Origin of the sequence: Vibrio sp. B1FIG11 (assembly GCF_905175335.1) — a bacterium.
Lineage (GTDB): Bacteria > Pseudomonadota > Gammaproteobacteria > Enterobacterales > Vibrionaceae > Vibrio > Vibrio campbellii.
In genome coordinates this window covers 1,383,698-1,614,383 of sequence record NZ_HG992752.1, presented here as the reverse complement: position 1 = coordinate 1,614,383, position 230,686 = coordinate 1,383,698, and the positions used below count along the sequence as shown (strand labels likewise).

189 protein-coding genes, 1 tRNA gene and 7 pseudogenes (2 of these 197 cut by a window edge) are annotated in these 230,686 nt (G+C 45.2%); 135 read left to right on the top strand and 62 right to left on the bottom strand.

The features are described 5' to 3' along the window. The 3 genes from KHO06_RS23865 to KHO06_RS23855 form a co-directional block, all read right to left on the bottom strand. Positions 1-334, bottom strand: partial view of a methyl-accepting chemotaxis protein gene (locus KHO06_RS23865; RefSeq protein WP_212582691.1) — the 5' end (the start) only. Its footprint begins 1,298 nt before the window's first position; only the first 334 of its 1,632 coding nucleotides appear in the window; its start codon is at positions 332-334; its stop codon lies beyond the left edge, outside the window. A gap of 420 nt (positions 335-754) precedes the next feature. Then, positions 755-1,618 carry a MurR/RpiR family transcriptional regulator gene (locus tag KHO06_RS23860; RefSeq protein WP_005425077.1) on the bottom strand — a complete coding sequence of 288 codons (864 nt, stop codon included), beginning with the start codon at positions 1,616-1,618 and terminating at the stop codon, positions 755-757. Positions 1,619-1,707: 89 nt separating this feature from the next. Then, positions 1,708-2,979 (bottom strand): amino acid deaminase, encoded by a 1,272-nt coding sequence (locus KHO06_RS23855; RefSeq protein WP_212582690.1) that lies wholly within the window; start codon positions 2,977-2,979, stop codon positions 1,708-1,710. 179 nt (positions 2,980-3,158) lie between these two features. Between KHO06_RS23855 and KHO06_RS23850 the strand changes: the two genes are divergently transcribed. The 10 genes from KHO06_RS23850 (at position 3,159) to KHO06_RS23805 (ending at position 14,144) form a co-directional block, all read left to right on the top strand. Then, complete coding sequence (locus KHO06_RS23850) at positions 3,159-4,604, top strand: D-aminoacylase (protein WP_212582689.1); 1,446 nt, start codon at positions 3,159-3,161, stop codon at positions 4,602-4,604. Between the two features lie 51 nt (positions 4,605-4,655). Then, positions 4,656-5,048: a RidA family protein gene (locus KHO06_RS23845; protein WP_005425100.1), complete on the top strand. Its 393-nt coding sequence runs from the start codon at positions 4,656-4,658 to the stop codon at positions 5,046-5,048. Between the two features lie 234 nt (positions 5,049-5,282). After that, positions 5,283-6,806, top strand: coding sequence for a sodium:solute symporter family protein (locus tag KHO06_RS23840; protein WP_050922899.1), 1,524 nt, complete (start codon positions 5,283-5,285; stop codon positions 6,804-6,806). A gap of 103 nt (positions 6,807-6,909) precedes the next feature. Beyond that, entirely contained in the window at positions 6,910-7,854 is a 945-nt protein-coding gene (locus KHO06_RS23835) for a sugar kinase (RefSeq protein WP_212582688.1), read from the top strand. A 16-nt stretch (positions 7,855-7,870) separates the two neighbouring features. Then, on the top strand, positions 7,871-8,500 hold the full coding sequence (locus tag KHO06_RS23830; protein ID WP_212582687.1) for a bifunctional 4-hydroxy-2-oxoglutarate aldolase/2-dehydro-3-deoxy-phosphogluconate aldolase: 630 nt from the start codon (positions 7,871-7,873) through the stop codon (positions 8,498-8,500). An 82-nt stretch (positions 8,501-8,582) separates the two neighbouring features. Next, the gene (locus KHO06_RS23825; protein WP_212582686.1) at positions 8,583-11,036 is read left to right on the top strand and encodes a beta-N-acetylhexosaminidase; all 2,454 of its coding nucleotides are present in this window, start codon (positions 8,583-8,585) and stop codon (positions 11,034-11,036) included. A 79-nt stretch (positions 11,037-11,115) separates the two neighbouring features. Then, positions 11,116-12,159, top strand: coding sequence for a lactonase family protein (locus KHO06_RS23820; protein ID WP_212582685.1), 1,044 nt, complete (start codon positions 11,116-11,118; stop codon positions 12,157-12,159). A 17-nt stretch (positions 12,160-12,176) separates the two neighbouring features. Beyond that, positions 12,177-12,539, top strand: coding sequence for a RidA family protein (locus KHO06_RS23815; protein WP_212582684.1), 363 nt, complete (start codon positions 12,177-12,179; stop codon positions 12,537-12,539). A gap of 257 nt (positions 12,540-12,796) precedes the next feature. Beyond that, positions 12,797-13,330: a YbhB/YbcL family Raf kinase inhibitor-like protein gene (locus tag KHO06_RS23810; protein WP_047476211.1), complete on the top strand. Its 534-nt coding sequence runs from the start codon at positions 12,797-12,799 to the stop codon at positions 13,328-13,330. A 31-nt stretch (positions 13,331-13,361) separates the two neighbouring features. After that, positions 13,362-14,144: a helix-turn-helix transcriptional regulator gene (locus KHO06_RS23805; RefSeq protein ID WP_212582683.1), complete on the top strand. Its 783-nt coding sequence runs from the start codon at positions 13,362-13,364 to the stop codon at positions 14,142-14,144. A gap of 20 nt (positions 14,145-14,164) precedes the next feature. On the opposite strand, the gene KHO06_RS23800 is transcribed toward KHO06_RS23805, so the two are convergent. The 3 genes from KHO06_RS23800 to KHO06_RS23790 form a co-directional block, all read right to left on the bottom strand. Further along, positions 14,165-14,383 (bottom strand): hypothetical protein, encoded by a 219-nt coding sequence (locus KHO06_RS23800; protein ID WP_005425122.1) that lies wholly within the window; start codon positions 14,381-14,383, stop codon positions 14,165-14,167. A 167-nt stretch (positions 14,384-14,550) separates the two neighbouring features. Next, positions 14,551-15,606 carry an ACR3 family arsenite efflux transporter gene (gene arsB, locus KHO06_RS23795; RefSeq protein ID WP_212582682.1) on the bottom strand — a complete coding sequence of 352 codons (1,056 nt, stop codon included), beginning with the start codon at positions 15,604-15,606 and terminating at the stop codon, positions 14,551-14,553. A gap of 85 nt (positions 15,607-15,691) precedes the next feature. Then, positions 15,692-16,033 (bottom strand): winged helix-turn-helix domain-containing protein, encoded by a 342-nt coding sequence (locus tag KHO06_RS23790; protein WP_005425131.1) that lies wholly within the window; start codon positions 16,031-16,033, stop codon positions 15,692-15,694. A 270-nt stretch (positions 16,034-16,303) separates the two neighbouring features. Between KHO06_RS23790 and KHO06_RS23785 the strand changes: the two genes are divergently transcribed. Together KHO06_RS23785 and KHO06_RS23780 are read left to right on the top strand one after the other, a co-directional pair. After that, on the top strand, positions 16,304-16,888 hold the full coding sequence (locus KHO06_RS23785) for an NAD(P)H-dependent oxidoreductase (RefSeq protein WP_045379999.1): 585 nt from the start codon (positions 16,304-16,306) through the stop codon (positions 16,886-16,888). A 167-nt stretch (positions 16,889-17,055) separates the two neighbouring features. Then, positions 17,056-17,424: a helix-turn-helix domain-containing protein gene (locus KHO06_RS23780; RefSeq protein WP_005425099.1), complete on the top strand. Its 369-nt coding sequence runs from the start codon at positions 17,056-17,058 to the stop codon at positions 17,422-17,424. A 114-nt stretch (positions 17,425-17,538) separates the two neighbouring features. Here KHO06_RS23780 and KHO06_RS23775 read toward each other — a convergent pair whose 3' ends face one another. Together KHO06_RS23775 and KHO06_RS26785 are read right to left on the bottom strand one after the other, a co-directional pair. Continuing rightward, positions 17,539-18,078: a peroxiredoxin family protein gene (locus KHO06_RS23775; RefSeq protein ID WP_212582681.1), complete on the bottom strand. Its 540-nt coding sequence runs from the start codon at positions 18,076-18,078 to the stop codon at positions 17,539-17,541. Positions 18,079-18,320: 242 nt separating this feature from the next. After that, the gene (locus KHO06_RS26785) at positions 18,321-18,455 is read right to left on the bottom strand and encodes a hypothetical protein (protein ID WP_005425107.1); all 135 of its coding nucleotides are present in this window, start codon (positions 18,453-18,455) and stop codon (positions 18,321-18,323) included. A 226-nt stretch (positions 18,456-18,681) separates the two neighbouring features. Here KHO06_RS26785 and KHO06_RS23770 point away from each other — a divergent pair. The 7 genes and pseudogenes from KHO06_RS23770 (at position 18,682) to KHO06_RS23740 (ending at position 26,174) form a co-directional block, all read left to right on the top strand. After that, positions 18,682-20,429, top strand: a pseudogene (locus KHO06_RS23770) (SgrR family transcriptional regulator). A gap of 453 nt (positions 20,430-20,882) precedes the next feature. Then, entirely contained in the window at positions 20,883-21,326 is a 444-nt protein-coding gene (locus KHO06_RS23765; protein ID WP_005425097.1) for a PTS sugar transporter subunit IIA, read from the top strand. A gap of 12 nt (positions 21,327-21,338) precedes the next feature. After that, on the top strand, positions 21,339-22,760 hold the full coding sequence (locus tag KHO06_RS23760) for a PTS mannitol transporter subunit IICB (protein WP_155483684.1): 1,422 nt from the start codon (positions 21,339-21,341) through the stop codon (positions 22,758-22,760). A 47-nt stretch (positions 22,761-22,807) separates the two neighbouring features. Beyond that, on the top strand, positions 22,808-24,079 hold the full coding sequence (locus tag KHO06_RS23755) for a zinc-binding dehydrogenase (RefSeq protein ID WP_212582680.1): 1,272 nt from the start codon (positions 22,808-22,810) through the stop codon (positions 24,077-24,079). A gap of 59 nt (positions 24,080-24,138) precedes the next feature. Continuing rightward, the gene (locus tag KHO06_RS23750) at positions 24,139-24,657 is read left to right on the top strand and encodes an MltR family transcriptional regulator (RefSeq protein ID WP_212582679.1); all 519 of its coding nucleotides are present in this window, start codon (positions 24,139-24,141) and stop codon (positions 24,655-24,657) included. Positions 24,658-24,666: 9 nt separating this feature from the next. Next, positions 24,667-25,401, top strand: coding sequence for a nucleoside/nucleotide kinase family protein (locus KHO06_RS23745; RefSeq protein WP_212582678.1), 735 nt, complete (start codon positions 24,667-24,669; stop codon positions 25,399-25,401). A gap of 26 nt (positions 25,402-25,427) precedes the next feature. Next, on the top strand, positions 25,428-26,174 hold the full coding sequence (locus KHO06_RS23740) for a phosphatase (protein ID WP_212582677.1): 747 nt from the start codon (positions 25,428-25,430) through the stop codon (positions 26,172-26,174). A gap of 88 nt (positions 26,175-26,262) precedes the next feature. Here the strand turns inward: KHO06_RS23740 and KHO06_RS23735 are convergent, their stop codons facing one another. Together KHO06_RS23735 and KHO06_RS23730 are read right to left on the bottom strand one after the other, a co-directional pair. Then, positions 26,263-27,009 carry a hypothetical protein gene (locus tag KHO06_RS23735; RefSeq protein ID WP_212582676.1) on the bottom strand — a complete coding sequence of 249 codons (747 nt, stop codon included), beginning with the start codon at positions 27,007-27,009 and terminating at the stop codon, positions 26,263-26,265. A gap of 93 nt (positions 27,010-27,102) precedes the next feature. After that, entirely contained in the window at positions 27,103-27,450 is a 348-nt protein-coding gene (locus KHO06_RS23730; protein WP_005425102.1) for a helix-turn-helix transcriptional regulator, read from the bottom strand. Positions 27,451-27,590: 140 nt separating this feature from the next. Here KHO06_RS23730 and KHO06_RS23725 point away from each other — a divergent pair, with 140 nt between their 5' ends. From KHO06_RS23725 to KHO06_RS23715, 3 genes are all read left to right on the top strand, one after another. After that, positions 27,591-27,902 carry a hypothetical protein gene (locus KHO06_RS23725; RefSeq protein ID WP_045372548.1) on the top strand — a complete coding sequence of 104 codons (312 nt, stop codon included), beginning with the start codon at positions 27,591-27,593 and terminating at the stop codon, positions 27,900-27,902. Positions 27,903-28,684: 782 nt separating this feature from the next. Then, the gene (locus KHO06_RS23720) at positions 28,685-29,842 is read left to right on the top strand and encodes an aromatic amino acid transport family protein (protein WP_005425080.1); all 1,158 of its coding nucleotides are present in this window, start codon (positions 28,685-28,687) and stop codon (positions 29,840-29,842) included. Between the two features lie 238 nt (positions 29,843-30,080). Then, entirely contained in the window at positions 30,081-30,398 is a 318-nt protein-coding gene (locus KHO06_RS23715) for a hypothetical protein (protein WP_080992272.1), read from the top strand. A gap of 77 nt (positions 30,399-30,475) precedes the next feature. Here the strand turns inward: KHO06_RS23715 and KHO06_RS23710 are convergent, their stop codons facing one another. The 4 genes from KHO06_RS23710 to KHO06_RS23695 form a co-directional block, all read right to left on the bottom strand. Further along, positions 30,476-32,347, bottom strand: a complete 1,872-nt coding sequence (locus KHO06_RS23710; protein ID WP_045372555.1) for a methyl-accepting chemotaxis protein — start codon at positions 32,345-32,347, stop codon at positions 30,476-30,478. Positions 32,348-32,815: 468 nt separating this feature from the next. Then, positions 32,816-34,180: a YjiH family protein gene (locus KHO06_RS23705; RefSeq protein WP_005425140.1), complete on the bottom strand. Its 1,365-nt coding sequence runs from the start codon at positions 34,178-34,180 to the stop codon at positions 32,816-32,818. 470 nt (positions 34,181-34,650) lie between these two features. After that, complete coding sequence (locus KHO06_RS23700) at positions 34,651-35,322, bottom strand: YoaK family protein (RefSeq protein ID WP_045398952.1); 672 nt, start codon at positions 35,320-35,322, stop codon at positions 34,651-34,653. 180 nt (positions 35,323-35,502) lie between these two features. Then, positions 35,503-35,904: a GFA family protein gene (locus KHO06_RS23695; RefSeq protein ID WP_050905791.1), complete on the bottom strand. Its 402-nt coding sequence runs from the start codon at positions 35,902-35,904 to the stop codon at positions 35,503-35,505. Between the two features lie 149 nt (positions 35,905-36,053). Here KHO06_RS23695 and KHO06_RS23690 point away from each other — a divergent pair, with 149 nt between their 5' ends. After that, positions 36,054-36,683 (top strand): hypothetical protein, encoded by a 630-nt coding sequence (locus KHO06_RS23690; protein WP_212582675.1) that lies wholly within the window; start codon positions 36,054-36,056, stop codon positions 36,681-36,683. A gap of 123 nt (positions 36,684-36,806) precedes the next feature. Beyond that, positions 36,807-38,093: a peptidoglycan DD-metalloendopeptidase family protein gene (locus tag KHO06_RS23685; RefSeq protein WP_045398947.1), complete on the top strand. Its 1,287-nt coding sequence runs from the start codon at positions 36,807-36,809 to the stop codon at positions 38,091-38,093. Between the two features lie 35 nt (positions 38,094-38,128). Here KHO06_RS23685 and KHO06_RS23680 read toward each other — a convergent pair whose 3' ends face one another. Then, entirely contained in the window at positions 38,129-39,949 is a 1,821-nt protein-coding gene (locus KHO06_RS23680; protein ID WP_212582674.1) for a GGDEF domain-containing phosphodiesterase, read from the bottom strand. 255 nt (positions 39,950-40,204) lie between these two features. Further along, the gene (locus KHO06_RS23675) at positions 40,205-41,092 is read right to left on the bottom strand and encodes a LysR family transcriptional regulator (protein ID WP_047476190.1); all 888 of its coding nucleotides are present in this window, start codon (positions 41,090-41,092) and stop codon (positions 40,205-40,207) included. Between the two features lie 111 nt (positions 41,093-41,203). Between KHO06_RS23675 and KHO06_RS23670 the strand changes: the two genes are divergently transcribed. From KHO06_RS23670 to KHO06_RS26780, 3 genes are all read left to right on the top strand, one after another. Continuing rightward, positions 41,204-42,394: a multidrug effflux MFS transporter gene (locus tag KHO06_RS23670; protein WP_212582673.1), complete on the top strand. Its 1,191-nt coding sequence runs from the start codon at positions 41,204-41,206 to the stop codon at positions 42,392-42,394. A gap of 119 nt (positions 42,395-42,513) precedes the next feature. Continuing rightward, a complete protein-coding gene (locus tag KHO06_RS23665; protein WP_005426002.1) occupies positions 42,514-42,861 on the top strand; it encodes a hypothetical protein in 348 nt (115 codons plus the stop codon). A gap of 134 nt (positions 42,862-42,995) precedes the next feature. Then, positions 42,996-43,130: a hypothetical protein gene (locus tag KHO06_RS26780; protein ID WP_005426014.1), complete on the top strand. Its 135-nt coding sequence runs from the start codon at positions 42,996-42,998 to the stop codon at positions 43,128-43,130. A gap of 67 nt (positions 43,131-43,197) precedes the next feature. On the opposite strand, the gene KHO06_RS23660 is transcribed toward KHO06_RS26780, so the two are convergent. The 3 genes from KHO06_RS23660 to KHO06_RS23650 all read right to left on the bottom strand — a co-directional run bounded on the left by KHO06_RS23660 (position 43,198) and on the right by KHO06_RS23650 (position 46,086). Next, positions 43,198-43,812, bottom strand: coding sequence for a glutaredoxin (locus KHO06_RS23660; protein WP_212582672.1), 615 nt, complete (start codon positions 43,810-43,812; stop codon positions 43,198-43,200). A 62-nt stretch (positions 43,813-43,874) separates the two neighbouring features. Beyond that, the gene (locus KHO06_RS23655; RefSeq protein ID WP_010647169.1) at positions 43,875-44,714 is read right to left on the bottom strand and encodes a DMT family transporter; all 840 of its coding nucleotides are present in this window, start codon (positions 44,712-44,714) and stop codon (positions 43,875-43,877) included. A gap of 403 nt (positions 44,715-45,117) precedes the next feature. Beyond that, a complete protein-coding gene (locus tag KHO06_RS23650) occupies positions 45,118-46,086 on the bottom strand; it encodes a porin (RefSeq protein WP_212582671.1) in 969 nt (322 codons plus the stop codon). A 568-nt stretch (positions 46,087-46,654) separates the two neighbouring features. On the opposite strand from KHO06_RS23650, the gene KHO06_RS23645 reads away from it, so the two are divergent. Then, a complete protein-coding gene (locus KHO06_RS23645) occupies positions 46,655-47,677 on the top strand; it encodes a porin (RefSeq protein ID WP_045372575.1) in 1,023 nt (340 codons plus the stop codon). Between the two features lie 205 nt (positions 47,678-47,882). Continuing rightward, positions 47,883-48,497, top strand: coding sequence for a fumarylacetoacetate hydrolase family protein (locus KHO06_RS23640; protein WP_045456738.1), 615 nt, complete (start codon positions 47,883-47,885; stop codon positions 48,495-48,497). Positions 48,498-48,505: 8 nt separating this feature from the next. Here KHO06_RS23640 and KHO06_RS23635 read toward each other — a convergent pair whose 3' ends face one another. The 3 genes and pseudogenes from KHO06_RS23635 to KHO06_RS23625 form a co-directional block, all read right to left on the bottom strand. Continuing rightward, positions 48,506-48,817 (bottom strand): AzlD domain-containing protein, encoded by a 312-nt coding sequence (locus KHO06_RS23635; protein ID WP_045372582.1) that lies wholly within the window; start codon positions 48,815-48,817, stop codon positions 48,506-48,508. Continuing rightward, positions 48,814-49,556 (bottom strand): annotated as a pseudogene (locus tag KHO06_RS23630) (AzlC family ABC transporter permease). Before KHO06_RS23630 ends, KHO06_RS23635 begins: the two are co-directional and overlap by 4 nt. A 71-nt stretch (positions 49,557-49,627) precedes the next feature. After that, complete coding sequence (locus tag KHO06_RS23625; RefSeq protein WP_045372588.1) at positions 49,628-50,455, bottom strand: AraC family transcriptional regulator; 828 nt, start codon at positions 50,453-50,455, stop codon at positions 49,628-49,630. A gap of 241 nt (positions 50,456-50,696) precedes the next feature. Here KHO06_RS23625 and KHO06_RS23620 point away from each other — a divergent pair, with 241 nt between their 5' ends. Further along, positions 50,697-51,329 carry a LysE family translocator gene (locus KHO06_RS23620; RefSeq protein ID WP_038889655.1) on the top strand — a complete coding sequence of 211 codons (633 nt, stop codon included), beginning with the start codon at positions 50,697-50,699 and terminating at the stop codon, positions 51,327-51,329. A gap of 88 nt (positions 51,330-51,417) precedes the next feature. Next, on the top strand, positions 51,418-51,837 hold the full coding sequence (locus tag KHO06_RS23615; RefSeq protein WP_212582670.1) for a GNAT family N-acetyltransferase: 420 nt from the start codon (positions 51,418-51,420) through the stop codon (positions 51,835-51,837). An 86-nt stretch (positions 51,838-51,923) separates the two neighbouring features. Here KHO06_RS23615 and KHO06_RS23610 read toward each other — a convergent pair whose 3' ends face one another. After that, entirely contained in the window at positions 51,924-53,618 is a 1,695-nt protein-coding gene (locus tag KHO06_RS23610) for a phospho-sugar mutase (RefSeq protein WP_212582669.1), read from the bottom strand. 329 nt (positions 53,619-53,947) lie between these two features. On the opposite strand from KHO06_RS23610, the gene coxB reads away from it, so the two are divergent. Genes coxB through KHO06_RS23590 form a run of 4 tightly spaced genes read left to right on the top strand, consistent with a single transcriptional unit; the run spans position 53,948 to position 58,255 of the window. Then, on the top strand, positions 53,948-55,111 hold the full coding sequence (gene coxB / locus KHO06_RS23605; protein WP_212582668.1) for a cytochrome c oxidase subunit II: 1,164 nt from the start codon (positions 53,948-53,950) through the stop codon (positions 55,109-55,111). Then, entirely contained in the window at positions 55,108-56,748 is a 1,641-nt protein-coding gene (ctaD, locus tag KHO06_RS23600; protein ID WP_212582667.1) for a cytochrome c oxidase subunit I, read from the top strand. The genes coxB and ctaD overlap by 4 nt, the downstream gene beginning before the upstream one ends. A gap of 20 nt (positions 56,749-56,768) precedes the next feature. Continuing rightward, entirely contained in the window at positions 56,769-57,359 is a 591-nt protein-coding gene (locus KHO06_RS23595; protein WP_212582666.1) for a cytochrome c oxidase assembly protein, read from the top strand. Positions 57,360-57,370: 11 nt separating this feature from the next. Continuing rightward, the gene (locus tag KHO06_RS23590; protein WP_010452572.1) at positions 57,371-58,255 is read left to right on the top strand and encodes a cytochrome c oxidase subunit 3; all 885 of its coding nucleotides are present in this window, start codon (positions 57,371-57,373) and stop codon (positions 58,253-58,255) included. A gap of 2 nt (positions 58,256-58,257) precedes the next feature. Here the strand turns inward: KHO06_RS23590 and KHO06_RS23585 are convergent, their stop codons facing one another. Next, on the bottom strand, positions 58,258-58,494 hold the full coding sequence (locus KHO06_RS23585) for a DUF2909 family protein (RefSeq protein ID WP_005425979.1): 237 nt from the start codon (positions 58,492-58,494) through the stop codon (positions 58,258-58,260). On the opposite strand from KHO06_RS23585, the gene KHO06_RS23580 reads away from it, so the two are divergent. The 4 genes from KHO06_RS23580 to cyoE are packed head-to-tail and all read left to right on the top strand — an operon-like array spanning position 58,493 to position 61,733. Then, positions 58,493-59,260, top strand: coding sequence for an SURF1 family protein (locus KHO06_RS23580; protein WP_212583427.1), 768 nt, complete (start codon positions 58,493-58,495; stop codon positions 59,258-59,260). The genes KHO06_RS23585 and KHO06_RS23580 overlap by 2 nt on opposite strands. Then, on the top strand, positions 59,257-59,793 hold the full coding sequence (locus KHO06_RS23575) for a hypothetical protein (protein ID WP_045379962.1): 537 nt from the start codon (positions 59,257-59,259) through the stop codon (positions 59,791-59,793). Before KHO06_RS23580 ends, KHO06_RS23575 begins: the two co-directional genes overlap by 4 nt. A gap of 13 nt (positions 59,794-59,806) precedes the next feature. After that, positions 59,807-60,826 (top strand): COX15/CtaA family protein, encoded by a 1,020-nt coding sequence (locus KHO06_RS23570; RefSeq protein ID WP_212582665.1) that lies wholly within the window; start codon positions 59,807-59,809, stop codon positions 60,824-60,826. After that, the gene (cyoE, locus tag KHO06_RS23565; protein WP_212582664.1) at positions 60,819-61,733 is read left to right on the top strand and encodes a heme o synthase; all 915 of its coding nucleotides are present in this window, start codon (positions 60,819-60,821) and stop codon (positions 61,731-61,733) included. Before KHO06_RS23570 ends, cyoE begins: the two co-directional genes overlap by 8 nt. 460 nt (positions 61,734-62,193) lie before the next feature. Here cyoE and KHO06_RS23560 read toward each other — a convergent pair whose 3' ends face one another. Beyond that, positions 62,194-63,174: an OmpA family protein gene (locus KHO06_RS23560; RefSeq protein ID WP_045398914.1), complete on the bottom strand. Its 981-nt coding sequence runs from the start codon at positions 63,172-63,174 to the stop codon at positions 62,194-62,196. Between the two features lie 460 nt (positions 63,175-63,634). Between KHO06_RS23560 and aroG the strand changes: the two genes are divergently transcribed. The 3 genes from aroG (at position 63,635) to KHO06_RS23545 (ending at position 67,798) form a co-directional block, all read left to right on the top strand. Then, entirely contained in the window at positions 63,635-64,687 is a 1,053-nt protein-coding gene (gene aroG / locus KHO06_RS23555) for a 3-deoxy-7-phosphoheptulonate synthase AroG (protein ID WP_012129738.1), read from the top strand. Positions 64,688-64,841: 154 nt separating this feature from the next. Further along, on the top strand, positions 64,842-66,014 hold the full coding sequence (locus tag KHO06_RS23550; protein WP_212582663.1) for an MFS transporter: 1,173 nt from the start codon (positions 64,842-64,844) through the stop codon (positions 66,012-66,014). 221 nt (positions 66,015-66,235) lie between these two features. Continuing rightward, a complete protein-coding gene (locus KHO06_RS23545; RefSeq protein ID WP_045372611.1) occupies positions 66,236-67,798 on the top strand; it encodes a PAS domain-containing methyl-accepting chemotaxis protein in 1,563 nt (520 codons plus the stop codon). Between the two features lie 125 nt (positions 67,799-67,923). On the opposite strand, the gene tkt is transcribed toward KHO06_RS23545, so the two are convergent. Both tkt and tal read right to left on the bottom strand, forming a co-directional pair. Next, a complete protein-coding gene (gene tkt, locus KHO06_RS23540) occupies positions 67,924-69,915 on the bottom strand; it encodes a transketolase (RefSeq protein ID WP_212582662.1) in 1,992 nt (663 codons plus the stop codon). A gap of 125 nt (positions 69,916-70,040) precedes the next feature. Continuing rightward, the gene (gene tal / locus KHO06_RS23535) at positions 70,041-70,991 is read right to left on the bottom strand and encodes a transaldolase (protein WP_005425862.1); all 951 of its coding nucleotides are present in this window, start codon (positions 70,989-70,991) and stop codon (positions 70,041-70,043) included. A gap of 464 nt (positions 70,992-71,455) precedes the next feature. Between tal and KHO06_RS23530 the strand changes: the two genes are divergently transcribed. Together KHO06_RS23530 and KHO06_RS23525 are read left to right on the top strand one after the other, a co-directional pair. Then, positions 71,456-72,457, top strand: coding sequence for a sugar-binding transcriptional regulator (locus tag KHO06_RS23530; protein WP_005425961.1), 1,002 nt, complete (start codon positions 71,456-71,458; stop codon positions 72,455-72,457). A gap of 126 nt (positions 72,458-72,583) precedes the next feature. Beyond that, positions 72,584-73,879 (top strand): glycoside hydrolase family 18 protein, encoded by a 1,296-nt coding sequence (locus KHO06_RS23525; RefSeq protein ID WP_212582661.1) that lies wholly within the window; start codon positions 72,584-72,586, stop codon positions 73,877-73,879. Between the two features lie 41 nt (positions 73,880-73,920). Here KHO06_RS23525 and KHO06_RS23520 read toward each other — a convergent pair whose 3' ends face one another. From KHO06_RS23520 to KHO06_RS23500, 5 genes are all read right to left on the bottom strand, one after another. Next, on the bottom strand, positions 73,921-76,212 hold the full coding sequence (locus KHO06_RS23520; RefSeq protein WP_212582660.1) for an EAL domain-containing protein: 2,292 nt from the start codon (positions 76,210-76,212) through the stop codon (positions 73,921-73,923). 21 nt (positions 76,213-76,233) lie between these two features. After that, positions 76,234-77,064, bottom strand: coding sequence for a sulfurtransferase (locus tag KHO06_RS23515; protein ID WP_212582659.1), 831 nt, complete (start codon positions 77,062-77,064; stop codon positions 76,234-76,236). Positions 77,065-77,119: 55 nt separating this feature from the next. Then, positions 77,120-77,419, bottom strand: coding sequence for a hypothetical protein (locus KHO06_RS23510; protein WP_005425945.1), 300 nt, complete (start codon positions 77,417-77,419; stop codon positions 77,120-77,122). Positions 77,420-77,556: 137 nt separating this feature from the next. Beyond that, positions 77,557-78,060 (bottom strand): hypothetical protein, encoded by a 504-nt coding sequence (locus KHO06_RS23505; RefSeq protein WP_212582658.1) that lies wholly within the window; start codon positions 78,058-78,060, stop codon positions 77,557-77,559. A gap of 11 nt (positions 78,061-78,071) precedes the next feature. Further along, positions 78,072-80,177: an LruC domain-containing protein gene (locus tag KHO06_RS23500; RefSeq protein WP_212582657.1), complete on the bottom strand. Its 2,106-nt coding sequence runs from the start codon at positions 80,175-80,177 to the stop codon at positions 78,072-78,074. Between the two features lie 622 nt (positions 80,178-80,799). On the opposite strand from KHO06_RS23500, the pseudogene KHO06_RS23495 reads away from it, so the two are divergent. From KHO06_RS23495 to ribB, 7 genes and pseudogenes are all read left to right on the top strand, one after another. After that, positions 80,800-82,234, top strand: a pseudogene (locus KHO06_RS23495) (aldehyde dehydrogenase family protein). Positions 82,235-82,249: 15 nt separating this feature from the next. Continuing rightward, entirely contained in the window at positions 82,250-83,167 is a 918-nt protein-coding gene (locus KHO06_RS23490; protein WP_212582656.1) for an acyl transferase, read from the top strand. Between the two features lie 34 nt (positions 83,168-83,201). Continuing rightward, entirely contained in the window at positions 83,202-84,269 is a 1,068-nt protein-coding gene (locus tag KHO06_RS23485; protein ID WP_038888446.1) for an alkanal monooxygenase, read from the top strand. A gap of 26 nt (positions 84,270-84,295) precedes the next feature. Further along, positions 84,296-85,270 (top strand): alkanal monooxygenase, encoded by a 975-nt coding sequence (locus KHO06_RS23480; RefSeq protein WP_212582655.1) that lies wholly within the window; start codon positions 84,296-84,298, stop codon positions 85,268-85,270. Between the two features lie 85 nt (positions 85,271-85,355). After that, positions 85,356-86,492, top strand: a complete 1,137-nt coding sequence (locus KHO06_RS23475) for a long-chain fatty acid--CoA ligase (protein WP_212582654.1) — start codon at positions 85,356-85,358, stop codon at positions 86,490-86,492. Between the two features lies 1 nt (position 86,493). Then, positions 86,494-87,195 (top strand): NAD(P)H-flavin reductase, encoded by a 702-nt coding sequence (gene fre / locus KHO06_RS23470; RefSeq protein ID WP_043882945.1) that lies wholly within the window; start codon positions 86,494-86,496, stop codon positions 87,193-87,195. A 22-nt stretch (positions 87,196-87,217) separates the two neighbouring features. Then, on the top strand, positions 87,218-87,910 hold the full coding sequence (gene ribB, locus KHO06_RS23465) for a 3,4-dihydroxy-2-butanone-4-phosphate synthase (protein ID WP_005425947.1): 693 nt from the start codon (positions 87,218-87,220) through the stop codon (positions 87,908-87,910). A 151-nt stretch (positions 87,911-88,061) separates the two neighbouring features. On the opposite strand, the gene moeB is transcribed toward ribB, so the two are convergent. Further along, positions 88,062-88,811 (bottom strand): molybdopterin-synthase adenylyltransferase MoeB, encoded by a 750-nt coding sequence (gene moeB / locus KHO06_RS23460; RefSeq protein WP_005425975.1) that lies wholly within the window; start codon positions 88,809-88,811, stop codon positions 88,062-88,064. Positions 88,812-88,820: 9 nt separating this feature from the next. Beyond that, a complete protein-coding gene (gene moeA, locus KHO06_RS23455) occupies positions 88,821-90,056 on the bottom strand; it encodes a molybdopterin molybdotransferase MoeA (protein ID WP_212582653.1) in 1,236 nt (411 codons plus the stop codon). 286 nt (positions 90,057-90,342) lie between these two features. Here moeA and folE point away from each other — a divergent pair, with 286 nt between their 5' ends. Next, positions 90,343-90,996, top strand: a complete 654-nt coding sequence (folE, locus tag KHO06_RS23450) for a GTP cyclohydrolase I FolE (protein WP_005373478.1) — start codon at positions 90,343-90,345, stop codon at positions 90,994-90,996. A gap of 277 nt (positions 90,997-91,273) precedes the next feature. Next, positions 91,274-92,515, top strand: a complete 1,242-nt coding sequence (locus tag KHO06_RS23445) for an NRAMP family divalent metal transporter (protein WP_212582652.1) — start codon at positions 91,274-91,276, stop codon at positions 92,513-92,515. Positions 92,516-92,564: 49 nt separating this feature from the next. Here KHO06_RS23445 and KHO06_RS23440 read toward each other — a convergent pair whose 3' ends face one another. Both KHO06_RS23440 and clcA read right to left on the bottom strand, forming a co-directional pair. Continuing rightward, positions 92,565-93,512 carry a TDT family transporter gene (locus tag KHO06_RS23440; RefSeq protein WP_079401325.1) on the bottom strand — a complete coding sequence of 316 codons (948 nt, stop codon included), beginning with the start codon at positions 93,510-93,512 and terminating at the stop codon, positions 92,565-92,567. A gap of 260 nt (positions 93,513-93,772) precedes the next feature. Beyond that, positions 93,773-95,179, bottom strand: coding sequence for a H(+)/Cl(-) exchange transporter ClcA (clcA, locus tag KHO06_RS23435; protein WP_038888437.1), 1,407 nt, complete (start codon positions 95,177-95,179; stop codon positions 93,773-93,775). A gap of 661 nt (positions 95,180-95,840) precedes the next feature. Between clcA and KHO06_RS23430 the strand changes: the two genes are divergently transcribed. Then, entirely contained in the window at positions 95,841-96,401 is a 561-nt protein-coding gene (locus tag KHO06_RS23430; RefSeq protein ID WP_212582651.1) for a hypothetical protein, read from the top strand. Positions 96,402-96,412: 11 nt separating this feature from the next. Here the strand turns inward: KHO06_RS23430 and KHO06_RS23425 are convergent, their stop codons facing one another. After that, positions 96,413-96,832, bottom strand: coding sequence for a helix-turn-helix transcriptional regulator (locus KHO06_RS23425; RefSeq protein WP_010647128.1), 420 nt, complete (start codon positions 96,830-96,832; stop codon positions 96,413-96,415). A gap of 96 nt (positions 96,833-96,928) precedes the next feature. Here KHO06_RS23425 and KHO06_RS23420 point away from each other — a divergent pair, with 96 nt between their 5' ends. The 8 genes and pseudogenes from KHO06_RS23420 (at position 96,929) to KHO06_RS23385 (ending at position 106,070) form a co-directional block, all read left to right on the top strand. Further along, entirely contained in the window at positions 96,929-97,837 is a 909-nt protein-coding gene (locus KHO06_RS23420; protein ID WP_045419127.1) for an aldo/keto reductase family oxidoreductase, read from the top strand. A gap of 321 nt (positions 97,838-98,158) precedes the next feature. Then, positions 98,159-99,162 (top strand): annotated as a pseudogene (locus KHO06_RS23415) (response regulator). Continuing rightward, entirely contained in the window at positions 99,162-99,602 is a 441-nt protein-coding gene (locus KHO06_RS23410; protein WP_005425904.1) for a PAS domain-containing protein, read from the top strand. Before KHO06_RS23415 ends, KHO06_RS23410 begins: the two are co-directional and overlap by 1 nt. Before the next feature lie 110 nt (positions 99,603-99,712). Beyond that, entirely contained in the window at positions 99,713-101,251 is a 1,539-nt protein-coding gene (locus KHO06_RS23405; RefSeq protein ID WP_103411690.1) for an NAD(P)H-hydrate dehydratase, read from the top strand. Between the two features lie 448 nt (positions 101,252-101,699). Beyond that, positions 101,700-102,743, top strand: coding sequence for a GMP reductase (locus tag KHO06_RS23400; protein ID WP_005534869.1), 1,044 nt, complete (start codon positions 101,700-101,702; stop codon positions 102,741-102,743). Positions 102,744-103,074: 331 nt separating this feature from the next. Continuing rightward, the gene (locus KHO06_RS23395) at positions 103,075-103,512 is read left to right on the top strand and encodes a BspA family leucine-rich repeat surface protein (RefSeq protein ID WP_212582650.1); all 438 of its coding nucleotides are present in this window, start codon (positions 103,075-103,077) and stop codon (positions 103,510-103,512) included. Between the two features lie 26 nt (positions 103,513-103,538). Next, the gene (locus KHO06_RS23390; RefSeq protein WP_212582649.1) at positions 103,539-104,654 is read left to right on the top strand and encodes a BspA family leucine-rich repeat surface protein; all 1,116 of its coding nucleotides are present in this window, start codon (positions 103,539-103,541) and stop codon (positions 104,652-104,654) included. 366 nt (positions 104,655-105,020) lie between these two features. Further along, positions 105,021-106,070: an alpha/beta hydrolase gene (locus KHO06_RS23385; RefSeq protein ID WP_212582648.1), complete on the top strand. Its 1,050-nt coding sequence runs from the start codon at positions 105,021-105,023 to the stop codon at positions 106,068-106,070. Positions 106,071-106,228: 158 nt separating this feature from the next. On the opposite strand, the gene KHO06_RS23380 is transcribed toward KHO06_RS23385, so the two are convergent. Further along, a complete protein-coding gene (locus KHO06_RS23380) occupies positions 106,229-107,119 on the bottom strand; it encodes a LysR family transcriptional regulator (RefSeq protein WP_005425953.1) in 891 nt (296 codons plus the stop codon). Positions 107,120-107,585: 466 nt separating this feature from the next. On the opposite strand from KHO06_RS23380, the gene KHO06_RS23375 reads away from it, so the two are divergent. From KHO06_RS23375 to KHO06_RS23290, 18 genes and pseudogenes are all read left to right on the top strand, one after another. Beyond that, positions 107,586-107,810: a Flp family type IVb pilin gene (locus KHO06_RS23375; protein WP_212582647.1), complete on the top strand. Its 225-nt coding sequence runs from the start codon at positions 107,586-107,588 to the stop codon at positions 107,808-107,810. Positions 107,811-107,962: 152 nt separating this feature from the next. Then, complete coding sequence (locus KHO06_RS23370; protein ID WP_212582646.1) at positions 107,963-108,400, top strand: prepilin peptidase; 438 nt, start codon at positions 107,963-107,965, stop codon at positions 108,398-108,400. Positions 108,401-108,421: 21 nt separating this feature from the next. Then, on the top strand, positions 108,422-109,246 hold the full coding sequence (locus KHO06_RS23365) for an RcpC/CpaB family pilus assembly protein (RefSeq protein WP_212582645.1): 825 nt from the start codon (positions 108,422-108,424) through the stop codon (positions 109,244-109,246). After that, a pseudogene (locus KHO06_RS23360) lies at positions 109,246-110,614 on the top strand (pilus assembly protein N-terminal domain-containing protein). Before KHO06_RS23365 ends, KHO06_RS23360 begins: the two are co-directional and overlap by 1 nt. Then, positions 110,611-111,087 (top strand): hypothetical protein, encoded by a 477-nt coding sequence (locus KHO06_RS23355; protein WP_212582644.1) that lies wholly within the window; start codon positions 110,611-110,613, stop codon positions 111,085-111,087. Before KHO06_RS23360 ends, KHO06_RS23355 begins: the two are co-directional and overlap by 4 nt. 1 nt (position 111,088) lies before the next feature. Then, a complete protein-coding gene (locus KHO06_RS23350; protein WP_212582643.1) occupies positions 111,089-112,330 on the top strand; it encodes a P-loop NTPase in 1,242 nt (413 codons plus the stop codon). Beyond that, a complete protein-coding gene (locus KHO06_RS23345; protein ID WP_212582642.1) occupies positions 112,327-113,598 on the top strand; it encodes a CpaF family protein in 1,272 nt (423 codons plus the stop codon). The genes KHO06_RS23350 and KHO06_RS23345 overlap by 4 nt, the downstream gene beginning before the upstream one ends. Before the next feature lies 1 nt (position 113,599). Beyond that, positions 113,600-114,502, top strand: coding sequence for a type II secretion system F family protein (locus KHO06_RS23340; protein ID WP_212582641.1), 903 nt, complete (start codon positions 113,600-113,602; stop codon positions 114,500-114,502). Continuing rightward, positions 114,499-115,350 carry a type II secretion system F family protein gene (locus tag KHO06_RS23335; RefSeq protein WP_212582640.1) on the top strand — a complete coding sequence of 284 codons (852 nt, stop codon included), beginning with the start codon at positions 114,499-114,501 and terminating at the stop codon, positions 115,348-115,350. Before KHO06_RS23340 ends, KHO06_RS23335 begins: the two co-directional genes overlap by 4 nt. Continuing rightward, positions 115,350-116,072: a tetratricopeptide repeat protein gene (locus KHO06_RS23330; RefSeq protein ID WP_042600399.1), complete on the top strand. Its 723-nt coding sequence runs from the start codon at positions 115,350-115,352 to the stop codon at positions 116,070-116,072. Before KHO06_RS23335 ends, KHO06_RS23330 begins: the two co-directional genes overlap by 1 nt. 2 nt (positions 116,073-116,074) lie before the next feature. Further along, positions 116,075-116,557, top strand: coding sequence for a TadE family protein (locus tag KHO06_RS23325; protein ID WP_045423976.1), 483 nt, complete (start codon positions 116,075-116,077; stop codon positions 116,555-116,557). Next, positions 116,544-117,104, top strand: a complete 561-nt coding sequence (tadF, locus tag KHO06_RS23320) for a tight adherence pilus pseudopilin TadF (RefSeq protein ID WP_038868070.1) — start codon at positions 116,544-116,546, stop codon at positions 117,102-117,104. The genes KHO06_RS23325 and tadF overlap by 14 nt, the downstream gene beginning before the upstream one ends. A gap of 4 nt (positions 117,105-117,108) precedes the next feature. After that, entirely contained in the window at positions 117,109-118,656 is a 1,548-nt protein-coding gene (locus tag KHO06_RS23315; RefSeq protein WP_212582639.1) for a TadE/TadG family type IV pilus assembly protein, read from the top strand. A gap of 8 nt (positions 118,657-118,664) precedes the next feature. Next, on the top strand, positions 118,665-119,345 hold the full coding sequence (locus KHO06_RS23310; RefSeq protein ID WP_212582638.1) for an OmpA family protein: 681 nt from the start codon (positions 118,665-118,667) through the stop codon (positions 119,343-119,345). Positions 119,346-119,433: 88 nt separating this feature from the next. Continuing rightward, positions 119,434-120,858 (top strand): hypothetical protein, encoded by a 1,425-nt coding sequence (locus tag KHO06_RS23305; RefSeq protein ID WP_244858421.1) that lies wholly within the window; start codon positions 119,434-119,436, stop codon positions 120,856-120,858. Between the two features lie 313 nt (positions 120,859-121,171). Continuing rightward, entirely contained in the window at positions 121,172-121,987 is an 816-nt protein-coding gene (locus KHO06_RS23300; RefSeq protein WP_045379864.1) for a ricin-type beta-trefoil lectin domain protein, read from the top strand. Positions 121,988-122,566: 579 nt separating this feature from the next. Next, positions 122,567-123,541 (top strand): XRE family transcriptional regulator, encoded by a 975-nt coding sequence (locus tag KHO06_RS23295; RefSeq protein ID WP_212582636.1) that lies wholly within the window; start codon positions 122,567-122,569, stop codon positions 123,539-123,541. Positions 123,542-123,638: 97 nt separating this feature from the next. Further along, the gene (locus tag KHO06_RS23290) at positions 123,639-124,901 is read left to right on the top strand and encodes an amidohydrolase family protein (RefSeq protein WP_005425852.1); all 1,263 of its coding nucleotides are present in this window, start codon (positions 123,639-123,641) and stop codon (positions 124,899-124,901) included. A gap of 514 nt (positions 124,902-125,415) precedes the next feature. On the opposite strand, the gene KHO06_RS23285 is transcribed toward KHO06_RS23290, so the two are convergent. Then, positions 125,416-125,577 (bottom strand): hypothetical protein, encoded by a 162-nt coding sequence (locus KHO06_RS23285; RefSeq protein WP_212582635.1) that lies wholly within the window; start codon positions 125,575-125,577, stop codon positions 125,416-125,418. A 238-nt stretch (positions 125,578-125,815) separates the two neighbouring features. Beyond that, on the bottom strand, positions 125,816-126,136 hold the full coding sequence (locus KHO06_RS23280; protein ID WP_010451345.1) for a hypothetical protein: 321 nt from the start codon (positions 126,134-126,136) through the stop codon (positions 125,816-125,818). A gap of 205 nt (positions 126,137-126,341) precedes the next feature. On the opposite strand from KHO06_RS23280, the gene KHO06_RS26650 reads away from it, so the two are divergent. The 8 genes from KHO06_RS26650 (at position 126,342) to choV (ending at position 134,672) form a co-directional block, all read left to right on the top strand. Beyond that, positions 126,342-126,509 carry a hypothetical protein gene (locus tag KHO06_RS26650; RefSeq protein WP_244858420.1) on the top strand — a complete coding sequence of 56 codons (168 nt, stop codon included), beginning with the start codon at positions 126,342-126,344 and terminating at the stop codon, positions 126,507-126,509. 191 nt (positions 126,510-126,700) lie between these two features. Continuing rightward, the gene (locus KHO06_RS23275) at positions 126,701-127,393 is read left to right on the top strand and encodes a GGDEF domain-containing protein (RefSeq protein ID WP_244858419.1); all 693 of its coding nucleotides are present in this window, start codon (positions 126,701-126,703) and stop codon (positions 127,391-127,393) included. Positions 127,394-127,816: 423 nt separating this feature from the next. Continuing rightward, on the top strand, positions 127,817-128,416 hold the full coding sequence (gene betI / locus KHO06_RS23270; RefSeq protein WP_212582634.1) for a transcriptional regulator BetI: 600 nt from the start codon (positions 127,817-127,819) through the stop codon (positions 128,414-128,416). 16 nt (positions 128,417-128,432) lie between these two features. After that, complete coding sequence (gene betB / locus KHO06_RS23265) at positions 128,433-129,893, top strand: betaine-aldehyde dehydrogenase (RefSeq protein ID WP_212582633.1); 1,461 nt, start codon at positions 128,433-128,435, stop codon at positions 129,891-129,893. A gap of 19 nt (positions 129,894-129,912) precedes the next feature. Beyond that, positions 129,913-131,613, top strand: a complete 1,701-nt coding sequence (gene betA, locus KHO06_RS23260) for a choline dehydrogenase (RefSeq protein WP_212582632.1) — start codon at positions 129,913-129,915, stop codon at positions 131,611-131,613. Positions 131,614-131,642: 29 nt separating this feature from the next. Then, a complete protein-coding gene (locus tag KHO06_RS23255; RefSeq protein ID WP_212582631.1) occupies positions 131,643-132,581 on the top strand; it encodes a choline ABC transporter substrate-binding protein in 939 nt (312 codons plus the stop codon). 62 nt (positions 132,582-132,643) lie between these two features. Continuing rightward, entirely contained in the window at positions 132,644-133,486 is an 843-nt protein-coding gene (choW, locus tag KHO06_RS23250; protein WP_212582630.1) for a choline ABC transporter permease subunit, read from the top strand. 1 nt (position 133,487) lies between these two features. Then, positions 133,488-134,672 (top strand): choline ABC transporter ATP-binding protein, encoded by a 1,185-nt coding sequence (choV, locus tag KHO06_RS23245; protein WP_050914128.1) that lies wholly within the window; start codon positions 133,488-133,490, stop codon positions 134,670-134,672. A gap of 141 nt (positions 134,673-134,813) precedes the next feature. Here the strand turns inward: choV and KHO06_RS23240 are convergent, their stop codons facing one another. The 7 genes from KHO06_RS23240 to KHO06_RS23210 all read right to left on the bottom strand — a co-directional run bounded on the left by KHO06_RS23240 (position 134,814) and on the right by KHO06_RS23210 (position 147,566). Next, the gene (locus KHO06_RS23240; protein ID WP_038888372.1) at positions 134,814-135,470 is read right to left on the bottom strand and encodes an NAD(P)H-dependent oxidoreductase; all 657 of its coding nucleotides are present in this window, start codon (positions 135,468-135,470) and stop codon (positions 134,814-134,816) included. Positions 135,471-135,689: 219 nt separating this feature from the next. Further along, positions 135,690-136,481, bottom strand: a complete 792-nt coding sequence (locus KHO06_RS23235; protein WP_212582629.1) for a slipin family protein — start codon at positions 136,479-136,481, stop codon at positions 135,690-135,692. A gap of 9 nt (positions 136,482-136,490) precedes the next feature. Next, positions 136,491-137,858, bottom strand: a complete 1,368-nt coding sequence (locus KHO06_RS23230) for a nodulation protein NfeD (RefSeq protein WP_212582628.1) — start codon at positions 137,856-137,858, stop codon at positions 136,491-136,493. 157 nt (positions 137,859-138,015) lie between these two features. Continuing rightward, positions 138,016-140,730, bottom strand: a complete 2,715-nt coding sequence (locus KHO06_RS23225; RefSeq protein WP_212582627.1) for a sensor domain-containing phosphodiesterase — start codon at positions 140,728-140,730, stop codon at positions 138,016-138,018. Positions 140,731-141,093: 363 nt separating this feature from the next. Then, the gene (locus tag KHO06_RS23220; protein WP_212582626.1) at positions 141,094-142,761 is read right to left on the bottom strand and encodes a response regulator; all 1,668 of its coding nucleotides are present in this window, start codon (positions 142,759-142,761) and stop codon (positions 141,094-141,096) included. 59 nt (positions 142,762-142,820) lie between these two features. Next, on the bottom strand, positions 142,821-143,963 hold the full coding sequence (locus KHO06_RS23215) for an EAL domain-containing response regulator (protein ID WP_212582625.1): 1,143 nt from the start codon (positions 143,961-143,963) through the stop codon (positions 142,821-142,823). Further along, positions 143,964-147,566, bottom strand: a complete 3,603-nt coding sequence (locus tag KHO06_RS23210; RefSeq protein WP_212582624.1) for a transporter substrate-binding domain-containing protein — start codon at positions 147,564-147,566, stop codon at positions 143,964-143,966. It abuts the gene before it with no gap. 256 nt (positions 147,567-147,822) lie between these two features. Here KHO06_RS23210 and KHO06_RS23205 point away from each other — a divergent pair, with 256 nt between their 5' ends. The 6 genes from KHO06_RS23205 (at position 147,823) to KHO06_RS23180 (ending at position 154,337) form a co-directional block, all read left to right on the top strand. Beyond that, on the top strand, positions 147,823-148,794 hold the full coding sequence (locus KHO06_RS23205; RefSeq protein WP_212582623.1) for a cytochrome c peroxidase: 972 nt from the start codon (positions 147,823-147,825) through the stop codon (positions 148,792-148,794). Then, positions 148,787-151,150 (top strand): ATP-binding protein, encoded by a 2,364-nt coding sequence (locus KHO06_RS23200; RefSeq protein ID WP_212582622.1) that lies wholly within the window; start codon positions 148,787-148,789, stop codon positions 151,148-151,150. Before KHO06_RS23205 ends, KHO06_RS23200 begins: the two co-directional genes overlap by 8 nt. A 118-nt stretch (positions 151,151-151,268) precedes the next feature. After that, positions 151,269-151,736, top strand: a complete 468-nt coding sequence (locus KHO06_RS23195) for an OsmC family protein (protein WP_005426016.1) — start codon at positions 151,269-151,271, stop codon at positions 151,734-151,736. Positions 151,737-151,948: 212 nt separating this feature from the next. Further along, on the top strand, positions 151,949-152,959 hold the full coding sequence (locus tag KHO06_RS23190; RefSeq protein ID WP_212582621.1) for a DUF2804 domain-containing protein: 1,011 nt from the start codon (positions 151,949-151,951) through the stop codon (positions 152,957-152,959). Between the two features lie 9 nt (positions 152,960-152,968). Next, a complete protein-coding gene (locus KHO06_RS23185; protein ID WP_212582620.1) occupies positions 152,969-153,826 on the top strand; it encodes a sterol desaturase family protein in 858 nt (285 codons plus the stop codon). Between the two features lie 103 nt (positions 153,827-153,929). After that, positions 153,930-154,337: a hypothetical protein gene (locus KHO06_RS23180; protein ID WP_212582619.1), complete on the top strand. Its 408-nt coding sequence runs from the start codon at positions 153,930-153,932 to the stop codon at positions 154,335-154,337. Between the two features lie 182 nt (positions 154,338-154,519). On the opposite strand, the gene KHO06_RS23175 is transcribed toward KHO06_RS23180, so the two are convergent. Then, a tRNA-Gly gene (locus KHO06_RS23175) sits at positions 154,520-154,594 on the bottom strand. A 325-nt stretch (positions 154,595-154,919) separates the two neighbouring features. On the opposite strand from KHO06_RS23175, the gene KHO06_RS23170 reads away from it, so the two are divergent. The 3 genes from KHO06_RS23170 to KHO06_RS23160 all read left to right on the top strand — a co-directional run bounded on the left by KHO06_RS23170 (position 154,920) and on the right by KHO06_RS23160 (position 156,711). Beyond that, entirely contained in the window at positions 154,920-155,438 is a 519-nt protein-coding gene (locus KHO06_RS23170; RefSeq protein ID WP_212582618.1) for a DUF4136 domain-containing protein, read from the top strand. A gap of 137 nt (positions 155,439-155,575) precedes the next feature. Next, complete coding sequence (locus KHO06_RS23165) at positions 155,576-155,983, top strand: hypothetical protein (protein WP_047476029.1); 408 nt, start codon at positions 155,576-155,578, stop codon at positions 155,981-155,983. A 50-nt stretch (positions 155,984-156,033) separates the two neighbouring features. Further along, on the top strand, positions 156,034-156,711 hold the full coding sequence (locus KHO06_RS23160) for a DedA family protein (RefSeq protein WP_005431873.1): 678 nt from the start codon (positions 156,034-156,036) through the stop codon (positions 156,709-156,711). A gap of 85 nt (positions 156,712-156,796) precedes the next feature. Here KHO06_RS23160 and KHO06_RS23155 read toward each other — a convergent pair whose 3' ends face one another. Together KHO06_RS23155 and KHO06_RS23150 are read right to left on the bottom strand one after the other, a co-directional pair. Then, positions 156,797-157,114, bottom strand: coding sequence for a hypothetical protein (locus tag KHO06_RS23155; protein WP_045379800.1), 318 nt, complete (start codon positions 157,112-157,114; stop codon positions 156,797-156,799). Positions 157,115-157,826: 712 nt separating this feature from the next. Next, the gene (locus KHO06_RS23150) at positions 157,827-158,468 is read right to left on the bottom strand and encodes a murein L,D-transpeptidase catalytic domain family protein (protein WP_038888350.1); all 642 of its coding nucleotides are present in this window, start codon (positions 158,466-158,468) and stop codon (positions 157,827-157,829) included. A gap of 574 nt (positions 158,469-159,042) precedes the next feature. Between KHO06_RS23150 and KHO06_RS23145 the strand changes: the two genes are divergently transcribed. The 4 genes from KHO06_RS23145 (at position 159,043) to KHO06_RS23130 (ending at position 161,462) form a co-directional block, all read left to right on the top strand. Beyond that, complete coding sequence (locus KHO06_RS23145) at positions 159,043-159,480, top strand: NUDIX domain-containing protein (RefSeq protein WP_212582617.1); 438 nt, start codon at positions 159,043-159,045, stop codon at positions 159,478-159,480. Positions 159,481-159,649: 169 nt separating this feature from the next. Further along, the gene (locus tag KHO06_RS23140; protein WP_212582616.1) at positions 159,650-160,348 is read left to right on the top strand and encodes an aspartate/glutamate racemase family protein; all 699 of its coding nucleotides are present in this window, start codon (positions 159,650-159,652) and stop codon (positions 160,346-160,348) included. A gap of 48 nt (positions 160,349-160,396) precedes the next feature. Then, positions 160,397-160,570 (top strand): hypothetical protein, encoded by a 174-nt coding sequence (locus KHO06_RS23135; RefSeq protein ID WP_005431864.1) that lies wholly within the window; start codon positions 160,397-160,399, stop codon positions 160,568-160,570. A gap of 136 nt (positions 160,571-160,706) precedes the next feature. Continuing rightward, the gene (locus tag KHO06_RS23130) at positions 160,707-161,462 is read left to right on the top strand and encodes a 5'-methylthioadenosine/adenosylhomocysteine nucleosidase (RefSeq protein WP_005431866.1); all 756 of its coding nucleotides are present in this window, start codon (positions 160,707-160,709) and stop codon (positions 161,460-161,462) included. Positions 161,463-161,554: 92 nt separating this feature from the next. On the opposite strand, the gene KHO06_RS23125 is transcribed toward KHO06_RS23130, so the two are convergent. Further along, on the bottom strand, positions 161,555-163,891 hold the full coding sequence (locus tag KHO06_RS23125; protein WP_045458527.1) for an EAL domain-containing protein: 2,337 nt from the start codon (positions 163,889-163,891) through the stop codon (positions 161,555-161,557). 540 nt (positions 163,892-164,431) lie between these two features. Here KHO06_RS23125 and rbsD point away from each other — a divergent pair. From rbsD to KHO06_RS23075, 10 genes and pseudogenes are all read left to right on the top strand, one after another. Further along, a complete protein-coding gene (gene rbsD / locus KHO06_RS23120) occupies positions 164,432-164,851 on the top strand; it encodes a D-ribose pyranase (protein ID WP_212582615.1) in 420 nt (139 codons plus the stop codon). A gap of 24 nt (positions 164,852-164,875) precedes the next feature. Further along, positions 164,876-166,381, top strand: coding sequence for a ribose ABC transporter ATP-binding protein RbsA (gene rbsA / locus KHO06_RS23115; protein ID WP_212582614.1), 1,506 nt, complete (start codon positions 164,876-164,878; stop codon positions 166,379-166,381). Further along, complete coding sequence (rbsC, locus tag KHO06_RS23110) at positions 166,378-167,361, top strand: ribose ABC transporter permease (RefSeq protein WP_005431792.1); 984 nt, start codon at positions 166,378-166,380, stop codon at positions 167,359-167,361. Before rbsA ends, rbsC begins: the two co-directional genes overlap by 4 nt. Positions 167,362-167,452: 91 nt before the next feature. Next, positions 167,453-168,331, top strand: coding sequence for a ribose ABC transporter substrate-binding protein RbsB (gene rbsB, locus KHO06_RS23105; RefSeq protein WP_038888341.1), 879 nt, complete (start codon positions 167,453-167,455; stop codon positions 168,329-168,331). Positions 168,332-168,534: 203 nt separating this feature from the next. Then, positions 168,535-169,452 carry a ribokinase gene (gene rbsK, locus KHO06_RS23100; protein ID WP_212582613.1) on the top strand — a complete coding sequence of 306 codons (918 nt, stop codon included), beginning with the start codon at positions 168,535-168,537 and terminating at the stop codon, positions 169,450-169,452. A gap of 17 nt (positions 169,453-169,469) precedes the next feature. Beyond that, a pseudogene (locus KHO06_RS23095) lies at positions 169,470-170,476 on the top strand (substrate-binding domain-containing protein). Between the two features lie 135 nt (positions 170,477-170,611). Continuing rightward, the gene (locus tag KHO06_RS23090) at positions 170,612-170,830 is read left to right on the top strand and encodes a hypothetical protein (protein ID WP_043883456.1); all 219 of its coding nucleotides are present in this window, start codon (positions 170,612-170,614) and stop codon (positions 170,828-170,830) included. 157 nt (positions 170,831-170,987) lie between these two features. Beyond that, entirely contained in the window at positions 170,988-171,725 is a 738-nt protein-coding gene (gene pnuC, locus KHO06_RS23085) for a nicotinamide riboside transporter PnuC (RefSeq protein WP_005530599.1), read from the top strand. A gap of 4 nt (positions 171,726-171,729) precedes the next feature. Beyond that, positions 171,730-172,461, top strand: a complete 732-nt coding sequence (locus tag KHO06_RS23080; RefSeq protein ID WP_212582612.1) for a nucleoside phosphorylase — start codon at positions 171,730-171,732, stop codon at positions 172,459-172,461. Positions 172,462-172,583: 122 nt separating this feature from the next. Beyond that, complete coding sequence (locus tag KHO06_RS23075) at positions 172,584-173,264, top strand: Crp/Fnr family transcriptional regulator (RefSeq protein ID WP_212582611.1); 681 nt, start codon at positions 172,584-172,586, stop codon at positions 173,262-173,264. 84 nt (positions 173,265-173,348) lie between these two features. Here KHO06_RS23075 and KHO06_RS23070 read toward each other — a convergent pair whose 3' ends face one another. Beyond that, positions 173,349-173,504 carry a DUF3012 domain-containing protein gene (locus KHO06_RS23070; RefSeq protein ID WP_005431817.1) on the bottom strand — a complete coding sequence of 52 codons (156 nt, stop codon included), beginning with the start codon at positions 173,502-173,504 and terminating at the stop codon, positions 173,349-173,351. A gap of 244 nt (positions 173,505-173,748) precedes the next feature. Here KHO06_RS23070 and KHO06_RS23065 point away from each other — a divergent pair, with 244 nt between their 5' ends. The 4 genes from KHO06_RS23065 to vctC are packed head-to-tail and all read left to right on the top strand — an operon-like array spanning position 173,749 to position 177,316. Then, a complete protein-coding gene (locus KHO06_RS23065; protein WP_045421139.1) occupies positions 173,749-174,657 on the top strand; it encodes a siderophore ABC transporter substrate-binding protein in 909 nt (302 codons plus the stop codon). 22 nt (positions 174,658-174,679) lie between these two features. Further along, the gene (vctD, locus tag KHO06_RS23060; protein WP_212582610.1) at positions 174,680-175,615 is read left to right on the top strand and encodes an iron chelate uptake ABC transporter permease subunit VctD; all 936 of its coding nucleotides are present in this window, start codon (positions 174,680-174,682) and stop codon (positions 175,613-175,615) included. Then, the gene (gene vctG, locus KHO06_RS23055; protein WP_212582609.1) at positions 175,608-176,558 is read left to right on the top strand and encodes an iron chelate uptake ABC transporter permease subunit VctG; all 951 of its coding nucleotides are present in this window, start codon (positions 175,608-175,610) and stop codon (positions 176,556-176,558) included. The genes vctD and vctG overlap by 8 nt, the downstream gene beginning before the upstream one ends. A gap of 2 nt (positions 176,559-176,560) precedes the next feature. Further along, the gene (vctC, locus tag KHO06_RS23050) at positions 176,561-177,316 is read left to right on the top strand and encodes an iron chelate ABC transporter ATP-binding protein VctC (RefSeq protein WP_005431793.1); all 756 of its coding nucleotides are present in this window, start codon (positions 176,561-176,563) and stop codon (positions 177,314-177,316) included. An 86-nt stretch (positions 177,317-177,402) separates the two neighbouring features. Here vctC and cueR read toward each other — a convergent pair. Next, positions 177,403-177,788 (bottom strand): annotated as a pseudogene (gene cueR / locus KHO06_RS23045) (Cu(I)-responsive transcriptional regulator). Positions 177,789-177,956: 168 nt separating this feature from the next. After that, the gene (locus KHO06_RS23040; RefSeq protein ID WP_005431786.1) at positions 177,957-178,205 is read right to left on the bottom strand and encodes a YgjV family protein; all 249 of its coding nucleotides are present in this window, start codon (positions 178,203-178,205) and stop codon (positions 177,957-177,959) included. A gap of 862 nt (positions 178,206-179,067) precedes the next feature. On the opposite strand from KHO06_RS23040, the gene KHO06_RS23035 reads away from it, so the two are divergent. Beyond that, complete coding sequence (locus tag KHO06_RS23035) at positions 179,068-197,703, top strand: retention module-containing protein (RefSeq protein ID WP_212582608.1); 18,636 nt, start codon at positions 179,068-179,070, stop codon at positions 197,701-197,703. Between the two features lie 263 nt (positions 197,704-197,966). Here the strand turns inward: KHO06_RS23035 and KHO06_RS23030 are convergent, their stop codons facing one another. The 3 genes from KHO06_RS23030 to yccS form a co-directional block, all read right to left on the bottom strand. After that, on the bottom strand, positions 197,967-198,233 hold the full coding sequence (locus KHO06_RS23030; RefSeq protein WP_045458547.1) for a hypothetical protein: 267 nt from the start codon (positions 198,231-198,233) through the stop codon (positions 197,967-197,969). A gap of 113 nt (positions 198,234-198,346) precedes the next feature. Next, complete coding sequence (locus tag KHO06_RS23025; RefSeq protein ID WP_005431757.1) at positions 198,347-198,508, bottom strand: hypothetical protein; 162 nt, start codon at positions 198,506-198,508, stop codon at positions 198,347-198,349. 260 nt (positions 198,509-198,768) lie between these two features. Beyond that, positions 198,769-200,922 carry a YccS family putative transporter gene (gene yccS, locus KHO06_RS23020; RefSeq protein WP_005431795.1) on the bottom strand — a complete coding sequence of 718 codons (2,154 nt, stop codon included), beginning with the start codon at positions 200,920-200,922 and terminating at the stop codon, positions 198,769-198,771. A 293-nt stretch (positions 200,923-201,215) separates the two neighbouring features. On the opposite strand from yccS, the gene helD reads away from it, so the two are divergent. Next, a complete protein-coding gene (gene helD, locus KHO06_RS23015) occupies positions 201,216-203,285 on the top strand; it encodes a DNA helicase IV (protein WP_212582607.1) in 2,070 nt (689 codons plus the stop codon). Between the two features lie 85 nt (positions 203,286-203,370). On the opposite strand, the gene KHO06_RS23010 is transcribed toward helD, so the two are convergent. Further along, positions 203,371-203,826 (bottom strand): methylglyoxal synthase, encoded by a 456-nt coding sequence (locus KHO06_RS23010; protein ID WP_182052297.1) that lies wholly within the window; start codon positions 203,824-203,826, stop codon positions 203,371-203,373. Positions 203,827-203,891: 65 nt separating this feature from the next. Beyond that, on the bottom strand, positions 203,892-204,920 hold the full coding sequence (gene torT / locus KHO06_RS23005) for a TMAO reductase system periplasmic protein TorT (protein WP_280519536.1): 1,029 nt from the start codon (positions 204,918-204,920) through the stop codon (positions 203,892-203,894). 64 nt (positions 204,921-204,984) lie between these two features. Here torT and torS point away from each other — a divergent pair, with 64 nt between their 5' ends. Next, positions 204,985-207,942, top strand: a complete 2,958-nt coding sequence (torS, locus tag KHO06_RS23000) for a TMAO reductase system sensor histidine kinase/response regulator TorS (RefSeq protein WP_212582605.1) — start codon at positions 204,985-204,987, stop codon at positions 207,940-207,942. Positions 207,943-208,006: 64 nt separating this feature from the next. Here the strand turns inward: torS and KHO06_RS22995 are convergent, their stop codons facing one another. The 3 genes from KHO06_RS22995 to KHO06_RS22985 all read right to left on the bottom strand — a co-directional run bounded on the left by KHO06_RS22995 (position 208,007) and on the right by KHO06_RS22985 (position 212,281). Next, positions 208,007-208,198, bottom strand: a complete 192-nt coding sequence (locus KHO06_RS22995; protein ID WP_005431753.1) for a hypothetical protein — start codon at positions 208,196-208,198, stop codon at positions 208,007-208,009. Positions 208,199-208,216: 18 nt separating this feature from the next. Then, positions 208,217-210,574, bottom strand: a complete 2,358-nt coding sequence (locus KHO06_RS22990) for a fatty acid cis/trans isomerase (protein WP_212582604.1) — start codon at positions 210,572-210,574, stop codon at positions 208,217-208,219. A gap of 141 nt (positions 210,575-210,715) precedes the next feature. Next, a complete protein-coding gene (locus KHO06_RS22985; RefSeq protein ID WP_005431821.1) occupies positions 210,716-212,281 on the bottom strand; it encodes an arylsulfatase in 1,566 nt (521 codons plus the stop codon). A 345-nt stretch (positions 212,282-212,626) separates the two neighbouring features. Here KHO06_RS22985 and KHO06_RS22980 point away from each other — a divergent pair, with 345 nt between their 5' ends. The 17 genes from KHO06_RS22980 to KHO06_RS22900 all read left to right on the top strand — a co-directional run. Next, positions 212,627-214,174: an arylsulfatase gene (locus KHO06_RS22980; protein WP_212582603.1), complete on the top strand. Its 1,548-nt coding sequence runs from the start codon at positions 212,627-212,629 to the stop codon at positions 214,172-214,174. Positions 214,175-214,323: 149 nt separating this feature from the next. After that, positions 214,324-216,630 carry a multiheme c-type cytochrome gene (locus KHO06_RS22975; protein ID WP_212582602.1) on the top strand — a complete coding sequence of 769 codons (2,307 nt, stop codon included), beginning with the start codon at positions 214,324-214,326 and terminating at the stop codon, positions 216,628-216,630. 125 nt (positions 216,631-216,755) lie between these two features. Continuing rightward, positions 216,756-217,739: a MoxR family ATPase gene (locus tag KHO06_RS22970; RefSeq protein WP_045403134.1), complete on the top strand. Its 984-nt coding sequence runs from the start codon at positions 216,756-216,758 to the stop codon at positions 217,737-217,739. 12 nt (positions 217,740-217,751) lie between these two features. Beyond that, positions 217,752-218,714 carry a DUF58 domain-containing protein gene (locus KHO06_RS22965; RefSeq protein WP_038896274.1) on the top strand — a complete coding sequence of 321 codons (963 nt, stop codon included), beginning with the start codon at positions 217,752-217,754 and terminating at the stop codon, positions 218,712-218,714. Beyond that, on the top strand, positions 218,715-219,266 hold the full coding sequence (locus KHO06_RS22960; RefSeq protein ID WP_212582601.1) for a DUF4381 domain-containing protein: 552 nt from the start codon (positions 218,715-218,717) through the stop codon (positions 219,264-219,266). After that, a complete protein-coding gene (locus tag KHO06_RS22955) occupies positions 219,259-220,350 on the top strand; it encodes a VWA domain-containing protein (protein WP_212582600.1) in 1,092 nt (363 codons plus the stop codon). The genes KHO06_RS22960 and KHO06_RS22955 overlap by 8 nt, the downstream gene beginning before the upstream one ends. Next, positions 220,343-222,079: a VWA domain-containing protein gene (locus KHO06_RS22950; RefSeq protein ID WP_212582599.1), complete on the top strand. Its 1,737-nt coding sequence runs from the start codon at positions 220,343-220,345 to the stop codon at positions 222,077-222,079. The genes KHO06_RS22955 and KHO06_RS22950 overlap by 8 nt, the downstream gene beginning before the upstream one ends. Next, positions 222,076-223,383 (top strand): BatD family protein, encoded by a 1,308-nt coding sequence (locus KHO06_RS22945; protein ID WP_212583426.1) that lies wholly within the window; start codon positions 222,076-222,078, stop codon positions 223,381-223,383. Before KHO06_RS22950 ends, KHO06_RS22945 begins: the two co-directional genes overlap by 4 nt. A 599-nt stretch (positions 223,384-223,982) precedes the next feature. Further along, positions 223,983-224,381 (top strand): ATP synthase subunit I, encoded by a 399-nt coding sequence (locus tag KHO06_RS22940; protein WP_005447171.1) that lies wholly within the window; start codon positions 223,983-223,985, stop codon positions 224,379-224,381. Continuing rightward, positions 224,382-225,149 carry a F0F1 ATP synthase subunit A gene (gene atpB / locus KHO06_RS22935; protein ID WP_005533315.1) on the top strand — a complete coding sequence of 256 codons (768 nt, stop codon included), beginning with the start codon at positions 224,382-224,384 and terminating at the stop codon, positions 225,147-225,149. Between the two features lie 49 nt (positions 225,150-225,198). Beyond that, entirely contained in the window at positions 225,199-225,435 is a 237-nt protein-coding gene (atpE, locus tag KHO06_RS22930) for a F0F1 ATP synthase subunit C (protein ID WP_004727739.1), read from the top strand. 43 nt (positions 225,436-225,478) lie between these two features. After that, positions 225,479-225,949: a F0F1 ATP synthase subunit B gene (locus tag KHO06_RS22925; protein ID WP_005431830.1), complete on the top strand. Its 471-nt coding sequence runs from the start codon at positions 225,479-225,481 to the stop codon at positions 225,947-225,949. An 8-nt stretch (positions 225,950-225,957) separates the two neighbouring features. Further along, the gene (locus tag KHO06_RS22920) at positions 225,958-226,500 is read left to right on the top strand and encodes a F0F1 ATP synthase subunit delta (protein ID WP_212582598.1); all 543 of its coding nucleotides are present in this window, start codon (positions 225,958-225,960) and stop codon (positions 226,498-226,500) included. 12 nt (positions 226,501-226,512) lie between these two features. Then, entirely contained in the window at positions 226,513-228,051 is a 1,539-nt protein-coding gene (gene atpA / locus KHO06_RS22915; RefSeq protein WP_212582597.1) for a F0F1 ATP synthase subunit alpha, read from the top strand. A 21-nt stretch (positions 228,052-228,072) separates the two neighbouring features. Further along, positions 228,073-228,933 carry a F0F1 ATP synthase subunit gamma gene (atpG, locus tag KHO06_RS22910; protein ID WP_005431811.1) on the top strand — a complete coding sequence of 287 codons (861 nt, stop codon included), beginning with the start codon at positions 228,073-228,075 and terminating at the stop codon, positions 228,931-228,933. Between the two features lie 23 nt (positions 228,934-228,956). Further along, positions 228,957-230,342 (top strand): F0F1 ATP synthase subunit beta, encoded by a 1,386-nt coding sequence (gene atpD / locus KHO06_RS22905; RefSeq protein WP_005431749.1) that lies wholly within the window; start codon positions 228,957-228,959, stop codon positions 230,340-230,342. A gap of 15 nt (positions 230,343-230,357) precedes the next feature. Beyond that, positions 230,358-230,686, top strand: the 5' portion of a protein-coding gene (locus KHO06_RS22900; protein WP_005431788.1) for a F0F1 ATP synthase subunit epsilon. It continues 109 nt past the right edge of the window; the window shows 329 of its 438 coding nt (coding positions 1-329); its start codon is at positions 230,358-230,360; its stop codon lies off the right edge, out of view.

Below are 230,686 nucleotides of genomic sequence, written 5' to 3'. Positions count from 1 at the left end.
GGTCGCGCTGATCCCAAAGTGATTTACCGTATTGTTCAATATAGTTGTCGATTTTATTTTCTGATTCATCCAAACCTTTAAGCCAAGTGTTAAATTCAGCATGGTTTACATTAGTCAGCAAAGAGAATTCGTCTTTTCTTAAGGTGCCAATTTCGATTTCAATATTTTTTACTAGCAAAATACTTGGCACTGTGGTGTCAGAAAATTCTGTCATCTTGCCATCAATAAGTTTTATTTGAGAGGTAAAGAAGAAAGATAACGCAATGACGGCAGCGGAGATAACAAGTATCAACGCACTGATTTTACTCTTAATACTTAGGTTAGAAAGTTTCATAGACTCACTGCAAATTGGGGGGCTTGAAAGGCTCGGAGTCTATTCCTGAGATTTGAAATTTAGTGTGATGAAAGTCTCAAATAGTTTTATCGGAAACGAAAATAAAATGGAAACTTAATGTTCATATTTCGTTTGAAAATAAGTTAATAGTTAATCAATATTGATGGGGAAAATAATTAATTAACTTATAAATTATTTTGAGTACGAATTGGTATTAATCTTGATAACCTTACATTCAATCAGAATTTTCTTATTGATGAATTTCGTTATTTATGTGTTAGCAAGTTTTCCTAAATATTAAAACAAGACATCGTACCGAATTGAAGTCTTATCTCGGTAAAATAAAAGCCCGATGCTGAACATCGGGCTTCATTGTTTGAGTTTTATCAGCGAGATTTTGGGTATCTAGACTACGTTGGTTTAATCACCAAGAGGCTGTCTTTCCAAACCGCCACGATAAGAGTCGAGGGCAACTTTGAGTCGGCGAAGTTTATCGCGCGAGCGTCGCTTATGATTAACGGCTAATGCCATCGAAAGTACATCAACCAAAGCCAACATCGCGTAGCGAGAAGCCGATGGCTTGTAGATGAAGTCCGTCTCTTGGTGCTCAATAGGCAGAACCAAGTCGGCTTGTTCAGTCAAAGGTGTGTCTTTCGGAGTAATCACAATAACTTTCACGCCGTACTGCTTAGCTAATTGTGCGGTTTCTATGATGGCAGGGGTATAGCCAGTGGCTGAGATCATCACTAACACATCGTTCGCGTCTGCCGTCGCCGCAATCATGCGCGATAACAAGCCATCGTTGTACGCCACAACAGGGTAGCCTAGACGGAATAAACGATGCTGCATCTCCTGTGCTGCAATGGTTGAGCCGCCACCCATACCAATACAGATCACTTGTCTTGCGTTATGCAGCCAGTTCACAGCAGTGTCGATATCTTCTTCAACAATCAAACTGCGGTTTACATCAAGGGATTGCTTGATCGACTCATAAATGCCTTGATAGCCACTTTGATCAGGCGGTTCAAGGATGAATCGTTGTCCAACCGTTAAGGTTTGTGCCAGTTTGATCTTCATATCACGCACGTTTTTGCAGCCAACAGCTTTAGCAAAACGGGTAATGGTGGCTTCACTCACTTCTGCACTTTCTGCCAGTTCAGTAATGCTGGCGTTGGCGGCAGTTTGAATGTCGTCCATGATCAACTTTGCGACCTTCTTTTCGGCATCGCGCAGCGCACTGAAACGTTCAGTGATTTGAGAGATAATATCGACTTCTAAACTCAAGCTGTGTTCCTATCTTTTGCATGGAGGCGATTGTGCCGCCTCCACTGGTTTGGCATGAAGTATAACGAAAAGCCTCACTAAGCTCATCATCAGAAACGGGTTTTCACCCAATGAGTGACTTGATACTCATCATCACAAACCGCCACTGCACGCCACTTATCAAACGTTAAACATGGATGAGAGGTTGAGAAGGCAATCATATCACCCACTTGAAGGTCGCTGTTTGCGTCTACTTCGATGAACGCATGCTGATCCATCACTGCGGTCGTTACCGCACTTTCAATAGAGATTGACTCACCATCGCGGTAAGCACGCTCGGGGATTGGCAATCCAGCATCAAACGCCACGTCACGTTTGCCAAAGCCGGCAACTAGCTTGGTTGGCTCAGGACGAGAAATCACATAAGCCCAAAGCTCTAGTGCCGATTCTAAATCACCACCTAGATCACACGCCGCACCTTGGTTGTTTTCAGCGCGCTGCATGACTTTGTTTTGTGCGTCTAGGTAAATGCCTGTGTCATGAATCGCGTAGCAACCTGGGCGAATGACGGCATCAAAATCTTCTAGGTTGGCGAAGCATTCAGAAACCACGTCATACCAAGCAGAGCCTGCGCCAGTAACAAGAGGTTTGGACTCAATCAACTTGTCGCTTTGTAGTTGGGCTGCGATTTCTAATGTGGTGTTGAGGAAGTCACGGATGTTCTGCTCAGCATTGTCACCATGAATGACACCTTCGTAAACCTCGATACCTTTGAGCGTAAGGTGAGGTTGCTGGTGGATGAGTGTGGCGAGCTCAACCACATCTTGTTGGTTTCGGCATCCACAGCGACCGCCTTCGACACCAAACTCAATCAGTACATTAAGCGGCAACTGATATTCAGCGAAGGCACGCTCTAGCGCTTTGACGTTTCGGTTTGAATCCACACAGCAATAGAAGTTGATTCCATGGGTTTCAATCAAGTTGGCGATGATGGTCATGTTAGCGCGCCCGACTAGTTGGTTCGCCATGATGATGTTTTTCGCTCCGCCTAGCGCCGCAATCTCTGCCTGAGCTGGCGTTGCGACGGTAATGCCCCAAGCGCCGTTTTCTAATTGCTGCTGAAAGAAAGCGGGAGTCATGGTGGTTTTACCGTGCGGTGACAGTTTCACTTTGTGCTGATTGGCAAAACGCTGCATCCAATCGAGGTTGTTCTTCAATGAAGAAGATTTGATCACCGCAGCGGGCAAGGTGATCTCTTCATGGATCAAACTGTGTAACCCATCGGAATTACACGCAACAGGTTGAGCTTTCTCTCCGTAACCTGGCGTGGTAACACACTCATTATGATAGTTTTTATCACACTTTTGGCGATTGTCTTTCATGGCGTACCTACTTCTAACATGGTCTAAGTAATTGATATTAAGTGTTTGTTGCTAACTACCATAAATAACATGTTAGAAAGTATCAAACAAATCTGAGTTTTTTGTGTGTTTCTTCACTGTTTAAATTTCAAGAATTATTAAGATGGAATCATGTTAACGACGGACGAAGAGAGTGAAGTATGTTGTTCGATACCATTATCAAAAGCGTAGAGGTATTTGACGGTACGGGTGCAGCACCATTCATTGCTGATGTTGCGATTCGTCAAGATCGTATTGAGCAAGTAGGGCAGCTAGACGAGCTTTCTGCAAAGAAGGTTATCAACGGTCAGGGTCTTGCGTTGGCTCCGGGATTTATTGATGTGCACACGCACGATGACACCAATGTGATTCGTTACCCTGACTGCTTGCCAAAGATCAGCCAAGGTGTGACGACAGTAATCGTAGGCAATTGCGGAATTAGCGCGAGCCCTGCGGTACTCAGTGATACTCCGCCAGACCCAATGAACCTATTGGGCAAGCAGGAAGACTTCAAATACCCAACCTTTGCGGAGTATGCGAAGGCGGTGCAAGCGGCGAACCCTGCAGTCAACGTTGCTGCGTTAGTCGGTCACACAACTTTACGTAACAACGTGATGGACGACTTACTGCGCACGGCAACCGATGAAGAAATCGACCAAATGCGCCAAACATTGGCACAAGCGATGAAAGAGGGCGCATTGGGTTTGAGCTCGGGTCTTGCTTATGCGAGTGCCAAGCAAGCCAACGCGGATGAAGTCATGCGTCTAGCGGAAATTCTCGGTCATCACGGTGGTATCTACACCACACACATGCGCACCGAGTTTGAAGAAATCATCAGCGCAATGGAAGAAGCCTTTGAAACTGGGCAGTACGCCAAAGTGCCCGTGGTGATTTCTCACCTTAAATGCGCAGGTGCAGGCAACTGGGGACGCACGGTAGAAGTGCTGGATTTGATGGATAAGGTTTCTGAGCATCAAGACGTGTCTTGCGATTGCTACCCATATTCGGCGAGTTCTTCAACACTGGATTTAAAACAGGTGACGGATGAAATCGACATCTTCATTACCTGGTCAGAAAGCAAGCCAGAACACGCTGGCAAGATGCTAAAAGACATTGCTGACGAGATGCAACTGCCTCTTATGGAAGCAGCAAAAGCGTTGCAACCTGCGGGCGCGGTTTATCACTGCATGGATGAAAACGACGTCAAACGTGTCCTCAAATATAAGTTGACCATGGTGGGCTCGGATGGATTACCAAACGACCCGCACCCACATCCACGTTTGTGGGGAACATTCCCGAAAGTCTTGGGGCATTACTGTCGTGAAGAGCAGCTTTTCCCATTGGCAGAAGCGATTCACAAGATGACAGGAATGTCAGCAGCACGCTACCAACTAAAAGATCGTGGTGAAATAAAAGCAGGCGCATATGCTGACTTGGTTTTATTTAACCCAAATACAATTAAAGATACTGCAACGTTTGAAAATCCAATTTCCGTCGCGCAAGGTATTGAATCTGTATTTGTAAATGGCGAGTTATCTTATTTAAAAGATAACGTCACCGAAAATAGAAATGGCGTATTTATTTATAGAAATAATACCCATCAATAACTTATTAAATTAATTAATTTTATAGATTAAGCATTATCACTGGAGAATATTATGTCAATTAAACGTTATGGTGTAGAAGGCGGCGTAGGTACTGGCGGTCAACATTTACCATTTGCACGCGCAACAGAAGCAGGCGGCTTCTTATACGTATCGGGTCAAACACCAATGACTGATGGCGAAGTGGTAGAAGGCGGTATCGTTGACCAATCTCGTCTAGCGATTCAAAACTGTGTCGATATCATGGAAGAAGCAGGCTATACGTTAGCTGACGTGGTACACGTGAAAGTGGTGCTAACGGATTCTCGTTACTTCCAATCGTTCAATAAAGTGTTCAGAGAGTTCTTCGGTGACCACCCACCGGCACGTATTTGCATGGTGTGTGACCTAGTCGTTGACGTGAAAGTCGAGGTCGATGTGACTTGCTACCGCGAAGATCGCCGATAGAAATCACATTTTACCTAATTAAATAAAATTGAGTGCCGGAAATAATTACTTTTCTGTTATTATCTTTTGGGCACTCTCACTCCCTACATAAATATAATTTCATAAAGCAGCAGTGTCTAATATATTTAGCAAAAGCTATAAAAATAAAATTAGATAATTTCTGGAATAAAATCTAATACTTGCTGCTGGAATTATATCAATCTGAAAGATGGATTTTGATATGAGAGGTGTTCAATGAACAGTACACTTTTTCTTACCGGCTTCGGTGCGTATGTCTTATTTTTAATTTGGTTGGGATGGTTTGTCTCTCGCAATCAAAAATCAGGTGAAGACTTTCTACTCGGTGGTCGAGGCTTACCTCTGTTCCTCGTATTAGGTACCACGGTAGCAACCATGGTTGGCACGGGCTCCAGTATGGGCGCGGTGGGCTTTGGTTACTCAAACGGTTGGGCTGGTGCGCTTTACGGCATTGGTGGCGCAATTGGTATCTTGTTATTGGCGCTGTGGTTTGCGCCAGTTCGTAAACTCAACTTTATGACCATGAGTGAAGAGCTCGCATACTACGTAGGTGCAAACCGCATCGTGAAGAACGTGGTTGGTCTGCTTATCTTTATCGCTTCTATCGGCTGGTTGGGCGCACACATCCTTGGTGGTGGTATGTACCTAGCGTGGATTGCCGATATTGAGCTGAGCACTGCGAAGATGATCATCGCAGCAGCGTTTACCATTTACGTTGTTATTGGCGGCTACACTGCGGTGGTTTGGACGGACACCATTCAAGCTATCATCTTATTCGTTGGCTTCATTCTAATGGCGGTACTGTCAGTGCAGCACATTGGCGGCTTGGATAACCTCTACTCTGCCATGGACCCAGAAGCGGTTAGCTTCCTTGCGATTGATAAGCTTGGTTTAATCCCAGCGGTTTCTCTTGCTGTTGTGATTGGTGTGGGTGTACTTGCAACGCCTTCATTCCGCCAACGCATCTACTCAGGCAAAGATGTATCAACCATCCGCCGTTCGTTCGTTGCTTCTGGTGTGCTGTACTTGTTCTTCTCTATCATTCCAGCAGTCATTGGTATGGCGGCGCATGCGATTGACCCTGAACTAAACAACGCGAACTTTGCTTTCCCATACATCGCGGCAACGGTATTGCCAGTAGGTGTTGGTCTTATCGTTCTGATTGCAGGTCTATCGGCAACCATGTCGAGTGCAAGTTCCGATGCGATTGCGGGCGTGTCTATCTTACTGCGTGATGTTTACGTCATGTTCACCGGTCGTGTGCCAAACAAAGAATCCATGTTGAATTACTCTCGCTTGGCTTTGGTTGTAGTGATCGGTTGTGCATTGCTGTTCGCGCTAACTTCGAACGACATCATTAGCTACATCACTAAGATGATCTCGACAGTTATGTCTGGCATGTTCGTGTGCGGTATGTTGGGTCGCTTCTGGAAGCGTTACAACTGGCAAGGTGCATTGGCAACATTGGCAGGTGCGTCTATCGCTTCATTTGCTGTCATGATGAGCCCTGACCTGACCGCTTTCTGGGGTAACCCAGTGATTCCATCTTGCTTATTTGCCCTAACCGCAGGTGTGGTAGTAAGCCTAGTGACTCCAGCTAACCAAGTTTCACCAGAAATGGCACGAGCAATCCTAGATGATGAGCGTGCTCTGATGGAAATGGAACTGTCTGACAAAGGTGTTCTGGAAGAAGACGCGTCTCTGCAAAACCGCGCAACGGCGGCAAATCAAAACGCTTAACAGCAAAGAGTTTCCGGCTCGAACAGAAACTCGCTCATAAGCTCCTGACAAACTGGTGACTCCCCCGAGCCACCATTCTAAATTTATCCAAAGTAGGTGAACGATGACCGATTCATCCCAGACTAAAATTGCTTTCTTTGGCGAATGCATGATTGAACTGAGCGGCGACCCAATTCGCAAAGGCTTTGGTGGCGACACGCTCAATACCGCACTTTACCTCTCTCGACTAACGGCTCAGCAGCCTGTCCAAGTGTCCTACGCGACCGCTCTTGGGGAAGACGTACTTTCTCAAGAGCTTCTGGAAAAGTGGCAACAAGAGGGCATTGCGACTGATCTTGTCGAAATCTTCCCAACTCAGCTTCCGGGTTTGTACATAGTACAGACCGACCAGGAAGGCGAACGCAGCTTTCTTTACTGGCGTGATAGTGCAGCCGTTAAAAGTTACTTCTCTACCTCTTCACTCAACAAATTAGAAGCCGCGATTGCGAACCGAGAGCTGGACTACCTCTACCTAAGTGGCATCAGCATTGCGATTCTAAATGACGATAGCAAAGTAAGGCTTAAAAAGGCGTTAAGTCAGTTCTCACAAGCTGGAGGCAAGGTTATCTTCGATAACAACTTCCGTCCTCAACTTTGGTCTGCAACAGAGGCAAAGCATTGGTACAGCCAAATTCTGCCTTTAGTCGACATTGCGCTTATCACAGAAGACGATGATGTCTTGGTATGGGGTGAAGAGGAAAGTGCCGAGCAGCGCTGCCTCCGCTTTGGTTGCCAAGAAATCGTGATTAAACGTGGCTGTGAGCCCTGCAAACTGGTTTGGTCGCAAGGTGACGACAAGCAAAGTGCTTACGTAGCCGCCGAGAAGGTTGTCAAAGTAATCGACACCTGTGCCGCCGGCGATTCATTTGCTGCTGGTTACCTTGCAGGACGATTGACCGGACAAAGCTGTGAGCAATCTGCCCAACTCGGTCACGCACTAGCAGCAACCGTTATTCAATATCCTGGCGCGATTATTCCAAACGACGCCATGACTCATCTAATTCGATAACTTCCGAGAACGTATTATGTCCCAAGCAATGATTCAGCAACTTCAGCAATTCAAAGTTATTCCTGTTATTCAAATCAATAAGGTTGAGCACGCGATTCCATTGGCAAAAGTGCTAGTAGAAAACGGTCTTCCAGTCGCGGAAGTGACGTTTCGAACAGAAGCCGCTGCCGATGCGATTAAAGCCATGCGTGATGCTTATCCGCAAATGTGCATCGGTGCTGGCACGGTACTGACGCCAGAGCAGATTACCCAAGCGAAAGACGCGGGTGCAGAGTTTATTGTCGCGCCGGGGTTGAACCCAAATACCGTGCGTCGCTGCCAAGAAATCAACATGCCAATCGTACCGGGCGTCAATAACCCAAGTCAGGTTGAGCAAGCACTAGAGCTGGGTTTGAACTTCCTCAAATTCTTCCCGGCGGAAGCGAGCGGTGGTATCGCGATGGTGAAGTCACTACTTGCACCTTATGTTGATGTGAGCCTGATGCCGACAGGCGGTATCGGTAAGAACAACGTTAATGATTACCTAGCCATCGACCGTGTGGTTTGTTGCGGTGGTACTTGGATGGTGGCACCGAGCTTAATTGAAAACGAGCAGTGGGAAGAAATTGGCAAGCTGGTTCGTGAAGCAGTAGAGCTGGTTGCGTAACTCAAATAGAGCTCTTTTACCCCAAGTTGCGGACCCCATTAAATAGCGTGACTTGGGTTGAACAATTATAAGGATGACGCGGATGAACAAAGGTACATTAGCACTACTCATTTCAGGCTTAATTTCAATTCCAACGGCAGCGATGGCGATGACTCCCAACACTGATCTTAACCTAATGCCTTACCCACAAAATGTAGAGTTGGGGCAGGGTAAAATCACATTGGATAAATCCTTCAGCATTTACATCAAAGGCTACGATTCACCGCGCGTGCAGTTCAACGCAAAGCGCACTATGGACCGTCTATATCGCCAAACCGGCTTACCAATGTTGAACTGGCATGCTGAGTCGGAAAAAGACGCGACCTTGGTGATTGATATTCGTAATGCACCCAAGTCAGAGGTGCAAGACATTAACAGTGATGAATCGTATCAGCTTGAATCGCGTAACGGTCAGATCATCATTCGCTCTGAACGCCCTTACGGAGCTTTCCATGGTTTAGAAACCTTCTTGCAGTTGGTGACTACGGACGCGGCTGGCTATTTTGTGCCTGCGGTGTCGATTCAAGATGAACCTCGCTTTCCTTGGCGTGGCGTTTCTTACGACACTTCTCGTCACTTCATTGAACTCAATGTGATTCTTCGCCAACTCGATGCGATGGCATCAGCAAAAATGAACGTCTTCCATTGGCATATTTGGGATGACCAAGCGATTCGTATCCAGCTCGAAAATTACCAAAAACTGTGGCAAGACACCGCAGATGGTGATTACTACACCAAAGATGAAATTCGCTACGTAGTGAATTACGCGCGTAACCTTGGCATTCGAGTTATCCCTGAAATTTCTTTGCCGGGACATGCGTCGGCAGTAGCCCGCGCATACCCTGAATTAATGTCTGGTATGGGGGAGCAATCTTATCCGCATCAACGTGGCTGGGGTGTGTTTGAGCCACTAATGGACCCGACCAATCCCGAACTTTACAAGATGCTGGCGAGCGTGTTTGACGAAGTGATTGAGCTCTTCCCAGATGAGTACTTCCATATCGGCGGCGATGAACCAAATTACCAACAGTGGAAAGACAACCCGAAGATTCAGCAATTCATCAAAGACAACAATCTGGATGGTGAGCGTGGCCTGCAATCGTATTTGAACACCAAGGTTGAACAGATGCTGGAACAGCGCGGTAAGAAGATGACTGGCTGGGATGAAATCTGGCACAAAGACCTTCCAACCTCGATTGTGATTCAAAGCTGGCAAGGGCACGACAGTATCGGTCGAGCAGCAAAAGAGGGCTACCAAGGCATTCTCTCAACAGGCTATTACCTAGACCAGCCGCAGCCAACCAGTTACCACTATCGCAATGATCCAATGCCGAAAGGCATCACGGTTGATGATCAACTTCATCAAGGTGAGAAATTCGCGACTTACGATTGGGTGAAACCGCGTAACAAAGGCGGTCCGCGCACTGGCAATCTAACCATTATTGAAGCAACAGACGGCAGCTACCGTGCGTTTACCGATTACAACGGCAAGTCCCGCGAAGAGGTGTTCATCATCGAGTATGTGCCAGGTGTGAAGTTTAAAGGTCACTTCGATAACTTTATGTCTTACACCGAATTCAACTATGACTTTGCAGACGGCAAGTTGAAAGACACCAGTTACCAGTTGATAGGCAATGTTCGTTGGCCTGCGACTGGAGAATTGGTCGCGAGCAGTTATATGGCAGGGAGTGTCATTCCTGAGCCGAATGGCGGGTATCCGGCTGAGCTGACCGAGAAAGAACAGCAGTTAATCTTAGGTGGAGAAATCACGATCTGGGGTGAGAACCTCGATTCAATGACCATCGAGCAACGCCTATGGCCACGAAGCTACGCGATTGCTGAGCGTCTATGGTCGAGTCAAGAACTGACCGATGAGCGCAGCATGTACAAGCGCATGAAGGTGATGGATACATGGTCTGAGATTTCGCTTGGCCTGCGTCATCACGCCGATGCCAATATGATGCTAAAACGTCTTGCTAATGGTGCGGACGAAACACCGCTACAAACGTTAGCGAAGTACATCGAGCCGGCTCAATACTACGCTCGTCATTGGGAGAAGTGGATTTCTACGCCAAACGAAGGCGATTTGTACAACCAGTATGAGCGACTAAACCGCTTCGCAGATGCATTACCAGTAGAAAGCCTAGCAGTGTACGAGATGAAAGATTTGGTCGCAGCTTATTCTCAAGGTGATACAGCTGAGTTGGATACGTTAGCGATGCATTATCAAAGCGTTAAGTTAGCAGCGCAGCAAGCCAAACCTATTTTCGCGGCCAACGTGGCGTCGGTAGAAACGGTGCCAGTTGCAGAAGCAGTAATCAAAGTTGCCGATTTAGGTTTAACCTTGATTGAGCTTGCTAAGCAGGGCAGTGATATTAGCCAATCTGACGCTGAAGTGTATCAACGCATCATCAATGAAAATGCGATAATTTTTGATGAAACCATTGTCGCCATAGTCTCACCAACTGAGTTGTTGCTTCACACTTTAACCGATTGATAACTAAAAGGGATTGCCGTCTGGTAACGCAGGCGGCATCTTATCGGTTAAGCACTCTTTTATTTCCTAAAGGTTTCCCATGATAGTAAATGGTCACTTACATTTTTATGTAGGCACCTATACCGATTCACCAAGTCAAAGTCAGGGCATTGCATGTATTTCTCTCGATACCGCTAATGGCGCATTGACGCTCACCAATGAACTTGTTCCTGGAGCGGTGAAAACGGTTCGTAACCCTTCTTACCTTGCGCTCAGAGGAGAGGGTTTATATACCTTTAATGAAGTCGAACGCCTGGAAGGTGCAAAGCTGATATTTGCTGAAAAAATAGACAGCTATGCATTGCCAATTGAAGGTGATTACCCTTGCCATATCGACATTAAAGAACCGTTACTCGCTGTTGCAAACTATGGTTCCGGCAATGTGAGTGTTTACCAACTTGATGAGCAAGGTAAGCCGTTGAAATCCATTGCAGAATTGTGTGTAGAAGGCAATGGGCCAAATATTGACCGTCAAACTTCACCTCATGCCCATCAAGTCTCTTTTCTAAAACACTCCGCTCAATTGGCTGTGGTCGATTTAGGTACAGACAGTGTTCACTTCTATGACTACGGCAATGATGGTGAGGCAGTTAAGTTTTCACTTTCTCAAAGCGTCGCTATGCCTGCTGGCTCTGGACCTCGTCATTTGATCTTCAATCGTGATGAGTCTGTCGCGTACGTTGTTTGCGAACTGTCCGAAACGCTTGTGGTACTTCGCAAGCAAAACGGACAATGGAATCTGACTCAGCAAGTTAAACTGCTAGCCGATGAAGAGAACAAAGAAGCGGCGTCTGCGATTCGTCTCTCTGCGGATGAGTGTTTTGTCTATGCCTCTTGCCGTGCACAGAACCTGATCAGCACATTTGATGTAACGAGTGATATTCCGGTTCAAATTGCCGCGTCCGATTGTGGTGGCGCGTTCCCAAGAGATTTTGTTTTATCCCGTGACGGGCAGTGGATGCTCGTTGCTAATCAACATTCACATAATGTCGCTAGTTTTCATAGGAATCCGGAAACTGGCGTTATCACTCCAACCGGATACTCATGCGATATCGGTGCGCCTGTGTGTTTGGTTGAGAAGTAGTAATTAAGAGAAATAACATGACAATTCATCGTATTAATCCATGTAAACGTTGGTCTGATGTAACGGTGTTCAACGGCATTGCCAACTTTGTTGAGGTGGCAGAAGCAGATACAACTGCGGATATGAAAGGGCAAGTGCAGCAGATCTTCGACCAAGCCGAGCAAATGCTAGCCAGTGTTGATAGCGATAAGTCGCGCATTCTGTCTGTGACGATTTACGTGACGGATTTCGCTAACTTCGATGCCCTTAATGAAGTGTGGGATGCGTGGTTCCCTGAGGGATGCGCACCGAGCCGTGCTTGCGTCAAAGTTGAATTGGCGAATCCTGAACTGTTGGTAGAAATGGCGTTTGTTGCTGCTGTGGGTGAGAAGTTCCAATAGTTCGCTATCACTCTACTTGAACCATTAAGCCCAGCGTTATCCTCAAGCCCAGCGTTATGATAGTCCAATAACGCTGGGCTTTGTTCTTTTGGGCTGATCAGCATAAACGAAATAGGTTGCTGATAAGCACGAAATTGAAAATATTACTCAAAGTGTCACTTATTGGCTTAAAATGACTTTTATTGATACTTAATGAATGGCCGCTATTTCTTTTGGGGCATACACTTATCCCGAACTTAAGAAATAGGAGCATCATCATGAAAGCAATCACTACATCGGTTTTGGCATTAAGCTTATTGGCAGTGGGTTCAGCTCAAGCATTTGAGTTAACCAGTAATGACATTCAAGAAGGCCACCCAATGGCCAAAACGTTTGAATACAACAGCTGGGGCTGTGATGGTGGCAACCAGTCTCCACAGCTGATGTGGAAAGATGCGCCTGCAGGCACAAAAAGCTTTGCAATTACCGCGTACGATCCGGACGCACCAACAGGCAGTGGTTTCTGGCACTGGGTTGCGTTTAATATTCCTGCTAACGTGAATGAACTTCCACGCGGTGTGAACATTGAGAAATTGGGTGGTAAAGAGTCTCGTATCGATTACGGCACCGTAGGCTTTGGTGGTGTTTGTCCTCCAAAAGCGGATGGTATGCACCGTTACCAGTTCACAGTATGGGCGTTGCCAACGGCTAAACTAACTCTTGATGAGAATACACCTGCGGCGGTGGTTGGCTTTACACTGAATAGCATGGCGCTAGACAAAGCAAAACTGACGGCAACTTACACGCGCTAAGGTACTACAAAGGCGAAAGCAAGGGGAAACAATGGGTCATCAATATCAAATTACGATATTTCGTGCAGAGCAGTTACAGAAGCTGCGCAATGTGAGGATTCATTCCCCAAGCATTATTCAGATCATTACGGGTAGTAAGCGCCTTTTCTGGAAGGAATCGGCGCTGGATATTTCCCATTCTGAATTACTACTTTGCGAATCTTCTGCATCACTGAGCTTTGAGAACTTGCCACAGAAAGGGAAGTTTCTCTCCAGAATGTTTAGCTTCCATTACTTACCGACAGACGCAATGCTTGAATTGAGCATGCGTCTCGGAACAGGGGATGAATCGCCGAGATTAGCCGCAGATAACGCGTTACATGAGACGTTAAACGCGCTGTATGCTTTTGAACAACATGGTATGAGCAAAGAGACACAAACTTTTTGGGTCATGGGTTTATATCAGCAGCTTGCGGAGCGTGGAGCGTTACACCACCTGTTTGTTAGCTCAAACATCACATTCAGCCAAAAATTGAGTCGTTACTTATCCTTCTCTCCCGGTGAAGAACATTCGTTGGAAGAGGCTGCTGAACGATTTGCCATGAGCCGGGCAACCATGATCCGTAAACTCAAGCAAGAAGGGACTCAATATCGAGAGGTGTTGGCAGAAGTACGTTTAAATCATGCATTGTATTTAATGCAAAATGGCCACTATAACGTTGCGATGTTGGCTCAACTTTGTGGCTATCAATCGGAAGGTCGTTTTAGTCAGCGTTTTAAAGGTAAATTCGGTCTTACCCCGAGTGATTACATCAAAACGGTGGTGATAAATTAAGCCGAGCCTTGGAAAGTGGCCTATGCGCGCTTGACCGGACGCAATGATGGTGAAGCGGAAGAATCTGCGACAGCTAAATCCGATAGAAGCTGTTGTAGCAACTCAGAAGCATGAACATTCGCCTTTACTTTGTCGACATCACTCCAGCTCTTGCTGTTCTCTTCTTCAAGGTATTTGATGGTCTGTTGTGAAAGCTTCAGGACAGCGTGCCACTTCAGTTTTTTATATTCCAAATTCATATTTGAACTCCTATATGAATTCTTAATTTAAAACATTGTTCAAAACTTTGAGTTAGCATATTGGATTTTGTAAAGGTCTGTATGCCTAGCACCAAAATGAAAAAGCGCCCATCGCGTTAACGATAGGCGCTCTTAGAGATTATACTCTTAAGGGTTATAACCTTTGGTTATTTATAGTATTTCTGCTTCATTTTGAGTGCTACGTTCACTAAAGCAATCAATACAGGTACTTCGATCAGTGGGCCAATGACACCAGCAAAAGCTTGGTCTGAGTTTAGGCCAAACACCGCGATGGAAACCGCAATTGCCAGTTCAAAGTTGTTGCCTGTTGCCGTGAAAGCAATCGACGCATTTTTGTCGTAGTCGATGCCCATTTTCTTACCAACGAAGAAGCTGACAAAGAACATCAATACGAAGTAGATAGCCAGTGGAATTGCTACACGGAATACATCCATTGGCAGTTCAAGAATCATTTCACCTTTCAAGCTGAACATCAGTACGATGGTCGCAAGTAGGGCGATAAGCGTAATTGGTGAAATGCGTGGGATGAATACTTCGCTGTACCATTGTTCACCTTTCGCTGCGACTAGCCATTTACGACTTAGGAAGCCCGCTAGGAATGGGATACCAAGGTAAATCAGAACGCTTTCCGCGATGTCCATCATCGAGATATCTACCACGAAACCTTCGTAACCAAAGACCGGTGGCAACACAGTGATGAACAACCATGCCATCACACTGTAAGTCACGATTTGGAAAGCACTGTTTAGCGCAACTAGAGCTGCGCCATATTCTTTGTTACCGCCACCGATATCGTTCCATACAAGCACCATCGCAATACAACGAGCAAGACTGATCAGGATGATACCGACCATGTAACCCGGATGATCACCTAGGAAAGTCAATGCAAGGATGAACATCAAAATAGGGCCGACAACCCAGTTCATGACCAAAGACAGTGTGATCGCTTTTTTATCTTTCGTCACTGTACCTAGCAGGTTGTAGTTCACCTTTGCTAGCGGCGGGTACATCATCAAAATCAAACCAATCGCGAGCGGTACGTTCGTGCTGCCGACTGACATTGACTCATTCCACTCAGCAACTTGAGGGAATGCTGCGCCAATACCTACACCGATTGCCATTGCCACAAAAATCCACACCGTTAGGTATCGGTCCAAGAAGCTCATTTTGTCGCTGGCACTATTTAAAACTTGAGTAGTCATAGTGTTCTCTCATTCGTTTATCGTCGAAAGGCGATAATTAAAGGTATAGTTTATCTCTGCACGCCTGACCAGCGTGCAAAGGGAATTAATCAAATAACTTGGAAAATCCTAGATTGAACTGATCAAACGCGTCGCGCTGAATGCGGTAACACACCTTAGGTGGGTTTGGCTCGGCGCTGATAAAGCCAGCTTGCTTTAGAATACGCAAGTGCTCGGAAACAGTAGATTGCGCAAGACCCAGCTCAGAAACCAAATCACTGTTCAAACAACCGCCCATGGTATCGAGAGTGTGCAGGATATGCAGAATGCGCAAACGTGCTGGATGGGATAAAGCTTTCGCTTGTGCTGCTAGAGTTTGTTCTTTCTCTAGTTGTTGTTGCGTTGTCTGAAAAGCAACTTCGCACTTGTCGTTGCATTTATCACTCATTCGTTGGCCTTAATAGTTAATCGTCGAATTGCGATAAAGTGTACGCCTGCTCTGTGGAAGATGCAACAATTCGATGAAAAAACTAATCGGGAAATAACGATGAATAAAAAGTTGAAAAAATATCTCTATTAAAAACAGTTATATAATCAAAAGATCGGTAGGTTACTAAAAGTTAACTAATTGCATTGTATTTCTAGGTTACCATAATAAACCACATCCGACGCACAATGGTTATCGCGTCATCTTGTGAACTTATTTAAGGGTAATTCTATGAGCAACATACTGATCATCAATGCACACGAACCATCACCATATTCAGAAGGTCGTCTAAATGCTTCTCTTGTTGATAAAGCGCAGACGCTTCTGCAAGCAAAAGACCATGACGTTCGCGTTGTGACAATGCAAGATGAGATCAACGTAGATGAGCAACTCGCACACTTTGAATGGGCTGATCGCGTGATCATCCAAAGCCCAATCAACTGGATGTCTGTGCCTTGGTCATTCAAAAAATACATGGACGATGTTTTTACTGCGGGTATGGGCGGCGCTCTGTGTGCTTTCGACGGTCGTAGCGCAGAAGAACCAAAGAAAAACTACGGTACAGGTGGTACGCGAACCAACACTAAGTACATGCTTTCACTGACATTCAACGCGCCAAAAGAATCGTTTGATGATGAGAACGAATACCTGTTCCAAGGTAAAGGTGTCGATGATTTGATGTTCCACATGCACGCTAACTTCCGCTTCTTTGGTATGTCAGCACTGCCGACATTCGCTAGCTACGATGTGATGAAGAATGCGGATATCGAAAATGATTTTACACGTTTCGAAGCGCACATTAACGAAAACTTCTAATCCTTTTAGAAACATAGTGTGAACTGAATGATGAATTGAGATGGACTGCTGCATGCGGTCCATTTTTATTTGTTTGCGGCGCCGTGACGTTTTTATTACTCTAAAGCACTAAATGTATCTAGCTTACTTTTCGTTACCTAGATTAGGTGCGTATCTTGAGGTGTATTGTGGAAAGCAAAATCAGTGTAGATAGCAAAGGTCGTAAGTCAGTGACGAACGTATGTGCGGAGCCATGTGCTATCGAGAAAGGGATGCGTCTAATTGGTGGTAAATGGAAAGGCTCTTTGATTTTTCATTTGAAAGATGGCCCAGTTCGTTTCAATGACCTAGCACGCATGCTAGGCGGCGCAAGCAAAAAGATGATTGATCAGCGTCTGAAAGAGCTAGAAGCGGAAGGTATGGTGGTGCGCAAAGTGATTAGCGACCGACCAATTGCTGTCAGCTATGAGCTCACTGAGTTTGGCCGTACCGCACTTAAGATTCTTGATGATTTGCGAATCTGGTCTGAGACTCACCAGATTGAGTTGCGTAAATAACGCGGCCTGTTGTATCTCATCATCGCTTAACGGTTTAAGCCAATAAAAATGCCAGCATATCGCTGGCATTTTTTATGTTTGATTGTTGTCTGGGACTGATTGGGCGTAATCCGCTTAGTAGTCCAACGTACCACGAATAGGGTAGTTGTTGTCTGGATTACGAATCCAAGCCAAACCACGTGATAGCGCACCAAGCTCAGGGCGAACAAACGGGTTGTTTGAAATATCCACCACGTGCAAGTTGCCGTGTTCATTCACTACAAACAGACCTGGTTCTGCGAAGTTATGGTCAGTCTCTTGCTCTGAACGAGGCAGTGAAATGTACAGACCTAGTGTTTTCATTTGTTCTTCGGTTAGGCCGTAAGCAATCGGGAAGCTGATTTCGAGTTTTTCTAGATGCCCCTCAAGCTGCTCTTTTGAATCGCCTGAAACCGCAAGAATATCAACGCCTGCTTCTGCGAACGCTTGCTTGTAGCCCTCTAACTCATTGAGGTATTTGGTACAAAGAGGACAGTGTTTACCACGATAAACGAATACGGCTTGCCAAGTCGCATCACCTTTCGGCTGACCTAACGTCACGCTTGAACCATCTAGCAAGGTTGCTTGAATAGAAGGGAAGCTGTCGCCCGCTTTAAGTTTCACTGAAGTTGCCATAATGACTCCCGAATTGGTGGTATATATCCATGGATTCCCCTTCTCAATAAAAGCGATTGTGTAGGGGGTGAGACTTCAATGTAGACCCAGTTTTATGGCATTTCAACTAGTTAACTTTTGGTAACCTAGATAATGAATGGCAAGAAAAAGAAACAGTTAGAAGAGGAAAGCAGAACTTAAAGATACAACGAAGTGGGGGTGTAGTATCAGGAGTTAAGTTCTGCTTGGAGTTGTAAGTTATGTTATGACCAATTCAATAACTCTTTCATGTTTAGTAGCGCGATCACTTCCAACTTGTTTTTTGATTGAGCGATACGCTGTTGGAAATAAGCAGCCATCTTAGGCCACGCTTTTGCAGGTCTTTTATGGATTCGCATGATATTTCCTCCTTCGTGTTGACAGGGTCAGTATGCGAAGAAAAGGGGAGCTGAAAAAGAGAGCAGATTTCTGTGGTTTATTCCTAATAAGCTCGAAAGGGGGGCTAACTCTTCGATTTTTGGCTTTGTTTAGACAAAAAGGGGAACAAAGTGAACGGAAGTTTTCTTATTTTCTCTTGGATAAGTTGAGTAAAATAAACCTATCTCCACTTTTTGAGGATGCGCAGTGTCTGATCTCAACTTGTTCCGCTACTACCAACGACTGACACCATTAGGTGTTGGTAGTGAAGTCAAAACCACGTTGCAGGAAGTTGCTGATTTGCTGTTCACTTCTCCTCGTCATGCGCGCAGCTTGTTGTCACAAATGCAGACGCTCATGTGGTTAAGTTGGCAGCCAAAAGCGGGCCGCAATCAGCGTTCGACATTGCTCCTAAACATAGAGTTAAGCGCGCTAAAAGAGAGCCTAGCTCTGGAGCGCATTAAGCTGGGTAAGTACGAAAAAGCACTGGCGATTCTCGATGAAGACGAAACTGCATTTGGACGTTTGCTCAAAACCACTTCAGGTGCATCGGTTCAAGAAGGTCGACTGAATATCCAGCTGACTTATAAGCGTATGTTTGAACGTATCGTCCCTCACCAACTTCACCGCAGCAGTGAGCGCTTCTTTCTGCGTCAAATCTATTGTTGCTTGGTATCGAGTGACTACAACGGTGTGGTAAAGCCAGAGTTGGCCCACCATTGGCGCTACGATGAGGATAACTTTGAGTGGACATTTTACCTTCGCCCCGGTCTAACGTTTCATAATGGGGCGCCGATTGATGCTGATACCGTGGTGAGTCTATTTGCCAAACTGAGTTCGTTGGAGTATTACCAGAAAGAGCTGGCTCACGTTACCGATATCACTGCGCCAAACCCTCTTAAAGTAGTGTTTACCCTGAGCAAGCCAGACTTGGGTTTTGCAGGGCTTATATCTGGGGTGAAATATGGCATTCAACCCGTTAGCCAAGTAAACGTGGCTAACAACAACTTGGTGATTGGTAGTGGCCCGTTTTCGGTGATTGAGCACAATGCGAATCGACTAAAGCTGAAAGCTTTCGATGCTTATTACGCTTGCCGTGTACTTACAGACATAGTGACGATTTGGATCGTCAACGATGAGAAAATGGAGAACCCTTCACTCACTGGTAGTGTGCCTATCAACGTTAGCGAGACTTTGTGTGGTCATTATGTTTCGACTCAAGATGACAAAGCCCCTCATGATGGTCAACACACTCGAACTGAAGATGGTTGCTTGTTTGCTCTGTTCAACCATCATGCTAAACAGCCTTTGTCTCGTGCTCAGCGCCGTTATATTGCAGAGTTGATTCAACCTGAGCGTTTGGCAGAAGCGATGCGAAAAGAAAATACAGTGTTTCGCAGCGTTCCTGCTTCCAACTTACTACCTAGTTGGAAGCCCGTTTACGTCCTTTTGGGGACAGAACCAAGTTACCGAAGACCATCACTATCGCGGGTTACAACTACACTGCGCTTCGTCGCTGTGCTCGTGCTATTTCTTCTCTCCTGGCATTGGAAGGCTGTAAAGTTGAGACGATCATGTATTCCTACAGAGAGCTAAATGAAAAAGCGGAAAATGGAACGCTAGACGAGACGCTGGTGGTGACTAACACCACTTCTGATGACAGCCGTCATGTCTCTGCTTTTACTAACTTCTTTAGCAATGATGTTTTGTACCATACATTGGGTGAAGAAAATGCGCAGTGGCTTGATGAGCAGTTGGAAAAGGTGAGGTCGTTGGTTCCCCTTGAAGATTACTTAGTTGCGCTTGAGCCTATTGCTTCAACACTGGTCAGTGAATACTGGATCGCACCAATGTTCCACCATACTCAGACACTGCGTTTCCAAGGTGTTTTAGAAGACGTCGCTCTCACTAACTGGGGTTGGCCGGATATTCGATCAGTATGGTCAGCAGATTAATCAAACCCGCCACTCGGCGGGTTTTTTGTGTCTTTTCTCTTCCGACCTTCTGCTCGCCATATGTTGAAACTAAGCAACGTTTCGATTTCTTTTAGCAAACAAGTGTGATGATTATCCCTGTTTGAAACTCACTAGCGCCAAATTAGTGAAAAATGAAGTTTGAATTTAATCACGATAAATAGCGAGTCAAGAGTCGTAATGTGATCGAGGTAAATTATCGCGAATTTCTAGAAATGTTTGGATAGGTGCGGAGGTTCAAATTATGTCTATTGACATGTTGCTGAAAGAAAATTTGTTGCTAACTTTCTTTGTCTATTTTTGAGCTACGTTCATTAAAACAAATTGACAGCCATTTAATTGTGATTTGTTGCACAAAAGAGGCGTGCTTGCGCGGCTCTACGACTCTTATTGATAATTAACCCATCGAAACCGAACTGTTGATAGGGTTTAAAAATGCTGTATGAATTAATCGACCACGAACTAGTAGATGTTATTAATGACCGCGCTTACCAATGGCAAGACGCAGTTAAAAAGACAACGCAATACCTAGAAGACAAAGGTTACGTTTCTCAGCAATACGCGGATGCCATCATCCAATCGACCGAAGAAAATGGTCCTTACTATGTGTTGTGCCCTGGACTGGCGATGCCACATGCTCGCCCAGAAACCGGTGTCCTAAAAACGGGCTTGGGCATTCATATTTTCCCTTCACCAGTTGATTTTGGTTCGGACCTTGGTCCTGCCAACATTCTTATTACCCTAGCTGCAAAAGACTCTGATACCCACATTGAGGTGATTCAAGCGCTGAGCGAGATGTTTGTGGACGAAGAGAACATTGCAAAACTGGCACAAGCTTCATCTAAGGAACAAGTGCTAGACATAATAAAAGCATACTAAAAGGAACATAACGTGAAAGCAAACATGCGAGCCAATGTGCAAGCCTTCGGGGGTCATTTGACCGCCATGGTGCTGCCAAATATCGGAGCCTTCATCGCTTGGGGCTTTATTACTGCACTCTTTATCCCAACAGGTTGGATGCCAAACGAAGCGTTTGGGGAGCTTGTTGGTCCAATGATCACTTATTTATTACCACTGTTGATCGGTTATACCGGCGGTCAGATTGTTGGTGATAAACGCGGCGCGGTCGCCGGTGCCATCGGTACCATGGGTGTTATCGTTGGTGCGGACATCCCAATGTTCGTCGGCGCAATGATCATGGGCCCACTCAGTGCTTGGGTTGTGGTGCAAATGGATAAGCGAATCCAACACCGTATTCCTTCTGGTTTTGAGATGGTGGTGAACAACTTCTCACTAGGTATTGTGGGCATGATCCTGTGTCTGTTCGCCTACGAGATTGTTGGTCCTGCAGTAACAGCGGCAAACTTGTTTGTGAAATCAGGCATCGAAGCCTTGGTGGCGACGGGATTCCTTCCTCTACTAGCAATCATTAACGAGCCTGCGAAAGTGCTGTTCCTTAACAACGCTATCGACCAAGGTATTTATTACCCATTGGGTCTGCAGGCGGCCGCTGAAACAGGTAAGTCTATCTTCTTTATGGTGGCATCTAACCCAGGTCCGGGCCTTGGTATGTTGCTGGCGTACGCGAAGTTTGGTCAAGGTCTGTCGAAGCGCTCTGCGCCAAGTGCCATCATTATTCACTTCTTCGGCGGTATTCATGAATTGTACTTCCCGTACGTGTTGATGAAGCCAATCATGATCTTGGCGATGATTGCGGGTGCAGCGACAGGTATCGCAACCTTCAACCTACTTGATGCAGGTTTGGTAGCAGGTCCAAGTCCAGGCTCAATCTTCTCTTACCTAGCATTGACTCCGAAAGGCAGCTTCTTAGCGACCATCGCAGGTGTCACAACTGCAACGATTGTTTCCTTCCTTGTCGCAAGTGCGATTCTGAAGATGAGCAAGGCAGAAGACAAAGAAGATGAGTTTGAACAGTCAGTCTCTGATATGAAAGACATGAAAGCGGAAGGCGCAATCAAACCTGCTACTGCTGCAACACAAGAAGTCAACAAACCAATTTCATTCGTCGCATTCGCTTGTGATGCGGGTATGGGCTCAAGCGCGATGGGGGCTTCAACCTTCAAACGCAAGTTAGTTCAAGCCGGGATTGATATTGAAGTGAAAAACTTCGCCATCGAAAAAGTCCCAAGTGACGCTGACATCGTCGTGACGCACGAAAGCTTAGAAAGCCGAGCGATTAAAGCAACAGGCTTGCCAGTAATAACGATTAAGAACTTCCTCAATGATCCAGCGCTCGATGAGCTGATGGACAAGATTAAGCAACAAACGGTCGCAACTGAGCAACCAGCCTAACAATGCAGTATGGGGCGGAACCTACCGCCCCATTTAGGAGAGAAATCATGGTACAAACAACGGCAGCGGTTATCTGTGGCGAGAAAGACGTTCAACTAAGAACCTTTGATTTGCCAAGCATTTCAGCCGATGAACTTCTGGTTAAAAACATTTCAAACAGCATCTGCTTGTCCACTTACAAAGCGGCATTGTTAGGTAGCAAACACAAACGCGTACCTGAGAACATCGATGAAGTGCCAGTGATGACGGGCCACGAATACGCAGGTGTGATTGTTGAAGTCGGTGAGAACCTAAAAGACCAATACAAAGCAGGCGATTACTTTGTACTGCAACCAGCAATGGGGTTGCCTACTGGTTACTCGGCGGGTTACAGCTACGAAACCTTTGGTGGCAACGCAACGTATTCCATCATTCCGAAAATCGCTATCGATTTAGGTTGTGTGCTGCCTTACCACGGTGATTACTTTGCAGATGCGTCTTTGGCTGAACCAATGTCATGCATCATTGGTGCTTATCACGCGAGTTACCACACTACGCAATACGTGTATGAGCACGATATGGGCATCAAAGAGGGTGGAGCGTTAGCGCTACTTGCGTGTGCTGGCCCTATGGGCATTGGCGCGATTGACTACGCGATTAACGGCCCGGTTAAGCCAAAACTGATTGTGGTGACAGACATCGACGCTGCACGCTTAGACCGCGCAGAGTGCTTAATTCCGGTTGAGAAAGCAAAAGAGCAAGGCGTTGAACTGCATTACGTCAACACCGCTCAAGTCGATGACCCTGTGACTTATCTGAAAGCGCTGAACGATGGCAAAGGATACGATGATGTGATGGTGTATGCAGCGGTATCGCAAGTGCTAGAACAAGCCGATGAGCTGTTGGGTAACGATGGCTGCTTGAACTTCTTCGCAGGCCCTACCGATAAAAAATTCAAAGTACCGTTTAACTTCTACAACGTGCATTACGAATCAACGCACATTGTGGGCACGTCTGGTGGCTCGACCGGCGACATGGTGGAATCTATCGAGTTGTCTTCACAAGGTAAGATCAATCCATCGTTCATGATCACCCACGTTGGTGGCTTGCAAGCTGCACCGCATACGATTTTGAATCAGTTGGATATCCCGGGTGGTAAGAAGTTGATTTACCCGCATATTGACCTGCCATTGACCGCGATTGATGATTTCTTATCGTTGGCAGACCAAGACCCGTTCTTCGCCGAATTAGACGCAATTTTGAACGCGAATAACTATGTGTGGAACGCACAGGCAGAAAAAGCGTTACTTGAGTTTTATGACGTGAGCTTAACGGTTTAGTTGCAACGAATTTGTGTGGTAGCCTTTGCGCTGCCACATAATGGAGAGGTCATAATACGTTGTCACGTGAAGACGAATTACTGGAGAAACTGGACGAGTGCGAAAATGCGACTGCGTTTCTTCAGGTTTCTAACAAAATAATTAACCTCAAGTTAAAAGCATTACTTCCGAGCGTGTTCGTCCAAGACGACCTAGTGAAGGAGTATGCTGTGGATCCTTTATTGAAAGAAGATGGTCCGTTGGTGACGACTGATGTGGTATCAAAGCTGATGTTTGCGATGGGCAAAATCTCTTTGGAAACTTACGCCGATATCGGATTGTACGATCAGGTGTTGGAGTACGTGGTTGGCCAACCGGAGAAAGTCGAATTCGCGGATGACGTGATTTATGACTTCATCAAAAACCAAGCGGTTCTCTCTTCTCAGCAAGACAGCTTTTATCTTGAGTCGATCAATCAGCTTAAGTTCTCTTCGTTTGAGTCCTTTTCGCAAATGAGATACGAATCTCTCATCAAAACAGTGTTGAAGCTGTCATGTGAAATGTTGATAGAAAGAATCGAAGGGGAGATCAATCAATAAGGGTTCACCATGAAAGTGAATTTAAACGTCAGTGGTTTTGAAACCGAAGCTACCTTTCCCGATGCCGACGTAAAGCGAATCCATCAACCTCTTATCGAAAAATTTATCCGTCTTTATCATGAGAAGCAGGAACGTATTATTGTGTTCTTGTGTGCCCCTCCGGGCAGCGGTAAGTCGACCCTAGCTGCGTTCTGGGAACACCTCTCTGAACAAGATGAAAACCAAGAGCCACTTCAGGTTCTGCCTTTTGATGGTTTTCACTACCCGAACGAAATCCTCGACAGCAACACCATTGAACGTAATGGTGAAATTGTTCCTCTGCGCAGCATTAAAGGCTCTTACGAGACGTTCAATCTCACCGAGCTTATCGACAAGCTGAAACAGCTTAAAGTGAAAGACAGCAAATGGCCTTACTACGATCGCAACTTACATGATCCTGTGGATGATGCCATTCAGGTTAACCGCAATATTGTCGTCGTCGAGGGCAACTGGCTGTTGCTTGATGAACCAGTATGGAAAGAGCTGCATCGCTTGGCCGATTTTACGGTGTTTATTGATACTCAAGCGGAGTTTCTACAAGAGCGTTTAGTCAATCGTAAGATTCGTGGTGGCACAGACCCAGAAGCCGCCTTGGAGTTCTACTTATGCTCTGATGCTGTCAACGTTGATAAAGTGTTGAATCATTCGATTCCTGCTGACTTATCGTTGTTTCTCAATCAAAACGGTTCGTTCGAAATTCGATAGTTCGTCCACAATCTCAGGAGGTCACCATGGATATCGTGATTGATAGCCACACCCATACTATTGCCAGTGGACACGCTTACAGCACCATTCTAGAGAACGCATTGTCTGCCAAGAATAAGGGGCTAAAACTTCTTTGTACCACCGATCATGCTCCCGAGATGCCAGGAGCCCCTCACTACTGGCATTTCAACAATCAAAGAATTTTGCCCCGCTTTTTACATGAGATCGGCATTCTCCGTGGCGTCGAAGCCAACATGCTGAATGTGAAAGGGGAGATAGACTTACCACCTTCCTCTGACCAACATCTCGACTGGGTGATTGCGAGCTTCCATGAACCCGTATTCAAGCCAGCAACGGAAACTGAGCATACCGCTGCCCTGATAAATGCCATTAAAAGTGGCAGAGTGGATGTTCTTGGCCACTTAGGTAACCCAAATTACCCATTCGATATGGAACAGGTTTTGCTCTGTGCCAAAGAGCACAATGTTGCAATTGAAGTTAACAATACGTCTTTGACGGGCAAAAGCCGTAAGGGCAGTGATTCTCGTTGTGATCGCATTGTCGAATTGGGCAAAGAGATTGGCGTTTACTTCAGTACAGGGTCGGATGCCCATTTCAGTGAAGAGATTTCCAAGTTAGATTTGGCGATTGCTTTGCTGGAAAAACACGGGGTGGATGAAGAGAAGATACTCACTACATCGACGAGTCGATTCTTGAACTTCTTACTGCTGAGAGGTAAGGCGAGGATCCCTGAGTTCGAAGCACTCTATTGAAAAACGAGTGACTCAAACGGCTATCTACAAGAAAGCATAAACCCGCAATCTGCGGGTTTTTGTTCGTTCAGGATAATCCAGTACAGCACTACAGCGGTGACTCCACCACAACAAACTTGCGTTCGGCCCTAAGTGGTGCAAACCAAGTATTCTTGTATTTGAAATAGCTCTGTCCGTTGACGACCACAGTTTCTTTAGTGTGAGGCAAGGAGTCTACGATTTCACCGAGTTTGTAAGGGCTTGGCTCTGGTTTCGGCGCTGGTGGTTTTTGATGCACTCTTGCGGTGTTTGATCTTATTGATGGTGCGACGGTTTGTTTCGACGCCGAAGCATCATTTACCGCCGAAGAAGTCCCTATACGGTCATCACGTAAAATGGTGTAGTTACCGCTTGGTGGATAACGAACATACACATAGCGGACACCATCACGACGGTAATAGGAATCATGAACGATGGCATAGGTGACGCCAGCGAAAACGGCGAAGGTCGCAATGCCCACTAAATCACTGTGGTAATAATAGTAACGCCCGCGATAAGGCGGATACCAGTACCCTGGACTCACATAGATGAATGACGAATGATAACGCGGAGGTCTCACGCTATACGGCGGTCGATGATAGTAGGGTGGTCGGTAATAGGGCGGACGATAATATGGCCGATGGTGATAGTAGGGCGGCTTGATTGGCCTATAAGGGCGATTGACGGAATGTAAATCGTTTTTATCTCCCGGTTGGGTGATCGGTTTTACGGCTGGCTTCATTTGTTGTTGCGCAGACACGACTGTAGGCGCACACAGCCAGAGAATAGCGGTTGTTATGACCCAGATGCTTCTCATAGTGCCTTCCTCCACCGTTTGGAGTCTCGAAGCGGTAATAAGTAAGTTCAGCTCACCATAACGTTGTTTGAGATGGGAGTCTAGGTCACGATTTTATGTTTTTTTGAGGCTTTTGCCTTCGTTGGTTTTCTGCTCTAGCACCAAGAATATGAGTTTTGTCAGCATGGATTGCGCCTCTGGTGATAGCAGTCTTGCTGCTGAAGCAACATCATTTGCGGAGATATTCCCGACGCCTCTGGCATCAAGGGCAATATCTAAATCGGTCAGGTTGAGAGCACGTAATATGGAACGATATTGCGAAAGCTTTAAATCCGACTCGCCTCTCTCAATTCTTTGATAAGTCTTTTCGCTCATCCCTGCGACTTTAGCCATTTGCTCGCGTGAGACGCCTTTCATTTTGCGTCGCTTTATAAGGACTTCAATTAATGGGTCTACTTGCATTGGCACTCCTTAGAGGACAGTTTTGTCCTTAACCACGCAATAACCGGACCAGTTTAGCCACCTCGTATTTACCCAAATTGATATAGCGATAAGAATGACGTTCCACAAAAAATTTACGTAATTTCAGTTAGTTTCAGAAAATGGAAAAATATCAGATTTATAAATCAATTTCTGGCGAGGTAGATATTCGCAAAATGCAACGCGTTTTAGAACAACTGCTTGCTGAAATTCGTAATCGCAGTCGCGATATTCGGCTGGACGTCACTTGGTTAACTCGTGAATCACAGAAACGATTAATGAAGTACAAAGAGCTGTTTTTACATCGAGGTTATATTGATCAAGCAGAGTTGGATCAAACCTATGAGAACCTAAGTTCGATGGAGCGTTTAGTTTCAGACATGGGCATAGCGGCATTAACTTACATCATCGACGCACTAGACAAAGAGCTATGATGCTTTGAAACATGGGCTTATTGAAGCAAACCTTACTGAAACAAACGTTGAACAAAATTACAGACGAACGAAATCCCGCAATATCAATTGCGCTAAATCCAAGTGCTAGAAATCAATGAAAGGAAGGATTCAAATGCTGGGGAACCACACCCAGCATTCGGAACACTCATTTACCTAAGTTTTCGAACCGTAAATCAGTGTTTAGAGGTATGTGAACCGAAACGTGTCGGTACGGAGCGAATAATAACGATATTGATGAATCTAGGCTATGCTCCAGGTTTCTAACACCTTTCGATAGAGTGTACATTTTCATGTACACCTCAAAAAACTGAGCACCAAAGCTCACTTCTTATACTTTATAACAACAAAAGGCTAAATAATCGGCTGTTTTGCAACATATCTGTTGCATTAGCTTACTTTTGTTAAAATATATGGCTATAAGAAAGAGCTTTTGCTTTTCAATCGTCCTATTTATGCCTTACAATCCCTTCGAACCAAATCCATTCAGCAGAGAATGGGATTGACGAAAAAGGATGCGCTGATTTTGCTTCGAACCCAAAATGAGACGTTCCGTTAATCGAACTCTGCCCGGAAATGATTCCCTACATCCTTAAAATGCTCAGACAGGATAGATCCATCTTGAGCTTAGGCTTCATGCATCCTGAATTGCGGTATCACACCGAATTCATTGGCAGCAAGGTAGGGCATTTCCGTTGATCGTGCTTCGAACCAAAAGCACGATAAGTCACAACAAAACGGATTAAATTTTAGAGGTATTAACCGTGAACCTAAAACTTGTCGGCAGTTCCCTGATCGTTGCAGGCACTGCTCTTGGCGCTGGTATGCTTGCTATACCAATGGTGCTTGCTCAATTCGGCCTCCTGTGGGGCACTCTTCTTATGCTGTTCATCTGGGCGGGTACCACTTATGCTGCACTGCTTTTATTGGAAGCAAGCTGCAAAGTAGGTGGTGGCGTCAGCATGAACGCAATCGCTCGTGAAACTCTCGGTAAAGGCGGTCAGCTTGTTACTAACGGTTTGTTGTACGCACTGCTTGTTTGTCTTCTGATGGCTTATATCATTGGCGCTGGCGACTTGGTACAAAAAGTGACCTCATCAGTTGGCCTACCACTTTCTACCATTTCTAGCCAAGTTGGCTTTACCGTTTTGGTTGGTCTTATCGTATCTGCGGGTACCGGTGTGGTTGATAAACTAAACCGTGGCTTATTCATCGGTATGATTGTCGCACTTGTTCTGACGTTATTCTCTCTTGCGCCAAATGTCTCGTTTGAAGGCCTAAGTGAAGTCGTGAACGCAGACAAAATGGCACTGATCAAACAAAGCTCAGTTCTGTTCACAAGCTTTGGCTTTATGGTGGTGATCCCTTCTTTGGTAACTTACAACAAAGAAGCGAGTAAGAACCAACTGCGCAATATGATTATCGTTGGCTCGACCATTCCTCTTGTTTGCTACCTACTGTGGCTTTTCGCGGTAGTAGGTAACCTGCCACCGCACGAGCTTATTCAGTTCTCAAACGTGTCTGAGTTGATCTCTGTTCTTGGTCAGCAGTACTCCGGCCTTGAGTTCATTCTGTCTATGTTTACTGGCTTAGCACTTCTGACATCTTTCTTGGGTGTGGCAATGGCGTTGTACGATCAAAACGCGGATCTTCTGAAAGCAAGTAAGCCTGTTGTATTCGTGGCAACGTTTATTCTGCCGTTACTTGGCGCGGTGTTTGCTCCAGAACACTTCCTAGCTATTCTTAGCTACGCTGGCATCATCCTTGTGTTCCTAGCGGTATTCGTTCCGCTATCGATGACAATGAAAGTGCGTCGCGTGCCAGTGGAAGACAACAACGTGTACGAAGCTGGTGGTGGCGCAATGGGCATGAGCATGATCTTCCTATTCGGTTGCTTCTTGCTGTTTGCTCAAGCGGTGTAAACCGTCTCGACCAATACACAATCACTGACTTGTAGAAAGCCGCTTGTCCTAAACTGGACAAGCGGTTTTTTTGTGCCGAATTGTTAGCACTGTATCAGCGGTGTGTATGGTCTGACTATGGCCTGATAAACCTTGATGATATTTTACTTGGCGGTGAAACAGCCTCGCGAGCATCTGACATGGCTAGCGAGTTCTCTCTTTATGATAAGCAATAAGTTATAGAGTAAAGGGGAACCGAGTGTCGAAGCGATTTTCTTTAACGATCGTTGGGATGATGTTTTCTTTGGGGATGTTTAGCGCTGAAGTCGCTGCACATCCAAAACATCACCACAAACACGGACATCATCACGGGCATCACCACCATCATCACAAACACAAGCATAAACACAAAAAGGTGGTGGTGGTTAAGCACAAGCGGCCAAAACATCATTACTACCATTACAAACACATTCCACCACGCGGTACCTACATTCAGATAGGTAATTTTACTTACCTAAAAGTGGATGACTTCTACTATAAGCGTTCGAAAGATCGTTACATACACGTGGCTTTGTAAACAAAAAACAGCGAGCACTTTGGCTCGCTGTTTTGCTTGTTGTTTGATGAAGTTTGTTCTGGGTTAAAAAGGAGAAGTTAAACCGTAAAGCGGTTTAGGATCTCATCTTGCTTACGAACGTCTTCATGCTGTGCTTGCATTGCATCGTTGGTGCGGTTCGCTGAATCAGCAACTTGGGTCGACAGGTCTTTAATGTTAACCGTGTTGTTGTTGATTTCTTCTGCTACTAAGCTTTGTTCTTCTGCTGCCGACGCAATTTGCAGGTTCATATCAGAGATACGTTGAATCGCATCGCGGATACGTTGTAGAGCGTCATTGGCGTGTTCTGCTTTCTCTACCGCTTCGACTGCACTGCCTTTGCTCTGGTGCATAGCACTTGCAACAGAGGAAGCGCCAGATTGAAGCTGCTCAATCATGCTACGGATTTCTGTAGTAGATTCTTGAGTACGTTGCGCCAGTGTACGAACTTCATCCGCTACAACGGCAAAGCCACGACCAGATTCTCCCGCACGGGCAGCCTCGATTGCTGCGTTCAGTGCCAGTAGGTTAGTTTGGTCTGCGATATCGTTGATCACTTTTAGGATCGTCTCGATATTTGCTGTTGCTGACTCAAGGCCTTGTACTTCCTCTACCGCTTGATCGATGCTGTCTGACAGTAGGTTAATCGTCTCAGTCGACTCATTCACGATAGAAGAACCTTGCACTGTCGCTTCGTCCGCTTCTTTCGCTGCACTTGCTGCGCCTTGTGCGTTGTTGGCAACCTCTGTTGCCGTTACCGACATCTCGTGCATTGCTGTCGCCAACTGTTCAAGCTCTTGCAGCTGAGTTTGAATTGCAGAAGCAGAATCACGAGCGCCTTCAGCGGTAATTTGCGTACCACTTAGGATCTGATCAGAAATGCTCTTCGATTCGATGATTTGGTGCTGCAAGTTCTCCATAAAGGTGTTGAAACCTTTTGCTAGTTCAGAGAATTCTTGATCGGTATTGGTATCCAAACGCTGCGTCAAATCGCCTTTGCCTGATGCTACAGCTTGGATTGCGGTGTTTAGCTCATCAAGAGGGCGCATCAAGGTACGGATAAGGATAGTCAGTGCGATGATAGAGGCAATCACAGCAATCAATGAGTAGATGATTGCGCTATTACGCAGTGTGTCGATCGCTGAGTAAGCAATGCTCTCATCAACAACTGCACCTACATACCAGTTTTCACTTGGGATGTGGGTTAGGCTGACCATGAATTTGTCGCCGTTCATCTCGATGTGCTGAGCTCCTGATGCTAGCTCTACTTGTGGTAGGTAGCTTGAGAGCTTCTCGCCGTTGTATTTGGCTTCTGGGTGCGCGATCGTCGTGCCATCTGCCGTTACTAGGAAAAGATAACCCGCATCAAATAGGTTTACTTGGTTAACCAAGTCAGAAAGGGTGGTTAGCTCCATATCGTAAAACATGGCTGCTAAAAACTGGCCAGCTTCGCGCACTGGAGTACCGATAGAGATGATCACTTTCTTAGAAGAAACATCCACGTAAGGATCGGTGACAACAAGCTTGTTTTCTGCTTTTGCTGATACAAACCAAGGGCGAACACGAGGATCGTAATCAGGGCCCGCTTCCCAACCATCATCGTTTTCAATCACGAATCCGTTGCTGTCGTAAGCATAACCAATGGCCAAGAAGCTTGATTTTGGCATTGGCTTTTCTAGCACTTCTTTCACGTAATCGTGGTCGCTTGGGTTAATTTCAAGAATCTCAGTCATGGATTGAGCGAGTTCTTTCTTAGCGTTCATTTCCGATTCTACCGTGTTCCCCACACTGGATAGGATCTCACTCACGCTGGTATCGATGTTTTCTTCGATCTGTGAACGGATGGTCATAACTTGTTGTGTCGACAGCAACGCCACAGTCACAAGCAATAAAATAGAAGAGGCGGTGACAACCTTATGTCTAAATTTCATATTTTTTCCTCTCGAGTCTCCCGGCTGGTTTACTCTGCTTGTACCTCTTATTTTGTTGGGTACATTCGGCAGAAGTGAACACACTATTGTGTTTGTTATTTTTGTTATCGACAGATTAATCAGAAACCTGAAGGTTAATTTCGACTTTCGTTATCAAAATGCGAACAAAAGGCGAGTTGTTTTATAAAGTTGTGAGATTGATCTGATTTGTTGAACTTCGTCATCAAACTGTTAAAAACATAAGAATAGTATCATTGAGCCTTATATAAACAAGTCTGAGTTGTCGCTTTTCTTCAATTTAAACTAATGAATTTAAAGTTATATTTATAAGTTATGCGTTAAAAGTAAGGCTATTAGAAAGCTGAATAGATAACGAGAGGTGTGATAAAAATGGCGTGAAATGTAACAGAAAGTCTTTAGATACAAAAAAGGCCCCGACAGAGCGGAGCCTTCTAAAATTGATCGATTTTAGAAAATCAAATGAGCTACACCAGCAATAACTGGAAGCGTAATCAGCGTACGTAGAATGAAGATAACGAACAGCTCTACGATGTTAACTGGAATCTTACTACCAAGAAGCAGTGCGCCCACTTCTGACATGTAAATTAGCTGTGTTACAGACATTGCTGCAATCACAAAGCGAGTCATTTCGTTATCGATAGAAGCCGCTAGGATTGCTGGGATGAACATATCAGCAAAGCCCACAACGATAGTTTGAGACGCTGCAGCAGCTTCAGGGATTTGTAGCAATTCTAGGTAAGGGATAAATGGTTGACCTAGGATTTCGAATACTGAGGTGTATTCTGCAATCACTAGTGCCACTGTACCCAAGCCCATAACGACAGGTAGTACACCAAACACCATGTCGATAGCGTTATGTACGCCTTCTTTAAATACTGACTGTACAGAAGTTACTTGGCCAGCGCGTTTTAGAGCAAGGTCCATACCCCATGAGAAAGTCGTGTGACCTGCAGGTACTGCGTCTGCATCTTTCTTAGGTGCGCTGCCATCGATGTAGCGGTCTTTCTTCAGGCTTAGCGGTGGTAAGCGAGGAATAATGATCGCCGCAACAATACCCGCTAGACAGATAGCGCCGTAGAAAGGTAGGAATAGGTGTTCTAATTGAACTTGTGCGATGACAACTAAGCTAAAGGTAATAGATACAGCAGAGAAAGTTGTACCGACGACAGCCGCTTCACGTTGAGTGTAGAAGTTATTTTCGTACTGCTTGCTGGTAAGCAGAATACCCACGCTGCCATCACCTAACCAAGAAGCCATACAGTCGATCGCACTACGACCTGGTAGGTTAAATACCGGGCGCATCACCTTACTTAGCAGCGCACCAAACAATTCTAGTAGACCGAAGTTAAGCAGTAGCGGCAGCAATAGACCAGCAAAAATGAATACCGCAAACAGCGTTGGTAGAAGACCAGTAAGCACTAGGCCACCAGTGTTTTCTTCCCAAATGGCTTTTGGACCAACTTGGAAGAAAGTCATCAGTACTGCAGCACCACCGATTAAGCGAACCATAAGCCACAATGGTGATGGATTAAATAGGCCGTTCAGGAAACCGTTACGCAGAATTGCTGCTGGCTTAAAAATTTTGCAAAGAACAGAAGCAACGGCCATGAAAGCAATAATAGCGGTAACGATAGCAATTAAAGTATCGCCAAGAACTGCAGGAATGACTTTTGCCATAACCGCAACAGGAATGGTCAGGTCACCATCGTAAGAGATAGGTGCCATGAAGAGTAGAAGACCAATCAGGGATGGGATGAAGAACATCCAAAAGTTGCCCTTAGGCGCTTCAGCAGCATTAGTGTTGTTATGCATTGTTTGTCTCGTGTTACTACTAGTCAATACTCGCCATATTCCATGACATAAATATTCACTAAACATCCGTATTTAATCACAGTGTGCGGAGATTACCCGCAAACTGCATCCTTTGCAATACTATTCATTAAATACATCTAGTTATTCAGCTGTTTTTTCGGTTAATTGAATCAAAACTAGAATCTTGTATATGAAATTGTTGCTCGTGTTAGAAAATTGTAGCACGCAGGCCTCTCTGAGCATCCTGTTAAGCGACACAGTGTGACCAAAGCAATAAAAAGCCTAGCAAATGTGATTCGGATCTCAAGCTAAAAGCGGGCTTTTCTGCCAGTAGTTCCACTGTTTATAGGGGAATAAAGAACAAAAAGCTAAATCAGCCCATTTGATGGCGTTCGTTTAATGGATATGAAGAGTGAAGAAAGCGAAGAGAGTGACGGCTTAAGTAAAATGCTTAAACCGTCAGATAAAAGCTAGACTGGTTGATGGCGGCTCTGTAGGTAGAGGTAGCCCCAGTATGCGATAGCGATAACGAAAGCGAGAAGCGCAGGGAAGGCTAACGCATACAGTTCAAAAACGTTAAACAAACCAGCACCAACCGAACCACCGAGTAAGAAGCCAAAGAAAATGAAGATAAACAGTTTGGCTTTACGTCGGTCGAATTGGCGTCCACGTAAGCTTTCTCCAATCATGATACCTAGGTCGGTAATGATGCCGGTCATGTGTGTCGTCCTTACAACGGCACCGCTGAAGGTGGTGATCATCGCATTCTGCAAACCACAGGCTGCAGAAGCAAGGTACTGACCATACACGTTACCTTGTACTAAAAAGCCCAAGCTCAAAAGTAGTAAGCTACCTTCGATACATAGTGCCACACCATAGCGGCGGCCGAGCTTTAGAGCGCTACTTTCGATAAAGAATCCGCTAAACGCAGAGCCAATCAAAAAGCTGAATACAATAAAAAGCAGGTGGATGGTTGAGTCCACACCTGTTAGTAAGCTATTCCCTAGCTGAGTTACGGTTCCGGAAAGATGCGTTATCGCTTGATGTTGAAAGCCGAGAAGACCTACGGCATTGACGCAGCCTGCTAGGAGAGCAAGCAGAAAGGCGCCATATTCCACCCAACGAGGAAGTCTGGAAATCACAATAAAACCTCACCAAATGTTAGGAGCAGATTATAACGCTCGTGGCGCGGAACGAAAGTCTTTCTCCCAGTACTCGGTTGATCATTCTCAATAAAATCTCAACTTTTGTTGAATGATGTTCTCAAACTTTGAGCAGGAGAGACATGTCGCATGTTTGTATTCTGAATATGGCGTTGTCACTCAACCTGCGTGTTCCATCGTACAATCAAAGCTTACCCAGCCATGCTTCCTTTGTTCATAGATAGAAACCGTGGGTTCTGGAAACTCTTTGTTATTAAACAGTCCCATTGGAATGATTGCGTAATCGGGAGCGTCCGATAGCTGTAAGCGCATGGTTGTGCCGCATGCCGGGCAGAAGTCATATTGAACGTGATTACCTGAATCAGCAATACGAGTGTAACTGGTGATGTCACCATCTAGGATGACTTGGTTTTTGTTAAATCGAGCTTGAACGCCGAATACGCTTCCGGTTCGCTTTTGGCATTCAAAACAGTGGCAAATGGAGGTGCGAATGGGCTCCGCCGTGCAACGCAGTTGGACCAAGCCACAGGCACATTCACATGTGTGGGTGATTTTTGTCATCGTTATTACCTATTGGTTGCCCAACAAATAGTTTAGTTTAATTTTGAAACACTTGAGTCAAAATGAGCGGTCAGGTGTTGAGGTCTTGGTCGGTGAATTGGTATATACTCCGAACATAGACAAGAGAACAAGAACACAAGGAAGTCTTCATGGCTCGTAAGAGAATCCTACCCATCCCCCTCATTCTTTTGATCCCAATCGTTCTATTAGTGGTGGTGATCATCGCGGGCATTTACCGTTTTAGCCTTTCTGACGATGAGATCATGGCGAAATTTCCTCAAGTGCAAGCACAATCAAATCCAATCGTAGCGGAAGTACTAGGTATTCAGTCACGCAACCCGTGGACGGTTCAGGTTCCTGAGCAGAGTGCTGTTACGTTTCTTGAACAATGGGATAAAGAGCACGGCTTCTTGAAAGGTCACTACGATGCAGGTGCTACCAAAGGTGAAGTTCTGGTTCCAATCGAGTTTATCGCTCAACGTGATATCAATGAAACCCCATGGATTTTGGCTCCGGTTATCGTAACTACACAGGGCTCAGGCGCGTTTTACTATATCGGTTTGTTTAAATTTGATGCGGTTCCAAGCCGAGTTGTTTTATTGAACAGTGTTTTCATCGGTGACCGAATTAAACTGTCTTCTTTGAAGTGGGAAAGTGACACGCAAATTTCGCTGTCTTATCTTCAACATGGCGAAAATCAAGCGATGGCAGAACAACCAAATCAATTGAATTCGACGACACTTAAGCGTGTAGGCAATAACCTACATATGCAACAGTAATGAATTTTTTTGTCTTCTGTAAAAAATAAGTGTTTTCTGCGCTAGATCTCGTAATTTACTAGTGATTTCTTATGCGGGAATGCATAAGCTATGAGCCTTGTTATAAAGGAGATAGTAATTCCCGTGTCTACAAATGAAATTACAACAAGACGGTTGCCGAATCTGACAAGTCGTAAAGCGCTACTGTTGTACTCCTTGCCAGTATTAGTTGCGATTGGTGTTTCCAACTCTCTCAAAGAGTCTTCCCTTACTAAAACCATCGCATTGAACCTGCCTGAAACGCAGGTTGTCGAAAATATTCTTGATGCGACAACAGCAGAAGTTGTCACTCCACCAAATTTTGAATACCAAATCCAAGCAGGTGATAACCTGAGTACCATTTTCAGCCAACTAGGCTTAGGCTACAGCTCGTTGATGAAAGTGATGGAAACGGATTTGAACTTCCTTGCTCTTGATACCTTGAAACCTGGTAACACACTGCGTTTTTGGCGCAATGAATCTACGGGCGAACTTGAAAAGATGGAACTGCAATTCTCTATTGCAGATAAAGTGGTTTACCATCGTAACGACGATGGCAGCTACGATTTCTCAGACATCTCAATTCCAGGTGTTTGGAAGCAAGAGCCTTTGGTCGGTGTTATTCGAGGTAGCTTCTCGTCATCCGCAAATCGTTTGGGCTTGAGCTCAGCAGAAATCAGCCAAGTGGTTAACTTACTTAAAGAGCAAGTGAACTTCGGCAAAGATTTACGCGCTGGTGACCGATTTGAAGTGGTTCGCCGCTCTCAAAGTATTGATGGTGTGCCAACTGGCAAGAACGAAATAGAAGCAATCAAAATTTATAACCGTGGTCGTGAAGTCACCGCTTACCTTCACACTGACGGTCAATTCTACAATGCGAAAGGTGAGAGCCTTCAGCGTGCTTTCCAACGTTACCCTGTTAGCCGAGGCTGGCGCATCAGTTCTGGATTCAACCCTAAACGTCTTCACCCTGTAACGGGCCGTGTAGCACCACATAACGGCACAGACTGGGCGGTACCGACAGGAACACCTGTAGAGGCAACGGGTGATGGTACCGTGATCATGACTCGCAAACACCCGTACGCAGGTAACTATGTGGTGATTGAGCATGGTAGTAAGTACAAAACTCGTTACTTACACTTAAGTAAGATCTTAGTGAAGAAAGGACAGAAGGTCTCTCGTGGTCAACGCATTGGCTTGTCAGGTAAAACTGGTCGTGTAACTGGTCCGCACCTTCACTACGAGTTGATCGAATACGGCCGTCCGGTGAACGCAATGCGCGCGAAGATCCCAATGGCAAGCTCAGTGCCTAAGAAAGAAATGGCGAGTTTCATTGCGAACCGTAACGAAATGGACAAGCTGTTAAAAGATAAAGAAAAAGCCGTTCTATAAAATACGAAAAAGACCAAACACTGTTTGGTCTTTTTTTATGCGCTCTTCATTTGTTTTTCATTAATGATGCCAACCAGCTCATTGACGCTATGAGGTCTTGAATAGAAATAGCCTTGTATGTGATGGCAGCCCATTTCGATTAGCTTTTGCAAAGCTCTATCGTCCTCGACCCCCTCTGCGATTAAATCGACTTCTAGCAGTTGCGCGAGTTGAGCGATAAGCAGCACAACTTGCTCTGAAGTTTTATTCGCGAGCATGTTGCGCACAAAAGTGGCGTCGATTTTAATGCTGTCAATTGGGTAGTTGTGAATGTAGTTCAAACTAGAGTAACCCGTACCGAAATCATCGAGTGCGACTTTGAACCCGAGATAGCGGAGTGAATTCAGAACCATCTGTTCGCGCCCGCTTTGTGACAACAATACGGTTTCGGTGAGCTCGATAACAAAGTCTGTTGCTTGGTGATCGTATTTCTCTAGTGTACGAGTTAAGAAGTTCATATAACGGTTAGAGTCGACCAGTTCATGTGCTGAGCAGTTAATTGACAGTTTGACGTTATAGCCCAACTGTCGCTCTAGCGCTTGTTTTGCACGACACGCTAGCTCAACAATGCGTTCACCCAACTCAATGATCAATCCAGATTGCTCTGCGGCTTCAATAAATTCAACAGGTGAAATGTTTCCGTATACGTTGCTATTCCAACGAGCCAATATTTCAAAGTAATCCCAGCGGTCGCTGGTAATATCGACTATGGGTTGTACCACGACGTACAGTTCTTCGTTCTCATCAATACTTAAGCGAAGTTGCTCTCGTAGTGCCTCAATCAGCTGCGTTTGGCGGTGGTATAGCGCACTTAAGTGCGTGTCATAATGCTGAATGCGTGTGTCACGGTGTTTTTTGCAATCCTTAAGAGCCAAACTTGCATTTAGTATCAAGTCATCGCTATTGAGCATATGAACTGGGGCTCGCGCGATACCAATGCTAACGGTAAACGAAATACGGTTGGACTTGTCTGAGTACCCAGCTTCGATTTTATCCAGAATTTCCTGACATACCGCGACAGGGTCTTCGTCATAAGTAATAAAGGCGAACTCGTCCCCTGCGACACGAAAGGCGTTATTTGGTGATGTTAAGCTTTGTTGAATGGCATCCGCGGTAAACTTGATGATTTGGTCACCAATGTAGTTACCGTTGATGTCGTTAATCGATTTGAAATTATCAATATCTAGATATGCGAGGCTAAAAGGACGAGTAGCCTGCTGTGTTAAGGTTTCTAACGTATCAGCTAAACAACTGCGATTGAGCAGACCGGTTAGATTGTCATGAGAAACTTCATAACTGAGTTGGTTGAGAAGTTTGTCAGAGCGTTCGCTGATCCATTTCTCTCGCAAACTATGAATGATGACGTTGGCGTAGAAACGGTGATGGAAGATAATCTCTTCGGCTTCAATTTCACTGATGGAGTGGGTAAATGTTGAGACTAAGATTCCCAGTACTTCTCCTGTATGTGTTTTTAAAGGGAGCCCAATATAAGCTTGAATGCCGAGGTCTTGAAACATTTGGTCTTCAGGAAAGAGCTTGTAAACTTCATCTTGATAGAAGATGAGTTCACCAATGTCTTGTGCGACTTGCTCACAAGGTGTGCCTGCTAAGCCATAGCACATACTGTCTGCAATGGTTCCGCCGCTAGAGTTAGAAAGCGTCACCGCACAATGTTGTAGGTGGGCTATCTCAACTACGCAAGTACAGTAGCTTTGAAATTGCTGATGAAGCTCAAGTGTTACTCTGTCGAGTAATGCGCTGCCATTGAGTTTCAGAATTTCATCAAGTAACTGGATACTTTTTTGTTCATGAGCCATCAAATACTTTACCCGACGTTGTGTTCATCCGAACCGTGTTATTGTGAATCTCTTACACGATCTTTTTTCATTTAATAGATATGCATCACGTTAACTATTGTTTACTTCGTGTGATTTTTCAAACTCTAGATGAGCTTTGAGGACGATTTTCAACCATAGGGTGAGAGGGCACAAAGGGGCTTTCTCATTAAAGTGGCAGCTTTGTGGATTGTGACTAGTTACTCTCTAGTACTTATTGCACTAGAAAGTCTTTCGTTAGGCTCGCTTCTCTTCTTCTAATCGGCTCTTTAAGTAGTCGAGGAATAATTGGGTTCGAGTATGCTGATAGTCCAGCTTTGGATAGTAAGCATAGACAGTCGCCTCATCTGCTGTGATATCAGGAAGGATCGGAACTAAGGCGCCGGATTTCAGGTCTTCTTTGATCACGACGTTATTGGAAAGCAAGATTCCCATTCCGCGTTTTGCACCATGAAAGAGTGCTTCGGGGTTTGTTGTAGCAAAGTTGCCGGACAAACTGATGCGTTTACCTCGGTTGGTTTTTATTTCTCTTATTGGATTTTCGCCCCATATCAGAACGTTATGTTGTGATAACTCTTCAACGGTTTGTGGAGCACCATGTTTTTCAAGGTAGCTTGGAGCGGCATAAAACTGAGCTTTGTGTTCGAACAATGGGCTGGCTTTAAAGCTCAGTGAGTTGAGTTGTTCCAATTCTCTGCTGATGAACAAATCCAAACTGAGCTCAGGAATTTGACCAGGTAGGGTCGTGATCAGCTGGAGTTTGATGTCTGGGTATTTTTCCAGAAAGTCATCGAGGTAATGTACTAAGAACTTAGAACCAACCGCCAATGTCGCCCCAATTTTGAGTAACCCCGCTGGAGATTGGTTTACGGAACGAGTTTCGTCCAAGACAGATTGCCAAGAGTCGAGTTGCACTTTGGCTCGCTCGTAAAAGAGTGCACCAGCTTCCGTTTGGCTGATAGAGCGAGTAGTTCGCTTGAGAAGCTGAACACCAATCTTATCTTCCAACCATTGGATACGCTTGCTGATGGCCGAGCTGGTGGTATTGAGCTTTCGCGCCGCGGCGTTGAAGCTACCTTCTTCGACGACTCGTATGTAACTGTTAACACTCTGAATCCAGTCCATCTTATTCCATCCTCAGGGGAAATAATCCCTTTCCATTTTGGCTTATTATCATCTTTGAGTAACAAATATACACTGTCTGTCGTAAAACTGTCATGTTGTAAGGAGGATATATTGCGTAAAACACCATTATTGTTGGCGATGATGATCATCGCGACCGGTCAAGTGGGCGTCAGTATTTATCTCCCTTCTTTGCCTCTGATCGGTCATGATCTTGCTTTGCCACAACACACGGTTCAAAACCTCGTGACTCTGTTTCTTGTTGGTTTTGGCGTCTCACAGCTGTTTTATGGACCTCTGTCGGATGCCATTGGCCGAAGACCTGTGTTTCTGCTGGGACAGAGTGTCTATTTGGTTGGTACGGTTATCTGTATTGGGTTTGCTGATCATATTGTTGCCCTTGAAGCGGGGCGTCTCCTACAGGGGCTCGGTGCGGGTAGCGCTTCTGTACTTGGACGCTCGGTATTGCGAGATAGCTATGACGGAGCACAACTTACCAAAGCCTTGTCTTATATCTCGGTGACAGCTTCTGTGATGCCGATTGTGGCGCCTTTGTTTGGTGGATGGATTGCTTATCACATCAGCTGGCATGCGGTTTTCGTGTTCGTTCTCATTTATCTTGCGGCGATTTTTACCCTTGGTTTTGTCGTTTTGCATGAAACACTGCCATATCCAAAGCGTCGTTTCGAACCAAAGCGGGTGTTACTGAATTACTTTGAGTTGTTGACCAATAAGCAAGTCATTGGCAGTGCAAGCTATAACTGGCTTAGCTACTTATCCGCATTGGTGACCCTGTCTCTCTACCCGTTCCTCATGCAGCAAGAACTTGGGCTGACTGCGGCAGATTACGGAACCTTGATGATCGTGCCTTCGGCTGGGCTGTTGATGGGGAGTTTGGTCCTTAACTTCATTAATGCTCGATATAAAGAGCAGCAAATATTATTCATCAGCTTTGTTATTGTGGCGTGCTCAGGGGCAATGCTCCTCATACTGCCGTTCACGGTGGCGTCATTATTGGTTGCGTTTACCTGCTTGAGTTTCGCGCAAGGGATGTCTTTTCCTGTTTCTATCAGTCTGTTGTTGTCGCCGCACAAGCAGCAAGCGGGTGCCGTATCGGCTTTATCAGGTTCGATTCAAATGTGTTTAGCTGGCTTATTTGGCGGCTACTTAGTCGAAAGCTGGGTAACAAGCCAACATCAATTGGGGTTCTTTTATATTTCGATTGCGGTGATCTCCTGCTTAGTTCTCGTGTTTGGGCAGTTCCGAACGCCTTCAGGAGGTCTAGTGCAGCCAGAACGAACATAGTTGAATCTGGTTGCAAGGGCAGAAGCTCCTCTCTAAAATGCGCCAACTATTGTGTCGTTATCTACACTTGGCTAGTAAAGTGGCATATCGGCAACACCCGTTAATTGTTAGGTGAAATCATGCAACAAAACGAATTCGAAGCACTACTGAAAGAAATTGGTCAGAAAGAAAACCTACCTCAAGCGCTAGAGCTACTAAAAGCATCAGAGGAAGAGGAAGTTGCACTAGCAGCTGAATCACTCACAGGTCAATTCGGTCTTGCTGAAGTCGAAGGTGAAAAACGTATTTATCACATCACTGTCCAAGCGGACGAGTCTGGTGAAGAGAAAGAGTTTGTCGAACACGTTATGAACGAAGGCGATCACTTGATCAAATTTGCGGCATGGTTCTTCGAGACTTTCTTTGAAATTAAGCCAAAAGATACTTACAAAGCGGCGGGTAAAACATACCAACAGCCTAAGCGTTAATTACGAATCTGATTCGCTAGGATAAAAAATACTGTAAGTAAATTACGAAATAAATGTGATCCATGTCTTGTTTTGTGGTTTTTATGGTGTAAAATTACAACATAAGCCAGTCAATTACTTCTTAGGAGAAGGTCATGGGTTACGAACTTGGTGGTGTTTACTTTGGCCAAATGTTGGCGAAAGATGCGATGCACAAAGCGCTTTACGGTAAAGCGAAGAAGAAAAAGCCTTCTATGTTTGCTCGTATTATGAAAAAACTAGCGAATTAATAAGAAAAGCCCCGATATGCATCGGGGCTTTTTGCATTCTTGCGGTCGTCTTTTTCGTTTAGAAGAGCTAAGCCGTTTGGCTTGGGATTTCAACCACATTATCTGGCACGTTATCTAACCCTCTCTCTGCTAACCACTTTTCCAAGTTATCAGCGCCTCCTATGTATTGACCATCCAGCCATATCTGAGGAACGGTCACCGGTGTTTTTTCACCGATAATGGCTTTCACTTCAGGGATCATTCGATAAAGTGCTGCGCTGTCTTTTACTACGTCGTGGTATTTGTACTTAATACCCGCGTCGTCAAGCAGCTTCTTGGCTTTTACACAGTAGGGGCAAGTTGCCTTACCATAAACGATGTTGCCTTTCAGTTGATCTCGTTTGGTCCACTCTGCAATGACAGATTGAACGAGCACGCCTCGATTTAGCGCTTCCCCTTGGCTGACAACTTTACCTTCAACAACTAGGATAGGGGCGTGCCAAGCTCCAAGCTTTAGTGGCTCCCACCAGTGAGACAACCAATCTTTCACTTCTAGCTCGACTGGCACATCCGCGAGCTCATTTTCAAATGTGTCAGCGAGAATATCTTTGGTTAATGTGCATTCGCCACATGGGATGTTGACTTTAAATGGTCCCCAGCTGCCTGCCCAACGATACAATGTAATTTTGATTGGCTGTGTCATAAGATGCTCCTCATTTCCTTTCCTGAAAATATAGAACCCAAAACCCCAACATTTCTTTCAAATTACTTTCTTTTTTTGGCTTCCCAATGAGTAATGAAAGCAATTGAGCCGATAATGATTGCTGCACCAAGCCATAGTCGACCTGGTGGCACCCAGCTAAATACTAACCAGCCAGCAAAGACGTTAAGTGGTAACTTTGCATGGTCGAAGGGTTGCACAAATGATGCATCTGCTACCGAGTACGCTTTTACAACGGCCCATTGAGCGAGGGCTGTCAGTACCCCAGCTGCGACCAGGATTCCCCAAATATTCCAACCCTGAGGCATAACAAAGGTTGGTGCGGCCAGCAAAATATTAAATGGGGTGATCAGTAGAAGCAGGTACACCACCATGGTTGACGGTGGATCATTGACGGAAAGCTTCTTAACCATAATGGCGTAAGCAGCCCAAAAGAATGCTGCCCCAACTGGTAAAAGAGTGGCCCAAGTAAACGAGTCTGACCATGGCTCCAAGATGATCATTGCGCCAATAAAACCAGTTAGTGTCGCCACCCAACGGGCTGCCCCCACTTTTTCTTTGAGAATAATACCGGATCCGATTGTTGCGAATAAAGGAGAGGTCATTAACAGCGCGATACCTTGCCAAATTGGCACTGGGTAAGCGAGCGCCCACAACCAGAGTTGGATACCGATAACCGCCAAGAAGATTCGCAATGCGTGCCACCCAAAGTGGTTAGTACGTAGAGACTGACGAATTCCTAATGTTCGTAGATACGGCAAGATAGCAAAGAAAGCTATTGCGTATTGAAACAGTGCAAATGTTGTGGATGACACACCAAAGTGAATGCTTGCGACTTGAGCAAAACTATTGACGATGGTGAATGCCAAACCTGCGGTAAGCATCCAAGATGCGCCTTTAATAGGGTTATGATTCAATTGGATATTTCCGATTTTTAACAATGGCCAGAATCATACGTTCTATTTATGGGGGAGCCAATAAAAAAATGCCTCCCAGAGGGAGGCGACATTACCAATTCAAAGGACGTGCCTACCGAAGTAGGTACAAAGAACGAGAAGCACAAACGCTGCCATGCATTTGCTCGAACTAAGTATTGCAGCTAGTGTGCCAACTTTTAATTTATTGATTTTAAAGGTAGTGAGGCGTCTGGCCTTGGGTAAGCTAGATAAAATGCACTAACTTCGGGATTTGGTGCATTAAAGAGGGCAGTTCCTCTGCAATGAATACGATCAAAAAGGCCGACACAATAGTGCCGGCCGAAAGACTCGCTATTAGGACAAGTTTTTATTAGAAGTCGTAACGTACGCCTAGACGCAGTGTGTCTTCACCTTCTGTTACTTTACCTTCTGCATTCTTTTCTTCATCCAGTTGGTTCATGTAGTAAGAAAGGTAAGTACGGAAGTTGCTGTTCAGCTTGTAATAACCCACTAGCTCAAAGCCATCAACAGCGTCGTATTTCGCCCCGCCATTTGGATCATTTTCTTGGAAAGTGTAAAGACCAGCAACTGTGAACTTGCTTGCTAGTTTGTAGCTTGCCACCAGCTCGTAAGCAGTAAAGTCTTCTGAGTCATCCAGAGAGCCTTGTGAGTAGGTGCCTGCTAGATATAGGTTCTCAAGAGAGTAGGCGATACCGCCTAGAATTTGATCTTCTGAGTTATCTTTATCTACATCGCCACCAGAGTAAGCAAGGCCTAGGTCTAGACCCATTGGCAGAGAGTAAAGGCCAGAGATGCCGTATTTGTCTTGGCTGTCACCAGAGTTTGCTTGGTAAGTTGCTTGAACTTGCAGAGCGTCAAATTCACCGCGGTAAGCAAAAACACTGTCTTGCTTGTCAGAAGATGAATCAATGACTTGCTGAACACCTGAGAACTCAGTGATATCCGTCATGTCTGAAATGATTACCGCAGCCATGTCTTGGCGGCCAACTGAGAAGTCGCCTGCATCAGCACTTACACCTGCGTACATGTAACGGTTTTTGAATTCGCTTTTACCTGTTTTTTGTTCTGCTTCGTAAACACCGAAAGCTGAAAGGCCGTTGCCGATATCTGTTTTACCTTTTAGGTTTAGACGTGCACGTGACTTGTCTTCCATAGTACCGTCAACTTCAGCGCCGTCTGAACCGATGAAGTCACCACGAAATTCAACACGACCACCAACTTTTAATTCAGTGCCGTCGTCTTTGTAAACTGTTGCTGCGAAAGATGGTGATGATACCAATGCTGTTAGAACTGCAGTAGTGAGTGCTGCCTTTTTCATTTTCTTATTACCCTAGTTGTAATCGATGAGCTTACTTGCTCGATTTGTGTCGATGACGCTTAAGGTAAACCGCGAAAATGAAAGATAGATTTCTGTTAAGTTATGATTTAATTGCATTTTTATTTCAAATGCATGACTACTCTCATATTCATGAAAGTGAAAGGAAGGGGGTTTTTATCTTTTTTGATGTTTCTGTCTCATCTAGTTGACACTGTGTTTTTAAAAAAGTTCCTAATCATATTTCTTTATCCGAAATGTAACGTTTTACTTCTTGAATATTTTTCTATCCCCATAATTAACAATAGCTTAAGGTTTTGCGCATCCTTAGTGTGTAACAAAATGTTTCGTTTTTTAGGTATTGTTTTCCGAATTTGTTTATTGATTTGAGCTAAACGTTTGCCATTTTTCTTTTTTCTTACATCTTTTCACTCTGCTCTGGGGAACTTCTGAAATACATTGATTGGTAGTTGTTAAGCAAAAGTGACGCGACATTGGTGGAAGAGATGCCCCAGCCCACTTTTGTATAAGACTGACTTATAAACTAATGAATAAATACATGGATTTTATAATGAACAAAAAATTCCTAGCAGCAGCGATCGCAGCAGCAACATTCGGTACACAAGCAGTAGCAGTGGAGCTTTACAACAACGACGGCACTACTTTCTCTATCGGTGGTCACGTTTCAGTTAACCTAAACGGTTCTGAGCAAGGTGATACAGATGTTGGCACTAACTCTCCACGTATCAACTTCACAGCAACTCAAGATCTAGGCAACGGCTTCACAGCTGACGCTCGTGGTGAGTGGTCTCTTAACTACCTAGACGGTGGCGACAACTCTTTCACTACTCGTCTTGGCTACCTAGGCCTAACTCACGACGTATACGGTCGTGCAGTTGGTGGTACTCAATGGGCACCTTACTACGACGTAGCTGGTGTTGCTGATATGCCAATCGCGTTTGCGAACGACTTTATCTACGATGACCATGGTGCTCTAGGTACTGGTCGTGCGGACAAGATGCTTTCTTACCGCAACGCAATCGAGCTAGGTGAAGCGGGTGCAATCAACTTCGGTCTAGGTTGGCAAGGTGCTAAAGAAGATGGCGCTGAATACGATGACCGTATGCAAGTTGCACTTTCTTACGCAATCATGGGCGCGAAAATTGGCTACACTTACAACGGTGGTGATATCCAACAAGCTAACTTTGTAGGCAAGCAATCTGCTGAATCTCACCTAGTATCTGCATCTTACGGTTCATACGGTCAAGGCCTATACGTAGCAGCAGTTTACGGTTCAAACGAGAACATGAACTTCAATGGCAGCCAACGTCTAGTTGAAAGCGATGCGTACGAAGCGCTTCTAGCATACGCTCTACCAAGCAGCCTAAACCTAAGCATCAACTACGAGATGGTTGAAGGCAAAGCGTTCAACAACTCTAAGACTGAAACTGCACGTGAAGAAATGGCTGTTCAAGCTGAATACAACTTCACTTCTAAGTTTGTTGGTTACGCTGGTTACCAGTTCGACCTAAACGATGCTAACGATCGTAAAACAGATGACAAATGGGCACTTGGTGCTCGTTACTACCTATAATAGTAACCTGTCCTAGTTACTATGAAAGCCAGCTTCGTGCTGGCTTTTTTCGTTTTAACCGTTTAAAGCATCTCGAGAGTTAATGGTCTGTTTGCTCACTCAAAACGGGCTGAAGGTCTTGTTTTTAACATTCTGAATCCAGAACTAGTGTCTACAACTCAAACGGTTAGACTATGATATGGGTTTTGTTTTGCAGGGAAGAGCAATGAGCGTCGTTCAGGTTGAAGAGAAGAAAGTCAAAGTTGGTAAAGTTCTTTGTGTAGGGCGTAACTACGTAGAGCATATTCAAGAGCTTAATAATGCCATGCCAGAGCAAATGGTTGTTTTCAATAAACCTGCGACTTCCGTTTCAACCAAACTCACCTCATTTCATCAAGAGCCTTTGCATTACGAAGCAGAGATCTGCTTTGTGATCAAAAATGGTCAATACAGTGCGGTAGGGCTCGGCTTAGATCTGACCAAACGTGGCTTACAATCGACCCTAAAAGAAAAAGGACTACCTTGGGAGCGCGCCAAAGCATTTGATGGATCAGCGGTATTCAGTCGTTTCCATTCTCTTCAAGGTGTCGATATTGACGATCTCAACTTAGAGCTTTTGATTAACTGTGTTCATGTTCAAAAAGGGCACGTTAAACAGATGCTTTACCCACCTATGAATATTCTCGATGAACTGAAAAGTTATACAACGCTAGAAGATGGCGATGTTGTGATGACAGGCACACCAAAGGGCGTGGGAGAAGTGCATCAAGGCGATGTCTTCCTTGGGCGTTTGAAGTGTGGAGACATCACCTTATTAGAGATTGAATGGTTAGCGGCTTAGTCGCGAACTTACAACCAAATTCGAAGCAGTAAAAACGCTACCATACTTACAATGGTGGTGAGCAATACATTCTTAGTGAGGTATGCAATCACAGCAGCTAATAAAGCAGCCAATAGAAATGGATTTTGCCACGTGACGCTAAGTTCACCCTCTGGCATAAACACAATTGGAGCCCAGATTGCAGTGAGCACGGCAGGGCTTGCGTAGCTCAAGACTTTCTGAGTTCTTACTCCCAACCTAAGCGGCAGTTTCGGTTCTAAGAACAGATAACGGCTGGTGAATACCAACGCTGTCATGGCTAAGATAGACAAAAAAATCATTGGCGTTTCTCCTGCGTGCTTTCAAGGTTTAGTGTCTTCGTCGTAAATTGTTCCACAAAATAGCCCGTCAACATGGCGAGAATACTGGCTATCATTAAGCCTCCTTCCACTTGGTAATAGTTCAGGGTCACAGAGCTAACTAATGCCACCAACACACTGCATAACACGGGAATACTTTTTATCGTTGGGACCACAATCGCGATGAAGGTGGCAGCAACGGCAAATTCCAATCGAGCTCATTTAATTCAGGTATCAAACTGCCTGCGACGATGCCAGTAAGCGTTGCGAAGTTCCAAAACAGATAGAAGCTTAACCCAGCGCCAAGGGCGTACCATCGATCGAATTGCTTATCGGATTGGTGCCCAGCAATGGCAAACAGCTCATCGGTAAGTAAGAACCCTAACGAAAGTCGCCACTTTAGAGGCAGAGGTGATATTTTACTGCGCATCGAAACACCGTAGAGAAAGTGGCGACAGGTAATGAAATACGTGGCGAGCAGCATGCTGGTTAGGCCAGCGCCTGCTTTAATCATGCCCATCGCGACAAGTTGCACTGAGCCAGCAAACAGAATGGCGGAGAGCGCCTGGCCTTCCAAAGGGTGTAAGCCAGTATCGATGGCAAATGACCCTGCGAGTAACCCCCAAGGCAATACGGCGATGCTCAATGGCATCATTGCGAGCGTACCTTGTAAAAAGAGTGAAGACTTTGAGTCTTGATGAGTAGGCAAAATAGTATCCATAACTTCAACTTGAATAGAAAAACATACTGTTAAGGTAGGCTGACCTCAGCATGTTGCCTTGTACAATATTGCTAACAATGCTTGATGTACTGCCCAGGTGTTACGCCCATGGCTTTTTTAAAGTGACGATGCAAATGGCTCTGATCATGAAAGCCACATTCTTGAGCAACATCAGAAATCTTTTGCCCCAGTTTGAGCAGTTTTTTCGCCATTCTCAGTCTTTGTTGAATCTGAAATGCGTGCGGCGGAAAGCCGAACTGTTTTTGAAACTCACGCAACAAATGGAAAGGGCTCAATCCTGCCAGCTTTGCTAGCTCTTCCAAAGAAACATCGGTTTGAGGAAAGTCTTCAAGAAACTCTTTGACCAGATGCACCTGCCTTTGTGCTTTGGTCACGTCTTGAAGCGGGGCTCGATGTGTACTGTGTTTGCTTGCTAGTTTGATCAGTGTGCCGTAGACAAGCGTTTCTCGCAGTAAGCGGTTATCTGACTTCTCCAGCGTATCGAACACCAACCGTAATTGGTTAGCGAGTTCCGGATCGTAAACGACGGGCTGCGGGAAGTAGGGCAAAGCGACATTGGATGCACCAAGTTCCTCCCCGAGCGTTTGAAACTGCTCTGGCACGGGGTACATGGCTTTATATTCCCAGCCTCCTTCTGATGCTGAGTGACCATTATGTACCTCGTCGGCGTTGACAAGAATGATGCTGTCTTGCGGCGCAATATGGTTGCCGCCAGTACGAAAGAATTGTTGTGCGCCTTTTTCAATCACACCAATGGTATAGCCCTCATGACTATGGCGAGAGAAGTTTTGCTTTTCATATTTAGCCTCGAGCAGCTCTAACCCCCCCAGCTCTTGGGCAATTTTAAACGTCGCAACTTCCTTATTCTTTTCTTTCATCTCTTTCTGTTTTGCCAAGTGTCGCCCAGTGGCTTTGGAGTCTACCGGATCCATCCTGCTTATTTTTGTACAAAATTGCTATCGGTATTAAAAATAAACACCAAAAAGGTTAATTGTTTTTAAATTGAGCATTAAACATTTTGTATTTTCTGAATTTTACTTATTGGGAAGACATTTGGTCTGGTTGTTATCTATTCATTGGTATAAGATCCGCCGCCTGTTTTTGAAAGCCAGTTCCACCATGATCGATTTATCTGTACTCCCTGTTTATCTCACCGCCGTTGTTGCACTTCTCTTGTTACCTGGACCTGACATGTTGCTGATTGCCAGCTCTAGCATGAGCTATGGTAAGAAAGTCGGTTTGTTTGCGAGCTTGGGCAATGCGACGTCGGGTGTGATTTTGACCCTATTGGCAGCAATGGGTGTCTCGACCTTGATTGCGATGAGCCCAATCGCGTTAAAAGTGCTTCATCTACTGGGTGGTGCGTACTTACTAAAAATGGGCTGGGACTGTTTAAGAGCGGATGTTTCTGCTGCACCAGAGCTTGATCAGAAAAACAAAATGGCATCGACTTACTATCAACGTGCTTTGATGAGTAACCTGTTGAACCCGAAGGCATTGGTGTTCTTCGTGATGTTTTTACCTCAGTTTGTCTCTAGCAACATTACTGCATCTTCGGGTGAGCAAATGCTTGCGCTTGGTTTGCTGTTAAACGTACTCGGTTTGCTATTCAACATCTTGTTGGTTGCTCTGGCGGGTACACTGGGTAAAGGGTTGTTGGAAAATGACAAATTCCGTATGTACCAAGGCAAACTGATGGGCTTGGTGTTCATTATCCTTGCGATATGGATGCTCAGTAGCTTTGCGATGTAAAGTGTAGGAACAATCAGATTTCTAAACAAAAGCCAGCACTCGCTGGCTTTTTGTTTTAGTATCATACCGATTTCCAAGGAGTGGCGGTATGAAACTTGAATTTAAACTCAATCCAGAACAAAACGATCTCGACTTTATCCGTGATGGCATCCGCGCTTATAACAACATGCACCTTCCGGATGGGGATGTAGACGCCATTGGCTGTTTTGCTCGGAATGACGAGGGCAAGATTGTTGGCGGGCTCACGGGTGAAATGTTCAATAACACTGTGTTCGTTGAATACCTTTGGGTTGATGCCGGGGCGCGCACGTCGGGGGTAGGAAGCAAGCTGATTGCTTTACTAGAAGAGCAAGTAAAGCAACACGGGGTGACGCATTTGTATCTCGATACTTATAGCTTCCAAGCGCTCGACTTTTACTTGAAACTGGGCTTTGAAAAGGTTGGTCAGTATTCGGGTTACCCTGCCGCGGGTATTGATAAACACTTCTTGCAAAAGCAGATTGTTTGATTCGTTTTGAATTAAAGAAAAAGAGGCGCTCGATGCGCCTCTTTTGCTATCTACTGTTGTCACAGAGTCTATGCTTCAAGCTTGGATTACAAACTTTGTTGATGCGCTTCGATCAATGCATTCATCTTCGCTTCCGCTGCTTGGTTAGCTTGTGCGTAATCCATCTCTGCAGGGAAGTCGCTGATCACTTCGTAGTAACACTTCAACTTAGGCTCAGTACCAGAAGGACGAACAATTACACGTGATTTATCTTCTAGGTGGTAAACCAGCACGTCACTCGCTGGTAAGTTGATGGCTTCTGTTGGACCATCGGTTACGAAGCGAAGTGATGACTTTAGATCCTCAATGACTTCAATACGCTTACCCGCGATCTCTTTCGGTGGGTTTGCGCGCAGTTTGTCACCGATTGGTGGTGATTTAGGATCAAGAGCAATGCTGCGCTGTGCGTTAAAGTAGAAACCGTGTTGGCGGTATAACTCTTCTAACTTATCCCAAAGCGTTTTGCCTTGTGCTTTTAGCTTACCTGTCAATTGAGAGAAAGCGACCAGTGCTGACAAACCATCTTTATCCCATACCTTATTACCTACGGTGTAGCCAAGCGCTTCTTCGTAAGCGAATAGGAATGGATTTGCTTCGGTCTCTTGCGTCATTGCTACGTTGGTTAGCCATTTAAAGCCCGTTAGCGTTTGGTAGTATTCTGCTCCGTGTGCTTTAGCAATACTGCTCAATAGACGAGAAGACACAATGGTATTACCAACAAGTGCGTCTGGTTGATCTTGCAGTAAGTAATCACCAAACAACGAACCCACTTGGTCACCCGTCAGCATTTGGTATTCGCCATCTGGGCGTTTTACTGCCACCGCAAAGCGGTCTGCGTCAGGGTCGTTTGCGCAGGCAATATCGGCATCAACAGATTTACCTAGCGCCATCACCATGTCCATCGCGCCTGCTTCTTCAGGGTTCGGGAAGTTTACGGTAGGGAACGTGCCGTCTGGTTCACGCTGTTCTGGAACACTTGCCACTTTTTCAAAGCCAGCATCTGCGAGCAACGTTTCTGCCATTTCCGCTCCGACACCGTGCATAGCTGTGTAAACAATCGAGATATCTGTGTTGCTGTCCGGTGTTAGCAGGGCATTGTCGTTCATTGTTTTGCGGTAGGTTTGGTAGTACTCGTCTTCAAGCCAAACTAACAAACCTTTTTGTTTTGCATCGTCTAGTGACATCAGAGGAAGCGGTTTTGTTGTTGCCTCATCAATTCTTGCAGCAATTCCGGAATCGTGTGGTGGAATGATTTGTGCGCCATTTTCCCAGTAGACTTTAAAGCCATTGTACTCTGGTGGGTTATGGCTTGCTGTCACGACGACAGCCGCAGCCGCATTTAACTCACGAACACCGAAGGCAACAATTGGTGTTGCCGCTACCTTGTAGGTTAGGTAAACCTTGATGCCTAGGGCGGTCAGTACTGAAGCAGTATCGTGTGCAAACTGTTTGGAGTCAGGGCGACCATCGTAACCGATAACCACGCCACGAGATGAAGCATCTTTCACCTGTTCAATCAGATAGTGACCGAGACCAGTAGCTGTTTCTTGAATCACTAAGCGGTTCATTCGGTTTGGGCCCGCGCCCACTTTGCCACGCAAACCAGCGGTACCAAAAGCCAAACGTGAGCCGAATCGATCTGTCAGTTCTTGTTCATTATTTGCATCGACTAGGTGCTGGAGCTCTTCGCGGGTTTTAGGGTCTGGGTCTCGTGCTAGCCACTGAGTAATTTGTGTTGTCATATTCATCTTTCCTTAGCAGGGGAAGCCTACTTGTTTAGACACTTTAATTCGGAAAGTGTCCCAATGTTTTCTTTTTTACAATGTAAATGGTTCTCAATTACATTTCAAAGAGGGCAATCGATAAACCAAATTTATTTTTCAGTCTGTACAGAATTTATTCACAGTTAATTTCTTGAAGAACTATTGAACTATAACTAGCCTTTTAACATAAATATAACAAAGAGTGCTGAAATCGTAGTTTTTATGATTTTTTGTAAATTTGTTCGATATTTGCATCGGGAAGCAAGGAAGCTGGCGCAAGCGCAGCGGCTGAGCAGAGGAGAGATCTTTTGAAAAGATTAGCAACTACTCTAGCCTTATTAATGAATGTGATTTTTATCACATTTTCTTCGTCAAGTTGGTCAGAGCAAAATGATTACAACATGACGCGGGGTGTTACGGGGATCAGTGAGCAAGTGTATGAATTACATATGCTGATCTTCTATATATGCTGCGCCATTGCCTTTGTTGTATTCGGTGTGATGTTCTATTCCATCTTCCGACACCGCAAGTCAAAAGGGGCAGTTGCGGCTAATTTCCACGAAAGCACCAAAGTGGAGATTATCTGGACCGTCATCCCCGTCATTATTCTTATCGCGATGGCGATTCCAGCAACCAAAACACTGGTGGCAATGGAAGATACTAGCCAATCTGACCTCACTATTAAGATCACTGGCTCTCAATGGAAGTGGCATTACAGCTACTTTGGTGAGGATGTCGAATTTTTTAGTCTGCTCGCAACCAGTCAAAAAGAAATTGATGGCATTGAAGCAAAAGGGGCGCACTACTTACTTGAAGTGGATAACCCGCTCGTTCTGCCTATCAATCGTAAAGTTCGCTTCTTAATGACCTCAGATGACGTGATTCATTCATGGTGGGTGCCTGACTTCGCGGTCAAGAAAGACACCATCCCGGGGTTTATCAATGAAGCGTGGACCAAGATTGATGAGCCGGGCGTCTATCGCGGTCAGTGTGCCGAGCTTTGTGGTCGAGCACATGGTTTTATGCCAGTAGTTGTTCATGCAATGGCAGAAGACGACTTTGACCAGTGGATGTCAGACAAGAAGCAAGAGCTTGCTTTACAAAAAGCGGCCGCACAAGAAGCGTTGACGCTAGACCTGTCGATGGAAGACTTGATGGGGCAAGGCGAGTCGATTTACACCGCGCGTTGTGCCGTGTGCCATCAAGCAAATGGTGAAGGTATTCCGGGCGCATTCCCAGCAATTAAAGGTAGCAAGATCGCCAAAGGTCCAGTTGTTGCCCACATTGACGTATTGGTAAATGGTCGCGCTGGCACTGCGATGCAGGCCTTTGCTAACCAACTCAGCGATCAGGAGATTGCCGCTGTTATTACTTACCAACGCAACGCTTGGGGGAATGATACCGGCGATACTGTTCAAGCATCCGATGTTAACGCCTTTAAGGCACAAGACAGTGCCAAGGAGGAAATATGAGTAAGCCAATTGAAAAAGCGGTGAAGTCTGCTCCTGCAGAAGCGCAAACGACCGCAAATACCACCATTGCGATTGAAGACGATCACGACCATCATCACGCGCCGAAAGGACTAACGCGTTGGCTCTACTCCACCAGCCATAAAGACATCGGTACGCTTTACTTGTGGTTTAGCTTTGCCATGTTCCTTACAGGCGGAGCAATGGCGATGATCATTCGCGCAGAGCTATTCCAACCGGGTTTGCAATTGGTTGATCCTCAGTTCTTTAACCAGATGACAACCGTGCATGGGCTAGTAATGGTATTTGGTGCCGTCATGCCTGCGTTTACTGGCTTAGCCAACTGGATGATTCCAATGATGATTGGCGCGCCGGATATGGCGTTACCACGAATGAACAACTTGAGTTTTTGGATCTTACCTTTTGCGTTCCTCATTTTGATCGGCTCTTTGTTCTTACCGGGTGGTGGCCCAGATTTTGGCTGGACCTTCTACGCGCCGCTGTCTACAACTTATGGCCCTGACAGCACGGCATTGTTTGTATTCTCAGTTCACATTATGGGTATCAGTTCCATTATGGGGGCCATCAACGTCATCGTGACGATTGTAAATATGCGTGCACCGGGCATGACTTGGTTTAAGATACCTATGTTTGTCTGGACTTGGCTGATTACTGCGTTCTTACTGATTGCGGTGATGCCGGTATTAGCCGGTGCGGTGACCATGGTTTTAACCGACAAGTACTTTGGCACTAGCTTCTTTGATGCTGCTGGTGGCGGTGACCCAGTGATGTTCCAACACATCTTCTGGTTCTTCGGTCACCCAGAGGTATACATCATGATCTTACCGTCGTTCGGGATTATCTCGGCAATCATTCCGGCTTTCAGTGGTAAAAAATTGTTTGGTTACCATTCGATGGTTTACGCGACTTGTAGTATTGCGTTGCTTTCATTCCTAGTCTGGGCACACCATATGTTTACTACCGGGATGCCGGTATTCGCCGAACTCTTCTTTATGTACTGTACCATGCTGATTGCAGTACCAACTGGGGTGAAAGTGTTTAACTGGGTGGCGACCATGTGGCGTGGAGCCATGACGTTTGAGACGCCGATGTTATTTGCTATCGCCTTTATTGTCCTATTCACGATAGGTGGTTTCTCCGGCTTGATGTTGGCCATTGTGCCAGCAGACTTCCAATACCACGACACGTACTTTGTTGTCGCTCACTTCCATTATGTCTTGGTATCCGGTGCGGTGTTCTCGATTATGGCAGCGGCGTATTACTGGCTACCGAAGTGGACGGGCAATATGTACGACCAAAAGCTCAGTCTGTGGCATTTCTGGTGTTCCATCATCTCGGTCAACGTATTGTTCTTCCCAATGCACTTCTTGGGTTTAGCGGGGATGCCAAGACGTATTCCTGATTACGCCATCCAGTTTGCGGACATTAACCAAATCGTATCGATAGGGGGGGTCGCCTTTGGCTTGTCTCAACTTATCTTCCTGTGGCTAGTCATCAAATGTATTCGTGGTGGTGAAAAAGCAACAGCCAAACCGTGGGAACGTGCAGAAGGTTTGGAGTGGACGGTGCCAAGTCCTGCTCCGCATCATACGTTCACAACACCGCCAAAAGTTGATTAAGAAAGCGTGAGGTGAGTGAGATGCAAGGTAATTCATCTAATAAGAAACTCACTATCAAGTTGCTGTTAGCGACAGCAATGATGTTCGGCTTCGGTTTTGCCTTGGTACCACTCTACGACATTATGTGCGATGCATTGGGTATTAACGGTAAAACCAGTGAGGTTGCAGCGATTCAGCCAACAGGCATGCAAGCGGACATCAGTAGAACGATTCGTGTGGAATTTATGGTTCACGTAAGCCCAGATATGCCTTGGGAATTCAAACCCAAGGTTGTATCCATGGATGTTCACCCGGGCGAAGTGATTCAAACTGAATATCTTGCAGTTAATCAAAGTGGCGAAGACTTGATAGGGCAAGCTGTACCTTCCGTATCGCCGGGCACAGGTGCGGCTTACTTCAATAAAATCGAGTGTTTTTGCTTTAATCAACAACCATTGGAAGGTAAGCAACAAGCGAGTATGCCTCTGATTTTCTACATTGAACCGGATGTGCCGGATTCAATCCATACATTGACCTTGTCTTACACACTCTACAAATTTCCTCCTCAATCGGGCGAGTCGTCGGTAGTTAGCCTCTCAAGGAGTGAGCAACAGGCGGGTGAGCGTCTGTAAGGAGAGAACTTATGAGTAACAAGCCTGAGACCTATTATGTTCCTGCACAGAGCAGCTGGCCTATTGTTGGGGCATTTGCGTTATTCCTGGTTGCGGTCGGTGCTGGGATGACGGTACAAGGTACCCAAAGTGATGGTGCGGTTGGCACACTTGGCGGCATTATTCTCGCGGTTGGTATGCTGTTTCTGCTTTACATGCTAGCAGGGTGGTTCAGTAACGTTATCACGGAGTCCCTTACCGGAAAATATAGTGCGCAAATCACGCGTTCATTTAGACAAGGGATGAGTTGGTTCATCTTTTCAGAAGTGATGTTCTTTGGCGCGTTCTTTGGTGCCCTGTTTTACGCGAGAATGATTTCGGTACCTTGGTTAGGCGGTGCCGACAACAACTTCATGACCCATGAAGTGTTGTGGCCAAGTTTTGAGGCGATATGGCCGCTCACCACGACGCCTGGTGGGGAAACAACGCAAGCTATGCCATGGCAAGGGATTCCATTAACCAACACTATCTTGCTGTTATTGTCTTCGATTACCTTACATATGGCACACATCAGCTTAGAACAAGATAAACGAACCGCACTGATTGTTTGGTTGGAAATCACTATCGTCTTGGCGGGCTTCTTCCTTTATTACCAAGCCGTTGAGTATGCGCACGCTTATCAAGACATTGGACTAACGCTGCAATCCGGTATTTACGGAAACACTTTCTTTATGCTCACGGGCTTTCATGGATTGCACGTTTGTCTTGGCACCATTTTTCTCATTGTATTGCTGTTCCGCATCGCCAAAGACCATTTCTCGCCGAAAGACCATTTTGCATTCCAAGCGGGCAGTTGGTATTGGCACTTCGTTGATGTGGTTTGGCTATGCTTGTTTGTTTTCGTTTATGTGCTGTAAAGCTAGTAAGGGCGAGGGTTAGGGGCTATCCATCCAGCCCCTAGAGCAATCAGGAGGAGTATCACGACTAACGCAGAAAACATGACACGACGACCGAGATAGTGGCTCATTGGTTTGCCTTTCTTCGATGAATCCTCAGGGTCTTCGCGAACCATTTCGATAAGCGCTTTTGCGAGGTTAAAGATGATGAAAAGCAGCAAAAGGACAAGCGTTAACTTAAACAGAAATACGGTGGACATGGCACCTCCGGTTTCGTCGTCGATATTATCGAAATGGGTTTGGGTTGCTGTCTTTTTAACTGTGGCTGTGTTTTCTCTATTGGTCAAACTGGGCTTTTGGCAATTGGAACGTGGCAATGAAAAGCAGCTTTTGGAGCAAGCCATTTTAGCAAGGGCAAATACCTCATATAAGGACATGTCTGAAGTATTGGAAATGAACGATTGGCGAGAAGAGAGTGTTATAGGGATTAAAGTAAAAGCGAATGTGACACCTGAACCACTACCAATTATTTTATTAGATAACCAGACGTATCAGAGCGAAGTGGGTTACCTTGCGTTTCAAATCGTGTCGATGTCTCATGATCCTGCGACTCTGACGTTGCTTGAACTTGGGTTTGTGAAGGGAGAACGCTCCAGAGCCGTGTTACCGAAGGTTGAACATCTGCTTGCACCATATGACATCACTGGGCGTTTGTATCGTAAATCGACTAATCCGTTAAGTTCAGATCTGATGGCCGAAGTCGGCGATACGATCAGAGTGCAAAACCTCAACATCAATCAACTTAGCCAACTACTTAACATTGAGTTAATGCCAACGGTCCTTCAACCCGACAATTTAACGCAGTGGCCATATTCATTTCCTTGGAATCCATTACCTTTAACCAGTGCAAAGCACTTTGGTTATGCTTTTCAATGGTTTGCTATGGCTGGTGTATTTTTGCTTATCACAATCCTGATTTTTATTCGTTGGATTCGACAACCACGCTCACAAGGAGGTGAGAAATGACAAATGCAGTCACGAAAGGACGAATTGTATTGGTGTCTCTGGTTTGTCTATTTGCGCTCCCCGCGATTATTGCCAAGGTTGTATTGAGTCAAGGTTGGTACGAAACGGGAGTAACCAATCGAGGTGAACTGGTAGAGCCATATGTCACGCTCGAACAATTAGGTCAGCCATCCCCGCTAGACGAAAAAGGTTGGCAACTAGCGTATGTATTGCCCTCAGATTGCCAAAAACAATGTCAGCAGCAAATACACTTGATGCAGCAAAGCCATATTGCATTAGGTAAATATCAGGAGCGTGTTGTGCCTGTTATATGGACTTCGGAAGAGGCGAATGACGTTGACCAGAGCATTGTCGTGATGCAAATGAATGGCGCGCTTTCATCGAGAGTAAAAGCAGGCCAGATGTTGATCGTCGATCCGCTCGGGCAGCTTGTGATGTCCTATACACCTGAAGCCAATGAGGATTTGGTGCGGTTAAGTAAGGACGTCTTGGCGGACTTACGAAAACTATTGAAGTTGTCACGCGTAGGCTAGGGAGGGGGGCAATATGACGTTAAATGGTTTGGTTAGGTTCAGCCTGTGTCTTACTCTTGTGGTCATCATGTTAGGCGCATATACGCGACTGGCTGATGCAGGTTTGGGGTGTCCAGATTGGCCGGGTTGTTATGGTCAGTTATTCGTTCCTCAAACCGAAGCCGAAGTCACGAAGGCAAATACGTTGTTTCCGGAACGAGCAGTTGAGCAAGGGAAAGCATGGTTAGAGATGATTCATCGTTACTTTGCTGGCACTTTAGGCTTGGTTATTCTGATGATGGCAATCATGGCGGTGAGAGCCGAGCGTGTCGATCCGACGATTCCGGTTTTGCTGTGCATTCTTGTCCTTGGGCAAGCGGCATTAGGAATGTGGACAGTGACATTAAAGTTGATGCCAGTGATTGTGATGCTGCACCTACTGGGTGGTTTTACGCTACTTGCACTTCAAGCGGTATTCTATTGTCAAATACAATCTCAACGTAGTCTCTATTTCTCTCCCTCTTCGAAGAGCGTGAGAACCTTCTCTTTTATCGCTTTTGGCGTGGTGTTGTTGCAGGTACTGCTTGGTGGTTGGACATCATCTAACTACGCCGCCCTTATGTGCACGGCTTTACCGATTTGTGAGGGAAACTGGACCAGTTACTTATCTTGGAAAGAGGCGTTTTCTTTCTGGCAAACAGGGTTTGATAACTATGAGTTCGGTGTTCTAGATTACCCAGCACGAATGACAATTCATGTCAGTCATCGTATCGGTGCCATCATTACTGCATGTGTTGTGCTGAGTTACTGCGTATTACTATTAAAACAAGACTCACATCATTCTCAGCGCTTAGGTGTTTGGATTGGCTTAGCTTTGGTTTGCCAAATCCTATTAGGCGTTAGTAATGTTGTGTTCCAACTACCTATCTATGTAGCGGTTGCGCACAATCTCGGTGCAGCCATCATGCTTACACTTATCTGCGTTAGTCAGTTTTATCTATGGCAAGGTAAGGCTCATTGGAGTCATCAAGCGAAAGGAGTTCGCTATGAGTAAAGAAATCGCGTTACCTCTAGAAAATGGTAAGAAAAAGATTGGTTCAACCTATTTAAAACTGACAAAGCCTAAAGTGGTCGCCCTAATGCTTATCACAGCAGTCGTTGGTATGAGCTTGGCCCCGGTCGTTAACTTCCCGTGGCTACAAGCTACGATCGGCCTTATCGGTATTGGTTTGATGGCGGGGTCGGCGGCAGCGTTTAATCATCTCATCGACCGCCGTATTGATGCGCGTATGGCTCGAACGCACAAACGACCATTACCTTCGGGCGATACCAATCCTATGTCTGTCGCGATTTTTGCTACTGCTTTGGGTGTGATTGGTTTTGTGTTGCTTTATGCCTTGGTTAATCCACTGACAGCATGGATGACTTTCTTAAGTTTGCTAGGCTATGCGGTGGTTTATACCATGTACCTAAAGCGCGCAACGCCGCAAAACATCGTGATTGCGGGAATTGCAGGTGCAATGCCACCACTACTTGGTTGGACGGCTGTAACCGGAGAACTGCACGCCCATGCTTGGTTACTGGTGATGATTATCTTTATTTGGACACCACCACATTTTTGGGCGCTCGCGATTCATCGCGTCGAAGACTATCGAAAAGTGGATATTCCAATGCTCCCTGTGACTCATGGCATTGAATACACCAAAACTTCGATTCTTCTGTACACGATACTACTCACACTTGTTTGTATTCTTCCTGTGCTGGTGGGTATGGTTGGCTCGGTTTATCTTTTTTCTTCGCTGCTTCTCAATGCAGGCTTTATGTATCACGCTTGGAAATTGAAGTTTTCTCCTGAGCAGAGCAGCGCTATGGAAACCTTTAAATTCTCCATTTATCACTTACTCGCTTTGTTTGTTGCTTTATTAGCGGATCATTATCTTGGTCTGTTCTTCACGCCATAAAAGCCGTTTAGCTGTTGCTTCAAACCGCACTGATTAGGTGCGGTTTTTTGTTGGCGTATATATCGAAAATTACTTTGCTGGGTAACTCTTAGCTGTGCGCTCTAAACCGTTTATTCATTCCATATTTATCCCTTGTTCTAGTAGCGGCGAGTCTATCAAGCACTCTTTCTTTAGTGATGGAAACAGGAGGGGAAGTTTCCATTGGGTAGAGCAACACGGTTTCCGTTTGAGCCAGTCGAGTGTTGCTAAACAAAAACTTAACGTGTGAGTTAAACTGTCTGTCGCGTTTGGGAAAACAGCCCGAACCAGAAGCGTGTGGGTGCGCAAGTACAAGGTTTGATTTAAGCAGGAAGCGAGTTGAGGGAGTCTCAGCTGTAAATGGTGCTGACGTGAACAAATACGAAGCAAACAAAAAGGGATGCCGAAGCACCCCTTAGACTATAGAAAAGAGTAGAAACTCTTATTCTGGTTGTACAAGTTCTTCGTACTGGAACTCAGGTACTACAACTTCAACACGACGGTTTTGTTCACGACCTTCGTGAGTGCTGTTGTCAGCAACTGGGTTTTCTTCACCCATACCTGTAACCGTGAAACGGTCTGCATCGATACCTGCTGCGATTAGGTAATCTGCAACAGCTTGTGCACGGCGCTCAGACAGTTTTTGGTTGTAAGCAGCTGGACCAGAGCTATCTGTGTAACCTGTGATTTCAACTTGAGCTTGTGGGTACTCGTTCAAGAAGTTAACGAAGTTGTCTAGACGCTCAGATACTGAGTCAGTTAGTTTCGCACTGTCGAATTCAAACGTACCTGAACCGTACTCTTCTTTGTGCGTCTTCGTCATCATTACTGGTTCTTCTTCAAGAACTTCTTCTGTTACTACTGCCGCGACAACAGGCGCTGCTGCGAACTTGTAGTTAAAGCCGATACCGAAGAAGTTAGCATCCATATCATCTAGCACATCGTCAGAGATGTCTTGGTAACGTTGGTATTCCGCACGAACGCTCCAGTTTTTGTCGATAGTGTACTCGGCACCCAATGAACCCGTTGGTACAAAGTCTTTCTCATCACCAGACATCATGTAAGCACCACCGATTTTCGCGAATAGGTTCCACGTATCGTTTAGATGCCAGTTGAATTTAGGTGCAAGAGTTAGAGCCCAAAGGTCGCCGTCAATCGTATCAACTGTATTAGCCCCTGACTTGAAGTTAGCTTTGTAGTCACCTAAGTAATCAACGCCATACTCAAGACCAATGATATCGGTAAAATCGTAACCGATGTGCATTCCGGCACCGAAAGCATCATCATCACAAGGGCTGTTTAAATAGCAAGCATCATCTAAAGTAGTCATGCCCACTTTGCCCCCGATATACATTTCAGCTTGAGCAGAGTTAATTAAACCACCAGCTACCACTGCTGCTACTGCAATTGCTACTTTTTTCATAGTGTTTCCTTGTATTGATTGCATATTAATTTCTACTTTGTTTTAACAATTAGAGTAAAACTAGGTAGTTATAAGAAATTAGTTTAATATTCATTTAATTTAACATCAAGCAACATTATCTTAGAACTTGCTACAATTTTCGTCGCGAACTTCCTCACAAACTTCTGATATTTCTTACATTGTAGACAAGATTTTTAAACTTTTAAGAAAATAACTAATTTTATTGAACTTTTTTTGTAAACTTAAATGTACGCCGTGTTTTGAAATGAACGTTAGTTGTTAATTTGCATTTTTTTGGAAAAAGTGATTGCAAGTCTACTGTTAAGTCGATAAGTTACTTCCATCGACACAATTAAATGAGCCTACAGCCCTTGTTATTGCTTGCTTTGTGAACAATGTTGCACTGAGTAAAGTTGGGGCAAAATAGTGGGTCAGGGATAGTAATTAGGAAGTAGAAGTAATGTTTCAAACTGATGATGTAAGAATTAATAAAGTAAAAGAGCTATTGCCACCTGTTGCAGTGCTTGAGAAATTTCCGGCAACCGAAACTGCTTCCACAACAACGTTTGAATGTCGCAACGCCATCCACAATATTCTTGAAGGTAAAGATGACCGTTTGCTGGTGATTGTTGGCCCGTGTTCTATTCACGATCCAGAAGCCGCGGTTGAGTATGGTAAGAAATTGAAAGTACTTCGCGACGAACTCGGTGAGCAACTAGAAGTAGTGATGCGCGTTTACTTTGAAAAACCGCGCACAACGGTAGGTTGGAAAGGCCTAATTAACGACCCGTACCTAAATGACACTTACAAGCTAAACGACGGTCTTCGTATTGGTCGTAAGCTGTTGCTTGACTTAACAGACATGGGCCTTCCTACTGCAAGTGAATTCCTAGATATGATCACGCCACAGTACGTAGCGGACCTTATTAGCTGGGGTGCTATCGGTGCACGTACGACTGAATCTCAGGTACACCGTGAGCTAGCGTCAGGTTTGTCTTGCCCAGTTGGCTTCAAAAACGGTACAGACGGCAACATCAAAATCGCGAGTGATGCAATCCGTTCAGCAAGCGCATCTCACCACTTCTTATCAGTTACTAAGTACGGTCACTCTGCGATTGTTGAAACGGCGGGTAACCCTGATTGTCATATCATCCTTCGTGGTGGTAAAGAGCCTAACTACAGTGCGTCTCATGTCGCGCAAATCAAAGACGAGCTAGACGCGGCGGGTCTACCGAAGAAAGTGATGATCGATTTTAGTCACGCAAACAGCTCTAAGCAGTTCAAGCGTCAGATGTTGGTTTCTGATGACGTATCAGAGCAGATCTCTGGCGGCGAAGATGCTATTTTTGGCGTGATGATCGAATCTCATCTTGTTGAAGATCGTCAGGACTTAGTTGACGGTAAGGCAGCAACTTACGGGCAATCCATTACTGATGCATGTATCGGTTGGGAAGATACTGAAACGGTTCTACGTCAGCTATCGGATGCAGTAAAAGCACGTCGCGCTAAGTAAACATAAGCGTTTCTAATCTTTCAAAAGCCAGCAGTTCGCTGGCTTTTTTAATATCCCAGCAATATGAAAATTCACCTGTTGCACATATTCGATGTGTTTTAGTTTTAAATCCGTTATGGTGTCTAAATAGGTTAAAAAAGACTCAAGGAATGAGATGAATCGAAACGTCTGGCTACTATCGCTTTGCCAAGCTTTATTGATGACAGGGAACATACTGCTGATTTCCGTCATTGCGTTGATCGGCAAACAAATTGCGCCCTCATCCAGTATGATCACTCTCCCTGTGGCGCTGCAGTTTCTTGGTTTGATGTCAGCGACCATTCCTGCCTCTCTAATAATGGGGAAGCTAGGCCGTCGTTTGGGTTTTAGCTTGGGCAACGTTATTGGAATCCTAGGCGCCTCATTAGCAACTTATGCGCTGTCACTAGAGAACTTCACGTTGTTTTGTACTTCTACTTTTTTATTAGGAGTAGGGATTGGCTTTGGTACGCTCTATCGATTTGCTGCGATTGAAGTTTGTGATGAATCTGCGAGGCACCGCGCAATTTCTATCTCTATGGCGGGGGGAGTATTGGCGGCAGTACTGGGACCAAACCTCGCTGTCTACTCACAGAAGTGGTCAAGTGATGGTTTATATATTAGCGCCTTTGCCGTCTTAATTGTCTTGTATGTTGTTGCGCTCATTCTACTCCAAACTATTCGATTTCCCGCAGCGCATACTCAGAGCCCTCGTGCAAAAGTAGACTCGATCAATGTGATTGTGCGTCGTCCAAATTTTATGATCGCAGTTCTAGCTGCGATGGTTGCTTATGCCGTAATGAATATCTTAATGACCGCAACTCCGTTAGCGATGATTGGCTGTGGCTTTGACTTCACCAGAGCGGCTGGTGTGATTGAATGGCATGTCTTGGGCATGTTTGTTCCTGCTTTCTTTACTGGCAGCTTGATTGAGAAGTTTGGCGCGAAGAGGATGATATTGGCTGGTGGAGTTCTATTTATTGCGTGTATCGCCATTAACATTCATGGGCTTTCTATTTGGCATTTCAGTACCGCGTTGATCTTACTCGGGGTTGGATGGAATTTCATGTTTATCGCCGCCACAAGCTTGTTTAGTCAGAGTTATGAAGCAAAGAACAAGAGTAAAGCACAGGCGTTTAATGAGTTTTTCGTTTTTAGCTGCGTCACCGTTACTGCGCTTTTGTCTGGTTGGTTGGAATCTACCGTAGGATGGCAGAACTTGAATTTGTATGTCCTGCCTTTTGTACTATTGGTAATGGGAATATTTTTTATCAAAGCAAATAGTAACTCTGAATCTCAAGTTGCATAAATCAACTTCAAGATTTTATAAGACCCAGTTATGTACGCTGGGTCTTTTTTGTCTATCGGCTCACAACCCACAAAATAATTGGTTAATTATTGTTATCTAAGTAAGTTTTTCGAGCTCGAAATGTCGCATTAGTAAGGTTTTTTCTCTAGCATTTTGTAATAAATATAACAATCGTGTATATATCCTGTCGCAATTTAATAATAACTATAGAAGCCTCATCTATGTCAGCCTTAACTTCCAATAAAGCTCAAGAAACTCTCGTAGGAGATTCTGACGAACTGGTCTCCACTACCGATCTCAAAGGTGTTATCACTTATTGCAATGATGCATTTTGCAGAATCGCTGAATACAGTCACGATGAACTGCTCGGACAAAACCACAATGTCGTACGCCATGGTGACATGCCTAAAGCGGCATTCGGTGATATGTGGGCTCGTCTAAAACAAGGCAAAGCGTGGCGCGGAATTGTAAAAAATAGCACGAAGTCTGGTGGATATTACTGGGTGGATGCTTATGTAACGCCCATTTATGAAGGCCACCAAATTGTGGGATATCAGTCGGTTCGTGTAAAGCCAAAGCGAGAGTGGGTGGACATTGCTTCTAAAGCATATCAGGGCTTATTGAAGTCTGAAAAATCTGGCCGTGCTTGGACCTTGAAACTGAGTGATACGTTGCGTTATGCGATTCTACTTGGTGCGCTTGCGGCACCAACAGCTGGCTACGCTTTTTCACTTGAAGGACCTTTGGCTTGGCTTGCGACATTGCTCCCAGCTGGGGTGCTCGCAATGTTGTTCCGCCAAGAGCTTATTGATACGCCACTGCAATTTAAAAAGCTGCAAGCCCATTACGATAGCGTGAGTCGTTTGGTGTATTCAGGTAATAAACCGTTCTCGATTGCAGATTTTCATATAAAGATGCTCTCTGCTCGTATTCGTACTGTTCTTGGACGTATGACAGATTCAGCTGTGCCATTACAAAACTGTGCTGAAGAGTTGAGTCACACAACGGCGGAAGTCTTGTCTGCACTGACTCAGCAAAACAACGATATTCACGAGGTTCGTGACGCGGCCGATTCAATGGAAGCATCTGCCAATTCAGTATCATCTAGTTCTCATGAAGCCCATGTATTGATTGATGACACTTTGAAATCTTGTTTGATGGCGAAAGACACGATTGATCAAACTCATACCAACCTAGCGCAGCTTAGTTTACAGGCGGAGAAAGCCACAGAGACGACTTATCAACTGAGTGATCAAGCGCAGAAGGTAAGTCAATTAATGGAAGAGATTGGTGGTATTGCCGATCAAACGAATCTGCTAGCGCTTAATGCAGCAATTGAAGCAGCACGAGCGGGTGAACAAGGTCGTGGCTTCGCTGTGGTTGCCGATGAAGTGAGAGCGCTATCTGGACGTACTTCGAATGCTACTGAGCAAATTAAAGCATCCATTGAAACCATGTTGATGACGATTCAGGGCTGGCAGAAAGACATTATCGCTAACAAAGATCAAACGGATACATGCTCACAAGTTGCAGAGCAAAGTGCGTTGCGTTTGTCGGAAGTAGAGCAGATGATGCAAACCATGAGTGGGTTGATGGTGAATGTCGCAGATTCTGCTAATAAGCAACTGCAACTGTCTAGCAATGTGAATCAACACATTCATTCGATTGCTTCTACCGCGGAGCAGAACTTGGCCGCGACATATTCTGTAGAGCAAAACAGTAAGCAGTTAAAAGAGCAGGTTCAAGACTTCTACCGACTTGCGAATCAGTTTGAAGAGAAGTGATACGAACTAGAACTAGATCGTTGAATCGTTGTTCAAAATGAACAGATAAAATAAAGCCCCGCTACAGAGAGCGGGGCTTTTCAGTTTTCAAATTCGCAATAGAGAAAACTGATAATTCTAAGTGATTAAGCTAGCAGTTCTTTTGCTGTGTTCACTACGTTTTCTACAGTGAAACCAAACATTTCGAACAGTTGGTCAGCTGGCGCAGACTCACCGAATGTTGTCATACCGATGATGCGACCGTCGAAGCCAACGTACTTGTACCAGAAGTCAGCAATGCCGGCTTCTACAGCGATACGTGCCGTTACGTCTGATGGCAGTACAGATTCACGGTAAGCCGCGTCTTGCTTGTCGAAAGTATCAGTAGCTGGCATTGAAACCACGCGTACTTTCTTACCTTCAGCAGTTAGTTGTTCTGCCGCTTTCACAGCTAGCTCAACTTCTGAACCAGTCGCGATTAGGATTAGCTCAGGTTTACCATCGCTGTCTTTCAGGATGTAGCCACCTTTTGCGATGTCTGCAACTTGCTCAGCAGTACGCTCTTGTTGTGCTAGGTTTTGACGAGAGAAGATAAGTGCAGATGGTGCATCTTTACGTTCAATCGCCAGTTTCCATGCTACTGCAGACTCAACTTGGTCACATGGACGCCATGTGCTCATGTTTGGAGTCAGACGTAGAGACGCAATTTGCTCAACTGGTTGGTGAGTTGGACCATCTTCGCCAAGACCGATAGAGTCGTGCGTGTAAACTTGGATGTTCTGAACTTTCATCAGAGCAGCCATACGCATAGCGTTACGAGCGTATTCCATGAACATTAGGAATGTTGCACCGTAAGGAACAAAACCGCCGTGTAGTGCGATACCGTTCATGATCGCTGTCATACCGAATTCACGTACACCGTAGTGGATGTAGTTACCAGAGAAGTCGTTCGCTTCTAGAGACTTAGAACCAGACCACATAGTTAGGTTAGAAGGCGCTAGGTCAGCAGAGCCGCCCATGAATTCTGGAAGCATTTGACCAAACGCTTCTAGTGCGTTTTGAGATGCTTTACGTGATGCGATGTTCGCAGGGTTTGCTTGAAGGTCTGCAATGATTTGGTTTGCTTTTGCTTCCCATTCAGCCGGTAGATCACCGTTTACGCGGCGTTTGAATTCAGCTGCCAGCTCAGGGTACGCTGCTTCATAAGCTGCAAATTTCTCGTCCCACGCTGCTTCCTTAGCTGCGCCTGCTTCTTTCGCTGACCATTCTGCGTAGACTTCCTGCGGAATTTCAAAAGGACCGTGCTCCCAACCTAGTTCTTTACGTGTCGCTGCAATTTCTTCAGCACCTAGTGGTGCACCGTGACAGTCGTGTGAACCAGATTTGTTTGGTGAACCAAAACCGATGATAGTTTTAGTACAGATAAGTGTAGGGCGTGGATCTGCTTTTGCCGCTTCGATTGCTGCGTTGATCGCTTCAGAGTCGTGACCATCTACAGCAGGGATTACGTGCCAGCCGTAAGATTCAAAACGCTTAGGCGTGTCATCAGAGAACCAACCTTCAACGTGACCGTCGATAGAGATGCCGTTGTCATCCCAGAATGCGATCAGTTTGCCAAGACCTAGCGTACCAGCAAGAGAACAAGCCTCGTGCGAGATACCTTCCATCAGACAGCCATCACCCATGAACACGTAAGTGAAGTGGTCAACGATGTCGTGGCCTTCTTTGTTGAACTGAGCCGCTAGCGCTTTCTCAGCCATTGCCATACCAACAGCGTTAGTGATACCTTGACCTAGAGGACCCGTTGTTGTCTCGATACCAGGTGCGTAGCCGTACTCTGGGTGACCAGGAGTCTTAGAGTGAAGCTGACGGAAGTTCTTAAGATCGTCGATAGATAGCTCGTAGCCTGCAAGGTGCAGTAGAGAGTAGATAAGCATAGAGCCGTGACCGTTAGACAGTACGAAACGGTCGCGGTCAGCCCACTCTGGGTTTGATGGGTTGTGGTTTAGGTGAGAGCGCCAAAGTACTTCAGCGATATCAGCCATACCCATAGGTGCACCTGGGTGACCAGAGTTAGCTTGTTGAACACCGTCCATGCTTAGTGCACGGATTGCATTTGCAAGGTATTTACGATCCATAGTAGTTACTTCTCGATATTTGATTTAAATAGAGGGAACTCGTCGGAACAAGTTCAAATAGAATTTTTTGAATAAAGCGCTGATGCTAAAAGCGAGTAGGCTGGCTACTCGCTTTTGGTAAGCAATTAAAGCTTAGCTGCGATCATGTCTTCTAGTTTGCCTTGGTCAACCGCGAAGTTACGGATACCTTCAGCTACTTTCTCAACAGCCATTGCGTCTAGGTTGTGCTCCCATAGGAACTCAGCGTGAGACATTGGAGCTGGACGTTCTTTAGAACCTTTAGAATCAACCAGTTTCTCTACAACTTCGCCTTCAGCCGCTTCTAGCTCAGCAAGAAGAGCAGGAGCGATAGTTAGACGGTCACAGCCAGCAAGTTCTAGGATCTCGCCGATGTTACGGAAGCTTGCGCCCATAACAACTGTGTTGTAACCGTAGTCTTTGTAGTAGTTGTAGATGTCTGTTACTGAGATTACACCTGGATCTTCTGAAGCTTCAAAGTCACGACCTTCTTTCGCTTTGTACCAGTCCATGATGCGGCCAACGAATGGCGAGATTAGGAAAACGCCTGCTTCAGCACATGCACGAGCTTGCGCGAAAGAGAATAGAAGCGTTAGGTTACAGTTGATGCCTTCTTTCTCTAGGATCTCTGCAGCGCGGATACCTTCCCAAGTAGAAGCCAGTTTGATTAGGATGCGGTCGTTAGTGATGCCTGCGTCGTTGTACATTTTTACAAGCTGGCGAGCTTTAGCAACGCTGCCTTCTGTATCGTAAGAAAGACGAGCATCTACTTCTGTAGAGATACGGCCAGGGATAGTTTTTAGGATCTCTTTACCGATGTTTACTGCAAGCATGTCACAAGTGTCTTGTACTTGTTGTGCTTTGTCGTTGCTTTGTGCTTTTGCGTATTCGATAGAAGCGTCGATTAGAGGTGCGTACTCTTCGATTTGAGCCGCTTTTAGGATAAGAGATGGGTTCGTTGTTGCATCTTCAGGTTGGTACTTTTTGATTGCGTCAATTTCACCAGTGTCCGCTACTACAGTTGTTAGTTTACGAAGTTGCTCTAACTTGTTGCTCATAATCGATCATCCTATATAAATGGGCTTAAGTGTGGTTTTGAGTACCACAGCTTGTGCATTTGCAAGCGTGTCGGCTAATCGTCTCATCATATTTAACGAGACATCTGCTCAGCCAACTACGGAAAATTTCGGTACCGAACATTTGCTATGAACATTTGATCGGTAGCTGAGTAAATGATGAATCCATATTTATCCTATCCATGCTGAAAGTCAATCGCCGAAACCGACTTTAAGTGATGTTCATCAACGTTTTTTTGCTGTGTGTTCAGAGCATGGCCGAAATAAACGTTTGCCCTTATTGTTCAAGGCTTGAGCAGTAATGATATTAATAAAATTACGCAGTGAGAAAATGTCATTGCAGTGAGCAAATGTCGCAGTAAAATTGGAGGGTAACATATGCTAAGTCAATGAGCGGATGCTCACTAATGCATACAATGTCGATCCTCTAAAAGGGCGAGAAAAACATGAGCAGTTCTAATCAAGACATTTCTATTGAAAGCACAGATTTACTAACGGAGATCTCCGTTGCCTATTATCAAGACGGTGCGACCCAAGAAGAGATCTCGAAAAAGTTTTCCATATCGCGGGCCAAAGTAGGGCGAATGCTGAAGCAGGCTCGTGATGAAGGCATTGTAGAGATTACCGTAAAATATCACCCTGTGTTTAGCGCCAAGATAGAGCAGCGCCTCATCGAACGCTTTGGTGTGAAACGAGCGTTGGTCGCTTTGGATCAACCTAATGAAGAAGCGCAGCGTCTCCAAGTGTCTGGTTTGGTCTCTAACTACCTGACGAGTACTTTAAAGAACGGCATGGTGGTGACGGTAGGGCAAGGGCGTAACGTTTCTTCTGTGGCTCACCACATTGGCGTTATCACGCCGCGCGATTGTAAGTTTGTGTGCGGTATTGGCGGGATTCACCCTCGTGGCGGTATGTACAATGCGGACCACATTTGCCGACAATTCGCCAAGAAATACGGCGGCACATCGGAAACGCTGTATGCCCCTGCCTACGCTGAAAACCGAGAGCAGAAGGTGGCCTTCATGCAAAACGCCACGGTTAAACAGACACTGGACTTGGCGCGCAAGGCGGATGTCGCTCTTGTTGGTATCGGTGATATGAGTGAAAACAGCTACATGGTTGACCTTGGCTGGTTTACTCCAGATGAAGTGGTGCAATCCCGTTTGATGCAAGGCGTCGTAGGGGACTTTGCCGGTTATGATTTCTTTGACATCCACGGCGATGTAGCAAACACAGTAATGAGTGACCGAGTCATCGGCTTAGGTATTGAAGAATTTCGTCCAATTGCAGAAGTGATTGCGATTGCGGCAGAAAACAGTAAACCATTGGCGCTACTTGGGGCTTTAAGAACCGGAGCCATTGATGTGATTGCAACCAGTGTAAGTAACGCATTAACGGTTCTTAACTTAGATGAGCAGATGCATGGCAACAGCACATCAGAGGTTTAGCACAAATAATATGCAACTAATGTAATTTGGCTGTGAGGATTTATAAATGACTCGCAGCCTGATTTCGTTTCCAAGTTAAAAATAATCCTCAGGGGTAATTTGTAGTTGATTACTCTGGAGGAAATTATGAAAAAGACACTTCTCGCAGCTGCATTATTTACGGGGCTTACAGGTATTGCACAAGCTGAGCAAAAAGTCGTGGCAGGCTATTTTGCCGATTGGCAGTACGCAAATGCAGACAACCCATACACGGTTAAAGACATTCCGGCTGATAACCTAACTCATATTATCTACGCATTTTTAAGTATGTGTGGTCCTCACACTGGTGCCTCGGAAAATATTCAAAAGCTGGTTGCAAAGCACTGTGAAGGCAAAGAACCGTATACGGCGATTTTGGTTGATACCGAGGCGGCCCTTGAAAAAGATTTTGGTCCGGTCTCTGTAGACGTTCCATATAAAGGGCACTTCGCCCAATTGGCCGAACTTAAGAAGCAACATCCTGATCTAAAAATTCTTCCTTCTTTTGGCGGCTGGACCATGTCTGAACCTTTCCACGCTATGGCTAAAAACCAGCAAGCAATGGATCAGTTCTCTAAAACGGCGGTCGAGTTGATTGCAAAGTACGATTTCTTTGATGGCATTGACTTGGACTGGGAATATCCAGGTGGTGGCGGTTTGACTACGTCTCCTTGGAATCCAGATACCAAGCTGACAGATGAGCAAAAAGCACTAGAGCGTGATGCCTTCACTTACCTAGTTAAAACCATGCGTGGTGATCTAGATGCGTTAGCGAAAAAGACCAAGCGCGATTACGAGCTTTCAACAGCGGTTGGTGTTGGTCCTAAAGCAGCAGGTATTGACTGGAAAGCGGCGCAGCCTTACCTAACCAACATGTTTGCAATGACTTACGACTTCCTTGGTGGTTGGGGGCAGCAAACAGGGCATACCACTAACCTACATGCGACTGACCGCAGTTGGTGGGGAATGGGCGCAGACGTGTTCATTAACCAAATGATTGAGCTGGGTATTCCTAGTGAGAAGTTGGTGATTGGTGCGGCGTTTTATGGTCGCGGTTGGCAAGGAACTAAAGATTTTACCGGTGGTTTGCCAACTCAAGACTTATTGTCAGAGAAAGGCGCGCAGTTTGGTACTGGTGAGAATGGCTACTTCATGTTCTGGGATCTGATGAAGAACTACAGTGCGAAACAAGGATATGAGTATAAATACGATGAGCAAGCTCAAGCGCCATACTTATGGAACCCAGACAAGAAGGTGTTTATCTCATTTGAGGATCAGCGCTCTATCAAAGCCAAAGCAGACTGGGCGAAACAATCTAACTTAGGTGGAATCTTTACATGGGAACTGTCAGGAGATCCGAAAGGAGAGTTAGTCGAAGTGATGTATAAGGAAATGCAGAACTAGTCTCTGTCCCTTACGCTATAGCTACGTAAATCAAGCCGTCGTTATTGTTCGACGGCTTTTTCGTTGTGGTTCTCTTCAGCAAAGCTAACCAACTGTTCGAAAGGGAGTGGTTTGGAATAGAAGTAGCCTTGAATCAAATCACACCCACAAGCAATAAGTTGATCACGTTGATGGCGAGTTTCTACACCTTCAGCAAGCACCTTCATCCCAAAGTTTTTACCAATCGCAATGATGTTTTGCACCATATTCAGTGCTTTTTCATCGTTCTCAATGTTATCGACAAAGCTCTTATCGATTTTGACTTCATCAATTGGCAACGCTTTAAGCATCGAAAGGGAAGAGTAGCCAGTACCGAAGTCATCCAGAGAGAGCTTAAAGCCTAGCGAATGTAGACGTTGGCAAATTGGCGCAAATTTTTCGAGGTCCTCGATGAACAGGTTCTCAGTAATTTCCAGTGTGATGCGACTGTGTTCCACCTTATGTCTATCAATCATGGCCACCAGATCCTCAATGAAGTTGACTTGGATAAATTGTTTGACCGATATATTAATCGACATCTGGATAGACTGTTTTACACGCCCTGTTAAACGTGCCATATCGACGAAACTTTTCTCTATGATTAACTCGCCGAGTCTTACCATCAAACCTGAGCTCTCGGCGACCGGAATGAACTCGTTTGGCGGTACAAATCCAAGCTCTTCATCCTGCCAGCGAACAAGCGCCTCAACGCCATAGATTTCACCATCTCTGTTCAACTGTGGCTGATACACCAAAAACAAACTTTGCCTTTCGATAGCGAGTCTTAAACGTTGCTCTATCTTCATCTTATGGAGGTGCTTCGCTTGCATTTGTTGGTCGAAAATACTGTAAGCGTTACGATCCTTTTTGGCTTGATACATGGCGATATCCGCTGAGCGAAGTAGCGCATCCAAACTTTTGCCATGCGAAGGATAGAGTGCAACACCGACGCTAGAACTTAGAAGGAACTGGTTTTCGTGAACGATGTAAGGTTCGGATAGGTAATGAATAAGATCGCTTGCTAGCGTCCTTACTACGCTGTCGTCTGTTTGATTGACAAGTAAGATGAATTCATCGCTCGCCTCTCTAACAATCAATCGGTCTTCACTGTCGAAACTCTTCAAGCGCAGCGCTATTTGCTTGAGCACTTCATCACCAAATTCATGGCCATGTGTGTCGTTTACTGATTTGAAGTTATCGATATCAATGAACATCAAGGCAAATGGATCTGAAGTTTCATTCAGCCATCTTGTGATGTGTGCTCTCAGATATTCACGGTTAGGCAGTAGTGTTAAATGATCATGATGCGCCTGATAAAGCAGCTTTTGACGCGTTGCGAGCTCGTTATTCGCAATTGAGCGAACCAATGCATAGAAACCTGCTTGGATAAAAAGGAAAACGATGGAGTAGAGAGCAAACTGATCGAAGAAGCCACGTTGGATGTAGCGTAGATCGGTTGAAGAGGAAGCCCAAAGTTTGTAATCAGGTAAATACTTAAGTGTCACCAGTTGATTGATTCTTGGGTCATCGGCAACAATGTTTACCGCACTCGATAAGCTCTTTACGGTATCGCGGCTCCAGCCGTACTTTTTCTCGACTTGCTCAAAGACAATCGCTTTTCTATGTCCATCTGCAGGGAGCGTATAGCTGAATAGATTAGATTGCTCCGCGGAGGTAAAAGTAAGGTAACCGTCTTCACGAACTAATGATACGCGATTGTGTTTATTGGCATGCACGTCGTTTCTGAACACTAAGGAGGAGCTCATGTTAAACCCCGCTGTCATTACTGCTATTACGTCCCCATTCTTATTTCGAATTGCCTTTCGGATAGGGATCACTAATGAATCGAGTGCGGGCATGAAATAGGTTCTGCCAACCACCATGTGTTGGGCTTGAAGTGCAGCTTCGAATGTCCCTTTGGTTTGAGGATCTTGCCTTAGGTTTTGTAGCTTTTGTAAATCCAGGTTAGAGCTGATGGCCAGATAATCCCCCTCAGGGTTAGTAAGGCCAAAAGCGGCGATAGCAGGGTGGATATCCATCAAATCATCAAGCAAGGGACGCATTTGTAGAGAAGCCGTTCGAGTGAAGTCGTTTTGCTCTATCAGTTGGTGCCCAACTACTTCTAACAGCGTTTCTTGTCCTTTGAACAAAGACTCGACGGAGGAGGCAAACAGCTCTAATTGTAAGAGCTGCTTATCTTTGTACTTATCGAGAGTTGCTTCGTAATGATAATGACCAAACAGAGAGAACAAACCCACACTTATCGCAAACAGCGTCATGTAGAGCGTCCAAATGTTCTTCTTTATGCCGATCATATCGTTTTACTGCTCCTGATCTTAACGCTCGATAGGTAGAGAATGGTCTGCACCCCATTCGGTCCAAGAACCGTCGTACACCGACAGGTTGTCCAGACCAATTTGATACGCCGCAAGTAACAAAATGCATGCGGTTACACCGGAGCCACAACTAAAAATGATTGAATTATCACTATCTATTGTTAGTGCGCTAAATATCTGTTGCAACTCTGAATTCGGTTTAATGTGACCGTTGGTTAAGAGTTCTTGAAACGGTAAGCAAACCGAATTTGGAATATGCCCACTGCGTAGCCCTTCTCGTGGTTCTGGCACTTCACCAAGGAAACGAGCTTTGGCTCTTGCATCGATGATGTTTGCACTTTGGTTATTCGAATGAGCAAGTACAGCTTGGGCGCTCAAAAACGCTTCTTGGTTGAGCTTGCCTGAAAAGTTACCTTTTCCGCTTGGTTGCGATAAAGCACTCGTAACAGGAAGCCCAGCTTTAATCCAAGCGGGAAGACCGCCGTTCAGAACTCGAACATTCTCATGACCCATTGCTCTGAACATCCACCATGCTCTTGGTGCGGCAAGTGTCCCTGAGTTGTCGTATACCACGATCAAATCTTCGTTGTTCAAACCGAGCTGTTGCGCGCTTTGGTTGAAGCCTTCTTCTGTTGGCATCATATGTGGCAGAGATGAATCAGGTAAGCAAAAGTCGTTGTCGTAATCAAAGCGGAGGGAATTAGGAAGCCACTTATCTTTAACTTTTTCGCCTTCTGAAGGGATTTGAAACGCAATACTCGCGTCGAGGAGTTTGACGTTAGGTTGGCCGAGTAGGCTATTAAGTTCTTCAGTACTGATCAGTGCTTGCATCGTCTTTTGTTTCCTCAAAGTAGTATGGCGCCTTAAATAACTGTGAAGAGTAAGCTTATTCACAGCTTAAAAACGTGAGCGGTTGCTCGAAGAGTGAATCTGTTGGTTGGCTGAATGTTGCCAATGCACCTTTAGGGCAATGGGTGGAAGTTGGTACAGCGACGCGTTTGATTCCTGATTCTTCCGATTCAATCGTTAGATAACGTCTTTGACCATCGAGTGATTGCGTTAACGTATTTGAAATGACGGTTGCGGTAATGGTCTGTGTTTCATCAGAAGATGTTAGCCACAGAGCCAGACATAATGCGACGATGGCAGCAACAAAGACCAAAATGAAGGTTTTCGGATTGTCCAACGCATTTTCCCGTCAAATGAGTAACCCTACTGTTTTACAACAAAAAAATCGCATGTTCAAAAGAACGATGCGATTTTGAAGTAAAAGAGTGAGGAATTATATTGGAAGGTCGTTTTCTAGACCTTACTCCTATTTGGCTACATGACCCAAGAACTGTCACCAGAACTAATGACTTTCTGGATTGGGTCGCTGCCATCATAGAACCAAATTTCAACAAGCAGGCTGCCTTGGCTATCAGAGACGTTAAAGTCAATGTTCGCTGTACCTTTATCTAGTGGAACAGAAGCAACTTTGCTTGGGTATCTTGCGTCGTAGCTCCCCAAGCTGTTTTCAACAAACTCTTTGTAAACGCTGAGGTGCGCACGTTGTGAAGAAAAACCACTGATGTCTACATTGAGGCTGCCTTCGGTTACAGGGTTGTAGCTGAAGTTATCTGGTACCTCGAGATCCTGCATTGTCACATCTTCTACCGGTACCGTTGTCTCTTCTTCCTCAACGGGTTCTTCATTTTCGTTGGTATCATCCTCTGGCACTGTAGTTTGTGTTGGTGGTGGCGCTGGGGTGCTGTTATCTCCACCACCACCGCCTCCACCACATGCGGTTAGTGCTAATCCCATAATGATTGTAATGAGTGCTTTCATAATGTTATCTCCTATGGAATGTAGCATTTGTTTGGTGCTGGAGCGGTGTGCCAGTCAGTGCTTCGTTCGCCAGCAGATTCTGCCCAAGTTTGGAATTGAGGATAAGCGTCCACCATATTGACACGCTCAAGAGGCCAGTTCCAATCCTCTACTATCAATAGCGCCCATGGTAAGTTGTTGGCGGTTTTGAAGTACTTACCTTGTGCAGGGTCACTTGCATCAACGCCGACGCCGAAGAGGTTTTGGTCGTCAAATTGTTCTGTTGGTGCCTGGTCAGCTAAGTGTACTTCCCACTTTCGACCTGGTTGGAACGTAATGCCATCGCCATGGTAGGTCCCCGGAGTTGCAAAGATGAACGGGTCGTATGGCATAGCTTGAATGGCTGAGCGGTCAGAATCTTCAGTGAAGTAGACATTCAGAGTAAAGGTAAGTGAAACGCTGTCATCACAACCAGACTCGGTTCTGAAATAGCTACAGCTGCTTGCGGCGTGCGTGCTCAAGTCTTCACTGATGATGAAAATCGCTTCGTTAGAAATACTTTCCAAACCGTTTGATGCTTGTTCCACACCATTGAAGGATAGGGTAGTGAGTCCATTTTCAATAGTGCTTCTTAAAACACCAGGTAGTCGGATTGCGAAGCCGTTTTTGTAACCCGCGCCGTAAGCGGCTAAGTCACCGGTAATTTGGATATTTTCAACGTGGCCTGCCAGGCTGGTTTCGGTAATACGGAACTTCACTACTACATCGTTCATGTCGTAGTCAGCAGTGTATGGCCAGTTATCTTCATAAGCGACGGTCGCGTAATTTTCTGCGCTTGGGAAGTATTCTACGGTGTATCCATTGCCAGTAATGGTAATTGGATGGTCTTCTACCTCACCAGATGTAGAGCCGCCAAAGTAATTCAACCCCGTTTGTTGGCTAAAGCGGAATCGGCTCCAGCTCGCCCCCTCAGTAGCGGCAGTGGAAACCACGAATGGCAGAGGATTATTACCCGCAGAGAGCAGCTCATCGGTAAAGACTTGTTCGCCGGCATCATCGAAGTCGCCATCGCGGTTCCAATCAAACCAAGCAGATAAGTACCCAGATGTGGATGCTGTGACATTGATGATGGAGCTTAAGCCCGGATCGAGTGCTGAAACAAAACCGACGCCATCTTCATCGGCCGTGCCCACAGAGTTGTCATTGGCTTGACCGTCAGCGTCACCATCTGGCGCGACAGCTCCTAACCAAGTGACATCATCGATTTCATGGCGTGGCCCGTTGGAAGCAAGTGTTGTGCTGTAGCTATCAGGAGCGTCACCAAAATCGATGGGGTCGTCTTCATCAATCACTGGAGCATTCGCGCAACGGGCACCATCGTTTTGGCTTGAGCTTGGACCGTTAGAGACAAATTCAACCGCTGGTACAATACCTGCGGCAATGTTTGCTGCGTTATCTTCAGATAAGTCCACTCGATAGATCTTACCGTCTTGGTTGCGTGAGACATAATAGTTGCCATTCACATCAAAATAGCCAGCACCAAATGTGCCTAACTCACCAGTATCGCCAATGGCAGTCGCGTTGCCATTGCTTAGGTCGAATTCGTATAGGATGCCTGAGTTGTTATCAATGCCGTAGAGTGAGCCGTCACCCGGGTGGAAAGCAAAGTCTGTCAGGTTAACGCTGGCTGTTGAGGTGATTCTAACTATGTTTAGTGTCGCGTTTGGATCAGAATCTAGCGGTGATAGGTCAATGGAAAATAGGCCTTTTCCTTTGCGATACAAGTAGTACACGTGATTGTAAACGTCACCTACGTAAAACGTGTGGTCGGTAGGCAGACCCGAAACACTGAGTGTTTCAGCTTGAAAGTCTTTACCTAATCGAACGATTTTCTTGTTTGTAGTGTCATAGCCGTAAATGTAACGGTCAGTGAAGTCAAAACCCACGCCGTTAATACCCGAAGCTAAGCCTGTGTCATCTTCTAATAGAGTAGTAGAACCCGTAACCAAGTTGACGCCATAGATTTGAACTGGGGTTGACTGAAATAGATATGCTTTGCTTGGGCAAGTATCGAATGGGGTGGCTTGAGCGTAAGTGCTCGCCATCAGAGTCCCAAGTAACAATGATATCCCTTTCATAATTCGCCCTCTCGTTGGTTGGTGATATATGCAATGAAAGGAGTGTGCCAACTGGTATCGTTAGGTATATCAATGTGTTAAATATGCGTTCACCATTATTCTTAATATGAATCTCAAAATGACACTCGGTTTAAGCGGTTTTCAAAACCGCTGTCTTGCCGAGAGCTTCGCACGTACACCGTCCCCTATCTAGCTCGCACGTATTTGGGATCGATCCCAATTGTGGTTTCTTATGAAGTCCATACTTTTTCACTGAAAGTGCTATCTAGGTGAGAGGATATTATTGAAGAATTACAATTAACTCTAGTAGCAGCAACCACTTAAATACCATTACTTATTTATAGTGTTACAAAGAACAATAATAATTTATGCAATATTTATGAGTATGGTTGCTTTAGTGTTTAATCGCACTGATAAAATAAAAAACTAAAGTGTTTGAAATTTAGGTGTTTGTTAAATGTTATGCCTAATTATAAATAAGGCAAACTATAATTAGATTAAATGATAATACTTCTCATTAGTTTGATCTATTTAATGCATTTGGTTAAAAGTTATTAATTAACTTTAAAAAAACAACCCAAGACATTAATGTTTTTTCAAATTCAAAGGAGAAGCTCTTGATATGGAAAAACACTTACCTTTAATAATAAATGGGCAAATAGTTTCTACTGAAGAAAATCGATTTGAGATCAGTTTTGAAGAAAAAAAAGTTAAGATTGATTCCTTTAATCATGTTCATTTAACTCAGATGGTGACTCATGATTATTTAAATGATCTAAATATAAATAACATCATCAATTTTCTTTATACAACGGGGCAGCGTTGGAAGAGCGAAGAGTATTCAAGAAGAAGGGCATATATTCGGTCTCTTATTACTTATTTGGGGTATTCACCACAAATGGCGAAACTCGAAGCAAATTGGATTGCAATGATCCTTTGCTCTAAGAGTGCGCTCTACGACATTATTGATACCGAACTTGGCTCTACGCATATACAAGATGAATGGTTACCGCAGGGTGAGTGTTATGTGAGGGCTTTTCCTAAAGGACGCACGATGCATTTGCTTGCGGGGAACGTTCCTCTCTCCGGTGTGACCTCAATACTACGAGGCATACTGACGAGAAACCAATGTATTGTGAGAATGTCAGCATCGGATCCATTTACTGCCCATGCGCTAGCGATGAGCTTTATTGACGTCGATCCCAACCATCCTATTTCTCGTTCTATTTCCGTATTGTATTGGCCTCATACATCGGATACGACACTCGCTGAAGAATTACTGAGTCATATGGATGCAGTGGTTGCTTGGGGGGGGGCGAGATGCCATTGATTGGGCGGTTAAGCATTCTCCTTCACACATCGATGTTTTGAAGTTTGGTCCAAAGAAGAGTTTTACCGTGTTAGACCATCCAGCCGATCTAGAAGAAGCCGCCTCGGGTGTTGCTCATGATATTTGCTTTTATGACCAAAATGCCTGCTTTTCGACTCAGAATATTTATTTTTCTGGAGATAAGTATGAAGAATTTAAATCAAAACTTGTTGAAAAACTGAATCTTTATCAAGAAGTTTTACCAAAATCAAAGCAAAGTTTTGATGATGAAGCTTTATTTTCTATGACTCGTCTTGAGTGTCAATTTTCTGGGTTGAAAGTTATATCAGAACCGGAAAATAACTGGATGATCATCGAGTCAGAGCCCGGGGTTGAATATAACCATCCATTAAGTCGTTGCGTTTATGTCCACAAAGTAAATAAGGTTGATGATGTTGTTCAATATATAGAAAAACATCAAACACAAACGATTTCTTTTTATCCATGGGAATCTTCCAAGAAATATCGAGATGCATTCGCCGCAAAAGGAGTAGAAAGAATCGTTGAATCTGGGATGAATAATATATTTAGAGCTGGTGGCGCACATGATGCAATGCGTCCACTTCAACGTTTAGTTCGATTTGTTTCTCATGAAAGACCATATAACTTCACCACTAAGGATGTATCTGTCGAAATAGAGCAAACCCGCTTTCTTGAAGAAGATAAATTCTTGGTTTTCGTCCCTTAAATAAGGAAATTTACAATGAATAATCAATGCAAGACTATTGCACACGTGTTGTGCGTGAACAATGGTCAGGAACTTCACGTCTGGGAAACGCCCCCAAAAGAAAATGTGCCTTCTAAAAATAGCACCATTTTAATTGCTTCTGGTTTTGCCAGAAGAATGGATCACTTTGCTGGGTTAGCTGAATATCTATCTGAAAACGGTTTCCATGTGTTCCGTTATGACTCTCTTCATCATGTGGGGCTCAGCTCGGGTTCGATTGATGAATTCACCATGACGACGGGCAAAAACAGTTTGTGCACTGTTTATCACTGGCTGCAGACCAAGGGTACACAAAACATTGGCTTGATTGCAGCAAGTCTCTCAGCTCGTGTCGCCTATGAAGTGGTTTCTGACCTTGAGCTGTCTTTTCTGATTACTGCGGTTGGTGTGGTGAACTTGCGTGACACACTAGAAAAAGCGCTTGGTTTTGATTACCTCAGTTTGCCTATCGATGAGTTACCAAACGATCTTGATTTTGAAGGCCATAAGCTTGGTTCTGAAGTGTTCGTTCGCGACTGCTTCGAGCACCACTGGGATACCTTAGATTCTACTCTCGACAAAGTAGCCAATACCTCGGTTCCTTTAATCGCGTTTACCGCTAACAACGATGATTGGGTTAAGCAAGAGGAAGTCTATGACATGTTAGCGCATATCCGCAGTGGGCATTGCAAGCTTTACTCCTTGCTTGGTAGCTCTCATGACTTGGGTGAGAACTTGGTCGTGTTACGTAATTTCTACCAATCCGTCACCAAAGCCGCCATCGCAATGGATGGAGGCAGCTTAGAAATCGACGTCGACTTTATTGAGCCTGATTTTGAACAACTCACCATCGCGACTGTGAATGAACGTCGCTTGAAAGCGGAAATTGAAAGCCGTGCGCCAGAAATGGCTTAGGTCTTATCGTAATACCAATAAATAAGGAAATGTTATGAAATTTGGAAACTTCCTTCTCACTTATCAGCCACCTGAGCTATCTCAGACCGAAGTGATGAAGCGATTGGTTAATCTGGGCAAAGCGTCTGAAGGTTGTGGTTTCGACACTGTTTGGTTACTAGAGCACCACTTCACTGAATTTGGGTTGTTAGGGAATCCTTATGTTGCTGCCGCACATCTATTAGGTGCGACAGAAAAGCTCAATGTTGGCACCGCAGCCATTGTATTGCCGACTGCCCATCCGGTTCGACAAGCAGAAGACGTAAACCTACTGGATCAAATGTCGAAAGGACGATTCCGTTTTGGTATTTGTCGCGGTTTGTACGACAAAGATTTCCGTGTCTTTGGTACAGACATGGATAACAGCCGAGCCTTAATGGACTGTTGGTATGACTTGATGAAAGAAGGCTTCAATGAAGGCTATATCGCGGCGGATAACGAACATATTAAGTTCCCGAAAATCCAACTGAATCCATCGGCTTACACACAAGGTGGCGCTCCTGTTTATGTCGTCGCGGAGTCAGCATCAACGACAGAATGGGCTGCAGAGCGTGGCCTACCAATGATTCTAAGCTGGATCATCAACACTCACGAGAAGAAAGCGCAGCTTGATCTTTACAATGAAGTCGCGACTGAGCATGGCTACGATGTGACTAAGATTGACCACTGTTTGTCTTACATCACCTCCGTCGATCATGACTCAAATAAAGCCAAAGATATTTGCCGCAACTTCTTGGGTCATTGGTACGACTCATACGTTAATGCCACCAAGATTTTTGACGACTCTGACCAAACAAAAGGCTACGACTTCAATAAAGGCCAATGGCGCGATTTTGTCTTGAAAGGCCACAAAGATACCAACCGCCGAATTGATTACAGCTACGAAATCAACCCAGTAGGGACGCCTGAAGAGTGTATCGCGATTATCCAGCAAGATATCGATGCGACGGGTATTAACAATATTTGTTGTGGTTTTGAAGCAAACGGTTCTGAAGAAGAAATTATCGCATCTATGAAGCTATTCCAGTCTGATGTGATGCCATATCTCAAAGAAAAACAGTAATTAATATTTTCTAAAAGGAAAGAGACATGAAATTTGGATTATTCTTCCTCAATTTTATGAATTCAAAGCGTTCTTCTGATCAAGTCATCGAAGAAATGTTAGATACCGCACATTACGTAGATCAGTTGAAGTTTGACACGTTGGCTGTTTACGAAAACCATTTCTCCAACAATGGTGTGGTTGGTGCCCCATTAACAGTGGCTGGTTTTTTACTTGGTATGACAAAGAACGCCAAAGTGGCTTCGTTGAATCACGTTATTACTACACATCATCCAGTACGTGTGGCGGAAGAAGCGTGTCTACTCGACCAAATGAGTGAAGGCCGTTTTGTCTTTGGCTTTAGTGATTGTGAAAAGAGTGCAGATATGCGCTTCTTTAATCGACCAACGGATTCTCAGTTTCAGTTGTTCAGTGAGTGTCACAAGATCATCAATGATGCATTCACTACTGGGTACTGCCATCCAAACAATGATTTTTATAGTTTTCCTAAAATCTCCGTTAACCCACACGCGTTCACTCAAGGCGGTCCTGCGCAATTTGTGAATGCGACGAGCAAAGAAGTGGTTGAATGGGCGGCTAAGTTAGGGCTTCCACTCGTGTTTAAATGGGACGACTCAAACGCGCAAAGAAAAGAATACGCCGGTTTTTACCACGAAGTTGCTCAGGCACATGGTGTCGATGTTAGTCAGGTTCGACACAAGCTAACGCTGTTGGTCAACCAAAATGTAGATGGTGAAGTAGCAAGGGCAGAAGCACGCGTGTATTTGGAAGAGTTTGTCCGTGAGTCTTACCCAAATACCGACTTTGAGCAAAAAATGGCAGAGCTGTTGTCAGAAAATGCCATCGGTACTTATGAAGAAAGTACTCAGGCAGCGCGAGTTGCGATTGAGTGTTGTGGTGCCGCGGACCTACTGATGTCTTTTGAGTCGATGGAAGATAAAGCGCAGCAAAGAGCGGTTATCGACGTGGTAAACGCCAACATCGTCAAATACCACTCGTAACGTTTAACTGATGCTGAAGGGGCAGCGATGCCCCTTATATCACCATTCTTTTCGCGCGATAGCGCTAACTAATAGAGGCATTTATATGGACGTACTTTCAGCGGTTAAGCAGGAAAATATCGCAGCGAGCACAGAAATCGATGACTTGATTTTCATGGGAACTCCTCAGCAATGGTCATTGCAGGAACAAAAACAGCTGACATCTCGCCTTGTTAAAGGGGCATATCAATACCATTACCACAATAATGACGACTATCGTCAGTTCTGCGAGAGGCTGGGAGTCGGAGAGGTGGTGGAAGATCTCAACGAGATCCCCGTTTTCCCTACTTCTATTTTTAAGTTGAAGACCCTATTAACACTTGACGATGACGAGGTTGAGAATCGCTTTACTAGCAGCGGTACTAGTGGCATCAAAAGTATTGTCGCACGAGATAGACTCAGTATTGAGCGGCTTCTTGGCTCAGTAAATTTCGGTATGAATTACGTTGGTGATTGGTTTGACCATCAGATGGAGTTGGTGAACTTGGGCCCAGATCGCTTTAATGCCAACAATATTTGGTTCAAGTACGTCATGAGCTTAGTCGAGCTCCTTTATCCGACCGCATTTACTGTCACTGAGGATGAGATCGACTTTGAGGCGACGCTAGCTAATATGAATCGTATTAAGCATTCTGGTAAAACCATTTGTCTTATCGGCCCTCCTTATTTTATCTATCTACTGTGCTGTTTCATGCGCGAGCAAGGTCAAACTTTCAATGGTGGTCGCGATCTTTACATCATCACTGGCGGCGGCTGGAAAAAACATCAGGATCAATCGCTCGATAGAGACGAGTTCAACCAACTTTTGTGTGAGACTTTTACCTTAGAAAGCGCAGAGCAGATTCGAGACACATTTAATCAAGTTGAACTGAACACCTGCTTTTTTGAAGATACAGAACACAAAAAGCGTGTACCTCCCTGGGTCTTTGCAAGAGCTCTGGATCCTAAAACATTAAAGCCGCTTCCGCATGGCCAACCAGGACTGATGAGCTATATGGATGCCTCGGCGGTTAGCTATCCATGTTTTCTAGTGACGGATGATATAGGCATCGTGCGAGAAGAAGAAGGCGATCGCCCGGGAACTACTATTGAGATCGTTAGAAGAGTTAAGACGCGAGGTATGAAGGGGTGTGCTCTCAGTATGTCTCAAGCGTTTACAGCTAAGAATGAAGGAGGCAACTGACATGTTATGTTCGATAGAAAAAATTGAGCCGCTAACTAGCTTCATATTCCGAGTGTTGCTCAAGCCGGATCAGCCTTTTGAATTTAGGGCAGGGCAGTACATTAACGTCAGTTTAAGCTTTGGTAGTTTACCGTTTTCTATAGCCTCATGTCCTTCTAATGGTGCGTTTTTAGAACTCCATATTGGTGGCTCAGATATCAGCAAGAAAAATACGCTTGTGATGGAAGAACTCACCAATTCGTGGATCTGCGGCAACATGGTTGAAGTCAGTGAGGCGCGAGGCGACGCTTGGCTGCGTGATGAGAGTGTCAAACCCTTGTTATTGGTCGCAGGCGGGACCGGAATGTCTTACACCCTAAGTATTTTGAAAAATAGCTTGGAGCAAGGGTTTACCCAGCCGATTTACGTCTATTGGGGTGCCAAGGATATGGATAACCTGTATGTGCATGACGAACTGGTGGATATTGCGCTTGAAAACAAAAACGTCAGTTACGTGCCAGTTACTGAAATATCAACCTGTCCCCAGTACGCTAAGCAAGGAAAGGTGTTGGAGTGTGTGATGAGTGATTTCCGTAATTTATCTGAGTTCGATATCTACTTGTGTGGTCCTTGCAAAATGGTTGAAGTGGCTCGTGATTGGTTCTGTGACAAAAGAGGGGCAGAACCAGAGCAACTTTACGCGGACGCGTTCGCTTATTTGTAATCAGTATCAAGGAGAAGAAACTATGAGCTCAACGTCACTACTAGATGAGTTTGGCACTCCAGTACAAAGGGTAGAAAGAGCGATTGAGGCTCTGAAAAATGGCCTTGGTGTTCTATTAATGGATGATGAGGATCGCGAGAACGAAGGCGACCTTATCTTCTCTGCACAGCATCTTACCGAAGCGCAAATGGCACTCATGATTCGTGAATGCAGTGGCATCGTGTGTTTGTGCTTAACGGAGGAACGCGCCAATTGGTTAGAGCTTCCTCCTATGGTGAAAGATAATCGCAGTAAAAACCAGACCGCTTTTACGGTTTCGATTGAAGCGAAAGAAGGGGTGACGACAGGGGTCTCTGCGAAAGATCGCGTTACAACGGTCAAAACGGCCACTTATTTTGATGCTCAACCAGAAGATTTAGCAAGACCAGGCCATGTTTTTCCACTGGTTGCGAAAACAAATGGCGTGTTGGCCCGTCGAGGTCATACCGAAGGTACGATCGATTTGATGTATCTAGCAAACTTAGTCCCATCAGGGATCCTTTGTGAACTGACTAACCCTGATGGAACCATGGCGAAACTGCCAGAGACCATTGAGTTTGCAAGGCGTCATGGAATGCCAGTACTCACTATTGAAGATATCGTCGATTATCGAGCGGGTATCGACCTGAGAAATGAATATGAGAGTGGCTTAGTGTGTGAAGTGAGTTGGTCTTAGTATTTAAAGTTCCTTTGTTTGTTCAGTCGCCTAGCTGACTTTCCGCCCTTATCGGGCGGTTTTTTTGTTTTGCAGAAGTCAAAAATAAACCCGCAAAAGCGGGCTTATTGATATAAGGTGGTTAGTTGCAAGCCGGTTAGTTGCAAACAAGCTAGTTGCAAACCGGGCAGGTTGGCATTTTCATCAGATTCATTTCTCGCCAAGACATACTGAGCGCATCCAAAATCAGAATTTTGCCTTTCTTTGGTTGGCCGTAATCAGCTATCACTTTAATCGCTTCCATCGCTTGTACTGCGCCAACAATACCAACAACAGGCGCCATGACTCCGGCTTCGACACAACTTAACGCACCACTGCCAAAAAGGGCACTCAAGCACTGGTAACATGGTTGCGCTGGGTCATCGTAAGTAAACACGCTCACTTGGCCTTCCATGCGAATGGCGGCGCCTGAAATTAGCGGTGTTTTGGTCGCAAAACATAGGCGGTTAAGTTGATTACGCGTATCTACGTTATCTGATGCATCAACAACAATTGTGTGCTGCTCGATCAAGCTTTTTAGCTCTGTATCATCAAGACGCTTTGCGATGGTATCTACAATGATGTGCGGGTTAAGTTCGCGTAGTGCATCTGCCGCTGATTCTACCTTCTTACGGCCAATATCCGCATCGTGATGCAGTACTTGGCGTTGAAGGTTAGACAACTCGACGATATCATCATCAATCAGCGTGATTTTACCGACACCGGCAGTGGCCAAATATTGGCTTGATGCACAACCTAAGCCGCCAGCACCAAGCATCAATACTGACGCTTGTTTGAGCGCCTCTTGCCCTTCAAAGTCAAATTGACGAAGAATGATTTGGCGGTTGTAACGCAGCATTTCCTGATCGGAAAGAATATCCACAACGATTTCCTAGTATAGGGTTGAGTTGAATAGTTGGATCTGAACCGTTTCACCCACTTCAACACGGCCGCGCTCACGCTCTAACACAACAAAACAGTTCGCTAGGCTCATGGAGCGGAATGCGCCAGAGCTTTGGTTACCGGTTGTTTCAACTACAAACTTGCCATCTTCCAATGTGTAGATACCACGTTGGTAATCGGTACGCCCCGGTGCTTTCTTAAAGGCGGTTTTGGTTGTTGCAGGAATAGACTCAGGTGCTTTCCATTCTGTATGGCCTGCAAGTTTTGCCAGCATCGGTTGAACAAGCACGTACATGGTAAGTACGGCAGAAACAGGGTTACCCGGCAGACCACAGAACCAAGCAGTACTTAGCTTGCCAAATGCGAAAGGTTTACCCGGCTTGATTGCTAGCTTCCAGAAGCCAATTTCACCAAGCTCTTCAAGAATGTCCTTGGTGTAATCCGCTTCGCCGACGCTAACACCACCAGAGGTAACAACGACATCAGCCAACGTTTGCGCTTGTTCAAAAGTTGCTTTCAGAGCCTCTGGGCAATCTGGAATGATGCCAAGATCAATCGCCTCACAACCGAAGTTCTCGATAAGCGGTTTAATACCGTAACGGTTGCTGTCGTAGATCTGACCTTCGTCTAATGGTTCGCCTAGTGATTTAAGTTCATCACCAGTAGAGAAGAAAGCAACTTTTGGTTTACGCGCTAGCGTCACATGGCTTACACCAAGAGACGCAATCATCGGAATATCGCGAGGTGTTAAACGCGCACCTTGTGCAAGCACGATGTCGCCCTGCTTGATGTCGTCACCTGTTGGGCGGATGTTGTTTTGCGGTTTCACATCAGTTTGGTTGAACTGAATGCCAGCATCCGTGACTTCTGTGTTTTCTTGCATGATAACGGCGTCGCAACCTTCAGGGATTTTGGCGCCAGTCATGATGCGAACACAGGTACCTTGTGGCCATTCACCTTCAAAAGGTTGTCCTGCAAATGATTTACCTGCTAGAGGCAATACAGAAGATGACTCAAGATCTTGAATGCGAATTGCGTAACCATCCATTGCTGAGTTATCGAATGGCGGTACGTGGATAGGAGACAAGATGTCTTCTGCCAGTACAAAACCGAGTGCTTCAGCAAGTGGAAGAGAAAGCGTAGTTTGGATAGGTTTGATTCGCGATAGCATTTTGTCCATCGCTTCTTCAATTGGCATCAAGCCAGGTGCGTCGCAGCAGCCCATTGAGAAAATCCTGTGTTCTTTTGTTTTGTGGCAACTTTACCATAAAAAGGGGACCGAGTAAGAATGTCCACCTATAAAATATGGGTGTAATTAATCAAAAATCCGAGTATCCTTGTCAGCCATCCGAAAGGGGTAAAAAACCTGCGGAGCTCAAGAAAATCAGCTCAGTACCTACATTTGATGTGCCTTGGTGTGAAGACACGAACTGAGCAGCTCAAAGCGAAAAGTATGAATGCAATTTTGATTGGGTTCGTATCAAAGCGGAAGTAACAAAAGAGGAAGTGGAATGTCAGGTCTTAGCGAGTCAGCGAAGTTAGTAAAAGAAGCGCTAGAGCAACGCGGTTTGGAAACGCCAATGCGTCCAAACAACGTAAGTCGTGAAGAGAAGAAAGAGAAGATCGAACACCACATGCGTGAGATCTTAGGTCTACTTCAACTTGACCTTACTGACGATAGTTTAGAGGAAACCCCTCACCGCATTGCTAAGATGTACGTTGATGAAATCTTCTCTGGTTTGGATTACTCCAACTTCCCGAAAATCACTGTGATTGAAAACAAGATGAACGTGAGCGAAATGGTTCGCGTGAAGGACATCACAGTGACCAGTACTTGTGAACACCACCTTGTGACCATCGATGGCAAAGCTGCAGTGGCTTACATTCCACGTGGCAAGATCATTGGTCTATCAAAGATCAACCGTATTGTCCGCTTCTTCGCGCAGCGTCCACAAGTTCAAGAGCGTATGACTCAGCAGATTCTTGTTGCACTTCAAACGTTGCTTGAGTCTGATGATGTGGCAGTGACGATTGACGCAACACACTACTGTGTGAAATCTCGCGGTGTGATGGATGCAACTAGCGAAACGACAACAACAGCATTGGGTGGCATCTTCAAAAGCAACCCAGCAACGCGTGCCGAGTTTCTGCACGGTTTACGCTAAGTAACAAAGCACTATTCTAAGAGGATGGCAAACGCCATCCTTTTTTGTATCTGTCTGAAATAAATAATGATTTGAGAATGAACACGACAAAAATCATTTATCGATTTCTGTGTTGACAGTCACAGGCGATAGACTTAATATCCGCGCCCAGCAAACGGTTGCGAAGGCTTCATTTCTCTATTCGTTCTGCCCAATTTGATTCTTCAAGCTCAGCTGATCTCGGTCAGTTGTCTTTCTGTTTTCTAATAGTAGAAAGGCAACAAAATTGAGATTTGGCATGACCACACAAACCACCATCAACTCGACTGCTCCAGCTTCTATTCAAGCATCGGAAAACAGTTGGCAAAAGAAAGCAATTCTTAGTGTCGCGTTCTTAATGGCGACCACATCTGTTGGACCTGGCTTTTTAACCCAAACGGCGGTCTTCACCAACATCTACAAAATCGACATGGCATTCCCTGTGTTTGCATCCATGTTTATCACTTTTGGTATTGTGATGAACTTGTGGCGCATCGTAGGTGTGTCTGGTATGCGCATTCAAGACATTGCCAACAAAGTCGCACCGGGTATGGGCTACGTGGTGGGCATTCTGCTGGCACTTGGCGCGGTTGCATTTAACTTCGGTAACGTAAGTGGTTCTGCGCTCGGTATTAATGTACTAACGGGTGTAGATACCATTTGGGGTGCGCTGTTCACTGGTGTGGTCGGTTGTTTGCTGTTTGTGGTGCACAACGCTTCTAAACGCATGGACCAAATGGCACGTTACCTTGGTTTGTTTATGATCATTCTGATCGCGTACGTTGCTATGACCAGTTTGCCGCCAATGGGGGAGACCTTGAGCGCAGCGGTAATGCCTACGGATGTTGGCAGCCTGTTATTACCAACGCTAACTATCGTTGGTGGCGCAGTCGGTGGCTATTACACAGGCGCACAGCGTTTGGTTGATATCGGCTTGCAAGGTAAAGACAACGTACCCGCTATCAAAACCGCTGCTTGGGCCGGTATTTCCATTGCCGTGGTGATTCGCATTCTGTTGTTCTTGGCGGTGTTCGGTGTGATAGCGACAGGCGCCACGTTGGATTCTGCAAACCCAGCCGCAGACGCGTTCCGTCAAGGTGCAGGTGAAGTAGGTTACTTTATCTTTGGTTTGGTGTTGTTTGTTGCTTCGATTACCTCGGTTGTGGGTAACTCGTACATGGCGATTTCCCTTATCAAAACACTCTTCCCAATTGTGGCTCGCAACGAGAAAGCATGGTGTGTCGGCTTCATTATCATTACATCGCTTGGCACAGTGACGATGAACATGCCGATTCTGCTGCTCATGCTGGCTGGCCTTGTTAACAGTATTATTCTGCCAATCGTATTGGGTATGGTGCTAGTGGCGACACGCAGAAAAGACATCGTAGGTGACTACAAACACCCAGCCTATTTAACGCTGACGGGCGTTGCAATTGTCGTAGTGATGGCGGCATCAAGCGTGACTAATATAAGCAACTTTATGACAAAGTTCATCGGGTAACATTGCTCGCTCAAGACAAAAGAAAACGGCCTCACAAAGAGGCCGTTTTTTATATTTGCTTGGAAGGTGTTCTGATGAGTTCTGGCCAGTACATTTTTACATAGCCAGCGGAAACCCAAACCACGAGCACGGTGGCAACACTCAATTCAAGAAATCCAAAATCATGTAACCAATGCCACTGTGGGTAAGATTCTGCAAAAAAAGTGGTAAGACGATGCATCGCAATCGCGCTGATAACAGAAGGGAAGGTTACTGCAGCAATAGATGGCTGGAACTTCAAGCGCATCAAACGGAAATAACACAGGTAAATCAACAACGTCATAGTGATTGCGATGCCTGCTAATGCGCCTGTCAGTATCGGATCTGGCTCGCCAAAGTTGACCAAATAAGCCGCTAAAGACAAGTTCACCGGAGCTGCCATGATCGCCAATGTTGGGCGTGCGCGACGCGGAAGAGAACCAAAGAACACAAGGCGATAAAGGACTAATGGCAACATAAAGAAGTAAATGCCAATACACATCATTGCCAAGGTTTCAGAAAATACATTATGGCCGAATTGAGAACCTGCAAGGGAAGAGCTGATCAAACCAACAGGATATAAGAACCAACTTGGCACAATGTTCGACATCTTGAAGTTCATGATCTGGAAACCAAAGAACAACACCATCATCGTAAAGTGAAGTAACACCGCCATAAACCAAAGCGGATAAGCTACGATTGGTGCAACCGCAGCAAGGTAGTCACATAGCATGAGTAACGCCATACTCATCGGAGCCATTAAGCTGCCGCTCAGAGGGTGCTTGATGTCCGCCATAAATAGGCGAGGGCTGGTGGCGTATTTCAGCAGTACCGGGGTAAGAAGCAGTGCTCCGAGTGCAGCAAGGAATGGTCTGATTGGCTCACCAATCTCTGGGAGATATAAAGCCCAAGCTTGTCCAAGCCCTATCATGCCTAGTGCCAGCGCCGCTTGTGATGGCGGGACACTATAAAACTGCACAAGTCTTCTCCAGTTCAAAACTACTCCGAGATTGGGTGATTTACTCTAATTTGAGCCGCGAATACTAACAAGTTTAGCGGCTTCTTACCCTTAGTTATTATAGGTAAATATCAGAGAGTGGGAATTTTGTGAGTTTGATAGGTTATTTTTGTAGAGAGATGTAAAAATGCAAAATTACTGGCTCCAAATCATGGTTCTTTATGAAAGATAATTTGGAGCCTGTTTAGCCAAGCATCTCGAAGTTACTTGGGTATATCAACTTATGCTTGGTTTTCTGGTAGGTCTTGTTGACGTAGCTTGTCATTTTTAAGCGTACGATGTAGCAATTGGCTGTAAATCGGTTGTCCGCCAAGTAACTGCGCTACGATGACTGCGCCCAAACTGGTAATAATGAGTGGCAAGATTAGGTAGTAGTTATTCGTCATCTCGATAACTAGCAAGATACCAGTAATCGGTGCACGCACTGTTGCTGCAAATAGCGCACCCATGCCTGCAATTGCGAATACACCCGGCTCGATAGTCAGTGAAGGCAACAGCATGTCTGCACTGGCACCGAATGCGTAGCCAAAGAGAGTACCAAGCGCAAGCATTGGTGCAAAAATACCACCAGGCGCACCAGAGCCGAAACAAAGTAGGGTGGTAATCACGCGACCAACGAACAGCATGACTAAAATCGAGATCGAGTAATTACCATTGGTAATATCTGGGATCAAGCCAATACCACCACCGGTAAGCTGTGGCACGTAAAGCAGCAACAGACCAAATACGCCGCCTAAAATGGTACCTGTGATTAGGTAGCGTTTACGGTCGTTTTTATGCAATGCAACAAAGCTGTCTTGTGCAATGGTTATCAGTTTGTTGAATACAACACCAAACACGCCGAACAAAGAACCGAGAAGCAGGAACAACCACAACGATTGCAATTCAGGAGATTGGTATTGTGGCATGGTGATAACGGCTTCTTGACCGTTGATGGCTCGAAACACAATGTTCGCCATGATGGCTGAGATGATCACTGCGCGAATCGAAATCAAAGAGTAACGAAACTGAGGGCGCATCTCCTCAACCACAAACATGATGCCTGCCAACGGTGCGTTAAATGCCGCCGCCAAGCCACCGGCGGCACCGGATGCCAATAGAGAGTGACGGGTATCATCGTCCTTTACACGGAAGATGTCTGTAACCATACGGCCAACCGCACCGCCCATCTGTACTGTTGGACCTTCACGGCCTAAAACCATACCTGAGCCAAGTGCACCCATACCGCCGAAAAACTTCACAGGGATGACTCGCCACCAGCGTACTGGACGAATGTTATCCATTGCACCTTCGATCTCAGGAATGCCTGAGCCAGATGCTTCAGGAGCAAAACGGTGAACAAGGTAGTAACCGATGAACGCTAACGCACCACTGATCAAAATTGCAGCGAGCCACAAAGGCAGTACGCTACCGATCTCGCTCTTTAGCCATTCGGTACGAGTCTCGGATACAAAGTGAACCGCAATTTCAAAGTAGGTTCCAACAAGGCCTGCTAGCGTACCAACAATCGCCGCCATAAAGAGGACGGAAAATGATGTTGGCGTTGACCCTCGAGAGACAAACTGGTTAATCGCATCTTTAGGTACGTGCGCTAACACAGATTTCACAATTCTCTCGCGTTTGGTCATTAACAGATTCTCCTAGACTACTAATTGGAAGGGACGAAAGAAATTATACGCCTCGGAGAGTCTAGACCTAATCAATAAAGATGCAATTTAGCTTTCCACTATTGAGCGGTTCAAGTATCAATTGTCTAAATATTGACTAATATTGTGCTATTGGTCCCATATTTGGCGCTATTTTTTTATTGGTAAAACTTGTTTTCTGAGCGAAATGAACCATGCTTTAAATGTAAAGCAACATGACTGCTTCAGAAGGAGGGATGTGAGGTTTTACACACAATTTGGATGGATTCAAACCCTACAGAAATTCCTCGTCATTTGTTCGGGACGCACCAATAGTCTTCCCGATTCGCATACTCACGATTGAGTCACGAGGCAGAGGCGCACGCACTGTGCGCCTTTTTAATGCCTGCTTGATCCTGAACGTTCTATTCCCTACAAAAAACAGAATGCAATGTTGATAAATTTAAATGGTATGATATTCTGTTTGTCGTAATGGTTCTCAGCGTGATGGATTACGCAGTTTAGGCTTTGTACAAAGATTGATGCGGACTAGAAGGTCCGCTTTTTTGTACCTGAAATTCGACATCACACCTTGCTTCTCGCTCGACTTACAGCAAAGATAAAGCTCTTATTCATCTTCTTGAGTTAGCTTAATAGTAAGGCCATGCTGCGTTTTTCTTTTTGTTCGTTGCTCTCCCTCTGTTTATTGACGCAAACTGCTTATGCGCAGGGGGCATGGTGGCAAGTTATATTATCGGACGCATCTGTCGTTGAGGTTCAACAGACTTTGCAAGAGGGCGGAGAGTGGTATACCTGTGAGGGGCAAGAAAGTGCAGGTGCATTCTGTTTGGATGACTTTCACTACTATCAGCAACATCTCTATGGAGAAGCAACAACAGAGGCAAAAGCAATACGTCTAATCTTTCTCACGGACTACCAACCGCAAAATCTAAGTGAGCTGATACTGAACCTGAGAAAAGATGGATTGGTGATGAAGCGAATAGCAATACAAGGTGAGCAGTACGATGTTGCTGCGGCTTTAAAACACAATTCACCAGAAGCTGTCGACAAAGCACTGGTCCTATTTATCAACCGATACCCTCAGCAAGTACCACGTCGTATTGATTGGGTTTTAGCACAAGAGTTTGGTTCTCCAGCGCCAAGATTAAACGTCACCTTAAACAGTGATGGTGAGATGATTGAGCTAGAGGTGATTCGTTTCTAAAGTGCCATGCTTTAGCTCTCTGATGTTTCCGTTTTATTCTCATGGTGCAAGGCTAAAAATGTAGCCATTGCTGACTCGTCCAAAAATCCATCCGACTTTTTATGAGCACGCAGATACTGGTAACCCGCAATCAGTTTGCGATGTTGTGCTTCTTCAACTTGAGAGATCGTTCCACTCATGACGTGCTGGAAGGCAAGTTTGTAGGCTTCCATATCCACAACCTCTGCTTGACGGTATAAATAGCCACAGCCGGTGGCTAGCCACTCCAATGAGCAATTGGCCCGCATTGCGATTTGGTTGGCTTTGGTTAAGCTGGGTTCGCTTCCTTTGAGGTATTTGCGAATTAAAGCCTCGGAAACGTCGACGCGTCGGGCAAAACCGCTGATGCTTTCTTCGCCAATTAACGTGGCGAGTCGTTGGGCAAAAGACATATTTCGTACTCCAGTTCGAATTGCGAAAGTTTACCCGTTGAGCAAGCGGTAAAACAAGACTAGGATGAATGCAGATTAAGAAAAGGAGAGAAACCCATGGTTGCAAAAGTAGTGACTGCACCAAACGGTCCAGAGTTTTCTGAGCTGGTTCAAGGATATTGGCGTGCAGTAGATTGGGGCATGACAGCGCAAGAGCGTTTGTCGTTCCTAAAGCAACACATTGAGTTAGGTATTACCACCGTTGATCACGCTGACATTTACGGTAATTACGAGTGTGAAGCGTTGTTTGGTGAAGCATTAGCACTAGACAAGAGCATTCGTGAGCAAATTCAGGTCGTGACAAAGTGCGACATCAATTTATGTGGTGACAAAACGCCAGAGCGTAAGATTAACCACTATGACACCAGCGCTGCACACATCTATCAATCCGTGAACAACTCGCTTGAGAGACTCAAAGTCGACGAGATTGACGTTCTACTGATTCACCGTCCAGACGTGTTGATGGACGCAGATGAGGTTGCAGAAGCGTTCTCTGAGCTACATAAAGTGGGTAAAGTTAAGCACTTTGGTGTTTCTAACTTCACGCCGCGTCAATTCGAGCTTCTTCAATCTCGTTTAAGCAAACCTCTTGTGACTAACCAAGTGGAAATAAACCCACTGAACTTTGAAGTGGCACACGATGGTACGTTAGATCTACTTCAAACACATCGTGTTCGTCCAATGGCATGGTCATGTTTGGGTGGTGGTTCCATTTTCACTGGTGATACAGAGCAAGCGGTTCGTGTTCGTAACGAACTGGAAGCTATTCGAGAAGAAGTGGGTGCAAACAGCATTGATGAAGTCATTTACGCTTGGGTTCGTCGCTTACCTTCTAAACCAATGCCAATTATCGGTTCTGGTAAAATTGAGCGCGTTCAAGCAGCAGTGAATGCTTTGAACATTGAACTCACTCGTGAGCAATGGTACCGAGTTTGGGTAGCATCAAAAGGTCACGGTGTGCCATAGAAAGCACAATAATCAAACGAAAAGTAAGGCGCTCTCATCGGGTGCCTTTTTTATTTACTATTCAGCTAAAAGAGCAGGAGCCAATAAAGGCAACCCCTTGCGTATCAAGCTCTGTAGAAGTTTTAATCACTCCTGCGCAATGTCACTAAATGTATAGGGAATTCGGGATTTTCTCGTTTCACTGGTTCACTCATCTATTCATATTGCGTATGCTTACCCAGTAAACAACAAAGAAAAAACTCCTCGTCAGTTTCTTCGTATTATAGGCGGTATCAATCTGTTAGACTCCTGCGCAGATTGTTGAATATTAAAGGTGGTAGAATGTCTTTTCCTGTACTCATCTGTGATGATTCAGCGTTAGCACGCAAGCAGATGGCAAGATCACTGCCAGCAACATTGAATGCAGACGTGACATTTGCCATTCATGGTAAAAATGCGCTTGAAGAGTTGGCGCAAAAAGAATTCAAGCTGATGTTTCTCGACCTCACCATGCCAGAGATGGACGGTTTTGAAACATTAGAAAATATGAAACGCTTGGGGATCCAAACGCCCGTGGTGGTTGTGTCTGGTGATATTCAACCTAAAGCGAAAGAGCGTGTCTTTGCGCTCGGTGCGAAAGCATTTATTCAAAAGCCGATTGGTAAAGATGAGCTTAAGGCGACGTTAAAAGAGCTGATAGAGCCTAATGATCGTCCCCAAGTCATTACTCCTACCACGATTGAATTACCCATTCTGCGTCGCCGCGACATCTATATGGAAGTGGCCAACGTCTCTATTGGTCGTGCGGCCGACGCGTTAGCTCGCCATTTTGATGTGTTTGTCCAGCTCCCTCTTCCAAACGTGAATATCTTTGAAGTCAGTGAGCTGCACATGGCGCTGCGAGATTTAGCTTCTCACGATAACGTCTCCGGTGTTTGCCAAGGCTTTTGTGGTGAAGGCATCGCTGGCGAAGCGTTAGTGATCCTAAGCGACTCCAGTGTTTCTGATCTTAAGAAACTGATGAAGGTGCCAGCAGACAGTGAAGAGTTGGAAGAACTAGAACTGTTGATGGACATATCCAATATCTTGTCGGTTCATTCTTAAATGGTTTAGGTGAGCAATCTGAAGTCCGCTTTTTCCAGAGTTCACCAGTGCTGCTTGGTCAGCATATTTCCATCGATTCTATTATCGAGTCTACAACAGGTGCATTTAGCCGAACCATGACATTCGAGGTCAGCTACAACATTGAAGGCACCTCTATCCGTTGTGATCTACTGTTCATGTTTGTTGATGAGTCACTGCCGTTGCTAGATAACAAACTGTCGTACCTAATGGAAGATTTCTAATGCTGAATTTACCTGCAGAATTTGAACAATTCCATTGGATGGTCGACATGGTGCAGAATGTCGATATGGGTTTAGTTGTGATCGATAAAGATTACAACGTTCAAGTGTGGAACGGCTTTATGACGCACCACAGCGGCTTACAATCTCATGAAGCCATTGGCCGCTCGATCTTTGATATCTTCCCTGAGATCCCGCAAGAGTGGTTCAAGCTAAAAACCAAGCCTGTTTATGATTTAGGGTGTAGAAGCTTTATCACATGGCGTCAGCGTCCATATTTATTCCGTTGTCGTAACGTTCGACCAGTGACGCAACAAGCAGAGTTCATGTATCAAAACGTGACGCTTAACCCAATGCGCACCCCAACAGGGAAAATCAACTCACTGTTTTTGTCGATTCAAGATGCAACGGCAGAAGCTTTGATGTCTCAGCAGCAAACTTGATGTCGCAACAGCAAAAATAAAGCTTGAGAAAATAAACACAGCAAAAGCCGAGGTTCGCCTCGGCTTTTTCGTATACTTAAATCGTGTCTTTTGAACCGTAGAATATCGTTATGGATTTTAATCTCGCCCTCAAGCTCTATACCGCAGAGCAAGTCAGAAACGGAGAAGTGATCGCAGCTCAAATGGCTGGAGTCTCAATGTACAGTTTGATGCAGCGTGCTGGTATGGCGGTTTACGAGCGATTTCTCCACCTTTACCCAAAGGCGCGAACTGTGCTGGTGGTTTGCGGAAAAGGGAACAACGGTGGGGATGGGTATGTGTTTGCTACTCTCGCAAAACAGGCGCAGCTCAACGTCCGAGTCTTCCAGCTAGGGGACACCACAGCATTGAAAGGGGATGCGCTGCGAGCGTTTGAAGATTGGCAATCTGTGGATGGCGAGAATAGTTCTTGGGATGATTGGCACACTGCACTATTAGAGGTGGATGTGATCATCGATGCCATGCTTGGTACAGGGCTCTCTGGTGAAGTAAGGCATGAATATCGTCGCTACATTGATCAAGTTAATCAAATTCATTGTCCAGTCATCTCAATCGATATTCCTTCGGGGTTAAGTTCAGACACAGGTTCCGTGCTCGGAGATGCCATTCAAGCTAACCACACGGTGACCTTTATTGGTGTGAAGCAAGGCTTATGCACAGGGCAGGCGAGAGACTACGTCGGTAAGCTGCATTTTTCTGGCTTGGGTGTAAACGTCGAGTTTGAGTCGATTGAAGAAGAAAGTGCGTTAGGAATCGATCATCTAATTATCAGAAGGTTACTGCCAGAAAGAAAAGCCACAGCCCACAAAGGGCATAATGGCAAGCTCTTATGTATAGGTGGTAATCAAGGCATGTCTGGCGCCATTCGTTTGTGCGCCTCAGCCGCAGTAAGAACAGGCGCAGGACTTACGGCTGCTCTGACACACCCGAGCTCTTTATTGCCATTGCAAGTTGGCTCTCCAGAAGTCATGAGTCAGGCTATTACGTTTGATGAGCTAAAAGAGCAGGACAACGAACTGATTAAACGGACACGTTGGGCGGATGCCTTAGCTTTCGGTCCTGGTTTCGGTGAGGATGAATGGGCGCATCAGGCATACCAGCTCTTATCTCAGCAACACAAACCTAAGGTCGTGGATGCTGATGGACTCAATATTCTTGCGATGCTGAATCAGCGTAACGACGTCGTGGTTTTACGAGATGAGCAACGCGTTATGACGCCACACCCCGGAGAGGCAGCACGTTTACTTAATGTCTCAACTAAGGAAATAGAGCAAGACCGCTTTGCTGCCGCAAGACAACTCCATGAACGTTATGGTGGTGTTGTTGTTCTTAAGGGGGCGGGTACGCTTATCTTTGATGGGGGAAGAATGTACGTGTGTCTTGCTGGGAATCCGGGAATGGCAAGTGGTGGAATGGGTGATGTGCTCTCTGGTGTGATTGCCGCGCTGCTTGCCAAAGGGTTACCTATTGCTGTTGCTGCACGTTTGGGAGTGATGCTTCATAGTCACGCCGCGGACATTAATGTTCAACAAAAAGGCGAAATTGGGTTATTGGCAAGTGATGTTATTGAATCACTTCGAGATGCCATTAACTTAAAAAACGATTATTGAACGGAGAAAGCAGCGCTAAAAATGGCAAAAGAGTGATGTGAAGCGTGAAAAAATCAGGAAATATTTTTTGTTTGATCCAAGGATTAAAGACCGTTTGATGCAATTTTGAGCATTTATGAGAAGCTGAACGGTAAAAAGCTATCGGTTTCACGCAAAGGTTTGCGCAAAGGATTAAATGGTGGTGGGTTTTAACTATCTGATATTGTTAACAAAGTTATGATTTTGGGGAGAGGTGCGGTGTTTTTGATATGCGATTTCCAAGATGGTATCACAAAAAAAATCAAATATCAGACTTGTAGGAAAGAAATCACAGCCTATAATGCTGAAAACCGGAGCGTCTGCCAACGCTCCGGTTTTTTTGTGTCCGAAGAACAGTGAACTCGTCTGCCAACGATGCCACTACGCACTCTGAGATGACACATATACTTATGAATCAAGGAATTACACAATGCGTATCGAACAAGAACTTAAGTTAGGTTTTAAAGATGTACTGTTTCGCCCGAAACGTTCTACCCTTAAGAGCCGTTCTCAAGTAAATTTAACCCGCGATTTTACATTCAAGCACAGTGGTCGTCAATGGTCTGGTGTGCCTGTAATTGCGGCGAACATGGATTCGGTTGGTAGCTTCGCAATGGCGAAAGCACTAGCAGAGCATGGTGTAATGACTGCTGTTCACAAACACTACACAGTAGAAGACTGGGCTGAGTTTGCGAAAACAGCAGATAAAGCAACACTAAACAACGTTATGGTTTCTACGGGTACGTCTGAAGCAGACTTCCAAAAAACCAAAGACATCATGGCGATCTCTGATGAGTTTATCTTCATCTGTATCGATATCGCGAACGGTTACTCAGAGCACCTAGTCGAGTACGTACAACGTGTACGTGCAGCATTCCCAGACAAAGTTATCTCTGCAGGTAACGTAGTGACTGGCGACATGTGTGAAGAGCTAATCCTAGCGGGCGCAGACATCGTTAAAGTGGGTATCGGCCCAGGTTCTGTATGTACTACACGTGTTAAGACTGGTGTTGGTTACCCACAACTTTCTGCAATCATCGAGTGTGGTGACGCTGCACACGGCCTTGGCGGCATGATCATCGGTGACGGTGGTTGTTCATGTGCGGGTGACGTTGCAAAAGCATTCGGCGGCGGCGCTGACTTCGTAATGCTAGGCGGTATGCTAGCAGGTCACGAAGAGTCAGGCGGTGAAGTGATCGAACAAGACGGCAAGAAGTTCATGAAATTCTACGGCATGTCGTCGAAGAGCGCGATGGACAAGCACTCTGGTGGTGTTGCTGGCTACCGCGCAGCTGAGGGCAAAACCGTACTTCTACCATTCCGTGGCAGCGTTCACGGTACTATCCAAGACATCCTTGGCGGTGTTCGCTCAACATGTACTTACGTAGGTGCAGCAAAGCTTAAAGAGCTAACCAAGCGTACTACCTTCATCCGCGTACAAGAGCAAGAAAACAACGTATTCGGTAAAGAGTAAGTTTTGCTTAAATAGAAATAGATAAATTAAGAGCTGCATTTTGCGGCTCTTTTTTTTGATCAAAAAAACGAAATGCCAAAAGACTGATACGGTAAATAGCCGTTACTTAAGTAAACTTAGAAAAAATACACTGACGATATTCAGCACAATTAACGGAATATCTCACAAAGTGCTCGTTTTATAATTAATTCTGTTATTACTGTGAGGTATTTATTGGGCTAAGGAATGCATTTTTACTGATTTAGTCAATTTAAAGCCTCTATTAGTGAAACTGACAAAAGTGCTTTTTATATGATCGAGATTCGTTTTATAAGACTCGGATATCTTAATCATGAAGCTACGTTCGATTATTTCCGCCTGTGCGCTACTAAGTTGTAGCCAAGCCTTTGCTAGTGAGCCTGAAACAGTTACCTGTGAGTCCAACAAACCAGGAACCGTGATGGTTCTAGAAGATGAGTTGTTTGTGGTTGTCAATGACGCACTCATTCGCAACTCAGACTATTGGCAAAATTTTTTGGATGCCAACATTCAACTCTGCACCACTCACGTAACAAACATGAGTGACCTGTTCGCTAAAGACAAATACTTCAATCAAGACATCAGCCGCTGGGATACTTCCAGTGTTATCAACATGGATCGCATGTTCTCCGGCGCCAAGCGCTTTGACCAAGACTTAACCTACTGGAACGTCGAGCGCGTCTCTCGTCATACCGACTTCGCCAAAGGCAGTGGCCTGTCTGAAGATAACCTTCCAACTTTTACGCAATAACGTCTATTCAACCCTAGGAAAATACAATGAAAAGAACCATAGCCTCACTTCTTGTGGGCGCAATCGCGCTTGCCAGCCAAACCGCTTTTGCTGCTGATATCTCAGTAAAATGCCCTGACCAAGCCGTTAATTCCGTGATGATTGAAAACGGGCAAGTTTATGTAGTAGTGGATAACGCTCTAATCAAAGACAAGACGATGCTAGATACACTAGAGCAAGGGAAAATTCGATTTTGCACCACTCAGGTAACGGATATGAGCCGTGTATTTAGGGATCGTGAATCGTTTAATGCTGATATCAGTGATTGGGATACATCGAATGTAACGAATATGGGTTCAATGTTTTTTGGGGCATCTACGTTCAATCAAAATATCGGCTACTGGGATACGTCCAAGGTAAGGGATATGCAAGACATGTTCGCTTATGCACAAGCTTTTAACCAAGATATCGGTTATTGGGATACGTCTAATGTGTCACTAATGGACGAAATTTTTAGGGGGGCTTCTACGTTCAATCAAAATATCGGCTACTGGGATACGTCCAAGGTAAGTAGTATGCGCTATATGTTTTGGGAAGCCAGTGCCTTTAACCAAAATATCGGTTATTGGGATACATCGAACGTCAGGGATATGTCTAAGATGTTTCTTGGAGCTGAATCTTTTAACCAAGATATAGGCCACTGGGATACATCGAATGTGATGAATATGATTGCGATGTTCTCAAATGCAAAAGCTTTTAACCAAAATATTGGCCGTTGGGATACATCGAATGTGATGAATATGTCTTGGATGTTTGCTACTGCTCATGCCTTTAACCAAGATATAGGTGATTGGGATACATCGAATGTTGTGGATATGAGCTACATGTTTGGTTATACGAAGGCCTTTAACCAAGATATAGGAAATTGGGATACATCTAATGTTAAGGATATGAGCTGGATGTTTTCTTATACGGAGGTATTTAACAAAGATATAGGTGGTTGGGATACATCGAACGTGCTGAATATGGATCGCATGTTCGCTGAGGCTAAGGTATTTAACCAAGACTTATCTAACTGGAACGTGAGCAATGTAACTAAGCATACTGACTTTGCGAAAGACAGTGCTTTGACTGAAGAACACCAGCCATATTTTGTAGACTGATTCCCGTTTCGGTTTAACTAAACAAGGGCCAGTGTTGATTGATTCAATATTGGCTTTTTTGTTTAGAAGTGATGCTGGCGAGAGGATTCCGATTAGTTCAACCCAGGGCGCATGAAGTCGAATAAAAAAACGGCGACAGGCTATGGCTAGCCAGAATTGTCATGCTTTAAGTTATCTCTTCAAGCTATTAAGTCATACCTTACTTATGGATATCTGTGACTATTTCTATAAATGTACCTCTTAAATTGTTGTTTAATGGCAACAGTGAATTGATTTGAGTGCTATATATCAACACTTATGGTTTTCATAACATACATCTGTTGCAGCGGGGAACGTTGCAAACCTCAGAAATCTATGGAGTAAGATATGAAAACTACTAAATTAATCCCCCTTTCGTTAGTTGCTAGTGCCGTTTTAGGAACAACATCTGTTGCTGCGGAAGCCTTCTTAGGTGCTGACTATCACGATGGCAAAAATAAAGTTGCTTTTCTTAGTGAGAATGTTCGTATTGCTGGTAATGTGTTCTTGCCACCCAATTATGACGAAAGCAAAAACTATCCAGCGCTTGTAGTGATTACGCCAGCCAGTGGTGTTAAAGAGCAAACCGCAGGTATTTACGCCGAGAAAATGGCAAAAAAAGGCTATATTACCCTAGCTTTTGACCATCGTACTTACGGTGAAAGTGGTGGTTATCCTCGCGGTATGGAAAATGCGCCAATGAAGGTTGAAGATATTAAGAATGCCATTACATTCTTGAGTCATTTTCCAGGCGTTGACCCTCAGCGCATCGGTGAGCTAGGCATTTGTTCTGGTGCTGGTTACAGCTTACAAGTTGCAATGCAGGATACCCGTTTAGACTCTGTAGCAACAGTCAGTGGCTTTGTTGACTTTACTGACTATGGTATGGGTGGGGCAACTCAGTATATGGACCAACTTACGGGCGATCCGGTTGAGCAATATCGTCAGCAGATCCAAATGGCGAGCGAGGCACGTCAAAAGTATTACGAAACAGGTGAGGTCGTGCTTGTTGATGGCATTCCATCTGCAGAAAAAGCCAAATCCATGAATGAGTTTTGGGTTCGCGCTGCTGATTACTATCGTAACCCTGAGCGTGGTGGCGGTGCCGAAAACTATTCACCAATGCGCGCTGCTATGTCTCTAGATACACGCTACGCTTATAACCCATCAGAAAACATGGCGCTACTTGGCGACACTCCTTTCTTGGCTGTCGTTGGGACTGAAGCGCTATCGGCGTATTTTAGCGAAGTGGCGGTAAAACGAGGTAAAGACGCTGGCATTGACGCTGAGTTGTTTGAGATTAAAGGGGCGCAACATTTCGACCTTTACGATCAAAACAAGTATGTTGATCAAGCCGTAGTCAAACTTGATAAGTTCTTTTCGAAAACGTTGTTATAGTTTCTTTTGTATTTTTGAAGGTACGTTGAACCTGCACTCTAATCGTGCGGGGTAAAGAATCAGGTGTTTTTAAACACAATTGAATAAAGCAAGAGCCGCAAACTGCGGCTCTTTTACATTCTGGAAAGCAGGTTTAGAGAAAAGAGAAATAGAGTGGGTTATTGTGCTAAATCTGCCATGAACTTTGGTTGAGGGGCTACACTACTTCTTAGCTCCCCTTTTATCCATTGGTTGAACAAACTAAAATCAGAATGTGTAGGCCAGAATAGAGAAGCGGTCACTCGCTTACCAAATAAATCTGGGTGGTCGTTAATCCGTCTTAGCTTGCTCTCTTTTTCATTTTCCTCGATGAGAAATTCTGGCAAAAAAGCAATGCCCTTTTGGGCTTTACATAGGTCTAGGATGGTTCCCAAATCATCCAGACGCCATAAATTATAGGCTGCTATGTTAGATAAATTGAGTAACTCTTCGCTGCCATCCATTAAGAGGACTCGTTGCGACGGGTTACTGTCAATATTCGTCAAGGCCTCGTGTGCCACCCACCAACAGTTGACGTAAAACAACTCATCAATATTAAAGTCGTTCCCTGTTTTGTGGTAGGGGTTTCCCAAGGCTAGATCGATCTTCCCTTCGTTTATGTAGTTACCCAAAACAAAGCTTGGTTTGGTGACAACAAGCAAGTCTACATTAGGAAATGCTTCTGAAAAGTCTAGTAGTGTTTTCTTTACTTCTTTATTGAATACCAGTGGATCAATGCCTACACGATAAACGATTTGCTCTGATATATTCATTTGCTGTGCTGTTGTCATCAATTCTCGATACTTTGAAACAACAGGGGCAGACAAATGGAATAGACGTTTCCCTTTTTCGGTCAGCCAGACTTTAGAATATTGTCGATTAAATAAATTGAAGCCTAAGTCTGATTCCAGGTTCTGAACAGCAGTACTAACAGTAGATTGGGATTTGCCAAGCTTCCGAGCTGCGGAGCTAAATGAACCTTCCTCAACTACAGCTACGAACGAAACAATATTTTCGAATTGTAGTTTCATGATTCTACCAACCTTTTTAAAAGCAAGTAATTTATAGTTTTAGGTTTATTGTTCGTATATATAGCGTGATGATTCTCATATTTCAACAGGTTTTATAAACCACGGTTAATTATTTTTGCATTAAACCGTCGCCAACATATTCCTATATGGCATAATTGATTATCACCCGTATCAATTGGTTTGTATTGAATTATTAATTAATATGTAGAGCTATCACTCTATTGATGATCCTTGTTCCAATTTTTAAAACTATCAAATAGTCATTTTCACTGTCATTGTAATGTAAAAGATTAAGCTAAGGTATTGTATTTTAAGTTTTTGTTTAAAAAGTGTTCGATATTTATTTGGTAATTTTGAGTGTTATTTACACATCCTATCGATTTTATCAATAGGTGCTATTTTTTCTTGGTTAAAGGTATTAATTAGACTGGCGCCTCTTTTATAAATTTAACTCATAGGAACGATCATGATCACTAAACTATACGTACAAACAAGCCTGTTTTTATCAAAATTCAAGAACGACGAACGTGGCGTAACGGCGATTGAATATGGTCTAATTGGTGTTGCAATGGCAGTGCTAGTTAGCGTAGCGGTAGGTGATAACGGCTTCATTAAGGAGTTGGGTAAGGCGTTTAATACGATTGCTAATACGATCAAAACTGCTGGTACTAAACCAACGCCAACGCCATAATTAAACATATTACCCTTTGGTTGTATGTAGATAATATCGATAGATATTTATGCCAGACCTATGGTTTTCATTGGTCTGGCATCGTTAATTCAGATTATCTAATGAGTTTTTTTTGAAAATAAACCAGAAAAGTTAACCTGAGAGTCTTATTTTTGAGTCATGAATGGTATTTGTTAGTATTGGCAGTTGCGTGTGTTTATGTTTCATTTGTCGATTTTATTTGTCGAAGAATACATAATTACACCTTGCTCATACTCCTCTTGTTGCAAAGTTTTTTTTCACCGTTAGATATTCAAATAACAACCTTTTTGCTGGTGTTAGGGGTAGGGTTAATACTTTACGCTCTGATTTCGATTGGAGCTGGTGATATTAAGTATGCCGCTGTCTTATCTCTTTCAGTCCCTTTACATGATTTGCCGTGGGCCTATATTTTGACGGCTTTTGCTGGTGGTTTTTTAGCTGTTATTTATTTGATAGGTCAAAAGCTAATAAGCAACACATCGAATAATAAAGAGGGAATCCCATATGGAATAGCAATTAGCGTTGGATTTTACTTAGTAATTTTAACTCAAAATACGCCACATATATAAACCTCCAAAAATAGGCACGTTATGAGATCTCGACTGGTATTACTTGTTGCTATTGTTGCTTTGATAGTTGGCGCGCTAGGCGTTGTCGATTTGTTCAAAAGCGAACCTCAGTCAGCAACTACCGCTGAATTGGCAGATAACAAAGAAGAAAAGCATGTTGCTGTCTGGACGACCACAGAAGCGTATGAAAAAGGGCATGCGATCAGTGCTCAAGGCGTCATAAAACGACAGCTCCCACTTAGCGAGGCATTGACGCTTGGTGTGAGAGAAGACGCTGAAATCAGTTTTTCCCCTTCCGTTTTATTGAATCGAGGTTTGAATCCTGGCGAAGTTGTGTTGCCAGAATACCAAGTCGCGTCTGGTCAGCCTGGGTATATCGATCTTCTCGTCACGGAGGGAATGACGTTGTATCCACTCGAAGTGAGCAACAAGAATCTAATCAATGATTATATCCGACCAGGTTCATACATTGATGTCCTTACAGTGAGCTCTCCAAATGATAACTTAGCGGGAAATATGGATAAGCCAAAGCGCTTCAGAGGCGTGAAAGCATCAATGTTCCTCAAGCATATTAAAGTACTCAACATTGGTGATGGAGAAGGGGAAAACAGTTCTGTTACTGCACGAGCCCCGAGTAAAGAAGACGGTTTAACGACTGTCGTCATTGAAGTTAGACCTGATGACCTAGCCAAACTCGCGTTAGCCCAAAGAACTATGCACATCGAAATATACCGAAGCCAAACCTACAAGCAGCCTGAGTACGCAGAAGTGCGCAATATTATTGATAATTACACTGGTATTGACGAGTTGCGCGGTAACGTCAACAACCCAAGAGAGGCTCTGTAATGACAATACAACCTCAAATGAAGCAATCAGTTTACCGTTCTATTGTGCTCTTTTTTATGGGCTTAATGTGCGTAACGAATGTTTATGCGGCGAATCGCCCCATTACGCTCAATGATGGACAACATATTCAGCTTAAGACACCAATTGGAAAGGTCTTCATCAGTAATCCTGATATTGCGGATTATAAAATCATCAATGACAACACATTGGTGGTATTCGCTAATGGAATAGGGCAGTCACGATTGATTGTGTACGGGATTGATGATGATGTGCTGCTCTCTGATCGCATTATTGTTGATTTGGACTTAAGCGAAGTCAGACGCCAGCTTAAATTCCATTTTCCAGACGCTAAGGTCAAGGTTCAGTCTGTTGGTGAGCAAGTTGCCGTTAGTGGTGTTGTTGATTCCGAAGCAACGCGTGATGACATCTATCGATTGGTTGCAACACTACTTGGCCGAGAAAAGACAGAGCGATGGGACAAAGCCGATAAGTTGGAGTTCAGCTCTGAAAGTGCCGACTATGAAGAGCCGGAGGGGATGGTTTCGCGCGAAATATGACATGGGAAGGGATCGTCGAACGCATTGAAGTCGCGACGACTCAACAAGTGAACGTCAAAATTTCCGTTGCTCAAGTCACCGAATCATTGGAAAAACAGTAGGTGTTGACTGGAGCTCTGTGGGTTCTAGTGTCGGTGAGTTTGTTTTTGATCAGTTTGACGCCGCAAATTTAAGCACGTTGATTACAGCATTAGGCAATGACCAAATTGCTGAAGTTTTAGCTGAACCTAATTTAACCGTACTCTCCGGCGAATCGGCAAGTTTCCTCGTTGGTGGAGAGGTGCCGGTCATCGTATCGACGGACAGCAATGTCAATATCACTTTTAAAGAGTTTGGCATTAAGTTGGACCTTACTGCGAAGGTACTTAGCCAAGATAAGATCCGAATGCAATTAGCCCCAGAAGTCAGTGAAGTAGAAAGCTATGTAGAGGCGGCTGGTATAAAAGTGCCACAGCTGGCTTCGCGTCGAGCGTTAACGACGGTCGAGTTAGCAGACGGAGATAGCTTCATTCTAGGTGGGCTAATGAGCAGCACCGATTTAGAAAAAATGCAGAAGATTCCTTTTGTCGGCGATATCCCTGTACTTGGTGCGGCATTCCGTAAGGCAACGACAGACAGAAAACGCACTGAGTTGATCATCGTGGCGACGGTAAATCTGGTTGAGCCAATGAAACCAAAAGACATTCAACTCCCATATATCAAAAAAACATCAACATTGGCGCGTTGGTTGAATATTGATTCCGAGGGTAATTCCCAAGTGACATCGGATGCAACGATTCGCTTACTGTCTGAAGGAGGTTTCATTCAATGAAGAAACTCGTACTCATTACTTTATTGACTTCATCCCTCTTTGGTTGCGCTTCAGAGCGTTATTTTGGTGGTAACGGTGCTGAAGCTTTGGTGTACAAAGAACACCACAATTTCGAATTTGCGATCAAAAAACAAGCGGAAACCACCAAGCAGATTAAGCAACTGATTCACGATATTGAGTCGATGGATAAAGAGGCGACTTACGTGGTGGATTACAGATCAACGCGTGGCAAGACGATGTTAGAGCAGATATTTAGCCAATATCCGTCACACATTGTCGCGCCGCAAAGAGTGACGTTCCGCAATACACCTCATTTAACGAATGAGCTCAGCATTCAAGTGACGTTAACGCGCATGAAGACTCAGCAATGTACGCCTGCACAAATTCACGTCCAACTAGGTCAACCTGACTGCTTTGTAGAGTCGATGCGTCTAAAACAAGTGTCCTATAAGTCTAGATTGGTGGGAGAATAACATGTTTGATCTTACCAAAGCGTTAAGCACCAAGGCTAAGCCTACTCAGTCCACCGCGACTGGCGTTGCTGGTTGTACTTTGTTTTATCAATCACAAGAGTGTTTGAACCTAGTTCAAGAAGTGTTTCGCTTTGAAGGCTGGAACGATCCTGAGTGCGTAAAAGCCAACTCGGGCTCAACCAAGCTGACAGAGCAACAAAGCAGTCACATCGTCATACTTGAACTGAATGAATCCCGCAGTGTTGTCGAAGATGCTAAAGCGTTTGCCAGCAAAGTGCCAACTCATAAAGGGGTGGTAGTAATTGGCAAGGAAGACGCGATCTCGACGCTTCGTTCTCTCAAAGAGATGGGCTTTTATTACGTTTTTTGGCCAGTCAATAAACAAGAGTTTGCTGACTTCTTGAATCACGTGAACAAAAACCTCAAGACATTTTCTGGCGTAAGTCAGAAGCGTAAAGCAAAGCGTATCGCGGTTGTTGGTTCGAAAGGCGGGGTCGGAGCATCCTTCATTACTACCGAGTTGAGTTCACTACTCTCTACTCAAGGTAGCGATACGATTCTTGTCGACCATCAATATGCGGACACTAATATCGACGTTCTATTGGGACTAAAAGACTTTAAATCCCGTGCCATAGACGAGTTCACTGCGCCATTGCATGAGATGGATGAAGAAGGGGCATTGAGCTACCTGTTCAATGCACGAAAAAATCTACGTGTGTTGGCGATTGATGGGGATATGAGTCAGACCGATATCCTTAACTATAACCAAACGCTTTGTGACCTTTTGGCAAGAAATACCAATTTCATTATCGAAGATTTCTCTGGTGGCGTGGATTTCAAAGTTGAACCTCAACTCTTGGTAGAAAACTTCGACGTGGTTGTTTTGGTATTAGACGCATCTGTGTCTTCGGTAAGAAGCGCAAAGCGGTTATTTGAAAAAATGTCGAATTTGCAGCTCACACTCGCATCTCGCACTCGTGTTATTACGGTCGTGAACTACCATCGACCAGAAAATGCTTATGTATTGCAGAAGCCTGACTTAACCAAATACTTAGGGACGGATGTTGACTTAGAAGTGGCTTACTGCAAATCGCTTTCACACATCATCATTGATGGTAAGCGAGGCCATAAACATGATCGCCACGTCAGTCGCTCTATGGAGTTACTGGTGAAGCTGATCAATGGCCAACCTGTTGATCAAAAAGGCATGGGATCGTGGTTAAAGAAGGTGCGTGCTAAATGAGTTCTAACAAAGACTTATATGTCGCTTTTCGTGGCCAAATATTTGAAGCGTTAGATGCTGAAGCGGTTCAGAAAATGAGCCGTCGAGATCTTGAGGCCCAGATACAAGCTGCGGTAGACCTTCTTGCGAACAGCTACCAACGACCGATCACTTCCATGATGAAGTCTGGGTTGGTGAAAAGCCTGATTGATGAGCTGTTTGGTTTGGGGCCATTACAACCATTAGTGGAAGATCAGTCGATCTCAGACATCATGGTGAACGGGCCGAATAACATCTTCTTCGAACGACACGGTAAGGTACAAAAATCAGAAGTCTCGTTTGTCAATGAAGAGCAGTTATTGGCGATCGCAAAACGTATTGCATCGCGTGTTGGCAGACGTGTGGACGAATTATCCCCAACAGTTGATGCAAGGCTTGAAGACGGCAGTCGTGTAAACATCGTTATTCCACCGATTGCTCTGGACGGAACCTCAATTTCTATCCGTAAGTTCAGAGAGCAGAACATTGGCTTTGAAGATTTAATTGGCTTTGGTTCTATGTCTCCAGACATGGCAAGAGTACTGATGATCGCTTCTCGCTGTCGAATGAACGTTCTTATTTCTGGCGGTACTGGCTCGGGTAAAACCACGTTACTCAACGCGCTATCTCAATACATTGCAGAAGATGAACGTATTGTCACGATTGAGGATGCAGCCGAACTGCGTTTACAACAACCAAACTTGGTTCGATTAGAAACGCGAACTTCCAGCGTTGAACAAACTGGCGCGGTGAACCAGCGTGACTTGGTTATCAATGCGCTGCGTATGCGCCCGGACCGTATCATTCTTGGTGAGTGTCGTGGCTCTGAAGCATTTGAAATGCTGCAGGCGATGAACACCGGCCACGATGGTTCGATGTCGACGTTGCACGCCAATACTCCACGTGATGCGATTGCTCGTGTTGAATCCATGGTCATGATGGCGAACTTAAACCAACCTCTTGACGCGATTCGAAGAACAATTGTCAGTGCCGTTCAAATGGTCGTTCAAGTTAATAGGTTGCGTGATGGCTCCCGTAAAATTACCAGTATCTCTGAAATTGTTGGCCTAGAAGGCGATAGCGTCGTGATGGAAGAGATCTATCGTTTCCGTTACGACGATGCGCATTTCGGGGAAACGGTGAAAGGCGACTTTGTGACCAGTGGCATCATGCAACGATCTGAGCTTGTGAAAAAATCCCAATTCTTCGGCTTATATGACGAGCTGATGGCTGCATTTAAGGTGATATAACATGCTCTGGATCTCGCTTATCCTCTTTGCGGTTGTACTGCTTTTGATCAGGGATTCGAAGGTCAAAAAGGTTAACCAGTTTTTCAATATTGAAGAAGCTGAAGCGGAAAACTTCAATGCTATCAACGTTAAATCATTGGTACGAAAGCAAAGCTGGCAAAAGTTTAAAGAGTCGATCTCGCCAACTCTTAAAGTTTTGGGACCGCGTTCGTCTCTTTATATCGCTCTGTACATCACAGGTAGTCTTATTGTCTCTTGGTATTTTGTCGTTAAGTTGCTCTTGATGTCCAGCATCTGGCTAACGCTAGGGTTGTCAGTGTTACTAACCTTGTTTGGTTACCGGTATTTGGTGACAAGAAGACGCAGAGACTTTGAAAACACTTTTCCAGATGCTCTGAATATTCTCATGAGTGCGGTTACGGCTGGTGACAGTTTAATGCAAGCCATCAGCTACGTTGGCGACGTAATGGATAACTCGATTGGTCGTGAATTCAAGTTGATGGGAGACCGACTGAAATTGGGTGAGTCTCCTGAGGTTGTATTGCAGCGTTCGTGTAAAAACTACCCATATCCGGAATTTCTGTTCTTTACCGTAACACTTAGAGCAAACATTGCTCGAGGCGGCCAGTTAAAAGGCGTGTTAGCAAGGCTTATTCGCGTGCTCGTAGATGCAAGAACGCTAGAGAAGAAGAAAATGGCGATGACGTCGGAAGCAAGAATCTCGGCCAAGATTGTGGCAGCAATCCCATTGATTTTTATGGCTATTCTTAACTATGTAAATCCTGGCAATGTGGATTATGTCTTGTATGACCCTTCTGGCCGAATCGTGCTCTTTTATGTGCTTGGCAGCGAGTTGTTCGGGTTATTTATTGTTTGGCTGTTAGTCAAAGGAGTGCGCGCATGATGTTATTGGTTTCTCTTGTTGTGCTGTTTGTTTCGCTACTCTTTTTAATCGTTGATTCACTACGTACTGAGCAGCGACGCAAGAAAGTGGCATTTTACATCGGGGGAGATGTAGTGCGTGCCCCCTCTCGCGTTAACCGTTTTTTTGTCCGTTTCGGTAAAGAGTATCGACACGAATTAGAACAAAAAATGATTGAAGCTGGGTATTACAACACAGAGTGGGCGAAGTTTTACTTTCCTGCCAAGTTGTTGGTACTTGCTTTGGTTGCTGGTGGGGTTTTACTGTCGGATATGACAACGACCAGTCAGCTTATCGTGGTCATTTTTGCTCTTATTAGCGTGATAGTTGTACCTGATTCCTTGCTGCAGCTTCGACGTAAAGTCTTGATTAGTAAGACGTCATCTCAGTTACCGTATTTATTAGACATGATGTCGGTGTGTGTTCAAACCGGTATGACGATAGAAGCGGCTTTGGTGTACTTAGGGAAGGAGTTGGCAGAGTTTGATTCAGACCTTTGCTATCAAATTAAACGCACTTCCGATTCAGCCAAAATACACGGTGTAGAAAAGGCGCTTAATGATCTCAGTGACCGGATACCAACACCAGCAGTTCGAAGCTTTGTCCTGACTATTATTCAAAATTTGCAGTACGGAACCTCCGTGGCTCAAGTATTAAGTGATCTCGCAGAGGACATGCGAAAAGTTCAGATTCTTACGGTCGAGGAAAAGGTTGGCAAACTCTCGGCAAAGATGAGTGTGCCTTTGATCTTATTCATTATGTTTCCGATCGTCATTCTGATACTCGCTCCGAGTGTCATGCAAATGTCGATCAATATTGGGGGTAACTAATGGTTGCAAAACGTATTTCTGTCGTTTTGTTCGCGTTAAGCGTATTAGCTGGCTGTCAATCGACACCTTCACAGCAGAGCCAGCAACTAGATGATGTCACTAGCATGGAAAAAGTGAAGAATTACGACGGCTTAATCACGCATTATAAATCCAAGCTGGAGCAAGGTTCGCAAGATCCTGCGGTAAAAGAAAACCTCGCGTGGGCTTACTTCCATAAAGGGGATCTTGAATCAGCTAACTTCTACGTTCAACACCTCAGAAAAGAGGGTATTGAGAATCCTAGTCTGTATCAACTAGAAGGGCAGGTGTTTGATGCAAAAAACGACACTGAAAATGCCATTGCCGCTTATCTATCTTCAGTCAGTGCTGGTAATCAGGCAGGGCAAATTCATGTCTTGCTCGGCGTGTCCTACACCAAAGCGGGTAAGTATGAAGATGCTTATCAAGAGCTGAATAACGCCCGCTTACGTGGATACGACGATGTCGTGATCAAGAACAATATTGCGATGATACATATGGCAAACGGTGAGTACCAACAAGCAATTGAGACGCTAACTCCCGTGTTAAAAGACAATCCAGCAAATAAAGTGGTCAAAGCGAACCTTGCTATTGCACTTATGAAAGCACAACAAATGGACGCAGCGAAGAAATTGCTTAAAGGTGATTTTTCAGCTCAAGAGATCCACAGTATCGCGACTGAATTGACTCAGACTAGGAGTTAGTGATGAGAAGTCTTTGCAAGCAGAAGGGGGTGACGGCGATAGAGTTTGCTTTGGGTGCGCTCGTTTTGTTCTTTGCCACTTTTGCTATTTTCGAGTCCAGCTATCAAATCTATGTCGTAAACATGACGGAGTACTCTCTCAGAGAAACCATCAGAAACACAAAGATCTATGAGGGAAAAGGCATTAATCAACAGTATGAAGATAAGTTTCGAACGTTGATAGAAGCCGATAATAACCTGTGGCATTTCTTAATTGATAGTGCCCGATTCTCTATTCAAGGTCGGTACTACAAAACCTATGACGATTTTATTGCCAATAGAGGGCATTCTGATCAAGGTCTGAACTTCAATTATGACTTAGCCGAAATCACGGTTACGTATCACTACTCTCCAATGATAAAACTAACTGGTGCTGCTGATAAAGACATTGCTCGAACCATGGTTTTGAACTTAGAGCATGAAGGGTGGAAAGATGACACTCCGTAACCGATTTTTACCTTCTACCAAGCACCAAAAAGGCGCATTTACTATTGAGCTTGTGTTTGTTCTTGTCGCATTGTGGGGTGTTTACCTTTTTGCGGCGGATCTCAGTTATCAGCTACTTGTGCGCGCAAAGCTCGATCGTTCCAGCTTTGCCTTGGTCAATGTGATCAAAGAACGTACTCGTTACTTTGATGCTGATGTGTTGGCAGGGAAAAACTTATCCGTCACCAATACAGATTTAGAAGACCTGACTCAAGTGGCGAGCCGGATGTTGGATACAACGCCAGATAATGTGGCGATTAAAATCGAGTCGTTGACGAATAAGGCGAATGTGGCTGCTTTTACCAGTAGCAAATTCAATAAATTAGGTTGCGAAACGGACTCAATTCTTGCTCATGCAGATTTGGCTCCGGTTGAAAAAGGCATCGTATACCCACTGTATCGAGTCAGTGTATGTGAAGAGCAAAGCTCTTGGTTCAAACCTTTTTTCAATGGTGGCACAGGGACAACGGTCAAGATTGGCTCTTCTTCAATCATGCCAGGGAGATAATGAAATGAAAATGCAGCGATACCAGCATCAAAGTCTCCAACAACAAAAAGGCGTCGCCGCGATATGGATGGGTTTATTGCTTGTTCCTATCATGGGGTTCACTTTTTGGGCTGTTGAGGGAACACGTTATGTTCAAGAGTCCAGCCGATTAAGAGACTCAGCAGAGGCTGCTGCGATGGCGGTGACCATTGAAGACCAGCCCGGTGCAGCTCGTGAACTGGCAACGAAATATGTCGAAAACTATGTGCGAGATATTAAATCAGCCAGCCTTTCTGCCCAGCGATTTCATCAGACGGAAGATGAAGGGGCAGGGGGGCTCGAATACATTCAATATACGGTGAACGCAAGGACGACACACGACTCATGGTTTGCGAGTAGTTTTGTTCCTTCTTTTAATGAGCAACAGGATTTAGCGGGCCGTTCGTTAGCCAGAAAATACCCCGTTTACCTTGGAGATAACAACATCGATATTGTCTTCGTATCTGATTTTTCAGGTTCGATGGACGAAAGATGGGGATCAAGTCGACATAAAAAAATCGATGATTTGAAAACCGCGATCGATCAGATATCAAACAAGATTCTTTGTAAAAAAATCCGTCAAGATTTCGTCGACGGAGAGTGGAAAGACGTTTGTGATGAGCCTGGAGAAGACACAACAGGAGATAAACTGCTTAACCGAGTTGGTTTTGTGCCGTTTAACGTTCGCACCAGAGAAATTGTGGCAGGCAATAGAGCCAATGCGACAAGCCAACTAAGTTACAAGAACGGGTACAAGGCTTACTTGTCACCTTATAGCTACAACGATGTCGATTGGGACTACTGGCGCACGTATACAGCAAGCGAAGTGAATAATTGTGCTTATTGGCAGTCGAGCTGTCGAAGCCCTCGGGCAGAAAATCACAATTATGCCAAACGTATTCGTGATGTTCTCGACGCAGATCGCTATGCCGTAGCTGATGTCTACAACTATGTTGATTTACCGACTTCAGTATCGACCATGTTTACTGATAAATCAGGATTAAAGCCTAATTTCTATGGTGTGAGCGGCACGCGACTGTTTAATGCTCATGGTTCTTCAAATTCATCGCAATTTTATAACATTCAATTGTCGAACAAACTTTCAGATTTGGACTCGATTAAGTCGATGTGGGCAGACGGTGGTACTGCAGCGTTTCAAGGCATATTAAGAGGATCTCAGGTTCTTCATGATGGAGACCCAAACAGTACCGATGAAGAAGAGCAGCAAGCTTACAACAAGAAAATCAAGATGTTGCTGATTTTGAGTGACGGCCAGGAAACCCCTAACAACGGCATTCTGAAGGGGCTAGTAGACAACGGTATGTGTGACAAAGCCAGAGCAGAGGTTCCGGGCTTATACATCGGTGTTATTGGCATCGACTTTCGCGCCTCTCAACAAAGTGGTTTTCAAGACTGTGTTGTCAATCCAAGTGAAGACATCATCGATGTGTCTGACTTAGATGAATTGATTGAAAAGATAGAAGAACTCATCCGCAAAGGCTCAAAAACAAGCGGAATAACTAAGTTGTACTAGAGGAAAATATGAAAAAGTTAGTGATTGGCGCAATCGCGTTATCAATGATGCAGTTAAGCTTTGCAGTAAAGGCTGGAGAAGGGCTTAGTGTTTATTGCGACAATACCTTCAGCGAGTACCAACATAGTGTCTCTGTGGATGATGTTATCGGAATTGGTCAACATCGACAGGGCTTTTTGCAGATAGAGCAGAAATCCGACAGTCACGAGCTAAAACAAGTGTTGGCGGGTAAATCAAAGTTGGGGTTGGAACAATCTAGATGTTCGACTTGGATTGGCAATCAAAACAACTATCTACAAGGCAAGGGCTTAGTTGCGCGTCTGCATTTTGGCTTTGACCAATCCAACTTAACTCCGATGGGCAGTAAGGCTCTGAATCAACTCGCAGGTTCGCTTAAAAATAGCGATAGTGCTATTGCGGTAGATGGCCACACCGACAGCAAGGGTTCTGAAGGCTACAACCAATCGTTGGGCTTGCAGCGTGCGTTGACAACGTCTAACGGTTTGATTGCGCAAGGCGTGGATAAAAGCCGTATTGTCGTTCGTTCATTTGGTGAAACTCAGCCGATTGCGTCGAATTCAACCGCTGAGGGACGATCACAAAACAGACGCTCAGAAATATGGGCTTCTAAGAATGATCAGGCAAAACCAGATCAAATAAAACCAGACGAAGTAAAGCCAACGGAATAGGTTTTAATCGCAGAGCGTTCACCTTGCCTAAAACGCAAGGTGAAGCTTTAACAACAATGGTGTCGTGGTGGGTCAATTTGGAGTGGCAGTGGGTAAATCTAAAACAGTATTAGTCATATGGGTGGGTCTAGCATGGAGTGGTGTTACCGCTGCCTCAGAGCTAATTAACTTTAATGAGAAAGATAAACTAAACAGCATTAATGCTACGTACGAGCAAGAGTATAAAGCACTCAATATTGACGAAACTATCTCGCATTACAACAAGTTAAGTGCTGAGATTGAGTCGACCAAGATCAATTTGGCTAATAACGTCGAGATGATCAAATCGGATTCAAATCGTTTAAAAGATAAGTTAGTCGATGGCGTTTACGATGACTCGCTCATTCTCACTTTGCGTAATATGTCTGCCAAAGTGAACACCATGAAAAAGGAAATCGAAACGGCAGGGAAGTTGCTCGTTGAGACTAAACACCAGCTTTCAGAAGATCAACAAGCTGCCAGTCAGATCGAACGAGTGAAAAATGACGCACTTCTCGTCCTCTACGAGAAGATCAAAGCTCGTCATTTGGATGAATCGAAACGCATCCTTCATGACTCCTACGATGGTAATTTGCAATGTAACGTCGCTGAGAGTTTGTCGACCTGTGTAAACAGAAACCTCCCTTCCATTAAGAACGCCTTTGTATTGAGTAAAGGCGGTTTGTCACGCGTTCAACTTACGGGTTTTAGAGTGGTGGATGCAACCCAAAGATTAAATGGTGACTTGTCTTTTACTGCAGACGCGAGCTACAAATATGCCTACAGTGCAAATACAGAAGTGGAGCTTAGACAGGCGTTAAACTTAGATAGAGTGCGCTTTGTGTTTCGTTCAAACTCAAAAAATACGGTCTTCTACATCAACGATCAAGAAGTCGGTAGTGGTGAAAGCGTCGATGTAACGGGCAATTACGTTGGGATTTATAGTGTGCGTGCAGTGAATAAAGGCAAAACCCAGTCGCTTAAACTCAACCTTAAGAATGGCGGTGATTACTTCTTTCCATTTTCAAAAAAGGCGAATCCAGCGCAAACGGCCCCGGCCAATTTAATTGCCGAAGAATCGAAGAATACGCATAGCGGCCAGACTGATGCTCAAACCAATACAAAGTTTTCTGAGAGCCTGTTGCCTTCTCGAGCGGTGGCGGAGCTGAACACGACTAAAGCGCAAGATGTGAAACGTTATGCTAACAAGGTGCTCTACAAAGACGAAGCATTCACCTATTTATTGCCTAAATTCAAAGGAAACCAAAAGTCTCACGACATTTTCTTGAATCGTGAAGAGGCGTCGCAATACTGTGAGCGTTTGTCCTCAAGTTTGCCGAGTAAAGCGGCTTATGAGTATTTGGAACAGTATGCCAACCTCGCTGACGGAGATTATTGGACTGAACAAGGAAAAGTCTATTCATCGGTAAAACACCAAGAGCTAGATAAAGCGTTTGATAAGAACAAGCTCGTTTGTATGGTGAGTATGAACTAAACGAAACAGTCCATAGACGATCATTACCAAGAGCCACAGTTTGTGGCTCTTATCTATTTACCTCATCCAATACTCTACGAATGTGAATCTTAAACGGCGTGGTTTCTCTGCTGTTCCCCAATACGCTTCACCATAGGCAATGTGCTTATAGAGGCCATTTTTCGAATAATTAAAGATTCATCTTAATTGCATATGTCAAATTGAGAATAACATCGACAAATATTTTTAGTGTAATAAAAAACATATTGAACATATTTATATGGCCAATAAAGTTGCAATTCCAACGTGATAACCATTTAGGAGTGTAATCTTTATGAAATCAAAGTATCTTTTTTCTACCACACTAGGTCTACTATTTATTGTACCTACTGCAAATGCAAACATGTTAAGAAATGATAGTGCATTGCATAACTACACAATGACGTTTGAACTCGAGCCAAATACTTGTGTTGATATCTTTGGTGGGATGCTAGCTGAACCGTTTTACAACGGACAGAACGTAGGCGCTTGGGAGTGTAATGGCCAAAAAAACCAGCGATTCAATTATATTGATGGTCAGTTAAAAGCATCTGTCAACACCGTTTTAGATCAGCATTCAAGCAAAGACTTTTGTTTAGACATCAAGGATGCCGAAGATCGACTTTATTCTGAAGTTATTATGTGGAAATGTCATGGTGGAGATAATCAAAAGTTCAAACTACGTAATAATAATGCCGGTAAATACTATTTTCAGTCAAAGAATGGCTATTGTGTAAACTTCTCTCGTTCAGGGGCCTTCCTTGATACTTGTAATATACCGAATGACACTAATCAAGCATTTACACCACGTGATGTGAAAAAGATGATTCATGTTAAATATTATAATGATGGCGCTTACAACTTTACGCCGATGATCAAGAATGGCTCAGATATATACTATTCTAAGAAGCACTCTATTTCGGCTTTCCTTAGTTGGGATAAGTGGGTATCAGGAGATGTAACAAGCTTAACGATAGGTGGATGGCCAAAGACATTTGTAGGCCGAGGATTAAAAACTAAAACCGTTGAGGTAAAACCAGGAGATAAATGGTTACTTGAATCTAAAGGTTCGGCATTTAACCCTTGGATTGAGTTATACAAACCTTACTAACGACACCATAAAAAATATTCTAAGAATTTACTCTATATCTCGTTTTTATTATGTTGATGAAACACCATGACCTTAAGATTGGTGGCCTTGCCACCTTTCTTTCGCAAACTTCAATTGTTTACTATCAGGCTATCAGGCTATCAGGCTATCAGGCTATCAGGCTATCAGGCTATCAGGCTATCAGGAAAGCAGTAATAGGGGGCATATTGTCCTACTCGCAATAAAAGCATGGCTAGTTATAACCGACTCCTTTCCTTCAAACATCACCTTCAGAGATTTATCATCCACTCGTTTGTTCAAATGAATGGGGCTCTTCCAGAAATGAACTCTGACACCAGAAGTTGCTTCTTATGTCGAAATGTTTCAGTTTCATATGCTTCTTTATGTGACGTAAGAAAAATCTGAGAGTGCTGTGCACATATATCTAAAAAGTATCAAATTCAATAACCTCCCTTACAGTCGGCTGTATCGATTTCTAGAGGGTACCTATAGAAGTATCCATGGATCTCAATGCAATATTTAGCTTGGGTACCCTTATTAAAAGCTGGTGCTTAAGTGTGTTTTGGGAGGGGAAGTTATATGACTTATTGTTTTAAAGATGAGTTGAGTAGATGGGTATACATAAGGGGTATTTCTCGAAAAGACCTGATCGCACTATTACAAAATAACTATTATGAAGAGTTTAAAGGTTTAGACTCTATCACCCTAAGTCGGTGGTTCACGGGGAAAAGTATTCCTCCAACTTATAAGCAGCTCTATATTGCTAAATGCTTGGATATTGACTTGATAGAAGTCATCCTTCGCATGGACTTATCGCAAGTTCGATACAGTAACAAGCATGATGCTGTGATTAGCACTTTGGTTCGCGCGCTCGACTTTTCAATCTCAAACCTATCGTATCGCAAAGTCTCTGGACCCCCGAAAAGCGAAATTAGAAGCCTGACGCTTAATGAGTACAGCGATATGTTCAAAGAGTTTAACCATAATATTTCTCCACTGACTCGTTTCTACCAAGAGCTTAAAGAGAAAGCGAGCGAGGTAAAGTATCAATGCGTCCTTATCAAAAACGATCAGGATGCGATTGTCGGCCATTGGTACGGAATGGTGAACATCGACGGTATTAATGGACTCCCTTCGTTCATTACTCTTTCTAGAGAGGATGCTGAGCGAAGTTGCTTGATTGGTGTGGGGTACTATACAAGTTCAACGCACTATTTCGAATTAATTGTCCAAGCTCTGTGTTATTACCTAATTCGTTATTCAAGTAAGAAAGATTATGCCTACTTCTTTATTGTTGATTTCCAACCATTGGTCGCCTTCAGTAAGTTGGTCTTTAATGCTGAAGAAATAAAATACTATCCTCCAAAAGAAAAGGGGAGCATGGGTGTTTACTTGCTCAAACATAACATCATTAAATCCATCTCCAACCCGGTCATATTAAAGAAAGTGAGGGAAAAGCTTGAGTGCTTAGCTAACTGCGACCCGAACTGCAACTTATGTAACCTCCGAGATTTTAGAAGTGTGGCTAAGCCAATCGATGTACTGGTAAGTTAAATACTTTGTCCTCATCTGTCGTGAAATGGCAATTCTATTTCCGAGTCACTCGATATGATGCACCTGTATTGAGACAACTGACTCGGAGATAGAAACCATGAGTATCGTAATTAAAAATGCAAACGTGTTTAACGGTGTGGATGAGCAACTTCTGAAGAACGTGGACCTTCTGATTGAAAACAACTTAATCACACAAATCGGGAAAGTGGATGACTCGAAGGCTGAGCAAATCATTGATGCAGAGGGCAAAACGGTGATGCCAGGTCTGATTGATGCGCACGTACACATCACGCTTTCAGCTGGCTTTAATGAACTGGATGGCATGACTCGCGAAGAGATTGCGATTCGTTCTGCGAGAATTTCTGAAGAGATGTTGATGCGTGGCTTTACGACCATTCGTGATGTTGCTGGCAACACACTGGGCTTGAAAAACAGCATCGATAAAGGTTACGCCAAAGGTCCTCGAATTTTGCCTTGTATGGCGGCGATTTCGCAAACTTGTGGTCACTCAGACTACCGTCAAAACCAAGCGCAAGAACGTCTAACGAACGGTCATGAAGACTCCCCACTAATGAAGACGGGCGCATTTAAAGTCGCGGATGGCCGTGCAGAAGTGTTGAAAGCGGTTCGAGAGCAGTTGTTTATGGGCGCATCTCAAATCAAAGTGATGGCGGGGGGCGGTGCATCTTCGACATTTGACCCTTTGGACACGCTGCAATACACGTTAGATGAGATGAAAGCGGCGGTAGAAGCGGCAAGCGACTATGGTACCTATGTGGCGGCTCATATTCACACAGCACCAGCGATGAAACGAGCAGCAGAAGCGGGCGTCATGTCCTTTGAGCACGCTACTATTATGGACGATGAAATCGCCCAAATTGTAAAAGAGAAAGGCATCTGGCTGGTTCCTTCATACTTCACGTCATCATTGATTGCAGAACGTAAGATCCCGTTGCCAAACGAAGAGACTTACCGCAAGACAGAACGCGTTGGTAAGGCAATGTTTAAGTCTGCTGAGCTTATCAAGAAATACGATATTCAAAACCTAGCGTTTGGTACCGACTGTGTTGGTAAAGCAAACGTGCATGAAAGTCAGATGCAAGAGCTTGGTGCGATTGAAAAAACATTCGACACCATTACAGCGCTGCGCATGGCAACTTCAAACTGTGGTCGTCTATTTGAATTGTCGACTTACAAACACCCATATCAAGAGGGCAAATTAGGTCAAATTGTGGAAGGTGCGTATGCAGATTTACTTATCGTCGATGGGAATCCACTAGAAGGTGTCGATTGCGTGATGCAGGATGAGACCAAGAAAGTCATCATGAAAGACGGTGTTGTTTATAAGAACACACTATAAGCTAAATACCTCATTACTAAAGGCGCTCACTGAGCGCCTTTTTTGCGTCTTGGGATTAGAGTGGATATCACTTTTTAAAAACCTTATCGGCTAATCTATTGTTGGCTCCGTCCATTTGGATCTTACTGCCAAAATCTACTCGCGTTAAACCATCGTTGCTCTTTTAGACTCATTCGTATTGGCTATCGAGAGCGCCTTAATGGTCTTCTAGCATTGAGTTTAGTTGTGTTCTACCACGGTAATGTAGAAGGCAGAACACCTTAAATTAAACGGTATAGGAGAATAAAGAGGCACAGATTTCATCTTTTTAGAGCGAAGTCGTTACGGGCTGGTTATTAGATGGCAGGCGTAAACAAAAAGATAGGGGAACGAGAAGGAGATACCCAAGCATCTTAAGGTTACTAGGGTAAAGAATAGAAGGGTTGATTGAATGCAATACACGGCAAACAAAAAAACGCGCCTTAAATAAGGCGCGGTTCGGACTAAAAAGATTTTGGTGAAAGGGCTTACAGGTTTACTTCATCACATAGCGATAGGTTTTGATTACCAACCAGCTAAAGGCCTTGATTAGCGCCTTTACGGTTTTAAAAGCAGCTTTAACAACCGTTATCATCAATTCGCCAGCAACGGTAAGGCAGGTGTGTAAATCAGTTTGTTTGAACTCTGTGTAAGTCATTTGGTCTCTCATGTTTAAGTTGGGGGGGACTCCTGTCGCTCAATGCATACCCTGTAGCGATATAGTAGGAATAAGAGGGGATGAGGACTTACCATTTAGCGCCATCTTTAGTGTAAAGATAGCGAAATAATATTGATTGGGTTGGTCACTGATAGCTAGATTGAATCTGTGATGAGTGGGTTATAGATACAAAAAAACCACCACTAAACAGTGATGGCTTTGTAGTATTTTGGTGTTACTAGTATTTCACAAACAACATTTTTCTTAGGCTGTTGCAACGAGATTTATCCAACGGGTCACCTAGGTAATCTCCGTCTTCTGCAGCTTTCTTCATTACCAGCGCTCTTGCGCGGTCACCACTATCCAGATCTTGATACTCTTCCAAGGTTTTCAGCTTGAGCAAGCGATATTTTGATTTGTCTTTGCTAGATGCAATGTGATCGTAACAGTAACTCATTGCACCTGCGTTCGCACCAATCTTGCTAGCGTCTGTAATCGCGTATGCGTTAAAGCCAATCGTGCTCGTCAATAAAATTAAAAGGGCATTGCGTGCTTTCATTTCTCTTTCCTAATTCAAACAAGTTGATAAGTAAGATAAAGGGGAATGACTTTCAAAAATTGCCATTAAACGACATTGGCTCAGACAAATTACAATCCTAGTTTTGTCAGAGTGGTGTCAGTCTTGAGCCCATGGCGCGAATTGGTAAATCTCAACTGTTTGAATTTATTAACCTTAGCGTGATTCGATGATCTGGAGTGCTTGAATGAACGCCAAAAAATTTAGTAATGACACCAAGCGAAAGCTAATTTCCCTTATCTATTTGGCGATCATGGTTGCATGGGGTATCTACACCTTAACTCACGATTACAATTGGCAAGCGTTGTTATTGTTCTTAATGGGACTTTTATTGGTAATGCGAAATTACCATTAGAAAACAAGCACCTAGATTCAAAAATTGCAGGGATTGCCGCACACTCCGTCACCGGAATCGTTATTCTTAACAAGAACTTATGCATCGACTTTTCGAATAGAAACTTTTCTAAGTTAATCGGATATACGAGTGAGCAGTTAAAATCTCAGTCCATAGAGCGTTATGACCTGAATGGTTTTAAAGAAGCACTCTTGGCTTTGGAAACACAGGAATACTGGAAGGGTGAGATTAAAGTGACAAACCGCTTTGGTGATCACCTCACTCTGGATACTCAAATTACGCACTATCAGTTAGGGCTTGCCCTAGCGGACCGCTATGTCATCAGTTTCCGTGACATAAGCCATCGCGTGCGCTTGGAGCGTGAGTTAAAACAACTTGCAGAAAAAGACCCACTCACTAGTTGTTGGAACCGTCGTCGTTTTGATACGGAACTTAAACGGTTTGCAAATATCGCGGATCGTTACGGTGTATCCAATGCAACACTCGCGATTATCGATATCGATTATTTCAAACAAATCAATGATAGACATGGTCACGATGTTGGTGATGAAGTGCTTAAAGACCTCGGTGAGTTAATGAAATCAGAAAGCCGTGAAACCGATATAGTCGCCCGAGTTGGTGGGGAAGAGTTTGCCATCATCATGCCCGAAACCAATATTCAAAATGCGTTTGAAGCAATCCATCGACTGAGAGAAATCATTCAAGAGCGAAGTGCTCATAGCATTACGGTCAGTACCGGGCTTGCTACGATCAGTCGTTCAGTGGAGCAAAGCTACAGATTTGCAGATAGAGCACTATATCGAGCTAAAGATCAGGGACGAAACTGCGTTTGCTGCTTAGAAGATCTTGAAGAGCAAAAGGTGATGACTTGTCATTGCGAATAACAACACTTCCATTTTATTGAGTCGATTTGAGAGTTGCGAGCCTTAAACGAACAACCAACTTGGTGTTGGAGCCACATTCATCGCTCAATTGATAACTCTAAAAATAAAACGTGCTGAAATTATTTGAGTTCATTGTATTTGTCTTTATTTGTACTTTTGATGCGCACGAATTGCTCATGAGTTGGTATCTCTATAACTTGCGTTAAAGGTGGTTTAGTTATTGATTATTATGGTTTTTGTTTTTCTGTTTTTACGTGTTAAATCTTCGTGAAATCTATCTTTTCTCAAGTTTTAGTAATGATTGTAGTCGAAATGATTCGGCTGTACCTGTCATTTTTTCTAGATAATTAGTTTGAGTTCAAACTAAATTTAAGGCATTTTATATTTAACTAACCGTTCAATTAAAAATAACAAGGATGCAAAATGCCCAAGGTTGGGATGCCTGAAATCAGAAAACCGCAGCTAGTCAAAGCGACGATGTCGGTCATTGACAGAGTAGGTTTGCACGCCGCGAGTATCTCGTTGATCAGCAAAGAAGCAGGAGTGTCAATGGGGATCATTAATCACTATTTCGGTGGTAAGCACGGTCTGTTAGAAGAGACCATGCGTGAGATCCTGCGCCAGCTTTCTGCCACCATCAAAGAGAACCTAAGCCAGCTGCCAGCTGATGCGCATCATCAACGTATTAATGCCATCATCGACGGCAACTTTGTGGGTTTCCAAGCCGAGAATCAAGTGGCAAAAACTTGGTTGGCATTCTGGTCTTACTCCATGCATGACGCACAGCTCAAACGTCTGCAACGAGTGAATGAACGACGACTCCTTTCTCATCTAAAAAAAGAATTAAAAGCTTTGTTGGATCAAGACCAAGCAGAGCTTGTAGCGCATGGTATTGCGTCACTGATTGATGGCATTTGGCTGCGCGGAACGCTCAACCCGCAAGGCATCGATGCCGAGAAAGCGCGCGTCATCATCAACGACTATCTCGATAAACAGCTCACGTTCTACTCAAAACTAAAATAAAGAGTCAAACCTTCAAATGGATATGAAAGCACACTACATCGATGGTGCCATGCACCTAGGATGCTCAGAAGAACACTTCACCACATATAATCCCGCCAATGGTGAACCGCTTGCAAATGTGAAGCAGGCTAACCAGCAAGACATGCAAGCGGCAATTGAATCTGCCAAACGTGGTTTTGCGATTTGGTCTGCAATGACGGCGACAGAACGAAGCCGCATTTTGCTTAAAGCGGTGGCGCTACTTCGTGAAAGAAACGACGAACTGGCAGCATTAGAAGTCGCGGATACGGGCAAACCGATTCAAGAAGCGAATTGCGTAGACATTGCAACGGGCGCAGATGTGATCGAGTACTACGCAGGCCTTGCGCCTTGCATGCATGGTGAACAGCAACCGCTGAATGAATCGCAGTTTTTCTACACTCGCCGCGAGCCTCTAGGCATTTGTGCAGGCATTGGTGCATGGAACTACCCAATTCAAATCGCGATGTGGAAGTCTGCTCCTGCGCTTGCTGCGGGTAATGCGATGATCTTTAAGCCATCAGAAGAAACACCGTTAACCGCGCTCAAACTGGCAGAAATTTACAGCGAAGCAGGGTTGCCAGATGGCGTGTTCAACGTCATTCAAGGTGATTACCGAGTAGGGCAGATGCTCACTGCACATCCAGACATCGCTAAAGTCTCTTTCACGGGTGAATCCGGTACGGGCAAAGTGGTGATGGGTGACAGTGCCAATACGCTGAAGCAAGTCACTATGGAGCTTGGCGGTAAATCACCAATGATCATTTTTGATGATGCCAAGCTAGACGACGCGGTTTCTGCTGCAATGGTTGCAAACTTCTACACCCAAGGTGAGGTTTGTACACACGGTACTCGCGTGTTCGTTCATGAAGGTATTTATGACGATTTCGTCGCTCAACTTAAGAAGCGTACTGAACTGCTGGTGGTTGGCGATCCGCTTGATGAGCACACCCAAATTGGCGCGCTAATTTCCAAAGAGCACGAATCAAAAGTTCTTTCCGCAATTGAACAAGCGAAAGCAAGCAAAGCAACGCTGCTGACTGGAGGCTACAAAGTCACAGAAAACGGCTTGGCGAGCGGTAATTTTGTTGTGCCAACGGTTTTCATTGATTGCGAAGACGACATGTCGCACGTGCAGCAAGAGATCTTTGGTCCCGTAATGTCAGTGCTTAAGTTCAGTGGCGAAGACGAAGTGATTGCACGCGCTAACAACACCGATTACGGACTTGCAGCTGGCGTGTTCACGCAAAATCTCTCTCGTGCACACCGCGTCATTCACCAAATCCAAGCAGGAATCTGTTGGATTAACACCTGGGGTGACTCTCCAGCTGAAATGCCCGTTGGCGGTTACAAACTGTCTGGCATTGGACGTGAAAACGGCGTGGAAACCCTCAAGCATTACACCCAAACCAAGAGCGTGTTAGTGCATTTGGGCGATTTCGACAGCCCTTACGCGTAATCAGTCAGGAGGATTTGTAATGCAACAACACTACGATTACATCATCGTCGGTGCGGGCTCGGCAGGCTGTGTCTTAGCGGATCGCCTGAGTGAAAGCGGTCAGCACCAAGTCTTACTGTTGGAAGCGGGTGGCTCAGACAAGAGCATCTTCATCCAAATGCCAACGGCGCTGTCTTACCCAATGAATACTGAAAAGTATGCATGGCAGTTCGAAACTGTTGCGGAAGATGGGTTAGACGGACGCCAACTGCATTGTCCACGCGGCAAAGTTTTGGGCGGTAGCTCTTCGATCAACGGCATGGTTTATGTTCGTGGTCATGCTTGTGACTTTGACGAATGGGAAGCAGAAGGCGCGAAAGGCTGGAACTACCAAGCGTGTCTGCCGTACTTCCGTAAAGCGGAAACTTGGACAGGCGGCGCTGACGAATACCGTGGCGACAGCGGTCCTGTAGGGACGTGCAACGGCAACGACATGAAGCTGAATCCACTTTACCAAGCGTTTATCGAAGCGGGTAAAGATGCAGGCTACCCAGAAACGCAAGACTACAACGGCTATCAGCAAGAGGGCTTCGGTCCAATGCACATGACGGTAGACAAAGGCGTGCGCGCTTCTACCTCTAACGCTTACTTAAGCCGTGCAAAAAAGCGCAGTAATTTCACCTTGATGAAAGGCGTTACCGCTCATCGCATTTTGCTTGAAGGCAAGAAAGCGGTCGGCATTGAGTTCGAGCAATCAGGTAAGATAAAACAGTGCTTTGCTAACAAAGAAGTGGTGTCGAGTGCAGGCTCTATCGGCTCGGTACAACTGCTGCAACTTTCGGGTATTGGTCCTAAGACTGTGCTTGAAAAAGCGGGCATTGAAGTGAAACACGCACTAGAAGGCGTGGGTAAGAACCTGCAAGATCACCTCGAAGTGTACTTCCAGTATCACTGCAAGCAGCCGATCACGCTTAACAGCAAGCTAGGTTTGATCAGCAAAGGTTTGATTGGTACGGAATGGATTTTGACGCGCAAAGGTCTGGGTGCAACCAACCACTTTGAATCGTGTGCGTTCATCCGTTCTCGTGAAGGATTGAAATCGCCAAACATTCAATATCATTTCCTACCAGCAGCAATGCGTTATGACGGTCGTGCGGCATTTGATGGTCACGGGTTCCAAGTGCATGTTGGTCCAAACAAGCCAGAGAGTCGCGGCAGTGTCGAAGTGGTTTCTGCTAACCCAAATGACAAACCAAAAATCGAGTTCAATTACATCTCGACGGAACAAGATAAGCAGGATTGGCGAGACTGTATTCGTTTAACGCGTGAAATCCTTAATCAACCAGCAATGGATGCGTTTCGCGGTGAAGAGATCCAACCGGGTCTTAACATCACCAGCGATGAGGCGATTGATGAATGGGTGAAGCAAAATGTAGAAAGTGCTTACCACCCATCGTGCAGCTGCAAAATGGGCTCAGAAGATGATCCAATGGCAGTTCTGAATGAAGCCTGCCAAGTGCGCGGCATTGAAGGCTTGCGTGTAGTGGATTCATCCATCTTCCCAACCATTCCGAATGGCAACTTAAACGCCCCAACCATCATGGTCGCAGAGCGTGCCGCGGACATGATCTTGGGGAACGTACTCGAACAATCGAATAACACACCGGTTTGGATTGCTCCGAACTGGCAAGAGACGCAAAGAATGCGTCCGCCAAAAAGAGACTTAAGCTCAATCTCATAAAGTCAGTAATCATTACAAGGAATTTAAACATGTCTACGATGACAAAAATCTTTTCATCTATCGCGCTGAGTGCAGTGGCGACAGGTGCTTACGCTAACCAATGTGAAACCGTTCGATTTGCCGATGTCGGCTGGACAGACATTACTGCAACTACTGCTGTTACCTCTGAACTGCTAAAAGGCTTGGGCTACAAAACCAAGACCGATCTTCTGTCTGTACCTGTGACTTACTCTTCAATGGCAAACGGCGACATTGACGTATTCCTAGGTAACTGGATGCCAACCATGGAAGGTGATATCGCCAAATACCGTGAAGCTGGCACAGTGGAAACCGTTCGCGCAAACCTAGAGGGCGCGAAATACACACTAGCTGTGCCAAAGTACGTATATGACGCAGGCGTGAAAAGCTTTGCTGACTTGGCAAAAAATGCCGACAAATTTAAAGACCGCATCTACGGCATTGAGCCGGGCAACGATGGCAACCGTTTGATCCAAGATATGATCGACAGCGATGCATTCGGCTTGAAAGACTTCAGCCTCGTGGAATCAAGCGAAGCGGGCATGGTGTCTCAGGTGTCTCGTGCAGTACGTCGTAACCAATGGATCGTTTACCTAGGTTGGGCTCCGCACCCAATGAACAGCAATGTTGAGATGGAATACCTATCTGGCGGTGACGATTTCTTTGGTCCTAACTACGGTGGTGCAAGTGTTTACACCAACGTACGCCAAGACTACCTATCTGAGTGTCAAAACGTGGGTCAACTGCTTAAGAACCTAGAGTTCAGCCTAGAGATGGAAAACCAGTTGATGGAAGCGATTCTAAACCAAAAACAGAAGCCAGCGAAAGCGGCGCAAGAATGGTTGAATGCCAACCCACAACAATTTGAAGCGTGGCTAGAAGGCGTGAAGACGCTAGACGGCAAAGACGCAAAACAAGCGATTACTTCTTACCTAAAAACAAACGCTTAATCATTCCTCTCTTTAGGAAAAGGTGGGCAGCGATGCCCGCCTTTTAACACAAAGGTTTTATTGTGAATTTTATTACGGACAACAAACTTCCGTTGGGCGAATGGATGGAAACAGGCGTGGATTGGTTAACCATGAACGCGTCGGGTTTCTTTGATGCTATCTCTATTTTTCTCGAAACCATCATTCTATTCGTGGTGGATATTTTTAAATGGATGCCACCGGCAGCACCTATCATCATGACCGCAGCGATTGCGTGGTTCCTACACCGCAGCATTCCTTTAGTTGTGTTTATTGTGATGGCGCTACTGACTATTCTTAACCTCGGCTACTGGCAAGAAATGCTGGAAACCTTTGTTCTCGTCTTCGCTGCGACAACGATTTCCGTATTAATTGGCGTGCCCCTTGGCATTATGGCGGCGCATCGCCCGTGGTTGTATACCTTATTGCGCCCGATACTCGATTTAATGCAGACCGTACCAACGTTTGTGTATCTGATCCCAACATTGGTTCTGTTTGGTTTAGGCATCGTTCCGGGGCTGATTTCTACCATTATCTTTGCCATCGCCGCGCCGATTCGTCTGACTTACCTTGGCATCACCAAAGTGCCAGAAGAGCTGATTGAAGCGGGTAAAGCATTTGGTGCCAGCCGCATGAAATTGCTATTCAAAGTCGAACTCCCAGCAGCATTGCCAAGCATTATGGCAGGTGTTACCCAGTGCATTATGTTGTCACTTTCTATGGTAGTGATTGCTGCGCTAGTCGGTGCCGATGGCTTGGGGAAACCAGTCGTACGAGCACTGAACACGGTGAACATTTCTCAAGGCTTTGAAGCCGGTTTAGCGATTGTTTTGGTCGCGATTATTCTCGACCGCTTGTGCAAAGCACCAAACCAAAAGGAGGCATAATATGGATGCAATTACGATTGAAAACCTCGACGTTGTGTTTGGTCAGCAGCAAGAGCAAGCATTGGCGCTTTTAGACCAAGGTAAGTCTCGCCAGGAGATCATTGATGAAACCGGACAAGTGGTTGGTGTTGATAAGGTCTCAATGAGCGTCAAACAAGGTGAGATCTGTGTATTAATGGGGCTTTCTGGTTCGGGTAAATCCAGTTTGCTTCGTGCCGTTAATGGTCTGAATGAGATCTCTCGTGGCTCACTCAAAATCAAAGATGGCGACGACATGGTAGAGCTTGCTAACTGTGACGAGCAGACTCTGCGTAACTTGCGTACTCATCGCGTGTCGATGGTGTTCCAAAAGTTTGCGCTTATGCCGTGGTTAACTGTATTGGATAACGTAGCATTTGGTCTTGAGATGCAGGGCATTGGCAAAGCGGAACGTCGTAAAAAAGCGCGTGAACAATTAGAAATGGTTGGGCTAAGCGAGTGGGAGAGCAAGTTCCCGCATGAGCTTTCTGGCGGTATGCAGCAGCGTGTTGGTTTAGCTCGCGCCTTTGCTATGGATACTGACATCTTGTTAATGGATGAACCGTTTTCTGCGCTCGATCCATTGATTCGCGCTCAGCTTCAAGATGAATTGATTCAACTGCAAGAGAAGCTCAACAAGACGATTTTGTTTGTGAGCCACGACCTAGACGAAGCACTGAAAATCGGCAACAACATCGCCATTATGGAATCGGGCAAACTGATTCAACACGGTAAGCCTGAACAAATCATCCTTGCGCCAGAAAACGAATATGTAGCAGATTTTGTGGCTCACACTAATCCGCTCAACGTTTTGAAAGGTCGTTCATTGATGCAAGCCAGTACCGAGCTTAAGCATCAGAATGAGCGCGTGTTGGTGTGTGCAGATAAGCAGATTTGGGTCGAGCAAGAGCCGAAAGGTGTCACGTTGGTGGATTCCGACAAGTCATTGGTGAATTGGGAAAGCGACTCAACCACACTCGATGACATCGGCGAAAGCACGGTCGTTCAAGCCAATCCAGATATCAGCATGCGTGAAGCGATTGAGCTGAAGCAACGCAGCAATCAACCTATCTTGCTAGTTGAAGAGAACAAGTTAGTGGGCGTACTGAGTGACAACGAATTGTACGATGCGCTGCTTGGTAACTTTAAGTCCAAGCAAGTGGCGTAGCTGCTTTTTATCTCAAAACGTTTGTTACCTTCTTAAAATAAAAAAGAGCCGCACTGATCAAGTGCGGCTCTTTCAATTTGAACAATGATTTAGATAGCTAGGCTCTAGGCTAGGAACCATGGAGCTAGGAGACGATACTCATTAAAGAGTAGTAATCACGTCATCCATGTGTAGACGCGCTTTAGGTAGACCGTGGTTGTAGTCTTCGCCGTCTTTGTGATAGCCGATTGCTAGTGCAACTTCACATACGTGACCATCTAGTTCTGCTTTGAACTCTTCGCCGATCAGTGTTGGGTCTACACCTTCCATTGGAGTCGAGTCGATACCTAGACGCGCTAGTGTGTGCATTAGGTTACCAAGAGCGATGTAAACTTGCGCTTTCGTCCAGCCACCGTTGTAGCCGTTCTCATCTGTGTTTGCCTCAGCAAATGCATAAGCACCCATGAAAGTGTCGTACATCTCGGCTGGCAGGTGGCCAGAAGTTACTTCAGCATCAACACGCTTCGCAAATTTCTCTTTAGTGAATTTTGGATCGTACGCTAGCAGAATAGTGTGAGACGCTGCTTTAGCGTGCGGTTGGTTGAACTGGTGCATGTTAGCAAACGTGTCGTGGAAACGCTGTTTCGCTTCGTCGCTCTCAATTACGATGAATTTCCAAGGCTGAGAGTTGATAGAAGACGCAGATAGGCGAATCGCTTCTTTGATGATTGCCATATCTTCTTGAGAGATGCGTTTCTCTTCGTCGTATTTTTTCGCTGTGTAACGGTTGTTTAGGTCTGTAATGATTTGATGAGACACGTTTATATCCTCTTAATATTATTAGACAAATGAGGATGCGCTTAGCATCGGTAACCATGCGTACCTCGAAAGTGAGTCCATCATATCGACTTTTCTCGAAATGATAATACGCGTTTCATTTAAATCACTTTCTATTTTTTATTGAAAATCAAAAGGGGCCTCGAGCGAAGTTAAAAAGAAAGGGAGCCATTTTGCTCCCTTTCATTTTGTCGCTCACGTTTACTCTTTTCCTTCCTCTTTTTCGTCTTGATTGTTCTTCACCGCCTTGGCGATATCGGAAACCGCTTCGACAAGGTTGATTGGCATCGGGAAGATGATGGTTGATGTCTTGTCTGTGGTGATTTCAGTGAGTGTTTGCATGTATCGAAGTTGCAACGCATTTGGCGCTTCATTGAGCATTTCTGCCGCTTCTTTCAATTTGCTAGACGCTTCTAACTCACCGGTTGCGTGGATGATCTTCGCTCGGCGGTTACGTTCTGCTTCGGCTTGGCGGGCAAGGGCGCGCACCATGCTGTCGTTAAGATCGACATGTTTCACTTCAACCGTTGCTATCTTAATTCCCCAATCGTCAGTTTGCTGATCAAGAATGGCTTGGAGGTCTTTATTGAGACGTTCACGTTCTGAAAGCAATTCATCCAGTTCGTGTTGGCCTAGCACGGAACGCAGCGTTGTTTGTGCTAGCTGGCTAGTGGCGTCGCTATAGCTTTCAATATTATTGATTGCCATTTGTGGGTCGACCACTCGGAAGTAAACTACGGCGTTGACTCTGACCGATACGTTGTCACGGGTGATTAAATCTTGAGTTGGAACATCCAAAACAATGGTACGTAAGTCGACGCGTACCATTTGTTGAATGAAGGGGATCAAGATGATCAAACCCGGTCCTTTCACTTCTTGGAAGCGACCGAGAAAGAACACCACGCCGCGCTCGTATTCACGCAGCACCTTGAACATTTGCGTTGCCAGTGCAAACAATAAAACGATGATAACTGCAACAGTGTAAAGCATCATAAGCGCCTCCTATTCCTTAGGGCGGTCACTGGGTTTAACGGTTAGGGTCAACCCTTTAATTTTCACCACAGTCACGTGGTCGCCTTGTTTCAATTTTTGTTCTGCTTTGGCTTGCCATAGCGCCCCGTCTAATTGCACTCGACCAGTACCATCAACAAAATCATCGCTCACAACGGCGAGTTTACCCGGGAAGTTTTCGAGCCCTGTGGTGGCTTTTTTACTGCGAATTTTCAGAAGCAAGCCAACCGTAATGACGATGAGCCCCACAGAGAAAATAGCGATACCGAAAATCAGTGGTAGGGCAATTTGGAAGCCGGGTATATCGCTGTCCATCAGGAAGATTGAGCCAAGCACAAATGCAACGACGCCGCCTAAACCGAGTATGCCAAAGCTCGGGTTAAAGGCTTCAGCAATCATCAGAGCAATACCAAGCAGCAGTAGTCCCAAACCAACGTAATTCACAGGCATCATTTGCAGGGCATACATGGCTAGCAACAGACAAATCCCACCGAGCACGCCGGGCAAGCCGATACCTGGGTTGTAGAACTCCAGAAGCAAGCCATAAATACCAATCAGCATGAGGATGTAAGCCACGTTGGGATTGGTGATCACTGCCAACATTTCTGCACGCCAGTCTGGAACGCGCTCCACCCAAGTTGGGTTATCTAACGCCAGCTTAAACGGTTTGCCGTTGAGTTTGACGTCGATGCCATTAATCGTTGAAACCAAGTCTTCCGGCGAGTTGGCTATGAAGTCGATGACGTTGAGTTCTAACGCTTCAGTTGCGTCTAAACTGGCCGCCATACTGACTGCTTTTTCTGCCCATTCGGCGTTTCTATCGTGTAATCGCGCTAAGCCTTTGATGTAGGCTCTGGCATCATTAATGACCTTCTTTTCCATTGCGGTTTTGGCAGGCACTTCGTCCGAGGCTTTTTCTGTGGATTCCGGTTGCGAATCTGTTGAGTCGTTACCTTCGTCTGAAGACGGCTGTTTTGGTGCTCCACCCAAGGCTACGGGAGTTGCGGCGCCCAAGTTAGTGGCTTCTGCCATAGCTGCGACATGGCTGGCGAGCAGAATGTATGTTCCAGCACTAGCAGCGCGAGAGCCTGAAGGACCAACCCAAGTCGCGATAGGGACAGTGGATGTGGTGATAGCGTGAATGATGTCCCTCATTGAGCTATCAAGCCCGCCGGGGGTATCCATTTTTAGAATGACAAGGTCAACGCCGTTTTGTTGAGCTTCTTCAATTTCTCGTGACAGATAATCACTCAGAGCGGGCCCAATTGCCCCTTTGACAGGCAATACCCAAACCGTGCTTGCTATCGCTTGGCTTGCAAACAAGAGTAGGGGAAGAAGCCACAATCGTATCTGTTTCATACAGCCCTCCTTGTGTAACCACTGGGACTTATTGAAAACACTATTTAAAGTATAGCTACGAGAGTGATGGCACTATGAATTAAAAATAGTTGCTTTGTAAATCGGCTTATACAAAGTGATGCGCGTGCTCCGCATCACTTTGCCGTTTGAGTCAGCACTAGATGTATGGCTGGCCAGAAAACTGGGTGAAAGCGTCGAGCTTTGATATCGGTTTATAGAAGTAAAAACCTTGTAGCTCATCGATATTCCAGACCTTTAGTTTTCTGACTTGGCTCATTGTCTCGACGCCTTCTGCGACGATGGTGAGGCCAAGCTCTTGAGCCATATTGGCGATGTTTCTGACCAACGTTTTAGCCCGGTCGTTGGTTTCAATTTGATCGATGTAGGACTTATCAAGTTTTACTATATCAATAGGGAAACTACATAGGCTGCTAAACGACGCGTATCCAGTACCAAAGTCATCCAGCGCAAGTTGGATTCCCAGTTGTTTGATTTCGTTAATTCGGTGGATCACTTCTTCCTCAATGCCCATCAGCATACTTTCTGTGATTTCTAGTACGAGCTGGCCTGAGGACAATTGATATTGGTCGAACATCAGTTCCAAAGAGGTCGTAAGACTAGAATGGTAAAAGTGCTGAGCGCTGAGGTTTACATGTACATTCAGATTTTTTAGACCATAGGCTTGGCGGCTTTCATTTAATTGGCTGATGAACTGGCAAGATTGCTTGAGAATGGATTCTCCCAATTCGACAATGAGTTGGTTCTGTTCTGCCATTGGAATAAATACGGCCGGTGAGATCATACCAAGGCTCGGATGTCGCCACCTTGCTAACGCTTCGAAGCCAACAATTTCTTCTGTCTGTGTGTTCAGAATAGGCTGGAAGTACGGAACGATGTTGTCATTCTCAATCGCGAGTTCTAAATCACGATGAATGGTCATTGATGTTTGGGCTTGTGTCGACAGTGCTTTACCTGTGATTTGCACCTTGTTACCGCTTTCTCTTTGCATGGTTTGAGAAGAGTAACGAGTGACCAGCAACAATTCATCCAAGGTTTGATGGGTAATCTCAGGGTCAACCATAACCGCATAGCTTTTTAATGAAAGCTGTAATCCGGCAACTTCAACTTTATGTGCCAGTTGGTTGAGCAGTTTGTTCGCTGAGTCCATAGCAAACTGACACTTATCCGATGAAGGGATCACGATAATAAACTCAGATTCACTGATGCGACCAATCTGATACCCTTCAAACTCTTGCCTAAACAGCATCGATATATACTGGATAGCCTCATCAAAAATAACGTGGCCGTAGACTTCGGAGATTTGCTTGAGTCCATTACTACTTAAGTAAATGAAGGAAAATTGATTTGGTCGATGGGCTATGAGTTCGGAGAGTGCACCAAGGATGACTGGTCGATTACAAAATCCTGAGATAGGATCATAGTCCGTAAGGTCTTGAATCAACTGCGCTTGTTGCTTTTTCTCACGTTGATCTTGGATCAGTAGCATGAGGGCATTTTGACCGTGGTGCTGTATGAGTGTGGCTTCTATTAGGCAATCAATTTGAGTTCCGTGGCTATTGAGCATTTGAGCTTCGAATAGGTTCCGCCCGCTTTGTAGCTGTTTAAACATAATGTCGACATGGCATTCTTCGTCCTCTGATGCGCATAAATCATCCAGCTGCTTTCCTAGAATGATGTCTTTGTCATAGCTTAATAAATCAAGTGCACGCTGGTTGGCATCAACAATTTGTCGTTCAATGACGATAAGCATCCCTAAAGACGTGCTTTCATACAATGCCGTAAACTTCTCGAGAGAATCTTTTAATTGAAGAGCGGTCATTGAGTTGTTTTCTGATAGCTTTTGGACGAGTTTTGCTGCGACGTCCAGCTCATCTGAACTGACTGACTTCAGTCCTTCGATTTGGTATTGAGAAGCAATCTGCTGGATGCCGTCTGCGAAATGGTTGAAACGCGTTGCAACGCGATTTCTAAATATCAAATACGTACCCGAAGCGATGATGGAAGCGACTATGCCAACAGTGGCAAAAAGATAGAGAAATAATGCGTTGCCTTTTTCATAGTGTGCGCGCTCCGTTTGGGTTTTTAATAATGCAATCGGATTTCCGGCAATATCTTTAATCACCGAATGCTTGGAAATTGTGTCGCTACTTTTCTCGATTAAATCACCTGTTAGAAAATCAGGGTCTAGCGTTGTCAGTTGGTTATTTGCTGAAAGAATAGATTGGAAATCGCCAGGGAAACGTTGAGTTAGATCTCGTCCCCACAGTAACCAGCCAGAGGAATCTTTGTCGCCTTCGCTGTTTCTCACCGGAGTTAAGCTTAATACCCAGAGACTTTGATTGATCTTAAATAGACCAGCCGCACTTTCTCGATAAACATCTAATCTGTGGTTCATCGAGCTAACATGTTGCTCTAAAGAAGGTTGTGACATTACTTCACTGACAAAAGCGCGAGATTTTTCCTGACTAGGCTCTCTGGTCAAGGCGTCTAATGTCTCACCTTTGAGTGTGATAAAGCCCATCATATCAAGTGCGAGAGTATCCATAGATTCGATGTACAAGTTTCGCTCCCTGTACGCTTCTATTTCACGATATTTGAGTAACTGATAGGTCTCATCCCAATAAGCCCAATCATAAGAGCTCTCTTGTTGCTGTTTGACCATCATTTCGATCACGGCTTGAGCTTGATGATTTGCCCGAGAGATCTCCATATTCTCCAATTCATCTAAGCTGTAGAGGAAAAAGTATCGGCTAATGAAAAGAAAACTGATGATCATGCCCAGTAAACCAAGAGCAAAATACAGTGCAGTTTTGTAGCGTAGGTTTAAGTTAAACAAGCGAATATTGTTCATATAATAGTTGTTATATATCTTTATTTAATGAAAGTTTACGGCATGTCTTCAGTCCGTTTATTGATGTATCTCTAATTTGAGACTCTGGAGTGGTGGGACCTCTAGCTCAACTGTGGTGGAGGTGATAGGGAAAAGCCGAGATGCCTTTGTAATGCCAACCTGACGTAGTAAACTGCAGGGAAGTTGAACAGGAAAGCTGAAAATTATGATGTTAATTGCGATTCGATTGGTGAAGCTTGCCGTTATCTGTGCGGTGTTCTTTACCATCTACGATTTGATTGCATTCGGTGAGGTGACTTGGATTAACCGTTTCTTCAACCTGTAATCCGAAATGAAAGGGGCATCGTGCCCCTTTTTGCTTGTCTAGTTTGGCAGTTCTGGTTCTGGAAGGTGACTGTTTACCACTGACATGTGTTGACAGCGATCTTGAGCGAGGAAAAGGAACTTGTCATAACCACTTTGCTCTAGTTCCTCACGAGAAACCAATTGTTTGACGATGTTATCGCATCGTTTGATCAACACTTCGACTTCCAACGATGACTTGTTGCTTGGAAAGGCTCGCGTCAGCACTTTAATGATGTTGATGCACACCGTGCGTAGTAATGGACAACGGGCCTGTAGCTCAATCAAAGCATCAATCAAGGCTTGATAGTCCTGTTCTGCCGCTCGGATTTTTCTGTATTGCTCTTGCATCCAAGTTTGGCGTTCTGCATTGTCCGTTTCTAGGGCGCGACCAAGGGTAATCTTACTCGAAAGAATCGTGTCGCTTGAGTCGGTTTGTAGATTCTCAAAACACCAAGTAATGGCGTTGGAAAACTCCGATTCAAAGTTCATCTCATGCAGCAACCACGCTAGGTGAAATTGCGCATAAAAGTGAGCGAAGGGCTTACGTCGATACAAATCACTGAGCACTTTAAACGCTGCAACGTACTGGTTTTCTTCAATGGCAATGTGCGCGGCGATCAAGTCGAGCTCGTCTTGAATTGCCCTGTTTTCTGGCCCGCTCGTGATCGACTTAAATAAATTTTTGGCTTGAACAAGAAGATCCTCTCGGCCTTCAAGTTTACGCACACAATAGAGCAAGATTCGAATCATGTTGAGCTTGGCAAAGGTATTGTTGCGGTAAGTGTCTTTGTTGATCTCCATGTATACATGGTAGTGCTTTAACGCAGAATGATAGTCATGTTCCGCCAAGCATAGATTGACGATCACCAGTTCACGCTCCGAATTGCCTTCAACCAAGCTGTTTGCCAATTCCAAATGCCTAATTGCACTTGGTACTTCTCGGTTAAGCATGCTGAAGTTAGCCGCGCACTCGCGTATCTCTACGTTGTTTGGTGACTCTTCTAACAAGGCGCGTACTAGGCGTTGTGCTTCGTCGTGTTCACCCAGTGTGACTAGCGTGTTTGCTAAGCCGATTTTTGCCCAGTTAACGTCTTTACGTTCAATGACTTGCTCGTAAACGACTTTGGCTTCTTGATGCAGTTTCAAACGCGTTAAGAAGTCGGCCCGAAACTTTTCGATAATGAAAAAATACTCAGAATGAAATGGTGTCAGCTCATCGCATGCTTCTAATCCTGCGTGCGCATCGTTGTTGAGCTCTGCTTGATAGATGGCCTGTAAGAGGCTCTTACGCTTCACTGCAGCTGAGATACGTTCTCGCAACGTGATGGAGTTGAAAGGTTTGAGCAGGTACTCGTCCGGCTTCAGCTCAATGATGGCACGTACGATGGTCGCAGAGTTCTCACCCGTTACAAGAATAAATACGGTGTCATGGTTGAGTAATTTGAGGTGCTTAAGCTCTTCAAACAGCTGTTTGCCGTTCATGCCTCGACCGAAGTTGTAGTCACAAATGATCAGGTCAATGCGCTCTTGCTGAGCAATAGAAACTGCCCCCTTTGCTAAGCGAGCTGTGAATATGCGTTTATCAGAAAAGCCAAGCTTGGTCAGCATGTTACGCAGTGTCAGCACCACGATAGGCGCATCATCGACAATTAACACATTGTACTGTGAGAAAGATTTGGTGTTCATTTAAAAAGGACTCAGAAAATGAGCGTTGCGGCTGATAGCAAACAGCCGCAACGTTCGAATTAGATCAACGTTTCCAATTGTTCAAAGGGGATAGGGCGGCAGCGAACAAATCCTTGGTAAAGTTCCACGCCAAGTTCGCGCAAATACGCCAATGTTTCATCATCTTCTACACCTTCTGCCACCGATTTAAGTCCTAGCGACTTTGCTAGGTGTAGGCTCGAAATAGTGAGTTGTTGGCTCTTGAAGTTGGTTAATGCATCTTTGATAAATTGGCGGTCAATCTTTAACTCTGTATAAGGCAGCGTTGCTAACTGGCTCAGGGACGAGTAACCGGTCCCAAAGTCGTCAATGGCTAAGCCAACGCCTTTTAAACGTAAGTTGGCGAGGTTGGCTAACGACGTGACGCTGCAGTCGTACACTTCGTCTTCGGTCAGTTCAAGCGTGATGCGTTCAGGTGCTATTTGGTATTGTTCGCACAACGCAAATAGTCGCTCACTCATAGGTTGCTTCAGCGTCTTTTGGTTCATGTTGACTGATAAGTTGATGGTTACTTTCAGTGTGGACATGTCTTGAAGCGCGTTCTCTAGTACAATCCAGAACAGTTTATCCAACTCGTTACGAACCTGAATCTCAGTAATAAACTGCGCAGGTGCAATAATGCCGTGCTTGGGGTGACGGCAACGTACTAATGCTTCGACTCCAATCAGTTGGTTATCCGACGTTGAGTATTGTGGTTGGTAGTAATTGATAAACCTGCCCTCATTGAAGGCAGTGTCAATTTCGTCGTCATTCATTAACACAGGCAAGCTCACGAATTGTTCTTGCGATAAGTATTGTTTGAACTCACCGAAGATCTGAGTGAGTTGCTGATTAGAAATGGGTTTAGTTAATGCGCGAACAAACCCGTAGCCCGCAGACAAGCACATGTTGTAGGTAATTTCGAGCACGTCTTGGGTCATCGCACTCAAAATCACCACGCCTTTTGGTCGTGAGCTTTCTGCAAGGGTTGAAAGTAGGTTCACCCCATTGATATCTGGTAAGTCAATATCGCAGAACATCACATCGATTGGTTGGGCCTCGCAAACGGTCGCGACTTCTGAGCCTCGATGGACGACGGTAATCGTGCCTTCAAATAGACGATTGAGCAAAATCTTAAGATTGGTTGCTTGTAATCGATCATCTTCTACAATCAAAACGTTCATTTAATTGCTCTCATTCATATTCAGCCACTGCTGTGTCGTGCTGACGATGGTTTCTAATTCGCTAATAAGTGCCGTGCGAGCCTGAACTTCTTGTTCGCTACCTACCAAAGATTCACATTGCATTGCCACATGCCCAAGTTGGGTTAAGTTGAGGGCGGCCGCTGATCCTTTGATTCGGTGTGCCACTGACTTAAGGCTTTCCTCTCCAGAGTGAATTAGTGCGATGTCATTGTTTAGTGCTTCACATATCACTTGTGCCATCTCGAGTCTTTCTTCATAGCTATAGGCTTCAAGCCAATCCTCTTGGGACTCTGCATTAATGACTCTTGATAAGTATTGCTCACACAAGGCTTGCAGTTCGCTCAGGGTGTATGGCTTAAACAACACGGTTTCAATGCCGCTTTGTTCTGCTTTTTCAATCACGTTTCGTGAATTCTCTGCCGTACAAGTCACGACAGGAATGGACGCGAGAACCTTATTTGCCTTGAGAGCTTGAGTCAGTTGGTAACCGTCCATATCCGGCATGTGACAGTCGGTAATCACCAAATTAAAGGGTGCCAGTACGTTGTCGCTTTGTGCTTGTTCTAGCGCCTCAATCGCTTCTAAGCCACTTGCAGCTAACTGGCAATTTACCCCCAGCTTTTCAAATTGACGCTTGAACAATAGTCGGTTGATCGCATCATCATCGACGACTAACACGCGTCCGTCCCACTGGTATTCTGCTGTCTGTGCTGAGTGGGTTTGCGCTATCACTTCACCGTTTAGCTTCTGCAAAATTAAATCGGGATACACGTTGGAGTAATGTGGTTCCAGCTCGATCACGTGATGCTTGCTTTCAAACTCATCCAGAGTGACTTGCCATGTGTTTAACCATCGCTGAACTTGTTTGTCTTCGGTATAGACCGGAATTAGCGCCGTCATATCGAGTGGTTGACTGATCATTGGCAAGCGTACTGTGATGGTTGTGCCTTGTTCTGTTTGGCTGTCAACCTCAATGGTGCCTTCCATTATGTCGACCAAGCTTTTGACGATAGACATGCCAAGGCCTGTGCCTCCGAAACGGCGACTGGTGCTTTTGTCCCCCTGAACAAAAGGCTGGAACAGGGTGGCTAGCTGGGCACTGTTCATCCCGCATCCCGTGTCTTGTACTTTGAATTCAAGTTGGCTTGGGCTGACATGCACACTCACGAGAACCTTACCTTCCTCAGTGAACTTCACCGCATTACTCAATAGGTTGTTGATGATTTGGCTGACGCGCAACCAATCCAGAACCACTAAAGCATGAGGTGTCGGAGTCCAGTTCAACTCAAACGCCAATGACTTTCGTTCGATGATTTTTTCAAAGCTTCTTAGTGTTGCCCCGAGCTCTTGATAAACATTGCCTTTGTGAACATCTAACTGAAGTTGGTTTGCATCAATTTTTGAGAAATCCAAAATGTCATTAACTTGCAACTGTAATCGCTCTGCTGATTGCATTGCGCTCTTCAACAACTCTTTGCTCTCTTTACGTTCTAAATCTTGCTCTAACAACTCCATTAATCCCATCATTGCTGCTATTGGGGTACGGAGCTCGTGGCTGACGACCGCTAGAAAGTGTTCGCGGGCCTCGATCGCTTGCATGGCTTTCAAGTTTGATGCTTTCAACGCCGTCTCTTTTTGTTTTAGTTCACTGATGTCATCAAACACCGTCATCCGGTATTGAGTCCCTTCCTCTGGATGGAGTAGGGTCTGCTGACGCACACGGTAGTGCTTGTCGCCCAAAGAGCATAAAGATGTTTCCGTACTTTCTGAGTCTGATCTCACACACTCTCTCGTAAGATCAAGCACTTGCTCTCGTTCTTGGTCTGTAATGCCTTTATCTACATTGCAGCGCGAAAGCATGTTGATGAACGGCTTATTGGCCAGAATCTGCTTATTATTTTCATCAGATATCAAGATCTTATTAGGCAGCTGATCCAGTACAGACGATAGCCACTTGTTCTGCTTTTGGCGAATCTGAGTTTCGTATTCTTTGCGTTTAATGGTACGAGTCAGATGGCCAGTTCTAACGATGTAAATCAGCACCGCAATTAACAAAATACAGACGCCAGCCAATGCTGAAATGACGACGATCTCTTTCTCAATACCGTAATTAACCGTTACTTTTTCATGTCGTTCTTTGAGCTGTTGAAGTTCTTCTTTGGTGGTGACTTGAAGTACGGTATCCAACACTCTGTGTAGAAACTCAGAGTCCTTCCTTAACTCCATACCCAATGCCACCCCCAATTCCATATCGTCCGGTGGTGCCACTGCTTTAAACTGCGTCCCTTGCCCTTTATAAAAATGGTGATCAATCAAATTTTGATTGACGAAGGCATGGGAGATTTTTCCATCTTCTAATGCCTTACTAAGGCTTTTAAAATCACGGTAAACAGGAGAAGAGGCATACGCAGGGTTATCTAAAAAGTGCGGATAGAAATTTCCCGCACGGTCTAAAATACCGACGCTTTTTTGTGCTTGTTTGTTCAGTGATTCGATATACCCATACTGAAGAACTCCGAACGAACGTGTCGCAATAAAACGCTTTTTGTCAGTGATTGCGATGTTTCGTGTTGGGAGCACATCAACAATATGCTCCTGAAGCATTAAATCCACATCTCTGCCGTTAGGATGAATGTACTCAAATTTGAGCATGCTCTTTTGTTCGAGCAGCTTCATCAAATCGTGCACATAACCTTTGACCTCTTTGGTTTTTGGGTCTGTGTAAGACAGTGGGTATACATTGTCTTTAATGGTGTAGCGAACGGTTTGTCGGCCATTTTGTTGCTCCAAAATCTCCAGCATTAACTCGTTGTGCAACACGTTGATGTTCGCTTCAATATGCATACGGCTGTGTTTGGAATCTTTAGAGTGTTTGATGTATTTGTTGATAATGCCCATCAATTGTTGAGATTCTTTCCCCGTGAAGATAGTGACAGCGCCAGGCGTGAGGGCTTTGTCATAGACCACTTTACCTGTGAGTTCGCCATGAGGGTTTTTAAAACCATAAGAACTAAGCGTAGACAGGCCTACAACTGCTGCATCAGCTGCCCCGGTATTTAACGACGTTGTCATCATGACGCTGTTGCGCACGGTATGAACATGCTCAAAGCCGAGAGTTTCAATCTGGTCACAGGCACTTGAATCCTTGACGCAAACCCACTTGAGTTCGCTTAGAGGAGTATTTTCCAAAGCAACGTCACGCAACCAAACTAAGCGTAACGTCTGAAAAATAGGCTCAGAGAACAGAAAACGCTCCGCTCTTTTTTGGGTTGCAACAAAGCCAACGGTGAGATCAATCTCGCCGTTTTCTAAGCCATTAAATAGGGTGTCGAGGCTGTAGTAGGGAACATACTCGGCGTCGATGTGCAGATCGTGCAACATGCTTTCTGCATACTCGATGTTGATGCCTTCTTTCGATTCTAAGTTTCCCCAATATGGGAGCCAATCACCTGCAAGAACGCCAACCTTTACGCTCTTTTGGTTGCCAAGAAACAATCGGTCATTCTTGCTTAGGAAATCTTCCGCTAAAGCACTGAAAGAGAAAGTGATAAGCAATGCTGCGATTGAGGCAAACAGTTTCAAGGTTTTATTTTTCCAAGTAGGGCGCGAGTCAAAAAGGGGGCGGAATCGTATAGCTTTTCACCGTTATTCGCCAATCAAGGATGTTTGTCTTGTCGACAAGTGACGTTTGATATTCAAGTGAGTGAATTAAACGAGATCGAGATCAGAGTAATCAATGACTTATGAGAGGGGACTCAATATCCAAATAGGAGGTAATGGAAAAAAGCCAGAAAGCAACTAAGTTCATATTAAGAGGTCGGGTAAGGAAACCCCAGCTATGAAGAGAAAGCTTACTACTAAAGTGTTATGTGGATGTTTGTTAATGAGTTTTAGCGCTTCAACTTTAGCAGGAGTACAAGATACAAAAATCAATATTAACTTAGTTCCCCCTCTCGAAGGCGATCCCAAGGTTGACTTTCAACTGGCCCGTGTTGGTTGGCATTTATTCAGGGACCCAAAACTGTCATCTAATGGCAAGATCAGTTGTGAAACTTGCCATAACCTATCTACTAATGGTGCAGAACAGACGCAAGTTTCTACTGGAGTACATGGCGTTGGCACTCGTAATTCAATCTCCGTTTTTAACGCGGCTTTAAATTATCGGTTCCTGTGGGATGGCACAGCAAATTCGTTGATGGCTCAAATCGACGGACCTGTCCAAAACCCTTTAGAAATGGATTCTAATTGGGAAGAGATAGAAAAGTATGTTCAAGCTAATTCGTTATATAAATCTCTATTTGAGCAAGCGGATAAACGCATTAATGTGACCAACATTAAGCGTGCAATTGTGGAGTTTGTTAAAGGGCTCCAGATGCCAAGCTCTCCATTTGATGCGTATTTACGTGGTGATACGGGAGCTATGAATGAACAGTCAATAAGAGGGTGGGAGGCCTTTCAGCAAGTGGGCTGTGTTCAGTGCCACCAGGGGCGGAATATTGGCGGGTCCATGATTCAGCAGTTTAGTTATTTTCAAACGCGAGAAAAAAATCTTGATACGGGGCGACATTTAAGAACCTCTGATGGAGAGGATAAATTCTATTTTCGTGTGGCAAGCTTGCGAAATGTGGGGCAAACCGGGCCTTATTTTCACAATGGGCAAGTTGATAAACTATCGGATGCTATTCAAATTATGTCGCAGGTCCAGTTGGGGGTAACGATGAGCGACGACAAAGTGGCAGATATCGAAGCCTTCCTCATGACGTTAAGCACCCCAAGGCCTGCAATTTTGGAGGTGTTTGAAAATGAATAAATTTCGCTTAACTAACGCCGCCTTGTTCGTCATTATTACCGTGATGGTGGTTCTGGCGTGCATGACTCATGTTAATTCAAGAAATACTCAAGCGGTACACACATCGCTTTCTGAGATTGGTCACCATTTGATAGAGGCTCGGGATAGCGTGGTTAATCCCTACTCGATCCGAGAGCGGAGGAATTATGAAATCACGCATAGTTTAGTTGAGCTAGAGCTTGCTTCTGAACAATTGATTTCTGATTTCAAACAGTCGATTTGGTTTGATATCACTTCCACTAGGTTACGTGCGCAAAGTATCGTTGTTCAATTTGATGGCAAAGTTAGAGATGCGACTCAATCGTTAGACATGCTAATTGGTGTCCAGGTTGCCAATCAATACGAATTACTCACACTACATAACATTTACAAAGACCAATTTAGCGCCCAAACCGATGATATATGGTTGGAAGAGCATTATTTTGATTTTTTAACCAATGCAGCGTTACAAGGCGATAACCCCCAGAGCCAGAGTATCTCATTATTTTTGAATAAACTGCGCCAAAGCGAGCGCAAGATAGAGTTGCTTACCAACAGGATTCTAGAAGGCCATTACTTTGAGTTTGTTGAGTATTCTGAGCATCAGTTACTTGAAATCGCGCAACGTGAATCCAGGCTGACGTGGCTGTTTGTTCTCCTGTCCATTATCTTATTAGTGACGGCGTTTGTGCTGCAAACTCAACATCGTGTGAATAAGCTCAAACATCTCAATGACGAGTTAATAGAAGCGACAGAGAAAGCGGAGCGCGCAGCCAAAGCGAAGTCACAATTCTTAGCGACCATGAGCCATGAGTTAAGAACACCAATGAATGGGGTATTGGGGATTTCACAAATCATTGCCAATGAAACTCAAGAAAAAACAACCAAAGAACATGTGAAAATAATCTTGGACTCCGGCCAGCACCTGATGACGATTCTCAATGACATATTGGATTTTTCTAAAGTGGAAGAGAATAGACTGGATTTAGAAGCGGCACCTTTTAATTTGTTGCAAGTGTTAACTCCCGTTTGTAGCGCGATTCAGCCGCTTGTTGAAGAGAAAAATATCCAGCTTTATGTCGAAAATGAAGTGTCTGACACTATCGAGTTTAAGGGGGATTGTGCCCGTGTCCGCCAGATCTTGTTTAATCTCGCAGGCAATGCGGTGAAGTTTACTGGCGATGGGCACGTATTGATTCGGACTGAGCTTGATGAGCAAAAGCGATGTCTTCTTATCTCTGTCAATGATACTGGTATCGGTATTCCGGGAGATAAGCAAGGTTGTATTTTTAACTCGTTTGAACAGGCTGATACTTCTACCACGCGTAAGTTTGGCGGAACCGGGCTTGGTCTTGCGATTGTCAAAAAGCTCACGGAATTGATGAGTGGAGAGATTAAACTCAAAAGTGTTGAGAGCATTGGGACTCAGTTTGTAGTGGAGCTTCCTATTCCTTGGATAGAGAAAGAAATGCCAACAACACAAAACACCCCAGTTAAACAACGACGGGAGAGTAAACGTAATCTTCACATTCTCCTTGCGGAAGACAATCGAGTGAACGCGATTGTGGCGAAAGGCTTTTGTGAGAAGTTAGGACACACGGTTGAGATTGCTGAGAATGGTTTGATTGCGATTAAGAAAGCACAAGAACACCAATATGACCTGATATTAATGGACAATCATATGCCAGAGATGAGCGGGGTTGAGGCGACGCGCTTTATTCGTGAAAGGCTTGGTATCAACACCGTTTTGTTTGCCTATACTGCCGATGTATTTAGAGAAGCGCACGACAACTTCATTGAAGCGGGCGCAGACCATGTCCTGACTAAGCCGCTGCAGCGTGAGAGTTTTTCTGATGCGCTCAAGCAGTTCTCTTCACGTTTACCTGTCCAGAATTATGAAGCATTAGAGCAGACTGAAAACGTGATTGAGTTGCACCGTGAACCGATTGAGAAGCTGAGGCTCACGGAAGAGGAGTTAACTCAATCAGAGATGTTAGAAGTGCTGAAAGAAGATCCTGATGCACGTTTAGATTTGCTTGAAACCATTGTGAACGACTTCGAAAAGTCGGTTGATGAATTGATTGAGTATTTCATGGCTGAAGACTTAGCGCCACTTTATAGCACCTTGCACACCACCAAAGGGATGGCGTTGAACCTTGGATTAGATACGCTAGCGAATCAGGCTCTAGAAATTGAAACTCAAGTGAAGAACAAACAGATACCTGATATTGAGCAACTGCAGAAACTGATTAACCGATTGCAAGTTAACGTTCACCAAGGGCAACGCTTGATTGACCGATGTCGGACGCGTCAAGCGGATTCAAATCAAGTGATTTAGTCGTGTGAGAGCTGTATTTTCTGCCTTGTGGGTGGGCGTAAGCGACGGACTGTGGTTTACTTAGTACTCTTTTGGCATCTTCTCCTATGGGGACGCGACGACAGGACAGGAAATTGCAATGAGTCAACACACTGCAGTGATTAAGTGGCAGCGTCAAACCGACGAAATCTTCAGTGATAATCAATACAGCCGAGCTCACGTTTGGCAGTTCGACGGCGGGCTTTGCGTTCCTGCTTCACCATCTCCTCATGTTGTCCCGCTGCCTTTATCAGTAGCAGAGAATGTGGACCCAGAAGAAGCGTTTGTTGCGGCGCTTTCAAGCTGTCATATGCTGGTCTTTCTCTCTATTGCTGCTAAGCGTCGTTATGTGATTGATTCCTACGTTGATGAAGCGGTGGGCGAGCTGACTGTAGGAGAAAATGGCAAAGAGTGGGTTTCAAAAGTAACGCTTAGGCCAAACATTGTCTTTTCTGGAGACAAACAACCGACGCGTGACCAGTTAGAAAAAATGCATCACATGGCACATGAAAACTGCTTTATTGCCAACTCCGTGAAGACTGATGTCGTGACAGAGTTATTGGATTAGAAGAGTGATTCATTAAAAGCGTTCCGAAGGCAGGCACTCTTGCCTGCTATTGAACCCAAGTTAAACCGTTTGATAGTTTGAATATGGGTGACTGGTCTCACGTTTCCTTTCATTTAACGCCGATATGTGGGCCAATCTTGTGCAGTGGCGCAAACTGTACGTTGTTAAATTAATGTTAATATCGAACGGTGTGTCATTGATTAATAGCGAGCATGGATGTGCAAACGCCTTTGAATCCCTTTATTCAAGCGAATGGATTACCCCAATTTGGTCATTTAGCATCGATTCCCGAATCGCTTCAGCTGGATGCGTTTCAGTATCTTAATGAGATGGATCAGCCTGCATCGAGTTGGCGTAAGCGATTCGACTATAAGCAGTTCCAGTTCGTCTCGATCGTGACAGAGAAATACATCATTGGCGTCGCGATTGCCGATATTCGCTATTTGGCGTCTGGCTTTTGCTATGTGTTCGATACGGAAACCCATGAACTTGTTGAGCAGCAGTGGCTAAAGCCGCTTAACATGGGCTATCAAACACAACCTTCTAGTTGGAACAGTCAAGCCTATCTCGCTAATGATGCCATTCAACTTAAGATTGAACATGGACTCTGGCACATACAGCTTTCAACAGACCTTATTCAAGCTGACTTAAGGTTAACGCCTGAGCCAGAAAGTTTGCCTTTGATGCTCTGCACGCCAACAGCTTATTCTGGCTGGACCTACACTCAAAAACACAACGCGCTCGCTATACAAGGTCAAATGAGTGTGAAAGGGCAGTCACAAGATCTAAGCAACGCAGTCGCTGGGTATGATTTCTCTGCTGGTTATATGCGCAGAGAGACCAGTTGGCGATGGGCGAGCATCAATCACCAAAGGGAAGGCAAACGGATAGGACTGAACCTTGCGGCTGGTGTGAATGAAACTGGGTACTGTGAAAACGTCATTTGGATTGATGGAGAACGCCACTTGATGCCGCCTGTGCAATTCGAGTTTTCTCGCATGCATCAAGAAGCGTCATGGCGAATTACCTCACAAGACAAGCGCATCGACTTGATCTTCAAGCCTAAAAATCAACGATCAGAGAAAAAGAACTTTTGGTTTTTGAAGAGTAACTTTCGTCAGTTTGTCGGTTACTTTTCGGGCTATTTGATTGATGACAATGGCATTAAACACGAACTCGATGAGGTGATGGGACTCACCGAAGATCATTACGCGAAATGGTAGGAACGGACTATGGAATGGTCACAGATTACGGAACATCCTGATTTATTGTTGATGTTGCTCGCGCCAATATTCTTTCTTTGTATTGCGGCAGAATATTGGTTTGGGCAGCGTGGTGGTCGATTACCTGAGAGTGCGCGATATTACTTACCCGAAGTCGTGTGTAACTTTGTGTTGGCTGGGCTTCATCAAGCGACAGATATCTTAACAGGGCTGTTGATCGCTAAACTGTATTTGTGGTGGTTTGGTTGGCGCTTGTTTGATATCGAGATGACGGTTTCTACTTTCCTGTTACTCATGGTCTTGCAAGATTTCTTCTATTATTGGTTCCATCGAGCAAGCCATCGTATCCGTTGGATGTGGGCAGCGCATGTGGTGCACCACAGTTCAGAGCGTATGAACTTCAGTACCGCATTTCGCCAAAGCCTGATGTACCCACTAGCGGGTATGTGGTTGTTCTGGTTGCCACTGGTCATTATTGGTTTTGATCCTAAGTGGGTGGTGTTTGTTGTGCTGCTCAACCTTGGTCTGCAATTCTTTGTTCATACTCAGTCAATTCGTTCCCTTGGACCTTTGGAGTGGGTCTTCAATACACCATCCCATCACCGCGTGCATCACGGCGTTAATCGTCAATACATTGATAAAAATTACGCTGGTGTATTGATTATCTGGGATCGCATGTTTGGAACATTCGAGCCAGAAGTAGAAACCGTCCGTTATGGCATCTCAAAACCCGTTAACAGCCTTAATCCTATTACTGTGACGTTCGCGGAATGGAAAGACATGTTCAAAGAGGTGATTCGTCCCAATTTGTCTTGGCGTCAGCGTTGGCGGTGCTTGTTTGCTCCACCGTCCGATACGATTGAGTAACGGTTCTGAATGATTAACTAAACGGCGCACCATTAATTCTTGACAGTGCTTGGTGATATTGTTTTAATGCGTACGGTGTTTTGTAAGTTTTAAGGAACGGACGATGACATTTAATCGAGTTTTCTCAATCATAACGATGACCGCCGCTATGCTCAGCTCTGGGTACGCAAACGCAACGCCTGCTTTTAATGCAGAGCAGCTGTGTAAAGCAGGGTTAGCACTGGCGATAGATAAGCAGCCCCGCGGGATTAAAACGGCGGGAACGTCAGGTCAACGTATTTTGCTGGCTTTGAAAAATGGCAAAAACGATTGGGATTACCGCTGCACGGTGAATCGTCAGAATCGTACGTTAAAGATTGATGCTAGAGACTTGAAGCGAAATGACAAATACTTCGCTCAAGCAATACGTTATCGCGTCAATGAAGGGAAGCGATCGGTTGAGGTCACCATGAAGAAACGCGCTGGTGGCGGGCTGAAAAACGACACGTTCACGACACTTCAGTTGGATTAACCCCAAAGATATGGGGAACATAATAACGAAGACGCGCCCCTGTACTCTGCAGGGGCTTTTTTATGCCTGCGGTTAGAGGTAGCAAATACAGAGATCAATTACAGCCACAGCATGATAGCAATGAAGTAAGATTTAAAGGATATTTTAGGGACTGATAAAGAAGTTAGCTTGAGGAGAAAGCTTGGAGCGGGCAGCGGGAATCGAACCCGCATCATCAGCTTGGAAGGCTGAGGTAATAGCCATTATACGATGCCCGCGCATCGATAGGACTCATTCAATATGCCAGATTGAGTGCAAAAGAAAAGTCTTTTTTGCTCAATAAGTTGCTTAGTGAGTAAATAAATACCGATTCGTTCAAAAAGCGCCCAGTGCTGTTGGCAATATGTCGCTCTGAATACGATTTCACTTTGTTTCTCAATCAGTGTTTTACTCTGTTCTTACTCTCTATTGCGTCTTGAATTTGAACACTTGGCATTCATGGTCAAGACTAAATGTTGAAATGATTCAATATTTTCTCAGGTTCGTAAGATTAAATACCACAACTTGCCGAGAGAGACCGGCGTGATAGAGAGGAGAAAGAGTATGTGGAAAGGTTTATTGGCAACGCTGTTTGCTATCTCGCTGGTCGCTTGTACCACGGTAACGACCGATGTCGACAAGCAAGCGGATTTCTCATCCTACAAGACGTTTGATTTCGGTGAACAATCAGACACCCCAACCAGTTTGGATGCTCGTCGCATTGAGCAAGGGTTGGCGGCTCAACTGGAATCCAAAGGATTGTCGCGCGTGAAAAGCGGGGGGGATCTGTACGTGCACCACGACATCATCAAGGAGTCGGAGATCGTATCTTCTGGTTCAAGCTTTAGTGTAGGTTACGGTTGGAACAGCTTTGGTGTGGTGACGTCCAGCCCAGAGCGTTATAAGGAGAAGAAGTACGGCAAATTGGTCGTTGAGCTTGTCGATACTAAAGCCAATCAAGTGGTGTGGAAGGGGGTTTCTAGTCGTAAACTCACCGAGTCTATGAGTACTGAAAAACGCGAAGAGTTGATTTCGGAAGAAGTCACGAAAATGTTTGAAAACTACCCTTACGGCAGAGAGTAAATTCAAGGTTAGATTATCGTCTAATTGCGCCAATAATCATTTGCAAAACGCTCTTTTTATTATCGATTAAGAATTTGAATTGCAAATTTGCACGCACGGAGTTACAACAGCGTATCGTTGTGGTTTAGGTGAATTCTGTGCGTGCTTACTTAGTCTGTGTATTAGGACTCTTTGTTACGCTGATGGCTTTTGGATTGAGTCAGGCTTCACCGTCACCAAAAATCTCCTACGCCGTCAGTTACACCTCTTCATTGATCGATGGTGAGGCACATCTAGAGAAAGCACCGTTTTCTCCTTCACGTAAAGTCGCTGCGAGTTTATTCAGCCGCAACGCACTCCGCGTTAACCATTCCAATACATCGCCAGAATCGGACGATTTCGATGTGCTGCCTGCACGTTGGTTAAATGACGTGCAGGATTTCAACAAACGCGAGTTTACTGACGTAGCGTTGCCTGTCATTCAAATTTTTTATTCGCACTCCAAATATCGGCTGGGGGCAGGGCAAGAGTCCAACCTGATCTATCGCTTTATTCATGCGCGGTAATTCCTATTCATTAATTTTCGAAATTTGATTGTGATGTTTAGGAGTTTGTTATGTTTGATTCAATTACGCAGGTGCTGTTTGCTTTGTGGCACCAAGACTTTACTGCATTGATGGCACCAGGTAGTGCAGGGCTTATCTACTTTGTAGTGGGTGCGCTTATTTTTCTCGAGAGTGGTTTTATTCCCGCGGCACCTTTCCCTTGTGACAGTGTTGTTGTGCTTTCTGGCACTTTAGCAGCGGTGGGCGTACTAGACCCAGTGATGATCATGTTGGTGATCGTGGTGAGTGCGGCAATGGGCAGCTGGGCTGCTTACCTACAAGGTAAATGGTTAAACCGCTTACCAAAGGTGCAGGGGTGGGTAAATGCAGTGCCAGCAAAACGCTTGGAGCAAGTTGACATGTTACTTGGTAAGCATGGCTTGATTGCATTGTTTTGTGCGCGCTTTATTCCGGTTGTGCGTTCTTTGCTGCCTTTAATGATGGGTTTGCGCGTTAATCGCGTGAGTAAGTTCCATTACTTCGCATGGTTGAGTGCAATTCTATGGACTCTGCTGCTTTGTGGTTTAGGTTTATTATTGCCTCTACTTCCAGAGAAGCTTAACAAGATTGTGACCATGGGATTGATGGCTGCACCGGTGATTACCCTGACTATTGCCATTATGAGCTTTGTATTGGTGAAGGTGCGTAAGGCTTGGGGTAAATCGAAAACCACGCCGCAATTGCCATAGTCGTATAAACCTGAAGCTCGAAAAGCAAAAAAGGCGCGATGATCGCGCCTTTTTCGTTCTCTACGTAAGTTGAATTGAGCGTGAATCAGTAGCCATTCTTGTAAAGGTATTCGCCTACTTCTTTACACTCAGTTTTGTAGAGCTGTTCCATCTTGGTCTCATCCATGCCTTTTGCTTTGAATTCGGTCTCTGCCGAAGATAGCTGGCTGAATGTGTAACCACGTTCTGCCATTAAGTAATGACGAAACATTGCACGGTGCTCAGGAACGGCAGTTCGGGTGTTAGATGCATTGGCACACTCCATCAGAGAGCTGTTGCTCATTTCTTCTGGTTTTGCTGCTTGCACTGTTGTTGTGAATAAAGTGATAAGCGCCAAAGTGGCAATAGTCGCGATTTTTTTCATAATCAGGATCTCGAGTTAATTCAGTTTTCAGATGAGATCATCCATGGCTGGTACTGACGGTTTCCATATTGTGTCAGTACAGTCAATGTGCGAACTAAGTGTCGCGACTGTGTGTAAACACGTACAGTAAATTAGCTTGCTTCCATCCTGCGAGGTGGTACGAGCGAGTCTGTGTGACTACATCGGTAGTATCGGGTAAAGGCGTCGCTTTGAGCGCAATATCCAATAATGATGGAGATAAGAATGCGACCAATAGGTGATAGTCGGGCGTAATATTTAGGGGTAACTCACCATCGTTACCGGATGTGCGGCGACAAGGGAGTAAACCAAGTAAATCACGTTTTAGGTGTCGAAAGTAGCCGTCTGGACTCCAAGATTCACGACTATTCCGAGCACGATAAGGCGCTTTTATTGCGTGATAATCGTGTTGGGTTAGCTTATGGAGCTTTTCTGAATATGAGTAATGGGCTATTGAGAATTGCTGATTTTGCGTTGCAAGTATTTGCCCTGAAAACAGGGTGAGTGATAACAAAAGCAAAAGGCGAAATACGTGAACCAAAACTAACCCTAAAACACTATGGAATCGATATTCGTTTGCTGCCTGAAGGTGGCGCTTGCGTATACTAACGACTTGCTGAAAGGATGAACAGTTTTTTGTCGCATTAAAAAAGGGAGCGTATCCGCTCCCTTTTCAACATTAGGTCAAGAAACCTTAAGCGCTAGCATAGATAACACTGCCACCTTTAATAGTGTCGATGATTTCTCGTGATAGCTTCTGTGGCAGAGCGGGGCAACCCCAACTGCGACCAAGATAACCATTCTTCTTAATAAAAGAAGGGTTCGCGTAGTCCGCACCATGAACCACGATGTAACGTTCTCGTGCTTTATCGTTCACCCCTGATGTCAGTCCATCCAAGCGAAGCGAATAACCGTTAGAACCATAGTATGTGGTATCGGTTAAAAATGTTCCCAGGGAAGTCTTACGAGAGTTCACAACATTAGAGAACTTCGTTGCAGTCTTCTTGCCGCTGTTTACGCCGTGAGAGACATAAGTGTTAAAAATGAGCTTCTTCTTGTCCAAATCGACCACATAAAAGCGTTTTTCAGTAGATGGTTTACTGTAATCGATGATGGTCAAAAGTGGCTTTTTGCGATCTGAGGTTTTCTTATAAGCTAAGAACGCATCATTGAATAAACTGAAGTCAATGACGCCTTCCAACTTGGCTTCTTTATATGTCTTTTCAACAAGTTGTTTAGTGGCTTTCGTTTCCGTCGCTTTACCTGAATGATGAGCAAAGGCAAAAGGAGAAACTGCCAACGATGTCCATATCAATAATAATAATAGCTTTTTCATTTGTACTAAATAAAACTCTTGGTGCAACAAATTTAGTGATTGCTTCGTGCAGTCACTAATACAGCATGTACATCAATTTAATTCTATTCTCAATGTTGCCTATTATGCGTAGTGACACCTATTACTCAAATATACTTTGTATTTAGTAAAGATAATCCAACTAACTGGCTGAATTTAATCAACATTGAGAGGTTAATCGATGACTTTAAAAATCTTCAGAACAAATACTAGCTGATTTGGCTAATTAATAAAACTGCGTTTACCAACATTTACTGAGCAGGATATTTAATAAAACATCGTTTAATTATAGTTTGAATAAAAATGTTGTTTTAATTCAATGGACTTATTTCTAACTGGGCATTCGACAAAAATTTTTTAGACTGTGATCCTAGTCGTAACAAATCATGACTGAATAAAGGTTAATGTATTGATAGCGACTATGGATTGCTGAGCATATTCAACCAAACGGCCAGCTAGATTGTTGTATATCGTCAAGTTATTCGTGTTCACCATTCACATCATCCAAACTTTTTGTGTTAGCGTGCTATAAAACCGTTAGCAGAAGGCATTGAAGATGGAAGTTCATGAGTGTGTATCATTTATCCTAGTTAAGGGTGATCAAGTGTTATTAGAAACACGATCGAAGGATAAGGACTCTGACCCAGGTATGATTGCAATACCTGGTGGGCATATGGAGAAAGGTGAAAGCCAACCAATGACATTGCTTAGAGAGCTAGACGAGGAGTTAAATATCAAACCGCAAAGGTTCGGGTATTTGTGTTCTTTATATCATCCAACCACAGAGCTTCAATTGCTTCATTACTATGTAGTCACTGATTGGGTGGGCGATATTCAGAGCTTAGAAGCAGAGTCTGTCAATTGGTATCCAATAATAAATGCGCCTGTTGCTACGGAAGTGGATCGCATCGCCTTAAGTGAATATCAAAGATTACAGAGTGTATTAAAATCGGTATTTAATAATGGGTGCTCAATAAATAATATTTGTGGATAGTTATAATATTTTTAATTTAAAAATAAAACGGAAGTCATATTAGAAATGAAACGTTGCTGAAGAAGAAATTAAGTAAATTATAAAATGTTGACCAGAATAAACTTTTCTTTCAGCAAGTTATGTTAGTTTCTGCAAAAGCTGAACAAAAGCTAAATAAACAAGGAAGAAAATGAAAACGATAGGCTTGATTGGCGGCATGTCATGGGAGTCCACCGCGCACTATTACCAAATCATAAACCGTGAAGTGAAAGCTCGCTTAGGCGGCTTACATTCCGGAAAAGTCTGTCTGTACAGTGTCGATTTCGCCGAAATTGAAACGTTGCAACACCAAGGTCGTTGGGATGATACTGCAATCATTCTCGCGCAGGCTGCAAAATCAGTGGAAGCGGGCGGTGCAGATTTTATTTTGATTTGTACGAATACGATGCACAAAGTCGCAGACCAAATTCAGCAGGCTGTCAATGTACCGCTTGTTCATATTGCCGACACGACCGCAGAGAAGCTGGTGGCGGATGGCATTAAGAAGGTTGGTTTGCTTGGTACGCGCTTTACCATGGAGCAAGACTTCTATAAGCAGCGACTTATCGATAAATTTGGTGTTGATGTTGTCGTTCCGGGGTCAGATGACCAGACGATTATTCATAACGTTATCTACAACGAACTGTGTAAAGGCGAAGTGCGCGATGATTCGCGCCAACACTACCTTGCGATTATTGAGAAACTGGTGGAACAGGGGGCTGAAGCCGTCATTCTAGGTTGTACTGAAATAGCGATGTTAGTTGAACCTCACCACACTGACGTCAAGCTTTATGACACAACGGAAATCCACGCGAAAGCAGCGGTAGAAAAAGCTCTCGACTCAAAGTGAGACTTCGCTTAACAGGCTTAATCAGATCAACGAGCTCAAGGAAGAGTGATGAACTATCGATGCGGGCAATGCCGCCAGTTTACTCGTCAAAAACATAGCGCTGATATTTGCGGTGCATGGGGGCATCCAACTGATGCAAAACGTCCAGCTTGTGACTATTTTATGCCAACCGTTAGCGCAAAAGAGCGTGTCGCTTCTTCAATGAAAACCAAAAATGGCTAAGTCTTTCTCATTAATTGAGAATTTCTTAGCCAATCAGTACGCTCTGGTTAATGCAAACGATTGCTCGATTTGGGATGTGTTGTATAATCTGCGTCGCGTCACACTTTGGTGACACGTATTACATTTCAGGATTCCTATGTTGAAGAAATCTCTTGCTCTAATGCTTGCTGCGTACTCACTGCCTTCCGTTGCAGGCTCGACCATCGGCATTGTCGGTGCGATGGATGTCGAAGTTGAAGCGCTATTGCCAAAAATCCAAAACCAACAAGTAAAAAAAATTGGTAGCCATCGCTTTTACACGGGTGAGTTAGAGGGTAAAACCGTTGTCGTGACAAAATCTGGCGTAGGTAAAGTCAATGCAGCGATGACGACAACCCTTCTGATTGAATCTTTCGGTGTGGACCAACTGATTTTCACGGGCATTGCTGGTGCAAGTGACCCGAAATTGGATCCGCTAGACGTGGTCGTTTCTACGCGTTTGGTGCAACACGATGTGGACCTGACAGCATTTAACATGCCGAAAGGCTTGCTGCCTGATTATGAAGAGCGCTACTTCTACGCTGATAAAACACTGCAAAAGTATGCGTTCGATGCCGCGGTTGACACACTTGGGAAAGAAAGTGTTTATCGAGGCATAATCGCATCAGGTGACCAGTTCATCGCGAGCAAAGTGAAGGTAACCGGCATTTACCAAGAATACAACGCGATGGCGGTAGAAATGGAAGGCGCAGCACTAGGCCAAGTCGCAGACGCTTTCAATGTACCTTACGTGGTGATTCGCACTATCTCTGATAAAGCGGATGGCTCAGCAGATGTTGTGTACTCAGATCTGAAGAAAGCTACCGCAGATAACTCTGCAAACATTACACTGAATATGCTGAAACGCATGTAATTGAAAATAGGTCAGGTAAGCTTTTACTAGCCGCAATAGGTCGAAAAGCAGCACTTAGCGCGCTGCTTTTCGTTTGCGGTATGTTTTACCTACTAAGCGATATGTGTGCTTTTAAATGGCTGATCATTAGCGGACTTCCACCAATGGCCGAGCTGTTGTTTGTTCATCGGCTTACCAAATAAATAACCCTGCATAAAGTCACAGCGGTAAGATGAAAGCCATTCGTGCATGACGTTATGCTCAATGCCTTCTGCCGTCACTTTCTTATTCTGTGCGTGGCACAGCTCTATAATTGGTTTAATGACATGACCATTATCGGTGTTCATTAAGGTCAACAAGAACTCTCGGTCAAATTTGATTTTCTGTACTGGGTACTGCACTAGTTGTGTCAAAGAAGTATAACCAGATCCAAAGTCGTCTATTGCCAGTTTGTAACCCAGCTTCGATAACTCATCGAGTAGGGCAGTACCTTGCTTGTCAGACGCGAAAGTTTCGGTAATTTCTAGCTCAATACAGCGCGTAGGCACACCATTCTGTGTGGCTTTTTCATGGATGAATTCTGCCATCGACAGCGAGTTCAGTTCCGCAGACGATAGGTTGATAGACAAAATAATGTCTTTCCCAAAGATGCTTTTCAGCTGATGGTATTCTGCCATAGCATTCGCGAATACCCAGCGGTCAATCTTTTCGAACAAACCAGTTTGTTCAGCAATAGGGATGAACTCGTTTGGTGGTACTGAGCCGATCCCTTCTGCTTCCCAACGTAATAGGACTTCCAAGCCTTCTATCTCGTTGGCATTACTATTCATGTATGGTTGGAAAACAAGATGAAACTCTTCTTCAACGTTGGCCTTGCGCAATGCGCGTTCAATTTGGCTACGACGTTGAGCCTCGATATTGAGCGCTGCAGAGTAGTAAGCGTATTGGTTTTTACCCGCGCGCTTAGCTTGGTACATTGCCGCGTCTGCACTAGACAAGAGCTTAGCGATATCACCACCATCTCTTGGATATTGAGCGATACCCACGCTGGCTGTCACCGGAAACGAGTTTTTTGCTGACTGAGTTAAGTTATTAATTGGCTTGAGCAACTCCGCGGCAAACAGATCGGGCAATTCGCTGTTTTCTTGATTTGAGCTGAGTAGGATTGCAAATTCATCACCGGATAAACGTGCCCCGAAACATGGGCTATTGTACTGCTGAGTGAACTTCTGGCACGCATTTCGGATGTGTTTGGAGAAGACCTGCAATAACTTGTCACCCAGTTCGTGACCGTATTTGTCGTTGACGTATTTAAAGTTATCTAGGTCGATATAAATCACCCAAAGCTGCTCTGAGGGTTCTGCCAGCTCTTGGCTTGCAAGCTCATGGAAGCGGTGGCGATTAGCCAGTTGAGTTAAGTGATCAGTTTCCGCTAAACGCTTAGTTTTGTGGTAGACGTTGTTCAGCTCTTCGTACATATCAAAGAAGCGGGAAGAAAGGCGCCCAATCTCATCATCAGTATCGAGCTTTTCAATATTAGTGCGTTTGTTGGCTTCGATTTCTCTCAGCTGTTTGTCTAGCCTAGAGACTGGACTCAGAACATAGCGGTACAGGACTAAGACAATCAAAGTAATGGTACAAAAAGATGCGATACCAAACGACAATGCCAGCTCTAACCAGACCTTATCGACCTTATTCCACATCAGATATTCTGCTGGCGATAAAATGGCATAGAAGTGAGGCAGAAACTGGATGGTTTGAGCAAGGGGAATATCTAAGATAATCGGCTTTTCTGAAAACGTAATCACGCTGTGCGTATCAAACTCAATCTCATGCTTGATGTCATTAAACGCTTCGAGTGAGACAGACACGATAACAAAGAAAACATTTTGTGGGTCGAAGCTTAAAGGGTGCTCTCCGGTACGTTTATCAAACAGCTCGTATTGCAATAGAATGCTCTGTCCGCTGCTGTTGTAAATAAAACCGGTATGGCTTACGTCTCCATTGGTTTTAAAGCTTTTGTCGACATACTCAAGGATCTTGGGGTCGACTCGACCGTTTGATTCGTAATATTGATTTTCGGTGTAGTAGAGAAGGTCTTGCCTACCGTCGAGGATCGCCATGTTTGCATCCCCTCGATACCCGTGACTGAGTACCTCGACGGTTTCATCCAAACGTTTGAACAGTTGCCTCTCACGATAGCGGTTATCATGATTCACAAAATAATCTTGCAGCACCTCGCTTTTACTCAAGGTGTAGGCATAGCTGTTAAGAAAAATATTGGCTTGGCGAAACTGACCAGCTAGCTTTTCCATTTGTAGCTGGATATAGCTGTCTTCCCTTTTGATTAGCGTGACTTTTTGAATGCTATAGATGATGTAACTCGACACCAGCGCGCTAATTAGAATGACAGGGGCGACAAGCAAAACGACTCTGTTGCTTAATTTCATGTATTTCTTACTTTCCGTTTGTGTCCTTACAAACGCTTCTAACCTAATGGTTTTTACCAGTTGGTTCTCACCTAAGGTATCGAACGGATGATGATACTTTCCTTGTATTCGAGGAAATTGTAAGGGTGTGTTTTTCGAAAGTCAGTGAGGTTTCCGATATTTGTGATGTCGTGTGAGGTTTTTTCATGTTCATAGGTACCACCGTCTCATAATTTGAACAGATTGTTCCAGTTGAAAACACGCTAACTAATTTGTTCGGTTTATGAATTCAGATTGATAACGAACGGAAAGATAATTTTTCCTCGTGTAAAAATGCCATCGAAACGTTTCGATAGTGAAGTGTGACCTCAATATCTTTTTCTTAATCAGTTAGCACTCAATTACGGATCATTCTCACACCTTATCGATCTGTGACTGGTCAATTCTTTTTGGCGTTCTATTATTGCATCGAAACGTTTCGATGAGTGTTTTGTCAATATAGAAATCAATCCAAAAGACACACTCACTGTTGTATGAACGTGTAACCGAAAGGTCGATGAGATGAAAAAAAGTACCCTAATTAACTCAGAAATTTCTTACTTGGTGGCGACGTTGGGTCATACCGATGAAATCACCATTTGTGACGCGGGCTTGCCAATCCCTGACCATGTTCAACGCATTGATTTAGCGTTGACTCATGGCGTTCCTGGTTTCCTTGATACCGTTCGCGTGATTCTGTCTGAGTCCCAAATTGAAGGGGTCATCATTGCTGAAGAATTCGCAAAAGTTAGCCCTGTTCACCATGATGCGCTGATCACTGAGCTAGCAAAAGAAAGCGAGCTAACGGGTAAGCAGATCGCGATTAACTATGTGTCGCATGAAGCTTTTAAAGCTCGCACAGAACAAAGCCGCGCTGTCGTTAGAACAGGCGAGTGCACACCGTATGCGAACGTAATTTTCCAAGCTGGCGTGGTGTTTTAAGCCACAACTAATTGAGGACAAATTATGACTCAAGCCATTCTACAACTCAGCGACATCGAGAAAGCCTTCCCGGGCGTTAAGGCGCTGGATAAAGCCAGCCTTAATGTCTACCCGGGTCGTGTGATGGCGTTGATGGGCGAGAACGGGGCAGGTAAGTCGACCTTGATGAAAGTGCTAACGGGCATCTACCACATGGATGCAGGAAGCATTAAATATCAAGGTCAGCCAGCCGCGTTTAAAGGTCCGCGTGACTCTCAAGAAGCAGGCATCAGTATTATTCACCAAGAATTGAACTTGATCCCGGAGCTGACGATTGCTGAAAACATCTATTTGGGTCGTGAATTTACTGGCACGATGGGGCGTATTCAGTGGAGCAAGATGTACGAAGAAGCAGACAAATTGCTTCAGCGCCTTAATGTAAAGCACTCTTCAAAAACATTGCTTGGTGATTTAAGTCTTGGTGAGCAGCAAATGGTGGAGATTGCCAAAGCGCTGTCTTTCGAATCCAAAGTCATCATCATGGATGAGCCAACCGATGCACTAACCGACAAAGAGACGGAATCGCTGTTTAAAGTGATCAACGAGCTTCGCGACCAAGGTTGCGGCATCGTCTATATCTCACACCGCCTGAAAGAAATCTTCGAAATCTGTGATGACATTACTGTGCTACGTGATGGTAAGTTCATCGGCGAGTGCGAGGTTAAAGACACCAACGAAGACGGACTCATCGAGATGATGGTTGGTCGTAAGTTGGAAGAGCAATACCCGCGTATCGATGTGAAGCACGGCGATGTTTGCCTTGAAGTGATTGGCTTGACTGGTTCTGGTGTTCACGACATCAACTTCACCCTTCAACGCGGAGAAATCCTTGGTGTATCGGGCTTGATGGGCGCAGGTCGTACTGAGTTGATGAAAGTGATTTACGGCGCGCTACCAAGTGAGCGTGGCGTCATCAATTTAGACAACAAGACCATTAACCCGGTTAGCCCACAAGATGGCTTGGCAAACGGTATTGCTTATATCTCTGAAGACCGTAAAGGCGATGGCTTGGTGCTGGGGTTATCCGTGAAAGAGAACATGTCTTTGTGTGCGTTGGATAAGCTCACCAAAGGCTTCCAAATCCAACATGGCGAAGAAGTGGTAGCGGTGCAGGACTTCATCAAGCTTTTCAACATCAAAACGCCAACCCGAGACCAAATCATTGGCAACCTTTCTGGTGGTAACCAGCAGAAAGTGGCCATCGCAAAAGGGTTGATGACCAAACCTAAAGTTCTGATTCTAGATGAGCCAACTCGCGGCGTTGACGTAGGCGCGAAGAAAGAAATCTATCAGCTAATCAACAAATTTAAAGCCGACGGCATGAGCATCATCTTGGTTTCATCTGAGATGCCAGAAGTGCTAGGCATGAGTGACCGCATCATGGTAATGCATGAGGGTCGAATTACTGGCGAATTTGATGCGAAAGACGCCGACCAAGAAACACTACTCGCTTGTGCCGTAGGCAAGAAGATCAATGAGGAAGCAGCATGAGTACTAATACCATGAGCAAACCAAACGAAACGGGCAGCAAGAAGCTGTTCACCAAAGAATGGCTGATTGAGCAAAAGTCACTGATCGCATTGATTTTCTTGATTGTTGTTGTGTCATTTTTGAACCCGAACTTTTTTACGGTAGACAACATTCTTAATATTCTTCGTCAAACCTCAGTTAACGCGATCATTGCAGTTGGTATGACGCTGGTTATTTTAACTGCTGGCATCGACCTAAGCGTAGGTTCTGTACTTGCACTATGTGGTGCCTTCGCGGCGAGCATGATTGCACTAGAAGTGCCAGTGCTTATCGCGGTTCCAACAGCATTGTTCGCTGGTGCAGCTCTAGGAGCGATCAGCGGTATCATTATTGCCAAAGGTAAGGTTCAAGCCTTTATCGCAACGCTGGTTACCATGACGTTACTACGCGGCGTAACCATGGTTTACACAGACGGTCGTCCTATCTCTACGGGCTTTACTGACACAGCAGACGCATTTGCATGGTTCGGTACAGGTTACGCTCTTGGTATCCCAGTTCCTGTTTGGTTGATGGTGATTGTCTTTGCTGCAGCTTGGTATCTGCTGAACCATACTCGCTTTGGTCGCTACGTGTACGCACTTGGTGGCAACGAATCAGCAACGCGCCTTTCTGGTATCAATGTTGACCGTGTGAAAATCGGTGTATACGCCATCTGCGGTATGTTGGCAGCGCTTGCAGGCATCATCGTGACGTCTCGCCTGTCTTCGGCGCAGCCAACAGCAGGTATGGGCTACGAGCTAGATGCTATCGCGGCGGTTGTTCTTGGCGGTACCAGCTTGATGGGCGGTAAAGGTCGCATCATGGGTACCTTGATTGGTGCTCTGATCATCGGCTTCCTAAACAACGCGCTGAACCTACTCGATGTTTCTTCCTACTACCAAATGATTGCGAAAGCAGTGGTTATTTTGCTAGCAGTACTGGTAGACAACAAAAACAAGTAATCCATAACAACTAATACAATAAAGCTAAATCCTGAATACAAACCGAGCCAGAGGACGTGTGCTGGCTCACCCTACACAAAGGACTAGAACGATGAAAAAACTCGCAACTCTTATCTCTGCTGCTCTTCTTTCTTCAACCGTATCGGTAGCGGCGCAAGCTCAAGATACCATGGCGATTGTAGTTTCTACGCTAAATAACCCGTTCTTCGTAACGATGAAAGACGGCGCAGAAGCGAAAGCGAAAGAACTGGGATACGACTTGATTGTACTGGACTCGCAAAATGACCCGAGTAAAGAACTATCAAACATCGAAGACCTGACGATTCGTGGCGTAAAGGCGATTCTGATTAACCCAACAGATTCAGACGCTGTGTCAAACGCGATTCGCATGGCGAACCGTTCTAAGATCCCCGTGTTGACACTTGACCGTGGCGCGAGCCGTGGCGAAGTAGTGAGCCACATCGCTTCTGACAACGTAGTTGGTGGTGAAATGGCGGGTCACTACATCATGGAAAAAGTAGGCGAGAAAGCGAAAGTCATCCAACTAGAAGGTATCGCAGGTACGTCTGCAGCGCGTGAGCGTGGTGAAGGCTTCATGACAGCAGTGAAGGGCAGCAACATGGAGCTACTAGCAAGCCAACCTGCTGATTTTGACCGTACTAAAGGTCTGAACGTAATGGAAAACTTGCTTGCAGCGAACCCAGACGTACAAGCGGTATTTGCTCAAAATGATGAAATGGCATTGGGTGCGCTTCGTGCAGTACAAGCATCAGGTAAAGACGTACTTATCGTTGGCTTTGACGGTACTGACGACGGCATTGCTGCTGTTAACCGTGGCAAGCTCGCAGCAACTATCGCACAGCAACCAGATCTTATTGGTGCGTTGGGTGTAGAAACTGCAGCGAAAGTATTGAAAGGCGAGAAGGTTGAGGAGTACATTCCTGTTCCGCTTAAAGTCGTGACTAAGTAAGTTTAACGCCCGACTCAATGATTCTTCTTTGCTGAAGTAACGGAATGACCCAATGAATGTGTTGGGTCATTCCAAACAACGAAAGCGGTACGTTAGAAAATGAAATCTCGTTGAATCGTAATACGCTTACGCTTTTTCAAAGAGCGTAAACCTATTACTCCTGTTCAAATATAAAGGGTTCATTCAGAACCGAGGATAACCGTATGAATAAGTTAGTGGTGTTAGGTAGTGTAAACGCTGACCATGTTCTTCAAGTGCCTTCTTTCCCTCGTCCAGGCGAGACGCTGCATGGTCGCAACTATCAAGTTATCCCAGGTGGCAAGGGTGCCAACCAAGCTGTGGCGGCAGCTCGATTAAACGCAGACATCGGTTTTATTGCGTGTGTTGGTGATGATTCGTTCGGCATCAACATTCGTGAGAACTTCAAAATGGATGGCATCGATATCACTGGTGTGAAGATGCAGCCAAACTGCCCAACAGGCATTGCCATGATTCAGGTGGCGGACAGTGGTGAGAACAGCATTTGTATCTCCGCAGAAGCGAACGCAAAACTTACCGCAGAAGCGATTGAGCCTGACCTAGAGAGCATTCGTCAGGCAGATTACTTATTGATGCAACTAGAAACGCCAATGTGCGGCATCGAGAAAGCAGCGAGAATCGCGAAAGATGCCAAAACCAACGTGATTCTAAACCCAGCACCAGCTCGCGAACTGTCAGATGGATTACTGTCTTGCATCGATGTGATTACACCAAACGAAACAGAAGCGGAAGTACTCACAGGCGTGACGGTAACAGACGATGATAGCGCACAAGAAGCGGCAAACATCCTGCATTCGAAAGGCATTGAAATCGTCATGATCACGCTCGGTGCGAAAGGGGTGTGGTTGAGTCAAAATGGTCGCGGTGAAATCATTCCTGGCTTCCGCGTAGAAGCAACAGATACCACTGCGGCGGGCGATACGTTTAATGGGGCATTAGTCACTGGTTTATTGGAAGACTTACCTTTAGAATCAGCGATTAAGTTTGCCCACGCAGCAGCTGCGATCTCAGTAACTCGCTTTGGTGCGCAAACCTCCATTCCAACCCGTAAAGAGGTTGAGGAGTTCCTTGAACAACAATAATCAAAAGGAGAGATAGCATGGCAACGATGAAGGACATCGCAAAACTGGCAGGGGTTTCCACCTCAACTGTGAGCCATGTTATTAACAAAACTCGCTTTGTCAGTGAAGAGATCTCGGAACGAGTCAACAACGCTGCCAAAGAGCTCAATTACTACGCGCCGTCTGCTTTGGCACGTAGCCTCAAAGTAAATCGCACTAAAACCATTGGTATGCTGGTGACTACCTCAACCAACCCATTCTTTGGTGAAGTCGTAAAAGGTGTTGAGCGCAGTTGCTACCATAAAGGCTACAGCCTGATTCTGTGCAACACTGAAGGCGATAACGAGCGAATGCGTGAATCTATCAATACGTTGTTGCAAAAGCGCGTTGATGGCCTGATTTTGATGTGTTCATCGTTAGAAGGGGAGCGTATTGATGTCTTCGAACGTTACCCTGATATTCCGGTTGTAGTGATGGACTGGGGTCCTATGTTGTTCACCAGCGATAAGATTCAAGACAACTCACTTCGTGGTGGTTATCTGGCAGCGAAATACCTTATCGACTGCGGCCACAAAGAGGTAGGCTGTATCACCGGCCCATTAATTAAGCACCAAGCGCAGATGCGTTATGAAGGCTACAAACGCGCGATGCTCGAAGCAGAACTTGAGTTCAATGCAAACTGGATTGTTGAATCTGATTTCGAATGTGAGGGTGGTTATCAAGCCTTCAAGAAATGGTGGAACGTGGCCCGCTACCTAGCTCGATCTTTGTCTCAAATGACATGATGGCGATGGGCGTTATCAATGCAGCTAATGAACTCGGTATTCAAATTCCAGAACAGCTTTCTATCATAGGTTACGATGATATTCATATTGCGAAGTTTATGTCGCCTTCGCTTACCACGATTCATCAGCCCAAATACCGCCTTGGACAAGCCGCAGTAGAGACACTGTTACGCAAATTGGACGAGAAGTCTGATGAAGCTCAGGTTGTGCAATTAGAGCCGACATTGGTGGAGAGAAACAGCGTAAGGCTTTTAATTTAGTCAATAGACTACAGTTGCACATGTGATGTTTTGCTAGAAATTAGTAATCAATGATTTCTCTTTACCCATTAACACCTTAGTATCAACATTCATTATAAATACAAATGTTAATTATTTGATCGGTGGATTAGCAATATGTTGTCAAAGGGATACGCGAAGTTCTCGGTGAAGCACCCATGGTTTCATCGAATGAACGTCACTGTGGTTGCGTTTATTTTCTTGTTAAGTTGCTACCAGCTATTAGTGAATGAAGCTTTTGAATTCTCGATAGGTTTTGTTGTAACGCTACTCGCAACATTATTATTTGCTTCAGCATCTGCGTTCAAGAAACGTTACTCGGGGTTTGAGTCTTAAACCGCTAAAGCGTGGCGAATAAAACTGGGCACTTTAAAGCAAGTATTGATCTGATTTATGATCGGGTACATCGAAGGGAGGACAAATGTCCTCCTTTTTGTTTGCTGCGACACCATAAGATGAGCGCATCCCAAGCACAATAATAAAGGACATCTTCATGGACCTATTTGCCCTGTTAGACATCAACAATACCCTCGTAAACATTCCTATTGGTGATGGCTACGCAATGAGTTGGATCGAAGCCTTTGGTACGGTTTTCGGTCTGCTTTGTATTTGGTTTGCGAGCCAAGAAAAAACCATTAACTATTTGTTCGGTTTGCTGAATGTAACACTTTTCGCCGTTATCTTTTTCCAGATTCAGCTTTACGGATTGCTTCTGCTTCAATTGTTCTTCTTCTGCGCCAATATTTATGGTTGGTACGCTTGGACAAGACCAAATGCACAAGGTGAGACATTAGAGGTACGCTGGTTAAGCAAACAGAAGCTGATCGCGACAGGTTCTGTAAGCATTGTTGCGATTGCCCTATTAACCATCTATATCGATCCATTCTTTTTTGCGTTAGCTAACATTGCCGTTGATACGTTAAATGTGTTCGGTGCAGGTTTGTCTGAACCCGTGTTGGAGCCAGATGCTTTCCCATTCTGGGATGCAACCATGACCGTTTTATCTATCGTGGCGCAAATCTTGATGACACGTAAGTACGTTGAGAACTGGATTCTTTGGGTCGTAATCAACATCATCAGCGTTGGTATTTACGCAACACAAGGCGTGTACGCAATGTCGGTTCAATACGCGATTCTCATGTTCATCGCAGCAAATGGCACTAGAGAGTGGGCACGTAGTGCGAAACGCAATGGTGAGAAGACCCTAACTCAAGCGACAGCACAAGGTTAAGCCAATGATGAAACAACCTCATATTGGCGTAGACAGCACCCAAATAGCGCCTCGAGTGATCGTCTGTGGAGAACCAGATCGAGCAAACCGTATTGCCGCGTTGTTTGATAACGCAGAATTGGTCTCTGAGAACCGTGAGTATCGAGTGTTCACTGGCACATACCAAGGTCAGCAAATCTCAGTATGCAGTACAGGTATAGGCGCTCCTTCGATGATCATTGCGGTGGAAGAGCTAAAACAGTGTGGTGTGACAGACGTGATTCGTGTGGGATCGGCTGGTGCGATGCAAAAAGGCATTCAACTCGGTGAGTTGATAGTGGCTGAAGGCGCCGTCAGAGACGAAGGTGGCTCGAAAGCATACGTTCGCTCTTCGTATCCGGCTTACGCAAGCTTTTCGTTACTGAAAGCGCTGGACAGCTATTTAGCCGAAAAAGAAGCGCGCTATCATTTAGGTGTAGTTCGCTCCCACGACAGCTTCTATACCGACGACGAAGAGGCGATTTGCGAATACTGGAACAAGAAAGGCATCCTAGGCGCGGATATGGAAACCTCGGCGCTTTTTACCGTCGGTCGCCTGCGTGGTCTAAACGTTGCTTCTATCTTGAACAATGTCGTCCTGTATAAACAAGATGTTAAGGAAGGCGTAGGGCAGTACGTAGATGAAGCGCAAGTGATGATGGAAGGGGAGCGTTTAGCGTCTTACGCTGCTCTTGAAGCCTTAATTGCACAAAGTTAACTGGATCACAGCTTAGTTAATTTTTGAAGCGGCACTTTGGTGTCGCTTTTTTATTGGCTGTCATCAAACGATTCTAGCGAGTACAATCTATTTGAGATTGTTGTCATTAAAGAGAAACTCACGTGAAAATCAGCCCTTACCCAACCGGACGTTTCAAAAGCTTTTTAGAACAGAAAAGTGCTGAGTTTCGCGACTTAATCTATCAATGCCAAATCGGCAGCCGATACTTCGACTCTGGTGAAGAGGTCCTTCGCCAAGGTGAGCAGCTTCAATATCTGTATGTGGTGCCAGTAGGGCGAGTTTCGATGAGTATCATTGCAGCCAACGGTCGCCGGTTCCAGTTAGGTGAAGCCAATTGCGACTATCATATCTATGGTGAAATGGAGTACTTCACGCAAACGCCTTGCCAATGGAACGTGGTCGCAGATGAACATATGCAAGTGGATATTATCTGTATCCAAAAACTGACTGAGGCACTGCACCAGCAACCTGACATGATGTTTTTCTTTGCTTCTGCTTTGGCGGAGGATTATCAAGATTCAATGGATATCTATACCAATCGCTTGTTACACCCAATTACTTACAACATTGCTTATGACTTGCTCGTACAAAAGCAGACCAACACCTTGCTGGGTGGGTTTGACAAGGTAAACCAAGAAGCGGAAAGATTTGGCACGTCAGGACGCGTTTATCGTCGAGCGGTAAAAGATCTGATGGACAAAGGTTTGATCAGAAAAGGCGAGCAGGGGCTTGAGATTGTTGATGAAACGGTACTAAAAACATTTCTTGATGCCTACGAATAACCCACAACGTTTGAATTCCGAAATACAATGTTGTGGGTCATCATGAGCACTTTTTGCTTAGAGCGATAAGCGCTTACTTCTGAATTAGAAAACGCAGTGCTTAGCAAAGTCAGACGCTTCGTTTGCTGTCCATTCGCCTTTTGGCTTTTCTTTCATGTCGTTACACCATGCTTCACTACCAACTTCAGTACAAGCCATCAATTGTGCAGCGACAAATAAAACCAATGCTAACTTCTTCATTATCTAGTCCTTTCTAGTGAGTCATTTAAACCTAGTATAAACATTCACTGAGCTGATAAATATCAAAATGACAACTTTGCGCTTACCGTCTCAAATTCGATATCTGTATGGTGTAATTTGTTGATTTAATAAGCCTATTTAGAAGTGTAACGAATGTAAAGTTATTGAATAATTGGTTGAATGCCTGTTTGAGTAAGGATATATTGCGAATGCGTATGATAACGGATCTCATTAAGGCTTGAAAATGGAAAAACTCGTCAGTGCGGCAATTCTTTCGCTGCTTATAATTTCACCTTCTTTTGCTGCAACCGTCAAAATTGACCATTACATGGGAACGACAGAAGTTGAACAATCCCCCAAACGAGTGGTTGTGATTGGCTTTGGCCCACTCGATATGCTGGATAGCTTTGGCATCGATCCAGTAGCGGTATCGAACGCCTCCCATCTTCCAAAGTACTTATCTAAATACAGCAAGACCCATTACACATCGGCAGGTAGTCTTTTCGAACCAGACTTTGAAACCATCTACATGCAAAAGCCGGACTTGATTTTGGTTGGTCCTCGCGGTTCGTCTAAATACGATGAGTTAAGTGAAATAGCACCAACAGTTGTGCTCGCATCAGGTGAAAACGAAGGCTACTGGCAGGGCACAAAAGCGCAATGGCGCAACGTTGGCAAGATCTTCAATATGGAAGAAAAGGTTGAACAAAAAATTGAAAACCTGGATGCACAGTTCAAGGCGATTCGTGATTACAACCAAACCAACAATAATGATGCACTCACAATTCTAAGCATTGGTGACAACATCAGTGCATTTGGTGCGAAATCTCGTTTTGGCGCGATTTACTCAGATTTTGGCTTTTCAGAGACTGTGGAGAATCTCAAAACGGGCACACATGGTGACGTCATTTCTTATGAGTTTATTCGCGAAGCCAACCCGAAAAACATCCTCGTTATTGATAGAAACGCACTTCACGCAAAGTCTGACAATGACCTTGCTAAATCGCTTGATAACGATTTGGTTAAAGCGACTTCTGCATACAAGAACAAGAAAATTACCTTCCTAGATGTTGATGCTTGGTACTTAGCTATGTCGGGTGTGACTGCAACGGAAAAGATGGTGAGTGAAATTAAACACACGATCGAACTTTAAGCCAAGCTAGCAGAGGTTAACTTTGAAAAAGTTATTGCTTGTTCTTGTTGCTCTAAGCGTCGCGTCGTTGTTTGTTGGGGTGGGAAATATGACACCCCAACAGTTGTTTTCGGGTGATGCAAAAGCACTAGAACTCTTCTTCACTAGCCGGATTCCGCGTCTATTTGCCATTCTTCTTGCTGGAGCAGGGCTGAGCATCGCTGGATTAGTGATGCAGCAAATTAGCCAAAACCGATTTGCCGCGCCTTCAACAACGGGCACGATTGAGTGTGCCATGCTCGGTTACGTAATGAGTGTGGTGTTTTTTGGTAGTGGCGAACAGCTTTGGCTTGTCTTTGGTGTCTCTATTCTTGGCACTTTAATGTTCGTTCAGTTCATTCAGCGTATCCAATTTAAAAGCGTCGTATTTGTGCCGCTCGTGGGCATCATCTTTGGTAACGTTGTTGACGCTGTCACTACTTTCATTGCCTACAAATACGATGCACTACAAAGTCTGTCTGCGTGGAGCGTGGCAAACTTTGCCAACATTTTGCGCGGTGATTTTGAGCTGCTCTATATCGCTGTCCCCGTCGCCCTTTTAAGTTACTTGTTTGCGGCACGAATTTCTGCGGTTGGTATTGGTAAAGACTTTGCAGTAAACCTTGGTCTTAACTACCAACAAGTGGTGACATTAGGTGTACTTTTGGTGTCGGTAATGTCAGCCAGTGTGGTGATGATCGTTGGTCAACTGCCGTTTCTTGGACTTATCGTGCCAAACTTAGTCAGTTACTTCTACGGTGATAACCTCAAACGCAATATCCCACTTACCGCCATGTATGGAGCGATCATTGTTTTAGCGTGTGACCTGGTTAGCCGAGTGATCATTTTCCCCCATGAAATGCCGATTTCAATCGTGATCAGTATCTTGGGCGGAGTGGTGTTTATCGCGATGTTGTTGCGAGGTAAGCAAAGTGCGTGATTCCAAGAAACTGTTCTTATTGGCAGCCATTGCGCTGCTTTTTGCATTTTTGTTTATTGGCATTGGCTTAACGGCAGATAACTACCAGTACTTTTTGTCGCGACGTGTACCTAAAGTGTTAGCCATGGTATTGGCAGGTATTGCGATTGCTCAATCTTCATTGGTGTTCCAAACCATTACCCATAACCGGATCCTCACCCCTAGCATCATGGGATTTGATGCGTTGTATGTGTTGACGCAAGTTCTGATTGTTTTGTTGTTTGGTGGTTTAAGCGCTCTCGTTCTGAATGTTTACATCAACTTCTCGATTGCGGTATTGGTGATGGTAGGCTTTTCGCTATTGCTGTTTGGATTTTATTTTTCAAAAGGCGGGCGTAATCTCATCACTTTGCTGTTGGTTGGGCTGATCTTTGGGCAGTTGTTTAGCAATATTGCGGTGTTCTTCTCTCTTCTGATGGACCCAAATACCTTTGCGTTTGTGCAATCTAAACTGTATGCCAGTTTCAACAATGTGAAGGTGAACTTGGTGTATATAAGCTCGCCAATATTGTTCATCGCTTGTTGGTTGTTGTATCGCATGCATCACACCTTAGATGTGTTTTGGCTCGACCAGGACAATGCTAAGAGTCTAGGGGTTGATGTCCCTAAAGTGACGCGCAATGTCTTCATTCTCTCTGCGCTTCTCATTGCCATCTCAACCGCGCTTGTCGGCCCTATCATGTTTTTTGGATTGTTGGTGACCAACTTAAGTCGTGAGATGTTCCGCTCTTACCAGCATCGTACCCTGTTAATAGGCTGCTCATTGATGGCAATTTGTGCCTTATTGTCAGGGCAATGGATTATAGAAAACGTCTTTTCATTTGAAACGACGTTGAGCGTAGTGATTAACTTTATTGGCGGTATCTACTTCTTGTATCTATTGCTGAAAAACAAAGTCGTATAAACATGATTATTATAGATAAACTAACGAAAGCATTTGGTCCCAACAAAGTGGTTGATGAGGCCGATACTCAATTTGAAAAAGGGAAAGTAACGTCAATTATTGGCCCTAACGGAGCAGGGAAGAGTACGTTACTATCAATGGCGTCGCGATTGACTGAGCGTGATGGTGGTAGCGTTATGATCGACTGTAAAGAGATTACTGAATGGGACACCAAAGAGCTTGCAAAAAAGCTGGCGGTACTGCGCCAAGCAAACTCGATTACGATGCGTTTTACCGTAAAAGAGTTGGTCTCATTTGGACGCTTCCCCTATTCGAAAGGTAACCTAACCAAAGATGACCATGCGTTAATCGACCAAGCTATCGACTACTTAGATCTGAAAGAAATTCAAGATAAATTCTTAGATGAATTGAGTGGTGGTCAACGACAGCTGGCATTTATTGCAATGGTGATTGCCCAAGATACGGATTACGTTTTTCTCGATGAACCATTGAATAACCTTGATATCAAGCACTCACTACAGATCATGAAAGTCGTTCAGCGTCTTGCGCACGATATGAACAAAGCCATGGTGGTGGTGATTCATGATATTAACTTTGCTGCGTGTTATTCCGACGAGATCCTTGCCCTCAAGAAAGGGAAAGTAGTGGCCAGTGGTAAAGTCGAAGAGGTGATTCAGTCTTCAACGCTGGAGGATATCTACGAGACTCCGTTCAATATCATTGAGCTTAATGGCAAGCGTATGTGCACTTACCATTAAAGTTAGGTTCTATCGACCAAAATTCCGTTAAAGCAGAGCTCATCAAAACAATAGCCCAGCAAGGTAAAGTAGAAACAGTGACGGGTTTACTTGGTGAGCTCGTCCATGATCGGACAGCGGCTCTTTGCATCCCCAGGACATGAAGAAACCCAGCCCTCCAACTGCTTTTTAATCTCCAATAAGTGGGCAATTTTTTGCTCCACTTCATGAAGTTTGTCCATGGTTCGTGCTTTTACTTCGCTACTTTTGCGGTTTGGGTTGTGTGCTAATTGCACGAACTCTTTGCATTCTTGTAATGAGAAACCGGCGTTTTTGCTCTGGAAACAAGGTTTAGCTCTTGGATGTGTTTTTCAGAATATTCGCGATAGCCGGAGTCGCTGCGAGCTGGTGACGAAATGATGCCTTTGTCTTCGTACATACGAATCGATTTAGAAGACAATCCTGTGAGTTTTGCAACTGCACCAATATTCATGATGACCTCTGTGTTTCAGATAACCTTTCTCGCGAGTATAACGCTAAGTGTTGGTGTTCAAAAACGACTTTAATGCTGTTTTTCGTCTGTCGATTCGGTGGGTTAAAAATTTGGCAAACAAAAAAGCCCGTAAGCATAACACTTACGGGCTTTCTAAAATCGTTTTAACTAGGCTTCTTCAGGCGCTAGGCTTTTTTTTTCCTGCTGCATTTTTGCAAGGAAGTACACGTTAACACATGCAATAAAGCCGTTTGTTAGTACTACTGGCCATGAATCAATCATCAAACCGTACGCTGTGAAAAGTGCACAGCCGATAAAGTTAAGGATACGAAGCTTAACGATATCTTTCATAGTTAGTGAGATAGCAACCATGATAGAAGCCGCGTAGCCTAGAATCTCAACCATATTCATTTCCATTATTTGACCCTCTTAAATCTGCCGAATTTTGTCGGTACCACTTCTTCTCATCTTGAGATTAACGAGGAAGCTCCATGCCTCGAATGGTCTTTTTCGTTTTGATGGGTGCACTATAGCAATGGAAAAACCGTGATGAAAGCCTCAAATAAAGGTTAAGAGAAGGTTAGCGATTACGCAAACGTTTAGGAGAGAAATTATTGATAATTTTACTTATTGTGTTGATTGATATTAGTGATGGCAACAATAGATAAAACAAAGTTGAAGGAAGGTAAACAATAACATAATATTGCAAATGAGAATTATTATTAATTAAGTTGATTTATGCCAATTGCTATTAGTCTTATTTTTTCGTTTGCTCTTATCATGCGGACAAAACCGAATTCACTGGGAATTGGGGTACATATCCTAACTCACATACTACTGTTGATTTTTATCCCTTCTTCCTATGTTATTCAGTATCTTATCGTGATGTTCTTTACTTCTCCTTTGCTTATTAGGTTGGCAAAGCGTTCGTCTACATACGATGTTTTGTTTGCCTTTCTACCCTTACTCATTGGCACTGGTGGCTTGATTCTCACTTCTTAGGTTGTTCAACTTTTCTTCTCACTGGATTGAAACTAATCTTTGTCTAATAAGCCTTTTGTTTCATAAAATTAATGGATAGTTTACATTTGAATGTGTCGCATACTTGTGACTTGGTGAGGTTTTCATTTCATGTGGTTAACGAAAGAACAAAATTTGATTGTTTATTGACTCAATAGTTAGTTAAATCAGTCTGGTGAGACAATGTGAATCACATTTCTATAAACTAAAATAATTTATAAAGGTCTAACGAAGTGCGTTAGCCATTAGCGGGGGTCAGATGAGTACACAAGCTGTGCCGCAAGAAGTTGTAGTAGATGCTGTCAAAGGGGATGTTTACGCTCTAAGCCTTGAGGGGAAGGTGAGAGCGATAAACGTTGGGGATGTATTAGTTCCGGGTGATGTCATCATCACTGAAAACGGCGCTTCCATTGAAGTGATCGCGGAAGGCTCACTCTATCTCGTGGATGAGAATTGTGTAGCCTGCATACCGGCACCATCTTTAGAGCAACAACCGACAGACGCGGTTGTTCAAGCGCCCGTTGATGGCCAAATCAATGTCGATCCAACCGCGGCGGCTGACGCCGAATTTGGGGCTGAGGATGTGGCTGCAATCCAGCAAGCCATTTTAGAAGGCGCTGACCCTACGGCTATCCTTGAAGCCACGGCCGCGGGTCCGGCTGGTGGCGGCGGTGGTTCTGGGTCTGCAAACGCAGGCTTTGTTACTGTTGAATACAATAACCCTGAAGTATTGGCCTCAACGTTTTTTGAAACCTCAGCTCCGACAAGTAACACGGATACTGAAGATGATCCTGACGGCTTAAATGTCACTGTTTTTGCCGATGGTGGCCAGTCTCTCTCTTCTCAAGTAACAGAAGGCTCCATTTCTCTATCAAGCTACCCGCAAACCATTTCGTCTAGTGTGCTGGTTGAAGCAGGGGATCTCGCACTTGATACCGCTTCATTTGTACCCGAAACGTCTTCTTTAGAGTCTTTGTTAACTGAGCTTAACAGTGATATTACCTCTGGTGGTCAGCCAGTGGCGTTCGTTTATGACGAAGCGCAAAATGCCATTATCGGTACTCAAGAAGGTAACGAAGTGCTTCGTATCGAGATCGAAGCGACATCTTTAGGCCGTGATTTAGAGTTAGAGGTCGTTACCACGATTAGCCAGGGTATTGACCATGTTGCGTCTGTTGCTGATGGTCAAGTATCGATCGTCGGTGATCAAATCAATATCGCTTTTGATATTACAGGCACAGATATTGGTGGTAACAGCATTCAAGCGCCTATTGATTTTACGACAACCGTTATTGATGGCGATGATCCTGCGCCGCAAAACGTTACTTTTGAAAACGTTGAATCTTCTTCTACACCAATCACTGGCACCTTTGTTGATATTGGTAGTGATCAATTAGCAACGGTCACGTTTAATCAAGAAGGACTTAGTCAGTTCGATGGCCTACTGAGTGATAATCAGGCGACAGAAGCGGTACTCTCTGAAGACGGCAGTACTATCACCTTGTCCATTGCTGGCTTGAGTGAAACCGTCTTAACTATCAGTCTGAACACCGATGGTACCTACCAATTTGAGCAATTTAAGCCGTTAGAACAAACAAATGGTGAAGATACGATTGAGCTTTCTTTACCAACCACAATCGTCGACTTTGACCAAGATACGGCAAGCAACACCTTTACGATGACCATCCTTGATGGCGATAACCCAGTGATTGAGAACGTGACGGGATTGTCTTTAGACGAGGCGGGTGTTGACCAAGGTTCACAGGAAGGCACGGTAGTAACAAGTGGCTCTGGGTCGATCACGACAGCGGTTGGTAGTGACATCATTGACCACTATGAGTTGGAACCTACAGAGTTTAATGTTGGTGGAGAACTCCAATCTCAAGGGCAGGTTGTTCAACTGGAACTAGCGTCCGAGAGTAATAGCGTGCGTACTTACGAAGGCTTCATTGAGCTGGATGGCGTGCGTATCACCGTATTTGATGTGGCGATTGATGCGCCTGCATTGGGCGAATACCAATTCAACTTGTATGAACAACTCGACCATACGGGCGCTAACGATGACTCACTTACTTTCTCACTGCCAGTTTACGCGGTAGATGCAGATGGTGACCGCTCCTCGATTACCGAAGGTTCGAATACACCAGAGGCGGCGCAAATTGTCATCCAAGTTCAAGATGACGTTCCTACTATTGATGGCGTTGAGGCGCTGGCCGTTGATGAAGATGATTTATCAAGCATCGGCTCCGATCAAAGCGACTCTGTGCTCGCGCAAGGCAACTTCACGACGACTCAGGGCTCAGACCGTGTCGTAAGTTATCAATTAGAGAGCGGCACTGATCCACTCAATGGGTTGGAATCACAGGGTCGCTCTATCTCTCTGACGGAAACAACCAATCCAGATGGCAGCTTCACCTATTCTGCAACAGCAGAAGGGGATGCTATCTTCACCTTACAAGTGAACCCTGACGGTTCATATTCATTTACCCTTGAAGGTCCAATCGATCATGCTGCGGGTAGCGATAGCTTAACTCTAGACTTCACTATTGTCGCAACGGACTTTGACGGTGACACCAGTTCACTTGTTCTACCTGTAACCATTGCTGATGATGTGCCAACCATTAACGACGTTGTCGCTCTTACCGTCGATGAAGATGACTTAAGTTCGGTAGGCTCTGACCAATCACAGCCGACATTGGTTGAAGGTCAGTTCACAACGACTCAGGGTTCTGATGCCGTCGTACAGTATCAGTTGGATGTAAACGCTGATCCTTTAAATGGCCTGCAATCTCAAGGGCAAACCGTCTCCATTGCCGAAACGCAAAATGCAGACGGCAGTTACACCTATAGCGCAACGGCAAATGGCAGTGCAGTTTTCACATTGATCTTGAATACCGACGGCTCGTACAGTTTTGAGCTGCAAGGTCCAATCGACCATGCGCCAAATCGCGACAGCTCAACCTTTGATTTTAGTGTTATTGCTACCGATTTCGATGGTGACACAAGCCAAATCGCATTGCCTGTTACCATCGTGGATGATAAGCCGACCATTACCGATGTCGATGCGATTACCGTTGATGAAGATGACCTAGGCACGATTGGCTCAGACCAAACTGACCCGATTTCAATCGATGGCAACTTCACTACCACACAAGGCTCTGACCGAGTGGTGAGCTATCAGCTTGATGCTTCTGCAACACCAGTTGACGGCCTTACATCACAAGGCGTGGCCGTCACACTGACTGAAACCGCAAACGGCGATGGTAGCTTTACTTACGAAGCGACAGCGGGGATTGAAGCGGTTTTTACGCTGACAGTGAACAGTGATGGCTCTTATAACTTCACGCTAGAAGGTCCAATCGACCACGCGGTAGATAGTGACGAGCTGACACTGAACTTCCCAATCATCGCAACAGACTTTGATGGTGATACCACAAACGCCACGATCCCTGTAACCATCGTGGACGATAAGCCAGTTATTACTGACGTCGACGCAATCACGGTTGATGAAGATGATCTAGCGTCAATCGGTTCAGACCAAAGCAATCCAATTTCTATTGATGGTAACTTCACCACCACACAAGGTTCAGACCGAGTGGTGAGCTACCAACTCGATGGCACATCAACACCAGTTGACGGTTTAACATCGCAAGGCGTGGCTGTCACATTAACTGAAACTGCAAACGGTGATGGCAGCTTCACCTACGAAGCAACAGCGGGCTCTGAAGCGGTCTTTACGCTAACAGTTAATACTGATGGCTCTTATAACTTCACGCTAGAAGGGCCAATTGATCACGCGGTGGATAGTGACGAGCTGATACTGAACTTCCCAATTATCGCAACCGACTTTGATGGCGACACCGTCATAGAAACGATTCCAGTCACAATTGTTGATGATGTACCGACCATCACAGCGGTGGATGCGTTAAGTGTCGATGAAGATGACCTTAGCGGTGTGGGTTCAGACCCAGGCGGCGATCTGTTCGTTGAAGGGGCGTTTACAACCACACAAGGCTCTGACCGAGTGGTGAGCTATCAACTGGATTCAACCGCTGATCCTGTTGTGGGGCTGACCTCTCAAGGTGAGGCGATTATCTTGGTGGAAACCGCTAACGGTGATGGCAGCTTTACTTATGTGGCGACCGCAGACGGCAATCCGGTATTCACGTTAAACGTAGCAACAGATGGCACTTACGATTTTACGCTGCAAGGCCCGATTGACCATGCAGCTAACAGTGACAGCCTGACGATTGATTTCCCAATTATTGCCACCGATTTTGATGGTGATACGACTTCGGCAACCATTCCAGTCACGATTACGGATGATGCACCAATCATTGATAATGTCGTGCCTCTGGCTGTGGATGAAGACGACCTCGCGTCTATCGGCTCAGACCAAACTGACGATGTGTTTGTTGAAGGCTCGTTCACGACTACTCAAGGTTCAGACCGAGTGGTGAGCTACCAACTTGATTCAACTTCTGATCCTGTTTCAGGTTTAACTTCTCAAGGTGAGCCTGTTACTTTGGTAGAGACTGCGAATGCCGATGGCAGCTTTACTTACGTGGCTACCGCGGATGGCAATCCTGTCTTCACCATGAATGTGAATGCAGACGGTACATATGACTTCCGTCTGGAAGGGCCAGTCGATCATGCGTTAAACAGCGATGAATTAGTTCTGAACTTCCCAATCATTGCGACAGACTTCGATGGCGATACGACGACCGCGACCATTCCAGTAACTATTACTGATGATGTGCCAACCATTGATAATGTTGTTCCGCTCACGGTGGACGAAGATGATCTTGCAACAATTGGCTCAGACCAAAACGATGATGCGTTTATGTCGGGTTCTTTCACCACAACGGAAGGCTCAGACAGCGTTGTTAAATATCAGCTTGATGCAACCGCAGATCCAGTAGCAGGGTTGACCTCTCATGGTGAGCCTGTTGTGCTTGCTGAGACAACAAATGGTGATGGCAGCTTTACTTACACTGCTACAGCACATGGCAATGCCGTATTTGAATTGGTTGTGAAGCCAGACGGCAGCTACACCTTTACTCTGCAAGGCCCACTAGACCATGCGGTGAATAGCGATAGCCTGCAAATCGACTTCCCGATTATCGCAACAGACTTTGATGGCGACACCTCATCGAAGACGTTACCTGTCACCATCGTTGATGATAAACCAACCATTACTGACGTTGATGCCATCACGGTTGATGAAGATGACTTAGCGACGATTGGCTCTGACGGCTCAGACCCAATTTCCATTGATGGCAACTTCACTACAACGCAAGGCTCTGACGGGGTAGTGAGCTATCAATTGGATGCTGCTGCAACGCCAGTTGATGGCCTAACATCGCAAGGTGTAGCTGTGACCTTGACGGAAACAGCAAACAGTGATGGCAGCTTTACCTATGAAGCAACAGCGGGAACTGATGCTGTGTTTACGTTGACAGTAAACACGGATGGCTCTTACAACTTCACGCTTCAAGGTCCAATCGACCACGCGACAGATAGTGATGAGCTGACGCTCAACTTCCCAATCATCGCGACGGATTTTGATGGTGATACCACCACAGAAACGATCCCAGTCACCATCGTGGATGATAAGCCAACTATTACCGATGTAGATGCGATTACCGTTGATGAAGATGATTTAGGCACGATTGGCTCAGACCAAACTGACCCGATTTCAATCGATGGCAACTTCACCACCACACAAGGCTCTGACCGAGTGGTGAGCTACCAGTTAGATGCTTCTGCAACACCAGTTGACGGTTTAACCTCGCAAGGTGTGGCGGTCACATTAACTGAAACTGCAAACGGTGATGGCAGCTTTACTTACGAGGCAACAGCGGGGACTGAAGCGGTCTTTACGCTAACAGTGAACACTGATGGCTCTTATAACTTCACGCTTGAAGGTCCAATCGACCATGCTGTTGATAGTGACGAGCTGACACTCAACTTCCCAATTATTGCGACCGACTTTGATGGCGATACCACAAACGCCACGATCCCTGTGACCATCGTGGACGACAAACCTGTTATTACCGACGTCGACGCCATTACCGTTGATGAAGATGATCTAGCGTCAATCGGTTCAGACCAAAGCAATCCAATTTCAATTGATGGTAACTTCACCACCAAACAAGGTTCAGACCGAGTGGTGAGCTACCAGTTAGATGCTTCTTCAACACCAGTTGACGGTTTAACGTCGCAGGGTGTAGCGGTAACGCTAACAGAAACCGCAAATGGTGATGGTAGCTTCACTTATGAAGCGACTGCGGGTGGCAACCCAGTATTTACTCTGACAGTAGATACTGATGGCACTTATAACTTCACGCTAGAAGGGCCGATTGATCACGCGGTTGATAGTGACGAGTTGACACTTTATTTCCCAATTATCGCAACCGACTTTGATGGCGACACCGTCACTGAATCCATTCCAGTCACAATTGTTGATGATGTACCGACCATCACAGCGGTGGATGCGTTGAGTGTCGATGAAGATGACCTTAGCGGCGTGGGTTCAGACCCAGGCGGCGATCTGTTCGTTGACGGTGCGTTTACCACCACTCAAGGCTCAGACCGAGTGGTGAGCTATCAACTGGATTCAACCGCTGATCCTGTTGCGGGGCTGACCTCTCAAGGTGAGGCGATTACCTTGGTGGAAACCGCCAACGGTGATGGCAGCTTTACTTATGTGGCGACCGCAGACGGCAATCCGGTATTCACGTTAAACGTAGCAACAGATGGCACTTACGATTTTACGCTGCAAGGCCCGATTGACCATGCAGCTAATAGCGACAGCCTAACGATTGATTTCCCTATTATTGCCACCGATTTTGATGGCGATACGACTTCGGCAACCATTCCAGTCACTATCACGGATGATGCACCAATCATCGATAATGTTGTGCCTCTGGCTGTAGACGAAGATGATTTATCAGGCATTGGCTCAGACCAATCTGACGCTGTTTATGTTGAAGGTGCATTCACGACGACTCAAGGTTCAGACCGTGTGGTGAGCTACCAACTTGATTCAACTTCTGACCCTGTCGCAGGTTTAACTTCTCAAGGTGAGCCTGTTACTTTGGTAGAGACTGCGAATGCCGATGGCAGCTTTACTTACGTGGCTACCGCGGATGGCAATCCTGTCTTCACCATGAATGTGAATGCAGACGGTACATACAACTTCCGTCTGGAAGGTCCGGTTGATCATGCGTTAAATAGCGATGAATTAGTTCTGAACTTCCCAATCATTGCAACTGACTTTGATGGCGATACGACAACCGCGACCATTCCAGTCACGATCACTGATGATGTGCCAACCATTGATAACGTTGTCCCACTGACTGTAGACGAAGATGATCTTGCCTCAATTGGCTCAGACCAAAACGATGATGCGTTTATGTCGGGCTCTTTCACCACAACGGAAGGCTCGGACAGCGTTGTTAAATACCAGCTTGATGCAACAGCAGATCCAGTATCAGGGTTAACCTCTCATGGTGATCCTGTCGTGCTTGCTGAGACGGCAAATGGTGATGGTAGCTTTACTTACACTGCTACAGCAGATGGCAATGCCGTATTTGAATTGGTTGTGAAGCCAGATGGCAGCTACACCTTTACTCTGCAAGGCCCACTAGACCATGCGGTGAATAGCGACAGCCTGCAAATCGACTTCCCGATTATCGCGACAGATTTTGATGGCGATACCTCAACTGAAACACTACCTGTCACCATCGTTGATGATAAACCGACCATCACTGACGTAGATGCCATCACGGTTGATGAAGATGACTTAGCGACGATTGGCTCTGACGGCTCAGATCCAACTTCAATCGATGGCAACTTCACTACAACACAAGGCTCTGATGGGGTGGTGAGTTACCAATTGGATGCTGCTGCAACGCCAGTTGATGGCCTAACATCGCAAGGTGTAGCTGTGACCTTGACGGAAACAGCAAACAGTGATGGCAGCTTTACCTATGAAGCAACAGCGGGAACTGATGCTGTGTTTACGTTGACAGTAAACACGGATGGCTCTTACAACTTCACGCTTCAAGGTCCAATCGATCATGCGGTAGGCAGTGATGAGCTGACGCTGAACTTCCCAATCATCGCGACGGATTTTGATGGTGATACCACCACAGAAACGATCCCAGTCACCATCGTGGATGATAAACCGACCATTACCGATGTCGATGCGATTACCGTTGATGAAGATGACTTAAGTACGATTGGCTCAGACCAAACTGACCCGATTTCAATCGATGGCAACTTCACTACCACACAAGGCTCTGACCGAGTGGTGAGCTATCAGCTTGACGCGTCTGCAACACCAGTGGCTGGTCTTACATCACAAGGCGTGGCAGTCACACTGACGGAAACTGCAAATGGTGATGGAAGCTTTACTTACGAGGCGACAGCGGGTACTGAAGCGGTCTTTACGCTAACAGTGAATACTGATGGCTCTTACAACTTCACGCTAGAAGGGCCAATTGATCATGCTGTTGATAGTGATGAGTTAACGCTTAACTTCCCAATCATCGCAACAGATTTTGATGGCGACACGTCTGCTGAGACAATTCCTGTCAAGATCGTTGATGACAAGCCGACACTTGGTGGCATCGAAGCAACAAGTGTGCAAACGGTTGATGAGGATGATATCCCAACAGTCGGATCTGATGGTACGCAGTCGAACAGCATTGCAGGTAACTTCATCGCGACTGATGGTTCTGATGGTATTGTCGAGTACGGTGTTTCTGACCTAACGACGCCAGTACAAGGCCTGACCTCTGGTGGTCAATCACTGGTTATGGTTGAAGTATCAAACGCAGGTGGCGTTTCAGTTTACGAAGCTCGTATTGATGGCACGGCGACACCAGTATTCCGTGTGACCCTTGATGCTTCTGATGATAGCTACACGTTCGATTTGCTTGCTCCTCTCGATCATCCAAATGCTGATGGCCAAAATGAACTGGTCATCAATTTACCGATAAACGCGACTGACTTTGATGGAGACGTGTCGAACAACATCACCTTACCAATTACGGTTGTGGATGATGTTCCGACCATTGATGGTTTACTAGCAGGCAGCGAACAAACCGTTGATGAAGATGACCTACCAGCAGGTACGGATGCTGCAAGTGCAGAAGATACTGTTATTTCAGGTACTTTTGATATCACCGAAGGTGCTGACCAAGTTGCTTCTATTCAGCTGAGTGACCTGACCACGCCTGTTGCGTCACTGACTTCAGATGGTGAAGCTATCAGCTTAGTTCTGTCTTCTAGCGTAAACGGCGTGAACGTCTACCAAGGTGTCGCTGGCAATCCTGCTGAAGTGGTGTTCGAACTGACGTTGGATGCAACGAACAACACCTACGAATTCGATTTACAGAAGCCACTTGATCACCCAGATGGTAATCAGCAAAACGAGATTGTTATCAACCTCCCTGTGACGGCGACAGATAATGATGGTGATACTTCACCAGCCTTCACATTGCCAATTACCGTTGTGGACGATGTTCCAGTTGTTACCAATATTGAAAGTCTACGTGTCGACGAAGATGACTTACCTCTTGGCTCTGATGTCACGAAAGAGCCATTAACGGTATCAGGTGAGTTCGAAGTTACTAGCGCAGATGGTATTGATGCTTTCGAATTGGATCTAAGCTCAAATCCTATCCCGAATCTGAAATCGGGTGGAGAAGAGGTAACAGTTTCTCAAGACGTTGGTGCTTCAACTGCTGACGCGCTTGTTTACGTGGGACAAACTCCGAGCGGAGTGACGGTCTTCACGTTGACACTTCATCAAGATGGTAAATACGACTTTGAGTTATCTGGTCAGTTAGATCACGCGGTTAACTCTGATGAGATTTTGCTGAATCTACCTGTGAAGATTACAGATGGCGACAACGATACCATCACTGCGACCTTGCCAGTGACCATCGTAGATGACAAGCCAACCATTGATGCTATTAGCTCTGGTAGTACCTTGTCTGTGGATGAAGATGATATTCCAAGCCAAGGTTCGGACGACACGCCAGAATCCAATATCATTGGTGGTAACTTTGACGTTACTGATGGTGCCGACTCTATCGTTAGCTTCCAGTTGGATAGCTTAACGTTGCCTGTTTCTGGCCTTACCTCAGGTGGTCAACCGCTTGAGTTGGTTGAGTTTTCAAATTCAAACGGTGTGATTGAGTACCGAGCTTATGTACAAGGTACGACGGATACCGTCTTTAAACTGACGCTAAATGGTTCAGCAGACAGCTATGAATTTGAACTGTTGGGCGCACTTGATCATCCTGCGGGTAACGATGAAAACTCGTTAGTCATCAACTTCCCAGTCAATGCGACCGACTTTGATGGCGATGTGTCAAATAACATCACCTTGCCGATCACCGTGGTGGACGATGTTCCAACGATTGTGAAAGTGACAGATTCTAGCCAACAAACTGTTGATGAAGATGACCTTGCTGGTGGCTCTGACACGACGAGTGGGGATTCAACGGTATTAACTGGTGGATTTGAAGTCGTTGATGGGGCGGATGAGATTGCCAGCTACCAAGTTTCTGACCTTAATTCTGTTGTGTCAGGGTTAACTTCCAACGGTCAAAACATTGAGCTTAACTTGGTGAGTACTGTTGGTGGCGTAACCAGTTACGAAGCCGTGATTACGGGCACCTCAACCAAGATCTTCACGCTGTCTCTCGATGCGAATAACGACAGTTACCAATTTGAACTGTTGGGACCAATCGACCATGATGCTGTTCAAGGTGAAAACAACCTTGTCATTGATATCCCAATTACAGTGACAGATTTTGATGGTGATACGTCATCATCATTGAACCTTCCAATCACCATTGTTGATGATATTCCTGAAATCACATCAGCCGACGCGCTTTCATTAGACGAGGATGACTTAGTTAACGGTTCGCAGTTGACCAATAAAGACAGCCTAGAAGCAACGGGTAATTTCGATACGGTGGAAGGAGCAGATACCGTTGTCTCTTACCAACTGGATCTGACTTCAAACCCTATTCCAGGAGTCACTTCCGGTGGGTTATCGGTGACACTTGTTCAAACTGCAGTAAGCAACAACAACTACACCTATCAAGGGCAGACTCCGGATGGAAACTCAGTATTCACCGTAGAACTGAATGCTGATGGCTCTTACAAATTTACCTTGGAAGGGATATTAGATCATTCTGTACAAGGTGAGGATGAGCTAACCCTCGACCTTCCTATATTTGCTACAGATGTTGATGGTGACACGGCTGGAATCACCCTGCCTGTTTCTATTACTGATGACGTTCCAACCATTTATGATGCATCAATCTCGCGCGTAGAAGGCCAGGGTGGTCAAACAGTACAACTGTTTACAGATCCGGTTGAAGGGGACCTAAATTACGGTGCTGATGGTGCAGAGATTACCTCATTTACCGCAGATAACTCAGGAATTTACTTCAAGCAAAACGGCGTAGACTCCGACACCATAGACCTAAATGGCAGTGATCAAACCGTCTTTGTCCATAAAGTCCTTGATGGCGTTGATACAGAAATTGGTCGCTTAGTCGTGCGTACGGATGGACGAGTGACTTTCCGTCCGAATGACGATATTGATCATACAGAAACAGACTCCATTGATTTCACTATTAACGTTGTCGCGACCGATGGCGACGGCGATACCAGCGACGCGGATGTCGATATTTCGGTCACGGACCGAAACGCTCAGATCGATACGTCTACGGTTCTCGCTTTTGAAGACCAAGGGCGAGGTGGTGTGGTTGCAGGTATTGATTCTGCAAACACTCAAGACAATTTATCAGCGTTGGATATCACCCCAGCGAAAGTCGACTTAGTTATTAATCTGCATGATATCGATCGAACAGAAAGTCTGGGTGATATTACGATCCGAGACGCAAGCACTCATAACGGTACTTTCTACTACAAAGACGGTAGCGGTAACTATATTGAATTAACGTCTGTGGGTAATACGGTCGTTCTTGATGCATCAAATGTAGAACAGTCCTTCAGTGGTGAGTTTGTTACCTTAGAAAACTTGTATTTTGTGCCGGACCGTCATTCATCAACGGATGCTTCAGGTATCAATCCTCGTATCCGTGTTGAAATTCTTAATAATGGCACGCCAGACCACACAATCAACGGTCGCTTGGATATCGAAGTGGATGCGGTCGCTGATATCGCGACATGGAATGCAAGCAGTATCTTCGATTATACCGTTGACGAAGATGGCAACAATGTTCAATTGGATATCGAAGCGAACACGCAAGACATCAGCAACCCAGAGGCTATTGTTTATGAGCTCGTCTTTACCGAGGGCGGAGCCAACGCGACGCTTGTCTACTCTGATGGTACCCCAATTCCAGAGGTCGGTGGTAAATACCTAGTAGACGCGAGCAGAATTGATGAGGTCGAAGTGGATCCATCGGAGCACTTCTCTGGTCAGATTAAGCTTGATGTGACGGCAATTACTACTGAGAGCACAAACCCACTCACGGGCAAAGAAACGGCGCGCTCTGAAACCGAAGAAATTGTGATTGACGTTAGCCCAGTGGCTGACCAAGCCGATTTTGTGGTGAATCGCATCAACATCTTTGAGGATAATGCGCGCACTCAAGATACCGTAGACCCTGTGACAGACCATGATCCACTTCAGTTGAGCGAAGTCATTACGATGACGCCATCTGTTGATATCGATGGTTCGGAAGAGTTGTTTGTTCGTATTTCAAACTTCTCTGAAAATGGCGTGACATTGGTGTGGTTGGACAATGCTAGCCCAAGCCAGATCAACACGGTTACGGATGGCGGTGGTAACGTATTGTACTACGAAATCCCAGAAGCTAACTTGGCTGACGTGGAAGTGTTACCTCCTCTGCATAGCAATAATGACTTTACCTTTGATGTTGAAGGGATAGTAAAAGATAACGCGTCATTGTCGTCTGGTTCTGCTCAGAATATCCTCTCGTTGGGCACACAAACCGTGAATGTCGCAGTAAAAGGTGTCGCTGATATTCCAGATGTTGTATTGATCAATCAAAGTAACAATAGTTGGTCCATATTTGATGATGGTACGACGTCAGGCATTGAGACGACGATTCCTGAAGATGGCGTCGCATTACTGAACTTCTCTGTTGTATCAGGTGAAGTGAAGGACAAGCCTCTGGATGCCTCTGAGTCCCTTACTGTCGTGCTTTCAAATATTCCAGATGGTGTTCAGCTGGTTGATTCTGACGGTGGTAGTGTTGACCTAACTTATGTTGGTACTGACATCAATGGTAACCCAATTTATGAAGCTAACATTACTGGTTTGAACTTCAATTCAGGGATCCAAATTATCCCCGAAAGTTCATCAACTGAGAACATCCACATTACTGGTAGCATCATCGTGACGGAAGATGATGGACATACTCGCATTGTCGAGCGAGAGATTCGTGTAAAAGTTGAACCTGTAATCGATGCACAAGATAACTATGTTGTGAGCTCCGAGGGTAACGAAGATACCCGTATCAATATTGATTGGGAGCCAACGCTGACTCAAAGTCCTGATGCCGACGAGTTTTACGCGGAATTGACTATTAGCGGCTTCCCTGCGGGAAGTACTGTCTACGTGGATGGTGTTGCTCAAACGGTAACAGGCGGTAGTATCACGCTGACCCCAGCGCCTAACGAGTCAGAACAAGATTTCTCAGCGCGAGTGACTCAAGATGGCTACATCCAAGTTCAACTCGAGCAAGATTCGAGTACTGATTTTAGCTTGAGTACCCAAGTGACGGTGAAAGAAATTGACGCTGAATATGTCGATGCGAGTAATCCGGGCGAAGGCATTGCTTCAGCTGTTATTAACGGTACGGTAAATGTGACTGTTAACCCAATTGTTGAAGCAGAAGATTTAACAGGGCCGATTTCTGATCAAACTCGTCTTCTCGTTGAAGATGCCGGAGGTACAACGACCGATGTCGTGAGCTCGGATGCGCTAGGTCATATAGACTTTACTATTAATACATCCGCAGGTGGCCAAGCGGGCGCCAATATCATCAAATATCAAGAATTTGATAACTCGTCAGATGAAGTTGTAACGCAGCTAGTTGTGCAGTTCAGCAATACCGACCCTGAAATTCTTGATCAATTAATCATTGTTGGTGCCTCTAATGAAGGTGATGGCCGTTGGACGATCACCGACGAGGAAAACTTTTCTATTATCGCACCTGCGGGGTTAGACCTAACGCCAAATGATGATTCTGATGATGCGGACAATGGTGGTATCTCATCGATTGGTTTGACGATTTATGCTGAAGTCAATGACTTAGGTGAAGATGCGGTAGAGAAAGACGCGACCGTTATTCGTCAAACCGATATCACTCTAGAGTTCCCAACTGATATCGCACCACAAACGAGTGTGGCGGCTGAGATTGATTTAGACAATACCGTCCAGATTGATGCTAATGAAGACAATCTGATTGATTTTGGCTCGCAGCTTGCGTCGAAACTTACCACGATTAACAGCGATGGTGTTGAAGACGTTCTTACGGTTGTGATTGACCCTTCTGCCCCTGGGGCTCCTCCGGGCCTAGTGGTTGTGGGTACAGACATTGACTTTGTCGATGGTAAATACGTTTTCCAAGCGAGTATTGATGCTAGTGGCAATATTACGGGCTTAGACAGTCTCACCTTACGTGTTGGTGAAGACTGGGCAGGCGACTTTGAGCTACCGGTTATCTTTGTGACTACCGATACATTGTCAGGTGATGAGAAGAGCACACTTGAATCTATCCCGGTACAAGTATTGCCGATTGCGGACGTGCCGAGTTCTTCTGGTGATCAACCGCTTGATACTGATGTGACGCCAGATATCACATTGGATATAACTGGCACGCTTGGCCTAGACGCAGATAAACAGCCAGTAAATGACCTGAGTGTTGATGTCCCTACCAATGATGGCGTCGGCTATGAAGATGGCCTGATTCAACTGAACTTGAATATCGACTTTGCGGACGATCGCAATGGCATATTGGCAGGGCGAGAAACGCTTACCAATGTGAAATTGACACTGGATGATACGACTCTAGGCGAATTTGTAGACGCGAGTGGCAACTCATTAGGCACAAGTGTTGAGTTCAGTGCTGCTGAGATTGCGGCGGGTGCTTTGGATGAAGTGTTATTCAAACCGAAAGAGAACTACCCAGTCGGTGGTGGACAAAATACGGTTCAAATTAACATTGAAGGAGAGATCTCCGATACCGCTCTTATCGATCAAACGACGCTTGCGAATCCTGGAGATAATGTGGATGTGCGTACATTCACCGATAGCGTATCGTTTGAAATTACGCCTGTTGTGGATGATATTACGATCAGCGGCGCCGATCCTACACAGCCAATTGAGATATCGGGTGATGAAGATACGCTCATATCACTCAGTCAGTCGGGCACTGGTCTCACCATTAGCCTAAATGATAATGATGGCTCTGAAGAATTTGTATCCTTGAAGCTCACGGGGCTACCAACAGATTTTCTTGTGGATTCAAACTCGTCTGATTACACGGTCAAAAATAATGGTGGAGGTGAGTGGAGTATTCAACTTGCCAACCCAGGTCAGACATCTATTGACCTAAGTGACATTGAAATTCAACCACCGAAAAACTTCAGTGGTGAGGTGGATATCGGTATCACGGTATTTACTCAAGAAGAGCTGTTGAAAGTACCGACTGAGCATACGGGTACTTTCAAGGTCACCATCGATCCAGTTGGTGATGATGTTGATGTAAACCCAGATTCCTTGGTGTCAGGTAACGAAGGCGAGGATATTGATATCAACATCAATGCGCTGGTGGTTGATAACAAAGAATCGATTGGTGATGGTGCGAACTATCAAGAAAACGATCCAGAAACGCTACGTGTCGAGATTACAAATGTGCCAGATGGTGCAAGTATTGAACTTGCAGACGGCACGGCGTTTGTTGACCAAGGCGGTGGTGTATTCGTCCTAGAGATTGACGCCCAAGATCTCGATAAAGTGGTGTTTAATTCGGGCGATCGCAACGATAACTCTTGGAATGGCACGCTAGGGTTTAAAGTTCAGGCTGTTGATACCGGTCTAGATGGAAGCCAAAGTCTAGGTGCGCCAAAAGAGTTTGATGTCAATGTCGAAGTCGAAGCGGTTAATGACCGTCCAGAGTTTGTTAACACGGTGGATGTGGAAACACCAGAGGATACGCCACTACTGTTAGATGGTTTTAGTATTACCGATGTTGATGCCGTGTTGGATGATCCGAGTGCTGAGTACGTGCTCGATGTTACCGTCGACAGTGGTATCTTGGCGCTAAATCCAACGCTCGTGACGAACTACAACCTAACAGTGAGTGGCGATGGTACGGACTCTGTTGAGCTTAAAGGCACCGTTGCTGATCTAAACAATGCTATTGCCAACGGGCTGATTGAGTTCAATCCAGACCTGAACTTCTTTGGTGATGTTCAAGTTGACGTGACTATCGATGACCAAGGTAATGAAGGTCTCGTAATTGGTGGCGTGGATGACACACTCAACACCAACAGCAGTAGCTTTACTATTGAAGTGACAGAAGTTAACGATACGCCAGAAACGACGCCCGTTACCTTACCAGATATTGCTGAAGACAGTGGCGTATTCTCTATCTCTGAAGCGGAGTTAATTGTAAACGCTACGGATATTGAAAACGACAACCTCACGGTCAGCAACGTGCAGGTAACGGATCCAAATTCTGGAAGTGTTAGCTTCAACAACGTGACGGGGGAGTGGGAGTTTACGCCTGCACCTGACTATAACGGCTCTGTCGAAATCACTTACACCATTACAGATGACGGTACGACAAATGGTGCATCCGATCCTAAATCGGTTAATGGCACGGCTTCATTCAATGTAACGGAAGTGAACGATGCACCAACAACGTCTGAAGTGACACTTTCTGATGTTGCGGAAGACAGTGCGGCGGTTGAGCTTACTCAAGCTGATTTGTTGGCGAATGCCTCTGATATCGAGAACGACACATTGACTGTGAGTAACGTTCAATTAGTCGACCCAAGTAGCGGTACATTGGATTTCAATAACGTCTCTGGCACTTGGTCATTTACACCAGCGCCGGGTTACAACGGCACAGTCGAGCTTACGTACGACATTACCGATGACGGCACGACGAATGGCGCATCCGATCCTCAAACGACGCCGGGAACAGCAACCTTCGAAGTCACAGAGGTCAATGACTCTCCTGTCACTTCAGAGGTAACGTTAACCAGTACCGAAGAGGATGGCGGGGCTGTAAGTATTACAGCAGCTGAGCTACTAAGTAACGCAAGTGACCCTGAATCAGATAACTTGACCATTAGTAATGTCGCTTTGGCGGATCCTTCGGCTGGTACGTTAACGCAAGTCAATGCGACAGAATGGACGTTTGAACCTGCTGCAGACTTCTTTGGAGACGTTAACTTCACTTACGAAATCACGGATGACGGCACCACTAACGGCGCGCCAGATCCAATCACGATAGCGGGAACGGCAGTACTGAATGTTGAAGCAACCAATGATGCTCCTGAAATTACAGCGACATCGGTGACAGATACGATCAACGAAGCAGATGGTCAGAAGATTACGGGCATTAGCGTGAGTGATATCGATTTTACTGGCGCACAAGCAAACGAGTTGATGACCGTTACCTTGAGTGTGACAGAGGGTGATGTGCGTGTTGAGCCTCCTGTAGGCAGTGGCGTTACGGTTGGAGCGGGTATGGCTGGTGAAGTTATTCTGATGGGTACCCCAGATAACATTAACGCGGTTCTTGGTGCGACTGACGCTTCAGAGGGCGTATTTGTCGATGCGGGAGATGTTGACGCCGCCTCTATCACCTTGTCGGTGAAAGTCGAAGATAATGGAGTGTACTTCGAGAACGCGGCGGGCACGGCGTTGGAAGCGAATCAAGACTTCACCATTAATGTGACGCCTGTGGCTGATGCTCCGACGCTGGGCATTGACCCTCAGTTTAACTACATTAGACAGATTGCTGCGAGCCAAACAGCAAGCGGCCAAGGTCTCGCGATCGTTGGCATCATGGCGGCCTTGACCGACATTGACGAGGTGCTTTCACTGGAACTAACGGGTGTACCTGCTAGTGCTGAGGTGACAAGCGGTGTTTCTCCATCAGGCATCAGCTTCGATGGTACCACTTGGACAGTACCAAGCGATGAAATTGATACGCTAGAAATAGTGGCGACGGACACCAACAGTGGTATTGATATAGGCTCTTACGATATTTCTATTACGGCGATATCAACAGAATCTAATGGTGATGAAGCACAGTCTGCGCCTGTTCAAATTAGCTTGGATGTCAGCGACGACAGTGACGATATTGATCAGTCAAGTGCGACCGATGACAGCTATCTTGTTGGTGGAGATGCCGACAATAACTTGACGGGCGGTGAGGGTGATGACCTTATCGTCGGTGGAGACGGTGATGATGTGCTTATTGGCGGCTTGGGGTCGGACATCTTAACGGGTGGAGACGGCAGTGATATCTTCAAGTGGACAGTTGATTCAGTGGATGAAGGGGCAGTTGATACCATTACTGATTTTACTGTGAACGAAGACAGTATTGATTTGCGAGAGGTTATCTCTGATCTAAACAACCCGATGATCGATATGGATGATCTGCTTGGCCACATCACAGCCGATTATGATGCGTCGACAGAAGCTGTGTCCTTGAGCATCACCACGGACGCAAATGTAAGCCAGACAATCGTCGTCGAACATCTGGGCGACTCGATAGACTTCAATGGGCTAACGTCGAATGAAATCGTTGAGTCATTGCTGAACAATAATGTTCTAAGTAATGGCTAACGAGAAGCAACAGAGTCGTTAGCTCAAAGAAGGGCAACTAACACGAAAGCAAAAGCGCGATAGCTCATGGAGTTATCGCGCTTTTTACTATTCAGTCCTTTTACTGTGTATGCAGTCGAGCACACTCTAGTGATACGTTTGATAGCTCAGCGGTACATCTACTAGCAATGATGGTTCACAAATCAACAGAAGAGGGTAGAAAGTGGCCGAATAAAGCTAAGAAATGGATAAACTTGTACAAATGACGAGACGTGAAGAAATGACTAAACGTGGATATCGAGCAGGCTGCCAATCACTTCGTTGTTCTTATCTACAACAGAGGCGCCGATACGGTTGTAGCTTGCCGCTTGAGTTAGGCTGACGAGAGGCTCTATTGGATTGGCTGGTAATTCAGAGGCAACCTTATTAAACGCTAGCTCGTTGTCTTTGACGAGATCCACTTTATTGAAGGTCAAATCGTTTTCTTTAACAAAGTCTTGTTGGATTTCATGCGCAGCACCTTCAGCCATCTTCTGCGACAGCTGAATCATATTATATCCGGACTGAATTCCCGATACTGGCATGTTAATCCTCTCACTTGTTATGCTTTTGTTAGCATAGGAAGTGTTGTTATTTCGTGCAAGTGCTTTTACTGAATGTTTGATTAAGCAAACAGTTTCGACAGCATCTCGCGTTCTTCACTTGATAGTAAAGGGCTTTCTTTTTTATGAAGAGAATGGTTAATGTCACCTTGTAGTGATTTCAGCTGAGCAGCAGTCAACTCATTAATCTTCTTTCGTAACTCATTAAATTGTTGAGTAGTCATCTCGACCTCCTCACGTTTCTTGGGCTTCTCCTTCATTAACCCACCTCAGCGACCTTCATGGTCACAATCAAACAGTGTTCTAATATGGTTAGAATAGGTTTTGGATGGTGATTTTTTGTCCGAGAAATGTCAGGTGGTATCAAGTGACGTGTAAGAATATTCTTATGAATAAGTCCCGTAATCATAAAGGGGTAGAATCATAGTCTACCCCTTTAATATGCGAAGCCAGCTCAATAGTCTTAGTTAGACCACAGGCTGAGTTAGTTCACGCGAACGGCAAACTTAGAGGCGAGCGAATGTAACTCCGGTAGCATGCGATAAATAAGATGCAATTGCTGAAGTACCATTCGAGCTGAATGATCGTCCTCGTCGCGCCATTCATTCAAGCGCTGCTCCAAGTTCGTATCGTTAATTGAGGATAAATCGCATTCTTCACAATGTTGATGCAATTGTTGGTGAAGCACATCTAAATGTTGGTGGATACAACGGTGTGCATCAAGCACCAATTGATGGATGGCCTCATCTTCTATTCTTGTGCGGTGTGCGCCAAGAGCAGAGATGTAGCTGAGCATGGCATGGTTAAGCGTTAAGAAGCGAAAACTCTCATCCACGGCGGTTCGATACTTGCCGGGCTCTGCCAACATCGTACTGATCGCGGAAGAAAGGTTTGCATCGTTATTGTGTGCTTGTCGACGGGCGATTCGGTAACTTAAGTTATCTTTCTTGCCAATTCGGTACTGGCCAATGATTTGACCCAGATACTGTTTGTTTGCATCTATCGCATCTGACATGACCTTGTGTAAGCGTTTTGATTGCCAATCGGGCAGGATGACCATGACCGCGCCAACGGCCAGCACACAGCCAATCAGTGTATCTGCAAGGCGAGGAAGTACTACCGCATAACCTTCGCCCAGTTGGTTGAACAGGAACAGCACTAATAGAGTGATAAAACCCGTCGCATAGCCGTAGTTGTTGATTCGGAAAGCAAAGAACATCACCCCAGAAACCACAATAAACACCAGTTGGCTTTCTTGTGAAGGGAAGAAGGTAAGAAGTGGCACGCCAATCAGTAAGCCCGCCAATGTGCCTATTACACGCGCTGTGAGTTTTTGTCTTGTCGCACTGTAGTTTGGTTGGCAAACAAATAACGTGGTAAGCAGAATCCAATAGCCACGATCAATGTCGAAGGCTTGGATGATCCCGTAGCCCGCGGTTAGTGCAATTGACATGCGTAATGCATGGCGAAACAGCATGGAATCTTTGTGTAAGTTCGCTGAGATACGTTGCCACATCGCTTTCAGCGTATGTGGGTTCGTATCATCTAGCACATCTTCTTCCAAGCGTTCTGCATCTGGGTTGTTAATGTTACTAAGCTGTTTCTCTACGGTCGCAAGGTTATTGAACAAGTAGGTCAACTGACTCAGAAGACGCTTCCAGTGTGCTTGTTCTTGCTCTTCCAGATAACCCAATGAGTTCTGTAATTCGGCTAACGCCAAAATCGACTGGTCAGTGTGGGTGTATTCGTTCCCTAATCGAATCGCATGAGCAATATCGCGACAAGCCTGAGCTTGGGACTCAAGTAAGTACTTAAAGCGGAATAAAACGTCTGAGCGCTCGAATTCGGTGGCCAAATCTTGGTAACGATAGTGGCTTGAGCTAACTCGTTCGTGGATATCTTGTGCGATAAAGTAGATATTCAAAAATCGGTCACTTGGGCCATCAATATGCCCACGCTTAGAGCGGCTTAATAGCGTTGCTTTACAAGCGTTGAGAGCGTTCACTGTAGCCGCATTTAACTTTGCTGCTTCGATACGCATTGGCTGAGGCGTTAAGTTTGTGACTGGGTGAAATAGCTTGGCCTTCGCGTCGAGATAATTGGCGATTTGGAGGAATACAGTTGCAAGACTTTGCTGAACAGGTTGAAGTGGCCAGAACATCTGCCAAATCATCGACATGAAATAGTACCAAGCCGCACCAGTGAGAAGCAGGAGCGGTTGAAACCAAATGTTGGTACTTTCATGGGCGCCGAGCATGGTGTAGATAGCGATCAGCAACGATCCAAACGCGATGCTGGCGTATTTCGGGCCGATAGCACCCAGCATGATAAAGCCAAAGGTTGAGACAAACAGCCCGACCGCAAAAGCCCATGGCGTATCAAAGAGAATCTCAATCGAGAAAGCGGCGACGGCGAAACAGATAAAGGTAAGAATCAGTGCTTTGACCCTTCCCGTGAAGCTGTCGTCACTCTCTGCCAATGCAGCCGCGATAACACCTAAGATGAGGGGCGTGATCAATGAGTTTTGTTGAAAGTACCATGCAGGAATCACGACGCCTAATAAGGTAATAAGGATCAGGATACTGTAGTTGATGGTTTTGTTTGCCCAATAGAGGCGAAATTTTAAAGCAGCTTGCACAATGCGCCTTTCGTTGCCGGTGGAAAACGAGAGAATTTTAACAAACTCACTATAGCGTGTTTATGACCTAATTTAATAAAAATCGTCATTTGCTCAGGAAATCAACAGAATTGTCATTGACTTAACGCATCGATAGCGAGCGATAGGGATAATCGTTGTTCACAAATTCAACAGTAATGTGATTTTTAATTAAGAATACCGACAGAAGGCGATTTGTGCCTCATCCATCGCTACAATTTAGCCGTCTAAAATGATATAAAACTGGAACTTCTATATCAAAAGGCGCACCTTTCATGCAGCTTACTGCCTCTAATAAAGCACAGTTTTTTATTCAAAATGAGTATTACCAAGTCGAAATAAAAGAGAACAGTGTTTTATTAAGTTCAGTGGGTAGTGAAGAACACATCCCATTTACTATTTGGAATGGCAAAGTGAGCGTTAAACGCGGTCTACTTTGGAGCTCTCTTCAGTTCTTTGCTCATGAGCAAGATGGCAAGCAACAAAGTTGGCTCGTTCAAGGTTTGCCTTGGCCGCATTGTCGTAAGTTTGCGGTTGAAGCGGTACGTCAATATCAAGATTGGCACAATACCCAGTGCCGCAAACTCGCGGAATACCTTCCTAAGTGGGAAGATGAGTTGTATCAACTTAAACACCTCCCGGCTTATCTATCGCATTCAAAAGTTCAAACCTGGGTCGACCAACTCAACAGTGAATTAGTCGAAATCAAAACCAGCTTGGTGGAAGCGAAAATGCGCATGCCCAAGCGAATGGCTGAGATTGAACCGTGGCTTTCTGATACTTCTCAAACACTGAGCGAGCGAAATCACGAGTGGCTTGAGAATGAACGCCCGAATTGGGAAGTGCTATTTAGCCGGATCGAATCTTCACCATTGAATCTCTCGCAGCAGCATGCTGTGCTTCTCAATGATGATCACAACCTTGTTTTAGCGGGGGCAGGTTCCGGTAAGACGAGTGTACTGACGGCGCGTGTGGCGTATTTACTGCAAAGTCACCAAGCACAAGCGGAAGAGCTTTTGATGCTGGCCTTTGGTCGTGACGCTGCGAAAGAGATGAAAGAACGCTTGGTCGATAAAGTGGGCTTGGCGGCAGAAGGCGTTCGCGTGAATACTTTTCACCAACTTGGTCTGCGCATTTTAAACCAAGTGGAACCTCAGCCGTTAGAAATCAGCCCACTTGCTTTAGATGACAATCAACGTACAGCATGGTGCATCGATTGGCTCAAGAAGCATTGGATGACACCGACTAACTTTAAGCGCTGGCAAAAGCACTTAGATAAGTGGCCGATTGCGTACTTGAAAGGTGATGATGAGCTAGGTAGTCACTCCGAAAACCCGAAATTGATCGCTTGGCTAGACAATCAACTGTCACAGCTTGCTGCGGTTGGCCTGACTAAAAAGCAAGTGCAAGAAAAGCTGGTAAATCACCAAGACTATACGCGCTTGAACAGTGAGCTTGCACTGTGTTGGCCATGCTTTAGTGCGTGGCAAAAGATGCTAAAAGAGACCAATCAGGTGGATTTCCCAACGATGATCAGTCGAGCGACGGATTACGTCAAGAAAGGGAAATACATTTCGCCTTGGCGCTTTATTATGGTGGATGAATACCAAGATATCTCTCCTGACCGTTTAGCGCTTATTGAAGCGCTATGTGAGTCAACAGAGAAGCAAGCGGGAGCAACCTTGTTTGCTGTAGGCGATGATTGGCAGGCAATTTATCAGTTTGCAGGGGCCGATGTGGATCTCACAACGGGCTTCCAAGATCGATTCACACACTCAACCGTGCATCATTTAGACACCACGTACCGCTTTAACAACCAAATCGGTGATGTGGCAAATACCTTCGTCCAAGAGAACCCATCTCAGTTGCCAAAGACTCTAAACAGTCATAAGCAACGTAAGCAGAAGAGCGTGCATACTGCACCAAGCAACCAAGTTGAGAAGATTCTTGATCAGCTCAACCAACAGGCGAAGAAAACCAAATCAGTGTTGCTACTGGGTCGTAACCATTACCACAAGCCTGATTTATATGATGACTGGTTGAAGCGATTCCCTAAACTTGAGATTCGCTTTATGACCTGCCACGCGAGTAAGGGCAGGGAAGCAGACTTTGTAATCATCCTATCGGTGGATGAAGGCCAGTTCCCAGCGAAGAAGAAGCAAGCGCATATCGATGGCGCGTTGAGTGAATCAAAAGACAAATATCCGTATGCCGAAGAGCGTCGTTTGTTCTATGTCGCTTTAACGCGTGCTAAAGAGAAAGTTTGGATTACCCATACCGGCGCAGGTTCTGCGTTTGTGCAAGAGTTGGTAAACGGCGATTATCCAATCGTAACTTCAAGATAAAATCTACCCGTTACTTAATTACAACAAAGGCGATACTCAGTATCGCCTTTGCTTTATTTGTGACTGACAGAGCCACTAATCGAAATTAAGTGCGTTCTGCTAGGTATGCATCGTAGTCTGGTACTTCAATTTCCACTTCTTGGTCGATCAGTGGAGAATTGAATAGGAACTTAGCGGTTGCACGGTTTGTTGCCACAGGGATGTTCCAAACACTCGCAATACGAAGTAGGGCTTTCACATCTGGATCATGTGGAACAGCATTAAGTGGATCCCAGAAGAAGACCAGTACGTCGATATTGCCTTCAGAAATTAACGCGCCAAGTTGTTGGTCGCCGCCCATTGGGCCACTGATCATGCTTTTGATCGCTAACCCAGTCTCTTTGCTTAGCATATGGCCCGTTGTGCCGGTCGCGTACAAGAAGTGGCTTTGTAGCTTTTCTTTATTCTCTTTTACCCAACGAAGCAGTTCTGGTTTGCAGTTATCGTGGGCAACCAATGCCACATGCTTGTGTGCTGGCATGGTACGAGTTGTTTTTTGCATTAAGTTATTTCCATCTTTAATGATCTTAAATTCACTACCATCAAATAGAACACATTTTTTGCCAATCAATCAACAGCCTTAACGCTGAAAGTCGGCCTATATTCTGACGGAGATAACGATTCTTCAATTGTGTCGTCATGAAGCGTCTTTGGTGTTAACGGTTTGATCACTGGGGATGCGTGTTCTTCATACGGTTCATGGCGCAAATAGTGCGTTGCTTGCATCACAGAAAGGCGTCCTTGCTCAACCATTTTGTCGGTTGGAGCGAACAGCACTTTATGACGAAGTAGGCCGCGATAAACACCGTGGCTGAGGTACACAGAAACCAGACCAATGTCTTTGGCCTTGCCCGCACTGCGCAGTTCACTGATGGCGGCCTCTATAGCAACGGCACTACCAACGATATAGTCGATGTTGCCCATATCAATCACGCGCTGAACAAGGTTACGCTGTAACTCCTTGTCGTTGTCGGCCCAGTAAGAGTCAACGATGTTAATGTCGCTGTCTTTGATGGCTTCATAAAACCCTGTCGTTACAGGTTTTGTACCGCCGCGAGTTCTTGGGCCAAGCAGTAGAGCAATATTGGTTTTACCTGAGCCCTTAGGGTGCTTTTCTGCTAGGTATTTGCCAGCTTCGTAGCCCATCCAGTACCAATCAACACCAACTACGCCTTTCAGCAGTTTGGTTTGTTCTTCATTGAGTTCAAGCTGGTTAACGGTAGCAAAAACTGGAGTATTGCCAACCCAGTTTTTAAGGTTGTGTTCGTAGGCTTGCGGATCGACCGTCCCGAGAATGATTGCATCGGCGCCCCATTGGGTACACAAAGCAAGCTGTTGCTCTTGACGGGTTTTGTTCGGATATCCCCCAGCTTCGAGAACGCGCAGGTCAACACCGAGTTTTTCCGCTTCGGAAACCATTCCATAGTTTACTGATAGCCAGTATGAATCCTTTAAATGAGGGTAAATGGCACAGATTTTTTCTGCAGCAGAGCTTGGCACTGAAGCGAAAAGTGACAATGCGAGTGTAGAATGTGCGAAAATTGTGCGATATGGACGCTGATTTATAACCATGAAATGAAGTTCGTTGGCATAGATTAAGTAAACACTGCAAAATATAACGTAATATGTCGCCGAACACGAATATTAAGGTCAGGAAAATATGTTGCTAGCTACCGCAAGCATCGGTCGTAAACTGTTGTTGTCCTTCATTGCTATGGCAATGTTGGTGATGTTATCAGCGTTAATCGGTGTATCAGGGTTCTCTCTGGTGGCAAAAACAGAAAGGAACGTCGTGGACTCTGCCATACCGGCAATGATAGAAGCTCGACAAGTATCAGAGCTCAGTACCCGTATTATTTCATCGGTGCAAATGTTGTCGAATGCGCAAAATGAACAAGAGCGTAAAGAGGCGGGACGCGTCCTGTTCGATCAACTTGAGTCATTGCTGACGCACATTAAAGAGTTGGGCGGCGAATCTTTTGATGCTCAGCTTCTTGAAGCGCTAGAAAATAACGTCCAGAACGTGATTAACAACCTAGCGGAGCTCGGCGTCACAGTAGAACGTAAATTGTGGCTAACCAAAGAGATCGACACTCGCGTTGAGGAAATGCGTTTGTTGAGCGAAGAGTTAGAACAGTTAACACGTACGCAAGTACAAAACACCAGTACGATTGCGGTTGCTAACGTTACCCATATTTATGACCTGTTGGAATCCAACAAGAAAGCCCAAGTGTATCAAGCACTGGATGCGTTAGTTGAAGTCGACCTAGACCTGACTGAGCGACTGCATGAACTGCATTTGTTGGCGTTCAAAATGCTCAACCAGATTGAAGAAGCCCGCACACTCACCAACGTCGATCGTATTCAACAAATCCAAACGGCGTTTGAAGATAATCTCAAGATCATGAAGCGTCGTGTGCTTGCGGTAGAAGACCCAACTCGCTCAGAACAAATGAGCCAGTTGCTCACTGATCTTGGTAAACGCCAAGTGGTGTTCACCATCTTGCTTCAACAGTATGAGAACAATGAACAGTCGCAAGAGTTAATGCAAAAAACGCTTGAGCTTTTCTCTGAGTTGAATGGCACGGTGAATAAGCTGGTGGATGACTCTAACCAGACCACGCGCGTTGCTGTTGACCAACTGACCAGCACCTTAAAGTTCGCGCAGTGGTCTCTGACGGTGATTTCTATCATTGGCCTTATCATCGTTGTAATCATTCTTTGGCGCGTTGTTTATGTCTCTGTAGTGAAGCGTTTAGCAGAGTACTCATCTGCGCTACTGTCTGTTGCTCAAGGTAACCTTGCGGTTGAGCTAGAAGTAAAAGGCAAAGATGAGCTGGCACATATGGGGCAAGCGATCATCACGGCACGTAACACGGCACAAGCACTAAAAGTTGTCGCTGAAGGCGAGGCGCAAGCCAAACGTGAGCTGGAAGAGCACAAGGAGCACTTGGAAGAGCTGGTTGAGCAACGTACATCCCAGTTGAAACAAGCAAACCGTCGTTTGAACGAAGAGGTGTTAAACCACGCCAAAGCGCGCAAACAAGCGGAACAAGCAAGCCGGGCGAAATCTGCTTTCCTTGCGACGATGAGCCACGAAATTCGTACGCCAATGAATGGGGTGTTGGGAACGGCCCGTCTACTGATTGACTCTGGTTTGAATCCAATGCAAAAACGCTACGCGGAAATCATCAACCGCAGTGGTAAAACCTTGTTAGCCATTTTGAATGACGTATTGGATTACTCGAAAATCGAAGCCGGACACTTGGAGATCCGCAGCTTAGGTTTCGACTTGCATCAGATGGTGGAAGATACCTTCCAATTGATGAACGGAAAGGCACAAGAGAAGAAGCTCTTGTTCTCTTACCATATTGAAAGTGATGTCGGCCGTTACTGGAAAGGAGATGTTACGCGAATCAACCAAGTCTTAAGCAATTTGGTTGGTAACGCGATTAAATTCACTGAAGAAGGTGAGATTGATATCTACGTTAGCCTCAACCCAGAAGACGAGTCACAAGTTCTGTTTGAAGTGTCTGACACAGGCATTGGCATTGCCAAGAAAGATCAGAAAACACTATTTGATGCCTTTACCCAAGCGGAAGGTGGGATGAACCAAACTGGTGGCACTGGCTTAGGTCTGGCAATCAGCCGTCGCATCATTCAGGCCATGGGTGGTTGTTTGGATGTGGATTCGGAAGAAGGCCACGGTAGCCGCTTCTGGTTCTCTATACCCCTAGAAGAAAGCGAGCCAGTAGAAACCGTAACGATTGCAAATGCCCGTTGTAAGGTTCGTGCAAAAGTCCTAGTTGTAGAGGATAACCCTGTTAACCGCGTGGTGGCGGAAGGCTTTTTAGAGAGCATGGGGCATGAAGTTACGATGGCAGAAAATGGCCTAGAAGCGGAGCAGATCATTGACAAGCATGATTTCGACATCGCTTTGGTTGATATCAACTTGCCAGATTGTAACGGTGCTGATTTAATCCACCGCCTCAAACGCATAGAGCGTAATAAGCCAGCCGACAAAGCATTGGCTCCAACGCCAATGGTCGCGGTTTCTGCTCATGTATTTGCTGAAGAAGTGGAAAGCTACTTAGCCGCAGGCTTTGACGGTTATTTACCGAAGCCAATGGAAAAAGAAGCACTTGCGGCGCTCATTCAAGACATGTTGGATGGCAAGCAGCTCTTACTACCTCAAGAGTGCGTTCTTCAAAATGAGACAACGACAACAACGAATAACAATGAAATGTTAGTCACAACAGACCCAATAGCAGAGGAGCCAGCGATGGTAATCATCAACCCGAATGTGATTCAATCAGACATGAAGTTTTTGGGCAGAGAGAAGATGCTGCACATCATCGATTTGTTCCGACAAACCAGTGCTGATGTATTAAGCCAAATGGAAGCTTCAGCGGAAAATGGTGAGAGCCGAGCGGTAAAAGATCTAGCCCATAAACTGAAAGGCAGCGCAGGTAGTTTAGGTTTAACGGCTTTAATGAACACATGTCAGAGTATTGAGGTTGCAGCGGAGTCGCTGGAGGCATACACAGAGCATCACAACGCGTTAAAAACACAAGTGAGTGAGTCAGTGATTGCTTTGGATAATTTGATGGCGCAATAAGCTCTTCACGGCCTTACTGCTTGAACCATAAACAAAAACCTCCGGTTTGCGCCGGAGGTTTTTTCTATTCGGTCATGTCGTCTTCCCACTCAAACCGAGTGTCTAGGGCATAAGGATCATCTTCAAATGGATGTTCAACTCTGCCACGCAAGTATTCGAGTTGGTGCTCTAACATGTTGACCGTGTCGTAATCCCCCTCTGAGCAAGCAACGTATATCTGTTGCTCGAGAGCGGCAATGTTGTCTCGGATACCCATGAGAACCCCCTTAAATCATCAACGATTCTCAAAACGATTATAGTCAAGTAAACCAAATTCGATCGGTTGTTTTGTACGATACCAAGCGTGGATTCGATCGCTAAATGGCCAGAACTTTTCTGAGCTTCGGCGAATCGCAAAATTATCCAGTAACTTAACGTAATCACTCTCTGATTTTAGGGCGCTAAATTGATCGACAAATTCTTTTACTTGATCTTCTTCGAGCGAGAAAAATGCCGCCGGATAGCTACCAACGACCCCTCGAACGATGGTCATATCATCGTTGGCAAAGTCACGGTTGCTCTCTTCATTGAATAGGCTCGAAATGTTGATGTGCGCATTATTGTGAAGAAGGGTAAACAGCTCATCTTTCCCAGATTCACTGCGAACCATCAGCATGGTGATTTGCGGAACGGTTTTTAATCCTTCTCCACGAACTTGGTTGATACTCGCCAATTGCTGTTCGCTTTCTACTGTCAGCGCTGTATCGATGATGTCGTAGCGTGGCAGCAGGATAGGTGAAACTTGCTTACGTAGAATATCCAATAGCTCTGACTTAGGATCGTCAGTATGGTAGACGACGCTAGTTGGCTGACTAAATGGAGCGACATTGCGTTGCAAGAAGTCACTTAACTGGCGAGGTTGATCTTGATACCAACTTGAATGTTCTTGGTGACGCATATCCGCAGGAAGTAGGGCGATGAAGTTACTTTCCCCTTCCAGACGTAAGAAGTCCATGAACATACGAGTGATCAGCTGGTGGCCAAAGTTACCGTAAACATCGAAACCAGCAACGAGCAGGTAATGAATACGCTCTAGGAGGGCATAGTCCAATACCCAAGCGGTTTTAGGTTGCTCACCAACTAAGCCTTGTACCACCGATGCGCTATCAAAGTGACGGAATACGGTAAGCGCAGCATTGGGGTTGGTGCCGTTGCCATCCCAAATCACATCCGTAGAAAGATGCTCGCCGTTTTTGAACCATTTGTTGATGAAGTCTGATTTAGCCTCTAGATAACGAGCTTGCTGGCGTGAGTACTTCACCCAGTTTGTTACTGGTACGGTATTGCTTTCTAACTCGCCCGGAAGCTTCAAATTGTCTGCTTGGGAGCGATAAAACTCGTTCACTTCGGGAATATCCGCTTTGTCTGGATCGAGGAAGAACACCCAGAAACGGTCGTTAATTACATTCAATGCCAATTGACCGCGACAGACCGGACCTTTGATGTAAGCCATAATGGTGTTTTGTGCATTATCCAGCATGAACTTGAAGCGAGATTTCACCGGCAAATCAATGAAAGCCGTCATTGGGTTAGCAGCGACTTCTGGCTCATAGCTCGGCAGTTGTGCTACTTCATAATCCGCATCGATGAACCATTTTTTCCAATTCTCGATACGCTGTTCATTGAGCGCAAATGGCATGTGCGTTTTATCGACGATAGTGCCTTGCTCTGGAATGATGCGGTAGTAGACACGCTCGACCTTCGGGTCATCATATGGGCGACGAGTCGTAATACGTTTCACTGGCTGACCCGGCGGTGTAGCAGAGCGAACTAAGGTAAAGAAACGCGGCTGTTCGCCATCCAACTCAGAGAAGAATAGGTGAGATAAGAAAAGGTGCTCGTAAATGTAGCGAGCAGCAAGTTGATTTTTACGAGAACTTTTGTTCAGTAATGCTTCGTACTTATCTATCTCTGTTTGTTGTTGCTCTGTCAGTGGTACATGCGCATTCATGATGGCGCCATTTTCCAACCACTGCATCAGGATTTTATATTCCGCCGCCGTTAAGTTAGGCATACCAAAAGGCATTCCCCATGTCGGGTTATCGCGCTCGTATTGATCATACTCTTCAATCGTTGGGCACGTTTGTTCGCGATCGATGGAGAAATCAAAACCTTCTAATTGAACTTGGTCTGGTAATGGATGGCGTTCTTTTTGTTGCAGCATACGTGCAATCAAACCTGCGTCCATATTAGCTGCCATGCTCTGCTCACGCTCGTTGAGCACAGGATGAAAGCCAGCATCACGCCACTCTTGAGTGGTTTGCGCATCTTCAAATAAGCGAGTTGGGGCAGCAGCGGTTAAGCGTGTACCTTCGTAAACCAAGGCCTTGCTAGCGCCGCGGTCTATGCCTTCTACGGAAGAGAGTTTTAACTGACAAGGGGCGTCGTAGCAGGCATGACAGACCACACAGCGGTTATCTACGATGGGTTTAACATCATGTTGAAAGAAATCGGCTTGCGGTGTGTCGATGGTTGCCGTTCGCTCACGTACTTGTTGTGAACCGAACAGTTGGTCGTAGTTCAGCCCTGCGTAAGTTGCACAGCCCGCGAATAAAGTGGCGATGCAGAGTATAAAAATCAAACGTAAATTCATTGAGTTATTTTGAGTAAATTGAATTTGCGTTAATTAAAGCAAAATACGCCGCTAAATACCAAAAAGACGCGGAATTAGTCGCGAAAAACAAAAAGAAAACCCACCAAGGCTGGTGGGTTTTTTCGGTAGTGGCAAAAGAAACTATTTCATTTTCTTAACTTCTTGCTGAAGTTGCTCTAGCTGCTTCATCTTGCCTTGTAGGCCAAGAGATTGGTAGCTGATAGATGCAGGGTTCATCATTTGACCTTGCTGCATTGGGTAATCTGGCAGTGTCTTGAAGAAGTCACCAAGTACGTCTTGGATTGGTACGAACAACCACATGTTGTCTGCCATCCAGCGTAGGTACATACCAGATTCGTGCGGTGCTTTCTCGAATGGGTCAGCACGCAGGTGGATGATCTTCGGCCAGTTTGGAGAGAAACGAACGGCATCGGTAATGTTACCTTCTAGGGTCGCGAAGTGCAGTTTCCAGTCGTTCCAACGAACTGCGTTTAGCTCGCCATTAGCAGTGAAGTAAAGCAGCGACTCACGAGGACCTTTCTCTTCTTTACCTTGGAAGTAAGGCATGAAGTTGTAACCATCAATGTGTACGCGCCAGTCTTTACCGTTCGCTTTGTAGCCTTTCGCTAGCTTCTCTTTCACGTCAGGAACGCCGGCTGCAGCCATTAGAGTTGGTAGCCAGTCTTGGTGTGCCATCATTTCATTGATCTTAGTGCCTGGTTCAATCACGCCTGGCCAACGAACAAGCTGAGGAACACGCATACCGCCTTCCCATGTTGTGCCTTTCTCACCGTGGAACGGTGTTGCACCGCCATCAGGCCAAGACACGGTTTCTGCACCGTTATCCGTTGAGTAGATTACGATGGTGTTGTCAGCCACACCAAGATCATCAAGTTTGTCCAGTAGAATACCCACTTGATCATCGTGTTCTAGCATACCGTCAGCGTAGATACTGATGCCTGATTTACCTTGGTACTTCTCTTGTAGACGAGTCCAAACGTGCATACGAGTGGTGTTGTGCCAGATGAAGAAAGGCTTGTCAGCTTTCACGGCTTTTTCCATGAACGCCAATGAGGTTTCTAGGAACTCTTCATCCGCGTGCTCCATACGCTTACGCGTCATTGGGCCTGTATCTTCAATCTTACCGTCAGCAAAAGACTTGATTACACCACGAGGACCGTAGTTTTTACGGAACTCAGGATCTTTCGGGTAGTAGTAAGTTTCTGGTTCTTCTTCAGCGTTGAGGTGATAAAGGTTACCGAAGAACTCGTCGAAACCGTGGTTAGTTGGCAAGTGTTGGTCTTGGTCACCCAAGTGGTTCTTACCAAATTGAGCCGTCATATAACCTTGCTCTTTCAGCAGGTCTGCAATAGTTGGCGCCCAATCCGGGATACCGTGCGTAGAGCCTGGCATACCGATTGTAAGCAAGCCAGTACGGAACGGTTCTTGGCCTGTGATAAATGCTGCACGGCCTGCAGTACAAGATTGCTGACCGTAGTGATCAGTAAACAGTGCACCCTCGTTTGCAATACGGTCGATATTCGGGGTTTCGTAACCCATCATACCTTGGTTGTATGCACTGATGTTCCAGTAACCAACATCATCACCAAAGATCGCTAGGATGTTTGGTTTGTCTGCCGCCACTGCTGCGCTTGAGGTTGCTAGTACGCCGAGACCGACAGCCAGCTTGCTCATTTGGTTAGCCATAAAAACTCCAAATTGGTTGTAAGTTGGAAAAGAAGCCTAGGTACAGCCCATGCTTCGTTGGCTAATAAGTTAATGATGCGATTGAAGAATGTCGCTTTATAGTGTTTATAACCATAAGTTATGCAGTGAAATAACTTGTTGTTTTATCAGTTAAATGCTTCAACCTTGAAATTTGTGTGGAAAACTGAAGCGGGACACAGGTCACGTAAACCCACTCTTTTGATGTCCTTATAAGACCTTAGTTTGAGTTGGCATCTAATTATGCTATCGGATTCGCAATAGTCTATTTTGTGAGCTATATGTTTGTGTGCAGGATGTACTTTTCTAATACGGACAGAGGTTTATATGACAGCGAATTATGGCGTTAAGCGCCGATTAGCGATTCTTGCCGCTGCTTTTATCGGCGCGACAAGTAGCAGTATCGCAGCAGAAAAACCGAATATTCTGGTCATCTGGGGTGATGATATCGGTCAATCTAATATCAGCGCTTATACATTTGGTTTGATGGGTTACAAAACTCCAAACATTGATAGGATTGCAAAAGAAGGCATGATGTTCACTGACTATTACGGTGAGCAATCTTGTACCGCGGGCCGTTCCACCTTTATTACTGGTCAAACAGTACTGCGAACGGGCTTGAGTAAGGTAGGCCTCCCAGGGGCGGATTTGGGCTTACAAGCAGAGGATGCGACGATTGCAGAAATGCTCAAACCACTCGGCTACATGACGGGGCAGTTTGGTAAAAATCACTTAGGCGATAAAGATGAACACTTGCCAACTAACCACGGCTTCGACGAATTTTTTGGCAACCTTTATCACTTGAACGCCGAGGAAGAACCAGAGAATGTGGATTATCCGAAAGATCCCGAGTTTCGTAAGAAATTTGGTCCTCGAGGTGTGATCAAGTCTTTTGCTGATGGCAAGATTGAAGATACCGGTCCGTTAACGCGTAAGCGTATGGAAACGGTAGACGAAGAAACGTTAGACGCGGCGCTTGATTTCATGGATCGTGCAGTGAAAGCAGACAAGCCGTTTTTCGTCTGGTGGAACGCAACTCGCATGCACTTCCGTACTCACGTCAAAGAAGGCAATCTAGGTAAAACGGGCATCAGCTTCTATGCCGACGGTATGGTTGAGCACGATAACCACGTGGGTCAGCTTTTGAAGAAAGTGGATGACCTAGGCATTCAAGACAACACCATCGTATTTTACTCTACCGATAACGGCCCACATATGAACTCGTGGCCAGATGCAGGTACAACCCCATTCCGTGGTGAGAAAAACACCAACTGGGAAGGGGCATTCCGTGTTCCAGCAATGGTTCGCTGGCCGGGTAAAATTGAACCGGGAAGTGTTTCTAATGAGATCATGCACCATATGGATTGGATGCCAACGTTCTTGGCAGCCGCGGGTGATGATCAAATCAAAGAGAAGCTCCTGAAAGGTTATACAGCGGGTGAAAAGACATTCAAAAACCACCTTGATGGCTACAACTTCTTGCCTTATCTAACTGGTAAGGAAGAGAAAGGGCCGCGTGAAGAAATTTTCTACTTCACAGATGATGGTGATTTGAGTTCATTGCGTTTCCGTAACTGGAAGATCGTATTCCTAGAGCAGCGCGCGAAAGGTACGTTACAAATTTGGGCTGAACCGTTTACTCCATTACGTGTGCCTAAGATCTTCAACCTACGTATGGACCCATACGAAGTGGCCGATATTACGTCGAACACTTACTACGATTGGTTGATCGACCATGCGTACATGCTTGTTCCTGCGCAGGCATACGTGGGCAAATTCTTAGAAACGTTCCAAGAATTCCCACCAAGACAGAAAGCAGCAAGCTTCTCACTTGATCAAGTGATGGAGAAACTGCAAGAAAGTCACAATAAATAGATTGATTGCAACTAAACGTGGGGCTCTTCGGAGCCTCTTTTTTTGCGCCTCGTTTCAGTTTTTCTTAAAACTCGTGTAATTGCTTGTCTAAAAAGAAAAAATACTCCTATCTTTGATCAGAGAATAAAAATAATCACACAAGGATAGCTATGACTCAGTGGGCAAGTTGGAAGCAGGCCTTAATCGGTCTTGCAGCGCTCGTCAGTTTTTCTCTGTTTGCACAGGAAACGCCGCAATCAAACCAATCTTCAACGTTAACTTACGTAGGCAGTGACGCTTGTGTAGATTGTCACCAAAAAGAAACCCAAGCGTGGCAAGGTTCTCATCACGATATGGCGATGAGACATGCTGATGCACAGTCCGTATTGGGTGACTTTAATGATCACACGTTTACATTCAACGGGAAGCCAAATCGCTTCTATCGAAAAGGGGAAGAGTATTGGGTCAATATTCAAGGGCCTGATGATGAGTGGCATGATTACAAAATCAGCTACACCTTTGCGTGGGATCCACTTCAACAATACATGGTGGAGTTCGAAGACGGACGTGTGCAGCTAATTCCATTCGCATGGGATTCAAGAACTAAAGAAGAGGGCGGGCAGCGCTGGTTCCATCTTTACCCAGATACCACCCCAACAGATGAATTCTACTGGACGAATACGGGGCAAAATTGGAACTTCATGTGTGCCGATTGCCATTCCACCAATTTAGAAAAGAACTACGATGCCAAAGCCAATACGTATTCAACCACGTGGTCAGAAATCAATGTCGGTTGCGAAGCATGCCATGGCCCAGCCAGTGAACACGTAGATCTTGCCAAACAAGCGGAAAAATCTGGAAATACCATCGCCTCAGCGAATCACTATGGTTTTGACCGGGATTTAGGTATGGCAGTAAAAGAGTGGGTCTACGAAGAAGGACACAGCACGCTCCAACCAAAAGAAATCGCGATGACCCATCAAGTTCAAACCTGTGCGCAGTGCCATAGTCGTCGTACACAGTTAAATGAGAGCGCCGACCACGTTAAAGGTTCGTTCCTAGATAAATATCGTCTTAGCTTAATCGCACCAGAGCTCTATTATCACGATGGTCAGATCTATGACGAAGATTACGTCTACGGTTCATTTTTGCAGTCTGCCATGGCAGAGAAAGGGGTAACCTGTACCAACTGTCATGACCCTCATACCGCAGAGCTAAAAATCCCTGAAGAAACGGTTTGTGCTCAGTGCCATATTGCGTCTGACTACATGCCGGAAAATCACACTTTCCATGAGGCAAATACCGAGGCGTCTCAATGCACCACTTGTCACATGCCAGAAACGACCTACATGCAAGTTGACCCGCGTCGTGACCACAGCTGGCATGTGCCACGTCCGGATCTAAGCCAACACATCAATACGCCAAACGTCTGTACATCATGCCATGAAGACGAAACCAACCAGTGGGCAGATAAGAAAATAGGCGAGTGGTTCCCGAATTCGAAATACCGTAACCAACAACACTTTGCGGTGGCATTCTACGCCGATTCTATTGGTCATCGCGGCGCGCCTGATGCGTTAGCGTACTCTGCTCAAGATTCATCATTAAGTGACATCATTCGTGCCTCTGCGTTAGAGCGAATGGGCGGCAATACCGGTCAAAATACCTTGGTATCTCTGGCTCGCGCGGTGAAGCATGAAAGCGACATGATTCGTCTTGGGGCTGTTGCTGGGTCGTCTGGGTATGAGTTCAGCGACCGCTGGCAAATTCTTGAACCATTACTAACAGACCCAGTGTTGTCCGTTCGTGCTGAAGCAGCGAGTGCTTTGGTTCGTCATTATCCAGAAATGAATCCACTGCAACGCGACAAGATCAAACAGCCGTTGGAAGACTATTTGGAAATCCAGCGTTTCAATGCGGATCGAGGCTTTGGACGAACCAACTTAGCGAATGTCTATCGAGACCTTGGTGAAACAGACAAAGCCATTGCGTCTTATCAAAAAGCCATTGAAATAGAGCCTTATTTTGAAAACAGTTACGCCAACTTAGCGGATTTGTACCGTGCACAAGGTAGCGACAAAAAAGCACTAGAAACCTTGATAGCAGGAATTGAAGCGCAGCCTAAATCGAGTGCATTGCCATACAGTGCGGGGTTAGCTTGGTTGCGAGTGGGTGACAGTGTTAAAGCCAACCAATACTTAAAACAAGCGGCGGAAACCGCAGAGCGAAACCCACAGTATTGGTATGTTTATGGATTGGCGTTAGAGAAGAGCGACATACTTGCGGCAAGTAAGGCACTGAACACAGCCTACCAAGTGGGTGGAAGTCCACAGCATTTGTACGCCGAGTGTGAAGTGTTAGCACGCAACTATAAACAAGGGGCCGTAGCTTTTGCTTTTGAGCAATGTATTAAGCAGCTTGCCGAGGTGGCTCCGCCGAAGGTGATTGAGCAATTACGAGCTACTATTTCAAACTAATATTTGCGATAAGCTATTGGCTATAAATGGTTACAAATTAGTTAGGTATTAAGTTTATAACCAATAGTTATAGGGCTAGTGAGTAGGATGTACACAGCAAAAACTATGCATTTTGAGGGCACACCATGAACCACGCACAACAAGCCATTAATGAATTAATCGAACAAACTGAAAAAAGCGTCATTGGACAAAGCCATGTGGTTCAGGCTTTGGTGATAGGGTTACTGACCAATGGTCACGTACTTTTAGAGGGCTTACCGGGAACGGCAAAAACCCGCTCGGTGAAGTCGCTTGCGAACCTTCTTAACACCAGCTTTGGTCGTATTCAGTTTACTCCCGACTTATTACCTTCAGACGTAACAGGTACCGAAGTGTACCAAGAGTTGGATGGTAAGCCTCAGTTGCACTTCCAACCGGGACCAATCTTCAACAGCATTGTGTTGGCGGATGAGGTGAACCGTGCGCCAGCAAAAGTACAAGCTGCGCTGCTAGAAGCCATGGCAGAAGGCACGATTACGGTGGGTGATAAGACGCACGTATTACCTGAGTTGTTTATGGTGCTTGCAACACAAAACCCCGTTGAACAAGAGGGTACTTACCCATTGCCAGAAGCGCAGATGGACCGCTTTATTATGAAAGTGACCGTCGACTATCCAGAAGATGAAGCTGAACGTGACATTATTCGTTTAGTGCGCAGTGAAGAGCTGGGTTCAGAAACCAGTAGTGAATTAGTGACGCCAAAACACATTGAGCCAGAGCTTGTGATTGAAGCGCGACGTCAGTTACCGAACATTACTGTTTCCGATTTGGTCGAGAATTACATTGTGGCACTTGTGATGGCGACGCGTAAACCAGAGCGCTACGCGGATTCCCAGCTACAAAAATGGATCGAAATCGGCTCAAGCCCTCGCGCATCAATTTCGTTGGACAAATGTGCGCGCGCTTACGCGTGGCTACAAGGGCGTGACCATGTAACGCCTGATGACGTACGTGCGATGGTGCCATCGGTACTTGGACACCGATTCTCACTTTCTTACGATGCACTTGCCGATGGTGTTGATCACCAGCGAGTGGTGCAAGAGCTGCTTGATTGTGTAGAAATCGGATAAGCAGGAGGGACTATGGCAAAGCCAACGCTTGCTCCTCAATCCCAAGGGCTCGACCCTCGCTTGTATTGCGATTACTCACGCTTGGTGCGTTTACAAGCGCAAGCCGAATCCTTCAGCTTACTGCCTCACTTAAAAGCGGGCAGTGTGCTTTCTGGTCGTCATAACTCATTATTTCGCGGACGTGGTTTGAACTTTGAAGAACTGCGCCATTACCAACTAGGGGACGACATCCGAAACCTAGATTGGAAAGTCACTATGCGCACAGGCAAGCCTCATGTGCGCAGTTACACCGAAGAAAAAGACCGCAATGTGATTGTCTGTGTAGATCAGCGCAGTGCGATGTTTTTCGCCTCTACCGAGGTCATGAAATCTGTAGTCGCTGCTGAAGTGGCGGCTATGTGTGGTTGGCGAGTATTGAAAGACGGTGACCGAGTTGGGTTTGTTATCGCCTCTGACTCTGCTCTATATCACAGCAAAGCTCAGCGTTCGCAAAACGATTTGCTCGCTCAACTGAAACGACTCTCTCAAGCCAACCAGCGCTTAAATGTGGACTCGTTAGATTCAGACAAAGTGACATTCAGTAAATGGATTGAGCTCATCAAACGGATGAAGCTAAAACAATCCACGCTGATTTTCATCAGTGATTGGCGCGATTGCGAAGAGCATCATCTTGATCATCTTAAGCAGCTCCAACAGCACAACGATGTCCTCGCGGTGATGGTAAGTGATCCTTTAGAGCAGTCGCTTCCGCAAGATTTGGCGAAAGTGAAATGGGTAATTGGTGATGGTCGTTACCAGCTCAATTTAGACAGTAAAGCCAAAGTCGATGCGGCCAGCGCCAGTCTGGTTGAGAAAGCCCAGTTACAACGTCAATCACTGGCACAACTCATGGCAATCAAAAAGCTGCCTCATATCGAAATCGATACAACAGGTGACCACATTACTCAATTCCAAAAACTCGTTGGAGGCCGATAAATGACAGACTTACACACGCCTCTAAGCACGTATATTCTGCGTGAGCTGCATGACGTCGCGGTGCCAGAAAGCGTCAGCTGGGTGCCACAAACCATTGGTTGGAAGATCCTTGCAATTGTCGGTGCGATTGTACTCATGTATGTCGGCTACCGACTGGCACACCACTGGTGGGATAACCGTTACCGTAAAGAAGCCATTGAAGCGATTTCTCGTTTAACCCCAGATGATGCCAGCATGCCGAAAGCGCTGTTCTCGATTCTGAAAATCGTCTTGATTCATCTTGATAGCTCTCATGCTCGCTTGTTTGATACCGCGTTCCTGCGCAAGTTAGATGAGCTTAACCCTAAGCATAAAATGTTTGATGACGAAGTCTCGAAGCGATGGCTGCAAAGTATCGTTGACCCAAGTGTTGAACTGGAAAAAACAGAGCGTTTACAACTTCTTGAACGCGCAACTGAGTGGGTGAAAGAGCACGATGAGAACGCTCACAACATTGAAAAGCGCACGCTTGCCTACAAAGCGCGTGCACTAAAAGGAGGTCGCCATGGGTGATCTTCTTGCCTCATGGCTGGGCATGAGCAGTTTTGAATTTGAGCATCCGCTTTGGTTCATCATCCTGCCACTGCCTTTGGTGGTGTATTTCCTTGTCCCAGCTTACCGCACCAAACAAATGGCCATCAAAGTGCCGTTCTTTAGTCAGCTTGTGGACGCCATTGATGAAACGCCGTCAGAAGGCGCAAGCCAACTCACTCCTAGCTGGTGGCAGCGTGCAACGCTCATCATCTCTTGGCTTTTGGTCGTGACCGCAATGGCAAAGCCAACAGTGCTTGGCGAGCCACAGGTACGTGAAAGCTTAGGCCGAGATGTTATGGTCGTTGTCGATTTGTCTGGCTCAATGGCAGAGCAAGACTTCACGTCCAAAACTGGTGAAAAGATCTCTCGTCTCGATGCAGCCAAAGAAGTTTTGAGTGACTTTGCCAAAACGCGCAAAGGCGACCGCTTAGGTTTGATCTTGTTCGGCGATGCGGCATTTGTGCAAACCCCATTCACACCAGACCAAAAAGTATGGTTAGAGCTGCTTAACCAAACGGATGTGGCGATGGCAGGACAGAGCACCCACTTAGGTGATGCAATTGGTTTGGCGATTAAGATGTTTGAGCAAAGCGAAAAGTCGCGTACCGACGTAGAAGAGAGTAAAGAAAAAGTCGCCATTGTTCTAACGGATGGTAATGACACGGGAAGCTTCGTTGAGCCGATTGATGCGGCGAAAGTCGCGAAAGCCAAAGATGTACGCATCCACGTGATTGCAATGGGTGATCCACAAACCGTGGGTGAAACTGCACTGGATATGAATACGATCAAACGTATTGCGAAAGAGTCCGGTGGTGAGGCGTTTGAAGCGCTCAACCGTGACGAACTTGCTAAAGCCTATGATGAGATTGGTAAGTTAGAGCCACAGCTTTATGAAAGTACCACTTACCGTCCTAAGCAAAGTTTGCATCATTACTTAATGGCTTTGGTGGTTGCGATGTATTTAACCGCGTTCTCGTTGGCGACATTTAAGCGTCGTCGACTATCAGTGAACAGTGAAGCTTCTGCACAATCAGACAACGTAAAAGGAGAGCACCATGTTTGATTCTCCTTTCTCTAGCATGGGGCTAGAACAGTTTGTCACACAGTTCCATTTCATTCGTCCAATGTGGCTATTGGCGTTCATCCCGATGTTTCTTTTGCTTTGGTTAAGATGGCGAGAAGAATCCAAACCAAGCTGGAAAGACATTCTTCCTGAGCATTTACGTAAAGCCTTAACGATTGGCGACTATGGTTGGCGAAAACAACTGCCGCTCAAGCTGCTTATGGTGATAGTGGCAATTGCCATCATCATCTGTGCGGGACCTTCTTGGGAGCGCCAAGCTTCACCGTTTGGCGAAGATAAAGCCTCCATGCTGGTGGTGTTGGATAACAACGATTCGATGTTGCAAAAAGACCTTCCGCCAAGCCGTTTGGAACGTTCTAAGCAAAAGATCCGTGACCTCTTGGCCGCACGAAAAGGTGGTAGCACTGGGTTGGTTGTCTATGCGGGTTCTGCTCATGTCGCGATGCCTGTGACGCAAGACAGCAAAGTATTCGAACCGTTTCTAGCGGCGATAACACCAGAAATCATGCCAGTTGAAGGTAAACTGGCTGAAACGGCGTTGTCTTTAATTGACCAACAATTACAAGGCCAACCGGGTTCTACGGTTCTGTTGGTTACAGATGGGGTCAACCCGGCAACCATTACCGCTTACAAAAACTACTTTGCAGACAAGCCTTATCAATTGCTTATCTTGGCAGCGGGTAACTCGGACATTGTTTCTAACAACCCGGTCGATTTGGACTCGTTAAATAATCTTGCCAGCGCGACAGGTGGACGCCTTGTTGAAGTGACGGTCGACAACAGCGACGTAGAGAAGCTGAATCGCTTTGTTGAGCGAAACATGCAACTCAATGGCGAATCATCCATGCCTTGGAAAGACATGGGCTATCAACTGTTGTTCCCAATTGCAATCATCATGATGCTTTGGTTCCGTAAGGGCTGGTTAGTGCAGTGGTGTGTGGTCGCGATGGTATCAACGTCTTTGTTTATGACGCCAAAAGCCATGGCGGAAACCGTCTCGCTCAAAGCGGATAAGCCTGAAGTGGTGCAAGAGGTAACCGTTTTGGATAAAGCGTCTCAATGGTGGTGGGATTTATGGCTCACGCCAAATCAACAAGGGCAGCGCCTGTTCAACAAAAACGAATACCTAGAAGCAGCAAAGCACTTTACGGATCCGCTGCGTAAAGGGACGGCGTATTACTATGCAGGTGAATACAAACTGGCTCACACGGCGTTTTTGGAGATGCAAAACGATCCCTCAGATGCGGTAAAAGACTATGGTTTGTACAACGCTGCGAGTGCGTTGGCGCGTCAACGTGAGTACTTGGCCGCGCGTAATTTGTTGCAAACACTGGCAGACAAAGACACCTTGAGTGATCAATTGCGACCAGATGTTGAACACAACCTAAAAGTCATTGGTGGCATTGTCGAAGAGATTAACCGCACCAGTGAAAGCCAAGCGGGAACGACAGACGGCCCCGAAGAGTCGTTTGAACTGGGTGATAACCCGCAAACCGCGGATGGTGCGAATGAAGAAACCGCAGCAGAGTTAATGCTGAAAGAAAAACTCAATGCGAACGAAATCCTTGGTAGCCAAGAACTGGCGGATAAGTGGTTAAAACGCGTAGAGGCCGATCCTAAGTACTTCTTGCGCGCCAAATTCCAAATTCAACTGCGTGAGCCCGCTCAGACGGACCTGAAGTCACAACCAGAGGAGCAAGCTCAATAATGAATGTATTCAAACTTGGTGTGCACGCTTCTGTGACTCGGCTAAATGCTTTACTGCTGATTATCGCCTTGCTGGTTACAGGCACTGCCAGCGCACAAGATATCCAAGAGATGCAGCGTAGCAATAACGTAGAATTGCTTGCGTGGGTAGGTAAGCAAGGATCAGATGCTGAGAGTAAAGAAGCACCTAAGTTCAGCGTGAATGAGCAGGTGATTTTGTACATCGAAGTCGCAACGCCTCGTTGGTTCACCGGTGGTACACGCATTGGCAGCGTGGAAATCCCTAACGTGATTGCGAAACAGCGAAACCAATTAGCGACTAACTATACCGAGCGCAAAGGGGGGCAAACGTGGTCCCGCCAGCGTTGGGAAATAACGTTGTATCCACAAGCCTCGGGGCAATTCGTGATCCCACCTGTCGCCGTTGGTGTGCAAGTCTCTGCGCCTGATGGTTCGAAAGTGGCTGGTACGCTTTATACGCAGCCAATTAAGTTTGAAGCGTCTATGCCTTCTGGGTTGCTCAGTGATGACTCTGCATGGTTTACCGCGACTAAGGTGAGTGTGGATCAGAAATGGACAACGTCTAATGATGATCTGAAAGTCGGTGATGCAATCACTCGCACCATAACGATCAATGCACAAGACAGTTTGTCAGTGTTGCTTCCAGACTTGTTATCCAATGATTCTACTGCCAGTTATCAAGCATACCCTCAACCAAACCGCTTAGACGATAAGCAAACACGTGGCGATTACCAATCGAGTCGAATAGAAGAAAGCGTGTATGTGATCCAACAGGGCGGTGAGTTCACCTTGCCTGAACACAAGTTCCAATGGTGGAATAGCAAGAGTAAAGCGCTGGAAACGGTGGTGATTGAAGGTAAGACCTTCAAAGCCAAGCATACATTTAAATCGTTTGTGAGAGCTTATTCTGGCTGGTTGATTGGCAGCGCTGTGACGCTATTTGTTCTCGTTATCGCCGCCTTGAGCATTCACCGTTATTATCGTTCTCGTCCTACGCCGCCATGGTTGGTCTTCAGACGAATGGTGAAAGCGAATCGATGGGGTGCTGCTCGAGCAAGCTTGTATAAGCAGCTGAGAAGCAACACGGGTGGTCTTGAAATGAGTAAAGCCAGTGAAACTGACGTTTGGCAGAAGCGTTCACAGCGCCTACAAGAGGGGCAGGAGGACGCAAGCTTGATGAATGCTCTTTGGAAAGGGATACAAGCGTTGAAGCCAAAACGCTTCAAGTGGGTGATACCTAAAGCCTTGCCACAACTCGATAAGAAGGCAAGCAATAAGAAATAAAAACGAAAAGGACGCTAGTAAAGCGTCCTTTTTTATATCCTTTAATAAACGTCGTGTTGTTATTTTTGCGTGCTACAATGGGCATGACTAAATAATATATTCTACATATATTTAATTCTTGTCACTTCGACGTTCTGCTTTTGATCTATTTTATATTTATATTAAACAGGTTTATTAATCAGCTATATATTGAAAATAGTATCTTTAAGATTATATAACCAATAAATCACTTTAATTCCTTTCGTGATGGAGTGTCACTTCCATGTGACAAGCTTTTCGTCTTAACCCTGATAAAGACGGCTTATTCAATGTATATTTCATTTTTGATTTGTTCAAATAAAATAACACTTCAAAAATGGAATGATAATTTGCAAGTTTTTCGATTTAGATTATTAAAATTATCGGTGTATATTTCTTGGGAAACGGAAATACGGAGTGATTCCGTTTTGATTTTTAAATATGTGAATAATAATTATCAGATCAAATTTAATTCTGTGTATTAAATTCATCTTAATATGATTCGTCGTCACTAGGCAGCTTTATTTTGTGAAGTTTAATTGTCAGAAGTTTTAATTCGATATTATTTTAAAGGGTGATTTATGGAAGCTAATATTCACGACGACCCAATATTGGTGGCAGGCAAGAGGATTCTGATTGCTCAAGCAGCTTTGGGTCTGGTATTCATCGCGTATGAGTACATGCGAAGCGGGACTCTAAGCGCTGAATCAGCAATCACTGGGGTACTGATTGCGATTCTTCCATCTCTGTTTGGCATGGTATTCGCGTCCATTAAATCTAGGGTGAAACCAGAAGAGAGTTTGCGTGACCTCATGCATCTGAGTCGAAATATCAAAGTCATTTACACCATAGTGATGTTTGTTTTGACGTTTCGATTTATGGCTCTTCGCAACATCGTGGTCCTGATAGGCTTTTGTGTGACGATGTTTGGTCACTTCTTAACGCCGCTGTTCAGAGACCGCTTCGAAAGGAAGGCATAAATGGAGACTGTCCAGTCCGCTCATGAATATATTGAGCACCACTTGACCTTTCTCACCGCCGGCGACGGTTGGTTTGGAATTAACCTTGATTCCATGATCATGGTCTGGTTGACGGGGCTCGTTTTCATCCTTTCATTCCGTTATGCGGTGACGAAAGGAACGAAAGGAGTACCAGGACGATTCCAGTGTTTGATCGAGATAATATTTGAGTTCGTCGATGACATCGTAAAAGAAATATTTCAAGCGAAGGACAAGTTAATTGGTCCTTTGGCACTGACAATATTTGTTTGGGTGTTATTAATGAATGCCGTGGATTTGTTACCGATTGATTTAATTCCTGCACTTACTCGTGCTGTAGGGGTTGAACACTTCCGTGACTTACCATCCGCTGACGTCAATATTACGATGTCGATGGCATTAGGCGTATTTATTTTGGTGTTAGGTTATACGTTTAAAAACAAAGGCGTGAAAGGTTTTATTAAAGAGTTAACTACTCAACCATTTTCACATCCGTTGTTATATCCAGTGAACTTAGTTCTTGAATTGGTGACGTTAATTTCTAAACCAATATCTTTAGGTCTTCGATTATTTGGCAATATGTATGCAGGTGAAATGATCTTCATTCTAATTGCATTAATGCCATGGTGGATGCAATGGGCACTAAGTGTTCCTTGGGCACTGTTCCACATTCTTATTGTTGTTCTTCAAGCATTTATTTTTATGGTACTGACCGTGGTTTATCTCGGCATGGCTGTTGAAGAGCATTAATTTCAAAAATCTTGTTTATTAATTACAAAATTCAATTCTAGGAGTTGTTATGGATATCGTTAGCGCAGTTCTTTACGTGGCGGGTGCACTACTGATCGGTCTTGGTGCAGCGGGTGCCGCAGCAGGTATCGGTAACCTTGCAGGTAAATACCTTGAAGGTGTGGCTCGTCAACCTGATTTGACCCCAATGCTTCGTACTCAATTCTTCATCATGATGGGTCTTGTGGACGCGGTGCCAATGATCGGTGTTGGTATCGGCTTGTACATCATCTTCGCTGTAGCGTAATTCGAATTAATAATTTTCATAACGTTATAGAAGAGAGGGTGCTATGAACTTAAATGCCTCAATGTTTGGTCAGGCGATCTCCTTCGTGATTTTCGTTTGGCTGTGCATGAAATATGTCTGGCCACCACTTGTAAAACTGCTTGATGAGCGTCGTGCTGAAATTGCCCAAGGTCTTGAGCAAACAGAAAAAGCAGCACAAGAGTTAGAACTGGCAAAAGCGAACGGTGAAGCGCTGCTGACAGAAGCTCGCTCAAAAGCTCAAGCTATCATCAACCAAGGTAAGCAACGTCAAGAACAGATGGTTGCGGAAGCGGTTGATCTGGCAAATCAAGAGAAAGCGCGCATTGTCGCAGAAGGCAAAGCAGAAGTGGAAAGCGAACGCAGCAAAGTTCGCCAAGAGCTGAAAGATGAAATGGCGGATCTGGTGATTGAAAGTGCCAGCAAGCTGATTAATCGCAATCTGGATAGCTCGGCTAACCGCGACTTGGTGAACCGCTTCATCAACGAAATGTAGGAGGGCACATGTCCGAATTGACAGTGGTAGCTCAACCCTACGCAAAAGCGGCGTTTGATTACGCACGCGACGCAGAATGCTTGGACGATTGGCAACAAATGTTTGCGATTACCCAAGTGGTCTTGGAACAACCTAACACGCTTCTGGTCTTGAATGACCTTGATGAAGACGGTTCTGAACAACCATTGTTGGATCTGATTCTTCATGCTGGCGGTGAATGGTTGAATCAAAACTTCGAGAATTTTCTTCGCATTATGGAAGAGAACAAGCGTCTAAAAGCGCTCAGTGAAGTAAACGTTCAGTTCCAAGAGATGAAAGCGGATTACGAACGAACCATGACAGTAACAGTGCGTGTTTCAGAACCTCTGGATGAGGAACAGATGGCAAGGCTTAAACAAGCGTTAACCGAAAAGTACGGTAAAGCCATCACACTAGAAACACAACTGGATCCATCCCTTGTAGGTGGTGTGGTGATCATAGCAGGGCAGACCGTGTATGACGGCAGTGTCCTCACCAACCTAAGCCGATTGGCGACCAACCTACATGTGTAACGGGGTATAGAAATGCAATTAAATTCAAATGAAATCAGTGAATTAATCAGAGAGCGAATTGTTAACTTCAACCTCGAAAGTGAAGCGAGAAATGAAGGTACTATCGTCTCCGTTAGTGACGGCATCATCACAATTCACGGTCTTGCAGACGTTATGCAAGGCGAGATGCTAGAACTGCCAGATAACCGCTTTGCGTTGGCTCTGAACTTAGAGCGTCATTCAGTTGGTGCTGTTGTGATGGGCCCATATGCGGACTTGTCAGAAGGGATGAAAGTAAAAGGCACCGGTCGTATTCTCGAAGTGCCAGTTGGTAACGGTTTGCTAGGTCGTGTAGTGAACACGCTAGGTCAACCTATCGATGGTAAAGGCGCAGTGTCATTCAACCGTATGGACCCAGTTGAGGTGATTGCCCCTGGTGTTATCGACCGTAAGTCTGTCGACCAACCAATCCAAACCGGTTACAAAGCAGTAGACTCCATGGTGCCAATCGGCCGTGGTCAACGTGAGTTGATCATCGGTGACCGTCAGACAGGTAAAACCGCGATGGCGATTGATGCCATCATCAACCAAAAAGAACTGGGCGTTAAATGTATTTACGTCGCAATTGGTCAAAAAGCATCGACCATTGCCAACGTGGTTCGCAAGCTAGAAGAGCACGGCGCACTAGAAAACACCATTGTGGTGGTAGCGTCAGCATCAGAATCAGCAGCGCTGCAATACCTAGCGCCATACGCAGGTTGTACCATGGGTGAATACTTCCGTGACCGTGGTGAAGATGCGCTGATTGTCTACGATGACCTATCAAAACAGGCGGTGGCTTACCGTCAAATCTCACTACTGCTAAAGCGTCCACCAGGTCGTGAAGCCTTCCCGGGTGATGTTTTCTACCTCCACTCACGTCTTCTAGAGCGTGCAGCACGTGTTAACGAAGAATACGTTGAGCGATTCACTAACGGTGAAGTAAAAGGCAAAACAGGTTCTCTAACCGCACTGCCAATCATCGAAACCCAAGCGGGTGACGTATCGGCGTTCGTACCAACCAACGTAATCTCGATTACCGATGGTCAAATCTTCCTACAAACTCAGCTATTCAACTCAGGCTTACGTCCAGCGGTTGACCCAGGTATTTCGGTATCTCGTGTAGGTGGTGCAGCGCAAACCAAAGTGATCAAGAAACTGTCGGGTGGTATTCGTACCGCGTTGGCGCAATACCGTGAATTGGCCGCATTTGCTCAGTTCTCTTCTGATCTAGATGAAGCGACACGTCGTCAGCTTGACCACGGTGAGAAAGTAACGGAACTCATGAAGCAGAAACAGTACGCACCAATGACGGTTGCTGAGCAAGCACTGGCGATCTTTGCTGCAGAGAAGGGCTACCTCACTGAAGTGGCACTAAACCAAATCTCTCGTTTTGAAGAAGAGTTGATGGCATTTGGTCGTACAAACGCGCAGCCGCTACTGGACAAGATCAACCAATCCGGTGATTACAACGACGAGATCGAGAGTGAGCTACACAGCTTGCTGAAAGAGTTCACTGCGCTGCAATCGTAGGACCACTAACAGGAGTCCGTTATGGCAAATACCAAAGAGATTCGCACCAAAATTGCTAGCGTGAGTAGCACGCAAAAGATTACGAGTGCGATGCAAATGGTCGCCGCCAGCAAGATGCGCAAAGTGCAGGAGAACATGCAGGCGTCCCGTCCTTACGCAGAGAACATGCGTAAGGTTATCGGTCACGTCTCGTCCGGTACGCTGGAGTACAGCCATCCTTTCCTTCAAGAACGCGAAGTGAAGCGAGTGGCTTACATCATCATCTCATCCGATCGAGGTTTGTGTGGTGGCCTGAACAGTAACTTGTTCAAAAAAGTATTGGCAGAAATGCAGGACTGGCAAGAGAAGGGCGTTGAAGTAGATACGACGCTCATTGGTTCGAAGGCAATCAGCTTTTTCCAGTCCCTCGGGAAAGTAATGGCGCAGACTTCTGGCCTTGGTGATGCACCAAAACTGGAAGATATGTTAGGTGCGGTTAATGCCATGATGGAGCATTACTCCGAAGGCAAAATCGACCGCTTGTTCCTTGTTTACAACCAGTTTGTAAACACCATGGTGCAAAAACCAACGGTATTGCAGATGCTGCCGTTCCCGAAAGAAGACATTTCACGTGATAAAGAGGCTCGTTGGGATTACCTCTACGAGCAGTCTCCTCAAGACATTCTCAACCACCTGATTCAACGCTATGTGGAATCACTGGTTTATCAGGGTGTGGTTGAGAGTATCGCTTGTGAACAAGCCGCGCGGATGATGGCAATGTCTGCCGCGACGGATAACGCAGCGCAACTGATTGAAGACCTACAGTTGGTTTACAACAAAGCGCGTCAAGCGGCGATTACTCAAGAGTTGAGTGAAATTGTATCCGGCGCACAAGCGGTTTAGAGAGAGAATTTGAGGTTTAAATTATGAGTATTGGCAAAATCGTCAAAGTCATCGGTGCGGTGGTCGACGTCGAGTTCGAACAAGGCAAAGGCCCGAAAGTTTACGATGCACTGAAAATCAACGATGGCAGCGATGGCTCACTGATGCTGGAAGTTCAGCAACAGTTGGGCGGCGGTGTAGTTCGCTGTATCGCAATGGGTTCTTCGGATGGTCTTAAACGTGGTCTAGAAGTGGAATCTACGGGCAACCCAATCACGGTACCAGTGGGTGAAGAAACCCTAGGTCGTATCATGAACGTGTTGGGTCATCCAATCGATGAATGTGGTCCAATTGGTGAGCAAGTCTCTTACGAGATCCACCGTGATGCACCAAGCTACGAAGAGCAATCTAACAGCACTGCGCTATTAGAAACGGGCGTTAAAGTTATCGACTTGATTTGTCCGTTCGCGAAGGGCGGTAAGATCGGTTTGTTCGGTGGTGCGGGTGTAGGTAAGACGGTAAACATGATGGAGCTTATCAATAACATTGCTAAAGCTCACTCAGGTTTGTCGGTATTTACCGGTGTAGGTGAACGTACTCGTGAGGGTAACGATTTCTACTACGAAATGAAGGAAGCGGGCGTTCTCGACAAAGTAGCCATGGTTTACGGTCAGATGAACGAGCCACCGGGTAACCGTCTACGTGTTGCGCTAACAGGCTTGACCATCGCAGAACGTTTCCGTGATGAGGGTCGTGACGTACTGTTGTTCGTGGATAACATTTACCGTTACACATTGGCTGGTACTGAGGTATCGGCATTGCTTGGTCGTATGCCATCTGCGGTAGGTTACCAACCAACACTGGCAGAAGAGATGGGTGTGCTTCAAGAGCGTATCACGTCGACTAAAAATGGTTCTATCACGTCTATCCAAGCGGTTTACGTACCAGCGGATGACTTGACTGACCCATCGCCAGCAACCACGTTTGCGCACTTGGATGCGACGGTCGTTCTGTCTCGTAACATCGCTGCTTTGGGTCTGTACCCAGCGATTGACCCATTGGATTCGACATCACGTCAGCTTGACCCTCAAGTGGTTGGTCAAGAGCACTACGATGTGGCGCGTAAAGTTCAGCAAACGCTGCAACGTTACAAAGAGCTAAAAGACATCATTGCCATCCTAGGTATGGATGAACTGTCTGAAGAAGATAAGCGCTTGGTATCTCGTGCTCGTAAAGTCGAACGTTTCCTAACTCAGCCTTACCACGTAGCTGAAGTGTTTACGGGCCAACCGGGTGTATTTGTTCCACTAAAAGACACCATTGCAGGCTTTAAAGCGCTGCTTGATGGTCAGTACGATGACATCCCAGAGCAGGCATTTATGTACTGCGGCAACATCGACGAAGTGCTTGAAAAAGCGAAAAAACTGTAAAGCGCGGGAGGCAATATGGCCATAGCGGTTTCACAAAATACGTTTCAACTGAATGTGGTAAGTGCAGAGGGCACACTTTACTCAGGTCCGGCACACGCTATCGCGGTAGCAGGTGCGGATGGTGAGTTAGGTATTCGTCCTGGTCACTCACCGCTGATCAGTAAAATCAAGCCGGGTGTTGCTCGTATTACGGGTGACTTGTCGAAGCCTGAAGAGATTCTGTATGTCTCTGGTGGTTTGGTCGAAGTCCAACCTGATGTGGTTACTGTGCTAGCGGATACTGCGCTTCATGGTAAAGACATCGACAAAGCAAGGGCAGAAGAAGCTCGCAGAGCGGCGGAAGA

Coding starts and splice junctions, on each gene's coding strand:
- KHO06_RS23170 (WP_212582618.1), top strand. CDS start 154,920: ATGTGGAAAGGTTTATTGGCAACGCTGTTTGCTATCTCGCTGGTCGCT.
- KHO06_RS23575 (WP_045379962.1), top strand. CDS start 59,257: ATGACAAATGCAGTCACGAAAGGACGAATTGTATTGGTGTCTCTGGTT.
- KHO06_RS23155 (WP_045379800.1), bottom strand. CDS start 157,114: ATGAAAAAAATCGCGACTATTGCCACTTTGGCGCTTATCACTTTATTC.
- KHO06_RS22975 (WP_212582602.1), top strand. CDS start 214,324: ATGACTCAGTGGGCAAGTTGGAAGCAGGCCTTAATCGGTCTTGCAGCG.
- KHO06_RS23425 (WP_010647128.1), bottom strand. CDS start 96,832: ATGTCTTTTGCCCAACGACTCGCCACGTTAATTGGCGAAGAAAGCATC.
- KHO06_RS23190 (WP_212582621.1), top strand. CDS start 151,949: ATGGATGTGCAAACGCCTTTGAATCCCTTTATTCAAGCGAATGGATTA.
- KHO06_RS22990 (WP_212582604.1), bottom strand. CDS start 210,574: ATGAATTTACGTTTGATTTTTATACTCTGCATCGCCACTTTATTCGCG.
- KHO06_RS23560 (WP_045398914.1), bottom strand. CDS start 63,174: ATGAAAAAAGTAGCAATTGCAGTAGCAGCAGTGGTAGCTGGTGGTTTA.
- KHO06_RS23330 (WP_042600399.1), top strand. CDS start 115,350: ATGGTTGCAAAACGTATTTCTGTCGTTTTGTTCGCGTTAAGCGTATTA.
- KHO06_RS23355 (WP_212582644.1), top strand. CDS start 110,611: ATGAAGAAACTCGTACTCATTACTTTATTGACTTCATCCCTCTTTGGT.
- tal (WP_005425862.1), bottom strand. CDS start 70,991: ATGAGCAACAAGTTAGAGCAACTTCGTAAACTAACAACTGTAGTAGCG.
- KHO06_RS23345 (WP_212582642.1), top strand. CDS start 112,327: ATGAGTTCTAACAAAGACTTATATGTCGCTTTTCGTGGCCAAATATTT.
- KHO06_RS22950 (WP_212582599.1), top strand. CDS start 220,343: ATGTTTGATTCTCCTTTCTCTAGCATGGGGCTAGAACAGTTTGTCACA.
- KHO06_RS23040 (WP_005431786.1), bottom strand. CDS start 178,205: ATGGAAATGAATATGGTTGAGATTCTAGGCTACGCGGCTTCTATCATG.
- KHO06_RS23580 (WP_212583427.1), top strand. CDS start 58,493: ATGGCACCTCCGGTTTCGTCGTCGATATTATCGAAATGGGTTTGGGTT.
- KHO06_RS23640 (WP_045456738.1), top strand. CDS start 47,883: ATGAGCGTCGTTCAGGTTGAAGAGAAGAAAGTCAAAGTTGGTAAAGTT.
- KHO06_RS23845 (WP_005425100.1), top strand. CDS start 4,656: ATGTCAATTAAACGTTATGGTGTAGAAGGCGGCGTAGGTACTGGCGGT.
- atpG (WP_005431811.1), top strand. CDS start 228,073: ATGGCAAATACCAAAGAGATTCGCACCAAAATTGCTAGCGTGAGTAGC.
- KHO06_RS23315 (WP_212582639.1), top strand. CDS start 117,109: ATGAAAATGCAGCGATACCAGCATCAAAGTCTCCAACAACAAAAAGGC.
- KHO06_RS23515 (WP_212582659.1), bottom strand. CDS start 77,064: ATGCAAGCACTGATCAGTACTGAAGAACTTAATAGCCTACTCGGCCAA.
- KHO06_RS23375 (WP_212582647.1), top strand. CDS start 107,586: ATGATCACTAAACTATACGTACAAACAAGCCTGTTTTTATCAAAATTC.
- KHO06_RS22965 (WP_038896274.1), top strand. CDS start 217,752: ATGGCAAAGCCAACGCTTGCTCCTCAATCCCAAGGGCTCGACCCTCGC.
- rbsK (WP_212582613.1), top strand. CDS start 168,535: ATGAATAAGTTAGTGGTGTTAGGTAGTGTAAACGCTGACCATGTTCTT.
- KHO06_RS23655 (WP_010647169.1), bottom strand. CDS start 44,714: ATGCTTACCGCAGGTTTGGCATTCACCATCGTCAATAGTTTTGCTCAA.
- KHO06_RS23225 (WP_212582627.1), bottom strand. CDS start 140,730: ATGAACAATATTCGCTTGTTTAACTTAAACCTACGCTACAAAACTGCA.
- KHO06_RS23615 (WP_212582670.1), top strand. CDS start 51,418: ATGAAACTTGAATTTAAACTCAATCCAGAACAAAACGATCTCGACTTT.
- KHO06_RS23295 (WP_212582636.1), top strand. CDS start 122,567: ATGACTTATTGTTTTAAAGATGAGTTGAGTAGATGGGTATACATAAGG.
- pnuC (WP_005530599.1), top strand. CDS start 170,988: ATGGACCTATTTGCCCTGTTAGACATCAACAATACCCTCGTAAACATT.
- KHO06_RS23215 (WP_212582625.1), bottom strand. CDS start 143,963: ATGAACGTTTTGATTGTAGAAGATGATCGATTACAAGCAACCAATCTT.
- KHO06_RS23290 (WP_005425852.1), top strand. CDS start 123,639: ATGAGTATCGTAATTAAAAATGCAAACGTGTTTAACGGTGTGGATGAG.
- KHO06_RS23755 (WP_212582680.1), top strand. CDS start 22,808: ATGGTACAAACAACGGCAGCGGTTATCTGTGGCGAGAAAGACGTTCAA.
- KHO06_RS23745 (WP_212582678.1), top strand. CDS start 24,667: ATGAAAGTGAATTTAAACGTCAGTGGTTTTGAAACCGAAGCTACCTTT.
- KHO06_RS23125 (WP_045458527.1), bottom strand. CDS start 163,891: ATGAAATTAAGCAACAGAGTCGTTTTGCTTGTCGCCCCTGTCATTCTA.
- KHO06_RS23255 (WP_212582631.1), top strand. CDS start 131,643: ATGTCTACGATGACAAAAATCTTTTCATCTATCGCGCTGAGTGCAGTG.
- atpB (WP_005533315.1), top strand. CDS start 224,382: ATGGAGACTGTCCAGTCCGCTCATGAATATATTGAGCACCACTTGACC.
- KHO06_RS23145 (WP_212582617.1), top strand. CDS start 159,043: ATGGAAGTTCATGAGTGTGTATCATTTATCCTAGTTAAGGGTGATCAA.
- KHO06_RS23475 (WP_212582654.1), top strand. CDS start 85,356: ATGGACGTACTTTCAGCGGTTAAGCAGGAAAATATCGCAGCGAGCACA.
- KHO06_RS23810 (WP_047476211.1), top strand. CDS start 12,797: ATGAAAGCAATCACTACATCGGTTTTGGCATTAAGCTTATTGGCAGTG.
- KHO06_RS23070 (WP_005431817.1), bottom strand. CDS start 173,504: ATGAAGAAGTTAGCATTGGTTTTATTTGTCGCTGCACAATTGATGGCT.
- KHO06_RS22985 (WP_005431821.1), bottom strand. CDS start 212,281: ATGGCTAACCAAATGAGCAAGCTGGCTGTCGGTCTCGGCGTACTAGCA.
- KHO06_RS23675 (WP_047476190.1), bottom strand. CDS start 41,092: ATGGACTGGATTCAGAGTGTTAACAGTTACATACGAGTCGTCGAAGAA.
- rbsC (WP_005431792.1), top strand. CDS start 166,378: ATGAGTACTAATACCATGAGCAAACCAAACGAAACGGGCAGCAAGAAG.
- KHO06_RS23445 (WP_212582652.1), top strand. CDS start 91,274: ATGACCACACAAACCACCATCAACTCGACTGCTCCAGCTTCTATTCAA.
- KHO06_RS23790 (WP_005425131.1), bottom strand. CDS start 16,033: ATGAGTGATAAATGCAACGACAAGTGCGAAGTTGCTTTTCAGACAACG.
- KHO06_RS23855 (WP_212582690.1), bottom strand. CDS start 2,979: ATGAAAGACAATCGCCAAAAGTGTGATAAAAACTATCATAATGAGTGT.
- KHO06_RS23530 (WP_005425961.1), top strand. CDS start 71,456: ATGAGCAGTTCTAATCAAGACATTTCTATTGAAAGCACAGATTTACTA.
- KHO06_RS23285 (WP_212582635.1), bottom strand. CDS start 125,577: ATGACTTACACAGAGTTCAAACAAACTGATTTACACACCTGCCTTACC.
- KHO06_RS23785 (WP_045379999.1), top strand. CDS start 16,304: ATGAGCAACATACTGATCATCAATGCACACGAACCATCACCATATTCA.
- KHO06_RS23090 (WP_043883456.1), top strand. CDS start 170,612: ATGTTGTCAAAGGGATACGCGAAGTTCTCGGTGAAGCACCCATGGTTT.
- KHO06_RS23730 (WP_005425102.1), bottom strand. CDS start 27,450: ATGCAAGTAGACCCATTAATTGAAGTCCTTATAAAGCGACGCAAAATG.
- KHO06_RS22995 (WP_005431753.1), bottom strand. CDS start 208,198: ATGGGTATCCGAGACAACATTGCCGCTCTCGAGCAACAGATATACGTT.
- KHO06_RS23195 (WP_005426016.1), top strand. CDS start 151,269: ATGAGTCAACACACTGCAGTGATTAAGTGGCAGCGTCAAACCGACGAA.
- KHO06_RS23205 (WP_212582623.1), top strand. CDS start 147,823: ATGAAGAGAAAGCTTACTACTAAAGTGTTATGTGGATGTTTGTTAATG.
- KHO06_RS23480 (WP_212582655.1), top strand. CDS start 84,296: ATGAAATTTGGATTATTCTTCCTCAATTTTATGAATTCAAAGCGTTCT.
- KHO06_RS23705 (WP_005425140.1), bottom strand. CDS start 34,180: ATGCATAACAACACTAATGCTGCTGAAGCGCCTAAGGGCAACTTTTGG.
- folE (WP_005373478.1), top strand. CDS start 90,343: ATGTCAGGTCTTAGCGAGTCAGCGAAGTTAGTAAAAGAAGCGCTAGAG.
- KHO06_RS23725 (WP_045372548.1), top strand. CDS start 27,591: ATGGAAAAATATCAGATTTATAAATCAATTTCTGGCGAGGTAGATATT.
- arsB (WP_212582682.1), bottom strand. CDS start 15,606: ATGACTACTCAAGTTTTAAATAGTGCCAGCGACAAAATGAGCTTCTTG.
- KHO06_RS23665 (WP_005426002.1), top strand. CDS start 42,514: ATGCAACAAAACGAATTCGAAGCACTACTGAAAGAAATTGGTCAGAAA.
- KHO06_RS23805 (WP_212582683.1), top strand. CDS start 13,362: ATGGGTCATCAATATCAAATTACGATATTTCGTGCAGAGCAGTTACAG.
- atpD (WP_005431749.1), top strand. CDS start 228,957: ATGAGTATTGGCAAAATCGTCAAAGTCATCGGTGCGGTGGTCGACGTC.
- KHO06_RS23765 (WP_005425097.1), top strand. CDS start 20,883: ATGCTGTATGAATTAATCGACCACGAACTAGTAGATGTTATTAATGAC.
- KHO06_RS22970 (WP_045403134.1), top strand. CDS start 216,756: ATGAACCACGCACAACAAGCCATTAATGAATTAATCGAACAAACTGAA.
- KHO06_RS23595 (WP_212582666.1), top strand. CDS start 56,769: ATGCAAGGTAATTCATCTAATAAGAAACTCACTATCAAGTTGCTGTTA.
- KHO06_RS23080 (WP_212582612.1), top strand. CDS start 171,730: ATGATGAAACAACCTCATATTGGCGTAGACAGCACCCAAATAGCGCCT.
- KHO06_RS23550 (WP_212582663.1), top strand. CDS start 64,842: ATGAATCGAAACGTCTGGCTACTATCGCTTTGCCAAGCTTTATTGATG.
- KHO06_RS23160 (WP_005431873.1), top strand. CDS start 156,034: ATGTTTGATTCAATTACGCAGGTGCTGTTTGCTTTGTGGCACCAAGAC.
- KHO06_RS22980 (WP_212582603.1), top strand. CDS start 212,627: ATGACAGCGAATTATGGCGTTAAGCGCCGATTAGCGATTCTTGCCGCT.
- KHO06_RS23030 (WP_045458547.1), bottom strand. CDS start 198,233: ATGATTCAGCTGTCGCAGAAGATGGCTGAAGGTGCTGCGCATGAAATC.
- torS (WP_212582605.1), top strand. CDS start 204,985: ATGTTGCTAGCTACCGCAAGCATCGGTCGTAAACTGTTGTTGTCCTTC.
- KHO06_RS23840 (WP_050922899.1), top strand. CDS start 5,283: ATGAACAGTACACTTTTTCTTACCGGCTTCGGTGCGTATGTCTTATTT.
- KHO06_RS23350 (WP_212582643.1), top strand. CDS start 111,089: ATGTTTGATCTTACCAAAGCGTTAAGCACCAAGGCTAAGCCTACTCAG.
- KHO06_RS23500 (WP_212582657.1), bottom strand. CDS start 80,177: ATGAAAGGGATATCATTGTTACTTGGGACTCTGATGGCGAGCACTTAC.
- KHO06_RS23410 (WP_005425904.1), top strand. CDS start 99,162: ATGCTGAATTTACCTGCAGAATTTGAACAATTCCATTGGATGGTCGAC.
- KHO06_RS23520 (WP_212582660.1), bottom strand. CDS start 76,212: ATGATCGGCATAAAGAAGAACATTTGGACGCTCTACATGACGCTGTTT.
- KHO06_RS23650 (WP_212582671.1), bottom strand. CDS start 46,086: ATGAAAAAGGCAGCACTCACTACTGCAGTTCTAACAGCATTGGTATCA.
- KHO06_RS23680 (WP_212582674.1), bottom strand. CDS start 39,949: ATGGCTCATGAACAAAAAAGTATCCAGTTACTTGATGAAATTCTGAAA.
- KHO06_RS23135 (WP_005431864.1), top strand. CDS start 160,397: ATGAACTATCGATGCGGGCAATGCCGCCAGTTTACTCGTCAAAAACAT.
- KHO06_RS23825 (WP_212582686.1), top strand. CDS start 8,583: ATGAACAAAGGTACATTAGCACTACTCATTTCAGGCTTAATTTCAATT.
- KHO06_RS23625 (WP_045372588.1), bottom strand. CDS start 50,455: ATGAAAGAAAAGAATAAGGAAGTTGCGACGTTTAAAATTGCCCAAGAG.
- KHO06_RS26650 (WP_244858420.1), top strand. CDS start 126,342: ATGAACGCCAAAAAATTTAGTAATGACACCAAGCGAAAGCTAATTTCC.
- KHO06_RS22940 (WP_005447171.1), top strand. CDS start 223,983: ATGGAAGCTAATATTCACGACGACCCAATATTGGTGGCAGGCAAGAGG.
- KHO06_RS23850 (WP_212582689.1), top strand. CDS start 3,159: ATGTTGTTCGATACCATTATCAAAAGCGTAGAGGTATTTGACGGTACG.
- KHO06_RS23815 (WP_212582684.1), top strand. CDS start 12,177: ATGACAATTCATCGTATTAATCCATGTAAACGTTGGTCTGATGTAACG.
- KHO06_RS23545 (WP_045372611.1), top strand. CDS start 66,236: ATGTCAGCCTTAACTTCCAATAAAGCTCAAGAAACTCTCGTAGGAGAT.
- KHO06_RS23420 (WP_045419127.1), top strand. CDS start 96,929: ATGGTTGCAAAAGTAGTGACTGCACCAAACGGTCCAGAGTTTTCTGAG.
- KHO06_RS26785 (WP_005425107.1), bottom strand. CDS start 18,455: ATGCGAATCCATAAAAGACCTGCAAAAGCGTGGCCTAAGATGGCTGCT.
- KHO06_RS23325 (WP_045423976.1), top strand. CDS start 116,075: ATGAGAAGTCTTTGCAAGCAGAAGGGGGTGACGGCGATAGAGTTTGCT.
- fre (WP_043882945.1), top strand. CDS start 86,494: ATGTTATGTTCGATAGAAAAAATTGAGCCGCTAACTAGCTTCATATTC.
- KHO06_RS23570 (WP_212582665.1), top strand. CDS start 59,807: ATGACGTTAAATGGTTTGGTTAGGTTCAGCCTGTGTCTTACTCTTGTG.
- ribB (WP_005425947.1), top strand. CDS start 87,218: ATGAGCTCAACGTCACTACTAGATGAGTTTGGCACTCCAGTACAAAGG.
- ctaD (WP_212582667.1), top strand. CDS start 55,108: ATGAGTAAGCCAATTGAAAAAGCGGTGAAGTCTGCTCCTGCAGAAGCG.
- betB (WP_212582633.1), top strand. CDS start 128,433: ATGGATATGAAAGCACACTACATCGATGGTGCCATGCACCTAGGATGC.
- KHO06_RS23830 (WP_212582687.1), top strand. CDS start 7,871: ATGTCCCAAGCAATGATTCAGCAACTTCAGCAATTCAAAGTTATTCCT.
- choV (WP_050914128.1), top strand. CDS start 133,488: ATGGATGCAATTACGATTGAAAACCTCGACGTTGTGTTTGGTCAGCAG.
- aroG (WP_012129738.1), top strand. CDS start 63,635: ATGTTTCAAACTGATGATGTAAGAATTAATAAAGTAAAAGAGCTATTG.
- KHO06_RS23430 (WP_212582651.1), top strand. CDS start 95,841: ATGCTGCGTTTTTCTTTTTGTTCGTTGCTCTCCCTCTGTTTATTGACG.
- KHO06_RS23365 (WP_212582645.1), top strand. CDS start 108,422: ATGAGATCTCGACTGGTATTACTTGTTGCTATTGTTGCTTTGATAGTT.
- KHO06_RS23300 (WP_045379864.1), top strand. CDS start 121,172: ATGAAATCAAAGTATCTTTTTTCTACCACACTAGGTCTACTATTTATT.
- KHO06_RS23180 (WP_212582619.1), top strand. CDS start 153,930: ATGACATTTAATCGAGTTTTCTCAATCATAACGATGACCGCCGCTATG.
- cyoE (WP_212582664.1), top strand. CDS start 60,819: ATGAGTAAAGAAATCGCGTTACCTCTAGAAAATGGTAAGAAAAAGATT.
- KHO06_RS26780 (WP_005426014.1), top strand. CDS start 42,996: ATGGGTTACGAACTTGGTGGTGTTTACTTTGGCCAAATGTTGGCGAAA.
- KHO06_RS23150 (WP_038888350.1), bottom strand. CDS start 158,468: ATGAAAAAGCTATTATTATTATTGATATGGACATCGTTGGCAGTTTCT.
- KHO06_RS23310 (WP_212582638.1), top strand. CDS start 118,665: ATGAAAAAGTTAGTGATTGGCGCAATCGCGTTATCAATGATGCAGTTA.
- KHO06_RS23505 (WP_212582658.1), bottom strand. CDS start 78,060: ATGAAAGCACTCATTACAATCATTATGGGATTAGCACTAACCGCATGT.
- clcA (WP_038888437.1), bottom strand. CDS start 95,179: ATGACCAAACGCGAGAGAATTGTGAAATCTGTGTTAGCGCACGTACCT.
- KHO06_RS23235 (WP_212582629.1), bottom strand. CDS start 136,481: ATGATGCTTTACACTGTTGCAGTTATCATCGTTTTATTGTTTGCACTG.
- rbsD (WP_212582615.1), top strand. CDS start 164,432: ATGAAAAAAAGTACCCTAATTAACTCAGAAATTTCTTACTTGGTGGCG.
- KHO06_RS23035 (WP_212582608.1), top strand. CDS start 179,068: ATGAGTACACAAGCTGTGCCGCAAGAAGTTGTAGTAGATGCTGTCAAA.
- tadF (WP_038868070.1), top strand. CDS start 116,544: ATGACACTCCGTAACCGATTTTTACCTTCTACCAAGCACCAAAAAGGC.
- tkt (WP_212582662.1), bottom strand. CDS start 69,915: ATGGATCGTAAATACCTTGCAAATGCAATCCGTGCACTAAGCATGGAC.
- KHO06_RS23525 (WP_212582661.1), top strand. CDS start 72,584: ATGAAAAAGACACTTCTCGCAGCTGCATTATTTACGGGGCTTACAGGT.
- KHO06_RS23620 (WP_038889655.1), top strand. CDS start 50,697: ATGATCGATTTATCTGTACTCCCTGTTTATCTCACCGCCGTTGTTGCA.
- KHO06_RS23340 (WP_212582641.1), top strand. CDS start 113,600: ATGCTCTGGATCTCGCTTATCCTCTTTGCGGTTGTACTGCTTTTGATC.
- KHO06_RS23485 (WP_038888446.1), top strand. CDS start 83,202: ATGAAATTTGGAAACTTCCTTCTCACTTATCAGCCACCTGAGCTATCT.
- KHO06_RS23635 (WP_045372582.1), bottom strand. CDS start 48,817: ATGATTTTTTTGTCTATCTTAGCCATGACAGCGTTGGTATTCACCAGC.
- KHO06_RS23835 (WP_212582688.1), top strand. CDS start 6,910: ATGACCGATTCATCCCAGACTAAAATTGCTTTCTTTGGCGAATGCATG.
- KHO06_RS23735 (WP_212582676.1), bottom strand. CDS start 27,009: ATGAGAAGCATCTGGGTCATAACAACCGCTATTCTCTGGCTGTGTGCG.
- atpA (WP_212582597.1), top strand. CDS start 226,513: ATGCAATTAAATTCAAATGAAATCAGTGAATTAATCAGAGAGCGAATT.
- KHO06_RS23280 (WP_010451345.1), bottom strand. CDS start 126,136: ATGAAAGCACGCAATGCCCTTTTAATTTTATTGACGAGCACGATTGGC.
- KHO06_RS23185 (WP_212582620.1), top strand. CDS start 152,969: ATGGAATGGTCACAGATTACGGAACATCCTGATTTATTGTTGATGTTG.
- moeA (WP_212582653.1), bottom strand. CDS start 90,056: ATGGGCTGCTGCGACGCACCTGGCTTGATGCCAATTGAAGAAGCGATG.
- KHO06_RS22925 (WP_005431830.1), top strand. CDS start 225,479: ATGAACTTAAATGCCTCAATGTTTGGTCAGGCGATCTCCTTCGTGATT.
- KHO06_RS23385 (WP_212582648.1), top strand. CDS start 105,021: ATGAAAACTACTAAATTAATCCCCCTTTCGTTAGTTGCTAGTGCCGTT.
- KHO06_RS23645 (WP_045372575.1), top strand. CDS start 46,655: ATGAACAAAAAATTCCTAGCAGCAGCGATCGCAGCAGCAACATTCGGT.
- KHO06_RS23380 (WP_005425953.1), bottom strand. CDS start 107,119: ATGAAACTACAATTCGAAAATATTGTTTCGTTCGTAGCTGTAGTTGAG.
- KHO06_RS23025 (WP_005431757.1), bottom strand. CDS start 198,508: ATGACTACTCAACAATTTAATGAGTTACGAAAGAAGATTAATGAGTTG.
- KHO06_RS22955 (WP_212582600.1), top strand. CDS start 219,259: ATGGGTGATCTTCTTGCCTCATGGCTGGGCATGAGCAGTTTTGAATTT.
- KHO06_RS23800 (WP_005425122.1), bottom strand. CDS start 14,383: ATGAATTTGGAATATAAAAAACTGAAGTGGCACGCTGTCCTGAAGCTT.
- KHO06_RS23660 (WP_212582672.1), bottom strand. CDS start 43,812: ATGACACAGCCAATCAAAATTACATTGTATCGTTGGGCAGGCAGCTGG.
- vctC (WP_005431793.1), top strand. CDS start 176,561: ATGATTATTATAGATAAACTAACGAAAGCATTTGGTCCCAACAAAGTG.
- KHO06_RS23610 (WP_212582669.1), bottom strand. CDS start 53,618: ATGACAACACAAATTACTCAGTGGCTAGCACGAGACCCAGACCCTAAA.
- KHO06_RS23200 (WP_212582622.1), top strand. CDS start 148,787: ATGAATAAATTTCGCTTAACTAACGCCGCCTTGTTCGTCATTATTACC.
- KHO06_RS23590 (WP_010452572.1), top strand. CDS start 57,371: ATGAGTAACAAGCCTGAGACCTATTATGTTCCTGCACAGAGCAGCTGG.
- KHO06_RS22960 (WP_212582601.1), top strand. CDS start 218,715: ATGACAGACTTACACACGCCTCTAAGCACGTATATTCTGCGTGAGCTG.
- KHO06_RS23740 (WP_212582677.1), top strand. CDS start 25,428: ATGGATATCGTGATTGATAGCCACACCCATACTATTGCCAGTGGACAC.
- helD (WP_212582607.1), top strand. CDS start 201,216: ATGCAGCTTACTGCCTCTAATAAAGCACAGTTTTTTATTCAAAATGAG.
- KHO06_RS23690 (WP_212582675.1), top strand. CDS start 36,054: ATGGCTCGTAAGAGAATCCTACCCATCCCCCTCATTCTTTTGATCCCA.
- KHO06_RS23585 (WP_005425979.1), bottom strand. CDS start 58,494: ATGTCCACCGTATTTCTGTTTAAGTTAACGCTTGTCCTTTTGCTGCTT.
- KHO06_RS23390 (WP_212582649.1), top strand. CDS start 103,539: ATGAAAAGAACCATAGCCTCACTTCTTGTGGGCGCAATCGCGCTTGCC.
- KHO06_RS23405 (WP_103411690.1), top strand. CDS start 99,713: ATGGATTTTAATCTCGCCCTCAAGCTCTATACCGCAGAGCAAGTCAGA.
- betA (WP_212582632.1), top strand. CDS start 129,913: ATGCAACAACACTACGATTACATCATCGTCGGTGCGGGCTCGGCAGGC.
- KHO06_RS23710 (WP_045372555.1), bottom strand. CDS start 32,347: ATGAAATTTAGACATAAGGTTGTCACCGCCTCTTCTATTTTATTGCTT.
- KHO06_RS23490 (WP_212582656.1), top strand. CDS start 82,250: ATGAATAATCAATGCAAGACTATTGCACACGTGTTGTGCGTGAACAAT.
- KHO06_RS23395 (WP_212582650.1), top strand. CDS start 103,075: ATGAAGCTACGTTCGATTATTTCCGCCTGTGCGCTACTAAGTTGTAGC.
- KHO06_RS23130 (WP_005431866.1), top strand. CDS start 160,707: ATGTTGAAGAAATCTCTTGCTCTAATGCTTGCTGCGTACTCACTGCCT.
- KHO06_RS23065 (WP_045421139.1), top strand. CDS start 173,749: ATGGAAAAACTCGTCAGTGCGGCAATTCTTTCGCTGCTTATAATTTCA.
- KHO06_RS23220 (WP_212582626.1), bottom strand. CDS start 142,761: ATGAACACCAAATCTTTCTCACAGTACAATGTGTTAATTGTCGATGAT.
- KHO06_RS23140 (WP_212582616.1), top strand. CDS start 159,650: ATGAAAACGATAGGCTTGATTGGCGGCATGTCATGGGAGTCCACCGCG.
- atpE (WP_004727739.1), top strand. CDS start 225,199: ATGGATATCGTTAGCGCAGTTCTTTACGTGGCGGGTGCACTACTGATC.
- KHO06_RS23400 (WP_005534869.1), top strand. CDS start 101,700: ATGCGTATCGAACAAGAACTTAAGTTAGGTTTTAAAGATGTACTGTTT.
- KHO06_RS23695 (WP_050905791.1), bottom strand. CDS start 35,904: ATGACAAAAATCACCCACACATGTGAATGTGCCTGTGGCTTGGTCCAA.
- betI (WP_212582634.1), top strand. CDS start 127,817: ATGCCCAAGGTTGGGATGCCTGAAATCAGAAAACCGCAGCTAGTCAAA.
- KHO06_RS22920 (WP_212582598.1), top strand. CDS start 225,958: ATGTCCGAATTGACAGTGGTAGCTCAACCCTACGCAAAAGCGGCGTTT.
- KHO06_RS23010 (WP_182052297.1), bottom strand. CDS start 203,826: ATGCAAAAAACAACTCGTACCATGCCAGCACACAAGCATGTGGCATTG.
- rbsA (WP_212582614.1), top strand. CDS start 164,876: ATGACTCAAGCCATTCTACAACTCAGCGACATCGAGAAAGCCTTCCCG.
- KHO06_RS23775 (WP_212582681.1), bottom strand. CDS start 18,078: ATGGCAACTTCAGTGAAACTTAAAGCGGGCGACAGCTTCCCTTCTATT.
- KHO06_RS23230 (WP_212582628.1), bottom strand. CDS start 137,858: ATGAAACAGATACGATTGTGGCTTCTTCCCCTACTCTTGTTTGCAAGC.
- KHO06_RS23820 (WP_212582685.1), top strand. CDS start 11,116: ATGATAGTAAATGGTCACTTACATTTTTATGTAGGCACCTATACCGAT.
- rbsB (WP_038888341.1), top strand. CDS start 167,453: ATGAAAAAACTCGCAACTCTTATCTCTGCTGCTCTTCTTTCTTCAACC.
- KHO06_RS23335 (WP_212582640.1), top strand. CDS start 114,499: ATGATGTTATTGGTTTCTCTTGTTGTGCTGTTTGTTTCGCTACTCTTT.